The sequence below is a fragment of the Streptomyces sp. NPDC058678 genome (genome assembly GCF_042714835.1).
In the GTDB taxonomy this organism is placed as follows: domain Bacteria; phylum Actinomycetota; class Actinomycetes; order Streptomycetales; family Streptomycetaceae; genus Streptomyces.
On the sequence record NZ_JBHXSG010000002.1, the window covers coordinates 1 to 230,686 of the forward strand.

Here is a 230,686-nt window from a genome sequence, read left to right on the forward strand (position 1 = left end):
GTCGGGGGGTGTCCGCCCGCAGCGGTTGGCGCGTCAACACCGGTGAGTCGGTGAGCGACCGATTCCGCGCCGTTCCGAGGACGGACACCCCCCGACACGGCCCCGACCCCCAACAAACCGCCAGGCGCAACGCGCACCCCAACTCACTCGCACAGGCGCCGCAGGCACCCGCGCCCGCCCCTCAGCGAGCCCCCGTGAAGTGCTCCCCCGCCAGCGACCGCACCACATCCAGGTCCCGCGCGATCAACGCGTCCAACAAGGCCGCGTGTTCCGCCGCGTCAGCCACCAGCTCGGCCCGCTTCCGCGAGGCGGGCGCGCCGACCAAAGGCCACTGGGCGCGGCGGTGGAGGTCCTCGGCGATCTGGACCAGCTGTTCGTTGCCCGACAGCGCGAGCACCGCACGGTGGAAGGCCCGGTCGGACTCCGCGTAGGTCGCCGGGCACCCTGAGGACGCCGCGCGTACGGTCGCCTCGGCGAGGGGCCGCATCTCGGCCCAGCGTTCGACCGGCACCGTACACGCAAGGCGCATCATCACGGGGACTTCGATCAGGGCCCGGATCTCGGCGAGTTCGGCCAGCTCGCGCATGCCCCGCTCGACCACCCGGAACCCGCGGTTGGGAACGACCTCGACGGCGCCCTCCAGCGCGAGCTGCTGCATCGCCTCCCGGACGGGCGTCGCGGAGACCCCGAAGCGCTCGCCGAGCGCGGGGGCGGAGTAGACCTCGCCGGGCCTGAGTTCGCCGGCGACCAGCGCGGTGCGCAGGGCGTCGAGGATCTGCCCGCGCACGGAGGACCGCTGGATGGCGGGGCGGGGCCGCGGGATGGGCGTCTCGCTGTGGGTGTGTTCACCGCGGGCGGCCCCTGGGACGGCGGCACCCCACTCCCGGTTCACGTCCGCGGCCCGGGCCTGCGGCGGCACACGGACGGCGTCCGCGGGAACGCCGGGGAACCCGGGGACACCCGTCTCGGCGGAGCCCTGCGCGCCCTGCTTCACGGGTCCTCCTCCGGACGTGTCGGTACTTGGGGTCATTACGGCGGGTTGTTACTCGCCCGTCAAGCAGATTAGGGCATAACCCGACAGTTCCCATGACGAGGACCTTGGGTAAGGTAAGCCTTACCTCTAAGCGCACCCCGAATCGATGGTCCCGGATGCCCACTCCGCTGCCGGCCCTGCCGCCCGCCCCACCGCCGCTCGCCGCACCCACGCTCGCCGCGCCCGCGCCCCCCACCCCCCGCTCGGCCGTCGCAGACGCTTACGCACACGTCACCAGGGTCTTTCCGGGATGGACAGTCACGGAACTCCACCCCGGCGAGCAGCCCCCTCGCGGCGACGGCTGGGTCGCCGCCACCGAGCTCGCGCAGGCCGGCCCCGGCCTCGAAGGGTTCCTGGCCTGGGACGAGGCACAGGTGGTGCGGGACCACGGCCGCCCCGGCCGCCCGGACGTGATCGCCAGCTTCGGTCTGCACCGGTACGCCTGGCCCGCCTGCCTCCTGATCACCGCACCGTGGTTCCTGCACCGCCGGGTCCCGCGCTTCCCCGTGACGCATGTCTCGTACGACCGCACCCGGGGCCCCATGTCCTTCGCCGTACGCCCCGGCCCCTTCGCCTGTCTGCCGGACGACCCGGCGGCAGCGCTGCCCGGCGCCCGGGTGGTCCCCGACGAGGAGGCACTGCGGGCCGAGGTGCGGGCGGCGGTCGCCGAGCACATGGAACCGGTGCTGGCCGGGTTCGGACCGCGGATGCGACGTCGCGGCCGCGCCCTGTGGGGCATGGTGACGGACGAGATCGTCGAGGGCCTCTGGTACGTCGCCGAACTGTTCGGCGAGAGCGAGCAGCGACGGGCCGAGCACGAACTGGAACTGCTCCTGCCGGGATCGACCAGGCCGTACGTCGGCTCCGCGGCCTTCCGCCGGCTGACCGGACCGAACGGCGAGTCGCTGCCGACCCGGGACCGGGCGAGCTGCTGCATGTTCTACACACTGGAGCCCGAGGACACCTGCGCCACCTGTCCGCGCACCTGCGACGCGGACCGTGTCGCCAAGCTGACGGCTCTCGGCTCGAGTTGAGGGACCCTCAGGTCGGGCCGGAATCACGCGTCCCGTAAGATCACTCGCGACTGAGACGCCCCCCGGTTACAGGCACTTCACATTTTCCTCACCGGTCGCAGGAACTTTCCGTGGAACCACCCGTACGGGTAGTCTTATTCGAACTCAACTCCCGCCCCTCAAGCGGCAGTTCGAGCAGAAAGCCGCCCTGGGCATCCCCTTGCACTTCCTTGGCGGCCTCTTGCCCCGAAAACGCCTGAGGGCCGTTGGGATTGGGCCACTATGGCGGGCGTTACGCCCTATCCCAATGCAAGGGACCCCAGATGAGACTGACCGACATATCGCTGAACTGGTTGCTTCCGGGCGCCGTACTGCTCCTGGGCATGCTGGCGGCGGTTGCGGTGCTCGCGCGTGGCAAGCGCACCTCGGGGAAGGACGCGCGCGCGGACGACTCGTGGGAGCGCAGCGAGGAGCGCCGCAGGCGCAAGGAGGCCATATACGGCACCGCCTCCTACGTGCTGCTCTTCTGCTGTGCGGCGGTCGCCGCCGCCCTCTCCTTCCACGGCCTCGTCGGCTTCGGCCAGCAGAACCTCAACCTGTCCGGCGGCTGGGAGTACCTGGTCCCGTTCGGCCTGGACGGCGCGGCGATGTTCTGCTCCGTGCTCGCGGTGCGCGAGGCCAGCCACGGTGACGCGGCGCTCGGCTCCCGGATACTCGTGTGGACGTTCGCGGGTGCCGCGGCCTGGTTCAACTGGGTGCACGCGCCCAGGGGTTTCGGCCACGACGGCGCACCGCAGTTCTTCTCCGGCATGTCCCTGTCGGCGGCCGTACTGTTCGACCGCGCGCTGAAGCAGACCCGCCGGGCCGCTCTGCGCGAGCAGGGCCTGGTGCCGCGTCCGCTGCCGCAGATCCGTGTCGTCCGCTGGCTGCGGGCGCCCCGTGAGACGTACAAGGCGTGGTCGCTGATGCTTCTGGAGAACGTGCGCAGCCTGGACGAGGCGGTCGACGAGGTCCGCGAGGACCAGCGGGAGAAGGAAGCGGCCCGACTTCGCCGGCGCGGCGAGCAGCGGGTGGAGCGCGCGCAGCTCAAGGCGATCAGCCGGGGCCACCGCGGTTTCGTCGGCCGGGGCCGGCAGTTGGAGGCGCAGGCGACCCTGGAGCGTGGTCCGTCGGACCGGACGACCGCGGAGCCTGCCATATCGCCGGAGCAACTGCCTCCCGCACGCCAGCGGCCCTCCCTGCAGCCCGTCCGCAGCGGATCTGACCCCATCACCGTCGATCTCACCGCGGAGGACGACACAATGGCCCTGCCGCGTCTCGACTCCCTCGAGCGCAAGCTCAAGGACCTGGAGCAGCAGTTCGGCTAGAGGCAAACGGGTTTCACGGGACGGGGTGCGGCTCGCAGGAGCCGCACCCCGTCCCGTTTCCGTTCCCGTGACGGTTCAGGCGACGCCCGCGTCCAGCTCGAACCACACCGCCTTACCCACCCCGTGCACCCGTACGCCCCACGCGTCCGCGAGGGACTGCACGAGGAGCAGGCCCCGGCCGTGCGTACCGTCGTCGGCGTTCGGTACGCGCAGTCTGGGTCTGCGGGAGACGAAGTCCCGCACCTCCACCCGCAGACCACGCGGTCCGACGGTGGCCGTCAGCAGCGCGTCGTGGTCGGTGTGGATGATCGCGTTGGTGACGATTTCACTGGTCAGCAGTTCCGCGACCTCGGCCCGTCCGGGCCTGCCCCAGTGCCGTAACAGCTCGCGCAGTGCTCTGCGCGCCTCGGGCACCGCCCCCAGGTCCGCCCGCCCGAGTCGGCGTTTGAGCTGCGGTGCCGGCGCCTCTTCCGTGACGCTGTCGGCCTTGTCCTCCACTGTGTCCGCCGAGAAGGCCCCTCCTGCCATGGGACCGCCTCCTCGTACCTGCCTCTTCATGACCCCCGCCCGCGTGCCGATGTCGGTTCCCCTCCTGCTCGAACACGTTCACGAGGATCCATGCCCCCCTGGGACTCGCGACAGTCATGTCGAATCGTCAACGACCAGGTGTTCGGCCATCGTTGCTGCCCACTTGAGGCCCTTGTGCGCCTCTCCGCCGCCACGGGTACGGAGCTACGGACGGGCAGGGAATCCTGGACCGTGCCCCATGAGCCGCCGGGGAGCCGTCGTGCACGACGACCGAAGGCTGGTGGAAGCCCGCCTGCAACTGCCCTGCGAGTTCGTGCGGCCTGCCCGGTACAGGCGCGCGTGCCGCTGCTCCTGCCCGTGTGGCACGCACCGGGCGACCCGGTGCCGGTGGACCAGGCCTTGAGCCCGCCTACGAGCTCTTCACGACCGGCACGGTGTGGGCGAGGCGGTGCGTCTGCTCCTGGAGGCGGCCGCCAACCCGCCGTCCTGCGAAGTTTCGAGCCTGGGCACCCCGGTGACGTCCTGACCGCGGGCGATGGGCCCATCTGACGATTCCGTGCTGCCGACCTCGTCGTACTCGACGAACCGATGTGGCAGTTGGTACTCGACGTCGAGGTGCTGTCGGAGCTGCTGCACGAGCTTGCCCATGGACCGGCCCGGCGCCACGAGGCGCCACCTGCTCTCGTCGACCGGGCACGCCCCCGTCGACTCGGTATGGCTGTGGCCGCAGTGCGAGACGGTGCGCGAGGCCTCGCGCACCTTCGCCGACGTCACCGCGCCGGCCCCCGACCACCGGCGCGGGTGTTCGCCTGCTCGCGGGCCGTCAGGCACACGGCCGCCTTCCCGCAGCTCGCGAAACTGGCCGGAATCCACTGGTCCCTCCCGCAGAAGCCTCCGGACTCTCGACCGGTGGTGGTGCGGGGGCCGCCCGCCCGACCCCCGTGCGGGAGGGCGGCCCCGGATTCCGCGGCAGTCGCGCGGTCAGTAGAGCTTGTTCACGGCGGTCGTGGTCGTCTTCTTGAATGCCTTCACCGGCGCGTCACCGAGGTCCCCCAACTGCGACCACTCCACGACGGTGACGGTCCGGCCGTCGCGCCCGACGGAGAGGAGCCGGACGTCCGAGGCACCCCATGACGTGACGGTGTGCAGGCCGTGGACACGGGCGCCCTCCTCGACGGGCAGCGTTCCGTAGCCCTTGTACGTGGCCTCGGTCTCCGGATCGGCCTGTTCGATGCGCGTCGCGCAGGAGCGGATCTCCTTGTTCAGGCGCGTGGCGAGCGCCTTGGCCTTGGCGGTGCTGCCGACGACGACGGTGAGCTGCCGGGCGCTCGTGTCGAGGTCGGTGTGGAAGGGGCGATACCGCGAGTCGTAGGCGAGGAGCGCCTCCTCCAGACAGAGCCGCAGCTCGTCCGGGACGCCGTCGGTGACCTTGCCGGCGGTCCACGAGGACGTGGGGTGCGGCGGGAGGTCGGCGGCGGCGAGGAACTTGGGCGAGGCGGCGGTCTTCGTCGCCGCGGCGTTCGTCGTGGCGACCGGCGCCGGCTGGGCGTCGGCCTGTACGGCGAGTGCGGCGCCGAGCGTGACGCCCGTGATGGACAGTACGGTGAGCGCGCCGGCTCGGATGCGCTTGGGCATGGGTGTCCCCCGTGAACGAGTGCATGGGTGTGGGATGTGCCGCGCGACGCCGGATGGTCGGTCCGGCGGTCGTCGGTGCGACACCAAGAGCATCAGCGGTCACGGCGGGCGGGCGCAACAGGGGACACCCGATTCACCAGAGTGGAACCGTCCCAGCCCGTCTGACGTGCAGGTACATGGAGTGCCTGGGATACGGATCCGGGGCGGACGGGGGAACGGTGTCGGCACCACAGGACGACGTCGGCGAGTTCGCGGCGCTGCTGACGCGGCTGAAGGAGCGGACGGACCGCAGTTACGGTTCGCTGGCCCGCCGCCTGAACATGAACACCTCCACGCTGCACCGCTACTGCGCCGGTGAGGCGGTCCCCCAGGACTTCGCTCCCGTGGAGCGGTTCGCGGCCCTGTGCGGGGCGTCGGCGGCGGAACGGCTGGAGCTGCACCGGCTGTGGCTGGTCGCGGTGGCGGCACGGCAACGGCCGCGGGCCGGACACGCGGTGTCCGAGGCAGCCGACGCCGCGGAGACAGAGACGACGACGGAGGCGGAGACAAAAACGGAGGCGGTGCCGTCCGCGTCAGCAGGGGGTGCGGCGATCGACACGGCGTCGTCGGACGGTGACGCCTGGCGCCCCGCGCCGGAGTCGGCCGACGGCGCGGGCCGCGAGCCCGTGCCCCCGGTGGGCGCAGTCCCCGCTCCCGCGCCCCGCCCCTGGTACCGCCGTCGACGCACCTTGGTGTCCGCGGCCGTCGCGGCGGTACTCCTCGTCACACTGGGCAGTCTGTCGGCCATGCCGTCCGGTTCACCGGAGGGGGACGACCCCTCACGGTCCTCTCGCGACCTGCCCCGTACGACCGCACGGAGTATCCCGGGCAGCCCCTCGGACACGTCGCCGAGCCCCTCCGTCACCACCGGGTCCCCCTCGGCCGACGGCCCCACGTCGAAGCCCTCCGGAAAGCCGTCCGAGAGCCACAGTCCCTCGGGAAGCCACGAGCAGGACGGCGGGGGCGTCCCCGCCGTCCCCCTCACCTGGACCGCCGACTCCCAGGTCTGGGCGCAGGGCTGCGGCCACGACTACGTCATCGACAAGCAGCCCCAGCAGGTCCCCCCGCCTCCCGCCCCGCAGGACGCCGGCACCTGGGCGGGCACCCAGAACGCGGTGCACGGGCACGACACGAACGTACGGATCTCGGTGCAGGGGCGGACCTCCACGGCCGTGATCCTGGAGGCGCTGCGGGTACGGGTCGTCGGACGCACCGACCCGGCCCCCGGCACCGCCTACTCCATGGACCAGGGCTGCGGCGGAGCCGTCACCCCCCGCTACTTCGACGTCGACCTGGACATCGACCGCCCCATCGCCCGCCCCGTCGAGGGCAACGACACGGGTACGCCGATCCCGGCGATGCGCCTGCCGTACCGTGTCTCCGCCGAGGACCCCGAGGTCCTGCTCGTCACCGCTCGCACCGAAGGCTGCGACTGCCGCTGGTACCTGGAACTGGACTGGGCCTCGCAGGGCCGTACCGGCACCGTCCGCATCGACGACGGCGGCCGGCCGTTCCGCACGAGCTCCATCGAAGGGCTGCCGCGCTACTGGTACGACGTCTCGCGCCAGTGGGTGGCGAGGACCGACTGAGGGTCTGAGTGTCAGGCCTCCCAGACGGCGGCGGCCGTACGGTCGTCCGCGTACCCCTTGACCCTGACCTGGGCGTCGGCGAGGAACTCGGCGAGACCGGGCGGGGTGGGCCCGGACCAGCGGCCGGTGAGATACCCGCACAGTTCGGGTTCGCCGCGCAGCGGCTCGGCGAGGCCGTCGGTGCACATCAGGAGCGTGTCCCCCGGTCGGGCCACCGAGGCGCGGAAACGGAAGGGTTCGCGGGGCGGCTCGGGGGCGGGTTCGTACGGGCTCGGGGGTGTCGGGATGCCGAGGTCCATGGTGAGCCGGTCGCCCTCGGGGGTCTCGGCGGGCAGTGACCCGAAGCCGACGACCGGCTCGCCGGGGACGTCGAAGACCCGCGGTTCGATGTCCTGCCACTCGCCGCCGCGCAGCCGGAACAGCCCGCCCGCGCCCACTCCGAAGAAGACGCGCGTACGGCACTCGGGGTCGGCGGGCAGGAGCAGGCAGCGCAGGGCGGCGGCGTACTCCTCCGGTTCGATGCCCTGCTCGGCCGCGCTGGCGCGGAGTTTGCCGAGGCTGCGGTCGGTGAGACGGTGCAGACCCGACTTCAGGTCGCCGCGCCGGCCCGCCCTTATGTCCTCGGCAAGCCTGACGTGGCTACGGCCCACGGCCCGCCCGATCCAGTGACACGCCTCGGCGGCCGCCCGGTGCGCACCCGGCGTGGCCCGCGCGCCGGTCGCCATCGCGACCAGCACCAGCGCGTGCTCTCCCGACCCGAAGCGTGCGGTGAGCAGGGAATCCCGCCGCGGCTCCCCCCGGTACCGCGCGGAGTCCCCCCGCACCGAGGCCGCCCGCAGCGTGGACGAGCCGTACCGGGCCCCGTCCAGCACGGTGTCCGCGACCAGGTCGTCGAGATCGTCCGGGTCCGCCGGGGGCAGCACGGTGGGTTCGGCCTCGTAGGTGGGAGGCCCGGAGCCGACGTAGCCGACGGGCTTGGGCAGCGGGAGGGGGAGGTCGACCCGGGTGGCGGTCCGAAGTGTTCGCGGGTCGCCGGGGCCGGCCTGGGGGGACGTGTCGGTACGGCCGCCCTGGGCGTCGGCGTCATCCGGCACCGGGGCGGATGCGGGTACGGCGTCCTCGACTGCGCGGGGCGGCTCCCAGGGCGCGCGCCGCGGCACGGAACCGACGGGGCGCGAAGTGGCGGCGGCATCTCTCCCGGCGGGCGCTCCCCGTAGCGCGTCCCGCTCCGGCTCGTCGTCGACGGCCCGCGCTTCGGCCTCGGTGTCCCGCGCGGGCGGGGCCGTGGGCGGCGGTGGGCCGAAGGGGGGCGGGGGCGGAGGGGGTGCGGACGGGGGCGGGGGTGTGTCCGGGGGCGGAGGTGTGTCCGGGGGCATCAGCGGGGCGGGGGCGGCTGGGGTGCCGGGTTCCGGGGAGGTGCCGCCACCCGTCGCGGCGGCTGTACGGCCGGGAGGCGGCTGTTGCTCAGGGGCCGGCGGCGGTTGCTCAGGGACCGCACGGCCCCCGGGAGGCGGCCGCTCGGCGAATCCCGGGGGCCTCTGTCCGGGCGGGAAGGTCACGGGCCCCGGAGGCCGGTCGGGCGGCGGCTCCCAAGGGGCCCGCAGCCCGGCGAATCCCGCCCGCCGCGGGGCGTCCACCACCCCCATGCCACCCGCTCGCGGCGCGGGAACCCCGACGCCGGGGGCACCGGCGGCACCCGACCGGGGCACAGGACCGGCCACGACATCGGCGGCGCCGGACCGGGAGGCGGGGCCTCCGTCTGCTGGAACACCGGCAGGACCGGGACGTGAATCGGTGACTCCGCCCTCCACGACCCCGGCACCACCGGAACGCGGACCGGCAACCCCGCCCTCCACGACCCCACCGGAACCGGCGTCACCGGACCCTGTCGCGGGCGTCGCGTCTTCCGTGACCGCGGTGCCGCCGGGACGCTGAGCCGGGATTCCGCCCTCGCCCTCCCCCGGAGTCGCGCCGTGCCCCTCCACCGTCCCCGCCGCCGAAGCGAAGCGGTCGTCCAGGGAGTCGGGCGTGGCTGTGGGGCCCGTGTCCTCGGTGGTGTCGTCGTACAGCTGCCCCCACCAGTCGTCCTCGTGACCGCTGGGCTTTCCCCCCTGCTGGTTCATGCCCCCAATTGTCCACCGCGCGGGCCGTATGAAAACGGGGCATCCGGAAATTCCGGCGGCGCACGGCGCGTCGAACGGCGCGTCGAGTGAGTCGCCGAACGGAAGTACGCCACAAGTGGCTCGGCGGTCCCACAACCCCCGACGCGTCGGCGCACGGCGTGGGCCCGCGCCCTGACCTGCGTCGTCGGTCGGACTCCGGCACCCTGGACAGATGGGAGTGGTGGATCTCCTGCTGGTCGGCCTGGTCATTCTGCTCGGTGTGGGCGGAGTGCTCGTGCCCGGCGTGCCCGGATCGTGGCTGGTGTGGGCCGCGGTCATGTGGTGGGCACTGAAGGATCCCCGGCCGCTCGCCTGGGCCGTCCTGGTGGCCGCCACCGTCGCGCTGCTCCTCTCCCAGGTGGTGCGCTGGGCGCTGCCGCCCCGACGGCTGCGGGCAAGCGACGCCACGGTACGCATGGGGGTCTACGCCGGCGTGGGGGCGTTCGTCGGTTTCTTCCTCATTCCCGTGCTCGGCGCGATCCCCGGCTTCATCGGCGGCATCTACCTGTGCGAACGCCTCCGGCTCGGTCGGCACGGCGAGGCGATGGCGGCTCTGCGTACGGCGATGCGCTCGGGCGGCTCCAGCGTGCTGGCGGAGCTGTTCACCTGCCTGCTGATCATGGGGGCGTGGCTGGGCGCGGTGCTGTGGGGCTGAGCCTGCAGCCCGGCGCCTCGGGCGTCGTAGGTCCCGGGATCCAGGGCGAAGATCCGATGCGCGGGGCGGGCCCGGAGTGTTTGGGTGGCTGCCATGACCGAATTCAGCGAGGCCGAGCGCGCGTACCTCAACTCCCAGCGGCTGGGACGACTGGCCACCGTCGACCCGAACGGCCAGCCCCAGGCGAACCCGGTCGGCTTCCACCCCCGGCCCGACGGGACCATCCTGGTCGGCGGCTACGCGATGGGCCGCACCAAGAAGTGGCGCAACCTCCGGCAGAACCCGAAGGTCGCCCTGGTCGTCGACGACATCGTGAGCCTGAAGCCGTGGAAGGTCCGCGGGATCGACATCCGGGGCGAGGCCGAACTCCTCACGGGTCCGCACGACCTGGGCCCGCACTTCAGCGAGGAGGTCATCCGGGTCCATCCGCGGCGGATCCACAGCTGGGGGCTGGAGGACGACGTCTGAGTCGCCCGGTGGACGCTCAGAGGATGCCTTCGAGAGCGAGGAGCCTCGTCTTGCGCTCCAGCCCGCCCGCGTACCCGGTGAGTGAACCGTCGGCCCCGATCACCCGGTGGCAGGGCCGCAGGATCAGCAGCGGGTTGGCGCCGATCGCGCCGCCGACGGCCCGTACGGCGGCCCGGGAGGCGCCGATGCGGGCGGCGATCTCGCCGTACGTCGTGGTCGCGCCGTAGGGGACGGTGTCGAGGGCGGCCCAGACCCGCTCCCGGAAGACGCTGCCGTCGCCGCGCAATGCCAGCCGGAACTCCTTGAGTTCACCGGCGAAGTACGCGGTGATCTGCTCCTCGGCGGCACGGAAGAGGTCGGGGTCGTGCCGCCAACCCGCCTGGAGGGTACGGCCGTTCTTCTGGCCGGGTACGGAGAGGGAGGTCAGGACGCCGTCCGGGCCGGCGGTGAGGAGGAGTTGCCCGACCGGGCTGTCCAGGGTGGTGTAGTGCGTGTCGGTGCTCATCGGGACTCCGGTCGTCAGCGGTACTGCGGTGGTCATCGGTACTCCAACTCCCCTGCTGCGCGCAGGTGTTGCACGGCATACGAGCGCCAGGGGCGCCAGCTGTCGGGGGTGTCCGGGCCGGGCGGCGCCACGTCCGGGTCTCCCAGGGCGCGGGTACGGATGGTGGCGGCGGTGCGGGCCTCCAGGCCGGGCAGGGCGAGCAGGGCCGCCTCGGCGTCGTCGCGGTCGACACCCGGGTCCAGCCGTAGGACGCCGTCGGCGAGGGCGGTGGTGAGGGCGCCCAGGGTGCCCTCGGGTTCGGCCCCGGCGAGGACGGCCGGTTCAGGGAAGTAGTGGGTGAGGCTGCCGCAGGGGGCGTCCAGCGTCTTGCCGTACCGCTGAACCAGTCGCTCCGCCTCGACCCGGCCCACGAGGGCCCGCACCGCGAGTTCCTCCGGGTCCGCGGCGCCCGGCGACCGCAGTCCCGGCCGCGCGGCGACCAGCGGGGCGAGCCGTGCGTCGGCGGAGAGCCGTTCATCGACGGCGTACGGGTCGGCGTCCAGGTCGAAGAGCCGGCGCAGCCGCTGTACGGCGGTGGTCAGGTCGCGAGGGTCGGCGAGGTGGAGCCGGGCGTCCAGCCAGCCGCCCGGATGGGCGCCGGACGTGGACCTCGCGGCGCCCGGCCGCTCGTCGACGGCGACGATGCCGGTGCCGTGCGGCAGGCGCAGGGTGCGACGGTACGTCCGTCGCCCGCGTGGCCCGCCGACCTCCTCCACGCCGGCCACCGCCTCGGCCGCCAGCAGGTCGAAGACGGCGGTGGACCGGTAGGGGCCCCGGTGGGCGAGCCGCAGCGGGATCCCGGCGGTCGGGGTGGCCGTGCGGCGGGAGGGCCGGCCGCCGTGCGGGGCGGCGGCCCGCAGCTCGCTGGGTGTCGAGGCGTACACGTCCCGCATGGTGTCGTTGAACTGGCGCACGCTGGCGAAGCCGGACGCGAACGCGATCCGGGTGACCGGCAGGCCGGTCGTCTGGAGCAGGACGCGCGCGGTGTGAGCCCGCTGGGCCCGGGCGAGGGCGACGGGTCCGGCGCCGAGTTCGGTGGTGAGCTGGCGCTGGACCTGCCGGGCGCTGTAGCCGAGCCGTGCGGCGAGCCCGGCGACGCCCTCCCGGTCGACGACGCCGTCGCCGATCAGCCGCATCGCCCGGCCCACCACGTCCGCCCGTACGTTCCATGCGGCGGAGCCGGGCACGGCGTCCGGCCGGCACCGCCGGCAGGCCCGGAACCCCGAGCCCTGCGCGGCGGCGGCCGTCGCGAAGAAGCGGACGTTGTGCCGCTTCGGCGTCACCGCCGGGCAGCTGGGCCGGCAGTAGATGCCGGTCGTCTCGACGGCGAAGAAGAACTCGCCGTCGAACCGACCGTCCCGGCTGCGCACCGCTTCGTACCTGGTGTCCTCGTCCATCACGTCATCCAGTGTGAGCCAGGACCAGGGACCGGGCTGGCGGAAATCGGACGTCGAGATGGCCCTCGGGCCGCCCTACGCCCGTCTTCTCATGCCCAGCGCCCCCGCTTCGCCTCCATGGCCGCCTTGCCCTGTGCCCCCTTCCGCTTCCAGTCCCGCTTGATCTCCGCCCGGAGGCGTGCGTCGGTCTTGGCGACGATCCGCTGGTTCTCCCGCATGAGCTTGCGGTAGCTGTCCAGCCGGCGCTCGGGCAGCACACCGTCCTCGATGGCCGCCAGCACCGCGCATCCCGGTTCGCTCTCGTGCGCGCAGTCGTGGAACCGGCAGCGTGCGGCCAGCTCCTCGATCTCGGAGAAGACCTGTCCGACCCCGCTCTCGGCGTCCCACAGCCCGACTCCCCTGAGGCCCGGCGTGTCGATCAGGACCCCGCCGCCGGGCAGGGCGAGCAGGTTGCGGGTGGTCGTGGTGTGCCGGCCCTTGCCGTCCGCGTCCCGGGTGGCCCGTACGTCCATGACGTCCTCGCCCAGCAGCGCGTTGGCGAGCGTCGACTTGCCCGCACCGGACTGGCCGAGCAGCACGGACGTACCGCCGGCGACGACGGCCACCAGGACCTCCAGTCCGGCCCCGTCCAGAGAGCTGACCGGCAGTACCGGCACGCCCGGCGCGGCCGTCTCGACGTCCTGGACGAGATGCCCGAGCGTGACCGGGTCCGGCACGAGGTCCGCCTTGGTCAGCACGACCAGGGGCTGCGCCCCGGACTCCCAGGCCAGGGCGAGGAACCGCTCGATGCGGCCGAGGTCGAGTTCGACGGCCAGCGACACGGCGATGATCGCGTGGTCGACGTTGGCCGCGAGGATCTGCCCCTCGGACCGGTTGGAGGAGGTGGAGCGTACGAAGGCGGTACGGCGTGGCAGATACGTCCGTACGTAGCGCGGGTGGCCGGCGGCGTCGACGGCGACCCAGTCGCCGGTGCAGACGACCCGCATCGGGTCGTGCGGAGTGACGAACGCGGTGTCGGCCCGGACGATCCCGTCGGCGGTGACCACGTCGCACTGCCCGCGGTCGACCCGGATCACCCGTCCGGGCAGCAGCCCCGCGGGCTCGTGGGGGGCGAACTCGTCCGCCCATGTCTCGTCCCAGCCGTAGGGAGCGAGCGCGGAGGAGGCAGAAGACGTGGTGAAAGCGGATGAAGCTGCGCTGGAAGTCAAGGGAAACCCTTCACAAGGGCGGCCCCGGCACGCGCGTCACGGACGCGCGGAGTGTTGAGGAGTCGTGTCAGCCGGCGGCCACGGAGGTGGACTTGATGAACTTCTGGATGAGGGCAGCGCCCATCTCAAAGACAGCCATCGGTCACACCTCCCATTCCTGAACGACTGACGGCGGCGGCCGAGGGCCACCGCGTGAAGCTCCGCCAGAATAGGGAACCGCGAGCACCCGCGCCAACCCTTTTTCTCCTGGCCCCCGGCCACAGTCAGGCCCGCTCAGGGCGGTGGCCCCGACCGAGGAGCAGTCGGGGCCACCGTCGAGTTCGGACGTTCCTAGCCGATGATCCGGCCCAGTTCGATGCGGTCGATGTTCGGGGCCCAGGCGCTCGCGTTCCCGAAGGTCACGCTGTTGGAGCCCTTCTTCAGGTCGACGGGGACGCCCAGCGTCCAGTAGTCGTCGACGCTCCAGGTGTTCTTGAACGTGACCTTCCGGGGCGCCGCGCTCCCCACCGTGATGTCCGCCGTGCGGGACATGATGTCCGTGTTGTAGGCGTGGCCGTTGTCGCGCCGGTCGTTGTGCGCGTAGTGGACGACCAGCAGGTATCGGCCGGACCTGGGGGCGTCCACCGTGAACTCGGCCGTGCTGGCGGCGCTGTTGCCGAGCATGCCTATGAAGGAACCGGCGGAGGCGTGGGCGGAGTCGACGAGCTTGGCCCCGCCCGCGAGGGTGGCCGAGGCGCCCTCGTAGGAGAGCGTGCCGGAGGTCGAGCCGTCGCCCGAGACGTCGAGGGAGCGTACGGCGGCGTTCTGGGCCGTCATCGCGACCCGGTTGTTGCCGGCGACCAGGTACAGCCGCAGCGGCCGGTCCGGCGCCGCCGACACCGTCTCGCCGTGCAGGGTGAGCCGTACCGGCGCCGAGGCGCGCGGTAGCACGGTGAAGTAGCCGTCGCGCGGGGCGTACACGTCGAAGACGGCCTTGTCGCCCTTGCGCAGGACGAGGGCGCCGGTGCCCACCCCGGCCGACGAGGAGTAGTCGTACGACGGCCTGCCGCTGATGTCGGCGAGGGTGGCCTCGTACGAGGCGGAGGGCTTGGCGGTACGGGTGGTCAGGTCGACGCGGTCGAGGGTGACTTCGGCGTCGCCCTTGGCCAGGGTCAGCGTGTGGGTGCCGGCCGGCAGGTCGAGGGTGACGTCCTTCTTGGCGCGGTAGGTCCAGTTCTCGGTGGACGGGTAGGTGACGGTGACCGGGTCGCCGCCGTCGACCGACAGCTTCTGCGTGGACGGGGCGCCGGACTGGTTGCCGTACAGGATCGCCAGGTCGTAGGTCCCGTCCTCGGGCACCGTCACGGTGAAGTCGACCTTGCTGGAGGCCTGGTTGAGCGAGCCGACGTCCTTCGTCCCGGAGGCCGCGTAGCCGTTGGCGTTGCTGACCGTGCCCTGGGTGTAGACCTGGCCGCCGGTGATGGCGGCGTTCTCGGCCTCGTACGAAGCCGACCACGGGACGGAGGCCGCGGTGGGGGTTCCGGTGCCGCCGGGGGTGAGGACGATCCGGTAGGCGGACATCTTGTGCAGGCCGCGCAGCGGGACGGTCACCGTGCCGTCGGCCGCCACCTTCACCTTCGTACGGGCGAGGACGCGCGGCGTCGCGTGCTGTCCCTCGTAGCCGGACCAGGCCGCCTCGGCGACGGTCGCGGTGACCGTACGGCCGAACACGGACCGGGGGACGTTCTGGACCACGACGTCGGAGTCGCCGGCGGAGCCGCCGAGCAGGACCTGGGCCTGGCGGCGCGAGGGGTCGAGGGAGGCGAGTCCCTGGAGGGTGTCGATGGTGTTGGCCTGCGGCGGGGTCACCTTGACGGTGTCACCGGTCATCCCGGCGTACCAACGGAACAGCCACCAGCCGCCGTTGGGGATGTTGGACCGGACGACGTTGCCGTCCATGTTGCCGGCGGCGTCCCAGTAGGCCTGGTTGGCGTACACCTTGTTCCGTTCGAACATCGAGACCCACTGCACGAGCTGTCCGGGCACGGACAGGTCGCGGCGGTTGGCGTACTCGTCGATGTTGATTTTCAGCGGTGCGATGCCCAACCGGCGTTCGATCGAGCGGTAGTTGTCGTAGTTGCCTTGGAAGTCGCGCAGTGAACCGGAGCTCAGTTCGTGCCAGGTCATCACCTGGGGCAGGACGTTCTCCCGCTTGGCGAAGGTGAGGAAGTCGGTCAGCAGGCGAGTGTGGTAGCCGGCTTCGTTGGGGCCGGCGATCCGCGCGTCGGGGTCGATCGCGCGGATGCGCTGGTAGACCGTCTTCCAGTCCTTGAAGAACCGGTCGCGGTTGGCCTCGTACTGCGCCTGGTCGGAGGTGCCGAGGTTGTACCAGATCTGGTCGGGCTCGTTGAACGGGATGTAGACGAAGCGCTCGCTGTTCGGGTCGGCCGACACCTCCTTGACGATCTTGTCGACCTTGGGGAGGTAGTCGTCGATGCCGAGGTCCTCGTAGGGCCACTTGGCGTAGATGTCCTGCATCATCACGTTGATCTCGCCGCCGCCGTTGCGGAAGAACGACTTGGAGACGGTGAGCGCGTCGCCGTTGGGGTGCTGGGCGCCGCCCTCCGGCTTCTGCGAGATGCTGGTGATCTTCAGGGGTTCCAGGGCGGCGTCGCTGGGCACGCCGTCGTCGCTGAGCCCGTACAGCGCGCCGTTGGCGCCGAGCATCACCGGGCCCTCGGAGGCGCCGAGATCGACGGTGAGCCGCTGGGGGTCTGCGGCTGCTGCCGCGGGCCCCGCGGCGGGGAGGGTGCCTGCCATGGCGGCGACTCCGAGTGCGGTGGTGACGAACAGTGTGTTGAGACGGGATCTTGTGCGGGTGGGGGTGATCACGCGGTTGGACCTCCGGTCACTTGACGGCTCCACTGGTGATTCCGGACACGATCTTTCGCTGGCCGACGAGGAACACGGCGACCATGGGCAGGCTCATCACCACGACGTACGCGAAGACGAGATGCCAGTTGTTGAGGTAGAGCTGGGCACTGGCGACCTTGTAGAGGTTCAGTGGCAAGGTCGCCCGCTCTCCGCCGCCGAGGACGAAGAAGGCGTAGAAGATGTCGCTCCAGGCGTAGAGCATCACCATGATCGTCGCGGTGGCGATCACGGGCCTGAGCAGCGGCAGGATGATCCGCAGGAAGATCCGCGCCGGGCGCGCCCCGTCGATCCGCGCGGCCTCCTCCAGCTCGAAGGGGATGGCGCGGATGAAGCCCGTCATGAAGAAGATCGACGTGGAGAGGTACATCCCGGTGTAGACGGCGATCATCCCGGGCCGGGTGTTGGAGAGCCCGAGCTGCCGCAGTTCCATCACGATGGTGATGACGGCGGGCGGCAGCAGCAGTCCGCTGATGCACAGCGCGTACGCGGCCGAGACCAGCTTGGACTTGCGGCGGGCGAAGACCCAGGCGGCGCCCGCGCCGAGAATCAGGACGAGGATCACCGAAGGCAGCACCACGAGCAGCGAGTTGACGAAGCCGCGCAGCATCTCGCCCTGGCCGACGGCGTCCGCGTAGTTGCTGCCAGCCTGCCAGTGCCGCGGCGGGTCGAGGTTCGGCTTGATGGCCTCCGCCTGCGGTTTGGCGGAGGTGACGGCGACCAGCCACAGCGGTACGCCCACGGCCAGGGCAGCGATGGCCACGATCAGAGTGGGGCGACCGATGCGCCACAGACGTGGGCCGACAGTTGGTAGGCTTATCGATGTGTTGCGCGAGAACCAAGCCAGCACATCAACCTCCCTTCTTTCGGGGACCGGGCTGGTTCCAACCCGGCTGGTGCTGATCGTGTGAGTCTCGGTCGCGCGTTGAGCGACAGAGCAGTGTGAGCCAGGAATCCTCCTCGCCCGCGAGGAGGAGGGTTCAAAGCAGTTGCTCCCTTCGACGCAAGCCGAAAACAAGCGGAATCGCCAAGGCCACCACGATGAGGAAGAGCACCAAACTCATCGTGGAGGCTTGGGCGTACAGCCCTTGTCCGAATACGCGGAACATGTAGATGTTGAAGACCTCCGTGGAGGCGGCGGGGCCGCCGCCGGTGGTGGCCTGCACGATGTCGAAGGTGTTCATCGAGCCGATCAGCGCCGTGGTGACGTTGAAGGTGACGGCTGGCGCGAGCATCGGCCAGCGCACCGACCAGAAGGTCCGCCAGGGCCCGGCGCCGTCGCACTTCGCGGCCTCCAGCATCTCGCCGGGGATGCCCTTGAGCCCGGCCAGGTAGATCAGCATGGCCAGGCCCATCCACTTCCAGCCGTGGATGAGGGTCACCAGGACCAGCGTCCAGGTGGTCGACCCCAGCCACGGAATGTCCGTGCCCAGGACGGAGTTGACGGCGCCGTCCTGGTCGAGGAGGGCCTGGAAGACGTAGCCGGTGGCGAGCGCGGAGATGAGCACGGGCAGGAAGAAGACGGCGCGGAAGAACCGGTTGAAGCGGGTGTCGGCCTCCAGCAGCAGGGCGAGCACGAGCCCGAAGCCGTTCTGGAACAGCGCGGCCAGCAGGGCGTACAGCAGGGTCGTACGGATCGCGCGCAGCAGGGAGCCGTCGTCGGCGATGGTCTTGAAGTTGTCGAGGCCGGTGAAGGCGATGTCCGCGTGGTACGAGGACCAGTTGGTGAACGGGTAGTAGAAGTTGAGCAGGTTCGGCACCAGGAAGAAGCCCGCGAAGACGACGATCGCCGGGAGCGCGAACCACCAGGGGTGGTGCACGGCGGCGCGCGGGAGCCGTCCCACCCGCCGGGGTTCGCCTGTCGTGGATGCCTGCTTGCGCGTACGTATGGCTGTGTCCGCCATCACAAAGCCCCGTGTCGTCTAGAAGCCGGGCGCGCCCTGGGCCTTGGCCACCTGCGCGAACTGGTCCTGGATCGCCTGGGCGACCTGCTGCGGGCTCTTCTTGCCGTAGAGCATGTCGGCGAGGTAGAGGTGTGTGTCCGGGGCGACGATCGCCTTGGCCTGGAAGACCCCGATGGCCTTGGGCAGGGCCGCGACCTGGTCCTTGGACGCCTGCGGGAGTCCGTCGGGGGTGGGCACGGACGGCTGCACGGACGGGATCTTCATCGCCTTGATGTAGTCGGCGTAGTCGGGGCCGAGCCAGAACGCCAGGAACTGCCGGGCGGCGTTCTGCCGTTTCTCGTCACCGGTCTTGAAGGCGACCACGCCGTTGGTCTGGTCGGGCGAGTACAGGCCGGTGGCCGAGGAGTTGGCGATCGGGAACCAGCCGATCTTCTTGTCGATCTCGGCCGTGGAGTACTTGGCCTGCAACTGGCTCTGGAAGGAGGTGACGTTGAGGACCATGCCGGCCTCGCCCTTCCAGAGGGAGTCGGCCTGCCCGGTAAAGGTGCCGGTCCTGTAGTTCTTCTGGGCGAGCCCGGCGTCGAGCAGCTTCTCCTTGTACTTCTTGATCGCGCCGACGACGACCGGGTCGGTCCACTTCTTCTTGTTCTGGTTCAGGTCGGCCCACCACTGCTTGTCGAGGTCGGTGAGCTGGACCTGCATCTGCCACTGCAGGGGCCACTGGTCGCCGCCGGCCTCGTAGAAGGCGGCCGCGTCGGTCTTGTCGGTGACGGTGCGGCCGAGGGCCAGCAGCTCGTCGTACGACTTCGGGAAGTCCTTCTCGGCCAGTCCCGCCTGCCGGAAGACGTCCTTGTTGTAGTAGACGCCGAGCATGGCGGGACTGGTGACGATCGCCGCGTACCGCTTGCCGTCGATGACGCCGAGGGACCGCTCGGTGGTGCCGAGCTTGGAGACCCACTCCTCCCCGTCGAGCGTGAGCAGGTTCTGCTGGGGCTGGATGAAGGGCAGTGTGGAGATGGACGGCTGCCAGAACATCAGGTCCGGCCGGTCGCCGGAGGCGAGTTTGGTCGGCACGTTCTGCTCGTAGAGGTCCGGGATCGCCTGGGTCTCCACCTCGGCGCCGGTGGCCTTCTCGAAGGCGTCGACGACCTGCTTCGGCGCGTTGACCGTGTTCTGCGCGGTCCACATGGTCAGCTTCACGCCCTCCAGCCGGGCGGTCGGGTCGACCGCCGACTGCTTGGCGTCCGTGCCGGAGTCGCCGGAGTCACCGGCGGAGGGGTCACTGCACGCCGTGGCGGCCAGGCCGACGGCGCATATCAGGGCCAGGACGGGGAGAGCTCTTGTCTTCATCACGTACCTCAAGTGCCTTTCGCGAACGGGTGGTTCAGGACGGCGGTATCGAGATCTCAGTCGCGGGCGGACGCGGGACCCGAGCTCTCCCGCACCACCAGCTCCGGTACGGACACGGGGTGCGGGGCGATCTGCGCGGACTCCTCCAGGACCCCGTGCAGCAGGGCGAACGCGGACCGGCCGAGGCCGGTGAAGTCCATGCGTACGGTCGTCAGTGACGGGGTCAGAAAGGCGGAGTGCGGGGCGTCGTCGAAACCGGCCACGCTGACCTCGCCGGGGACGGACCTGCCGGACTCGTGCAGGGCGCGCAGCACGCCGAGGGCGAGGTCGTCGTTGCCGCACAGGATCGCGGTGACGTCGGGGTCCTTCGCCAGTTTCAGGCCCGCCGCGTGGCCGCCGACCGGGCTCCAGCCGCCCTGCACGGGGCGGGGTTCGGGTGCTCCGGCCTCCTGCAGCGCCTGGCGCCAGCCGGTGGTGCGGGCGCTGGTGCGGCGGGTGCTGGAGGGGATGGCGACGTAGTGCACGGTGTCGTGGCCGAGGGAGAGCAGGTGGCGGGTCGCCTCGTAGGCGGCCTCGCGGTCGTCGGTCCACACCCAGGGGCGGTCGCCGGAGGGCGGGCTCGTGGGGGTCTCGACGACGCCGACGACCGGCAGTTCGGCGGGGACGGCGGCCAGGGCCCGTACCCCGGCCGGATCGTAGGCGATCACGATCAGTCCGCCGCCCGCGTCCGCGGCCCGCTGCACCTCGGCGGCGACGGCGGGCTCGTCCGCCGATTCGAGCACGCCGATCCCCACCGCGTAGGACGCGGCGCGGGCGGCCTCCTCGATGCCCTGGAGGATGGAGGCGTAACCGTAGTGGGTGGTGTTGGCGGTGAGCACGGTCACGGCCCTGCTGCGGCCGCTGGCCAGGGCGAGCGCGGTGGCGTTGCGCCGGAAGCCCAGCTCGTCGATGGCGGCGAGCACCCGCTCCCGGGTGGCCGGTTTGACGCTGGGGTGGCCGTTGATCACCCGGGAGACCGTCTGGTACGAGACCCCGGCTGCCGTCGCGACGTCCCGGATGCTCGGCGGGCGGCTTGTGTGACCGGTCACATTCATGCCAGGATTGTGACCGGTCACAATGCGGTCGTCAAGAGACCGTAACGATGGATTCACGCGACTGACGCAGACCGCCGCCGTGGAACGACTGGGGCGGGGTCAGGAGGGGAAACGCCTTGGCCGGTACGGCGGATGCGACGAGGAAGATCGCCAACCACCCGGAGGACACGTTCAGTTGGGGTCACTCGGCGCTCCGGGCCGAGTTCGCCACCGCCTCCGACGGGACCCTGCGGCTGGTCCGGCTGGCCCCTCCCGGCGACGCCGGGTCCGCCTGCGACCCGGAGGCCGCCCTCCCCCTCGTCGAGCTGACCGCCCTCGGCCACGGCAGCGGCTGGTCCGGCCCGCGCTTCACCGGCACGGCCTTCGGTACGCGCCTGCGACACCGCGACCACCGCAGCGGCAGCCGCGCCGACTGGGAGTGGCTGACGATCGAACTCCACGACCCGGCGACCGGGTTGACGGCGTTCGTCGAGCTGACGTCCCCGACCGGACTGCCGGTGCTCCGCTCCCGCGTCCGGCTGCGCAACGAGGGCACCGAGCCCCTGGTCGTGCAGTCCGTCAGCAGCCTGCTGCTCGGCGGCCTGCCCTCACCGGACGCGCTCGACGTGCACCGGGCGCGCAACGACTGGCTCGCCGAGTGCCGTTGGTACGCCGAACCGCTGCGCGCCACCGTCGCCGACATCAACGTCGACGCCCACCAGCACGACAGCCGGGCCGCCCTCGTCCTCACCGGGCGCGGCAGCTGGCCCACCGACGGGCACCTGGCGATGGGCGCGCTGACGGAGCGGGGCGGCGGCCGGACCTGGCTGTGGCAGACCGAGTCCCCGGCCGGCTGGCGCTGGGACCTGGGCGAACACGCCCGCGGCACGTATCTGGCGCTGAACGGCCCCACCGACGCGGAGCACCAGTGGCGGGTCCGGCTCGCGCCGGGTGAGGAGTTCACCACCGTGCCGGGGGTACTGGCCCTCGGTTCCGGGTTCGACGCGGCGATGGGCGCGCTGACCTCGTACCGCCGTGCCGTCCGCCGCCCGCACCCGGACCACACCACGCTTCCGGTCGTCTTCAACGACTACATGAACACGCTGATGGGCGACCCGACGACCGAGAAGCTGCTGCCGCTGATCGACGCGGCGGCAGAGGCCGGCGCGGAGTACTTCTGCGTCGACTCCGGCTGGTACGACGACGACACCCGGGGCTGGTGGGACAGCGTGGGCGAATGGCTGGCCTCGCCCCGCCGCTTTCCCGGCGGCGGGATCGGCACGGTCCTGGACCGGATCCGGGAACGCGGGATGGTGCCCGGCCTGTGGCTGGAGCCTGAGGTCGTCGGAGTGCGCAGCCCCGTCGCGACCGAGCTTCCGCCGGAGGCGTTCTTCCAGCGGGACGGCGTACGCCTCGCCGAACAGGGCCGCCACCAGCTCGACCTGCGGCACCCGGCCGCCCGCGCGCACCTCGACAAGACCGTGGACCGGATCGTCGGCGACTGGGGGGTGGGCTACCTCAAGCTGGACTACAACATCGTGGTCGATCCGGGAACCCTCGCTCCCGGCGACCTCGCACCGGGAGCCGGACTGCTCGGCCACGCCCAGGCCTACCTGGACTGGCTGTCCGACGTCCTGGACCGCCACCCCGGGCTGGTCGTCGAGAACTGTGCCTCGGGCGGCATGCGCATGGACGGCGCCACACTCGCCGTCGCCCAGCTCCAGTCCACCAGCGACCAGCAGGACCCGCTGCGCTACCCGGCGATCGCCGCGGCGGCACCGACTGCCGTCCCGCCCGAGCAGGGCGCCGTCTGGGCCTACCCGCAGCCCGAGTTCGACGACGACCTCATCGCCTTCACCCTGGGCGGCGCGCTGCTCGGGCGCATCCATCTGTCCGGCCATCTGGACCACATGTCGGCCCACCAGCTCGGGCTCGTGCGGGACGCCGTGGGGACGTACAAGACGATCCGCGGGGACCTCGCCCGAGCGGTGCCGTTCTGGCCGCTCGGTCTGCCGGGGTGGACGGACGAGTGGCTGGCTCTGGGACTGCGGGTGCCTGACGGCTGCTCGTACGTCTCGGTGTGGCGGCGAGGCGGGGAGCGCGAACTTCACCTGCCCGTACCGCACTTGGCCGGCCAGGAGGTCCGCGCGGACACCCTGCACCCGTCCACCGCTGCCGCCGACTCGGCGGTCTGGGACGGCGACGGACTGCGGGTGTCGCTGCCGCGTACGCCCGGGATTCTGCTCGTCCGGCTCACTTCGGGCGCGTAGGGGCGGGACGAATGCGCTGCCACGGCCTCCGGCGAGGCTCCCGCCCGCGGGGCCGCTGAGGTCGTGGCCGGGTGACCGCCGGTGTCTGCCCGGCGAGACGTCCACCGGGGCCGCGCGCGGCTGGGCCCGGAGGCCCGACCCTCGGTGCCGCCGCCGCCCGGATCCGCCACGCTCACCACCGCGTCCCGCCGGACACCGCCGGGCCGCTCGACGGCTCCCCAAAGCCGCCGCCCTCACGCCTTCGTGCAGCGGGCCCCGTTCAGGGTGAAGTCGTACGCCGGCGAGTTCTTGCCCTGCCAGGAGGCGAGGAAGCCGAAGGCGAGGCTGCCGTCCGCGGAGACCTTCTTGTTGTAGTCGGCGGCGGTGGCGGTGACTCGGGAGCTGTTCTGGGCGAAGCTCGCGTCCCACATCTGGCCGACCTTCTGGCCGTCCCGGAAGGACCAGGCGACGCTCCAGGAGTCGAGGGGGCGTTCGGTGGTGACCGTGATGGTGGCCTGGAAACCGTCGGGCCACTCGCTGACCAGGTCGTACCGGACACTGCAGGACGCCGGGGCGCTCTTGTCGGGGGCCGGTTCCGCGCCGCCGGAGGCGGTGGGGGCGGCCGTGCCCTGGGGCGTGGTCCCGGGGTTCTTCCCGGAGGACGCCCGGGCGGTACTCGGCGAGCCGGAGGCCGTCGGTTCCGGGGAGGCGGACACCCCCTCGCCGAGGGACGGGACCGACGGACGCGGGTCGGCCACCGGCTGGCGGTCGGCCGAGTCGCCGGGCGACGCGGTGGTGTTGTCGGTGCCGGCGCCCGGCGTCATCGAGACGGCGAGTGCCAGCAGGGAGACCAGAACGGCCGCGACGAGAAGGCCGCTGCGCACGACGCGCGCCTTGTGCGCGTCCGGGTTCGGCGGGCCGTCCTCGCTGTCCACCGGTGCCGGGCGCCCGGCACCGAGACGGACCTCGGCGGCCCGGCGGCGGCGCTCCAGGTAGGCGAGACCACCCCAGCCGATCACTCCGCCGGCGAGGGCCGCGGGCGTTCCGCCCCCCTCCAGCCGAAGGCAGGCGGCGGCCTCCGCGCACTCCACGCAGCGGGCGAGGTGCCGGGACAGGTCGTTCGGGGTGTCGGCGGCCGGCGAGCGGGTGACGGCGTCGAGGAGCCGCGCGTAGCTGCGACAGCGCGCGTCCATCGGCGAGTCGAGATGGTTGCGGTGGCAGCGGTCCCGGAACAGGCCGCGCACCTGCGTGAGTTCCTCCCCCACGACGGCCGGGTCGAGGCCGAGCCGGCGGGCCACCACGGTCAGCGGCAGCGCCTCCACCTCGGCCAGCCACAGCAGGGCCGCGTCCGGTTCCTGGAGGTCGCGCAGGCCGCGCAGCGCGAGCGGGCGCCGCAGCGGGGGGCCGGTGTAGCGGGCGGCCTTGTCGGAGTTGAGCCACAGGCGCAGTTCGGGGTCGAGCGTGTGGCCCTGTCCCTGGATCTCCCAGGCGGCCGCGGTGTTGCGTACGGCGGTCAGCAGCAGCGGGATCCTGGGCAGGCGGGCCGGGCGGCGGCCGGCGCTGCGGGCGGGGCCGGACTGCGCGTCGCGGGCCTCGCGCATACCGAGGGAGAACGCCTCCGTGGCCAGTTGGGTGGCCGCGGTGGAGCCGGACGTGCACAGGTCCGCGTAGGAGAGCACGGCATCCCAGCACTCTGAGAACAGCGCGGCCTCGGCGGCGTCCTGAGGAGTCGGCAGGTCGGGCATGGGTCTCCTGCGTATACGTGCGAGGTCAACTCGCCATATTGGCAAAGGAGTTGGGGGGAACCTCGCGGCAGAGAACGAGTTTTTCACGCCTCCCACACAACTGACAAGCGCCCTGTTCAAATGTCATGACAGGACAGCCGCACCCTACAACTCCTGCCTGTTGTACGGATGCGACCGCCGTGCGACTCAACTAGACCGTCGCCGATTCCTCCGCCGGAAGACTGTCCATGAAGGAACTGACGGAGAACACCGCGCGACCGGGCCCGGGCGGGCCGTAGCCGGGGGGCGAGGACAGGCCGAAGTCGTCCATGGTGGCGCGGTAGGCCTCCAGGAGACGGATGTGGTACTCCAGCGGCGCGCCCTGCGGGTTGGCCTTGCCGAGCGGGGTCGTCGGCTCGGGACACCAGGTGGTGAAGCGGGGCGTGATGCCGTGCGACATGAAGAAGCGCAGGCCCTCGGTGGTGGAGGCGATCGCCTCGTCGACCGTGGTGAAGCCGAAGGGCTCGGCCATCTCCACGCCCGCCACGAAGTTTGGGATCACGTTGCGGGCGCCGAAGATCTCCGCCGAGTCGAGGATGCGCTTGTGCCACTCGTCGCGGCCGACGTAGCGCTCCTTGCCCGGGCAGTACAGCTCGAACAGGCGGCGGTCCCACACCTCGTAGTTGGGGTGGTAGATCTGCACGCCGTAGTCCTTGAACCGCTGCACGTCGTCGCGCGGCAGCGCCTGGGCCACGACCTTGCCGATCCAGCGTCCGGGGAAGCGCTCCTCGATGGCCTTGGCGTAGTGGCCGTAGAAGTCGGCCTCGTCGCGCCCGGCGACCGTCTTGGTGATCGCGCCACCCGTGAGCGTGTAGGCGGTGGACACCTTCGCGGTGTCGTACCGGTCGATGATCTCCAGGGCTTCGAGGACCTCCTCGACGTCCTTCACTCCGGTGTACGGCCGGCCCGCCGCCTTGTGCTGGCGCCAGTTGTGGTTGATGTCGCAGTACTGGCACTCCTCCTTGGCGCCGAAGTACTGGCAGACCCGGAAGACGGTGAGGTAGATCAGGTAGCCCCACTGGATGGTCGGGGCGACCTCCATCACCGACTTCCCGCTCGCGAGCGTGTGCCGGTAGTACTCCGGCATCGGCGGCACACCGACGTCGGAGATCCGCTTCCCGTCGAGGTAGAGCCCGAGCACACCGTCGTCGTCGGCCGCGACCCGGTACAGCGAGGACGGGTTGACCCGCACGGACACCACGGTCCGCCGCAGGTCGTACGGCCCGCCCGTGAGGATGATCTCCTCCGGCGGGCGCCGGAGCGCGGCCTCGCCGAGTTCCGGCAGGGTGCCGTGGTCGAAGGAGAAGATGAAGTACGACTTCGGCTTGACCTCGCCACCCTCGTTGTCGCTCAGGGCCGATGGATCGAACGCCACCCCGCCCCGGAGCAGATCCTCCTTGAAGACGGCTTCCCGCGGTACGTGCGGGAACCGCTCCATCAGATCCTCGACCAGTGCGGTACGGCTGCCCATCCCGTGTCTCCTCCCGGATCGGACGTAACGACTCCTCACGGTATGCGCTCGTCCTCGCGGGAGCCGTGCCGGGGCCCCCGCGTCGAGCGATACACCCCGGTTCGGGATGGTTCGCCGAGGCCTGCCTGGACGCCGGCCGCGCTCCGCTCGGCGACCTGGCTGCAGAAACCGTTCTCCACCGAGGGTGGCGGCAATGAGAAGGTCAACCAAACGCACCCTCCGAAAGGGACGACGGAAATGGCCGAAACGGTCACCAACTGGGCGGGCAACATCACGTTCCTCGCCAAGGAGCTGCACCGCCCGCACTCGCTCATCGCGCTCGGCGCCCTCGTGGCCGGCAGTGCGAACGTGCGGGTGCTGGGCAGCGGGCACTCCTTCAACGAGATCGCCGAGCCGGGCCCGGGCGGGGTGCTGCTGTCGCTGGCCGCGCTGCCGACCGAGGTCGACGTCGACTCGGCGGCCCGGACGGTACGCGTCGGCGGCGGCGTCCGGTACGCGGAGCTGGCCCGCCACGTCCATGCCCACGGGATGGCGTTGCCCAACATGGCCTCTCTGCCGCACATCTCGGTGGCCGGCTCGGTGGCGACCGGCACCCACGGCTCGGGGGTCGGCAACGGCCCGCTCGCCTCGGCCGTGCGTGAGGTGGAGATCGTCACGGCGGACGGGTCGACGGTCGTCATCGGGCGGGGGGACGAGCGGTTCGGTGGTGCGGTGACATCCCTGGGCGCCCTCGGAGTCGTCACCGCGCTCACTCTCGACCTGGAGCCCTCCTTCGAGGTCGAGCAGCATGTGTTCACCGAGCTGCCGCTCGACGGGCTGGACTTCGAGACGGTGGCGGCGACGGCGTACAGCGTGAGTCTCTTCACCGACTGGCGTGAGCCCGGCTTCCGGCAGGTGTGGCTGAAGCGGCGCACCGACCAGCCGCTGCCCGACTTCCCGTGGGCCGCGCCCGCCACCGAGAAGATGCACCCGGTGCCGGGGATGCCGGCCGTCAACTGCACGGAACAGTTCGGGGTGGCAGGGCCCTGGCACGAGCGGCTGCCGCACTTCCGGGCCGAGTTCACGCCGAGCAGTGGCAGCGAGTTGCAGTCGGAGTACCTGCTGCCGCGCCGGTACGCCCGGGACGCATTGTATGCAATCGACAGTATTCGGCATGCGGTCGCCGGTGTACTGCAGACCTGCGAAGTGCGGACCGTCGCCGCCGACGAGCAGTGGCTGAGTCCCGCCTACGGCCGGGACACCGTGGCCCTGCACTTCACCTGGATCGAGGACACCGCCGCGGTACTGCCGGTCGTACGGCGACTGGAGGCGGCGCTGGACACCTTCGACGCGCGACCGCACTGGGGGAAGGTCTTCACCGCCCCGGCGGCGGCACTGCGGGGCCGGTATCCGCGGCTCGGCGACTTCCGGGAGCTGGCACGGACGCTCGATCCCGAGGCAAAATTCGCCAACGCCTTCGTGCGGGACGTACTCGCCGACTGACTTTATAAAGCCCCTTTCCTAACCCCTTGTCGAAAGTCCCTCGCAGCCCATAGCCTTGCGCCGCGCCGGTGCCGATGTCGTCCCGGCACGATCTGAAGGGATGGGGCCGGGCCGGTGAAGCGCACATCACGGGACATCCGCACCGCGAACCGCTACGAGGTGTTGCGCCAGATCATCGCCGAGTCGCCGACCTCCCGGCAGGAGCTGGCGGCCGCCACCGGTCTGAGTCTCGCCACGGTCGCGACGCTGGTCGGTGAACTTCTCGACCTGCGGATGATCACGGAGGTCGGGTTCGAGGACTCGGCGGGGGGCCGCCCCCGGGGCCTCGTGGCCGTCAACGCGTCGGGAGGCGCGTTGATCGGCGTCGACATCGCGGAGACGTACGTCCATGTCGAGCTGTTCGACCTCGCGCTGAACGTCCTGGCCCGCGCCGAGGAGGACGTCCGCCCCGGCGAGAGCCGCCCCGAGCAGGTGGTCGGCCATGTCGCGGCCGCCGTCGGCTCGGTGGTCGCGCAGGCCGGGATCGAGGGCGCCCGGGTGCTCGGCGTCGGCGTGAGCGTGCCGGGGCAGGTGGACCGGGCGACCGGCATCTCGGAGTACGCGCCCAACTGGGACTGGCACGACGTGCCGCTGCTCGACCTGCTCACCGAGCACATCGCCTACCCCCTCTACCTGGACAACCCGCTGCGTGCCTGCGCGGTGGCCGAGCTGTGGTTCGGAGCCGCGCGCGGGCGTGGAAACGCCGTGGTGGTCAATCTCGGGACCGGGGTGGGCGCCGGCCTCGTCCTGGGCGGCGGGCTGCACCGGGGCGTGAGCAACAGCGCCGGCGAGTGGGGCCACACCACGATCGTCCTGGACGGCCGGCTGTGCCACTGCGGCAACCACGGCTGTGTGGAGACGTACGTCGGCGCGCCCGGAATCATGCTGAACCTGCGCGAGCTCAGTCCCCGGAGCACGCTGCTGCACCCGGAGGACCAGACCGCCACCATCGACGCGCTGTCCCGGGGTGTGCTCGCGCACGACCCGGTGGCGCTCAAGGTGGTCCGCGACACCGCCCGTTACCTCGGCGCCGGCATCGCCGACCTGGTCAACCTGTTCAACCCCGAAGTGGTCGTGCTCAGCAGCTGGGTCGCGGCCACCCTCGGCGAACCACTGGTCACGGAGGTGCGCGAGGCCGTCGCCCGGCACGCGCTGCCGCGGCCGATGGCCGCCACCGAGATCGTCCTCTCCCCGATCCCCACCGATCCGGTGTGCCTGGGGGCCGCGACCTTCGCGCTCGAAGGGGCGCTCCAGTCGGTCGGACAGAGGAACGGGAAACGCACCACCCCCACAAGGAGCCGTACCGCACCGCCTTCATGACGACGGAAGGGATGCACGTGACTCGCCCCCACCCCAGGAGATCGGTCCTGCTGACAGCCGCAGCCGCGCTCGCTGTCTCCGGGCCCCTGATATCCGCCCCGACCGCCTCGGCCGCCACCCCCACGGTGGCCGAGGTCTCCCCGCACGCCGCCCAGACCATCGACAACATCGGTGCCTCCGGCGCGTGGTGGGTGAACGACCTGAAGAACTTCGACCCGAAGGTCCAGGCGAAGGTGGCCAAGCTGCTGTTCTCCTCCGGCGGCCTCGACCTCAGCAACTACCGCTACAACATCGGTGGCGGCGGCACGGCGGTCACCACCCCGTCCCGCGCCCCCGAGGACTTCCTCAAGGACGACGGAACGTACGACTGGAGCAAGGACAAGGGCGGCCGCACCTTCCTCTCCTACGCGGCGAAGTACGGCGTCGAGAACCTGGTCGCGTTCGTGAACAGCGCGCCCGCCCGGTGGAAGACCAACGCCAAGAGCTGCGGCGGTTACCTGAAGGCGGAGAACGAGCAGGACTTCGCGAAGTACGTCGCGGACGTCACCGACCACTTCGCCGGGCTGGGCCAGAAGTTCGACCACATCAGCCCCTTCAACGAGCCGACCAACAGCTTCGACAGCTGCGGCCAGGAGGGCATGCTGGTCAACGTCGACCAGCGCGACGACATCGTGCGCGCGCTGGGCGCCGAGCAGGACGCGCGCCGCCAGAAGACCGGCATCATCGCCGACGAGTCGACCAGCGCGGTCAAGTTCAACGAGGAGGTCCCGCAGTGGATCTCGCAGCCGGGCACGGCCCAGTACGTCGACAAGCTGGCTCACCACACGTACGACAACCCCAGTGACGCGAACCGGGCGAAGATCTACGAGACCTCCAAGGCGGCCGGCATCGAGTCCTGGTCGACGGAGATCTGCTGCTTCGGCAAGGGCGGCACGGGCTGGGCGCAGGAGTACGACCCGACCATCGACGGCGGTCTGAACCTGTCCCGGATCATCTACAAGGACTTCGCGACCGCGCACGACTCGGCGTTCCACTGGTGGGTCGCCCTGTCGGAGATGATCGGCAGCGACCCGTACGCGAAGAACGACGACGGCTGGAACGACGGGCTGATCTACTACGACCCGAACTACGCCACCAACGGCAACCAGACCCTGTACTACACCAAGCGGTACTACGCGCTCGGCCAGTACAGCAAGTTCGTGAAGCCGGGCTCGGTCGCGCACAACGTGACCGGGGTGCCGGACGGTGTCGAGGTGTCGACGTACGACAAGAACGGCAAGTGGGTGGTCGTGGTCAACAACCACAACACCACCGAGGCCGCCCTCGACCTGCACTTCAACAGCGAGTCGCCGGTGCGGGCGAGCAAGGCCGTGCGCACGTCCGCGGACGAGAACTGGGCGAACGTCGCCAAGCCCTCGGTCAAGGGCGGCACGGTCTCCGCGTCGCTGCCGGGCCGCTCCATCACGACGTACGTCCTCGACCAGAAGCGCCACGCCCCGAGTACGGCCGTCACCGGTGCCTGGCAGGGCAAGCAGTCCGGCAAGTGCCTGACGGCGGACGCCTCGGGAGCGGTGATCGGCGCCTGCACGGCCGGGGCCGAGCAGTCGTGGTCGTACGACGCGAAGGGACGTCTGAAGGGCGCGAACGGCTTTCTGACGGCGGGGAGTGCGGGACTGGTGGCATCACCCACAGCCACCCGTGACGCCTCCCAGCAGTGGCTGCTGAACTCCAACGGGCAGGTCGTGAACGAGGGTTCGGGCAAGTGCCTGGACGTCGGCGGACAGGCGACCGCGGACGGCAGCAAGGTGAGTGTGTACAGCTGCAACGGAGGGGCCAACCAGGCCTGGTTCCGCCAGTAGTTCCCGGGTGGCGGGCCGCTGGTGCGGCGGCCCGCCACCTCCCATGTCCGGAATCCCGAACACTACGCAACGCTTCGAACAGACTTCGTCCAACCCCTTGCCGAAGCCTTAGCCGAAGGTTAACGTCCCGCACCGCAACCCCTTTTGAGCCACCTGGCGCTGAGCGACAGAGCCGCAAGCCGCCTCGAGACAAGGACGTCACCATGTCGGCAATGAGCAACACCAACTGGGACCGCCGCAACGTACTGCGGGCCGCGATGGGACTGGCCGCCGCCGGCGGTCTGGCCGCGTGCGGCGGGAACACCGGCCGCAGCAGCGGAGGGTCGGGCGACGCACTCGTCCAGTACTTCCACGCGTACGGCGAGGCAGGCACCGAACAGGCCATCAAGCGGTACGCGAAGGCCTACAAGGGCGGCAACGTCAGCACGCAGTGGATCACCGGCAGCAACTTCGAGAACAAGCTGTTCCCGGCCCTGCTGACCAAGAATGCGCCGGACCTCTTCGAGTTCCACCCGCAGCTCCAGATGGTCAAGAGCGGTCAGGTGGCGGACCTGAGCGACATCATCAACCCGGTCAAGGACGACTTCAACCCGGCCGACATCGCCTCGCACACGGTCGACGGGAAGATATACGGCGTCCGGATGATCGACGACCCGCAGTTCTTCTACTACCGGCCGTCACTCTTCGAGAAGGCCAAGATCGAGGTCCCGCAGACCCTGGAAGAGCTGATCGAAGCCATCGCCAAGCTCACCACCGACAAGGTCAAGGGTGGCTTCCTCGGCAACGACATCACCCCCGTCCAGAGCCCGCTGATCTGGTCGGCCGGCGCCGACACCCTCAACCCCAAGAACGAGATCGCCTACCACACGGACGCCGTGGCCGACGGTCTGAGCCAGCTCCGCAAACTGTTCACGAGCGGCAACCTGCTCCTGGACGCCCCCGCCGACTGGTGGGACCCCTCCGCCTTCACCCAGGGTCTGACGGCGATCCAGTGGTGCGGCATGTGGGCCATGCCCGTGATCCAGAAGGCGCTCGGCGACGACGTCGGCATCTTCCCGTTCCCGAAGGTCGGCTCCGCCGGCAAGGCATCGGTCACCAACGGCGGCTGGTCGATGTTCGTCAACGCCAAGGGCAAGAACGTCGACGCGGCCAAGGAGTACGTCAAGTGGCTGTGGATCGACCAGAAGGAATACCAGGAGGACTGGGCGCTGTCCTACGGCTTCCACGTCCCGCCGCGCACGTCGATCGCCCAGTCCGCCACCAAGCTCAAGTCGGGCCTGCCGGCCGAGGGCGTCAAGCTCTTCACCGACTACGGGCACTTCGACAACATCGCTTGGACGCAGTCGATGATCGCCTCGCTGAACGATGTGATCGCCAACTCCGTGCGCAAGAACGGCAGCCCGGAGGCAGCGCTCGACGCCTGTGACAAGAAGGTCAACGCAGAGCTCAAGAAGCTCTTCGGATAGGCAGGCGGACGGACCTCGACATGTCGACCACCACCAAGATCGACCTCGCCACCTCCGCCCCGGCCGAGCCTGCGAAGGCCAAGCCGCGGCGGAGTCTGCGGGCGAGCAGCACCCTCAACTTCTGGCTCTTCACCGGGCCCTTCCTCATCGGCCTGGTGATCTTCGTCTTCGTGCCGATGGGCTGGAGCATCTACCTCAGCTTCTTCGAGGCACGCTTCACCGTCTCGCCGAGCACCTTCATCGGCTTCGACAACTACCAGGCGATCCTGGACAACCCCGACTTCACCGGGTCCCTGGTCACCTTCACCGTCTTCGCCGCGTTCATCGTGCCCACCACCTGGGGGCTGTCGCTGGGCCTGGCGCTGCTGGTGCACCGGCTGACGTTCATGAAGGCGTTCTTCCGGTCGGTGTTCTTCATCCCGACCGCGGTCTCCTATGTGGCCGCGGCGCTCATCTGGAAGATGTCCATCTTCAACGGCGTCCGCTTCGGCATGGCCAACACGGTCGTCGGCTGGTTCGGCGTCGACAACGTCGCCTGGCTCGCCAACCCCGACCCGCCCTGGTACTGGCTGGTCATCGTGACCCTGCGGCTGTGGCTGCAGGCCGGCTTCTACATGATCCTGTTCCTGGCGGCACTGCAGAACATCCCGGCGGAGCTGTACGAGGCCGCCGCGATCGACGGTGCCAAGCCGGGCTGGCAGACCTTCTGGTACATCACGCTGCCCCAGCTGCGGGCAACCTCGACCGCGGTGATCCTGCTCCTGTTGATCGCCGCCTACCAGGCCTTCGACGAGTTCTGGAACCTGCTCGGCAAGGCGACCTGGGGCCAGCCACCCCTCGTGGAGCTGTACAAGACGGCCCTCGGTGAAAGCCAGGACTACGGCCAGGGCAGTGCGGGCGCCGTCATCCTGACCCTGCTCATCCTCGTGATCACGCTGTTCCAGGGCCGGATCATGGGCTTCGGAAGGGGTGAGGAGTCCAAGTGACCACCACCGCACCTGACGTCAGGAAGACCCCCGGCAAGAAGCGGGGGGGCAAGGTCATCGGCAACACCGGTCTGTACATCGCCACCGGTGTCGCCGCCCTGCTCTTCCTGGTGCCCTTCTATCTGATCGTCCGCAACGCCCTGATGACGGACCCGGAGATCACGGGCGAGAACTGGAAGTGGTTCCCCACCGACATCCAGTGGGGCAACTTCGCCGAGCCGTTCAACGACGAGACCGTCGACTTCGGCCGGGCCCTGTGGAACTCGTGGGTCGTCGCCATCCTGCACACGACCGGCATCCTGCTGATCTGCTCGCTCGCCGGCTACGGCCTCGCCCGCATCCCGTACAAGCACGCCAACAAGATCTTCTACATGGTCCTCGTGACCCTGATGATCCCGACGGCCGTCACCTTCGTGCCGAGCTTCGTGCTGGTCTCGTCGCTGGGCTGGGTGGACACCTACCGCGGTCTGATCATTCCGGCCCTGTTCAGTGGTTTCACCTGCTTCCTGTTCCGGCAGTACTTCCTGGGGTTCCCCAAGGAGCTGGAGGAGGCGGCACGCGTGGACGGTCTCTCGTACTGGGGGGCGTACTGGCGGGTCGTCGTGCCCAACTCGCTGAACTTCTTCGCGGCCATGGCCACGATCACGTTCATCAGCGGCTGGAACTCCTTCCTGTGGCCCCTGGTCATCGGTCAGGACCCGAGCTCCTGGACCATCCAGGTCGCGCTGTCCTCGTACATGACCAACCAGACCGTCAACTACCACCTGATCTTCGCGGCCACGGCCATTTCCATCCTGCCCCTGCTGTTGGTGTTCCTCTTCCTCCAGCGGTGGCTGGTGCAGGGGATCGCGCAGACCGGCATCAAGGGCTGACACCCTCTTCCCGATATCTGGAGACCGATGTCTTTCCGTACCACGACGGCCATCGATTACGTCGAGGACGTCTCACCGGGCAGCGGGGCCCTCCCGCCCCGCGCCTGGTACTCGTCCTCGGACGCCACGTCCCTGTCGCTCAACGGCAGCTGGCGCCTGCGGGTGTCGGCGACAGCCGACGCCGAGGACGACTCCTTCGCCGAGGAGGGATACGACGCCGGGGACTGGGCCGAGGTCACGGTCCCGGGGCACTGGGTCCTGCAGGGCGACGGCGCGTTCGGATCGCCGATCTACACGAACCACCTCTACCCCTTCCCGGTCGACCCCCCGCACGTCCCGACCGAGAACCCGACCGGCGACCACCTTCGGGTGTTCGACCTGCCGGACGACTGGCCCGCCCTGTCGGAGGGCGGCGCGGTGCTGCGGTTCGACGGTGTCGAGTCGTGCGCGCGGGTCTGGCTGAACGGCACGGACATCGGCGAGTTCAAGGGCTCCCGGCTGCCGCACGAGTTCGCGGTCGGCCACCTGCTGAAGCCGGCCGGCAACGTGCTCGCGGTCCGCGTCCACCAGTGGTCGGCAGGCTCGTACCTGGAGGACCAGGACCAGTGGTGGCTGCCCGGCATCTTCCGTGACGTCACCCTGCTGCACCGCCCGGCGGGCAGCGCCCTCGACTTCTTCGTGCACGCCTCCTACGACCACGTCAGCGGCGAGGGCACCCTGCGCGTCGACTCCGACGTCGACGGCCGGGTCACCGTGCCGGACCTCGGCATCGACGTGGCGACCGGCGAGTCGGTGACCGTACCGGTGCGTGCGTGGACAGCGGAGACGCCCCATCTGTACGACGGTGTGCTGGCGACCGAGGGCGAGCGGGTGCCGCTGCGCGTCGGCTTCCGTACGGTCGTCCTCGAAGACGGTCTCATCAAGGTCAACGGCAGGCCTGTCCTCTTCAAGGGCGTCAACCGGCACGAGTGGCACCCGGAAAAGGGCCGCGCGCTCGACCTGGAGACGATGCGCGAGGACGTGCTGCTGATGAAGCGGCACAACCTCAACGCCGTCCGCACCTCGCACTACCCGCCGCACCCGGCCTTCCTGGACCTGTGCGACGAGTACGGCCTGTGGGTCATCGACGAGTGCGACCTGGAGACCCACGGGTTCACCGAGCAGGGCTGGCGGGACAACCCCGTCGACGACGACCGCTGGACCCCGGCCCTCCTGGACCGTGCGGCCCGGATGGTCGAGCGGGACAAGAACCACCCGTCGATCGTCTTCTGGTCACTGGGCAACGAGGCCGGCACCGGCCGCGGTCTGACCGCGATGGCCGAGTGGATCCACGGCCGCGACTCCTCCCGTCTCGTGCACTACGAGGGCGACTGGGACTGCCGGGACACCGACGTGTACTCGCGGATGTACGCCTTCCACGCCGAGGTCGAGCAGATCGGCCAGGGCCTGGACGGAGGCACCCACAAGCGGCGCGAACTCCCCTTCATCCAGTGCGAGTACGGGCACGCCATGGGCAACGGCCCCGGTGGCATCGCCGACTACCAGCGGCTGTTCGAGAAGTACGAGCGGCTGCAGGGCGGCTTCATCTGGGAGTGGATCGACCACGGCATCAAGCACCCCGAGCTGGGCTACGCCTACGGCGGCGACTTCGGCGAGGAGCTGCACGACGGCAACTTCGTCTGCGACGGGCTGGTTTTCCCCGACCGGAGGCCCTCCCCCGGCCTGGTCGAGTACAAGAAGGTCATCGAGCCGGTCCGTATCGAGGGCGACGGCACCGACGGCACCGTACGGGTCACCAACCAGCACGACTTCACCGACCTGTCCGCGCTCGCCTTCGAGTGGCAGTACCAGGTGGACGGCGAGACGGTCGAGGCGGGCACCTTGAACGTCCCGTCGCTCGCCGCCGGCGAGTCGGCCGACGTGAAGCTGCCCGAGCCGCCCGCGGACACCCGCGGCGCGGAGTCGCAGTGGACGGTACGGGCGCTGCTCGCGGCCGGTACCGCGTGGGCGCCGAAGGGCCATGTCGTCGCCTGGGGCCAGTTCCCGGCCGCGGCCCGCCCGTCGCCCTCCGTCACGCCGACCGGCCGGCCGGTGGCCGACGGGAAGCTGATCACTCTCGGCCCGGCGTCCTTCGACGCCCGTACCGGTGCGCTGCGGACGATCGGCGAGGTGTCGGTCGTGAGCCCGCGCCTCGACGTGTGGCGGGCGCCCACCGACAACGACGACGGCGCGGAGTGGCAGACCGACACCCGGTACGGGGTGCTGTGGCGCACGCTGGGCCTGCACCGCATGCAACACCGTCTGAACTCGGTGGAGTTGGGTGAGGACGCGCTGACGGTACGGACCAGGGTGGCGCCCGCGGCCCGCGAGGTGGGACTGAGCACGGTGTACCGCTGGACCTCGGACGGCGACCGGCTGCGACTGACGGTGTCGGTGGCTCCCGAGGGCGAGTGGACACTGCCGCTGCCCCGGCTGGGCGTCCGGCTCGGACTGTCCGAGGCGGACCAGGTGAAGTGGTTCGGCGGCGGTCCCGGCGAGGCGTACCCCGACACCAAGGCGGCGTCGATGGTCGGTCGTTGGCAGTCGACTGTGGACGATCTTCAGACGCCGTACGTCCGTCCACAGGAGAACGGCGCCCGCGCCGACGTCCGCTGGGCTGAGCTCGGCGGCCTCAGGATCGAGGGTGACCCGGAGTTCTGGTTCACTGCCCGCCGCTGGACGACCGAGCAGCTGGACGCGGCCACCCACCTCACCGACCTCACGGCCGGCACTGCATCCGACAGCGGCTCCACCGCGAGGGTGTGGGTGAACCTCGATCACGGCCTGCACGGGATCGGTTCGCAGTCCTGCGGTCCCGGTCCGCTGCCGCAGTACTTCCTGCGGGCCGAGCCGACGGAGTTCTCGTTCGTGTTCTCGGTGATCGGTTAGTCCGACTCCGTCAGTCCAACTCCGTGATCGATTAATCCATTGACCGATTGATCGACATTCTGCGACGGTCGTGAGGTGCCCGCGGCCGGTCGGCCTCTCCAGCCGACCGGCCGCACTCACGTCCAGAGCAAGGGAGTTGGCAGTGTGAGCGGAAACATCGAGGTCCGCGGTCTGTCCCGCACCTTCCACACGACCGTCCGCCGGCCCGGCTTCACGGGCGCGGTGCGCTCCCTGGTCAACCCCGAGCGGGTCGCCAAGCACGCCGTCGCCGAGGTCACCTTCGACGTCGCCCCGGGCGAACTCCTCGCCCTGCTCGGCCCGAACGGCGCCGGAAAGTCCACCACCATCAAGATGCTCACCGGCATCCTCACGCCCACCTCAGGCGAGGCGCGGGTCGCGGGCGTGGTGCCGTACGAGGAGCGCGAGCGCAACGCCCGCAACATCGGCGCGGTGTTCGGGCAGCGCACCCAGCTGTGGTGGGACCTGCCGGTGCGCGAGTCGTTCGCGATCCTCAGGGACATCTACGAGGTGCCGAAGGCCGAACACGCCGCCCGCCTCAAGGAGTTCGACGACCTGCTCGACCTGTCGTCCTTCTGGGACACCCGGGTGCGCCATCTCTCCCTCGGCCAGCGCGTCCGCAGCGACCTGGCCGCCGCCCTGCTGCACGACCCGCAGGTCGTCTTCCTCGACGAGCCGACCATCGGCATGGACGTGGTGGTCAAGGAACAGGTGCGGGAGTTCCTGCGGCACCAGGTCGAGCAGCGCGGCCGTACGGTCCTGCTGACCACGCACGACATGACGGAGGTCGAGCGGCTCGCCGAACGGGTCGTCCTGATCAACCACGGCCGTCTGGTCCTGGACGGCAGCCTGGACGAGATCCGCCGCAAGTTCGGCTCGACCTGGCAGGTGCGGGCGACCCTCGCCGACCCGCACACGGACATCGCGGCGCTGCCGGGGATCGCGGTGCTGCGCCACGCAGGACCGGAGGTGGTGTTCGGGCCCGACGGCCCCGACGCCCCCACCGTGCACCAGGCGTTGAAGGCGGTCATCGAGCGGTACGAGGTGTCCGGCATCGCCATCGACGAGGCGGATCTCGAGGACGTCATGCGGGCCGCCTACGTCCACGCCGAGGTGGTGTGATGGCCGTCCTGCACGCCTGGCGCACCGCCCGCGTCACCCCGCTCGGCGAACTGCACACCCCGCCCCGGATGACGGCCGTACTGCTCCGGCTGACCGTCCAGGTGGTGCTGGTGGCATCCCTGTGGCACGGCCTGTACGCGCACACCGGCACCACCGCCGGACTCGACCGCGACCAGGCGGTCACGTATGCCGTGCTCGCCGTACTCGCCTCGCGGCTGCGGGAGTTGGACCAGTACGCGGGCCGGGACACCGTGCTGCAGCACATGCACTTCGGCACCATCATCTACTGGTACCTGCGCCCGCTGCCGCCCCAGCGCTACCACGCCCTGCGCGCCCTGGGCGAGCAGTTGTACGGCTTCACGTGGGCGCTGGGCGGATACGTGGTCTGTCTCGCTGCAGGAGTGATCGAACCGCCCAGGTCGGTGGCGGTGGCAGGGGTGTTCGCGCTCAGCCTGCTGCTCGGTCAGCTGGTCCTGTACCACGTGATGCTCGTCCTGGACCAGTTGTGCTTCTGGACGGTCCGCAACAACGCGGCGATGCTGATCCTGATCTTCGCGCAGAACCTGTTGTCCGGGGTGTACGCGCCGCTGTGGTTCTTCCCCGACTGGTTCGTGACGCTGAGCGCCTTCCTGCCCTTCCAGGCGACGCTGAGCGTGCCGCTGTCCCTGTACATCGGCCGGATCCCGCTGTCGGACGCGGCCGGGCAGCTCGCGATCCAGGCGGTCTGGGTCGTGCTGCTCACCCTGTTCACCGGGTTCCTGTGGCGGCGGGCCGCCCTTCGTGTCATGTCCCAAGGAGGTTGATGCCGGTGAACGCCGTTCGGATCGTCTGGCGCGTCACGCTTCTCAACTTCCGTGCCCAGTTGGAGTACCGCACCGAGTTCCTGCTGATGATCGCGATCGGCGCGATCTGGCAGGTGTCGGTGATCGTGTTCGCGACGGTCCTGCTCACCCGGTTCACCGGGATGGGCGGCTGGGACAGTTCGGAGGTGCTGCTGATCCCGGCGACGCGGATGCTCGCGCACGGGTTGTTCGTGCTGTTGCTGGGCCGGGTGCACGGCTCCGGCCGGCAGATCCAGGAAGGCATGATCGACGTCTACCTGGTCCGTCCGATGCCGGTCCACCGTCAGCTGCAGCTGCGCTTCTTCCCCACCAACGCCATCGGCGACCTGACGGTCGCGGCGGGTCTGATGGCGGGCGCGCTCAGCCGCAGCGATCTGGACTGGACGGCGGGCCGGATCTCGTACCTGATCGCGGCGCTCCTCGGCGGCATGCTTCTGGAGGCGGCCCTGTTCACGGCGGTGGCCTGCGCCTCCCTCCGCTTCCCGGCCGCCGACTACTGGGGCCGCTGGCTGGAGGAACTCCTCGGCACCTTCGGCAGCTACCCGCTGAACGTGCTGCCCAAGGCGGTGGGCGGGCTTCTGACGTACGGCCTTCCGCTCGCGTTCGTCGCGTACTTCCCGGCCGCCGTCCTCACCGGGCACGGCCACGACACCGGCGTCCCGTACTGGCTGGCGGCGGTGTCCCCGCTCCTCGGCGTGCTGGCGTACCTGGGGGCGCGGCTGCTGTGGCGGTGGAGCCTGAGGCACTACGCGGGCGTCAACGGATGACGACCGCACCGCCTCCGGCTCAGGTCCGCGCCTCGCGGTGAGCCTCGTGTTCGTCGCCCCGGGGCCACGCAGGGCGGCTGGACGGCTCCGATCCCCGCGATCCGGGCCCTTCCTCCGGATGCCGGATCGCGTACGCGGTGGCGGCGGTCATGCCGGCCCTGCCACTGTGCCGGCGGCGTCACTGCTGCCGGGGCGACGGGGCTGACGGGGGCGGCGGGGCCGACGTGGCTGCTTCGGCCGACGTGGCCGATGCTCCCGCGGCGCGTGACCGCCGTATCGGCGTGAACAGCGCGGCCACCGCGATCAGCACGCAGCACAAGCCGGCGACCAGGCCGACCGGCGCGGTACCCCGCCGCTCCGCGGCCCAGGTCAGGACGGCCGCGCCGATCGGGGCCGCGGAGTACTGGAGGGTCCAGAACGCCGAGGTGACGCGGCCCAGCAGTGGTTCCGGGGTCACCTCCTGACGCAGTGACATGGAGCAGGTGCCCGCGATGCCGCCGCAGGCGAGGAACGCCGCGCTCAGCGCCGCGACGACGGACACGTCACGCGCCCAGCCCAGCCCGGCGAACGCCAGCCCGCACACCGCGACCGCACCGGTCCAGGTCGGCCCGAAGCCGAGTCCCCGGCGGATCCTGGCCACCAGCAGGGCGCCGGTGATCGTGCCGAGCGCGCCGACGGCCATGACGGTGCCCACCGTTGTGTCGTCGTGGCCGAGGTCGTGCTTGACGTGGTAGATGACCAGGTCGGTCATGCCGAGCGTGAGGAAACTGAAGACGAACAGCAGGGCGGTCAGGGAGCGCAGCACCGGATGGCCGTACAGGAAGGACACCCCGGTCCGCAGGTCCTGCCACAGGCTCCCCCTCTCGGCCGGGCCGCCCCCGACTCCGGCGCGCGGGGCGAACCGTACGAAGAGCATGCAGGCGGCCGACACCCCGAAGCTGGCCGCGTCCACGCCCACCGCGGCGGCCGGGCCGGTCCACGCGGCCACCAGGCCCGCACACAGCGGGCCGAGCACGCCCGCCGCGGCGGCGGTCGCGTTCAGCCGGCCGTTGGCCTCGGTGAGCTGCTCGGTGCCGACCAGGCTGCGGACGACGGTGACGTAGCCGACGGCGAACAGCATGCCGACCGCCTCGCACAGCGGCAGGACGACGTACAGCAGCCAGACCTGCGGGCCGAACAGCCACACCAGCGGGATCACGCCGTACAGCATCATGCGCACCAGGTCGCAGACGATGAGCAGCCGGCGGCGGTCGACCCGGTCCACCAGGGCCCCGGCGAAGACGGCCGCCAGCACCGAGGCGGCTCCGCCGACCGCCGTCAGCAGGCCCATCCGGGCGAGGGAGCCGGTGGCCTGGAGGACCAGCAGGGGCAGGGCGATCAGGGCGAAGGAGTCACCGAGGACGGAGAGGGTCTGCGCGACCCAGAAGATCCCGAAGTCCCGTTGCCGCCACAGCGAGCGGCTCTTCGCGGGCGGCCGGCCGGCGGGTCGAGCGGGTGGTGTCCGGTTGCCCGGTTCGCCCTCGCGCTGCGCCTCGTACGCCACGCGGCCCCTCCCCCCTGTCCTGGACCCGGCAACCTTACGGCTGCCCTGCGGCGACCCGCACTTGAATAGGACGCACCCGCCCCCAGGAGCAGCCATGCCTGTTCGAACCCCAACGCGTGACCGCAGGGGGCTGGGTCCGCGCCACCGGGTCCCACCCCTCACTGCGCCTCCGCACTACGGTGACGCCATGACCGTGGGCACCGAGGAAACCCGGCTGATCGTCCTGCGCGGCAACAGCGCCTCGGGCAAGTCGACGCTCGCGGCCGGAATCCGTGACCGCTTCGGCCGGGGTCTGGCCGTCGTCGCCCAGGACAACCTCCGCCGTGTCGTCCTGCGCGAGCACGACCGTCCCGGAGCGGCCAACATCGGCCTGATCGACACCGTCGCCCGCTACGCCCTCGACGCCGGCTACCACGTCGTGGTCGAGGGCATCCTCTACGCCGACCGCTACGGCGCCATGCTCACTCGCCTGCGCGCCGATCACCGCGGCCCCACCCACGCCTACTACCTGCACGTCCCGTTCGAGGAAACCCTCACCCGGCACGCCACCAAGCCCGACCTGGCCCACATCACCGAGCCGGAACTGCGCTCCTGGTACCGCCCTCTCGACCTCCTCCCCGATGCCGTGGAGACGGTCATCGACGCGGCGAGTCCGGTCCCCGAGACGGTTGTGCGGATCATGCGCGAGTCGGGCTTGACGGAGCTTCCCCCACGGGAGAGCTGACGAGGGTCGGCTGGAGGTCAGGGGCGGCCGGGGACAGCCGACGGAGGCCCGGCAAGTCACCTCGTCTCTCACTGTTCCCCCAACTGACGTTGCCCGTCACACTGTTCGCCGGTGAACCTGAACAGCGTTCACCTTCCACCCCCTCTTCCTCCCACCGGAGAGACACCCCCCATGAGACGACTCATCGGCACCCTCGCGGCCGCCGCCCTGGCCGTGACCGGTCTCGCCGCCACCGGCGCGACGCCCGCGGCAGCGGCCACCACCGGCTCGTTCAACGTCCTCACGTACAACGTCGCGGGTCTCCCCGAGGGCCTCAGCTCCGGCAACCCGGAGAAGAACACCCCGCTGATCTCCCCGCGCCTGGCGTCGTACGACATCGTGAACGTCCAGGAGGACTTCAACTACCACGCGGCCCTGTACGCCGGGGACAACCACCCGTACCGCACCGCGACCAGCGGTGGCGCCGCGATAGGCGACGGCCTCAACACCCTCTCCGACGTCCCGTTCGAGGACTTCGAGCGGGTGAAGTGGAAGAACTGCACCGGCACCAACTGTCTGACCCCGAAGGGCTTCACGCTCGCCCGGGTCCGGCTCGCCGAGGGTGTCTTCGTGGACCTGTACAACGTCCACACCAACGCCGACTCGACCGACGACGCCCTGGCGGCCCGGCGCGCCAACATCGAGCAGCTCTCCGACTTCATCCAGGCGAACTCCGCGGGCAACGCGGTGATCGTGATGGGTGACACGAACACGCGGTACACGCGCAGCGGCGACAACATCCGCACCCTGGCCGAGGAGAACGGCCTGACGGACCCGTGGGTGAAGCTGGTGAAGGGCGGCACCCCGCCGCCGCTGGGCGCGGACGCGCTGCTGTGCCCCACGACGGCACCGACCAACGGCTGCGAGGTCGTCGACAAGGTCTTCTACCGCGGCAGCGAGCTGCTGACCCTGGACGCCACCCGCTACAACAACGAGTGGGTGTCCTTCCTGGACTCCGCGGGCGCCAACCTCTCCGACCACTTCCCGCACACGGTCGACTTCTCCTACACCCTCGACCCGTCCCTGAAGGCGAGCGACTTCTTCGGCGGCCCGCACGGCACGGCCTTCAACGACGCGGACGACCTGCCCGCGACGCCGTCCCCCCGCACGCTGACCCTGCGCGGCGGTTCCCGCCTGGACGCCGTGTCCCTGACCCACGACGGCGGCACGACGCTTGCCCACGGCGGTACGGGCGGCACGGCCGGCTCACTGACCCTCGCCTCCGGCGAGCACCTCACGTCCGCGAAGCTGACACAGGGCCAGAAGGACGGCCGTACAAGGATCTTCTCGGCGGCGTTCACCACCGACAAGGGCCGCACCCTGTCCTCCGGCACGGCGACCGCGGACACGAAGACCTTCACGGCCCCCTCCGGCTGGCAGATCGTCGGCTTCACGGGCCGGGCCGGCAGCGAGATCGACAAGCTGGGCGTGCTGTACGCGCCGATCGGCTGAGTCCGGCCCAGACGCCCCACCCCCGGGCGGGTCAGCCGGGCCTCGGGCTCGGCATCGCGGTCCGCCGGGCGCCGCGCGAGTCGGTGAAGCAGGGGTACGGTTCGCCGCTCGCCCGGAAAGCTAGGGTGACTAGGCTATAAGCTAGTTGCCCTAGCCACAGCGGAGGTACGTACCCGATGCCCCGAGCCGGCCTCACCCCCGACCGCGTCACCGCGGCCGCCGCCGACCTGGCCGACGAGGCCGGTTTCGAGCACGTCACGCTCTCCGCCCTGGCCCGGCACTTCGGCGTCAAGGACGCGAGCCTGTACTCGCACGTCAGGAATCTGCAGGACCTGCGCACCCGTGTCGCCCTCCTCGCCGGCGGCGAGATGATCGACCGGATCGCCGCCGCCGTGGCGGGGCGGTCGGGGAAGGACGCGCTGGCCGCCTTCGCCGGGGCCTACCGGGAGTACGCCCTCCAGCACCCGGGCCGGTACGCCGCCACGCAGATCCGGGTCGATCCGGCCCTCGTCACCGACTCCGCCGCCATGCTCCGCACCGCCGAGATCACGTACGGCATGCTCCGCGCCTACGGTCTCGACGAACCCGACCTCACCGACGCCGTACGGCTGCTGCGGGCCACCTTCCACGGCTACTGCGCCCTGGAGTCCGCCGGCGGCTTCGGGCACCCCCGTGCCGTGCAGGCCTCGTGGGACAGGGCGATCGACGCCCTGCACATCGCGCTCGAACACTGGCCCCGCGAGGAGAAGAGCGATGGCTGAGCCACCACTCCACTACGACGTTCGTGGCGAGGGGCCCGTCCTTCTCGTCATCCCCGGCGGCGCCGGCCATCCCATGGGGCTGGAGCCGATGACGGACGTGCTCGCCGAGCACTTCACGGTCGTCACGTACGACCCGCTCGGCCTCGCCCACGGCCGCCTCGGCCCACCCGTCCACGACCAGCGGGTGGAGGAGTGGAGCGAGGGGGCGTACCGCGTGCTCCAGCGGACGCTGCCCGATGGGGATTTCGCGTACGTCCTCGGCACCAGCTCGGGCGGCATCGCGGCCCTCGACCTGCTCGCCCGGCATCCGCGGCGGCTGCGGCACGTCGTCGCGCACGAGCCGCCGTGCGTGGGAGTGCTGCCGGACGGGGAGCGGCAGCGGGCCGTGTTCCGGAGGGTGTACGACACCTATCGCGCGGCGGGGCTCCAGGCCGCCGGCGCACGGCTCGGCGCCGGGCTGGCGGGGCGGGAGGCAGGTGAGCTTCCCCCGGGGCGGCCCCTGTCCCGTGATGAGGAGTTGGGCCGGCCGATGGCCGTGTTCCTCGCCCATGTCCTGGTGCCGTTCTCCTCGTACACTCCCGACCTGACAGCCCTGACCTCACGTCTCACCCTCGCCGCCGGTGCCGACTCGCGCGGTCAACTCCTCCACCGCACCGCCGAGTTCGTCGCCGATCGGACCGGGAGCGACCTCGTCGAGTTCCCCGGTGGGCACCTCGGTGCCGTGGAGCATCCCGTCGCGTTCGCCGAACGGCTCATGGCGACTTTGCTTCCGGTCGCGCGGGAGTCCCGCTGATCCCGCTCCGCCGCGCCCATCCCTCGACCTCGGCGTACGACGGCGCCGTGCCCTGCGGTGAACGGCCCGCCCGGATGTCCGCCAGCGTCTCCAGCGCCGCGCCCAGGGCTCGCCGGTAGAGCAGCGAGCCGAGGCTGACGCGCCGTACGCCGAGGTCGGTGAGGTGGGGGACGGTCGGGCCGGTGGGTGAGTAGAGGATGTTGAGGGGGACGGCCAGCCGCTTCACCAGGGCGGCGATGTGGACCGGATCGGTCAGGCCGGGGACGAACACGCCGTCGGCACCCGCCTGTTGGTAGGCGTCGAGACGGGCCGACGTCTCGGACAGGTCGCCGTCGCCCAGCCAGTACGTGTCGGTGCGGGCGTTCACGAAGAGGTCCGGGGCCGCGGACTTCACCGCGGCGATCTTCCGCGCGTGCAGGGTGACCGGGCCCAGGCCGTCCTCCAGGTTGATGCCGGCCGCCCCGACCACGGACAGCTCGCGCGCCAGTTCCGCCACCCGCTCCGGGTCGTCGCTGAAGCCGTCCGCCGCGTCGACGGAGAGCAGGAAGGGTTTCTTGCCCAGGGTCAGGGCGAGCCGGAGGGTGTGCTCGCGGGTGGCCGGTGATCCGTCGGGCAGACCTACGGCCGCGGCGACGGCGAGGCTCGTCGTGCCGATCGCTCGGAAGCCCTGTCCGGCCAGAGCCGTCGCGGAGGCGTGGTCCCAGGCATTGGGAAGGAGCAAGGGCTCCTCGGGGCGGTGGTGGAGGTCGGCGAAGGCGGTCATGTCCGCCACGGTAGGCGCGGCTCGGTTCGGTGCCGGCCGAAGTGTTCCGGAGACTCACCCTCGTACAAGGTCACGGCAACCTTCGATCGTCCGGCGGCGACTCCCGGTCATGACATCTGCAAGACGCCCCGCCGGCCACCGCCGGGTCCGCGCCGCCCGCAAGCCCGTCCTCGCCGGACTCGTCGCGGCCGGTGCGTTCGTCGGTGCCTGGTACGCCGTGGCCGGTGCCGCCACGACCGCCGCCCCGACGCTCGCCGTGACCAGCACGACCGTGAGCCTGCCGGCCAAGTTCCCCTATCTGTCCGCCGGTTACAACAACACCCGGGAGTGGACGCGGACGGCGACCGCGGCGGCGCCGAACGGCACCCTGCGCGTCGCCTGGCCCGCCTCGGACGGCATCCACGTCACCCCGCTGACGGCCGCCGGAAAGCGCTCGGGCGCGGACACGGTGGTGAAGGGCGCCAAGGAGGTGGGCGGTCTGGTCGCGCACAACGACGGTTTCGCACTCCTCACCCGCGTCGCCGACACCAACAAGTGGAAGGAGACGGCGGCGGCCGTCGTCCGCTACACGGGCGCCAAGCAGACCTTCCGCACCAAGCTCACCTCCACCACCACCCACGACACCGCCCCGCTCCTCGACGGCCAGCTCACCTGGAACGGCACCAAGTACGGCGCGTACTTCGTCGTGCACGGCGCGGGCGGCGCCGCCGACGGGCACTTCGGCGACAAGCTGTCGTACGTCAGCGCCAAGGGCGCCAAGCTCAGCGGTGGTTGGAGCTGGGGGTGCAGCCACAACGAGGGCATCGCCCTGCACCCGGAGAAGACCGGTGCCTTCACCTCACTCTGCTTCGACGACTGGCGTTCGGGGCTGTTCGTCTCGACGGGGATCGGCGCCCCGGACAACGCCCCTGTCGTGCAGCGCGAGCAGTGCTGGGCGGGTTACTGCGGCGGCACGTTCGCGGGCCGTACCGGTGACCTCGTGAAGTCGTCCACCGGCCGTTACGCCACCGCCTTCGCCTCGCGCGGCGCCGCCTCCGCCGCGAAGAACCCGGACGACGCGAGCGGCCGCGGCTGGACGGTCAAGCCGAAGACCGGCGCGCACCAGGTGACCGTCGCCTTCCTGAAGAACCGCAACACCCCGGCCGGCAAGGCGATCCGTCTGTCCGAGACGCCGGGCACCGAACACGTCAACGTGCGCCTCGCCCCGTACGGCAAGGACCGTCTGCTGTTGTCCTGGGAGGCGCTGAAGAACGCCAAGTGCGCGAGCGGCACCTGCACGGGTACCTTCGCGGGCACGCATCTGCGGCTCATCGACTGGAACGGGAAGTTCCAGAGCGCGGACAAGGTCGTCGCGGCGCGGCTGACGGGTGACATCGCCGTACAGAAGGACGGCACGCTGACCTGGGCGTACGCGCCAGTCACGCCCTCGTACGCGAGTGCGCTCACCGGGGCGCCCCCCACCTCGACCAGTCTGCGGATCGCTCGTCTCAAGCCCTGAGAGCGGCTGACGCATCCGCCCGGAATCCAGCACATGACCTCCACGGGCAGCGCCGGATTCCGGGCGGCCACCACCGCGGTGCCGGTCTCCCGCAACAGCCGGATCAGCACGTGGGCAGGCAGACGGGGGTGGAGGGCGGCGGCGTGGGGCTGTACAGGGCGTACGGGGATCTGTGCAGCAGTCGGGCGCGTACGTCGTCCGGGGTGGCCGCGTTGAGCGCGAGCCCGCGTGCCCACGCGTCCAGCAGCTTCTCGCCCGGCGCCGGGCCTCGAAACAGAGACGCCCAGGCGGCTCCTCGCTCCGCCGGGCACCGGCGATCTCCAGCCCGGCCCGCCGCAACCGGTCGGACAACTCGTCCTCCGCACCCGCCACGGGGCTCATCCTGCCCGACGGGGCTCCCCCGCTTCTACGACCACTCCCGAGTCCCACCGCACCCGCACCTCGGGTCCCTCGCTCCAGCGGACCGTAAACTCCCGTACCTCGTCCGCCCGCACGCTCACCGTCTCCGCCAGCGGCACCGGGTCCGGCTCGGCAGTGAGACGGGCCAGCGCGACGAAGAGCGTGTCGCCGTCGCCCGTGACACCCGCGAGGTCGTCGTCGAGGCCGACGACAGGCACCAGTTCCGCCCGCACACCGTCCGCCGCCGCCCACCCGGTGACCCGTACCGCCGTACCCGGCTCCGCGCCCGACACCGCATGGACGCGCACTTCCACCGCCCCGCGCGCGAGCACCACGCTGGTCACCCGCGCACCCCCGCCCGCCGTGTGCCGCGAGGCCACCCAGCCGTCGCCGAGGCCCAGGGGCTCGATCCCGGTACGGCTCGGATCGTCGCCGACGATCACGCTGTTGTCGTACGACGGTGAAGGCGTCGTCACCGTGGAGTACGCGAGGCGCGTGTAGTACGGGTCGTAGCGGACGTCCTCGCTGCCGTGGTTGTGGAGGCGGACGAGCCCGTCCGAACTCGTGGACTGCAGGAGCCAGTTGGGTGCGGCGACAGACGTCACGGCGTCGGAACGCTCGGCCGGGCCCGGTTCCTCGGCGGCGGTCCACACCGCATGGTCCGGCGGCAGGAGGAGGCCGAGGAAACCCTTGCTCGCCCAGTACGGGGAGGCGGGGCCCGAATAGCCCTGCAGGACAGCCGGGTCGGGCCCGTGCCAGCCGAGGGTGAGCAGGCCGCGCGAGTCGACCGCGTCCCGGTCCAGGAAGTACTTCAGCGCGCCGGAGGCCAGCCGCCGCGTCTCCCCCGGTGCCAGCGGTGTGCGGCCGGTCATCGCGCCGAGCCACAGCGGGGCGGTCGTCGCGAAGCGGTACGTCAGGGAGCGGCCCTGGTGCATCGGGGCGCCGTCGCCGCCGAACAGGCGGGCGTAGTCGGCGAGGTGGCGTTCCAGGCGGCCGCCGTAGAGGTCGAGCAGCCGCTCGTCGTCCGCGAGATAGGCGTGCAGCACCGGGTAGAGGTGCATGGCCCAGCCGTTGTAGTAGTCGAACTTGCGGCCGTCGCCGTCGGTGTACCAGCCGTCGCGGACGTACCACTGCTCGATGCGTTCCAGGCCGTTGTCGATCGCCTTGCGGGACGCGTCGGCCTCGTGGCCGATCTCCTGCAGGAAGCCGCCGACCGTGACGGGGAACAGCTCCCAGTTGCAGGGCCAGGCCTCGGCGGTGAGCGCGTCGCCGAGCCAGACGGCCGCCCGCTGACGCACGCCCTCGTCGAGGCGGTCCCACAGCAGCGGCCGGGTCAGCCTGAGCGCGAGGGCGATCGACGCGGCCTCGACCAGTGGCTGGCCGCGGTCCTCGATGCGGGGCCAGACACCCGACACGCCCGCGGCGAGTCCGTCGGCGTAGCGTTCGAGGGCGGTCTCGTCGCGGCGGAAGGCCGCCAGGAGCAGCGTACGGGCGTAGCCCTCCAGGCCGTCGGAGAGCCGTCCCGACCAGCTCTGGTGGTCGCCGGGGAAGTGGTAGAGGGCGCGGTCGTCGCTGGCGTACGGCTCGACGGCCGCGAGGAGGGCGTCGGCGGCCGCCTCCCAGTGGGCGCGGGTGCAGCCGGTGAGCGGGCTGAGGGTGCGGTCGTCGGGAGGCAGCTGCATGGGTCTCTTTCGTGCGGGATGTACTTGCTCGACACCGGGATCGGCCGAAGCCTGGGGCGCCCCGGTTCCGGTCGGAGCGCCCCAGGGGTCTATGACACCCGCACCAGGCCCTTGGGCACCAGATGCTGGGCGACGAGTTCGTCACGGACCAGTTCCGCGTACACGGTCGCGCCGTGGGCGGAGGTGTGCGTGTTGTCCCGTTTCTCGTTGTAGAGGTACAGCGCCTTGGAGCCCTCGACTCCCAGCGACTCCACGACCGCCTTCGTCTTCGCCGTCAGGTCGATCAGGGCGGCACCCTCGGCGGCGGCGACCGAGCGGACGACCTCAGGATGGTTCACGCCGAGGCCGTTGACCAGGAGTGCGGTGCCGTTGTTCAGGGTGCCGTCGGAGTTGAACCAGCGGCGCACGATCGGGGTGACGAGGACCGGCTTCCCGCCCTGCTCCCGCACGCCCGCCACCAGGGTCTCCAGGTTCGCCCGGTAGGTCGCCTCGTCGGTCGTCTTGTCGTTGTGGGCGAGCTGGATCAGGACCAGGTCACCGCGGCGGATCTGCGGCTGGACGGTGGCCCACAACTGGGGGTTCCCCAGATACGTCACCGTACTCTCGCCGGAATCGGCGTAGTTGGCGACGGACACGCCCTTGCGGAGGTACTGGGGCAGTTGCTGGCCCCAGCCGGAGTACGGGTCGCCGGGCTGGTCGCAGACCGTGGAGTCGCCGACCAGGAAGATCTGGCGGACGTGCCGGGCGGAGGTGACCTTGATGTCGGCGAGCGCGGGCGCCGTGCCGCCCAGCACGAGGTCCAGGCCGGGGGTGCCCTCGGGCCCGGTCGGCTCGCCCTCGGGGGTGCGGACGTTCACGGTGAAGCTGCGGGCGACCCGCTCGCCGGCCGCGACGGCGGTCTCGGGGAGCAGGGAGCGGCGGGTCTCGCCGGCGACGCTCGTGCTCGACCCGGCGTCGCCGCCGAGGACGACCTTCACGTCGTAGGTGCCGGGCGGGAGGTCGAAGTGGCAGGCGGTGGCGGTGCAGTTGTCGATGCCCAGGGGGCGCTGACCGCCGTGCGCCTGGGCGGGTACGGCGATCGTTCCGGCGCTCAGGGTCAGCGCCGCCAGCACGGCGAGGTTGAAACGTCTCATACGGCTCCTCCGACGGTCCTGCGACAGGGCGACAAGGCCTGGCGGCTGGACCGTACCGCTCCTGGCAAGCGCTTTCTAGTCCCTGGATCGTTTTCACATAATCGCCAACTCGGCAGCGGCGAAAGCCCTTTCGCGAAATCGATTCAACTGTCACTCTGCCAACCATCACCCGCACCCCCACACCTCCCGAAGGAGGCACCCCCCATGTCCGGAACCGCGAACGACAGACCGGTCCGACGCCGCACCTTCGTCCTCTCCGCCGCGGCCGCCGCCGGAACGGCCGCCCTCGCCGGCCCGCTCGCCCAGAACGCGTCCGCCGCGGCCTTCGGCTACACCGACGACGGAACGAGCTACGTCGTCGACACCGGCGCCAACCTGGTCTTCAAGGTCAGCAAGACCAACGGCGACCTGACCTCATTGGTCTACCGCGGCGTGGAGTACCAGGGTTACGGCGGCAAGAACTCGCACATCGAGTCCGGCCTCGGCACCTCCACCGTGAGCATCAAGCAGTCCGGTACGACGATCCTGATCTCGGTCACGTACGGCACGCTGAAGCACTACTACGCGGCCCGCAGCGGCGAGAACAACGTCTACCTGTGGACCAACAAGGCCGACACGTCGGTCAGCGCGACCCGCTACATCCTGCGCGTCAACGGGGGCAAGTTCCTCAACGACGAGTCCGACTCCTACACGTACGCGCCCACCACCATCGAGGCCTCGGACGTCTTCGCGAAGTCCGACGGCCAGACCCGCTCGAAGCACTACACGAAGTCCCGGGTCATCGACTACAACTACGTCGGCTGGACCACCGGCAGCGTCGGCCTGTACATCGTGCGCTCCAACCACGAGAAGGCCTCCGGCGGCCCGTTCTACCGCTCCCTCCTGCGCCACCAGAGCGCGGACGGCGGCGGCCTGTACGAGATCCTGTACTACGGCGAGAACCAGACGGAGGCCCAGCGCTTCGGCCTCCAAGGCCCGTACGTCATCGCCTTCACGGACGGCGGCGCCCCCTCCTCCTCGCTGTACCCGGGCACCCTCACCACGTCGTGGGCGGACTCGCTCGGCATCTCCGGGTACGTCGCCTCGGGCGGCCGGGGCAAGGTCACCGGCGTCGGCATCACCGGGCGGAACACGTCGTACGCCTACACGGTCGGGCTCGCCAACTCCGCCGCCCAGTACTGGGGTTCGGCCCGGTCCTCGGACGGCTACTTCTCCATCGGCGGTGTCCTTCCGGGGACGTACACCCTGACCGTCTTCAAGGGTGAACTCGCCGTCTACACCGCTTCGGTGAGCGTCAGCGCAGGCGGGACGACCGCCCTCAACTCCATCGCGATCCCGTCCTCGAACGACCCGAGCAACGCGAGCGCGATCTGGCGCATCAACGACTGGAACGGCACGCCCAGCGGCTTCAAGAACGCCGACCTGATGACGTACGCCCATCCGTCCGACGTCCGCGCCTCCTCCTGGACCGGCAACGTCGTCATCGGCAGCGGCACCGAGACCTCGGCCTTCCCCTGCTACCTGTGGAAGGACGTCAACAGCGGCATCATCGTCTACTTCAAGCTGACGGCCGCCCAGGCCGCCGCCGCGCACACCCTGCGCATCGGTGTGACGACGGCCTACGCGAACGGCCGCCCGCAGGTCGTCATCAACGACACCTGGACCTCGGCCGTCCCCTCGCCGCCCACCCAGCCGAGCACACGGTCGCTGACCGTGGGCTCGTACCGGGGCAACAACAACACGTTCACCTACAGCGTGCCGGCGTCCGCCTGGCTGACGGACACCAGCGCGTACAACACGCTGAAGATCTACGTGGCGAGCGGTTCGGGGAACACGGCCTATCTCAGTGCGGGCACGGCGATCGACGCGATCGACCTGCTGACCTGACCTGACAGAGCATCATGTTCCGCGCGTCCACTGCTGGTTGGTCGCTCCGTTGCAGGTGTACGTGATCACCGCGGCGGAGTTGGCGGTGGACGCGCCGTTCACGTCCAGGCACTCGCCGCTCGTGCGGGCCTTGATGGTGACGTAGGAGCCGCTGGTGGTCAGCGACCACTGCTGGCTGGTCGCGGAGGCGTTGCAGTTCTCCTGCGTGACCGTGCTCGCGTTCTCCTGCACGCACAGGGAACTGCTCCTGACCATCAACTGGTAGTAGCCGCCGGAGAGGGGCTTGAACCAGTACTTCTGGTTGTTGCCGCCGTTGCAGTCGTACTGCTTGATCTGGGCGCCCTGCCACAGCGACTGGCTCGTCACGTCGGCACACCTGGACGAGTGCCGGGCGATCAGCGTGTTGTACGTGGCGCTCGTGCCGCTGACCGTGCCGGCGGCCGTGTCGACGGTGACCTCCGGAGACCAGGACATGGACATCGAGGTCGAGCTGGGGAAGCTCAGCGGCAGCCACACGTACCGGGAGTCGTTGACGGTCCCGCCGAAGGCGTTGCCCCAGCGGTCGCCCAGGTAGAGGTACGAGGTGCCCGAGGTGCCCTGCACGGGCAGGACGAACGCGGTCTGCGAGCCGTACGTCGTCGAGTCGCCGACGTTGGTCATCGCCGACCAGGGTCCGGCGATGCTGGTCGCGGTCGCGTACTGCTGCTGGTTGGGGTTCCAGCCGGTCGCGCCCGAGGTCAGCATGAAGTAGACGTTGCCCCGCTTGAACAGGGCCGGTGCCTCGCGGTGCCCGCCGTGCCAGGGGTCGGCGACCAGGCTCGCGATGCCGGTGTAGTCGGCGGTGAGCCGGTAGATCTGCAGGTCGTAGTTCTCGCGCGCGGCGGAGATCATGTAGCCGGCGCCGTCGGTGTCCACGAAGACCGTGATGTCACGGGACATGTGCTGGCCGAGCGGGCGGAAGCTGCCCCGCCAGGCGTAGTTGCCGTCGACGGTGTCGGAGACGGCGACAGCGGCGCGGGCCTCGCTGTAGTCGGTGCCGTTCTCCTTGTGCATCCACATCACGAACTTGCCGGTGGACGCGTTGTACATGACCTTGGGCCGCTCGATGTTGGCGGTGGCCAGCTCGGGGTCGGTCGCCTCGGTCAGGACGTGGTTGCGGAACTCCCAGTTCTTCAGGTCGGTGGAGCGGTAGGCGTCCACGTACCGGAAGGTGTTGTCGGCGTTGCGGTTCTCGCCGAACCAGTAGTAGTAGGAGCCGACCTTGAGGACCCCGCCGCCGTGGGCGTGCACGGGGTTGCCCGACGTGTCCGTGAACTGGGTGCCGTTGGTGATGGTCTGGGGTGCGGCCTGGGCGGGTCCGGCGGTGGCCAGGGCGCCGAGCAGCGCGAGGCAGAGGGCGAACAGAGCAGCGTAGGCACGTCTCATCTCACGCACTCTCCTTGACGGTCGCGGCGGCCGTGTCGGCCACGGGGATGCCGAAGTCGGGGGTGCCGTCGGCCTTCCAGCCGAGCTTCTGGACGCGGGTGTGGCGGTTGGGATCGTTCAGCGGGTCGCCGACGATCTCCTTGTACTGGCGGGCGTGGTAGACGAGGACGTCACTGCGGCCGTCCTCGGCGACGGTGAAGCAGTTGTGGCCGGGCCCGTACTGCTTGGTCGTGTCGTTGCTCGTGAAGACCGGGGTCGGCGACTTGGACCAGCTCGCGGGGTTCATCAGGTCGCTGTGCGCGTCGGCGGTCAGCAGACCCATGCAGTAGTTGAAGTCGGTGGCGGCGGCGGAGTACGTCATGAAGAGGCGGCCGTTGCGGACGATGACCGACGGGCCCTCGTTGACCTTGTAGCCGATGCACTCCCAGTCGTACTCCGGGGTGGAGAGGCGGACCTGAGGCCCCGTCAAGGTCCACGGGTTCGCCATCTTCGACAGCCACAGGGCGGTGTTGTTGGCCATGTCGGGCTCGTGCTGCGCCCAGGCGAGGTAGCGGCTGCCCCGGTGGGTGAAGGTGGTGGCGTCGAGGGAGAAGGTCTCCCAGGCGGTCTTGATCTGGCCGCGCTCGGTCCACGTCCCCTTGAAGGGGTCGCGGTGGGCGTTCTCCAGCACCCAGATGCGGATGTCCCAGACGCGCTCGGCGGGTGCCGCGGCGAAGTAGATGTACCACTTGCCGCCGATGCGGTGGATCTCCGGCGCCCAGATGTGCGCACCCATGTCGCCGGTCGTGTGCCTGGTCCAGATCACGGACTCGGCGGCGGTCGCGAGACCGTTCAGCGTGCGGGAGCGGCGCAGGATGATCCGGTCGTACTCGGGCGCGGTCGCCGTGAAGTAGTAGTGGCCGTCGGAGTGACGGTGGATGTGCGGGTCGGCGCGGTTGCGGACGAGCGGGTTCACGTACGGGGCTGCTTTCGGGGTCGGGGCGGCGTGGGCGACACCGGGGGCCGCCGCCGCCAGGGCGCCCGCGGCCAGGGCGCCCTTCAGCAGCAGTCTGCGGTGGGGGTCTTCCGGCAGGTCGTTGTCGCGGCTCATGCAAACTGCCTCTCGCGGGGGGTACGAGATGTTCGGAATTCCGAACGACATCTGTCATTACGAACGCCGAAAAGGTAAGGGTGTGCAACCGAGAGGTCAACGGGTTGGACGAGACTGGAGCAGGCGCTTTCTGCCGCGCGATTTTCTGTTATCGGTCGGCGTACCGGTCCGTCTCCGATCCGTGCGCAGCCATACCCACAAGACAGCAGCGGCCGCCGGCGCCCTCGCGGCCGTGGCCGCCCTCCTCGCCACCGCTCCCCCCGCGGCGGCCGCCGGCACCCGGGACGTCACCGCCGATGTGCTCGCGGACCGGGACGTCACGCTCAGCGGCGACACGGTCGTCACCGTGCCCTCGGGGACGACGACGTACGACGGAGTCTTCCGCGGCGAGGGAACGCTCACCGTGCGCGGCAGCGGGACCCTGGTCCTGACCAAGGACAGCGACTTCACCCTGCCGAAGTCCCGGCAGCGGCAGAAGGTGGCGACACCCGGCGGCAACCACCCCTACGTCACCGTGGCCGACCCCGACCCACCCGCGATCACTGTCCAGCGGGGCGCGACCCTGCAGTACGGCACCGGCGGCACGACCGGGCTCATCGGCCACTTCCCCTACAACACCCCGGCGTTCCGGCTCAACCAGGACAACATCCGGGTCGACGGCACCCTGCGGCTGTCCCTGAAGAGCGCCTACAACCTGGGCACCATCAGCGGCTCCGGACTGATCACCCAGCCGAGGTTCCTCTGGGGCACCTGGGACCTGTCGGGCACCCACTCCTTCTCCGGAGTGATCGACAACGGCACCCAGGTGAACGCCGGACGGCCCGAGTTCGCGACCTCACTGCCGAGTGTGCGCAAGGTCCTCAACCAGGGCACCTGGACCGTGGACACCCCGCTGGGCCGGACCGTCACCATGGGCATGGACTTCTACCAGCGCGAGTACGGCAGCGACATCAACGTCCAGTCGCGGCCCGGCAGCAAGGTCGTCCTCACCGGGCAGTACAGCTGGTCGGACCAGGGCGGCGACACCGACCCCTCGCTCAGCGACCCCGCCCTGAACTGGACACCCGCGCGGAAGAACGTCAACAAGCGCGGCACCAACATCAAGGGTGCCGACGTCCAGTGGGGCGACGGCACCACGAACAAGATCTTCATGCCGGGCACCGCCGAGACCGTCTACATCAACCTCCTCGCCGCCCGCTCCCGTTCGCTGCTCACCTTCGACTACAACGGCCCGGTGACGCTCGGCGCCCCCATCGGCGGCGGCCGGTTCCACGACACGCTGTCCGCACCCGGCGCCGGGGACGTCGTCATCGCGGGGACACGCGGGAACGACGTCACCTTCGCGGCGAAGCAGTACTACGACGGTTCGACGACCGTGCGGAAGGGGGCGGTGCTGCGGCTGGGCTCGGCACAGGGCGACGGTTCCCTGCTCACCGGCACCGAGCGCCGACGGGTGGTCAACGACGGCTCGCTCGTCGTCAACAACGCCAGGACCGCGATCTCCCTCGCGTACCTGAGCGGGAGCGGTGCGCTCACGCAGGCGGGGGCCGCCACGACGACCCTGACGGGCAGCGCCGTGACCTACACCGGAGCCACGACGGTCAAGAAGGGCACCCTGGCCCTGCGCTCGGGAGCGACTCTCGTACGCAGCAAGGTGATCCGGCTCGCCTCGGCCGGGTCGCGGCTGGACGCCGGGGCGTCCGGACTGCGGGTGGCGACCACGCTGACCGGCAAGGGCACGGTGAAGGGAGCCGTGACGAACGACGGCGTCGTCGGGGGCGGCCTCACCGTCTCCGGTGACTACACCCAGCGCGCCAAGGGCGAACTGGTTCTGGGGGACGAGCCGTTGACGGTGACGGGGGCGGTGCGGCTCGCCGGGGACCTCGATCTGTCGGCCGCCGGATCCGATCCCGCGCGCGAGATCACCGTGCTGGAGCATGCGGGGCGCGCGAAGACCCGCGGGGCGTTCACCGGCCTCAAGGAGGGCGCGAAGGTGAAGCTCGCCGACACGACCTATCGCATCAGCTACAAGGGGGGCGACGGCAACGACGTCGTGCTCGGTGCGGATGTGGTGAGCCCGTCGGCGTCCGCCGCTCGCGGGACGGAGTCGTCCGGTGCCGTTGCGGCCGACACGCGTGCCGCGAACACTGCGAGCAGCGGGCTCGGTTGGTGGCCGTGCGTGCTCGCTGTAGGACTGCTCCTGGGGCTCGTGGTGCCGACGGCCCGGCGAGCGCGCCGTGGACGGCAGAAGGGCGGGCGGCACGCGGCCCATGGGTAGCGGTGCGCGGCGTCGGGTCGGGGGCCGGGGTCGGGTGGTGTCGCTTACCCGCGCTTGCGGGGTGCCGCTGCGCCCACCCGTGCCGCCCCAGCGGCACGACTGCCCGCAGCTGGGGCGCGGCCGGGGTGTCAGCGGCCGCTCGGGGCCTCCGGGAAGCCCAGCCTGGGAGCCAGTGTTCGGGCCTCCGTCGCCCACTCCGCCAGGAACGCGAGGGTCGAGCCGCGCTCTCGGTAACGGTGTTCGGCGTCCACTGGGCGGTCGCCGCCGTAGGCCACCTGTTCCTCGCCCGCACGGGCCAGCATGAGCGCGGTGAGCCAGTCGTACTTGACGGCGGAGGCGCAGACCGCGAGCCGTACCAGGTTCTCGTCGCCCTTCCAGCCGCTGTCGCGCAGGCCGCGCAGATACGCCTCGTAGGCCCTCGCCGCGTACTTGGGGAGGCGGGCGGCCGGGACGAACAGGTCGAAGACGGTGTCGGGGAGGTAGTTGCCGAGGTCCTCCCCCAGGGCTCCGTCACCGGCGAACGCCCAGTCGAACACCGCGCTGCGGGGGCCGTCTGCACAGGTGTTGGCGGGCCACAGGTCGAGGTGACTGAAGGCGCGCGGCAGGGACTCCATGACATCGAGGAACCACTCGCGGTCGTGGTGCAGCCGCACCATGTCACGGCGCAGGCCCTCGGGGAAGTGGTCGCGGACCAAGGGCTGTTGCCAGGCCTCGTCGTCGTCGAGGAGTTCCTGGCCGAGGGTGTTGCTGCCGACGTACTGGCGCAGGAAGCGGTGCGAGAGCCACGGCTGGTCTTCGGCCTCGCCGACGGCTCCCTGGGCGGCGCCCAGTCGACGGGCGTGTTCGAGGTGGCGGGCGACCTTCCAGCGCGTGGCCGGTTGGCCCCGCACCCGCTCCAGCCAGAGCGCGATGTCGCCGTCGGCCCGTTCCACGCGGGCCAGCAGCCGGGGTGCGCGGATGCCGTACGGCTGCCAGGCCTGGGCGAGCCCGGAGGTGTAGACGTCGGCCTCGCGCCGCCAGTAGTTCCAGTGCCGGGGGTCGTCCGAGGCCGCCCAGCGCCCGGTGGCCCCCTTGGAGCGGGTGAGGACCTTCAGGATCGCCGTGCGGTCACCGGCACTGACGTTCCAGACGCCGCCGGTGACGCCGTTCTTCGCGTTGTGGGTGAGGGAGGCCAGGAAGGCCGGCCCGGTGAAGGGGCCGAGCACCTGCTGAGCTTCCTCGTACACGGCCTCGGCATCGGCGACTTCGGCGTCCACGGCATCGGCATCCACGGCATCGGGCTCAGGCATGTCCCAAGGTTAGGCGGCCACCTCGGTCGTCTCCCGGCGTCCACGCAGCCACACGTACACGGGGATGCCCGCGAAGAGGAACAGCACGCCCTGGTAGACGGCCGCGTAGCCGGCGCCCGCGATCAGCCAGAACGCGAAGGCGAAGGAGAGGGCGGCGACGATCAGGTCGCGGACCAGGCCGGCCGGGCGGACCTGTTCGCGGGTGCCCTTGGCCAGCCAGTACAGCTGCGCGGCGGCGGACAGCAGGTAGGGCACGCAGCCGGTGAAGGTGGTGATCAGGACGAGGACGCGGAACGTGGTGTCCGGGCCCGCCGTGTAGTTGAGGCCGATGAGGAGCGTGCCGAGGACCACGCAGGCCCAGACGCCGAATCCGGGCACCCCGCCCTTGCCGACCTTGGCGAAGGGCGCCGGGAAGAGACCGTCGCGGGCGGCGGCGTACGGCATCTGCGCGGCCATCAGGATCCAGCCGTTGAGGCAGCCGGTGATCGAGGCGACGGCGACCAGGGCGATCGCGGTGCCGCCCCAGGTGCCGCCGGTCATCGAGTTCACGGCGTCGGCGAAGGGGGCCCCGGAGTCGACCAGCTTGTCGTGCGGGACGAGACCGAAGACGGCGACGATGCCGAGGATGTAGACGAGGGCGGAGCCGAGAGTGCCGAGGACGCTCGCACGGCCGACGTTGCGCTCCGGGTCGCGTACCTCGCCCGCGCTGACGGCGGCCGACTCGACGCCGAGGAAGCTGTAGAGAAGCAGCGCGGCGGAGGCGGCCAGCGCGCCGGAGACGCTCTCGCCGGAGGCGTTGAACGGACCGTAGTTGTCGGTGTCGACGAAGAAGAGGCCGACCGTGGCGACGAGCAGCAGCGGCACGAACTTCAGGATGGTGGAGACGACCTGGACCGCGCCGACCCAGCGGGTGCCGGCGAAGTTCGCGGCGGCCGGCAGCCACAGCGCCGCGAGCGCGACCAGCGCTTCGAGGGTGTGGTTGCCGTGCAGGGGTATCAGGACGTCGACGTAGCCGACGACCGCGACCGCGAGAGCGGCGATGCTGACCCAGCACATCGTCCAGTACGACCATGCCGACAGGAAGCCCGCGAAGGGCCCGAAGGCGTCACGCGGGTAGACGTACAGACCGCCGGTGACCGGGCTGCGCCGGGCCAGCTTGCCGAAGAGCAGGGCGAGCAGCACCGCGCCGACCGACAGGACCACGAAGGCGAGCAGGCTGACACCGCCGTACGGGGCCACGGTGGCGGGCAGCGCGAAGATGCCGCCGCCGATGATGTTGCCCATGACGAGGGCGGTGGCGGCGGCCGGGCCGAAGGTGCGGCGGCGCGGGGTGGCGCCGGCCGGTTCGGCCGGTTCCGGCTCGGTGGTCTCGCTGGGGCTGGGGGCGGTCATGGCGGATCCCTGGGGAAGGGGACGGGGAGGGCGTGATCGTAACCCGGCATTCCACATGCTGGGCAATCTGTTCATGTACCGGACACATGCGGCTGTCCCGCGGCCCCGTCGACTAGCGTCGTGGCATGACCAGCGACACGCCTTCCTCTCTTTCCGCAGCCCTCGCCGCCGGGACGGTCGTCCTCGACGGCGGTATGTCCAACCAGCTCGAGTCCGCCGGGCACGACCTGAGCGACGAACTGTGGTCGGCGCGGCTGCTCGCGGAACGCCCCGAGGCGATCGCCGAGGCACACCTCGCGTACTTCCTGGCGGGCGCGGACGTGGCGATCACCTCCAGCTACCAGGCGACCTTCGCGGGCTTCGCGAAGCGGGGGATCGAGCGGGAGCGGGCAGCCGAACTCCTCGGCCTGAGCGTCCAACTGGGCCGCGACGCGGCGGCGCAGGCGCGGGCCAAGGGTGTCACCCGGCCGCTGTGGGTGGCGGCCTCGGTCGGGCCGTACGGCGCGATGCTCGCCGACGGCTCCGAGTACCGCGGCCGGTACGGGCTCAGCGTGGCCGAGCTCGAGGCCTTCCACCGGCCCCGCCTGGAGGTGCTGGCCGCCGCGGGTCCGGACGTCCTCGCCCTGGAGACGGTGCCCGACGCCGAGGAGGCCGAGGCGCTGCTGCGGGCGGTACGCGGACTGGGGGTGCCGGCCTGGCTGTCGTACAGCGTCGCGGGCGACCGCACCCGCGCCGGCCAGCCCCTCGACGAGGCCTTCGCCGTGGCCGCCGACGCGGACGAGGTCATCGCCGTCGGCGTGAACTGCTGCGTCCCCGAGGACGTCGACAACGCCGTCGAGACCGCCGCCCGCGTCACCGGCAAGCCGGTCGTCGTCTACCCCAACAGCGGCGAGGCCTGGGACGCCGAGGCCCGCGCGTGGACCGGCCGCTCCTCGTTCGCGCCCGAGGAGGTGCGGGGCTGGCGGGAATCCGGAGCCCGGCTGATCGGCGGGTGCTGCCGGGTGGGGCCGCAGGCGATCGCCTCCCTCGCGCGGACGCTGACGAAGGCGTGAGCCGGCGAGGAAGTGTGAGTCGCTGACGAGGCGTGAGCCCAGTCCTGTCGTTTCCCCTCGTCCCCCTCCCCCACCACTGCTAGCCTCCGCATCGGGAACCGGTTTCCATCCATGTTGCCGCTGTTCCCGCGGGGTGGGCGGCGCGCCCGGGAGAGGGACGAGGCAGGGATGACCAGGAAGAGCGAGGACGCGGGGCGGAGCACGATCCGGGACGTGGCGACTCGTGCGGGGGTGTCCGCCTCGACCGTGTCGCGGGTGCTCGGCGGGGAGTACCCGGTGAGCGCGGCGACGCGGACGCGCGTGATGCGGGCGGTCCGTGAACTGGACTATGTCGCCGACGCGCGCGCCAAGGCGGTTGCGGGCGTCGGTACGCCCACGCTGGCGTTCGTCCTGGAGGACATCACCGGACCGTCGTTCGCGCTGATGGCGCACGGCGTGGAGCGTGAGGCCACCCGGCTCGGACATCTGTGCGTGGTGTGCAGCACGGAGGGCGACGTCCGGCACGAGCTGGAGTTCGTCGAGATGATGCGGGCCCAGCGGGCCGCCGCCGTGATCCTGGTGGGCGGCGCCGCCGACACCGCCGAGTACCGCGCGCGCACCCGCCGCATGGCCGACTCGCTGGCGTCGGCCGGCTCCCGCCTGGTGCTGTGCGGCCGCCCGCCGCTCGGCCCCGGAGCCCCGGTCACGGTCATCGAGTACGACAACGAGGGCGGCGCCTACGCCCTGGTCGCGCACGTCCTCGCCCAGGGCCACCGGCGCGTGCTGTTCCTCGGCGGCAAGCCGGACCACACCACCGCGCAGGGCCGCGAGCGCGGCTATCTGGCCGCCCACCGCGCCCGCGGCGTGGAACCCGACCCGGCACTGCTGCTGCACGGCGACTTCACCCGGGACGCGGGCCACCGGCTGATGCGCGAGGCCCTGAAGGACGGGCTGGACTTCACGGCCGTGGTCGCCGCCACCGACATGGTCGCCGCCGGTGCGCTGACCGCGCTGCACGAGGCGGGCCTGGACGTGCCGGGCGACATCTCGCTGGCCGGCTACGACGACATCCCCTTCGCCCGCGACCTGCACCCCGCGCTGACGACGGTCCACGTCCCCTACGAGGAACTGGGCCGCCTCGCCGTGCGCACGGTCCTGGGCCGCACCGCCGGGACCCCGGACGAGCATCTGCTCCTCGGCACGCATGTGGTGATGCGCGACTCGGTGAGGGCAACCGGTTCCTGAGGCGTTCCCGGTTCCGAGCCGGTGCCGCCCGTCAGGGGCGGCGCACCGATCCGGGCAGGCGCAGCCGCCGTACCACCGACCGCAGTTCCGCACCGCGCGCGGCCGTAGTACCGCGCGCCGCCGCGATCCGCGCGGGCAGACCGGACTCGCCGGGCAGCCCCTCCCTCAGCTCCCCCGGCTCCCCCGGCTCCCCCGGCTCGTCCGCCGCGGCCGCCCGCGCGGTCGCGTCCGCCGTCCACACGGCGAACTCCCCATCCCGCGGGCCGTACGCCGTGTGCGGCTCCCCGTCGCCGAAGATCCGCACCGGGTGCGAGGCGTCCCAGCCCTGCCAGCCGGGGTCGCCCTCGGCGGCGAACCGCACCCACGCCCCGTGCATCGCGTCGGCCAGTTCCCGCGGGGTGCCCCAGCCGGCGAGCTTGGCGGAGTCGGGTACCTGGCCGGTGTCGAAGACGAAGCCGAGTTCGAGGGCGTGGCAGGCGCCGAGGCCCGGGAGGTTGGAGGGCCAGGCGAACTCGTACACGTACGTCGACCCGGGGCGGGCGTCGGCGAGGCGGTGCAGCGGGAGGCGGAGCACGTGGTCGGTGACCATCTGGCCGACGATCTCGGCGGTGCCGGACTCGGGGTGCAGGGCGCGATAGCCGCGGGGCACGTACGGGCCGCAGTGGCAGCGGGCCATGGCGCCGGCCAGCGCGACCGTGCCGAGCCGGTCGACGCGTTCCAGGAGCCCGCCGGGCACCAGCCACAGCCGGTACTCGTCGCGGGTCCAGCCCGTCATCAGGTCGACGCCCGCCGCCGCGTCACCCTCGGTGAGTGCCTCCAGCGGGTCGCGCGGGACGAGGTCGCCGTCGACGACGATCCCGAAGGCGGGGCCGCCGAGCACCGAACTGCTGAGTCTGCCGACCTCGGCCTGGGTGCGCAGCAGCAGCTCGCGGTCGACCTCGGCGAAGGCGGCGGCGGTGGCGGGAATCTTCAGCCGGGTCGCCATCCGGCGCACCATCCGCCGCACCTTGTCCCGGTCGCTCGCCTCGGGCGGCCCGCTCTGCAGGACCGCGCGCCGGACCAGGCCCTGTGCCTGCGGGGCGGCCAGCAGGGCGCCGGCGCTGATCGCCCCGGCGGACTGGCCGGCCAGGGTCACCCGGTCGGGGTCGCCGCCGAAGGCCGCGACCGACTCGCGCACCCAATTCAGTGCGGCGAGCTGGTCGCGCAGGCCGGCGTTGGCGGGGACGTCCGGGAACAGGCCGTAGCCCTCCACGCCGAGCCGGTAGTTGACGGAGACGAAAACGATCCCGTCGCGGGCGAAGGTGCCCCCGTCGTACACGGGCACGGCCGAGGACCCCCTGGTGAGAGCGCCGCCGTGCAGCCACACGATGACCGGGAGCCGGGCACCGGGGCCCGGCTCCGGTGTCCAGACGTTCAGGTTGAGGCAGTCGTCGCCGGGCACGACCGGGTCGGACAGGTACTGCGCGAAGGCCTCCGAGTACGGCGGTTTCGGCGCCGTCGGCCCGAAGCCGCCCGCGTCGCGCACACCCTGCCAGGGTTCGGGCGGCTCGGGGGGCCGGAACCGGCGCGGTCCGAAGGGCGGGGCCGCGTACGGGATGCCCCGGAACACCGCGACACCTCGTTCGTACCGGCCGCGTACGGCCCCGTACGGCGTCCTGACCACCGGGTCCCGGTTCGTCCGGTCCGCCTCGTCCGCCTGGTCCGCCTGGTCTGCCTGGTCTGCCGCCGTCATGCGCCCACCAGCCTCCCGCGCCGCGCTCGTGCACCGTGAAGAACAGAGCACCCCATGGTGGCCCGGTATTCCGGTGCACGAGCACGGTTCTGCGGCTATTTGGCGTACATCAGGGTGCCGAAGCCGAGCTGGTCGAAGCCGCCGCTGGTGGTGCCGTAGTCACCTCCCCCGCCCTCGGGGGCGACCGAGAAGCACATCTGGGAGATGTACTTGTCGTCCAGGGAGACGCGCCGGTTGTAGTGGTAGTGGAGCATGGCCCACACCGGGCGCACCTGGCCGCGGGAGGCCGAGGAGATGACCGTCTGCGACTGCTGGGCGCAGCTCTGGCCGGTGCCCCAGGTGTAGGTGGTGAAGGGCACGTCGCTGCCGAGGTTGTACTTGGCGACGTACTGGGCGCCCTTCATGAAGCGGCGGCCGTCGTACGAGTAGAGGTCCTCGCCCTGGTTCCACGCCATCTCGCAGATGGCGCCCATCTGACCCATGCCCATGACGGTGTGGCCCTGGTCGCGGCCGGACTCCTGCCACTGGCCCAGCGCGTAGCCGTCCGCGTCGGTGTACAGGTACGGCACGGCGTGGGCGAGGGAGCCGTTGCCCGCGCCGGACTTGAAGTACGTGACGGCCTGGTCGTACTTGGCCCCGTCGTTGTTGAGGATCCCGATGGCCAGGATCGAGGCCATGTTGCACAGGTCCCAGTTGGCCCAGTAGTTGGTGATGCAGGCGTCGTTGTGGCCGGTCAGGAACTGGTTGTTGAGCGGGTAGAAGACCTTGGTCATCATCTCCTGGAAGGCGCCGAGGTCGAAGGCGGAGTAGCCCCGCATGAGTTCGGCCGCGTTGGCGAACTGCCAGCCGTAGATTCCGGCGGCGAGGAACCGGTCGGCGTTGCCGGTGACGGTCGTGAGAGTCGTCGCCCAGGCGTTGAGGATCCGGGCGGCGCACTGGGCGTTGGCCTCGGTGCCGCCGACCTGCCAGCGCAGCGCGTTCTGGTAGGCGGCGGCGATGTCGTTGTAGAGGAGGCCGTAGTTCTCGCCGGTGCCTCCGCGGATGATCGTCGCCGTCGCCCGGGGGGTCCAGGTCGACTGGGAGTGGGAGTTGGCGGTCAGCTTGTTCCAGCCGGACAGCCAGGGGTCGTCGCCCGCGGCGACCCTGACCTTGGCGCGGTTGATGTCGCCGGCGTTGTGCAGCATGCCGGGGTGGGTGAAGGCCGCGGGCGCCGCGTTCGCCGTGGTGGCGGCGAACGCGGAGCCCAGGGCGAGAGCGGCGGTGAGTCCGCCGGCGGTCCTGAACAGACCGCGGCGGCTGAGCTCGGTGTGCGGGAGGTGCCGGTGGGGGGATGTGCGGCTCATTGCGGTGCATCTCCAATCCGTGGGGGGATCTAGAGGGGCGTGATGCTCACCCCTTGGAACTGCGCTGTGCCGAGGGCGAGCGGGCTGCGGGAGCAGACCACGAGACCCACGTAGTAGGGGGCGTCACCGAAGCCGGGGACCTCGCCGGAGGCGAGGGCGGTCCAGGTGGTGCCGTCATCGGTGGAGACGGCTGCGGTGAAGGCGGTCCCGGTGCGCCTCAGCCGCAGCAGGGGGAGCTGAAGGGGGGTGACGGTGGCGTTGCCGGAGAAGGCGGAGGCGCCCGCCACCGTCTTGCGGAGCATGAGCTGTGCGGTGGTCCCGCCGGTGACGATCGCCCCGGCCGCCTGGTCGAAAGGCGACAGCGACTTGGCCATCAGCAGTCCGACCCGGTCGGCGGTGGCTCCGGTGCGGGAGACCAGCCGGGCGGTGACCTCGCAGTCGCCGGTGACGGGCCGCCGTACGAACTGGCCCGTCATTCCCTGGTTGTTCACGGTGAGGTCGGTCCCCGCGCCCCGCACCACGAAGGTCCCGTCCTCGTGGGCGGTGCTGCCAGGGGTACGGATGGCGACCACGCCCAGCGTCCCGAAGGCGCGGTCGTCGAGGACCACGTCACCGAGATCGCCGTACGTCCAGGGGGCGGGCGGGGGTGTGCCGACCGTGAGGGTGAGCGTGCCGGTGCCGTCCCCGGCCGCGTTGCCCACGGCGGTCGTGACCGTGAACTCGCCGGTCTCGGTGGGGGTTCCCGAGATCAGGCCGGTGCGCTTGTCGACGCGGAGGCCGTCGGGCAGGCCGCTCGCGGCGAACCGGACGGGCTCGTGCGAGCCGCGCAGCAGATACCGGAAGGCGTCACCCTTGTTCGCGAACGCCGTTGTGGCGGAGGTGATTTGGGGCACGGTGGGTGCCGGCATCCGCGCGGCGGCGGATGCCGACAGCGGGCCGCGTCCGGCGGTGTTGGTCTTCGCGACGGCGTAGTGGTACGTCGTCCCGGGCGTGCCGGTCGCGTCCGCGTACCGGATGCGGGTGCCGGACCCGACCGGGCCGATGCCGGTCGCGATGGTCACGTACGGGCCGTCGGGGTCGGTGGCGCGCAGCACCTTGTAGCGGGCGGACAGGTCGGGGTCGGTCCAGGCCAGCCGGACGGCGTCGGCTCCGGAGGCGGCCCGCAGGTCGTCGGCCGCGCGGGCCGGCCGGGGCACGGACCACAGCTCGCCCGAGGCGGAGGTCACGCTGACGTTGTCGAAGGCGCCGGTGCCGGTCTCGGCCCACGCCTCGTCGACGCCGAGGCAGGAGGTGAGGACGAGGCCCGCGTATGCAATATGCGGCATACCGTCGACCTGGGTCCGACCGACTTCTGTCCACCGTATGCCGTCCGGCGAGATCGCTCCGGTACACCACCGGCCCTTGCGGGTCAGCCGCACCCAGTAGGGCGCGCGCAGTCGGTAGCCGTCGCCCGCGCCCTCCACGTACGGCGCCTCCAGCGGGGTCGCCGACTCGGGAAGGGAGCCGAGGCTGGAGATCGGGAAGGCGGCGGACGTGGTGATCGTCTGCTGCTGGGAGGGCGGCACGGGGGTGCTGCCGGTGCCGGAGACGTCGGCCCCGGCGGACGGCCGTACGCTCCACACCCCGCTCCAGGTGTGCAGCGGCAGCCCCTGGATGAGCATGGCGGCGTGCGCCGCGTCCGCGTCGAGGGAGGCCCGGAGGCTGACGCCGATCTTGGAGTACTGGGAGCTGAGCGGCCACACGATCCGCGCGGTGACCGTGCCGTCGCCGGGCAGCGGCAGATGGACCAGGCGGTAGGTGTCGGCGGTGCCGGACGCCTCCAGCACGAACCGCTCGCCGTCGAAGGCGGCGGAGCCAGGGATCTTCACGTCCCCGAGGTCCTGGGTCGACCAGGGCTCGGGGAGCCCGGCCGTGGCGGCGACGGGAGCGGAATCCCCGCTGGCACCCAGGGAGTTGGCGGCCGTCACGGTGTAGCAGTACGTGCGTCCCGGGCGCACCGCGCTGTCCGTGTACGTCGGTTTGTCGACGCCGGTGGCGATCTCCTCGTACGGGCCCTTGGGGACGGTGGCCCGGCGGACGGTGTAGGTGGTCGCCCCCGCGGACGGCAGCCAGCTCACGGTGACGGACCTGCCGTCGCCGGCCGCGGTGACGCCCGCCGGTGCCGTGGGCGCCGTCGGCGCGGGGGCCGTCGCTCCGGCGTAGGCGAAGGTGCCCCAGCTGGGCAGGTCGTCGTTGCTGCCCTCGACGAAGCGGGTGCCGCCGGTGCCGCGGAAGACGGCCGCCTTGGTGTTGGGGGCGTCGAGGCCACGGACGCCGGCGTAGTGCGCGTACGCCATCTCGTAGATCGGGGGCAGGCTGCCGCGGCCGATCGCGGAGACGGTCTGCTTGACGTACTTGCCGGTCCGGTCGAGGTCGGGGACGAAGGGGACGTCGCCGCCGAGGTTGTAGCGGGCGGCGTACTCGAAGTTGGCGAGGATGCGGTGGTCGTCGTGGCCCCACAGGTCGACGCCCTGGTTCCAGGCGACCTGGGCGATGTCGCCGGTCAGGCCTGCCGCGAGCTGTTCGTGGCCCTGGTCGCGGCCGCTCTCCTGGCCCTGGCCGGCATCGGTGACGATGCGGTGGCCGATGCTGCCGTTGCCGGCACCGGCCGCCGCGAAGCGCAGGGCGTCCTCGAAGAGGGTGGGTTCCTCGCAGAACACGCCGATGGCCAGGATGGTCTGAAGGGCCGTCAGGTCCCAGTTGCCGTTGGCGTACAGCATGTATCCGCTCACGGCCGGATACCAGACGTCCAGGAAGGACCGCTCGCAGCGGGCGATGTCCTCGTCCGTCCAGCCGTCGTAGCCGGTGTGCCGCAGCAGTTCGGCCGCGTTGACGAACTTGAAGGCCTGGAGCCCCGCGCCCAGTGGTCCGTCGGCTCCCGTGACCGTGGTCAGGGAGGCCGACCAGGCGTTGAGGATGTCGCGGGCCTTGTCGGCGTGGGCGCGGTTGCCGGTGGCGCACCACATCAGGGCGTTCTGGTAGGCGGCGGCCGAGTCGGCCACGGCCTGGTTCTGGAAGTTCGTGGGGCCACGGCCCCAGGAGGTGATCTGGCCGGTGTTCTGCACGGCGTACGTGGACTTCGACCGGGCGTGCGCCGCGAAGGCCAGGAAACCGTCGTGGACGGGCGACTCCCGCGCGGCGACCGCTGCCTTCATGCGCGCCAGGTCGGCGGCGCTGTGCAGCAGTCCGGGGTGGGCGAAGGTCCGGAGCGGGGCCTTGTCGTCCTGGGCCCACGCCGCCGCGGCGGAGGCGGACAGCAGTCCGCCTCCGGCCGCGACCACGAGCCCTGCCGCGCCGAGGAAGGACCGTCGGCTGAGAGGAAGCACGGGTGACTCCATGGTTCGGAAGGGCCGCGTCACGCGTGCTGGACGGTGAGGGTGAGGGACTGCGTCGCGGTGCCGACGCTGTTGGTGGCCGAGACGGTGACCGTGAAGGAGCCGACGTTGTCCTCGGCGGTGCCCGAGATCAGACCGGTGGCGGTGTCGATGTCCAGGCCCTTCGGCAGCCCGTCGGCGTTGAACGACGTGGGCAGTTCGGTGGCCGTGATCAGGTGGTTGAACACCTGGTTCTTGGTGGCCGTCGCCTGGTCCGGGCTGGTGAGCTCGGGCTTGACGGTGGACGTGGCCTCGGTGGAGTTCAGGAACCGCATGTTCAGCACGTGCTCGTTGGCGTACGCCGGCATCATGTCGGTGAACTTGTACCAGCCGGGCTTCTTCATCCCGTTGGCGATGGCCTTGCCGTTGATGACGAGGTTCTGGAAGGTGACGTTCTGGATGGCGTGGTCCGCGTCGTAGCCGACCATGACGGACGGGTTGGCGTGCGTCCCGTTGTAGGTCAGGTTCCGGATGTACACCCCGTCGATGCCCCGCCCGACGGAGGTGTTGTACGACTTGTTGAACATGACCCGCATGTTGATCAGCTGGCCCCAGCGGAAGTCCTCCACCCGGATGTCCTGAGCGCGGACGTTGCGCACCAGGTTGCTGTCACCGGGGTTGAGCGCGATGCAGCCCTGGTAGTCCATCTGCGGTTCGCGGTGGTCGAGGATGTCGATGTCGCTGAAGACGAGGTTCTCGATGGTCTCCGGCTTGTCGGTGTTGCCGTGCGTGCCGACGTTGACCGGGTGCGCGACGTCCGCCCAGAGGGTGGAGTTGCGGACGGTGATGTTGCGGCAGTCGCCGTAGTACTCCCAGCGGTGGGCGTAGATCGCGATGCAGTCGTCGGAGTTGCGCATCCAGACGCCGTCGATGAGGACGTCCTCGCTGGAGAAGACGTCGATGCCGTCGCCCCACTGGCCGTGGCTGTAGGAGTGCAGGTTGCGGATGGTGACCTGCTTCGACTGGCCGACGGTGACCGAGTAGCCGCTGCTCGGGTTGAGCACCATGATGCCGTCGATCTCGATGTTCTCGGAGTACTCGACGAGGATGCCGTTCGCCGTGTTGTACAGCACGCCGCGGCCGGTGATCCGGGCGTTCTCCACCTCGTGGAACTCCACCCGGGAGGTCAGCACCGCGCCGCCGGCCAGGTAGAGCGTCTTGCCGCTCGGCACCTTCACCACGTTGTCGGTGGTCTTGTGCAGGCCGGGGCCGAAGTAGATGACGTCCTCGTCGTCGGGGTCGGGCGCGTTCGTCTCGATGGGGTTGGCGTGCAGCTGCAGGTTGTTGAAGAGGTCGCCGTCGACCTCGACGGAGAGGTTGCGCGGCTCGGTGAGGGTGAAGCTCACCGTGGCGCCGTCCACCGTGAACTGGGTGCCGTAGGACAGGGGACGTATCCGCGCGGTGCCGATGGTGCCCTTGGACGAGGTGACGGCGACCTCGACGGTGCCCTTGAAGTCGAAGGTGGCGACGGAGGAGTTGAAGACCGGGCCGCTGCCCGTGTTCGCGTCGATCTGCTTCGCCCTGGCGCGGTAGACGGGCACGGTCTGCCATTCGCCGCCCGGCGTTCGGGCCTTGACGGTGTAGCTCGAGTTGGTCGGGACCCCGCTCGGGATCGGGTACACCACCAGCTTGTCGGTGGACGCGGGTGCGTCCGCCGCTCTCGCGGCGCCGGCGGCGGCTCCGATCAGTGAGTACGCGGCGACGGTGGCACCCGCGGCCTGGAGAACGGTGCGCCGGGACAGGCCGGTGCTCTGGGTCTCGTTCATGGAGCAGTCCTTCAGTAAGGGGAGGGATGAGAGATACGGAAGGTCACTTGAGTCCGGTGGTGGACATCCCGGCGACGAAGCCCCGCTGGGCGATGAGGAAGATCAGCAGAATCGGCACCACGTACATCACGGAGGCCGCGGCCTGGAGCTCGGGGACGGGCGTACCGCCCTCGTTGACGTAGGCGGTCATCACCGCGACGGCGAGCGTGGTGCGGTCGGTGGACAGCAGCAGCTGCGGGGCGATGTAGTCGCCCCAGCTCCAGGTGAAGGCGATGATGAAGCTCGCGGACAGCACGGGCCAGGACTGCGGCAGGAAGATCCGCCAGAAGACCGACGCGTAACCGCAGCCGTCGACGATCGCGGCCTCCTCCAGCTCGCGCGGCATGCCCGCGAAGAACTGCCGGAAGAGGAAGACCAGATACGGCGCCGCGGACAGGCCCCACAGCACCCACGGCCAGTACGTGTTGACCATGCCGACCTTGGCGAAGATCAGGTAGGTCGGCAGCAGGGTGACCATCTGCGGCAGCATCATCGAGCCGAGCAGGACACCGAACAGCACCTTCTTCCCGGGCGCGTCCAGCCGGGCGAAGCCGAAGCCGACCCAGGCCGAGCTGAGGGTGACGAGCGTGGCGTAGAGGAGGGCGATGATCAGGGAGTTGCGGGCGTAGCCGAGGAAGTCGATCTGGTGGAAGGCGTCGGCGAAGTTGTGCCACTGGAAGACGTCGGGCAGCCAGTGCACGGGCGAGGCCGCCAGTTCCCCCTGGGTCTTCAGGCCGGAGAGGATCAGCCAGCCGAAGGGGCCGAGGAACAGCCCGGTGACGGAGACGAGGACCGTGTAGAGGACGAGGCGCCTGGCGCGCACCCGCACGCGGACGTCGGTCGTGAACGGCTTGGGCGGCAGGCTGGTGGCGGTCACTTCTTCGCCTCCGGTTCGACGTTGTAGAACACCACGCCGGACGTGAACCTGAAGATGAGTCCGGTCACGACGAGGATCAGGACGAAGAGCACCCACAGCAGCGCGGAGGCGTAGCCGTAACGGCCGAGCGCGAAGTACTGCGCGAACACGTGCATCATGTAGAGGTAGTTGGACTGCGGGACCGTGGTGATGCCGCTCGTGTCGCCGAGGGGCGCCAGCAGCAGCGGCATGATGGTCTGCACCGAGGCGATCATCCCGGTGACCGTCTGGAAGAGCAGGACGGGTGACAGCAGCGGCACGGTGATGCTGCGGAAGGTGCGCCAGGTGCCGGCTCCGTCGATGCGGGCCGCCTCGTGGAGTTCGCGGGGTACGTCCTGGAGCCCGGCCAGCGAGATGATCATGACGTTTCCGGCCGCCCAGAGCACCGTCATCAGCAGTACGTAGCGGGCGTAGGGGTCGGCGAGCCAGCCGACGGCGTCGAAGCCGAAGAAGGTCAGGACACCATTGGAAGCGCCGGAGTTCTGGTCGAAGAGAAGCTTGAAGGCGAGGCCCGCGCCCACCGGCGGCACCACCGCGGGCAGATAGAGCAGGGTGCGGAACAGACCGCGCGCCTTGATCGGCCGGTTGACCAGGACGGCGAGCCCGAGTCCCGCGGTGATCGACAGCGGCACCGAGGTCACCGCGAACAGACCCGCGCGGCCGAGCGCGTCCCAGGTCACCGGATCGTTCAGCAGCTCGCGGTAGTTGCCGAGTCCGACGTACTTCCAGTTGGGCGAGATGCCGTCGAACGTGGTGAAGCTCAGCCACAGCGCGTACACCATCGGCGCCACGGTCAGCAGCAGGAACCCGATGATCCAGGGCGAGGTGAACATGTAGAACGCCCGGTGCCTGCGCGCGGTCATCGTGATCCGCGGCCGGCCGGCGGCCGGCGCGCGACCGGCGCTCGCGGCGGCATCGGGTCGGCCCGTGGCTGTGGACGTGATCTGATTCACCGTCATCCCACTTGCTCCTTACCGCGCTTCAGCTGCTCGTTGACGGACGAGTTGAGGCGTCCCGCGAGGGTGTCGACGGAGATCTGGCCGTTCATCGCGGCGGGGGCGATCTGGTTGAAGAGGGCGTCGAGTGCGTCCGCCCTGGTGTAAGGGGTGAAGGAGACCACCGAGAAGTGCTTCAGCTCGTTCTCCTGCACCTTCAGCACCCGCTTCTGGTAGTCCTCCTGGGCCGGCATCAGAGAACGCATCGACTTCAGGGTGGGGATGCCCCAGCCGCCGGCGGCGCGCGCCTTGGCGGGCTCCCCACCGAAGAACCATTCGAAGACGCGCCACGCGGCGTCCTTGTTCTTCGCCTTCCTCGGCATCCACAGGCCGGTTCCGCCCTGGCAGGCGCTGATTCGCACGCCGCCCGCGAAGAGCGGGGCGGGCGCCAGACTGGACACCTGTGCGAGCTTCTTGTCCGGGTAGATCATGCCGCCCAGCCAGTAGCCGGAGTTCGACATGGCCATCCGCCCGGCCTGGTAGGTGGGCCCGTCCCAGCCATTGGGGTCGGGCTGGACGAGGCTCGGCCCGACCCTGGTCCTGCAGTAGTCGATGTACCAGGCCAGGGCCTTGCGGGCCTCGGGGGTGGTGAAGTCGACCCGGGAGAAGTCGTCGTTGAAGAGGCTGCCTCCGGCGGACGCCGTCATGGTCGCCAGGAGCGTGGACCGGGTGAGGCCGCTGTAGCTGCCGCCGAAGACGGTGGTCTGGCCGCTCTTGCGCTGCACGAGACTCTTGGCGGTGTCCAGCCATTCCTCGTACGTGACCGGTTCGGTCTCCGGGGGGTGGTCGACACCGGCCTTGTCGAAGGCCGAAGTGTTGTACCAGTACATGGAGTCCTGGGAGAAGTCCTTCGCCATGCCGTAGCGCGGACCCTTGCCCTGAACCCGGCCGTCGTAGCGCCACAGGTCGTTGACGGGGTCCAGGTCGTCCAGCTCGAGGACGCCGCTCCGGGCGAAGTAGGGGTCCAGCTCCTCGGCCACGTCCCGCGCCGCGAAGTACGGCAGGTCCACGGCACCGACGCCGCGCACCAGGTCGGGCGGGTTGCCGCTGGTGAGCATCGCGATCAGCTTGGTGATGTCGTACTTCACCAGGACGATCTTGATGCCGAGCTCCTTCTTGGCCTGCCGCACCTGCTCCGGGGTGATGTCACCGGAGTTGACCATCACGGTGATGGTCTCTCCCGCCCCGCCGACCCCGGAGGACACCTGCAGGGCGCAGCCGCCGAGCGCAGCCGCGCCGGCCGCGGCGCCACCCGCGGAGAGGGCGAGAAATCGGCGGCGGCTCAGGGGGGCACCGGCATGTGGGCGCATGAACGCACCACCTCCTGCTCTGTCCGTTCGGGATTCGGCCGGGGCCGGCCAGGGATCGGCCGGGGAACGCCAGGGTCGACCAAGAGATCGCGGTAACCGTTTAGGCAACCGGTTGTCCAACGTTGGGGCAGAGCTTCTTCCTGTCCGGAAACGACGTCAAGAGTCTCGACCAACTTTCGAAAAGACTGTGTAACCTCGACGTCACGGGCCGACTGGTCGAACACGACTGGGGAACGCGGCCTGATCTGCGAAGGCGATCGGGAACAGGGCGAGTTCCTGGTCGGCATCAGCTAGGGAACCGGTTGCCGAGCCGCCGAGCCGAGAAGTCTCCCTGAAGCGCACCTCAGGCACCCGGCAGGCGTCGGAAGGCATCACCCAGGCGCAGTAAGCGATTTCGCGCCACCCCGGTCACTCCGGTCCAGCCACACCTGCCGAGGCGTTCCCCGCCACACCGTCCTGGCGATTGACCGCCCGTCGCCGCCAGATCTACGGTAGAAGACGCTTTCTGAAAAAGTTTCCACCCCCGTGCGTCAGGAGAGACATGCCCAGCCCGCAGCCACCCAGGGCCGTCTTCGCGATGGATCCGGTACACCTCCCCCTGCTGTTCCCCCCATCGCTCACGGCACGGCTGACGCAGGCGGCCGGACTCGACCCCGCACTCGTCGTGCGCGACTTCACCGATCCGACGTCGGCGCAGGCCCTGGCCCACGCCGAGGTACTGATCACCGGCTGGGGCTGCCCCCGCCTCGACGCCGACGTCCTCGCCGCCGCACCCCGGCTGCACACGGTCCTGCACGCCGCAGGCTCGGTCCGCTCCCTGGTCGGCGACGCGCTGTGGGAGCGCGGGATCACCGTCTCCAGCGCGGTGACCGCGAACGCCCTGCCGGTCGCGGAATACACCCTCGCGATGATCCTGCTCGCCGGGAAGGACACGTTCACCCACCGCGAGCGCTTCCGCGCCACCCACACCTACCCGACCCACACCGAGACCGCGCACACCGGCAACGTCGGCCGCCGCATCGGCGTCATCGGCGCCTCCCGGGTCGGCCGCCGGCTCCTCGAACTCCTACGGCCCTTCGACTTCTCGGTCCTGCTGCACGACCCGTACGTCAGCACCGCCGAGGCCGCCGCCCTCGGCGCCGAACTGCTGTCGCTCGAGGACCTGCTACGGCACAGCGACATCGTGTCCCTGCACGCCCCGGACATCCCCGAGACCTACCGCATGCTCGACGCCGGCCGGCTCGCCCTGATCAGGGACGGCGGCATCCTCATCAACACCTCCCGCGGCGCACTGATCGACCCCGACGCACTCACCGACGAGCTCGTCTCCGGCCGCCTGCACGCCATCCTCGACGTCACCGAACCCGAACCACTGCCCGCCGGCTCCCCCCTCTACCGACTGCCCAACGTCTTCCTCACCCCGCACATCGCCGGCTCGCTCGGCAACGAGCTGGAGAGACTGGGGCGGATCGTCGTGGAGGAGCTGGAACGGCTGGTGGCGGGGGCGCCGCTCACCCATGAGGTGCGGCGCTCGGACCTGGCCCGGGTTGCGTGAGCTGCGGCGGACGGCTCGGCCGCAGCAGGACGGCTCGGCCGCCTACGGAGCGCCGAAGCCGGTGTCGAGACCTCGACCGTGCTCAGCCCTTCGGGCCTCCGCGCTCCCCCACTCTCGGCTTCGCTCGAGCGGGAGGTACCCCCATGAGGTCTCGACACCGGCGCGCCCTTCGGCTCCCTCGCGGCCGGCGCGTGGTACCAGTGCCCTTGGTGGGCTCCTGCCGTTCGCCAGTCATTGGCTCCACACGCCCGGCGCCCAGAAAACTGACGGCACCCGGCAAAGCAGCGCTGCACACCGGACGGAAACCGGCTCTACCCGCCCCGCAGTCACCAGCTCCCCGCACCGGCGAAAACCGGCTCTCCACACCCCGCGGAAACCATGGGATACGGTTTCCGCACCGGCGTCGAGCCGGCCCCCGACCCTCCGCCCGGGAACCGGGCTTCCGGTCGTCCGACGAAGCAGTCGCAACGATGAAGGAGCCGCAACGGTGAGTCAGCGCAAGGCGGCCGGTGACGCCGGACGGGCCACCATTCGCGACGTCGCGGAGCAGGCGGGCGTCTCCGTCGCGAGCGTGTCGCGCGTGCTGTCGGGCAACTACCCGGTCTCGGAGGAGCTGCGCCGCCGGGTGATGAAGGTGGTCGGGGACCTGGACTACGTCACCAACGCGCACGCCCGCTCCCTCGCCGGGGGCGGTACGCCGACGGTCGCGATCCTCATCAACAACATCACCGGCGCCGCCTTCGCCCACGTGGCCAAGGGTGTCGAGGGGGCCGCCACCCTGCGCGGCTGGCTGTCCCTGGTGGGGACGACCGGCGACGACCCCGAGCGGGAACTCGCCCTGGTCAACCTCATGCGCCAGCAGGGTGTCGCCGCGGTGGTGCTGCTCGGCGGGGCGTACGACTACGACGAGTACCAGCTGCGCATGGCCCGCTTCGCCCGCTCCCTGGACGCGGCCGGCTCCCACCTGGTCCTGGTGGGCAGGCCGCCCCTGGAGGGCGACGTGCCGGCCACCACCGTCGACTACGACAACGAGGGCGGCGCCTATGCCATGGCCAGCCATCTGCTGTCGGCCGGCCACCGCAGGGTCCTGGTGCTGCCGGGTCATGCCGAGCTGACCACCGCGCAGGGCCGGTCGAGGGGCGCGCAGCGTGCCTTCGAGGCGTACGGCGTGGCGTTCGACCCGGACATGGTGCGGCACGGGCCGTACGACTACGAGCACGGGTACGAGGCCGTCGAGGACAGTCTGCGCGACGGGCTGGACTTCACCGCGGTGCTGGCCGGGACGGACGTGGTCGCCGCGGGTGCGATGCAGGCGCTGCGCGCGGCCGGTCTCAGGGTGCCGGAGGACGTCTCGATCGTCGGCTACGACGACATCCCGCTGGCGTCCCAGCTCACCCCTCAGCTCACCACCGTGCACGTGCCGTACGAGGAGATGGGCCGGGTCGCCCTGCGCGCGGTCGCCGACCGGCGTGAGGGTGGTGGAGGCCGCCGCAAGGGCAGTGACGGCGACCATCTGGTGCTGGGCACCCATGTGGTCGTACGGAACTCGGTGCGGCCGCCTGCCCGGGGCCGGTAACACCTCTCTTCAGGTCTGCTTCGACAGATCGTTTCGTAAACGTTTTCCCGAAGTTTTTGACAGGGGTCCGGGGGCGTGAGGGGCGCGGGACGCGCTCCGTCCGGATCTCGGCCGCAGTGCGTCTGACCTGCAATGTTCCGAGGTCGGGCGGCTGCGTCCGACGCACGCCGCACATAACGCCAGGGACAAACCGGCGTAACAAATTGCCGCGCACCTCTTGCTATCGGCAGGACCGCCGTCCTACGGTCCCAGCAACCGCTTACTACAGCTTCCGCTTGGCCGACCCCCCGCAACCGCGAGCCGATGGTTTCCGGCCGCCGTTCCCGGCCGACATCGAGGCGCCGTTCTCTCCCCTCCGAGTCGCCCTACTTTTCGAAGGAACACGGTCAGATGAACTTCACCAGCCCCCGGAGAAGGTTCGCCCGCGCAGCCGTGGCGGGACTCGCGTTGACAGGTCTGCTCTCCGCCTGCGGCGGATCGGACTCCGGTGACGCCAAGTCGTCCGGCCCGGTCACCCTCCCCTTCTGGGGCTGGGCGAACGGCCAGGAGGCCGTCGTGAAGGCGTTCAACGCCTCGCACAAGGACATCAAGCTCAAGTACACCAAGGTCACCGACCAGCTGACCATGCAGAAGCAGCTGACCAACGCGGTCAAGGCCGACAACGCACCGTGCCTGGTGCAGAACACCGCCGAGTACGTCACGAGCTGGGTATCGCAGGGCGCGCTCGCCGACATCACGAAGTACGTCGAGTCGAGCAAGGACGAGTTCAACGCCGGTTCGTGGGCGAGCGCGCAGGTGCAGGGAAAGATGTACGGCGTTCCCACCAGCTCCGCGCCGAACTTCACGATCTACCGCACCGACCTCTTCGAGAAGTACGGCCTCAAGGCCCCGACGACCTGGGACGAGTTCATCGCCGCCGGCAAGGAGCTGAAGAAGCACGGCGTCAAGATCACCAACTACGCCGGTGAGGACCCGAGCACCCTGGAGGTGCTGGCGATGCAGGCCGGGGCGCACTGGTACGCGATCGACGGCAACTCCTGGAAGGTGGACTTCCAGGACGCGGGCACGCTGAGGGCCGCCAAGGTGATCCAGGAGATCATCGACAACGACCTCAACTCCAAGCTGTCCTTCGCCGACTACGCGGCCGTGCAGCGCAACTACGACACCGGCGGCACCGCGACCCGGCAGATCTCCACCTGGCAGATGGCCGGCATGGTGCAGAACTTCACCAAGTCCTTCGGCAAGTGGGCCCTGTCGCCCTGGCCGGCGTTCACCGGCGAGGCCGCCAAGACCCCGGCCGGGACGAACCTGACCGGCAGCGTGACGCTGGTGACCAAGGGCTGTGCGCACCAGGAGCAGGCCGCCGAGGCGGCGCTGTGGATGTCGACGAACACCGACGCGGTGAAGACGATGGCGAGCCCGGAGACCGGCAACGGCGTGATGCCGGCCCTGAAGGACAGCGACACCTACGTCGGTGACGCGATCTCCGAGAAGCTGCTCGGCACGAACTACGAGCCGGCCAAGAAGACCGTCACCGACAGCCTCGGCACCATCACCACCGACTGGGTCTACGGCCCGAACTGGACCGCGATGTTCACCGAGATGCAGAGCGGCTGGGCGAAGGTGGTCAACAAGGAGGAGAAGGTCACCGACCTCCTGGCGCACATGCAGGAGTGGACGGTCAAGGACCTGAAGTCCCGCGGTATCAGCGTCAAGGGCTGAGGCATTCCACGATGATTCGCTCCCTGCGCTGGAAGGGTGCCGCCTTCACGGTGCCCTTCCAGCTCGGCTTCGTCTTCCTGTACCTGATTCCGATCGGGTACGCCGTCTACCAGTCCCTCTTCCGGGTCCAGCAGTCCGGGCTCGGGCTCGGCGGCTCGACGGAGGAGTTCGCCGGCCTCGACAACTACCAACAGGGCCTGACCGACTCGGCGTTCATGGGATCCGTACTGCGGGTGGTGCTGTTCGCCGTCGTGCAGATCCCGGTGATGCTGGTCATCAGCCTCGTCCTGGCGCTGTTCCTGGACGCCGTCACCTCGCGGGTGGCGAGCCGGTTCCGGATCGTACTGCTGGTGCCGTACATGATCCCCGGGGTGGTCGCCGCCCTCGTGTGGATCAACCTGTACAGCCCGGACGTCGGTCCGCTGACGCCGCTGGGCGAGGTGTTCGGCCTCGACTGGAACTTCTTCGCACCCTCGATGGTGTGGCCGTCCATCGGCAACCTGCTGACCTGGCACGGCATCGGCTACAACATGGTGATCATCTACTCGGCGCTCCAGGGCGTGCCGCGCGAGCTCTTCGAGGCCGCGCGGCTGGACGGTGCCTCCGAGCGGCGGATCGCCACGAGCATCAAGATCCCTTATGTGCGGGGTGCGTTGGTGCTGACCGGCATGCTGTCGGTCATCCAGATGCTGCAGATCTTCAATGAGCCGGCGCTGTTCAGGAACGTCACTCCGCAGACGGTCAGCGACAGCTTCACCCCGATCATGATCATCTACAACCAGGCGTTCAACGCGGGCAACTACCACTACGCCGCCGCCCTGTCGGTGCTGCTCGCCCTGATCCTCGGTGTCGCCTCCTTCCTGTTCTACCGGCTCACCTCGAAGGAGGCCGACTGATGCTGCTGACCGACAACGGTACGAAGCGGGCGAACTCCCGCACCGTCCGCCGCTTCACCGAGCCGGACCCGGCCGCGCGCGGTCGCGGCGGGCAGCGCTTCCTCCTGGTCGGGCTGACCCTGGCGAGCGTCTACAGCCTGTTCCCGGTGTGGTGGCTGATCGTCGCCGCCACCAAGGACCGGACGGGGCTGTACCAGTCGAACGGCCTGTGGTTCTCCGGCTGGCACCTGTGGGACAACCTGCATCAGCTGTTCACGTACGAGGACGGCATCTTCCTGCGCTGGACGGCCAACTCGTTCCTGTACGCGGGTGTCGGCTCCCTCGGCGGCACGCTGCTCGCCCTCGCCACGGGCTACGGCCTGGCCCGCTTCGACTTCCCCGGGCGCAGCCTGGTGTTCGCGTGCGTGGTCGGTTCGTTCCTGATCCCGATCGCACTGCTCACCCTGCCGCTGTACCTGCTGTTCTCGGAGATCGGCCTGGTCGACACGCCCTGGGCGATGCTGATCCCCTGCCTGATCAACCCGTTCAGCGTGTACCTCGCCAAGGTGTACACCGAGGCCACCATCCCCTTCGAGCTCCTCGAGGCGGCCCGCATCGACGGCGCCGGTGAGCTGCGGATCTTCTTCAGCATCGTGCTGCGGATGATGACGACCGGCGGCGCGACGGTGTTCCTGCTGGCCTTCGTGAACACCTGGAACGCCTTCTTCCTGCCGCTGACGGTACTGCGCGGCGAGGAGAACTGGACCCTCAACCTGGGCCTGTACAACTGGTCCGGCAAGCGCCTGGAGTCCGGCGTCGACCTGACCAGCCTGGTGCTGACCGGCGCGCTGCTGTCCATCGTCCCGATGGCGATCATGATGGTCGCGATGCGCCGCTACTGGCGGTCGGGCGTGACGCTGGGGGCCCTCAAGTGACCGTGACACAGGGAGCTTCGAAGTGACCCGACTGCACAATCCCGTCATCCGGGGTTTCGCCCCGGACCCGTCCCTGGTGCGGGTGGGCGACTGGTACTACGTGGCGACGAGTTCCTTCGAGTGGTTCCCGACGATCCCGATCCACCGCTCACGGGACCTCGCGCACTGGCAGTACGCCGGACATGTGCGGGGCGCGGCCCCCGGTGACTCGCTCGCGGGGATCCCGGACTCGGGCGGCATCTGGGCCCCGTCGCTGAGCTGGGACGGGGAGCGCTTCTGGATGGTCTACACGGTCGTACGCTCGGTGGGCACGCCCTACTTCGACCTGGACACCTACGTCTGCACGGCCACCGACGTGAGCGGGAAGTGGTCGGCGCCGCGCCGGATCGCGAGCCACGGCTTCGACCCCGCGCTCTTCCACCACGAGGGCCGGCTGTGGCTGCTGAACATGCAGAGCGACCACCGGCCGGGCGGCCGGCGCTTCGCCGGGATCGTACTGACGGAGCTGGACCGCGAGACCCTGAACCCCGTCGGCGACACCCATCTGCTGCTCCAGCACGAACGGCTCATCGAGGGGCCGAAGCTGCTGCACCGCGACGGCTGGTTCCACCTGGTGCTCGCGGAGGGCGGCACGGGCGTCGAGCACGGTGTGCTGATGGCACGCAGCCGCGCGATCACCGGGCCGTACGAGCTGGATCGGCAGCCCCTGCTGACCACGCGCGACGACGCCTCGGTGCCGTTGCAGAAGGCCGGGCACGCGGAGCTGGTGGAGACACCGGACGGCGAGTGGGTCATGAGCCACCTCACGGCCCGCCCGGTCCAGACGCCGGACGGCCCGCGCTGCACGCTCGGCCGGGAGACCGCGATCCAGCCGCTGACCTGGGACGAGGAGGGCTGGCCCAGGCTCCGGCACGGTGGCTGGCATCCGGCGGTCGAGGTCGACGTACCGACGAAGCGGCAGGAGCTTGGAGCGTCCGATTCCGAGGAGCCGTTGGGCTGGCCGTGGAGCACCCTGCGGGCCCCCGCCGACCCGTCCTGGGCCGACACCGGTGCCCGCCCCGGGTGGATCCGGCTGCGTGGCCGGCACGGTCCGGAGTCGTGGTGGGCGCACAGTCTGCTGGCCCAGCGGATCATCGAGCACCGCGCGGAGGCCGAGGTCACCGTCGAGGCACGGCCGCGCACCTTCACTCAGGCCGCCGGTCTGGTGCTCTGGTACAACACCGAGGCGTATCTCGCCCTCGACCTGACCTGGGCGGAGCCCGAGGGCGAGGGACAGCACGGCCAGCAGTGGCAGGGGGGCGGCCGTACGGTGCTCAGCCTCGTGGAGCGTGAGGAGGGCGGCACCCGGCAGGCCGCCGTCGTCGAGGTCGACGCGGCCGGTCCGGTCACGCTCGGCGTGACGGTCGACGGTGCCGAGGCGCGGTTCTGGTACCTCAGGGAAGGGGTGCGCACACCGGTCGGGCCGCCGTTGGACTTCGGCAAGCTGTCCGACGACCACGGGTCCAAGTTGCGTTTCACCGGGTCGCTGGCCGGCGTCCATGCCGTGGATCCGGTCGACGCGGCGTTCACGGCCGACTTCACCGGGTTCCGCCTGATCTGCTGGTAACCGCCCGCCCGGTGTTCGGAGTTTCGAAAGTGGGGGCCCGCCAAGACCTGCGAACTCCGGCCCCTTCCCGAGGTCCTGTGGCGAACCTAGGGTAGAGAGCGCTTACTATCCGTTCGGTCTCCCGACCGCGGAAGCAGCGCTGTCGAAACTTTTCATGGCCCTCGGGCGGGCCGGAGAGGTGGTTCCCGATGGTCCGTACCGAGAGCGCCGGTACGACGGCCGGGCCGACCCTTGCGGTCGTGGCCCGGGAAGCGGGGGTCTCCGTGCCCACCGCGTCCAAGGTGGTCAACGGCCGGGAGGACGTCGCCCCCGAAACCCGCCGTCGGGTCACGGAGGCGCTGGACCGGCTCGGTTACGTCCGCAGACCCCGCTTCGACGCGGCGAAGGCGTCGGGGCTGGTCGACCTGGTCGTGCACTCGCTGGAGAGCTCCTGGTCGGGGGCGGTGCTGCACGGGGTGGAGGCGGCGGCCCACGACGTGGGTCTCGAGGTGGTGGTGTCGGCCGGCCTGAACAGGACCCGCGGCGGCCGTCCGGAACGCGGCTGGCTCGACAAGCTCATCGCCCGCGGCTCGTCGGGGGTGCTGTTCAACCTGGCCGAGCTGAGCGACTCCCAGTACGCGTGGCTGGACCAGCACCGCATCCCGTACGTGATGATCGACCCGGTCCTCGAACCGCCGCCCGGCGTGGTGTCGGTGGGCGCGGCGAACTGGCACGGCGGGGTGACGGCGACCGAACACCTGCTGGCGCTCGGCCACGAGCGCATCGCCGTCGTCGCCGGCCACCAGCGCAAGATGTGCAGCAGCGCGCGGGTCGCCGGCTACCGCTCGGCGCTCGCCGCGGCGGGGGTGCGGCAGCGTCCCGAGTACGTCCGTCACGCCGGCTTCGACGAGAGCGTCGCCCACCGCCGGATGCGGGAACTCCTCGACCTGCCCGAGCCGCCCACGGCCGTCTTCGTCTGCTCCGACCGGATGGCCCTCGGGGTGTACGAGGCGCTGGCCGAACGGGAGTTGAGCGTGCCGGACGACATGAGCGTCGTCGGCTTCGACGACCTGCCCGAGGCCCGGTGGCTCACCCCGGCCCTCACCACGGTCCGCCAGCCGCTCTCCGAGATGGCGGCGACGGCACTGCGGCTTCTCGTGCGGATGATGGACGGGGACCGGCCGGAGAGTACCCGTACGGAACTGTCCACGCGGTTGGTGGAGCGGTCGAGCACGGCCCCGCCGCGCGCCCGGACCAGCGCATGACCGACCTGCTCCCGGTGTCTCCGCGGTAGCCGCACCTCACCGTCCTGCGCTGGACCGCGGCCGTCGTGGTCTTACGGGCCCACGTCGTCCCGGACGCCTGCATGAGCCACCCACCGCCGGATTCGCTCACTTTTGCTCATATACGGAGGGAGGGAACTGGCCGGGTCGGCGGGGCGTCGAAGGATGCGGCGGGGAGGGGCGCCGACGCTCGGGGGCGGGGCGGCGGCGAGCACTTGGGGGGCGACCATGACACGCTGGCGGCCGCTGCCGGATGCGCTGCCCAGGGAGGCACGGCACCTGGTCGAGCAACTGCGCGCGCTGAAGGACCGTACGGGCCTGAGCCTGGCCGAACTGGCCCTGCGGACTGCGTACAGCAAGTCGTCCTGGCAGCGGTATCTCAGCGGGGTCAAGCAGCCGCCCAGGGGGGCGGTCCAGGCGCTGTGCCGGGTCGCGGGAGCGGATCAGGCGCGGCTGCTGGCGTTGTGGGAGCTGGCCGACCCGACCTGGCCGCGCGGCGCGCCGGCGCCCGCGGTGCGGTGGGAGACCACAGCGCCACTGCCGCCCGGCGCCGAGTACCGGCGCTGGCGGACGGCGGCGCTGGTCGCGTTCGCCGTCATCGTGCTGCTGACGGCGGGACTGCTGTGGGCGCTGCCCTCGGGGAGCGGATGACCCCACGGCCACCCGCCCCCGGGCTCGGCCCTCTCAGCCGACCTTGTCGTAGTACGCGATCTTCCAGGATCCGGTGCCCTTGAGCTTCACCCGGTACTTGCCGCTGACCCTCTTGAAGGTGACGGTCCGGGCGCTGCCCCAGTACTGGACGGTGCCGCCCGCGGAGGGCCCGTTGAGCCGGTTCTGGGCGGACTGCCAGCAGTCGTCGGTGACGACGCCGTCGTCCTCCGGGATGCCGTAGTGGTTCTGCCACCACTGGGTGGCCGACTCGGTCTCCGGGCCGAACGAGCCGTCGATCTTGTTCCTCGTGAATGCGTGCCAGTCACCGTCCTCGTCCTCGTACATGGCGCCGTCCGCCCACAGGACGGTCTCCCACAGGGCCGTGGCGTTGCTCTGGGCGTAGTCGTCGACGCCGAGGTTCTCCTCGTCCTGCCAGTCGTCGTGGACGAAGCTGCTGCCGTCGACGCCGTGGTAGGCCGCGGCGTTCGCCGCCGGCGCCACGGCCGTCACGGCACCCCCGGCGACCAGCAACGCGGCCGACACCATCGCCACAGCCCGATTGCGCTTGCTCATACGGTCTTCCTTTCCGAACCGCCGACCCCCGTGGTTCCCCCTGGGGCGGCTCGCCTCGCTTGGCACGACACAGCGTCACGGTCACGGAGCGGCACGGCGAGGCCTGACGGCACACGTGGACCGGCAGGGGACGATCCACCCTGCGTACGGCGACGTCCCGACCCGAGGCGGGTCGTCCGGGGACCAGGTGGGACGGGCTGGGACGCGTTCCGCCTCCCTCAGCCCTCGTCCTGCCTCTCGCCCGGGGCCGGGTGGGGTTCTCCTTCACGGTGGACACACCTCGTGGCCCGGTGACGTTCGGCTGGCAGGCGCGCTCACGGCACTGTCCGCCGCGCGTCCGATTCCTTCAAGACCGGACCTCCCGCCCCCGCCTACGGTGGCCCCATGACTCCACGATTCGACGCGATCGGCCTGGTGGCCTCCGACATGGCCGCCTCCGTCGCCTTCTACCGCCGTCTGGGTCTCGTGTTCCCCGAGGGGGCCGAGAAGCAGCCGCATGCCGAGGCCGGCCTACCGGGCGGCCTGCGGCTGATGCTCGACAGTGAGGAGACCGTGCGCCTGATCCAGCCGGAGTGGCAGCCGCCGGCCGAGGGCGGGCGCATCTCGCTCGCGCTGCTGTGCGACAGTCCGGCCGAGGTCGACTCGGTGTACGCGGAGCTGGTGGGCGCCGGGTACCGCGGGGAGCTGAAGCCCTGGGACGCCGTGTGGGGACAGCGGTACGCGGTGGTGCTCGATCCGGACGGCAACGGGGTCGACCTGTTCGCCCCGCTACCCGGAGCGGCCCAGTAGTTCCGTCAGCGGAAGTCCCGCCAACTCCCTGACGTCCCTTGCCAGATGGGCCTGGTCCGCGAAACCGGACCGGGCCGCGGTCTCGGCGAAGGGTGCGCCGGAGCGGGCCAGGGCGAGGGCCCGCTGAAGTCGCAGGACCCGGGCCAGCGTCTTGGGGCCGTAGCCGAACGCGGTGAGGCAGCGGCGGTGCAACTGACGGGCCCCGACGCCGAGTTCGTCCGCGGTCGCGGCGACGGGGCGGCCCGCGTCGAGAGCGGCGACCACCTGTCGTAGCAGCGGCTCGGGGGGATCGGTCCCGGCGGCCCGTGCCAACGCCACCTGCTCCAGGCCGCTCGCCGGGTCGCCGGCCGCGTTCACCTGTGCGGTGACGCGCCGTACCTCCGCGGCCGGCCACAGGTCGGCCAGGTCCACCCGCCGGTCCCGCATCTCGTGCGCGGGCACGCCCAGCAGGGCGGGCGCGGTGCCCGGGTAGAAGCGGACGCCGGCCCAGGCGCTCGGCTGGCCCTCGGTGACGTACGCACGCGTGTCGGGCCCGGCGACCACCAGCCGCCCCTCGTGCCACAGCAGGTCCATGCAACCGTCGGGCAGGACCCGCCCGGCGCCGGACCCGGACGGGGTGTTCGTCCACACCACCGCCCCGGTCATCCGGGACGCCCGCTCCGCGTACACGTACGCCAGGCTACGCCGCCGGCAGGGCCTGCCGTGTGCCCGCCGGTTCCGGGTGCGCGGTGCGGAGGCCGGCGTTCCCGCCGGCCGTGCGACCTCGGCGACGTCGCCGAGTCCCGCGGGCAGACCCGGGGCCCACTGGCGCCGGCCTGGGTGTCGCGCGGCGGGCCGCCGTCCCGGACGGCGACCTTCGCGTGCCCGGCCGTGTCTCGGCCGGTCCCCACGACAGCCGTCCCTCCTCCCTGGCCGGCCGTCCCTACGCCACCCGCGTCCGATGCTCCTGCGGGCTCACCCCGTACACCCGCTTGAACGCGCTGGACAGGGCGAACGCGCTCCCGTACCCGATCTGGCGGGCGATCGCCTCCAGGGTGTCGTCGGTGTCGCGGAGGCGGTCCGCGGCGAGGGCGAGGCGCCAGCCGGTGAGGTACGTCATCGGGGGCTCGCCGACGAGTTCCGTGAAGCGGCGGGCCAGCGCGGCCCGGGACACCCCGGCCTTCGCGGCGAGCGAGGCCACCGTCCAGGGGTGGGCGGGGTCGTCCTGGAGCAGGCGGAGCACCCGGCCGACGACGGGGTCGGCGAGTGCCGCGTACCAGGCGGGCGGCGCCGCCTCCGGGCGGGCGAACCAGGCGCGGAGCGCGGCGATGACCAGCAGATCCAGGAGGCGGTCCAGGACGACCTCCTGGCCCGGTTCGTCGCGCACGACCTCCTCCATGAGGACGGGCGTGAGCGCGCACCGCCACATGTCGGACGTCAGGAAGAGCAGCGGCGGCAGCGCGTCCAGCAGCCGGCCGCTGATCTCGCCGTGGACCAGGTACGTCCCGATCAGCATCACCGTGGAGCCGTCGGGCCGGTCGCCCCAGCTGCGTACGCCGATGTCCATGGAGCCGTTGAGCGGGCGTCCGTCGGGGTAGCGGCACTCGGCGCCCGGCAGGATCAGGGCCTGGGGCGCGGTGTCGGGGTCGTCGGCGCAGGTGTACGGGTCGGGGCCGCGCGCGATGGCGAGCTCGCCGGCCCGCAGCAGCACCCGCTCCCCCGCGTCCGGCACGATCCAGGCCTCGCCGCGGACCATCAGCATCACGGTCAGCGGGGCCCTGTCCTCGATACGGACCGCCCACGGCGGATCGAAACACGCACGGATCATGAAGGCGCCCCGGGCGCGGGGGCCCTCCAGGAGGCCGGCAAGGGGGTCCCCCCGCGTGAGCGTATTCGAGCGTGGGGGCGCGTCCATGGCGCCAGCGTAGACGCCCGCGCATGGGAATGAGCCGTTCAGCGATGGGCTGTTGAAGCACGCGGCCGTTGACTGAAGGCATGACGGACAACGCAGCAAACACAGCGGACACGGCGAACATGACGGTGGTGGTGACCGGTGCCTCCGGGCGCACCGGGAGCCGGGTCGCCCGGGCCGCGCGGGCGGCCGGGCTGACGGTGCGGGCCGCGTCCCGCGCCCAGGGCTTCGACTGGGAGGACCCGGCGACGTGGGCGGACGCGCTCCGGGACGCGGACGCGGCGTACCTCGTGTACCCGTCCGACGTCGGCGCCCCCGCGGCGGCCGAGGGGATCGGCGCGCTCGCCCGGGAGGCGGTCGGTCTCGGCGTACGACGGCTGGTGCTGCTGTCGGCGCGCGGCGAGGAGCAGGCGCTGCCGGCCGAGGCGGCGCTGACGTCGTCGGGCGCGGACTGGACGGTCGTACGGGCTTCGTGGTTCGCGCAGAACTTCAGCGAGGGTCCGCTGGTGGAGGGCCTGCGCCACGGCGAGCTGGTGTTCCCGGCCGGCGAGGTGCGGGAGCCGTTCGTCGACCTGCGGGACGTCGGGGAGGTCGTCGCGGCGGTGCTGACGTCCGGGGAGCGGTACGTGGGGCGGACGCTGGAGCTGACCGGGCCGCGACTGCTGACCTGGCGGGAGGCGGTCGCGGAGATCTCGGAGGCGACCGGCGTCAAGGTGACGTACACGCCGGTTCCGGTGCGGGCGTACGGGGAGACGCTGGCGGGGTTCGGGGTGCCGCCGGAGGACGTGGAATTGCTGATCGAGGTGTTCGAGGGGCTGATGGACGGGCGTAACGCTCGGCTGACCGAGGACGTGCGGCAGGTGCTCGGGCGGGAGGCGCGGGACTTCGGGGAGTTCGTGCGGGAGGCCGCGTCGGCGGGGGCGTGGGACGTGTAGCGGGGAGCGCCGCAGGGATGCGGGAGCTTGTCGGCTTCGGGTCGGTTGTCGCTGGTCGCGGGGTTCCCCGCGCCCCTCCGGGGCAGACCGCCGGCCCACGTCTTCTAGGAATCCTCCGGCTTGTGCGGGGAGTGGGGGTGGGTGCTCTTCACGTGGGTGCGCAGGCGGGACGTCACGTCCTCCGGGGGCAGGAAGCGCGACCAGCGCTCCGGGAACTCGGAGGGCATGTCGGGGTCGTCCGGGTCGTCCGGGACCGAAGCGCGGGCCGCGGTGGCGCGGGCGACGTACTCGGCGACCTGCGCCTCGCGCAGCCGTTCGTTGGCGGCGCGGGCCGCGGCCGTCGCGGCGGCCGGCCAGACCCGGTCGATCGCGGCGTTGACCGCCGCGCCGACGAGGACGGCGAACGCGGACACGCCGATCCACAGCAGCACGGCCACGGGGGCGGCCAGGGAGCCGTAGATGGTGGGGCCCTCGACGGTGTTGGTCAGGTAGATGCGCAGCAGGAAGCTGCCGAGGACCCACATGCCGAGGGCCACCAGGGCGCCGGGCACGTCCTCGATCCACGGGGAGCGGACGGGGACGGACACGTGGTAGAGCGTCGTCAGGAAGACGATGGACAGCACGATGACGACGGGCCAGTAGAGCACCTGTACGACGGTCTCGGACCACGGCACGATGTTCACCACCGCGTCCGGCCCGGCCACCATCAGCGGCAGCGCGACCGAGCCGATCAGCAGGGCCACGATGAACAGCAGGAAGGCCATCAGGCGGGTCTTGACGATGCCGCGGACGCCGTCGAGGCCGTACATCACGGTGATGGTGTCGATGAAGACGTTCACCGCGCGGGAGCCCGACCACAGGGCGAACAGGAAGCCGATGGAGATGACGTCGGGCCGGCCGCCCTTCATCACGTCGTGCAGGATCGGCTGGGCGATCTCGGTGACGCCCTTGTCGGACAGGATCGTGCGCGAGGCCTCGAGGAGGTTGGTCTCCAGGCTCGCGATGGTGTCGGCGCCGGTCCAGTCGTCGACGTAGCCGAGGAGCCCGATCATGCTCAGCAGCAGCGGCGGCACGGACAGCAGCGTGAAGAACGCCGCCTCGGCCGCGAGGCCCAGGATGCGGTACTCCATGCACGAGTTGACCGTGTCCTTGATCAACAGCCAGGCGGTCCTGCGCTTCGAGACGTTCCGATAGAGGGCACGCGCCCGGTGGAGGCGGCCGGCGGGCGGCTGAGGGGATTCACTTGCTGGCTGCACGAACCAAAGGTATCCGTCGTGCCTGGTTGTGCTCATCCCCCCGGGGCTTCGGCTCGCGGTGATGCGGCAGGTCCACGCCCCCGGGCCCGGGGACCGGCTGCCTCGGCGGTGTGATGACGTCCGCCGTGCGGGTAGGTTCGCTCCATGGCAGGCAGCACCCACACCGTGACCAACCAGCCGCCGCCGTTGGCCGGGTACGACGCGTTCACCGCCGACCGCGCCCTGACGGCGGCGGTGGACCGGCACACCGCTCCGGATCTGCTCGACGAGGTGCGCGGTGAGCTCGCGGCGCTCGGCCGGGCCTGCGGCTCGGCGCAGGTGCAGGAGTGGGGGGCGCAGGCGAACGAGCATCCCCCGGGACTGCGCACCCACGACCGCTACGGGCAGCGCGTCGACGAGGTCGACTTCCATCCGGCCTGGCACCGGCTGCTCGGCAAGGGCGTCTCGGCGGGCCTGACCGCGGCCTGGTCCCGGCCCGGCGGGCACGTGCGGCGCGCGGCCGCCTTCCTGGTGTGGACGCAGGTCGACGCCGGCAACCTCTGCCCGCTGTCCATGACGCACGCGGCGGTGCCCGCGCTGCGCACGGATCCCGCTCTCGCCGCGGTATGGGAGCCCCGGCTGACGTCGATGGTCTACGACCGGGAGCTGCGGCCTGCCCGGCTCAAGGCCGGGGCGCTGTTCGGGATGGGCATGACGGAGAAGCAGGGCGGCAGTGACGTCCGGGCCAACACGACGGCCGCCACGCCCCTCGCCGAGGACGGGACGTACCGGCTGACCGGGCACAAGTGGTTCTGCTCGGCGCCGATGTCGGACGGGTTCCTGGTGCTCGCGCAGGCTTCGCAGGGGCTGACGTGTTTCCTGGTGCCACGGGTGCTGGAGGACGGCACCCGCAACGTCTTCATGATCCAGCGCCTCAAGGACAAGCTGGGCAACCGGTCGAACGCGTCCGCCGAGGTCGAGTTCGACGGGACGTGGGCCCGTCGGGTCGGCGAGGAGGGGCGCGGGGTGCGCACCATCATCGAGATGGTGGCGGCGACCCGGCTCGACTGCGTCCTCGGCTCGGCGGGACTGATGCGGCAGGCCGTCGCGCAGGCGGTGCACCACTGCACGCACCGCGAGGTCTTCGGCGGCAAGCTCGTCGACAAGCCGCTGATGCGCAACGTCCTGGCCGACCTCGCCCTGGAGTCCGAGGCGGCGACCACGCTCGCGCTGCGGCTCGCGGCGGCCTACGACGACGGCGGCGAGCAGGAGCGGGCGTTGCTCAGGATCGCGGTGCCGGCCGCCAAGTACTGGGTGACCAAGAGGTGTTCGCCGGTGACGGTCGAGGCGTCCGAGTGCCTGGGCGGCAACGGGTACGTCGAGGAGTCGCAGATGCCGCGGCTGGTACGCGAGTCGCCGCTCAACTCGATCTGGGAGGGGGCCGGGAACGTCCAGGCCCTCGACGTGCTGCGCGCGCTGCAACGCGAGCCGTCGGCGCTGAACGCCTACCTCCAGGAAGTCGGCAAGGCGCGCGGCGCCGACCACCGTCTGGACGCGGCGATCAAGGACCTGCTGACCGAACTCGCCGATCTGGAGGGTGTCGAGGCCCGGGCCCGACGGCTGACCGAGCGGCTCGCACTGGTGCTCCAGGGGTCACTGCTCGTGCGGTACGCGCCGCCGGAGGTCGCCGACCTGTTCTGCGCGTCCCGCCTGGGCGGCGACGCGGGCGCGGCCTTCGGAACGCTGCCGCACAGTCTGGATCTGGCGTCGGTGGTGGAGCGGGCCCGGCCCGAGGCCTGACCGGCGCCGGTCGGTGGCAGCCGCGGGGCCTGTTCGGCGTACGTCCGTCCGCGCACGGCGCGGGGGTGGTGCTGCGCCGACACGGCACCACCCCCGCCACTGGCCCGTTGGAGCCACGTGCGCCGCACTGGGCGGCGTCGCTCAAGTTTCGAGCACGGCAGGGCAGTCCACCAGGGTTGCAGAGGGTTGCAACTTGTCGGCGTCTGTGTGCGGACTGTGTCCCTCCGACTCGGGCAGGCGGCACTATGAGACGGACAGTCAGGACGGACTTCGGGACCGTGGCCGGAAAACCACTGCGAACCGGTTGTCCCGAGCCCTTTTTCGGGGAGGTCCCGTGGCACTCTCGCCGGCCGACGTGACGCAGCTGGCCGCCGTGGACTCGGCGCGTGCGGCGCGGGTACTCAGCGAGGTCCGCTCGGCCACGCTCTCCGGGCAGCGCGCGCCGGTCGCGCCCCGGCCGGTGATCGAGCAGTCCTGGGAGCGCATGCTGCGCGGCGGCGTCGATCCCGAGCACGGCTTCCGGTCGGGGCTGCTGTCCCGCGAGGAGGTCGAGCGGCGCCGGGAGACGACGACCCTCAAGCACGTGCTGCCGGTGCTGCGGGAGGGGCTGTTGTCGGTCGCGGACGTCGCCCACCACATCATGGTGGTCGCCGACGAGCAGAGCCGCGTGCTGTGGCGCGAGGGCAGTTCGCCCGTGCTGCGCAAGGCCGACGGGCTCGGCTTCGAACTCGGCGCCGACTGGCGGGAGGACGTCGTCGGCACCAACGGCGTGGGCACCCCGGCCGTCGTACGGCGTCCCGTGCAGGTTTTCGCCTCCGAGCACTTCGTACGCTCGCACGCCGGCTGGACCTGTACCGGCGCGCCCATCACGGATCCGCGGGACGGCCGGCCGATCGGCGTGGTGGACGTGAGCGGGCCGCTGGAGACGATGCACCCGGCCACGCTCGCCTGGGTCGACTCGGTGGCCAAGCTCGCCGAGGCGCGGCTGCGTGAGCTGCACGTGGCCTCGCTGGAGCAACTGCGGGCGGTGGCCGCGCCGGTGCTGGCCCGCCTCGCCGGACGGGCCGTGGTGGTGGACCGGAACGGCTGGACCGCGGCGGTGACCGGGATGCCGTACACGAACCGGATCGCGCTGCCCAAGTCGCTGTCACCGGGCCGTCGGTGGCTGCCGTCGCTCGGGTTGTGCGCGCTGGAACCGCTGCCGGGCGGCTGGCTGGTCCGGGCCGCCGACGAGCCGGTGCCGCGGGGCGCCACCCGGATCGTGCTGGATCTGACGCAGTCGCGCCGCTGGTGGGTGACGGCGTCGGGCCCGGCGGGTTCCTGGAGTCATGAACTGAGCCCCCGGCATGCCGAGTTGCTCTATCTGCTGGCCCTGCACCGCACCGGCCGCAGTGCGGCGGGGCTGGCCGAGGACCTGTTCGGCGATCCGGGTCGTACGGTGACCGTGCGGGCCGAGATGTCCCGGGTACGGCGGTATCTCGGAGGACTCCTGGAACACCGCCCGTATCGGTTCTGTGAGGACGCCGAGGTCGAGGTGCTCCTCCCGGCCGACCGGCACGACCTGCTGCCCTGCTCGACCGCGCCGACGGTGGTCGCGGCACGGGCGGCCGCCGAGGCGGACTGAGCCGCTCACGGCCCGCCGGAGCAACCGTTTTGACCGGTCTGAGCACCCTCGGAGTACATCTTCCGCATAATTGCAGGTTCTTCGTCCGCCACCTCCCCTCACTGCCGTAGCATCCCTCTACGGGTCACCCCACCTGCTCCTCGATCAACGTACGGATCATCAGGCGCAGTTGGCCCGCCCTCGGGAGGACGAATGAAGCAACGCGGGAGACACCGTCGCCGCAGGCGGGGCAGGGCGCTGCGCGCCTTTCTCGCCGGGACCGCCCTCGCCCTGACCGGCGCCGCCACGCTGATAAGCGCCTCGCAGGCCACGGACAGCGAGGACCCGGGCGCGCTGAAGCCGATCACCTCGTCCGAGCGGATCGCCTCCCTGCGGCTCCAGGAACAGCAGGTGCCCGAGGCCACGCTCGACCGCCTCGCCTCGTCGATGGGCCGGCCCGTCGGTGTCGGCGCGGTCCTCGAGGAAGCCGACCACCGTCTGCGTGCCGCCGCCGACTGCCCGGCCGAGGACCGCAAGGCGCTGCCCGTCGAACCGGTGGCCACCCGCGCCCAGTGCTGGAGCGCCGCCGACACCCGCTCCTGGCAGCCCGGGGCGGTCACCACCTCAGGCGACGCGGACGACGACGGCCTCTGGGGCCAGAACCGCGTGATCCTCTCCGGCTGGTCGCAGAACGCCACGGCGTCCGGCCACGGCCTCGCCCGGGTCGCCTTCGTGGACGCGAACGACCTGGACCGCCTCACCTACACCTGGGTGCTGCTCACCGTCCCGGTCGACGGCGGGCGCGACTACCGGGCCCTCGACTCCGACGTCTCCGGCATGGTCTGGTACCAGGACAAGCTGCTGGTCACCGCCGCCGACGGTCTGTACGCGTACGACATGAACCGCGTCCAGCGCGCGACCGTGGACAGCACGGCGGTCGGCCGGGTGCGGGGCGGCTGGTCGGCGCACGGCGCCCGGTTCGTCCTGCCCGCCGTCGGCTCGTACCGTCCCAGCGGCACCGGCACCGAGGCCCCCGCCGGGGGCCTGTCCCTCGACCGCAGCACGTCGCCCGACAGTCTGGTCGCGAGCGAACGGACCTCGGCGGACGGCGACGGGCCCGCGCTTCTGTGGCGCTACTCCTTCGCCACGGACCCGGCCCGGTCCGGCCTCCTGGCCACCGACTTCGCCGACCGCGCGGACGCCACTCAGGCGTACGAGACGAAGGCGGCCGACGTCCGGGGCGTGCTGTCGTACCGCTCCGACTGGTATCTGAGCCGCGCCTCGGACGCGCCGGACGGGCATGGCACGCTGTGGCGGCAGGACGCCGACCGCGCGCAGGCCACCCGGTGCGGGTCCGACGACACCCAGCACTGCTGGAGCACGCGCACGCCGTCCCTCTCGTACTGGGAGGCGACCGGCGAGGTCTGGTCGCAGTCGGGCCGGATGCTGTTCTCGCTGCCGCTCACCTCGATCGACAGATCACTGGGGTAGATGGTTCCCTGGCCGTCATGACCAACATCCCCGTGACCACCTGGTCCCTGGAGCAGACCGCCCCGACCGACCTCCTCCCGGCCGCCGCGCCGGAGGGGGACGTGCGGATCGTGCGCTCCGAGGTCCCCTCGCCCGAGTTCAGCCGCTTCCTGTACGCGTCCGTCGGCGGGGACATCCGATGGATCGACCGGCTGGGCTGGACGTACGCGCGGTGGCAGGAGCACCTGGGCCGGCCGGGCGTGGAGACCTGGGTCGCCTACGACCAGGGGACGCCGGCCGGGTACGTGGAGCTGGAGCCGCAGGACGACGGGGTCGTGGAGATCGCCTACTTCGGCCTGGTTCCGGCCTTCCGCGGGCGGCGGATCGGCGGGCACCTGCTGTCGCGGGGCGTCGCCCGCGCCTGGGATCTCTCGGACCGCTGGCCGGGCCTGGCCGCGACCAAGCGGGTGTGGCTGCATACGTGCAGCCTCGACGGGGAGCACGCGATGGCCAACTATCAGCGCCGGGGCTTCCAGCTGTTCGACACCAAGGTCGAGGAGCAGCCCGAGGTGGCCGCCCCGGGCCCCTGGCCGGGCGCCTACCCCGCCTGACCTGCGGCGACAAGGGCCTGTTCGGTCCGTGTGACTGAGAACACCCTCGTCTCACTCTTCGGGACAAGGGTGTCCACATGACGGACGAAGCTGGACTCTGTCCAGATCGCCATGACACGCTTCCGTCATGTCTGGAACTGGAATTGCCTTGGTGAGTCGGCGGCACGTCGACCTCGGCCGCATGTCCAGCGCCATCTGTCCGGTGCGCTGACGAGCCGTCGCGCCGCCCGACATCCCCACTTTCGTCTCATTCCCGCGCAAAGACGCGCAGGTACACCCATGCGCCCGCGCGCGCAGGTCAGAGCCGCTTTCCCGTCTGTCCCGAAGGACGTATCAACCATGGCCGCCACCCCGCAGAACCCTGCCGCCGCGACTCCCCGCCGCAAGGTGAGCCGTCACCGCGGTGAGGGTCAGTGGGCCGCGGGGCACTTCACCCCGCTCAACGGCAACGAGCAGTTCAAGAAGGACGACGACGGTCTCAATGTGCGGACACGCATTGAGACGATCTACTCGAAGCGCGGCTTCGACTCGATCGACCCCAACGACCTCCGCGGCCGGATGCGCTGGTGGGGCCTGTACACCCAGCGCAAGCCCGGGATCGACGGCGGCAAGACCGCGATCCTGGAGCCGGAGGAGCTGGACGACAAGTACTTCATGCTGCGCGTCCGCATCGACGGCGGCCGGCTCACCACGCAGCAGCTGCGCGTGATCGGCGAGATCTCGCAGGAGTTCGCGCGCGGCACCGCCGACATCACCGACCGGCAGAACGTCCAGTACCACTGGATCCGGATCGAGGACGTGCCCGAGATCTGGAACCGCCTCGAGGCCGTCGGGCTGTCCACCACCGAGGCCTGCGGTGACACGCCCCGCGTGGTCCTCGGCTCGCCCGTCGCCGGTATCGCCGAGGACGAGATCATCGACGGCACCCCGGCCATCGAGGAGATCCACCGCAGGGTCATCGGCAACCCGGACTTCTCGAACCTGCCCCGCAAGTTCAAGACGGCGGTCTCCGGCTCGCCGCTGCTCGACGTGGCGCACGAGATCAACGACGTCGCCTTCGTCGGTGTGAACCACCCCGAGCACGGCCCCGGCTTCGACGTGTGGGTCGGCGGCGGCCTGTCCACCAACCCGAAGATCGGCGTCCGGCTCGGCGCCTGGGTTCCGCGGGACGAGGTCGCGGACGTCCACGTGGGCGTCATCTCGATCTTCCGCGACTACGGCTACCGGCGGCTGCGCACCCGCGCCCGCCTGAAGTTCCTGGTCGCCGACTGGGGACCGGAGAAGTTCCGCCAGGTCCTCGAGGACGAGTACCTGAAGCGCAAGCTGACCGACGGCCCCGCCCCCGCCCAGCCGGTGGAGCGCTGGCGCGACCACGTCGGCGTGCACCGCCAGAAGGACGGCCGCTTCTACGTCGGTTTCGCCCCGCGCGTCGGCCGCGTGGACGGCGCGACCCTGACGAAGATCGCCGAGCTCGCCGAGGCACACGGCTCGGGCCGGGTCCGTACCACCGTCGAGCAGAAGATGATCGTCCTCGATGTGGAGGAGCCGCAGGTCGAGTCGCTGGTCGAGGCGCTCGAGGCGCTGGACCTGACCGCCAAGCCCTCGCCGTTCCGGCGCGGCACCATGGCGTGCACCGGCATCGAGTACTGCAAGCTCGCCATCGTCGAGACCAAGGCGCGCGGCTCCCAGCTGATCGACGAACTGGAGCGCCGGATCCCGGACTTCGACGAGCCGATCACCATCAACCTCAACGGCTGCCCGAACGCCTGCGCCCGTATCCAGGTGGCGGACATCGGTCTCAAGGGCCAGCTCATGCTCAACGACCGGGGCGAGCAGGTCGAGGGCTATCAGGTGCACCTCGGCGGCGCGCTCGGTCTCGAGGCCGGTTTCGGCCGCAAGGTGCGTGGTCTGAAGGTCACCTCCGAGGAACTGCCCGACTACGTCGAGCGCGTCCTCAAGCGCTTCCAGGCGGAGCGCGAGGAGGGCGAGCGCTTCGCCGCCTGGGCCTCGCGCGCCTCCGAGGAGGCCCTCTCGTGAGCGAGCGCGCCGCCCCCTTCTACTGCCCCTACTGCGGCGACGAGGACCTCCGGCCGAGCGAAGCCTCGGAAGGCAGTCACGGCGCCTGGGAATGCGCGGCGTGCAACCGCGCATTCCAGTTGAAGTTCCTCGGGCTGCTCGCCCGGGGCCTTCAGCACTCCGACGCAGGAGGAGACCAGATATGACGACGACTCAGGAAGAGCGCACGACAGCGGATCTCAAGGAGCTCGCCGAGCGGGCGGGCCGCGAACTGGAGGACGCCACCGCGCTGGAGATCCTCCAGTGGGCGGTCGACACCTTCGGCCCGCGCTTCTGCGTGACCTCCTCGATGGAGGACGCGGTGGTCGCCCACCTGGCGTCCCGCGTGCGCAAGGGCGTGGATGTCGTCTTCCTCGACACCGGCTACCACTTCCCCGAGACCATCGGCACCCGGGACGCGGTCGAGGCCGTGATGGACGTCAACGTCATCACCCTCACCCCGCGCCGCACGGTCGCCGAGCAGGACGCCGAGTTCGGCCCGAAGCTCCACGACCGCGACCCGGACCTGTGCTGCAAGATGCGCAAGGTCCAGCCGCTGGAGGAGGGCCTCACGAACTACCAGGCCTGGGCGACCGGTCTGCGCCGTGACGAGTCCCCGACCCGGGCGAACACCCCGGTCGTCGGCTGGGACGAGAAGCGCCAGAAGGTCAAGATCTCCCCGATCGCCCGCTGGACGCAGGACGACGTGGACGCGTACGTCACCGAACACGGCGTACTGACCAACCCCCTGCTGATGGACGGCTACACCTCCGTCGGCTGCGCCCCCTGCACCCGCCGCGTCCTGGAGGGCGAGGACGCGCGTGCCGGCCGCTGGGCGGGCCGCAACAAGACCGAGTGCGGACTGCACTGATGACGACCACCTCCGACCTACCCGAGGAGAAGCACGTGACGACCGGAGCCACCGTCTGGCTCACGGGTCTGCCGAGTGCCGGCAAGACCACCATCGCGTACGAGCTGGCCGGCCGGCTGCGCGAGGAGGGCCACCTCGTCGAGGTGCTCGACGGCGACGAGATCCGCGAGTTCATCTCGGCGGGACTCGGCTTCAGCCGCGAGGACCGGCACACCAACGTGCAGCGCATCGGCTTCCTCGCCGAACTGCTCGCCCGCAACGGCGTCACGGCGCTGGTCCCGGTGATCGCGCCCTACGCCGACAGCCGCGAGGCGGTCCGCAAGCGTCACCAGGAGAGCGGCACGGCGTACATCGAGGTGCACGTGGCGACTCCGGTCGAGGTGTGCTCCGAACGCGATGTGAAGGGTCTGTACGCCAAGCAGGCCGCGGGTGAACTCACCGGGCTGACCGGGGTGGACGACCCGTACGAGGCTCCCGAGTCGCCCGACCTGCGCGTCGAGTCGCAGGACCAGACCGTCCAGGAGTCCGCGGCCGCGGTCCACGCGCTGCTCACCGAGAGGGGACTGGCATGACGACGACCGTCGCCACGGTCAAGGGGGGCGAGGAGGGCACGGACAGCCCGTACGCCCTCTCGCACCTGGACGCGCTGGAGTCCGAGGCGGTGCACATCTTCCGCGAGGTGGCGGGCGAGTTCGAGCGGCCGGTGATCCTGTTCTCCGGCGGCAAGGACTCCATCGTCATGCTGCACCTGGCGCTGAAGGCGTTCGCCCCCGCGGCGGTCCCCTTCTCGCTGCTGCACGTGGACACCGGGCACAACTTCCCCGAGGTCCTGGAGTACCGGGACCGCACGGTCGAGAAGCACGGGCTGCGGCTGCATGTCGCCTCCGTGCAGGACTACATCGACCGCGGTGTCCTCAAGGAGCGCCCGGACGGCACCCGCAACCCGCTGCAGACGCTGCCGCTGACGGAGAAGATCCAGGCCGAGAAGTTCGACGCCGTCTTCGGCGGTGGCCGCCGCGACGAGGAGAAGGCCCGCGCCAAGGAGCGGGTGTTCTCGCTGCGGGACGAGTTCTCGCAGTGGGACCCGCGCCGCCAGCGCCCCGAACTGTGGAACCTGTACAACGGCCGCCACGCACCCGGCGAGCACGTGCGCGTCTTCCCGCTGTCCAACTGGACCGAGCTGGACGTGTGGCAGTACATCGCCCGCGAGGGCATCGAGCTGCCGCAGATCTACTTCGCCCACGAGCGCGAGGTGTTCCAGCGGGCCGGCATGTGGCTGACCGCCGGTGAGTGGGGCGGGCCGAAGGACAGCGAGAGCGTCGAGAAGCGGCTGGTGCGCTACCGCACGGTCGGCGACATGTCCTGCACCGGCGCCGTCGACTCCGACGCGACCACGCTGGAGGCCGTGATCACCGAGATCGCCGCCTCCCGGCTGACCGAGCGGGGCGCGACCCGCGCGGACGACAAGATGTCCGAGGCCGCGATGGAAGACCGCAAGCGCGAGGGGTACTTCTAACCATGACCAGCACCACGGAACCCATCGAGCCTCTGTCGGTCGAGCAGTTGTCGGAGACCACCCTGCTGCGGTTCGCCACCGCCGGGTCGGTCGACGACGGCAAGTCCACGCTCGTCGGCCGTCTGCTGCACGACTCCAAGTCGATCCTGACCGACCAGTTGGAGGCCGTGGAGCGCGCCTCGGCGAGCCGCGGCCAGGAGGCACCGGACCTCGCGCTGCTCACCGACGGTCTGCGGGCCGAGCGGGAGCAGGGCATCACCATCGACGTGGCGTACCGCTACTTCGCCACGCCCCGGCGCCGGTTCATCCTCGCGGACACGCCCGGCCACGTGCAGTACACCCGCAACATGGTGACGGGTGCCTCCACGGCCGAGCTGACGGTGATCCTCGTCGACGCCCGCAACGGCGTCGTCGAGCAGACCCGCCGCCACGCGGCGATCGCCGCGCTGCTGCGTGTGCCGCACGTGGTCCTCGCCGTCAACAAGATGGACCTGGTCGAGTACCAGGAGTCCGTGTTCGCGGCGATCGCCGAGGAGTTCACGGCGTACGCGCTCGAACTGGGCGTCCCGGAGGTCACCGCGATCCCGATCTCCGCGCTCGCCGGCGACAACGTCGTGGACCCCTCCGCCAACATGGACTGGTACGGCGGCCCGACCTTCCTGGAGCACCTGGAGTCGGTCCCGGTCAGCCACGACCTGAGCCACTGCCACGCCCGGCTTCCCGTGCAGTACGTGATCCGGCCGCAGACCGCCGAGCACCCGGACTACCGGGGCTACGCGGGCCAGATCGCCGCCGGCTCCTTCCGGGTGGGCGAGCAGGTCTCGGTACTGCCGTCCGGTCGTTCGACGAAGATCGCCGGCATCGACCTGCTGGGCGAGCCGGTCGACGTGGCGTGGACGACCCAGTCGGTGACCCTCCTGCTGGAGGACGACATCGACATCTCGCGCGGCGACCTGATCGTGCCCAGCAAGGACGCGCCGCCCACCACGCAGGACATCGAGGCGACCGTCTGCCACGTGGCCGACGCCCCGCTGACCGTCGGCCACCGGGTGCTGCTCAAGCACGGCACCCGCACCGTCAAGGCGATCGTCAAGGACATCCCGTCCCGTCTCACCCTCGACGACCTGTCCCTGCACCCGCATCCGGGACAGCTCGTCGCCAACGACATCGGCCGGGTGAAGATCCGTACCGCCGAGCCGCTGCCCGTCGACTCCTACGCCGACTCGCGGCGCACCGGTTCGTTCATCCTGATCGACCCGAACGACGGCACCACGCTCACCGCGGGCATGGTCGGCGAGTCGTTCGCCGCCCCGGAACCCGTCAAGGACGAGTCCGATGACGACGGGTGGGACTTCTGAGCATGAACACCACCGATTTCTACTCCTCGTTCGCGAAGGAGGGCGGCCGCGTCGGCAGCGGTGCTCTCGGCAGCGGGCAGGGCGGAGTGGCGCGATGTGTGCGTTGACGTACGCGCACTGCCTGCGCGCCCTCACCCCCCACCGCCGTAGACGAAAACCTGCCGACCTCCCGGCCACGACCTGAGAGACCGTGACCGCCGGGCCAACGAGGGGACAGCCTCCCGTGCCTGCCAACCGCTCAGCCTTCTTCCGCCGCGGCATAGCCGCCGCAACCGCCCTTCCCCTGCTCACCCTCGCGGCCTGCGGCTACGGCTCCGAGGCCAAGGACGACGGGACCGCCAAGGTCGCCGCCGGGGCGAAGAAGATCGACGGCCTCGACTCCGTCAAGATCGGCTACTTCGGCAACCTGACCCACGCCACCGCGTTGGTGGGCGTGCAGAAGGGCTACTTCCAGAAGCAACTGGGCGCCACCAAGGCCGCCTACCAGATCTTCAACGCCGGCCCGTCCGAGATCGAGGCGCTCAACTCCTCGTCGATCGACATCGGTTTCATCGGCCCGTCGCCGGCGATCAACGGCTACGTCAAGTCGGGCGGCAAGAACCTGCGGATCATCGGCGGTGCGGCGTCCGGCGGTGTGAAGCTCGTGGTCAACCCGGACAAGATCAAGTCCCTGAAGGACGTCAAGGGCAAGGCGATCGCGACTCCCCAGCTGGGCAACACGCAGGACGTGGCGTTCCTCAACTGGATCGCCGAGCAGGGCTGGAAGGTCGACGCGGAGAGCGGCAAGGGCGACGTCTCGGTCGTCCGTACCGACAACAAAGTCACGCCGGACGCCTACAAGTCCGGCTCCATCGACGGCGCGTGGGTGCCCGAGCCGACCGCGTCCAAGCTGGTCGCCGAGGGCGGCAAGGTGCTGCTCGACGAGGCCGACCTGTGGCCGGACAAGAAGTTCGTGATCACGAACATCATCGTGCGGCAGGCCTTCCTCAAGGAGCATCCGAAGGCCGTCGAGGCCGTGCTGAAGGCCTCGGTCGAGGCCAACAAGTGGATCAACGCCAGCCCGGACGAGGCGAAGGCCGCGGCGAACAAGCAGCTGGAGGCCGACTCGGGCAAGCCGCTGCCGGCCGCCGTCCTCGACCCGGCGTGGAAGTCGATCCAGTTCACCAACGACCCGCTGGCCGCCACCCTCAACACCGAGGCGGCGCACGCGGTCAAGGCGGGTCTGCTGGAGAAGCCCGACCTGAAGGGCATCTACGACCTCACGCCGCTGAACACGGTCCTCAAGGCCGAGGGCGACAGCACGGTCAGCGACGCCGGCCTCGGCGTCGGCTGAGTCAGGACCCGATGAGTTCCCAGGAGGTGACGACCATGGCCACGACCTTCGCCAAGGCCGCCGAGACGGTGGAGCACGCGGCGCGCATTGAGCATGTCTCGAAGTCCTTCGCGGGCCCCGCCGGGCAACAGCTCGTACTGGACGACATCAGCATCGATGTCGCACCCGGCGAGTTCGTCACCCTCCTGGGGGCCTCGGGCTGCGGCAAGTCCACGCTGCTGAACCTGGTGGCGGGGCTGGACGAGCCCACCGTCGGGTCCATCACGACGGAGGGCCGCCCGGCCCTGATGTTCCAGGAGCACGCCCTCTTCCCGTGGCTGACCGCGGGCAAGAACATCGAACTCGCCCTGCGCCTGCGGGGCGTTCCGAAGAACGAACGACGGGACCGGACCGAGGAACTGCTCGGCCTGGTCCGGCTGAAGGGCGCGTACGGCAAGCGGGTGCACGAACTGTCGGGCGGTATGCGCCAGCGGGTGGCGCTGGCCCGGGCGCTCGCCCAGGAGAGCAACCTGCTGCTGATGGACGAGCCGTTCGCGGCCCTCGACGCCATCACGCGGGACGTGCTGCACGACGAGCTGACCCGCATCTGGGCGGAGACCGGCGTGTCCGTCCTCTTCGTGACGCACAACGTGCGTGAGGCGGTGCGGCTCGCGCAGCGCGTGATCCTGCTGTCCTCCCGTCCGGGGCGGATCGCGCGCGAGTGGACGGTCGACATCCCGCAGCCGCGCCGTATCGAGGACGCGCCCGTGGCCGAGCTGTCCGTCGAGATCACCGAAGTACTGCGTGGGGAGATCCGCCGCCATGGCCAGCACTGACACGAAGACGACCGGCGCGAGTGCCAAGGACGGCTCCGCGCTGGGCGGCATCGAGGCGGGCCTCGACGCGCTGGAGACCTCGGTCACCGGCCGTCCGTCCTTCCGGCAGACCTTCCGCGAGAAGATCTTCCCGCCGATCGTCGCCACCGTCGTGGTGCTCGCGATCTGGCAGGGCCTGATCTCCCTGAAGATCGTCGACGACCCGTCGAAGCTTCCCTCCCCCGGCGCCGTCTGGGCCGAGGCCGAGGACGCGTGGCTCAAGGGCACTCTGCTCGACTACATCTGGACGAGCGTCTCGCGGGGCCTGTTCGGCTTCGTGCTCGCCCTGATCATCGGCACGCCGCTCGGCCTGATCGTGGCGCGGGTGAAGTTCGTGCGCGCGGCCATCGGGCCGATCCTGTCCGGTCTGCAGTCGCTGCCGTCGGTGGCCTGGGTGCCGGCCGCCGTGATCTGGCTGGGCCTGAAGCCCGAGATGATGTACGCGGTGATCCTGCTCGGCGCGGTGCCGTCGATCGCCAACGGTCTGGTGTCCGGTGTCGACCAGGTGCCGCCGCTGTTCCTGCGCGCGGGACGGACACTGGGGGCGACCGGTCTGCGCGGCACCTGGCACATCGTGATGCCCGCGGCGCTGCCCGGCTATGTGGCGGGGCTGAAGCAGGGGTGGGCGTTCTCCTGGCGGTCGCTGATGGCCGCCGAGATCATCGCGCAGGCGCCGGACCTGGGCGTGGGCCTCGGCCAGCTGCTGGAGGTGGGCCGTACGAACAGCAGCATGGCCACGGTCTTCCTCGCCATCCTCCTCATCCTGTTCGTCGGCATCGCGATCGACCTGCTGATCTTCAGTCCGCTGGAGCGGTGGGTGCTGCGCAGCCGAGGCCTGCTGGTGAAGAGCTGAGCCCCATGTACACCATGTTCAAGAAGCCGGTCCTCCTCGTCATCGCCCACGGCAGCCGCGACCCGCGGCACGCCGCGACGGTGCACGCCCTCGTACGGCGGGTGCGCTCGCTGCGCCCCGACGTGCGGGTGGAGACCGGCTTCCTGGACTTCAACGTCCCGTCCGCGCAGGGGATGTTGGATTCCCTGGCGGCGGAGGGCGTCCGCGACGTCGTGGCCCTCCCCCTTCTGCTGACCCGCGCGTTCCACGCGAAGGCGGACATCCCTGCGGTCCTGCGGGACGCGCCGCCGCAGCTGCGGATCCGGCAGGCGGAGGTCCTCGGCCCGTCGCCGCTGCTGCTGTCGGCGCTGGAACGGCGTCTGTACGAGGCGGGGCTGACGCCCGCCGACAAGTCCTCGACCGGGGTCGTCCTGGCCTCGGCGGGGTCCACCGACCCGGAGGCGATCGCAGTGATCGCAGAAATCGCGCGGGAGTGGCGGCACACCGGTTGGTGCGCCGTGCGGCCTGCGTTCGCCTCCGCTGCTCTCCCCCGCACCGAGGACGCGGTGCGGGAGCTTCGGGCGCTGGGCTGCGCGAAGGTCGCCGTCGCCCCCTACGTCCTGGCCCCGGGCTTCCTCCCGGACCGCATCGCGCGCGGCGCGGCCGAGGCGGACGTACTGGGTGACGTACTCGGTCCGGCGCCCGAGGTGGCCCGGGTGCTGCTGGCGCGGTACGAGGCGGCGCGGATGCCGCTGCCGGCGGCGGTCGGCGCCTGACCCTCACGGGAGGGCGACCGGCGGCGTGCGGGAGCGGTCCTTCCCGAGTCCGCGGTCGAGGCCGAGCCTGCCGCTGGGCGTCCCAGACGCGTAGGCCTAGTCACGTACCGCCTTGGCCAGGTGTGGGTCCCGCCCGCTCGCCGCCAGCGCCCGGTCGAACACGGACGCGTCGTCCGGGACCGGTACCGGGTCGGCGAAGCCGTCGTACTGCCGGTAGAGGTCGCCGTGGGTGACGACCACGTCGAGAACCAGCCGGGCCGCGCCCTCGGAGATGCGGAGCTCCTGGCCGGTGGCCGTCGCGACGTCCCAGCCGTGCACCGCTGTCTCCTTGATGATCAGCGAGGCGAGTTCGGGGGCGGGCATCGTCCCCATGCCCAGGTCCACCTCGCCCTCCCACACCGCCGGGTCCGCCCAGGCGGCGACCGCACGGTCCAGCTGGGCGGCGTACGCCTCGGCCCACTCGGGGTCGGCGGTGAAGTCGCGGGCGGTCAGGTCCTCGGGGAGCTGTTTGCGCAGGGCGCGGTGTTCCATGCCGTGGGAGGTGTAGAGGACCCAGTGGTTGACCAGGGCGCGGACGTCCCAGTCCGGGCAGTGGGTGGGGTCGTCGAGCTGTGCCGCCGTCACCCCGCGGGCCACGCGGGCCGCCTCGGCGGCGCATTCCGTCAGGTACGGATACAGGTCGTCCTTGTTCATGCGACTCACGTTAGGGAGGGCGCGGCGAGGTCTCTTGAACAAACGCGACAGACCTCCAGGGACCGGCTTGACCTTGTCCCAGGGGCAAGGCCGAGGGTCCCGGGCATGGACCTCCACCTGCAGCAGACGCCGTACAGCGATCCCGGCGACCCGGACCTCGGTGACCTGCCCCGCGATCCGGCCGAACTCGCCCGTCTCGTCAGGGATCTGATCATCCATCGGGGCGAGGGCGAGCGCCTCGGCCATCCGGTCCCCGAGGGCCGGCAGCTCGACGATCCCGAGTCGCGGTACGTCTCCGAGATCCTGCGGATCGTGCGTGAGCGCGGGGACGGCCCGCTCACCGCGAACCGGCCGTACGAGGAGCGGTTCGCGGGCACGTGCCGGGACTTCTCGCTGCTGCTGTGCGCGTTGCTGCGGGCCACGGGTACGGCCGCGCGGATCCGCTGCGGATTCGCCGGGTACTTCGTGGAGGGCTACCACGACGACCACTGGGTCACCGAGTACCGTCTCCCGGACGGGAGTTGGCGGCTGGTCGACGCCCAGGTGCTGCACCCGGCCTACGAGCTCACCTTCGACCCGCTGGACGTGCCGAGGGACCGGTTCCTGGTGGCCGGGGACGCGTGGCGGGCGTGCCGGGAGGGCGGGGCCGATCCGAGGACGTTCGGGGTCTGGTACCACGGCGGTCTCGACGGCCTGTGGTACATCCGCACCAACGTGTTCCTGGACCTGGCCGCCGTCAACGGCGTGGAGCTGCTGCCCTGGGACGTCTGGGGCCGGGTGGTGCGGGGCGACGCCGGACTCACCGAGGACGATCTCGCTCTGATGGACGCGGTGGCCGCGGCCCGTACGGACGACGACTTCCGACGGCTGTACGGGGATCCGCGGCTGGCGGTGCCGGACGAGGTCATGTCGTACACCGCCCGCTCCGGCTACCGCGACCTGCGGACGGTCAGGCTTCCGGGGGTCGCGTCATCTCGACGAGCTTGACGACGGTGTTCCAGTTGCGGCTGGTGGCGATCAGGCCCTTGTTCAGCCGGGGCTTCGACAGGTGCACGGCGAGCTTGGAGCGGCCGAGGCCGTCCGGGGCGTACAGGTACAGGGCGCGGTCGCCGAGCCGGAACTCCTCCGGCAGGTAGGCGGCCCGGTCGATCTCCAGGAAGCGTTCCGGGTCGACCGGCGTGGAGAAGTAGGTGACGTGCAGCTGCTTGGCCTCCAGCTCGGCGGCCGGGAACGGACAGTCGTCGGCGATCGCCTTCAGATAGGCGTGGTCGCGCACGATCACGTCGACGGCGAAGCCGAAGCGCTTCTCGATCGCCCCGGCGAGCTCCGCGGCGAGGGACTCCTCGTCGCCATGGTCGCTGGCGAACACGGCCTGGCCGCTCTGCAGGTAGCTGCGTACGTCCTCGTAGCCGAGGCCCTCCGCCATCAGCGTGCGCAGGTCGGCCATCGGGACCTTCTTGGCGCCGCCCACGTTGATCCCGCGCAGCAGCGCCGCATACGTCGTCGTCATCCGCACACCATAGAGCGGCCGTCGCGCCCCGCTCGTGCGGCGGACTCCGCCCCGACGGACCGGACACCCCGGTAGATGTAAGGGGCCACTGTCCTCCCCAGTGGGGAGGGGCGGGGTCCAGGGGGATGATTCCGGCCCGCCGCACCTCACCGGACAGCACGAGGAGATGGCTTTATTCGGCCCATACCTTCGAAAGGAAAGGTGGCGGCAGGGGGCTGCCACCGCTCACGAGGGGGCAAGCCCATCATGGGGAACGGAGATACACGGGTACGGGGACTGGCCGCCCGGGCCGGCGGCTGGAGTGCCCGGCACCGATGGGCTGCCGTCGGCATCTGGGTGCTGTTCGTGGTCCTGGCGATGGGGCTCGGTTCGGCGGCCGGCCGGGTCGACGTCAAGGACAGCGACCAGCTGAAGGGCGAGACGCACACCGCCGCCCGGATCATCGAGGACGCCGGCATCGACGAACCGGCCGGTGAGACCGTACTGATCCAGGCTAAGGACGGTGGCGTCAAGGCCACGGACGCCGAGTTCAGGGCGGCCGTCACCGCGGTCGTCCAGGCGGTCGAGAAGACCGGCGAGGTCACGGACGTGACGTCGCCGTACGACACGGACACGATCTCGAAGGACGGCCGCAGCGCGCTGGTGCAGTTCGACATGCGCGGCGACGCGGAGACCGCGGGCGAGCGGGTCGAGCCGGTGCTGAAGGCCGTCGAGGGAGTTCAGAAGGACCACGAGTCGCTGCGGATCGAGGAGATCGGCGGCGCCAGCATGATGAAGACGTTCGACGACGCGTTCGGGGACGACTTCAAGAAGGCCGAGTACTCCGCGGTGCCGGTGGCCCTCGGCATTCTGCTGATCGCCTTCGGTGCGCTGGTGGCGGCGCTGCTGCCGGTGGCGCTGGCGGTCACCGCGATCATGGCCACGATGGGTCTGATGGGCGTCGTCAGCCATGTGATGCCGATGAGCGACACCGCCAACTCGGTGATGCTGCTGGTCGGGCTGGCCGTCGGCGTCGACTACTGCCTGTTCTACCTGCGGCGCGAGCGCGAGGAGCGCGAGGCCGGACGGGACGCCCAGACGGCTCTGAGGATCGCCGCCGCGACCAGTGGCCGCGCGATCATCGTCTCGGGTGTCACGGTGTGCGTGGCGATGGCGGGCATGCTGTTCACCGGGCTCGCCGAGTTCGAGGCGATGGGCCTGGCCTCGCTGATGGTGGTGGCCGTGGCCATGGTCGGTTCCGTGACCGTGCTGCCCGCGCTGCTGTCGCTGCTGGGCGGGCGGGTCGAGAAGGGCCGCATCCCGTTCCTGAACCGTCGTCGCCGCGGTGGCGGCAACGACAGCCGGTTCTGGACGGCCGTACTGAAGGGCGTGCTCGCCCGGCCCGTCATCTCCGTCGTGGTGGCGGCCGGCGCGCTGCTGGCGATCGCGGCGCCCGCGGTCGGCATGAAGACCCAGAACCTCACGCTGGACCAGGAGTTCGGCGACTCGCTGCCCATCGTGCAGACGTACAACCGGGTCAACGAGGCCTTCCCGGGCGGCTCCGAGCCGGCCGAGGTCGTCGTCCGGGCGGACGACATCAACGCTCCCGAGGTGCGGGACGCGCTGGCCGCCTTCAAGGCAGAGGCGGTCGCCTCGGGTGCCTCGCGCGGCCCGGTCGAGATCAAGCTGCACGACCAGCAGAACATCGCCTTCGTGTACGTCCCGCTGGTCGGCGGCTCCGACCTGGACAAGGCGGGCACGAGCCTGGACAAGCTGCGCGACGAGGTGCGTCCGGCCACGCTCGGCAAGGTCGACGGCTTGGAGGCGCCGGTCACCGGACAGGTCGCCGGGTCGAAGGACTTCAACGACCAGCTCGCCGGAGCCGTCGTCCCGGTCTTCGCGTTCGTGGTGGTCTTCGCCTTCCTGCTGATGCTGCTGTCGTTCCGCTCGCTGACGATCGCGATCACCTCGATCGTGCTGAACCTGCTGTCGGTGGGCGCGGCCTACGGCATCCTCGTCGGCGTCTTCCAGCACGGCTGGGGTGCGTCCCTGGTGGGCGCGGAGGGCGTCGGCGCCATCATCACCTGGCTGCCGCTGTTCCTCTTCGTGATCCTGTTCGGCCTGTCGATGGACTACCACGTGTTCGTGGTCTCGCGGATCCGCGAGGCACGGCTGCGGGGCCGGACGACGAAGGACGCCATCCAGCACGGCGTGGTGACCACGGCGGGGGTCGTCACCAGCGCCGCGGTCATCATGGTCGCCGTGTTCGCGATCTTCGGCACGCTGTCCATGCAGTCCATGAAGCAGATGGGTGTGGGCCTCGCGGCCGCGGTGCTGATCGACGCGACGATCATCCGGGGTGTGCTGCTCCCGGCGGTGATGGCGCTGCTCGGCGAGCGCAACTGGTACCTGCCGAAGTGGCTGCACCGGCTGCCGGATCTCACGCACGACGAGTCGGCCGAGGCCGTGGAGCGGCCCGCGGCGCGGGACGACGAGGGTGAGCGGCTGGGGGTCTGAACCTCCTTGTGACTGAGGGCCCGTTGGCTGCCGGGGAGCCAACGGGCCCTCTTCTGTGCTCTTTCGGCTATGCCTGCCGTACGGGCAGTTCGGCCTCGATCAGATCGGCCGCCCGGTGCGTGCCGCCCTCTCCCGCCATCTCCGCCTGGACGTCCTTCAGCCGGCGGGCGACCTCGGGGTCGTCGACGAGCGCGAGGGCGGCCTCCCGCAGCGCCTCGGCGGTCGCCTCCTCGGTGTCGAGGCGGCGGGCGACACCGAGCCCCTGGAGCATGTCCGCGTTGCCGAACTGGTCCACGGCCTGCGGTACGGCGATCATCGGCGTGGCCGTGGCCAGGCCCTCCTGGCTGCCGCCCGCGCCGGCGTGCGTGACGAACAGGTCGGCCTGCTTGAGGATCGCCAACTGCGGTACCCAGGAGCGCACTTCGACGTTCACGGGCAGGTCGCCCAGCTCGGCCGCGTCGACGTGCTTCCCGACCTGCAGCACGAGGTGCCAGCCGGGCAGCTCGCCGAACGCCTTGACGCATTCCCTGTAGAAGCCCGGCTGCCTGGTGAAGGCGGACCCGAGGGAGACCAGGACGACCTTCTCGGCGCCGGCAGGCCGCTGCCAGTCGCCCTGGTCCTTGCGGTCGCCCTGGCAGGCGCCGACGAACGTGCAGGCGGTCTCGTCGACCCGGTCGGCGTTCGGCTGCAGCGCCCTGGGGATCAGGACGAGGGAGCGGGCGGGGCGCCCCGCGAAGTCGTCGGGGTGCCGGGTGATGCCGTTCTCCTCCAGCCAGGCGTGGAAGCGGGCGTAGTAGGCCTGGCCGCGCTCGGTCTTCTTCGGCTCCGCCCACATCGGTTCGGCGACCTCCTCCTCGTAGCCCTCCCAGGCGACGAGGTTCGGCGACAGGGAGATCGCGGGGACGCCCCAGCGGTGGGCGAGGACGCGGGCCGGGTAGGAGGTGATGTCGTGCAGCACGAGGTCCGGCTCGTCGCCGTCATACGCCTCGATCAGCTGTGGCAGCGCCTGGATCGCGTCGGCGAGGAACGGCTCCACGTTGTCCAGGAGGGTCGTGCCCCAGGCCTCCGGGTCGTCGTCAGGCCCGGGCAGGGTCGAGTTCCAGGGCTTCACCTCGGCACCGGTCTCGGCGACCTTCTCGGCGAACAGGGGCGGAATCGCGTACGTGACCCGGTGCCCGCGTGCCACGAGCTCGCGGATCACTTCGAGGCTCGGGTTCACGTGGCCGTGGGCGGCGATGGAGAACATGGCGATGTGAGCGGGGCGACTGGTCATGTCGTCGACCGTACGCGAGACGAGACGTCTCGTGCAACAGCTTTCCGGATGCCACCGCGCTCAGCCGTCGGAACAGCTCGCGCCGGTGCCCTTGGCGGGTCGGCCGTCCGCGCCCGTGACGGTCACCGGCAACGGTTCGGCCCCTGGGGCGGCGACGCGCTGCGCCCCGAGGGCCGTACAGACCAGCTGATCCACCGCGAGGCCCGGCAACTTCCCCAAGGCCGGGGACAGTTCGATCGACACCCGGTCGTCCTGTGCCACCACCTTCACGAGGTCCGCCGCCACAGCTTCCTGCGGCGCCTCGAAAGCGCCGTCGGTGGCCGGGGCCGGAGCGGCCGCCGTCGGCAGGAGCGCCGGCAGTGGCAGCAGCGTGGTCAGGCGCTTGGCGCGTTCCGGGCTGGTCGGGCCCTCGAACAGAACCTCCACGGCCGACTCGACATCGACCGGCGCGACGGTCTGGCGGGGGATCGCGACGAGCGTGTCGTCCGCCACGAAATACACCCGGATCGTCGGCACCACCCCACTGGCGGGCCCGCCCGCCTCCACCACGCCGGTCGTGGGGATGCCGCAGGAGGCGAGCGCGAACAGCGCGGCAACGGCCGGCGGCACGGCCCGTCGTACGGCCCTCACTGTCCGCTCCCCCGGGTCGGCTCGTCCCGTCGCAGCGGGAGTTCCACCGTGAAGACCGCGCCGCCCTCCAGGCGGTTCGCCGCCCGGACGGTGCCGCCGTGCATCCGGACGTTCTCCGCCGTGATGGCGAGGCCCAGGCCGCTGCCCTCGGTCCGGGTGCGGGCGGCGTCCGACTTGTAGAAGCGCTCGAAGACGTGGGGCAGCACGCTGTCCGGGATGCCGGGGCCGCTGTCCAGCACCTCGATGACCGCGGACCGCTCCCCGCCCTCGTACAGGCGCAGATGGACGGGTCGGCCACCGTGCCGCAGCGCGTTGCCGACCAGGTTCGCGACGACGACGTCGAGGCGGCGCGGGTCGACCCGTCCGCGCAGCGTGTCGGGCGGTGGCAGACGGACGTCCACCAGGTCTGTCCAGGCACGGGCGGCCAGCGTGCGCCGCAGGGACTCGGCGAGGTCGATCTCGTCCAGGTGCAGTACCGCCGCGCCCGCGTCGAAGCGTGAGATCTCCATCAGGTCGTCCACCAGACGGGCCAGTTTCACGGTCTCCTCGCTGATCAGCCGCACCGCGGTGGCGGTGTCGGGGTCGAGGTGGGCGGCGTCCTCGTCGAGGACGTCGGTGACCGCCGACATGGCGGCCAGCGGGGTGCGCAGTTCGTGCGAGACGTCGGCGGCGAACCGTCGGGCCCGGGCCTCCATGCCGCGCAGTTCCGCCACCGACTCCTCCAGGGCGGCGGCCGTCTCGTTGAACGTGTGCGACAGGTCGGCCAGTTCGTCGGAGCCGTCGACGGCGAGCCGGGTGTCCAGCCGCCCCTCGGCGATGCTGCGGGTGGCGCGGCGCAGCGCGCGCACCGGCCGTAGCACCCCCCGGGCGGCGAGCAGCGCGAGCAGCACGGCGAGGCCGAGGGCGGGCACGGTGGCCCGTTGGACGGCGGTGACCAGGGCGTCGACGTACGCCTGTTCCGTGGTCTGCGGCACGGTCAGGAACACCTGGACGCCGGACGCGGTCCCGGTCGCGGCCGGGGCGGCGCCGGCGAAGGCGACCGACATGCCGACGACGAGGGAGGTGTGATCGCCGCTGTCCACCCGCTGGAAGACGGTGGCCGTGCTGGAGTCCACGGCCGCCCGAAGGGCCGGCGTCAGCTCCTCGAACGGATCGTCCGCGGCGGAGGTGACGCTCAGTCCGCCGTAGGAGACCAGCACCCGCCAGGCCCCGGAGGGTTCGGCGCCGGCCACCTCGCCGGCGAAGCGCTGCAGTTCGAACTCGCCCGGCGGGAAGGACAGTTCGGGGGCGAGCCGGTCGATCTGGGTCCGCAGCAGCTTGATCACGGTGTCCTGGCTCTGCTGGAGCACCCCCGTGCGTGCCTCCCGGAAGGTCAGGGCACCGGTGGTCGCGGCGGTGAGCGCGGCGACGAGCGCGAACGCCACCACCAACCGCATGCGCAGACCGCGCAGTTGAGGGACTCTGGCGCGGACCTTGAGCACGCGCCTCACCGGGACGCGAACCGGTAGCCGAAGCCGCGCACGGTCTGGATGTAGCGGGGCTCGCGCGAGGGTTCGCCCATCTTGGCGCGCAGCCGTTTGACGCAGGCGTCCACCAGGCGCGCGTCGCCGTGGTAGCTGTGTTCCCAGACCGCCTCCAGGAGTTGCTGCCGGCTGAACACCTGGCCGGGCGAGGCGGACAGGGTCAGCAGCAGCCGCAGTTCGGACGGGGCGAGCGGGACCGGCGCGCCCTGCCAGGTGACCGAGAGGCCGGCCCGGTCGACGGCCAGGTCCCCGTACGTGTCGATCTTCGGTATGCCGCCGGCGCCGGGCGCCCCGGACGCCCGGCGCAGAACGGCACGGATGCGCGCCGCCAGCACCCTCGCCTGCACGGGCTTGACCACGTAGTCGTCGGCGCCGGCCTCCAGTCCTACGACGATGTCCTCGTCGTCGCCCCGCGCGGTGGCCATGATGATCGGCAGCGTCTGGTCGAGGGCGCGCATCTCCCAGCACACGTCCAGGCCGGGCATGCCGGGCAGCATCAGGTCCAGCACCACGACGTCCGGCCGGAAGGACCGCAGCCGCTCCAGCCCCTCCTCGCCCGACGCGGCGACGGCGACCTCGTGATCCTGGCGGCGCAGGGCGAGTGCGACGCCCTCCCGCACGGCACGGTCGTCTTCGATCAGCAGAACGCGTGGCATGCGCTCAGTATCCGCACGTCCTCCACAGGTCCGGGACTCTGTTACCGGATGATCACATGAGGCCCCAACGGGACCCCGTTACCGCTTCGTTATCGTCCGGGCCAGATCCGATCACATCACGGTCACAGCCTGAACGACCATGACCGCGCACCGAGCAACCCCGTCCCGCAACCGCCGTCGTAGGAGCGGCCCCACGCACGCCTCCACGGGCGGGTGGAAGGGGTCACTGTGGGGCGGACTGGCCGCGTTGAGCGTCCTCGGGGCCACCGGATTCGCGGCCGTGGGGTGGACGTCCGCGGACCGGGGCGACTCCGACGCACGCACCGAGACTCCCGGACGCCCGGCGGCCGGCCCCGCCCGGCCCGGTCCTTCCGTCAGCCCGCCCGCGAGTCCGCCCGTCGGCCCGCCCGGTCCCCCCGCCGGCCCCTCCGAGCCGGTCATCCCGGCCACCGGACCGGGCACCTTCACGACCGCCCCCGGCGGCAGCGCCAAGGTGGGGAAGGGGACGGTCCTGCGCTACCGGGTCGATGTCGAGGACGGCCTGCAGCTGTCCGCCACGGCGGTCGCCGAGCAGGTGGAGCGCATCCTGGCCGACCGGCGCGGCTGGACGGCGGACGGCCACTCGGCGTTCCAGCGGGTGTCGGGCGGCGGCACCGACTTCGTCGTGCGCGTCGCGACACCCGGGACCGTGGACAAGATCTGCGGGCAGTACGGGCTGAACACCGGCGGCGAGGTCAACTGCAACGTGGCCGAGAGCGTCATGGTCAACCTCAAGCGCTGGGAGCTGGCGACACCCGTCTACGCCAAGGACGTGACGTCCTACCGGGCGCTGATCATCAATCACGAGGTCGGCCACTTCCTCGGACACGGCCACGTCGGCTGCCCCGGCCCGGGCAGGCCGGCCCCCGCGATGATGCAACAGATCAAGGGCATGCACGGCTGCGTGCCCAATGTCTGGCCGTACGACGAGGACGGCCGGTACGTCACCGGTCCCGCCGTTCCCTGAGCCCGGGGCTCAGCGCTGGTACCGGGCCAGCACCAGGTTGCCGTCCTCCTCGAGGCGTTCGCGCAGCTCACCCAGACCGATCGCGCCGCTGTAGTACTCCTGGAAGGCGGGCGTGGCGACCTTGTCCTTCCATTCCGGATAACCGCGCACGGACTGCGCGGGCGCCGGCCGCAGGTGCGCGGCGAGGGCGGTGCCGGTGGACCAGCCGTCCTTCGCGGTGTGCAGGGCGGGGTCCTTCAGGGCCTGGATGCCGGTAGGCAGCATCCAGTCGCCCAGGGCGAGCCGGACCATGTTCCGCGGCCGGAGCAGGAAGTCGAGGAACGCGACGGCCTCCTTCTTGTGCGGGCTGTCCTCGGCGACGGACAGGGTCTGCGGGCTGACGCCCTGGGTGAGCCCGCCGGCGCCGGCCGGGGCGGGCAGCACCTGCCACCGGAAGCCCTTGGGTGCCTGCTGGACGATCTGCTGGCGGTAGGAGAAGCCGAGCGGGACCATCGCGTACTTGCCGCCGAAGAAGCCGGGCAGCGTGTCCGAGCCGCCGCTGCCCAGGGTGGTGGGCGAGGCGCTGCGGTCGGTGTTCGCCTGGTCGTGGATGGTGCGGGGAACGGTCTGGTCCGCCGCCTCGAACCGGATCGCCACCTTGCCGTCCGTATCGCGGTGGAAGAGCTGTCCGCCCGCCGACAGGGAGAGGTTGAGGGTCGCGGACACGGGCTCCTTGAGCGGCCAGGCCACGCCGTACTTCCCGTCGCCGCTGAGCTGCTCGGTGATCTGCCGGAACTCCGCCCAGCTCCACGGCCGTTCGGTGGTAGGGATGCGGACGCCGGACTCCTTCAGCCACGTCGCGTTGGCGACGATCACGCGGGGCTCCTGGAGGAAGGGCACGCCGAAGATGCCGTCACCGAAGGTCGCGGTGTCCCAACTGCGCTGCGGGATGTCGGATTTGAGGCGCTCGGGGAGCAGGCCGGTCAGGTCGGCGAGATAGCCGCCGTACGCGAAGTCCGCGAGGTCGTCGGAGGCGTCGTGGATGATGTCCGGTGCCTCACCGCCCTCGAAGGAGGTGAGGAGCTGGTCGTGAACGCTGTCCCAACTGCCCTGTACGTACTCGACCTTGACGTCGGGGTGGGTCGCGTTCCACTCCCTCACCAGGTCCTGGTTGGCCTCGACGGACTCCTGCTGCCAGGCGAGGGACTGGAAGCGCAGGGTGATCGCATCTGTGCCGGAGTCGCTGCCGCCACTCGTACAGGCGGCGAGCAGCAGGGTGAGGACCAGGGCGAGGCCGCCCGCGCTTCTGATGCGCATCAGCTCTTCACCGCCCCGGCGAGCATGCCACCCGTGATCCGCCGTTGGATGATCGCGAAGACGACCAGCGAGGGAAGGGTGGCGAGGAAGGCGGCGGCCAGCGGGCCGAGGTCGGCGACGCCCTCCGCGCCGATGAAGTGGGTGAGGACGACCGGCAGGGTCTGTTTCTCGGGCGTCTTCAGCAGCACGAGCGCGAAGAAGAACTCGTTCCACGCGGTGATGAACGCGAACAGCCCCGTCGCCACGATCCCGGGCGCGAGCAACGGCGCGGTCACCGACACCAGCGTCCGTACCCGTCCCGCCCCGTCGACCGCAGCCGCCTCCTCCAGCTCACCGGGCACGGCACGGACGTATCCGACGAGCATCCACAGCGCGAACGGCAGCGCCCACACGACGTACACCATCACCAGCCCCGCCAGGGAGTTGATCATCTTCAGGTTCTTCAGCACCAGGAACAGCGGGATGATCACCAGCACCAGCGGGAACGCCTGGCTGACCACCACCCATCCCGTGGCGGCCTTCGCCAGTCGACCGCGGTGCCGGGCCATGACGTACGCCAGCGGGGTCGCGATCAGTACGGCGATCAGCGCGGCGCCGGCCGCGGCGAGCAGGGAGTTGCCCGCGGCGCGCAGCAGCGGCTGCTCGTCGAAGGCCTGCCGGAAGTTGTCGAGGGTGGGGTCCTCCGGGATCCAGGAGGGGTGCAGACTGCCCAGCTCGCGCGGCGACTTGAAGGCCGTTGCGACGAGCCAGAGGAAGGGGAAGGCGAGGAAGACGAGATAGGCGAGCAGCGCGGCGTACTGGCCGACGCGTCCGCCGGTGCTGGTCCTCACGCGTCGTCACCTCCCCTGAGCCGGCCCACCAGGAAGAGGGCGAGGAGCACCGAGATCACGGCGACCATCACACAGCCCATCGCCGCCGCGTAGCCGAACTGGCCGTACCGGAAGGCCTCTTCGTAGGCGAAGAGCATCGGCAGGCGGGTGCGGCCGCCGGGACCGCCGCTGGTCAGGACGTAGACCAGGGCGAAGGAGTTGAAGTTCCAGATGAAGTTGAGGGCCGTGATCGCGAGCGCGACCGGCCTCAGGGCCGGCCAGGTGACCGTCCAGAAGCGCCGCCAGGCGCCGGCGCCGTCCATCGCGGCCGCCTCGTGGAGTTCGCGCGGGGTGTTCTGCAGGCCGGCGAGCAGGGCGACCGTCGTCTGCGGCATGCCGGCCCAGACGCCGACGACGATCACCGCGGGCAGGGCGGTCCCGAGACCGCTGAGCCAGTCGCGGCCGTCGCCGAGGCCCAGATCACGCAGCGTCTCGTTGAGGACGCCCGCGTCCGGGTTGTAGACGAGCCGCCACATCACGCCGACCACGACCTCCGGCATGGCCCACGGGATGATCGCGAGGGCACGGGCCAGCCAGCGCAGCCTCAGCTCCTGGTTGAGCAGGAGGGCGAGGCCGAGCGCGAGCAGGAACTGCGGGACCGTCACCCCGACCGCCCAGACCAGGCCGATCCGGAACGACTCCCAGAAGAGCGTGTCGTGCAGCAGGTCCCGGAAGTTGAGACCGCCGATCCACTGGGTGGGCCGGGTGCGGCCCGACTGGGCGTCGGTGAAGGCCAGCAGGACGCCGTAGAGGAGGGGGCCGACGCTCAGCACCAGGATCGGGATCAGCGCGGGCAGCACCAGGAACCAGGCCCCGTGGTCCGGGGGCCGCCGGCCCCTGTCGGCGCGTCGCGCGCCCTGCGCCGACCGCTTCGTCGCGGTCACCAGTGTCACGTGATCGGCTCCTTCGCGCGGCTCGCGACGAGGGGGCGTCGGACAGGCCCCGGCCCCGGCGGGCCCCCGTCATGGTCGTGAAGGCCCTGTGCGCCGTCAAGGCACCGCGCACATGGTCCGACCTGTGCGAATGCGAGACTGGCCGACGGATGGCGGGAACTCGACGGCGTGTGCGACGGCGGGCGCGGGGGGAACCGCCGCATCCGGCACATCCAGGACGGACACGGAGGCGGACGCATGGACGAGGCACGGGCGCGGGAGGTACTGGCCGCGGCGGGTGTGCTGCCCGGCCCGGCGCGGCAGGCGCGACTGCTCGCCCTGGGCGAGAACGCGGTGTTCGCCGCCGGTGACCTGGCCGTCAAGGTGGGCCGCGACGCCGAACTCCTCGACCGCGCCCGCCGCGAACTCGACATCGCGGCGTGGCTGGAGGAGGCGGGCGTGCCCGCGGTCCGGGCCGCCGAGTCCAAGGCGCTGCTGGTCGAGGGGCATCCCGTGACCGTGTGGCACCGGCTGCCCGATCCGGTACGGCCGGCCGAACCCCGGGATTTGGCCGAATTGCTCCGGTCCGTCCACGCCCTGCCCTCCCCCGGCTTCACGCTCCCGCCCCGCGAACTGCTGGGTGGTGTGGAACGCTGGCTGCGCCTCGCGGGCGATGCGATCGACCCGGGTGACGCGGCCTATCTGCGCGAGCGCCGCGACGGCTTCGCGACGGCCGCGGCCGCGTTGACGCCCCACCTGCCACCGGGCCCGATCCACGGCGACGCCCTCCCCCGCAACGTCCACGTCGGCCCGGACGGCCCGGTCCTGGTCGACCTGGAGACCTTCTCCGCCGACCTGCGCGAGCACGACCTGGTCGTCATGGCCCTCTCCCACGACCGCTACGGCCTCCCGACCGAGGCGTACGACTCCTTCACCGGGGTCTACGGCTGGGATGTGCGGGAGTGGGAGGGCTGTTCGGTGCTGCGGGGGGCCCGGGAGACGGCGAGCTGTGCGTGGGTGGCGCAGCATGCGCCGAGCAATCCGAAGGCGCGGGCGGAGTTCGAGCGGCGGGTGGCGTCGTTGCGGGACGGGGACGAGAAGGTGCGGTGGTATGCGTTCTGAGCGCCTATAGGCACGGGGCTGGATGTTGTTTCGGGCGACTGCGGGTCCGCTGTGGCTGGTCGCGCAGTTCCCCGAGCCCCTCAGGGGTGTGCATCCCGGGCTCGGATGGTTCTTGCCGCCCGTTGTAGTTCCGTCAGGGCCGTGCGGACCGCTCTGCGTGCCGCGCGTTCCGGGCGGTGCAAGGCGTCGATGTGCCGACTCGCCTGCACCCCACTGAGCGGCCTCAGGACAAGCGCGGGGTGGGGGCGCGACGTCCAGCGCGGCATCAGCGCGATGCCGCCTCCCGCGGCCACCGCCTCCGCTGCCACCGAGAACTCGTTGATGGTGTGGGCCAGATGGAGCCGTCGTCCCGCCGCCGCGGCGATCGCCTCGATGGTCGCCCTGACCGGGAAACCCTCGTGCACGGTGATCCACGGCTCGTCGGCCACGTCGCCCGGGGTCAGCCGTCGCTTGGCGGCGAGCGGATGGTCCGCGGGCATGGCCACGTCCAGCGGCTCGCGCAGCAAGGTCGTCGCGGTCACCGCGCGCGGCCACGGTGGGGCGTGGTCCAGGCGGTGGGCGAGCACGATGTCGTACTCGCGGGTCAGCCGCGGGAAGTCGTCCTGCGCGACGTCCTCGTCGGCGAGCGCGAGCACCGGATGGCCGGGCCCGGCGAAAGCGCGCAGCAGCAGCGGGAAGAAGGCCGCACCCGCGCTGTGGAACGCCGCCACCGACACCTCGCCGTCCGGCCGCCCCACGAACTCCTCGACCGCGTGCCGGGCGCGTGCCAGCGCCGTCTCCACCTCCACGGCCGCACCCGCCAGCGCCTGCCCGGCGTCGGTGAGCACCAGCCGCCGCCCCTCGCGCTCGGTCAGCGGCACCGGGATCGAACGCTGCAACAGCCGCAACTGCTGCGAGATCGCCGACGGTGTCACCAGCAGCGCCTCGGCGACCGCGGTGACACTGCCCAGTTCGCCCAGCTCCCGCAGGATCCGCAACTGCCGTTCGTCCACGCCCTCAGTGTAGGCGGACTCTGTAGGCCTGCTAAAAGATCGTTTAAGAAGGTGGCTCTGGGCTTCAGCGGCGCCCGGGTGCACCGTAGGCAGGTGTCCGACGCCCGCCGTACCGATGCGGTACTCCTCCTGGTCGCGCTCGTCTGGGGATCCAGCTATCTGTCCGCCCAGACCGCCACCACCGCCCTCCCCGTCCTGCTGGTCCTCTTCGCGCGGTACGCCCTGTCCGCACTCGCCTGTCTCGGGCTCGTCGCCTCCCGCGCCGGGTCACGGCACCGCTCCCGCCGCTGGACCCGCGACGAACTCCGGGTCGGCGTGCCCCTCGGCCTCACGCAGGCCGCCGTCCTGGTCGTGGAGACCTACGGCGTCGCCCACACCACCGCCGCCAACGCGGGGCTGATCATCAGCCTGACCATCGTCCTCACTCCCTTCCTCGACCGCACCGGCCACCGGGGCGGCCTGCCGCCCGCCTTCTACGCCGCGGCCGGCGTGTGCGTCCTGGCCGTCGGACTCCTCATGTCCGGCAACGGATTCCACGCGCCCCGCCTCGGCGACCTGCTGATGCTGGCCGCGGCGTTCGTGCGGGCGGCGCACGTGGCACTCGTCGGCCGACTCACCGCGGGCCGGGCGATACGTCCGCTGCACCTGACGACGGTGCAGACCCTCGTCGGCTCGGCCCTGTTCCTGGCACCGGCCGCGCGCGAACTCCCGGCCCTGGCCCACACCGACGCCGCGACCTGGACGCAGCTGGTCTATCTCGCCCTGTTCTGCAGTGTGTTCGCCTTCCTCGCCCAGACCTGGGCGGTCCAGCGCACCTCCGCCAGCCGTGCCAGCCTCCTGCTGGGCACCGAACCGATCTGGGCCGCCGCGGTGGGCATCGCCCTCGGCGGCGAGCACTTCACGCCGCTGACCGGGCTCGGCGCGGCCCTGATGGTCGCCGGCACCTACTGGGGGCAGGCAGTGGAACGCCACCACCGAACGGCGACGGCACAGAAGACCTCCGTAACCGCAGACACCTCCCCGACCGCAGAGGAACCCCCATGTCCGGCCACGACACTTACGAGCACCTGATCTCGCTGCTCGACGCCGCCTGTGTCGACTACCGCCTCATCGACCACGAACCCGAGGGCACCACCGACAAGGTCTGCGCGCTGCGCGGACACCCCGCCTCCGAGGCCGCGAAGTGCCTCGTGCTGCGGGTCAAGGTCGACCGACGCACCACCCGCCACGTCCTCGCGGTCGTCCCCGGCGACCGACGGGTGGATCTGGGTGCCGTCCGCGCGTTGTTCGACGCCCGGTATGTCGGTTTCAGTGACGCGGAGACGGCTGAGCGGCTCGCCCGTGCGGTGCCCGGCACGGTCCTCCCTTTCAGCTTCGACCCCGACCTCGAAGTCATCGCCGACCCGAACGTGGTGGCACAGCCCAGGCTGTACTTCAACGCGGCCCGCCTCGACCGCTCACTGCTCGTCTCGGGCCCCGACTACGAGCAGGTCGCCAGACCCCGTGTGGAACCCATCGCGGGCCCCGTGGACGTGTGACGCCCGGGTCAGACCGGCTCGTCCGCCAGTTCCCGCAGCGGCCATGTGCCGTCCACCACCGCGTCCGTCTCGCCCTTGCGGCGAAGGAAGCTCTGGAAGTCCGCCGCCCACTCGGCATACCACTCGATCTGGCGGCGGTGCAGTTCCGCCGGTCCGAGGCCCGCGACCTTGGGGTGGCGGGCGGCTATCGCGCAGGCCAGCCGGGCCGCGGCGAGGGCGTCGGCCGAGGCGTCGTGGGCGGCGTCGAGCCGGACGCCGTACTCCGTGCAGACCGCTTCCAGGTTGCGTTTGCCGCGTCGGTAGCGGTCGGCCCAGCGGTCGATGGTGTACGGGTCGACGACCGGGGCCGGGTCGACACCGCCCAGGCGGTCCCGCAGCGACGGCAGGCCGTACCTGCGCAGTTCGGCGGAGAGCAGGGTCAGGTCGAAGGCCGCGTTGTAGGCGACGACCGGTACGCCCGTCTTCCAGTACGCCACGAGGACGTCGGCTATCGCGTCCGCGACCTGGTCGGCCGGGTGGCCCTCGGCACTCGCGCGCTCGTTGCTGATGCCGTGCACCGCCACCGCGTCGGCCGGGATCTCCACCCCCGGATCCGCCAGCCACTCCCGGCGCCCGAGGGGCTGCCCGTCCCTGACCTCGATCACGGCCGCCGTGACGATGCGCGCCTCGCGCGGATCGGTTCCCGTGGTCTCCAGGTCGAAGCCGATCAGCAGCTCCCGGTGCCAGCCCATGGGTGGTCCCCCTTCTCGGTGGTGCTTTCCCCCAGTGGTCTCCACGATCCCATGGGCCACTGACAATCCGAGGACCGCATTCCGCTTACCGGCTTGCGGCGGGGGACAGTTCAGGACACCGGACGCGAATCCGCCCAGGCCACCTCGAACTCCTCGCGATAGGTCGGGAAGAGACCGGCCTCGTCGACCTGGCCCGACTTGACCAGCTTGCTCCCGCCGCGCAGGACCAGGACCGGCGCCTCCATGCCCCGCGAGCGCCGCAGATAGGACTGCACCACGGCGATGCCGTCCGCGCCGTCGCCGTCGACGAGGTACGCAGTGAAGCGGGGCGTCTCGTCGTAGACCTGGATCTCGAACGCCCCGGGGTCGCGCAGCTTGGAGCGGACCCGGCGCATGTGCAGGATGTTCATCTCGACCGCGCGGCTCATTTCGCCCCGCTTGATGCCGAGTTCGCGCTCGCGCCGCTTGACCGCGCTGGAGGCCGGGTTGAGGAACAGCAGCCGTACCCGGCAGCCGGACTCGGCCAGGCGCACCAGGCGGCGGCCGGAGAAGTTCTGCACGAGCAGGTTGAGGCCGATGCCGACGGCGTCGAGCCGGCGGGCGCTGCCGAAGATGTCCTCAGCGGGGAACTGGCGCATCAGCCGCACCCGGTCGGAGTGCACGGCGACCACGTCCCCGTACCGGTCGCCGACGAGGTCCTCGACGGCGTCGACGGGGAGCCGGCGGGCGGAGGGCACGTCGCCGGCCGTGCCGAGTATCTCCAGGAGCCGGGCCGAGGCCCGCTCGGCCTGGCCCAGGACGGCCTCGGACAGGGCCCGGTTGCGCGAGACGACGTTCCGGGTGACCTCCAGCTCGTCCAGGGCGAGTTCGACGTCCCGGCGCTCGTCGAAGTACGGCTCGAAGCACGGCCAGTGCTGCACCATCAGCTCGCGCAGCTGCGGCAGGGTGAGGAAGCTGAGGACGTTGTCGTCGGCCGGGTCGAGCAAGTAGCCCTTGCGGCGGCTGACTTCGCGTACGGCGACCGCGCGCTGGACCCACTCCTGTCCGGCGGGGCCGGCGGCGGCGACCACCCACTCGTCGCCGTGGACGGGTTCGTAGATGGGGCGCAGAACGGCGGCCACGACGGCCCGCAGCCGCTGTTCGACGAGGTTCAGCCAGATGTAGGCCCGCCCGGCCCGCTGGGCGCGGGTACGGACCTCGCGCCAGGCGTCGGCGTCCCAGTCCAGCTCCGGTCCGATGGTGGCACCCGCGTCCATCGGCCGTGCCAGGGACACCGTGCCGGGCGGGGCGTCTGCGGAGTTCCCCTCGTGACCCTCGTCACCAGGGGGCAACTCCAGCCCTCCCGAGCCCACCCGCGCACCGCCTTCCGCTCCCCCGAGCACTCCCCGTCCCAACGATCAAGGAAGGGTACTCCGGGAGCGGTGGGCGGTGCAGCAGGATGGACAGGTCGTTTCTCAACTACCGTTCGGCGGACGTCCGTTCTCACCGCTGAGGGCGGGCGGAGTGAGCGGATTCATAGCGGTGACGTCCCGCGGGGCGATCGAGAAGCCCTGCCAGTGGACCGGCATCGGCTGCTGGTCCTCGTCCCTGGCTATGTGGTGGAAGCCGACGTTCACCCAGGCCACGGGGTGGGTGAGGGTCTGCCCGTTCACCCACTTGTCGACGGACTTGGGATGGGTCCGGGCGCAGCGCGGGTTGTTGCTGGCGAACAGCTCGCACTTGTCGTACTGGGTGAAGTAGACGTCGTGCTGGGTGAAACCGCGGCCCGGGTAGCGGGTGGTGGGGCCGGGGACGATCTCGTACGACCGCGCGTGCCCGTCCTTGTTCTTGCCGGTCGCGCTGACCATGCGCCACCAGCGATAGGCCTTGGCGTCACCGGCGCGTTCCTTGGTGACCTGGGTGCGGGTGGTCTTGGTGGTCGGGGTCAGCCGGCCGCGGGTGGTGACGGCCGAGTCGTACTGCTCGACCCGGTTCCTGGTGGAGCCGTCGAGGGCGAAGTCGAGCCGCCAGAAGGCGTTGTGGCTGTGGCTGGTGGCCTTGCCCTTGGCGCCCTGGCCGATGGGCCAGCCGCGCCCGTCACCCGCGTCGTAGTCGAACGGCGAGAGGCTGCCGGTCGCGCCGACGTTCATGTTGATGGTGCCGTCGTCCTGGAAGCGCCACTCGGTCATGTACTCGTACCAGCCGACCTGGTTGACCGTGTAGACGAGCAGGTCCTTGCCCTGGGCCTGGTAGACCTTGTTCCCGGTGTCGCTCTGCATGCGGTAGGCGTGGCCGCGGGAGCGCGTGGTGGTGCACAGGCCCTTGACGTTCGGGTTCTCGCCGGGGTACTGGTCCGGGATCTTGACCGTCTTGATGGTGCCGCCGGGGCACTCGGCCGCCGCCAGCGGCATCAGGTCCTTGGCGAAGTCCTGACCCGTGAGGTCGTCGTACTCCTCCTTCCCGTCGTCGTACGGGACGTGGATCTGACCGAGCCGAGCGCTGTTGAGGACCTTGATCGGCTTGGTCTCGCCCTTGGGCTGGTAGGAGACGTCGTCCAGGACGAGGCCGGCCATGCCGTCGTAGCGCCAGCACATCCGCCAGGTCGTGCCGGTGGAGAGCTTCTGCTCGATGCGGTAGGCGGCGCTGCAGTCGGCGGCGGCCGCGGCGGCTCTCGGCTGGGCGGCGGCCGGCCCCGTGCCGGTGGTCAGTCCGGCGCCCAGGGCGGCCACAGCGAGGCCGAGGGCGGCCGACCGTGTTCGGGCACGGCTGAATCTGTTCACGCGCATGAAGAAGTGACTCCCTCGCAGGAGGTGCGGGTACGAAAGGTGGACGGAGGTCGGACCGATGTCGGACGAGGGCCGGGTCAGCGGTCGAGTTCGGCGACCTTGCGGGCGCTCAGGTCGATCACCAGGGACCTGGTGTCGATCCACGGGCCGTTCTTGACCTTCGGGAACAACCGCACGCAGCGGTGCTCGCCGCACTTGTCCAGTACGGCGGGCTGGGCGCCCGGCGTGGACCGGTAGACGCCGCCGCTCAGCCTCAGCTGGTCCGGGGAGGTGAGCTCCTTGCCGGTGGCGTCCTTGTAGTCCGCCCTGAGGCCGGCGCCCAGCGGGTCAGCGATCAGGAGGCTCGCCGCCTCGATGCTCTCGGCCCGGCTCGGCGGCGGCTGGACGCCCTGCTGCTCGGTGGTCCGGACGACCTTGCCGGCATCGAGGTCGACGGTCCTGGTGACGAGGGTGTCGTCCCGGTAGTCGTAGTACGTCACCTCGGCGCGCCGGGGCGCGTCCGTGGCGTCGGCCTCGTCCGCCTCCGGTTCGGCGAGATCGACGGTGAGGCGCTGCGGGCCGCGCTCGCCCTCGACGTCCTCGCTCGCGTTGAACATCTGCCGGTTCACGGCGATCTGTTCGACCCGCTCGATCTCGTCGTCGGTCAGCGGATCGCTGCCCGTGCCCTTCTCGCCTTCGGCCGGGGCCTGCTCGACCACACCGGGCGCGACGGCCGCGCCCTGCTCCCGGCCCTCGCCCTGGCCCTGTCCCGTCTGCTGTGTGGACTGGCTGCCCGCCCGTCCACCGGTCGTTTCGTCGGCCCCCGCCGATCCCGGCAGGGTGATGGCGACCATCGCGGCGGTCGAGACCACCGCGACGGCCGTACCGGCCACCACCTTGCCGAGGTGACGGTGCACTGCGTCGCGCACGTCTTCCCCCTGCTCCCCCAGGATCCCGGGAGTGCGAAATTGCCCCACTGCTTCGGCATACCGGCCGCATGAGACGGGGTATGCACTGGTCGCTCGGTAAGAGGGAGCCACGTCATAGGTGGTTCCATCACTTTCGTGGACACTCGGGGTCAAGGCCCCCGGCGGCGCGCGACACCTGGAAGAGTCGTATCCATGCAGGTCTGGCCTGGAGAGGCGTATCCGCTCGGCGCCACGTATGACGGCGCCGGCACCAACTTCGCGGTCTTCACGGAAGCCGCGGAACGAGTAGAGCTGTGTCTGCTGCACGACGACGGCTCGGAGACGGCGGTGGAACTGCGGGAGAGCGACGCGTTCGTACGGCACGCGTACCTGCCCGGCGTCATGCCGGGACAGCGGTACGGCTTCCGTGCGCACGGGCCGTACTCCCCCGAGCGCGGTCTGCGCTGCAACTCGGCGAAGCTGCTGCTCGACCCGTACGCGCGTGCGATCAGCGGCTCGATCCACTGGGGCGAGGAGGTGTACGGCTACCACTTCGACGCGCCCGAGCGGCGCAACGACCTGGACTCGGCGCCGCACACGATGACGTCCGTCGTGGTCAATCCGTACTTCGACTGGGGCGACGACCGGCGGCCGCGCACCGAGTACCACCACACGGTGATCTACGAGGCCCACGTCAAGGGCCTCACGATGCGGCACCCGGGGCTGCCGGAGGAGCTGCGCGGCACCTACGCGGCCCTCGCGCATCCGGCGATCATCGAACACCTGACCGAGCTGGGCGTGACGGCGCTGGAGCTGATGCCCGTACACCAGTTCGTGAACGACCACCGGCTGGTCGACATGGGCCTGAACAACTACTGGGGCTACAACACCATCGGGTTCTTCGCCCCGCACAACGCGTACGCCTCCTGGGGCGACCGCGGCCAGCAGGTCCTGGAGTTCAAGTCGGCGGTGCGGGCGCTGCACGAGGCCGGCATCGAGGTCATCCTGGACGTGGTCTACAACCACACCGCCGAGGGCAACCACCTGGGCCCGACGCTGTCCTTCAAGGGCCTCGACAACCCGCAGTACTACCGGCTGACGGAAGACCCCCGCTACTACATGGACACGACAGGAACCGGGAACTCGCTGCTCATGCGGTCCCCGCACGTCCTGCAGCTGATCATGGACTCGCTGCGGTACTGGGTGACCGAGATGCACGTCGACGGGTTCCGTTTCGATCTCGCGGCCACCCTGGCGCGGCAGTTTCACGAGGTGGACCGGCTGTCGTCGTTCTTCGACCTGGTGCAGCAGGACCCGGTGGTCTCCCAGGTGAAGCTGATCGCCGAGCCCTGGGACGTGGGCGAGGGCGGCTACCAGGTGGGCAACTTCCCGCCGCTGTGGACGGAGTGGAACGGCAAGTACCGCGACACCGTACGGGACCTGTGGCGCGGCGAGCAGCGCACGCTGGCGGAGTTCGCCTCCCGGCTCACCGGCTCCTCCGACCTTTACCAGGACGACGGGCGGCGCCCGCTCGCCTCGATCAACTTCGTTACCTGTCACGACGGCTTCACGCTGCGTGACATGGTCTCGTACAACGAGAAGCGCAACCACGCCAACGGTGAGGACAACCGGGACGGCGAGAGCCACAACCGGTCCTGGAACTGCGGGGTGGAGGGCGAGACCGACGACCCGGCCGTGCTGGAGCTGCGGTCGAGGCAGATGCGGAACTTCATCGCCACCCTGATGCTCTCCCAGGGCGTCCCGATGATCAGCCACGGCGACGAGGTGGCGCGCACCCAGCGCGGCAACAACAACGCGTACTGCCAGGACAGCGAGCTGGCCTGGGTGCAGTGGCCGGACGCCGAGGGGCCCGAACGTGAGCTGCTGGACTTCACGCGCGCGATCGTGCGGCTGCGCAAGGAGCATCCGGTCTTCCGCCGGCGGCGTTTCTTCCACGGGCGGCCCGTGGAGGGCACGCACGACGAGTTGTCGGACATCGCCTGGTTCACTCCCGAGGGCAAGGAGATGACCCAGCGGGACTGGGACCGCTCGCAGGCGTCGGCGCTGACGGTGTTCCTGAACGGCAACGCGATCTCCGAGCCCGGCGCGCGCGGGGAGCGGATCACCGACGACTCGTTCCTGCTGATGTTCAACGCCTCGCCGAAGACCCTCGACTTCGTGGTGCCGGTCAACCATGGCCGGCAGTGGCAGGTACTGGTCGACACCGCCCGCACCGACGGGGTACCGCCCGGCACGGTGGCGAAGGTGCAGGCCGGGGACCGGCTGACCCTGGTGGACCGGAGCATGGTGGTGTTGCAGCGGCCGGTCTAGCCGGTGCCGCGCGGACGCGGATGGAGGCGGTGATGACACGAACGGCCGCGAGGCGGGTACGTAGGTCTGCATGACACCTGAGCGACCTGACCCGGCGGTGCCGTCGGCCACCTACCGGCTGCAGCTGCAGCCCGAGTTCCCGTTCTCGGCCGCGGCGGCGGCCGTGCCGTACCTGGCCTCGCTCGGCGTCTCGCACCTGCACCTGTCGCCGGTCCTCGAGGCCGTTCCCGGCTCGGCGCACGGCTACGACGTCGTGGACCACGCGCGCGTGCGCGAGGAACTCGGCGGCGAGGAGGGGCTGCGGGCGCTGGCGCGCACCGCGCGGGAGCACGGGCTCGGCCTGGTGGTGGACCTGGTGCCCAACCACATGGCGATGGCACCCCGGCACAACCACGCCCTGTGGGAGGTCCTCAAGGAGGGCCCCAAGTCGCCGTACGCGCGCTGGTTCGACATCGACTGGGAGGCGCAGGACGGGCAGGTGCTGCTGCCGGTGCTGGGGAACCCGCTCGGCACGGAGATCGAGCACCTGGAGGTCGACGGGAGCCTGCTGCGCTACTACGACCACGTGTTCCCGCTGCGGGAGGGCACCGAGGAACTGCCGCTGCCACAGCTGCTGGACGCGCAGTGGTACCGGCCGGTGTGGTGGCGGCTGGCCCGTACGGAGCTCAACTACCGGCGGTTCTTCAGCATTTCGGAGCTCATCGGGGTGCGGGTCGAGGACCCGGAGGTGTTCGGGGCCACCCATGCCAAGATCCTGGAGCTGCTTCACGAGGGAGTGATCGACGGCCTGCGCATCGACCACCCCGACGGCCTCGCCGACCCCGACGCCTACCTGCTGCGGCTGCACGAGGCGACCGGCGGCCGCTGGACGGTCGTGGAGAAGATCCTCGCGGACGGGGAGCCCCTGCCGGCCTCCTGGCCCGTCGCGGGCACCACCGGCTACGACGCCCTGCGGCACGTCGACGGTCTCTTCGCGGACCCGGCGGGGGCCGGGGAACTTCTCGGGCAGTACCGGCGGTTCGCGGCCCCGCAGACGGACCGGGGCGGGGACTGGGACGCGACCGTGCGGCGGGCGGCGTACAAGGTGCTCACGCACGAGCTGGCGGCGGAGACCGACCGGCTGACCCGGGCGGCGAGCCGCCTGTGCGCCCTGTCGCCCGATCCGGCACTGCGCGACCGGGCACCCTGGGCGCTGCGCACCGCGCTCCAGGAGCTCCTGGTCCGCCTGGAGGTCTACCGGCCGTACGCCTCCGGGGACGCAGCCCGGGTCGTCACCGAGGAGGCCGCGGCCGAGGCCCGGCTCGCCTTCGTCGTCCCCGAGGAGGCCGGTGCGGTCGACGTCGTACGCGACCTGGTGCTCGGTCGTTACGGCGACGGTCCCGGGCACGTCGAGTTCCGGACCCGGTTCGCGCAGACCTCGTCGGCACTGCGCGCCAAGTCCGTGGAGGACACGGCGTTCTACCGCTACGTGCCGCTGCTGTCGGCGACCGAGGTGGGCGGGAACCCGGGGAGCCCGGCCGTGTCCCCGGAGGACTTCCACGCCTACTGCGCGCGCGTGCAGCGCGACTGGCCGGCGTCCGGGACGGTCGTGTCGACCCACGACACCAAGCGCAGCGCCGACGTACGGGCGGCGCTCGCGGTGCTCACCGAGTGCCCGCAGCGCTGGGCCGACGTCCTCGCCGAGGTCACCCGCACCGGCGAGGGCGTGCCGGACGCGCAGCTCGCCTGGGCGGCCTGGCAGACGGTGTTCGGGCTGGGCCCGGCGGCCCCGGAGCGCGTCCAGGAGGCCCTGCTGAAGCACGTGCGCGAGGCCGGCCTGTACACGAGCTGGACGGAACAGGAGCCCTCGTACGAGGAGGCGGTGGCGGCGTTCGTCGCGGCGGGGCCGTGCGGGGCTCCGGGCGAGCACGTGACAGCCTTCCGGAGCCTGCTGGAGCCCCACATCCTGGCCAACCTGCTCGGCACCGCCCTGGTCCACCTGACGATGCCGGGTGTGCCGGACCTCTACCAGGGCACGGAGAGCGAGTACCGCGCCCTGGTCGACCCGGACAACCGCCGGCCCGTGCGGTTCCCCCCGGAGAGCCCCGGCGCCAAGGACGCGCTGACGCGCGCGGCACTGGGTCTGCGCGCCCGACGCCCCGATGCCTTCGGCGACTCGGCGACTTACGCGCCCCTGGCCGCCGAGGGCCCGGCGGCGGCCCACTGCGTGGCGTTCACGCGCTCGGGAGAGGTCCTCACAGCCGTGACCCGGTTGTCGCTGCGGCTGGCGGAGGCGGGCGGCTGGCGGGACACCGTGCTGCCGCTGCCGGCGGGCCGGTGGGCCGACGTCCTGACACCGGGACGGGAGTTCTCGGGTCACGCGCGCGTGGCGGAGCTTTTGGAGGGGTTGCCGGTGGTGCTGCTGGAGCGGGTGGGCTGAGGCGGGCAGGAGGTGTGCCGCGGTGGCTTCTCGCCCGGCGTGCACCACTCGCCGCCCGCCGTGGCCCCGTCCTCGCGACCGGCGTGCACCCGCGCGCGCTCCCGGGGCTCGTGGCGGAGGGCCGGCGCGTGGTGGTGGCCGCGGGAGCGCTGGAGCAGCTCGACGGGGGCGTACGGGTGCGTGGACACGCGACGGTGAGTCGCTGCTGCCGGCGTCGGCAGCACCCACCCACCGGGTGCTGTAGGCGTCGGCAGGGTTGGACCGTGACCACACCGAGTGCAAGGGCTTACTGCCCTGGCGTGCCGAGCTCGCGCAGGCCCGTCGGCACCTGCTGACCTGCCCGTCGGCGGTCAATGCCTCCGGGCGCCCCCTGGAGCCTCCCCCGAGGCGTCCTTGACACGTCAATGACAGCGTGGGCTACTGCGATTGCGAAGCCGGGCGGATGTGACGGGGGTGAGTCTCCTGCCGGAGCTGCGCTACCCCACGGTGAACGAACTGGTCGCGTCCGCTCGGGCGTTGGCCGCCCACCGGCCCGGCGTGTGCGCCCTGAGGCAGGTGGGTGTCTCCCGCGCGGGCAGACCCCTGCAACTGCTCTCCATAGGGCACGCCCGCCGTGCCGTGCTGGTGGTCGCGGGCGCCCACTCCAACGAACCGACCGGAGGCTCCACGCTCCTCGCGGTCGCCGAACGGGTGCTGGCGGAGCGGGAGTTGCGCGACGGCACGTCCTGGCACTTCCTGCTGTGCGCCGATCCCGACGGGGCGAGCCTCCATGTCACCCCGGCGCCGCGCAGCCTGCTCGACTACCACCTCGGGTTCTTCCGGCCCGCGGGACCGGAGCAGCCGGAGTGGTCGCCCTCCGTGCTGCCTCCCGACCGGCTGCCGCCGGAGACGCGCGCCCTGACCGGGGTCATCGACGAGCTGCGCCCCTACCTCCAGGTGACCCTGCACGGGACCGATCTGGGCGGCAGCTGGGTGCAGTTGACGAAGGACGTGCCGGGCCTGGCCGAGCCGTTCGCCAAGTCCGCGGCGGAGCTGAACATCCCGGTGGAGACGGGTGCCTCGGACGCGGCGGGCTGGCCTGCCTCGGGGCCCGGCGTGCACGTCATGCCCGCGCCGGGCGCGGGTGCGGCCTACCCGAGCATGCCGGACGACGCCCGGCACAGCACCTGGTACCACACCCACCGGTACGGCGGTCTGACCGCGATCGTCGAGGTGCCGATGTGGGCGAGCGACCTGGTGGACGACCCGGTTCCGCATCCGGCGCCGGCCGCGGCGATGCGGCAGCTGGCGGGACGGCTGCTGCGCGACTCGCTGGAGGTGGAGCGGGTGCTCGCCGACGCGCTGCCGCGGTTGCGGTGCACTGACGGTCCCCTGCTGCGGGCCGCCAGGTGGGGGCTGGAGCTGGTGCCGGGGCTGGCCGCGGACCTGACCCACACCCCGCCCGCCGACGACACCAGGGCGTACGTCGGCAGTGTGGACGCCTTCGCGCGCCGCGTGCCGCTGCGGGCCGCGGCCATGCTGCTGAGGGTCCTGCGGGAGACCGACGACCGTGCGGCGCCGTGTCTCGAACGACTGGTCGCGACCTGGAGCCACGCCTTCGAGGAACGCTTCCGGGCCCGCTGGGTGCCCTTGGAGCACCAGGTCGAGCACCAGTCCCGCACGGTCGTCGCGGCGGCCCTGCACGCCCGCGACCGGGTGGTGTGAGACCGCTCCACGCGAGCGTGCCGCGTGTCCCGACACGCGGCCGTCACGACATGCGGCCGTCAGCCGTCCAGTGCGAAGACCGCCCCCGTCCGCGCCTGCAACACACAGGCGTTCGAGAAGGTCTCCTTGTACTCGACGGGCCGTCCGTGCCACTCCCCGCGCGCGTGGGCGGTCACCGGCGCGTAGATCATGGAGCAGTACACCTCTCGGGTGGGGACGGCGCGGATGTCGCCGTCGGCAGCCTCGAGTTGCGCGCAGGCCTCGGCGGCGCGCCGGTGGCCCTGCGGTGGGTCGCACAGCAGCAGGGTGCCGCGGGTGTCGCCGGAGCGGGTGTCGCCCTTGGTGAGCGTGACGAAGAGCCAGTCGCCCCGGGGGGCCTCCTGGGCCACCGCCCGCGCCGGGGCTGCGGTGGCGAGAAGGAGGGCGGCCGCCGCGAGCAGGCCGCTCCGTACTGCTTTCGATGTGGTGGTGTACGTCATTCCCGATGCATCGGCACGGCGGCCTCGGAACCCCAGCCCGACTCACCCGAACGGGAGCGCGCGGGCGCGTACCGTCCGGCGAGCTCGAAGGCGGCGAGGACGACCCGCGACTGGTACTCCACCTGGCGTGCGACGGGAATCCAGCGCGCCCCGCAGCCGTCGTGGTACTCCACGCACCACTCGTCGACCAGCCGGTCCAGTTCCGGCAGCGCGCCGGCCGGGTCGGTGCCGGCGCGGGTCACGAGCTGGTGCAGCAGCCCCGCCGTCCGCAGGGCGAGGCGTCGTCCGGCGATCCGCAGGGCCGTCAGGTGGGCGGTGCTGAGGGGTGGCAGCCGGCGCTCGCCCACGGCGACGTCGGGGTCCCACGCGTCGGCGAGGCCGGGGCAGACCAGCAAGTAGTCCTCGACCGGGGCGAGCAGGCGGGCCGTGTCCGGGGCGGCGGCGAGGTGGGGCCGGATCCGCGCGAGGATCCGCTCCAGGAGGTGCGCGTCGTGGCGCAGGGCGTTGCTGACGGTGCGCAGCACCGCGGCGGCGTCGGCGGGCGGCGCGCCGTCCTCCACGGCGGCCACGCCCCACATGGGCGCCTCGACGACGGCGGTCACCGTGCCGTGCCGGTGCGGGTGGAACCAGGTGGACTCGACGGCTGCCTCGGTGATCGCAGCGGCCAGGTCGGTCGGTCTGGGCGGCGGTATCCGGTAGACGGCGGGCCCGAGGTTCGGCCAGTACAGGGTGTCGTACGGGCCGAGTTCGCGCGGTATGCCGAGGCGGGCCGCGGTGTGCGCGACGCGCTGCGCGAGGCCGGGCAGGTCGCGGGTCAGCTCGACGAAGCCGCCGCCCACGTCCACGCCGTGCAGGGAGCACTGGAAGAAGGGCCGCAGTTCGTCCTGGAGGTCGAGCAGGGCCCGGGTTTCGGGCAGTACGGCGGCGGCCGCGCCGTCGGGCAGCCATTCGGGCTGTTCCAGGAAGCCGGGCCGGAAGAAGTTCCGGAAATAGTGGCCGAGGGTGTACGGGCCGCGCAGCCAGCGTTCGTTGCGGCGCAGGCCGTCGGGGTCGAGGCAGAGCAGCAGGTTCCAGGTGGCGTCGGCGCCCACGGTGAGCGTGGGGTCGGCGAGGGCGCGCTCGGCCAGCCGCAGGACGGTGGCGCCGCCCACGGGTTCGTTGGCGTGCGGGCCCGCCACGACGAGGGCCTGCCGGCTGCCGTGACCGACGGAGAGCAGCCACATGGGGGTGCCCGCGCGCGAGGTGCCCGCCCGGCGCAGTCGGGCGTCCTCGGGGTGGCGGGCGACGAGGGCGGCCGCCCGGGCGCCGAGTTCGTCGACGGTCGGGTAGCGGAGGAGTGGCGGCAGGGTGCACCTCCACAATGTGGTGCCGTCGGTTCACCTGGTGTACATGGTGTACGCACAGTCAGTCACGAGTTGACGGGTACGTCAACACCATGTGGAGCAAAGGGACTTGAGGCAGCACGGTGCGTAAAGCGTGGGCCAGGAGTAAGTGTTGGCTCAGTGGACTCAGTGGGTGGAGAGCCGGAACCCCATCCGCCCGAACCCGACCTGATCGCCCTCGCGGACCACGGCGGCGCCGATGACCCGTCGCCCGTTCACGGTGGTGCCGTTGGTCGAGCCGAGGTCGCGCAGCACCCACATGCCGCCCTGTCGGCTGAGTTCGGCGTGCACCCGGGACACCGTCTCGTGGGTCAGACGCAGCCCGTTCGCGGGGTCGCGGCCGATCCGCAGGGCGTGGCCGTTGCCGGGGTGGGGCAGCAGCAGCTTGGGCAGCCGCTCGGCCTGCCAGGCCCTGCGCAGCCGTACGGTGAATCCGGAGACCGCCTCCACGGTGCCGAACACCATGCGGGAGAGGCGGCTCTCCGTGGGGAGGTCGGCGGTGAGCGCCGCGAGTTCGTCGGAGCGGCGGGCCGAGAGCGCCAGTTCCATCCGCCGGACGAACGTGTCGTGCGAGAGCCGTCCCATGGCGACGCCGTCACGGAGCACCTGCAGCGCCTTGTCGCGCTCCGCGTCGGACAACCGCGCGGGGTACGTGTTGAACTCGAAGGACGACGTCACGTTCGTGATTGTCGGCCAGTGAACGCCGGGTGTCCAGAAAACGGGGAAACGGCCGCCACACACGCCCACCTGGCGACACCTGCCGCAATGGGGCGGATTCATCGGCACTTTGATCGCGTTTGAAGCACGATGGACGGGCTACATCACTGAGCAGACGAAGGGGGCCCTCCGTGCAGTTCGAGGTGTGGGCACCGCAGGCCGATCGTGTGACGCTCCATTGCGATGGCGCCACGCGCGCGCTGGAGCGCGATCCGGCGCGCGTGGGCTGGTGGCGGACAGACGCGGAAGCGCGGGACGGCACGCGGTACGGCTTCGCGGTGGACGACGGCCCCGTACTGCCCGACCCGCGGTCGCGCCGGCAACCGGACGGCCCGGACGGGCTGAGCGCGGTCGTCGAGCACGACCGGTACGCGTGGCGCGCCCGGTGGCCGGGCCGACCGCTGCCGGGCGCGGTGCTGTACGAGCTGCACGTGGGCACGTACACGCGCGAGGGCACCCTGGACGCCGCGGCCGAGCGGCTCGGGCACCTCGTCGAACTGGGCGTCACGCACGTCGAGTTGATGCCGCTGTGCCCCTTCCCCGGGCGCCACGGGTGGGGGTACGAGGGCGTCTCGCTGTGGGCCGTGCACGAGCCGTACGGCGGCCCCGAGGCGCTGAAACGCTTCGTCGACCGGGCGCACGAGCTCGGTCTGGGCGTGGTCCTGGACGTGGTGCACAACCACCTGGGCCCCTCCGGCAACTACCTCCCCGCGTTCGGCCCGTACTTCACGGACACCCACCACACGCCCTGGGGTTCCGCGGTGAACCTGGACGCGCCCGGTTCGGACGAGGTGCGGGCGTACCTGCTGGACAGTGCGCTGGCGTGGCTGCGCGACTACCGGATCGACGGGCTGCGCCTGGACGCGGTGCACGCGCTGGCGGACACGCGCGCGTGCCACTTCCTGGAGGAACTGTCCACGGCCGTGGACGGCCTCGCCGACGACCTGGGCCGGCCGCTGTTCCTGATCGCCGAGTCGGACCTGAACGACCCGCGGCTCGTCACCCCGCGCGCGGAGGGCGGCCTCGGGCTGCACGCGCAGTGGAACGACGACTTCCACCACGCCCTGCACGCCGCGCTGACCGGCGAGTCCCAGGGCTACTACGCCGACTTCGCGCGCGCCCCGCTCGCGGCGGTCGCCAAGACCCTCACCGGCGGATACTTCCACGACGGCACGTACTCGAGCTTCCGGGACCGCCGCCACGGGCGCCCCCTGGACCGCAACCGCGTGGCGGCGCACCGGCTCCTCGGCTACACCCAGACCCACGACCAGGTCGGCAACCGCGCGCAGGGCGACCGCCTGGCCGCGGCCCTCTCCCCCGGTCTGCTGGCCTGCGCGGCGACGCTGACGCTCACCTCTCCCTTCACGCCAATGCTGTTCATGGGCGAGGAGTGGGCGGCCGGCACGCCCTGGCAGTTCTTCACCGACCACACCGATCCCGAACTCGCCGAGGCCGTACGGAAGGGCAGGCGACGGGAGTTCGCCCCGCACGGCTGGGCCGAGGAGGACGTCCCCGACCCGCAGGACCCCGCGACCCGTGACCGCTCCTGCCTCGACTGGTCCGAGCCCGAGAACGAGCCCCACGCGCGCGTGCTGGCCTGGTACCGCCGGCTCATCGCCCTGCGGCACGAGCACGCGGACCTCACGGATCCGGATCTGGCCGACACGAAGGTGGCCTACGACGAGGAGGGCCGCTGGCTCGCCTTCCGGCGCGGTGACATCCGGGTGGCCGTGAACCTGGCCGAGGAGCCGGCGGCGATCCCCCTCGGCTCCCGCCCCGCGCAGGTCCTCGCCGCCTGGGAGCCCGTCGAGGCGCCGGGCACGGACGGGGCGCTGCACGTGCCCGGCCAGTCGTGCGTGGTGCTCCTGCAGGACTGAGTCCGTCCGGCTCGTCGCACCCCGGCGGCGGACCGGACGGCGGCCCCGGACCGGAAACCGGACAGCCCCGTACCGCTGCTCCTACTCGTCCGTCTCCTCGTCCCGCAGTTCCGTCACCCGTTCCAGCAGGATCGCCTCCCAGGCCCGCCGCAGCCGGGTCCTGAGGAGGGGCAGGGGGGTGTCGTCGCGGCCCTGAAGGCGGGCGGCGAGGTGGACGACCGTGTCGCAGCGGGCCAGCCAGAGGCCGCGCAGACAGGGGCGGGCGCCGTAGCCGGCGAGGGTGGCGGCACGGACGGCGGCCGGGGAGCCGACGGCGCGGGCGAGGCCGGCGATGTCCTCGGCGGGGTCGCCGATGACCGCGTCGGTCCAGTCCAGGACCCCGCGCACCCGGCCGTCGGCGCTGACCACGAGGTGGTCGCCGGTGAGGCCGTGGTGGACGAGGACCGCGGAGCCGGACTGGGCGGCGAGCTGGACCGCGGCCGGGGCCGTGAGCTGCTGGAGGCGGGCGGGGTCGAACTCGTCGGCCGCGGCGAGGCGCCCGGCCGCGCGCTCGGCCTCCCGGCGCAGTCCCTCCAGGGAGCGCGGGCCGGTGCGCGGCACCCCGAGCGCCTCCGCCTGGCGGACCGGCACCTCGCGCAGGCCCGTGAGCAGCCCAGCCAGGTCGGCCTCGCCGACGGCGGACACGTCGTGCTCCTCGCCCGAGCCGCCGGGCACCCTGGTGTCCAGCGTGTACGTCAGTCCGGGCGCCCACTCGCCGTGCGCCACGCTCGTCGGCACCGCGACCGGCAGGTGGGGCCGGACGAGGTCGCGCAGGCGCAGTTCGCGGCGTCGGCGGACCGCGGCCTCGCGGTCGGGGGCGAGGCGCAGCACATGGCGCGTGCCGACCCACCAGGTGTCGGGCACGCCGCCCTCGACGACGGGCCGGACGTCGGGTCCGGCGGCGTCGGCCGCGCTCTCCTTGAGGAGCGTACGGACCAGCCGGCGGACGGTGTCCGCGGTGGGTGTCGGTGCCTGGGTCATGGTCGCGCCGTTGTCGTTCCTGGGGAGGTAGGGGCTCCTGCTCCTGCTGGTGTCACCGCTGCTGCGTCGTGTCAGTCCACTGTCACCATCTCGCGGGTCGTGTCGTTGAGGCGGCGGCCGCCGTCCCCGGTCACCGTGACGATGTCCTCGATGCGTACCCCGAACCGGCCGGGCAGGTAGATGCCGGGTTCCACGGAGAAGCACATTCCGGGCACGAGGGGCTGTTCCTCGCCCTCGATCATGTACGGCGGCTCGTGCGTGGTGACGCCGATGCCGTGGCCGGTGCGGTGGATGAAGTACTCGCCGTACCCGGCGTCGGCGATGACCGCGCGGGCGGCCCGGTCGACCTCCTGGCAGGCGACGCCGGGCCGTACCGCCGCGAAGCCCGCCTCCTGGGCCTCGCGCACGAGGTCGTGCACCCGGCGCTCCTCGTCGGAGGGTTCGCCGACGTGGACCGTGCGGGAGGTGTCGGAGCCGTAGCCGTCCTTGAGGCCGCCGAAGTCCAGGACGACCATGTCGCCGTGCTCGACGACCCGGTCGCCCACCTCGTGGTGCGGGTCGGCACCGTTCGGGCCGGAGGCGACGATGGTGAAGTCGACCTGCTGGTGCCCGTGTTCACGCAACAGCCGGCTGAGGTCCGCGGCGATCTCGGACTCCCTTCGGCCCTCGAAGGGGACGTTCCGGATCTCCTCGAAGGTCGCGTCCGCGGCCGCGCCCGCGGCCGCCATCAGCTCCAGCTCCGCCGCGTCCTTGACGGCGCGCAGCATCGGCAGGGCCTCGGTGAGGGACGCGTAGGAGGTGCCGGGCAGGGCCCTCTGCAGTCCCAGGAGGTGCATCGCCCAGGCGTTGTCGCTGACGCCGAAGCTGCCGGAGGCGTCGAGGATCGCGGCGGTGGCGGCGTAGGGGTCCTTGCCGTCGGTCCAGTCCCGCAGGGTCATGGCGGACGCGCCGGCCGCCTTGGCCGCGTCGGGGGCCTCCAGGGCGGGGACGACGAGGACGGGGTCCTGTCCCGGGGCGAGGACCAGCAGGGTGAGCCGTTCGGTGGCCGCGGGGGGCGCGTAGCCGGTGAGCCACACCAGGTCCGGTCCCGGTGCGACCAGCAGTCCGGCCAGCCCGGCGTCGGCGGCCGCCCTCGCCGCCCGCTCCATACGGGCCCTGTAGTCGTCGGCGGTGAAGGGCGCGGCCGTACTGCCGGTCATCCGGGCCTCCCGGGGCGGGTGAAGGGACTACGGGCAGCATCCTGCCCGGACAGCGGGGGCAGCGCGACCGGTTGTCAGGTCTTTCGGCGCAGTGTCGCCCACCCTGCCTAACGGCTGTGCGTTGCACAACCATTAGCACTAATGGTTAGATCCCATCACTCCATTAGACGTACTCCCCGGGAGGCAGCCGTCGTGCTCGTACTCGCCCACATCAGCGATCTGCATCTGGACGGAAGCACCCGGGCGACCGAGCGCGCGGAGCGGGTACGCGACCGGCTGTGGCGGCTTCCGGGACCGGTGGACGCGCTGCTGGTGACCGGGGACATCGCGGACCACGGCACGGAGGCCGAGTACGAGGAGGCCGCCCGCATCCTGGGGCTGCGCGAGGGCGACGCGCCGTTCCCGGTGCTGACCTGCCCGGGCAACCACGACAGCCGGGCGCCCTACCGCAAGGCCCTGCTGGGCCGGACCGCGGCCGACGGACCGGTCAACAGCGTGCACGTCTTCGACGACGGCGCCGTGCTGATGTGCGACTCCAGCATCCCGGGCAGCGACGAAGGCGCCCTGGACGAGGAGACGTACGACTGGATGGAGGCGACCCTCGACGAACTCGACGGGACCCTTCCGGTCCTGCTGGCCTTCCACCATCCGCCGGTCGCCCTGCACCATCCCCTGCCCGACGCGTATCGGCTGGGCCGCCCCGACCGGCTGGCGGCGCTGCTGGAGCGTCGGCCCGAGATCGCGGGGCTGATCACCGGGCACGCGCACACGCCCGCCGCCACCGCGTTCGCCGGGCGGCCGCTGGTCGTCGGGCCGGGGGTGACGTGGACGCTGCGGCTGCCCTGGGAGGGCGAGCAGGTCGCGGACCGGGACGCGCCGGTCGGGCTGGCCTTTCACGTGCTGGACGACGAGCGGCGGCTGACGAGTCACTTCCGGGTGGTCACGTGACCACGCCGGGGCGGACCGTCAACTGCTGGTAGCCACCGCTGCGGTGACGCACCGTCAACACGACCGCCTTGCCGGGACGGGCTGCCGCGACCACTCGGGCGAGGTCGGCCGCCGAGTCGACACGGGTCCGGCCGAACACGAGGAGCAGGTCGCCTCGGACCAGGCCCGCCGTGTACCCCGGGCCGGGGACATGGACGCCGACGACCAGGGCGCCCGCCTTCTCGGCGTCCACGACCTCCAGGCCGAGGGTCGCTCGGACAGGCGCCGGAGAGGCGGTCGTGGCCGACGCGGAGGAGCCGGGCCGCGCGGAGGCGGACATGCTCCCCCGGACGCCCGGTGCTCCGGGCCCCGCCTGTCCCTGCTGTCCGGCCTGTCGCTGGAGTTCGGCGACCTTGCTCATGCCGATCACCGTGGCGCCGACCGTTCCGAGACCGATCCCGGACAGCACCAGGACCGTGCCGGCGAACACGCCGAACAGCAGGGTCCGCAGCCGTCGGCCACGCCGGCGCGCGGCGTGCGGGCGCCGGGCCGGCCCGGACCTGGTGTCGCCGGGTTTCTGGCCGGGCATCGGCTTGGGTCGCAACGCAGTCTGTTCCATCGATCGCCTCCGGTTGTTGATCTACCCGGCACACCGGCGCCCGACGAGCCACGAACGAGTGAGACTGACCCTCGGTCAGGAGCGGGAAGGTACTCACGCCCGTCGCGACAACACCTCCACCAGCCGAGCCGCCGCTCCCCGCGGCGCCCCCGCGTGCACCAGTTCCGTCCGGTGAACGACCCGCGGCTCGGTGACCGGGACGGCGACCGCGCCCGGCACGCCGATCGCCGCCGACCGGGGCAGCAGGGTCAGGCCGTGGCCCGCGGCGGACAGGGCGGTGAGGACGCGCACGTCGGTGCCCTCGTAGCGCAGGGCGGGGCGGAAGCCGTGGCCGCCGCCTGCCGCACGGAGCTGGGCGAGGGGCAGGCCCGCGTCGGGTGCGTGCAGCCAGCGCGCGTCGGCGAGGTCCGTGAGGCGCAGCCCGGTGCGCCGGGCCAGCGGATGGGTGTCGGGGAGCAGGACGCACACAGGCTCCTCGTCGACGGAGTGCGTGGTCAGCGGGGCCACGTCGGGCAGCCGCAGCGGGTCGCTGGGCGCGGCCAGTCCGTCGAACAGGCCCAGGTCGGCCGTGCCGGTGGCGACGGCCGCCGGTACCCCGTCGCGGGCCAGCACCCGGACCGTCACACCGACCGCGGGCAGCGCGGCGACGGCACGCGGGCCGAGGGCGGTCGGTGCGACGGCGAGCGTCAGCCCCGGCTCGGGCGTACCGGCCATCCGTACGACGTCCGCGCGGGCCGCCTCCAGGCGCAACAGCAGCGGGCCCGCGTGTTCGAGGAGCCGTTCACCGGCCGCCGTGGGTGCGACCGGGCGGCGGGTGAGCAGCGGTGCGCCCAGGTCCTGTTCGAGCGCCGCGATGTGCTGGGACACCGCCGACTGGGTGTAGCCGAGCGTGCGGGCGGCCTTTGAGAAGGAGGCGAGCCGGGCGACGGTGACGTACGTACGCAGCAGGTGCGGGTCCATGTGCGCCAGGATCCCGCACCCCATCAGCTTCGCTTATCGCGGATGCAGAAATCATCGTTGGACGTGAACTGCGGCCCCGCCCAGGATGAGTCCATGACCACCACAGCCCGGCTCGCCCTCGTCGGCGACCGCTCCCCCGACGTCGTGTCGCACACCCGGATCCCGCTCCTTCTCGACGCCCTCGCCGAGCGCGACCGGATCGTTCTGGACGCCTACTGGGTGCCGTCCGAGGAGGCGGAGGACGAGGACGCCGTACGCGGGTTCGACGCGGTGTGGGTCGTGCCCGGCAGCCCGTACCGCAGCGAGACGGGCGTGCTCGCCGCGATCCGTACCGCGCGCGTGGCGGGCATCCCGTTCCTGGGCACCTGCGGCGGGTTCCAGCACGCGCTGCTGGAGTACGCCCGTGACGTGTGCGGGCTGACCCGGGTGGCGCACGCCGAGAACGACCCCGACGCCGACGACTTCCTCATCGAGCCGCTGGCCTGTTCGCTCGCCGGCCACGAGGCCGTCGTGAGCGTCGAGCCCGGTTCGCTCGCCCAGTCCGTGATCGGCTCGGAGCGCACGGTCGAGCGCTACTTCTGCGCGTACGGCCCCACGCGCCACCTCGACACGCTGCGCGCGCACGGCCTGCGCTTTTCCGGGTACGACGTGGACGGCCATGTCCGGATCGCCGAACTCCCGGGCCACCCCTTCTTCCTGGCCTCCCTCTTCCAGCCGGAGCTGTCCGGCGACGGCTCGCGCCCGCACCCGGTCGTCCGGGCGCTGGCGCGAGCGGCGGTGGAGCACGCGGCGCGGGCCGCGGGACAGCCCGTCTGACGCCTGGCCGTCAACCGACCGGCACGGCGGGAGCCCGGTCCGGCAGGAACCCGTGGGCGCGGCCGGCCAGCCACTCGGCCTTGTAGCGGTCGACCTCGCGATGCCAGTTCAGGATGCCCGCCATCCAGTTCTGCAGGTCGAGCACATAGCCCTGCATGACCTCGCGCGCCTCGGCCGAGAGCGCGAAGTCGTCGTACACGATGGGCAGTTCGTGCGCGGCGACGTGCTCGAACTGCCGCATCCGCTGGGTCATCAGGTCGTGGACGACGCCGAGCGCGGTCGGGTAGTCGCAGCCGAAGAAGTTCTGCACGACGAGGATCGCGTTGTGGATCTCGCCCTCGTACTCGATCTCCTTCTGGTACGAGAAGACGTCGTTCAGCAGGCACGCGTAGTCGACGGCTGCGTTCTCCAGGGAGCGGACGGGTCCGGTGCGGTAGATCTCCGGCGGGACGGCGGGGCCGTGGCCCATCCGGCACAGGCTCATGGTGAGGTCCGAGCCGAAGGTGGCGCGGCGCATCTCCAGGTAGTCGACGGGGTCGGGGACGCGGTTCTGGATCTGGTTGGACACCTCCCAGACCCAGCTCTCGGTCATCACGTTCACCGAGTCCTTCAGGCCGCGCCGTTGGTCGGGGGTCATCTTTGCCGTCGTCCGCGCCCACAGGTCGACGAGTCCGCGCTCCATGGCGTTGAGCGGGACGGGGACCTCCTCGCCGTCGACGGACATGCAGTCCGACAGGCGCTGGGTGGTCACCCTGGCGGTGGCCAGGTCGCGGCGGTGGCCGAAGACCAGCGGGTAGTAGTCGTCGCCGTACGTCCCCCAGGCGAGCCACTGCGAGCTGAGGTCGAGGGCCTCGGGCGTCGCGTCCGGGTCGAGGCCCGCCGCGCACAGCGGAAGGTCGTACGCGGCGAGCTTGTCCTCGTCCCAGACGCCCTCCTGGAGGATGCCCACGGAGTTCACCCAGTCGGTGAGGCGACCGCGAGCGCCCTGCAGATGCGGGCTGAGTTCGAGAGGGAAGGGCATGTAGAAGTCGGGCAGCAGGGAGGGGCCGACCTTCTGGAAGGGCACGTGCGTGTAGGCGCGCAAACGTTCCACGCCGGCCGACGCGAGCAGCGCGCGGACGTCGGCGGCGGAGGTGCCGGGGCCGGTCGGTCCCTGCCAGGGCGCGGTGGACCGCGCGCGTGCGTTCATGTACCGGCTGGAGCGCATGTGCCATTCGTGGCCGCCGGACTGCCAGTCCTGCAAGCCCTGCGCGTACCTGGCGACCGCGGCGACCTCGGCCGGCGCGAGGCCCTTCTCCAGGGCCAGTGCGGGCACTTCGGTGACGGCGGTGTGCTCGAACTGGTGGAGCCGCGAGGTGAGAACGTCGTTGACGGTGTCGGCGGCCTCCTGGGTGGTGCAGCCGAAGAAGGTCTCCAGGACGAGCACGCCGTTGCTGAGCTCGCCCTCGTCCTCGACCTCCCGCTGGTAGGAGAACAGGTCGTTGCGCAGGTGGACGCCGTCGGAGAAGGTCTCCATCAGCACCCTGAGCGGCCTCGACCCCGCGACGGACGGCGGCACTTCGGCGGTCGCGTACTCCACGAGTCCGGCCGACCAGGGAGCGCCGCCCACCTTGCGGCGCATCTCGATGTACTCGACGGGGTTGGCGATCCGCCCCTCGTTGATGTTGGACAGCTCCCACAGGGACTCGTTGAGCAGATGCTCGGTGGCCACGGCGAAACGGCGGCGCCAGTCCACGGACATCGACGGCACCGTACGCGTCCACAGGTCGGCGAGGCCCGCCTCGACCGGGTTCCGCGGCTCGGGCATCGGCGTCGACAGGTCCATCGGCATGAACAGCGGCAGCCGGTCCAGGTAGGCCTTGCCGCCGGCGCGGTCCTGCGTGCGCTTGAAGATCTCCAGGAAGTGGTCGTCGAAGAAGAAGACCCACACGTACCAGTCGGTGATCAGCGAGAGGGCGGGTCCGTCGCAGTCGGGGTGGGTGTAGGCGCAGAGCAGACCGTAGTCGTGCGCGTCGAGGTCGGCCTGCTCCCAGATTCCGGATCCCTCCAGCATGCCCATGTCGCGCGCCCACCGGGTCGAATGCGCGCGGGCCTCGTCGACATGGGGGTTCAGCCGCGCGGCATACGGCATGTAGAAGTGCGGGAGTTCGAAAGGCTGCTGCGTCATGGCCGGGCCCTACCCAGGGCCCTGCGGGAGCATCCGGGAGCCCGGGGATGATCACACCATCGTGTGAATCTTGCCCTTACTCCCTGGGGATCTGGCCCTCACTCCTGGGAGAAGTGGGAGACGACCTCGTCGGCGACCCAGGCGAGCGCGTCCGGCAACGCGTCCGTGGCCACCGGCAGCCACAGCGAGCACGCGGCGAGCCCGGCGGCGGCCAGTTGACAGAGTTCCTCCCGCACGCTCTCCGCGGTCGCGTCCGCACCGCCCAGCGGACGCCCGGGCGGGGGCACGGCCGCAGCGAAGCCCGGCGGCAGCAGGAACTGCCCGGCGGTCAGCTCCAGCGGCGGCATGGCCGGGTCCCGCCCCGCCTCCTCCCCGAGTACGGCCAGCCGGTCCCGCACCTCGACGAGGCCGGCCGCCTCGAGACCGGCGCCGTGCCAGGCGTCGCCGTACCGCAGCGCGCGGCGCAGCGCCGCGTCGCTGTGTCCGCCGACCCACACCCCGGGACCGCCGCCCGTGCGCGGACGCACCCCGAGCCGCGGCTGCCCCTCACCGCCCCGCCACAGCCGCCGTACGAGGTCCAGCTGTTCGTCGGCGCGCCGGCCCCGCCCGGCGAACGCCACGCCCGCCGCGGCGAACTCCTCGGCGTCCCAGCCGGTTCCGATCCCCAGGGTGAAGCGCCCGCGCGAGAGGCGGTCGAGGGTGGCGGTCTGGTGGGCGACCACGACCGGGTTGTAGAGGGGAAGGATCAGGACGCTGGTCACCAGGCCGATCCGGGTGGTCGCTCCGGCCACGGCGGACAGGAGGACGAGCGGGTCCGGGGTGACGCCGAGGTTCCCGGCCAGCAGGTGGCTGCTCGCGACGACGTGGTCGAAGCCCAGCTCCTCGGCCCTGCGGGCCGTTTCCAGGACGCCGTCGAGCTCGCCCTCCCCCGCCGGCCACAGGCGGTGCGGTGCCACTCCGATGCGCATGCGACGGCTCCCTCGCTCGGTGTCACCGGGGACAACAACGCGACCACGGCCCCTCATCCCGCAGTTTCGGACTTCGCCACCGTTTTCAAATCCCCTCCCGTGCACGGGACATGAGACCCTGAAGTCGCGAGAGGGGTTCGGACGTAGCCGTCGAGGTGTGTGCCGACAGGGGGTCCTCGATGTTCGGGGCAGAATTGTTCACCCAGACCGCTGCCGCCGCCGCGGGCACGATGGTCGGACTGATGACCACGGACGCGTGGCAGGCGGCCCGGCAGAGGATCGGCCGGATCCTGGGGCGCGAGGGAGTGGCGGAGCTGGACCGGGCGCGGGCGGCCCTCGACGCCGCGCCGCCGGGCCGGCAGGAGATCATCCTGCGCGAGCAGCGGGAGCGGTGGGACGCCACGCTGCGCACGCTGCTGGCCCGGGATCCGGAACTGTCCGGCCGGCTGACCGCGTTCGTGGAGGAGTTCTCCGGCGTGGGCCGGCCGATCGTCATCCACGCCCCGCACGCCCAGTTCGGGCTTCCCACGGGGGCACCCGAGTCGCCCACCCCGGGCGCGCTGACCGTCGCCCCGCCGCTGGGCCGGCTGGACCGCCGGGTGCGCGGGCGTGAGCCGCTGCTCGACGCGCTCAAGCAGCTGGTGGGCAAGCCGACTTCGGGTGTGCGGGTGCTGCACGGGATGGGCGGTGGCGGCAAGACGACGGTCGCGCTGGAGATCGCCGCGTACGCCTCCGCGCTGGGCGTCGACGTGTGGTGGGTGACCGCGTCCAACCCGGCGGCGCTGAGCGCCGGGATGCGCGAGGTGGTGGCCGCACTGGGCACGCCCGCCGATCTCATCGACCGGGCCTGGTCGGGGCGTTCCAGCGCCACGGACCTGCTGTGGCGGCGGCTGTGCGACCGGACGGACCCGTGGCTGCTGGTGGTGGACAACGCCGACGAGCCCGAACACCTCGCCCCGCAGGGGCGGTTGGCGGAAGGTACCGGCTGGATCCGGCCGGCCGCCGAGCTGCCAGGCCTGGTGCTGATCACCAGCCGGGACGGCAGCCCGGCCACTTGGGGCCCGTGGGCGACCCTGCACCCGGTGGACGCCCTGGACGGCACCGACGCCACCGACGTGCTGTGCGACCTCGCCGGGGAGCGGGCCGGGTCGCGCGAGGACGCGGGGCTGCTGGCACGGCGGCTCGGCGGGCTGCCGCTGGCGCTGCGCATCGCGGGCTCGTACCTCGCGGCGGCGTCCGCGTTCCCGGCCTGGCCGGGCACCAGCGCCGTGCGGACGTACACCGACTACCACGCCGCCCTCGACGAACGCTTCACCGAACTCCTCGACGAGGACCCGCCCGGCCAGCCCGGCAACGCCAACACCGTGCCTGTCAGCCGTACTTGGGAGCTCTCCCTGGACCTGCTGGAGCGGCGCGGCATCTCCCAGGCCCGGCCGCTGATGCGCCTGCTGTGCTGCCTGGGCGACGCGCCCGTGCCCCTGGTCGGGCTGCTGCGCCCGGACCGGCTCGCCGAGTCGGCGCTGTTGCCGGGCGTCACCCCGCAGGAGCTCTACACCGCGCTCACCTCGCTGGCCGACTTCGGCCTGATCGAGCTGCACACCCCGCGCGGTGGCGACGAGCACGCGCGCGCCCTGCTGCTGCATCCGCTCGTCCGGGACGCCGGCCGCCGCCAGCGTGACCTCGCCGAACACCTGCGGGAGTACGGCGCGGTGGTCGCCGACCTGGTCGTGGCGGCCACCGCCGACCTCAGCGAGGACGACCCGTGCGACTGGCCGCGCTGGCGGCTGCTGCTCCCGCACTGCGACGTGCCGCTCGCCCTGATCGGCGATCCGTACGAGGCCGAGGACGAGCTGGTCTCCAAGGCGCTGCGCGCGGCGGCGGCCGGGGCGCGGCATCTGTTCCGGCGGGGCTGGCTGGACCGGGCCGAGGCGGTTCTCGACGCCTGCGAGCCGGTCGTTCTCGCCTGCGGGCCGCGCGACCCGGACGCGCTCGAGGTGCGGTCCGCCGCCGCCCACCTGCTCCAGTTACGCGGACGGCTCGCCGCCGCCGAGTCCCGGGTCCGTACGGTCCTGGAGGACACCCGCGCCCTGTTCGGCGACGCGGCGGGCGAGACCGCCGACGCCCGCTACGCGCTCGCGGAACTGCTGGGCGACCGGGGCCGGCCAGCCGAGGCGGAGGCCGAGTACCGCACGGTGTACGCCACGCGGCGCGCCCTGCTCGGCGAGCGCGACCCGCAGACGCTCGCGGCCCGCAAGGGCGTGGCCCGGATGTCCCGGCAGCGCGGGCTGCTCGCAGAGGCCGAGGAGGAGCACCGCCTGGTGCTCGACGCGTACCGCGAGGCGCTCGGCGACCGCCACCCCGACACCCTGGCGAGCCGCCACGACGTGGCCCAGGTGCTGCACGAGCGGGGCATGTTCCGGCAGGCCGAGCAGGAGCTGCGGGAGACCCTGGAGGTGTGCGCGGAGGTCCTCGGCGAGCGCAACCCCGGCACGCTCGCCGTCCGCCACGACCTCGCGGACGTGCTGCGCGACCGCGGCCTGCTGGCCGAGGCGGAGCGCCAGTTCCGTACGGTGCTGGAGCTGCGCGGCGACTCCTACGGCGAGGATCATCCGGACACGGTCGCCGCCCGGCACGGCCTGGCCACCGTGCTGCGCGACCGGGGCTGGCCGGGCGATGCGGAGACCGAGTTCCGGGAGGTCTTCGAGGTCCGCCGCAGGCTGCTCGGCGACATGCACCCGCACACCCTGGTCGTCCGCCACAACCTCGCGGACCTGCTGATGGAGCGCGGCCAGCTGGAGGCGGCGGAGACGGAGTTCCGGGAGGTCTACGAGGCCCGGCGCGAGGTGCTCGGCGAACAGCACCTGCTCACCCTCTCGGTACGGCACGGCGCCGCCCACGTCCTGCACCTGCGCGGGCGCACCGACCGCGCCGAGACCGAGTACCGCACCGTCCTCGCCGACTGCGTCGACACCCTCGGCCCCCGCCACCCCGGCACCCTCGCCGTCCGCCACAACCTGGCCGACCTGCTCACGGACCGGGGCCAACTGGAGGCGGCGGAGACGGAGTTCCGCGAGGTGTACGAGGCCCGGCGGACGGTTCTCGGCGAACAGCACCTGCTGACGTTGTCCGTACGGCACGGCGCCGCCCACGTCCTGCACCTGCGCGGGCGCGTCGAGCAGGCGGAGGCGGAGTACCGGACGGTACTGGCGGACTGTGTGGAGACGCTGGGGCGGCGCCATCCGGGGACGCTCGCGGTCCGGCACAACCTGGCCGACCTGCTGTGTCTGAAGGGCGAACTCACTGCCGCGGAGTCGGAGTTCAGCGAGGTCCGGGAGGCGTGCGAGGAGGTCCTGGGGCTACGGCATCCGCGGACCCGGGCGGCGCACGAGGCGCTGGGCGTGGTGGCCGGGCTGCGGGCCGGGGATCGGGGAACGGCTGACGACGCCCCACCGCCCGCCCCTGGGGCTCACGCGCCCAGCGACCCCGACTCGGCCGCCGCCGGTTCGTAGCCGGGGAAGCGGGCCGGGATCTGTCCGAGGTCCCACAGCGCGAGCGTCTTGTCGTCGTAGAAGTCGTCGGACTCGTCGTCGCCGATCTCCCGCAGCGGCTCGGGCAGGCCGAAGGGGGCGAGCCGCAGGTTGATCGGCCGCCACCAGCCGGTGAGGATGTCCGTGTTGGCCGGGGTGCGGGAGAAGGTCGTGGTGAGCAGGTAACGGGAGCCGCTCTCCCGGAAGCGGGTCAGCGCCTCCACCACGTGCTGGTAGGAGAAGTGCACGAGGGCGTCCCGGCACAGGATGAGGTCGACGCGCGGCACCGGCTGGGCGGTGAAGTCGAGCAGCTGGAAGTCCCGGCCGGGCGCGCGGAAGCGGGCGCGGTTGCTCTCGACGAGTTCCGCGACGACGTCCCCGCCGAGGTAGTCGGCGCCGTGCAGATCGACGTGCCGCATCCAGTTGAAGTCGCCGCAAGGCGCGTCCAGCACCGAGCGCACGCCCAACTCCCTGACCAGCTCGCCGATCTGGGCCATGACCCGCTTCATGCGCTGCAGTTCGGAGCCGGGCCCCGAGCGGGTCTCGTCGGAACCCCAGCGGTTGGTGCGGTAGATGTCCGTGAACACGTCGTGCAGGTCGGCGTCGTCACGGACGTCCGTGACCTCGACGTACCGCCGTGCGTCCACGTCGTAGAGGGGCTCCCCTGGATTTCTCAGGTACCGCGGGGTCAAGGCCGTCCTCTTTCGCTGCCCGTCGGCGGGACGTATGGCAGCCCACCCGTACAACTCGGCAGCATAACGCTCCTCATGGCCTGACCTGGATCAGCGCATGGGTCCCGCCGGTCCGCCAGCGCTGCCCCTCGGCGGCGACCAGCGTGGCCTCGGTGTCCGCGTCGAGGCCGGTGATCACGTCGGACTTCAGGGTGCGCAGGGCTGCGACCCGGCCGGGGAAGTGGGCCGTGACGTCGGCGAAGGGGGTCGTCGGGGGCCACATCCGGTCTCCGACCAGGCGGCGGTAGTTGAGGTCGCCCTTCACGACGGTCAGCGCGGCCCCGGTGAGCTCGGCGCGGAGGTCGTCGGGCATGTCCCCGTACGGCAGCGGGGCGCAGGAGAAGGGGTGGGCGCGCACTGTGAGGCGGCCGTCGGCCATGGCGGACCACAGCAGACGTCCGTGCACGGCGGCCTGGCCCGGTGCGGCCGTGAGCCGGCGCAGGGCGTCCACCACGTCGGCGGTCGTGGCGTCGGAGACGTAGTAGGGGTACGGCTTGACGTGCAGGACGGCCCGCCGGACGCGGCCGTGGGCGAGGAGGTGGGCGAGGAGCAGCAGGTCGGGGATCAGTTCGCGGCCCGCGTTGTCGGCGATCAGGCACAGCGTGCCCTCGCCGGTGAGGAGCGACCAGAGGGTGTCGCTGTCGTCGGCGACCAGGCCCGGGGCGGCGGCCCGGGCCTCCGCGGCGGCGTCGGAGAGGCGGAAGCCGAGGTCGGCGCGGTTGCCCCAGAGCGAGCCGTGCAGCAGGGCCGCGGCCTGTTCGTCCTCGGGCCTGTCCGTGAGGTCGTCGAGGGCCGCCAGTTCCTCGTCGGTCTCCGGGGAGTGGAGTTCGGCGAGCTTGGAGGGACGGAAGGGGTCGATGCCCTGCCAGGCGCCGGGGCCGAAGTAGCCGACGGCGTCGAGGAGTCGACGGTAGAAGTGGCTCTCGGACCACAGCCAGGGCACGTCGAACCAGGAGCGGCCGACGTACCCGTCGATGCCCCAGGTCTTCCAGCGGTCCCGGTCGTGCGCGTCGGCGGGGAGCGCTTCGACCACACCCTCGGCGCAGCTCACGAGCAGTTCGTCGAGGGCACGGTGCTGCTCGGGGCCGTACGGGAACGCCTCACGCACCTGACGGACGATGGCCGGATGCCGCTCCGCGAGCACACTGCGCGGGAAGGAACCGGGTTCGTTGCCGAGGATCACGGGCGGCGGCTGGAAGTCGGGCATACGCCTCACGCTACCGCGCGGCCGGAACGGGCCTGTGGCGCGCGCACGCGGGGCGGCACGCCGACCCGGCACGCATGGTGGGCCTCACGGCCCCCGCAGGCCCCTGCCCCGCGCCACCGCAGTGCGCAGGTGCCCAGGAACGGCAGCCCCGCCACCCCCTCCCGTCAGACCGCCCTCGACTCCGCTCAGACCGCCCTCGACTCCCGCTCCAGCTGCGTGACCAGCGTCAGGTAGCGGGCGCGGCGGGGTACCGGCACCAGGCCCCGGATCAGGAGGTGCCACATCTCGGCGAGTCTGCGCGGCTGGCGGGTCACGGGTTCGAGGTGGCGGCTGACCACGCGGGTGCCGACGAAGGAACAGACGAGGGAGTGCGCGGCGGCGTCGACATCGGTGTCCGGGTGGAGGTCGGACTCCCGGACCGCGCTGAGGAGTTTGCGGGAGGCGATGTCCAGCCACTCGGTGAAGGGGTGCCGCAGCGGGGCGCGCACCTCCACTCCCCCGGTGGCGAGCCGGAGTCCGGCCCGGGGGATCGGATCCTCGACGGACAGGTGCGCGATGCCGAACGTGAGGCGCATCAGGGCTTCGAGTGAAGAGGAGCTGCGCGCGTCCATCTCGTTCGCCAGCCCGCGCGAGGCACGGGACTGCAACTCCATGATCGCGTGCGCCAGGTCCTCCTTCGCCGCGAAGTGGAAGTAGAGGGCGCCCTTGGTGACTTGGGCGTGCTCGACGATGTCGCTCAGGCTGGTCGATTCGTAGCCCTGCCGGTCGAACAGGTCGGCTGCGGCCGTGATGATCGTCGCGCGGGTCTGCTCGGCGCGTAACTGCCTCGGCATCGACTGCACACTCCTGGTGGAAAAGAACGGGCTGTGCCGTTTGTTTCTTCCCCCGCCACACCTTAACTCACCGCGCCGGACTGACCCGACCGGTTTTCCGATCGAGGGACGCGCCTCCTCTCCGTCGCCCTTCTACGGCCTCTACCTCCGCTTTCGACGGGCCAACCCCCCGCGGAAGAGGAGGAGTCGGACCATTGCCCACGCGGTGTGGCGATGCGGTGAGCGACGTGTGAGCGAAGGCCGGCGGGGTCCTCGGTGGCCGCGGTGAGGTCCGGCCGGCGCATCCGGCGGCCCGCGCACCCGGCGGCCGGATCTTCCGAGACAGCCCGCCATGGGCAGTACGGCCTCCGTCCACGAGGGGGGACGGTCGTGGGCCGTCGGCCATCGGCTGAGATCAGCGGTCCCGGGCGGTCATCGGCAGCCCCGGGCGGGGCGGTTCTCCACCTGAAGTGGAGAACTCCCGCGGCATTGAGTTCGTCTGCCGGTCCGGTCAGCAGCGGGGGATCACTTTCCCGGCGGCGCGGCGGACAGCAGGTGATCGTGGGCGCGGCGCGCCTGGTCCGTGGATACCCGGCGCCGGCGACCGGGCGCAACCGCCCCTGCAGGGTGCGGTCGAGCCGTTTCCTGCTGGGCTCTACCGCTGGGCGCCGGCCTCCGCGGAGACTTCGCGCGCCGCCTCGGCCGCGGCCTGGACGTCGGCGAAAGCTCGCTCGCCGCGTTCCGGCGAGGTGTCCACCTGACCCAGCAGGCCCGGCACGGCGATACTCGGCAGCACGAGGTCGTACAGCAGCGAAACCCGCTCCGCGAAGTCGGCCATGTCCGTCGTGGCCTGGGACATCAACTGGATACCGGTGAACGCGGCGACCATCGTCTCGGCGGTCCGCACCGGATCCACGTGCGGCAGCACCTCGCCCTTCTCCTTGGCGACGGCCAGTCGGTCGGCCGTCACCGCCGCCCATTCCTGCCAGGGCCGGCCGAAGAAGCGCTGCGCGCCCTGGTCGGCCGCGAGCCGGGCGGCACCGCGAAGCAGTGGCTCCCGCGGCAGCCGGTAGGCCAGGATGAGACCCATGTCGACGAACGACTGAATCCTGATCGGCTGTTCCGTGGGCGGCTCGGTCACGGCGTGTTCGAGCACGCCGTGCGCCAGATCCTCCTTGGACGGGAAGTGAAAGTAGAGCGCTCCCTTGGTGACCTCGGCACGCTCAAGGATCTCCACGATGGTGGCCGATTCGTAACCCCGCTCGGCGAAGACCGCCGCGGCGGCCTCGAGTACCGCGTTGCGAGTCCGGATCGCGCGTTCCTGTCGTGCCATGCGTGGTCTCCCGCCGAGTGCCATGATGTCTGGCAAGCCCTGTTTCAAACCGGTTGGGCCGTATCGTAGGGCACGTCGGGCAGCCGTCACCAGCCATGCGTTTATGCGAGAACCTGCTGATTCTGGGATTCTCAGGCAGAAAAGAACCGCGCGACCCGTATGCCGACCGACCCATGTGGATCTACGGCGACGCAGCTGGCGTCAGGAGACCAGGCCGCCGGCGGCCGCGATGTACTGGCCCGAGACATAGCGGGCGTCGTCGCTCGCGAGGAAGGCGACGATGTAGGCGATGTCCTCCGGCTCGCCGATGCGGCCGAGCGGCATCATCTGGGCGAAGGCGTCGTACTGGTCCGCGATCGGAGCCGTCTGGTCGGTTCGGATCAGGCCCGGCAGGACGGAGTTGACGGTGACACCGCGACCGCCGACCTCGCGGGCGAGCGCCAGACCGAGTTGCTCGACGGCGGCCTTGGTCGCCGTGTAGACGCCGGTGCCCGGGAACGTCATGCGGGTGTAGCCGGTGGAGATGTTGACGATCCGGCCACCGTCGCTGACTCTGGCCGCGGCCTGGCGCAGCGAGTAGAACGTGCCCTTGAGGTTGACCTCCACGGCGCGCTCGAAAATCTCGTCGTCCACGTCGGCGACGTTGCCACCGGCAGCGATGCCGGCGTTGTTCACGACGATGTCCAGCGAGCCGAAGGCGTTGAGAACCTCCTTGTAGAGGTTCTCGATGTCCGTCTTGCTGCCGAAGTCGGCCTGCACGGCGACCGCCTTGCCGTTCCCGGCGACGATCGTGTCGACGACCTCTTGCGCGGCGGCGGAGTTGCTCCGGTACGTGACGGCGACATCAGCGCCGTCCGCCGCCAGGCGCAGGGCGACGGCACGGCCGATGCCTCGGGACGACGCGGTGACAAGGGCCTTCTTGCCCCGCAGACGCTTGACGTTTTGAGTGGTCATGAAGGTAGTAGAAAACAGACTGTGCGGTTTGTCAACCCGCGGGCATTGGAGTGAAGTAGCAGTCGAACGCCGGGACAGATGCACCAGAAGCGGTTGCCACACGGCCCCACTCGCCCGCTGAACCTAGGCGATGCCCGATAAATGAACCGTACAGACGGTTTTTTTAACGACAGGGGCTCGGCTACGGGCCCTGAATGCCGACGGGCGGGCCGGCCGGTGCCCCATTCGCACCGGGCGGTCCGCCCGTCTGTCACACCCGGCGGCTCAGAAGGTGAGCTTCCAGCCGTTGAGCGTGCCCGTGTCCTGCGCGGCGGTGTCCTGGACGCGCAGCTTCCAGGTGCCGTTGGCCGTCTCCGAGGAGGCGTTCACGGTGTAGGTGGTGTTGACGTTGTCCGCGGAGTCCGAGGAGCTCGCGGCCTTCAGCCGGTACGCCGTGCCGTCCGGGGCGACCAGGTCGAGGACCAGGTCACCGCGGTAGGTGTGGGTGATGTCGACACCGACCTGGAGGGTCGAGGGGGCGCTGCCGCTGCGGCCGCTGACGGCGATGGAGGACTCGACCGCCGAGCCGTTGTCCGGGATGGCGACGGAGGTGGTGCTGGAGAAGGTCGTCCCCGTGCTCGTACCGCCGCTGACGGCCGCCACGGTCTTGGCCGCGTCCGCCAGGCCGGCGCCGCAGCCGCCCGAGCAGGCGCCCGGCAGGGCACGGGCGTTGTTCTTGATGGCCGTCTCGATCTGCGCCGGGGTCAGCGCCGAGTTGGCCGACTTCACCAACGCGATCAGGCCCGCGATGTGCGGGGTGGCCATGCTGGTGCCCTGGTAGTAGGCGTACGACTCCGTGGACGCCGTCTTGGTGCCGGAGTTCAGCGTGGACAGGATGCCGTTGGCGGTGCCGGTGCTGGTCTGACCGCCGGGCGCCGAGATGTCCACGAGGGAGCCGTAGTTGGAGTAGGAGGCCTTGGCGCCGGTGCGGTTGGTCGCGGCGACCGAGATCACGTTGTTGCAGTTGCCCGGCGAGTGGGCCGACACGTTCTCGTTGTCGTTGCCCGCGGCCACGGCGATGGTCGTGCCGCGGCCCACGGCGGCGTTGATCGCGGTCTGGGTCGCGGAGGTGCACGCCCCGTCGCCGCCCAGGCTCATGTTGATGACCTTGGCGACGTTGGTGTTGGCGGGAACACCGGAGACGGTGCCGCCGGACGCCCAGGTGATGGCGTCGATGATGTCCGAGTCGTAGCCGCCGCACTTGCCGAGCACGCGCACCGGGGAGATCTTCGCGCCGTACGCGATGCCCGCGACACCCTTGCTGTTGTTGGTGACCGCGGCGATGGTGCCGGCGACGTGCGTGCCGTGCCAGGAGGAGTTGCTGGCCGGGATGCCGGAGCCGCACTCGTTGGCCGCGTAGTAGTCACCCGGGTCGGCCGGGTTGCTGTCGCGGCCGTCGCCGTCCACCGAGACGGCGGTGTCGGCGATGAAGTCGTAGCCGCCGACGATGTTCGCGGCCAGGTCGGTGTGGGCGACGTAGCCGGTGTCGATGACGGCGACCGTGACGCCGGTGCCGGTCGTGGTGCTCCAGGCGGCGGGCACGTTCATGCCGGCCGTGGCCTCGAACAGGTCCCACTGCTTGGCGTACTCGGTGTCGTTCGGGTCGGCCTTCGCGGTGTTCAGGCGGTCCGGTACGACATAGGCGACCTGCGGGTCGGCCTCGAACTCGGCGACGACGTCGGCGACATCGGTCCGGGTGAGATCGGCGCCCAGGTCGACCAGGGCGGCGCCGGTGCCGAGGCGGCGCTGGAAGTCGAGGTCCTCGCCGGCCTCCTTGCCCTTGGCCGCGGCGTCGGCCTCGGCGGCCTTGTTCGACTTGGCCTCGGCGGCGCCGGACGTGTAGCCGACGATGAGGCGCTCGGCCGGGGCACCGGGGGCGGCCTCGGTCAGCGCGGCCGGGACGGCTGACTCCTGGGAGGCGGGTTCCTGGGCGACGGCGACCGTGGTGGTGGCGGCCGTCAGGAGGGCGGCGGAGACCGCGGCGACGGATATCAGCTTCCGTCTGGAGGAGAGAGAGGTACGCAAGGGCTTGCCTTTCGTGGCCGTACTCGGGGCAGCGCGGAGTGGCGGTCGAAGCGCTTCGTCGATGAAGCGGCGGGGGGTGAAGCCGAGTGGGGGGTCAGGCTGAGGGGCGTGACGCCGAGCGGCGTGACGCTTGGGGGCGTGACGCTGTGGGGGGGTGGGGCGAAAAGTGGCGCGCGGTGGCCGACCGGGCGCGGGGCCGGCCCGTTCGGGGTCACCTGTGGGGCGGCTGTGCCCGAACGATAGGCAAAGGAACGGTCACGCGGATACAGGGGAAACCCTTGATCGGGCCGGAAACTCACCCTCGACACCGGGCGGTTGACCGGGAACGGTCTGCTTTGCGCCGGTTGGCGGCCCCGTGAACACGCCGGGTCGGTTTCCCGTACTCCACGGGAGCACACCGTTCACCGCACGGAAGCAGTTCGTTCCCGTTCCGGCCGAGGAGACGTTCCGGATGTCCCGGACCACCGCACACCGCACCGCCGCCCTGGCGGCCTCTCTCACGAGCTCGCTGCTGCTGGGCGTGTGGGCGGCGGCGCCCGCGCAGGCGCACGGCGCTCCGACCGATCCGGTCAGCCGGGTCTTCGCCTGCTCCCCCGACGGCGGCAGCCCGTCCGGTTCGGCGGCCTGCCGGGCGGCCGTCGCCGCCAACGGGACACCCTTCACGGCCTGGGACAACCTGCGCGTCGCGAACGTGAACGGCCGGGACCGGCAGACCATCCCCGACGGAGAGCTGTGCAGCGGTGGGTTGCCGGCCTACAAGGGGCTGGACCTCGCCCGCTCCGACTGGCCCTCGACCCGGATGACCCCCGGCGCGACGCTGACCATGCGATACGTCTCGACCATCCCGCACACCGGCACCTTCCGGCTCTATCTGACGAAGCCGGGCTACGACCCGGCCAAGCCGCTGACCTGGTCCGACCTGCCGGAGCGCCCGTTCGCGGAAGTGACGGACCCGGCGCTGACGGACGGCGCGTACCGGATCAGGGCGACGCTTCCGGCCGACCGGACGGGACGACAGGTGCTGTTCACGATCTGGCAGAACAGCAGCACGCCGGACACGTACTACTCGTGCTCGGACGTGGTCTTCCCGGCGGCGAAGAGCACGGGGACCGAAGCGGGATCCGCCGCGTCGGCCACGGCGGACAGCGGCGCGAAGGGGAAGCCTGCGAGTGCGAGCCCCTCGGCCGCCCCGACACCCGCCGAGAAGCGCACCCCGCAGGCCAGTCAGTCCGCTGCGGCGAGCCGGTCGGCCGGCACCGACGCCTACGCCGAGGCCGGCGCCGCCCCCGACAGCACGCCGGTGGCCGCCACCGGCGGCTCCGGCTCCGGCCCGTCCGCGCCCACACTGGCGGGCGGCGCCGCCGCGATGCTGGTGCTCGTCGGTGGCGCCGCCCTGGCACTGCGTCTGCGTCGACGCTGAGTGCCTTGTGAAGTCCTCCCGTACTGAACTGCTCCGGTGCGCAGGTCGGTTGAGGTAGTACGAAAGTCAGTTGACGTCGTACGAGGGTCAGTTGACGTAGACCAGCGCGTCCCCGTCGGTCACGGGGGCGTACTTCGCGGTGAAGTAGCCGTTGGCGAAGCAGAGCGAGGAGCCGGACACCTTCGTGAACTGCTGGTTGGCGAAGGCGATGCTGTTGTCGGCGTTGTCGGCCGTGCCGACCAGAGCGGGTGTCTGGTAGACGCAGTTGATGCTGCCCAGCAGGGTGCGCAGCACGACCGTGGTCTGGACGGCGGAGCCGCTCGCCGCGGAGACCGTGACGGTTCCGTCGGAGGTCACGGAGGTGGTGTACGGCAGATTGTTGACAGTGATGCTGGTGACGCCGAGCACGCCGACGACGTTGGCGGTGCAGGAGCTGCTGGCGAAGGTGTGCGCGTCGAGCGATTCGGTGGCCGTGCCGGGTGCGGCCGGGTTGTCGGTGACGGTGGCGGTGAACTGCGAGGACGTGCACGAGATGCCGCTGGTGCCGGTCGCGCTGGAGTAGAGGGTGGCGTTGGTGCCGGTGGCCAGCGAGGCGGTGAGGACGTCGCCGACCGCGACGGCGGTGCCGCCGAGACCGCCGGTGGTGAGGACCGCCCCGTCGGCCGCCGAGGCGGGCGAGAGAGCGGGGAGGGTGAAGGCGGCGACGGCGGCGGTGAGGGTGAGGAGGGATCGCGTACGCATGCGGGTGCCTCTTTCTGGGGGTGGGGGGCAAGGGCAACCGGCACGGCCCAGGGGGGAAGCGGCCGTGCGGGTGCCTTGAAGGGGGACGTACTCGTACGGAGTCGAACTCGGCTGGACTCGGATCGCACTCGGATCGCATTCGGGCGGTGAAGTGCCCGTACTGGACAGAACGTCCGGGAAGCGGCTGGATCCGGCGCCACGGATCTGGGGGAAGCCAGGAGAGTTGTAGACCCGGGGATCGACCAACGTCAAGGTTTTGTACGGGAGTTGGCACTGCAGGCCACAGGCGGCACACAATCACCACACTTTTCCCGCAACTTGCTTGACCCTCGAATGTAACCCCCGGTAACTTCCTCGACGGCTACTGACGCGTAATGAGAGAAAGCCCTTGCACCCGCCGGGAGTTGTGAGGGGACGTGCGCCCAGTTCCGCTGTCCGCGCCAGGACAACGTGTGCCACTGAAGCCCAACCGCATTCACTATGCCCACGGGAGCAGAAACATGGCCTCGTCCTCACCAGAAGTCCCCGCAGCCTCACCAGCGGTCCCCGAAGCCTCCGTAGCCCCCGCGAGACGCGGGCGGGTCCGGGCGCGGCGGGCCGCGATCATGGCCGTGCCGGCCGTCGCGGTCGCCGCGGGGCTCGCGATCCTGACGGCCGAAGGCGCGCTCGGTGTGCAGTTCGCCATCTCCGGCATGCCGTTCACGGTCACCGCGACCGAGCTCAACGGCACCGGATTCGAGCAGTTCGGCGGCCTCGACCAGATGGCGCCCGGCAGCCCCAACGAGGGCGACACCGGCGGCCAGGTGCTGGTCATCACGTCCGCGATCAAGAACGCGACGCTCACGAAGCTGTGCCAGAGCGTCGACCTCGGCGGCACCAACCTGCTGATCACCGCGGGCGGCGGGAAGGACAAGGTCGAGGCGACCGACCTGACCACCGACTCCACCGAGCTGTCCGGCGACGCCGCCTTCACCAACATCGAGATCGGCAACGACGCCAGCACCCTCACCAAGGCCGGGGTGAAGGGCCCGATCGGCGTGTTCAGCCAGCAGGCCGACACCGTGCGCATCGCCAACCTGCGGCAGACCAACTACGCCACCACGGCCGGGGTCTTCAAGCTGCCGGGCCTCAAGCTCGGCTTCAGCAGCAAGGGCTGCTGATGTCGGAGCGGCCACCTCAGGGCATGCGGTCCGCCTTCCGGCGCTGGCGGGCCGCCCGTCCGTTCTGGGGAGGGCTGTTGCTCACCCTGGGCGGAGCGGAGATCCTGCTGACCGAGAAGGCGTCGCTGGAGGTCATGCTGCACGCCGGCGCGCAGGCTGTGGCGGGCTACCTGCTGCCGACCCTGATGCTGGTGCTCGGACTGCTGCTCCTCTTCAACCCCGCGCAGCGGCTCTTCTACTCGATCACCGGCGTCCTGCTGTCCCTGGGCACCTGGGCCACCTCGAACCTGGGCGGCTTCTTCATCGGCCTCCTGCTGGGCGTCGTGGGCAGCTGTCTGGCCTTCGGCTGGCTTCCCGACCAGGAGCCGCGCCGGAGCCGGCGTCAGCGGCGCCGCGAGAAGGGCGAGGCGAAGGCACTTCAGCAGGCCGCGTAGGTGCCGGACAGGACCAGGTGGCCGGGGCATCGCGTCCGGCCACCTGCAGCGCGGGCGCGGGATGCACCGCGCGGCCACTCGCAGCGCGGCCGGACGCGACGCCCCGACCGGGGGAGACCCTCCGGCCATTCAACTCTTCTTGATTAAGAGCGAGTTGAGTATGGGAAGGGTGGTGCATGGAGCGAGACATCGACACCGGCAGCGCGCACTCCGCGCGGATCTACGACTACATCATCGGCGGCAAGGACCACTACCCGGCGGACCGCGAGGCCGGCGACGCCATGTGCCGGGAGTGGCCCGCGCTGCCGGTCCACATGCGGGCCAACCGCGACTTCATGAACCGGGCGGTGCGGCACCTGGCCGAGGAGGCGGGGATACGCCAGTTCCTCGACGTGGGCACCGGCATCCCGACCTCCCCCAACATCCACGAGATCGCCCAGTCGGTGTCCCCGGCCGCCCGGGTCGTCTACGTCGACAACGACCCCCTCGTCCTCGCGCTGTCCCGGGATCTTATGAACGGCACACCCAAGGGGAGGACGGCGTACGTCGAGGCGGACATGCGTGATCCGGCGAGCATCCTGGACGCCCCCGATCTGCGCGCGACCCTGGACCTGACCCAGCCGGTTGCCCTGACGGTCATCGCGATCGTCCACTTCATGATGGACGAGGACGACGCCGTGGGGATCGTCCGCCGTCTGCTCGACCCGCTGCCCTCCGGGAGTTTCCTGGCGATGTCCGTCGGCACCGCCGAGTTCGCGCCGGACGAGGTGGGCCGGGTCGCCCGCGAGTACGCGGCGCGGGGCATGCCGATGCGGCTGCGCACCTTCGCCGAGACCGAGGAGTTCTTCGCGGGACTGGAACTCGTCGAACCGGGGATCGTCCAGGTCCACAGGTGGCGCCCGGACGGCACGGGCACCGAGGTGATCCGGGACGAGGACATCGCGATGTACGGGGTGGTGGCGCGCAAGCCGTGACTCCGGCGGCGCGGCGCCGTCGGCTGCGCTGTCGCCCGGGGCGCGGCGGGGGCCCGTCCGGCCACACCCGGCGGGTGCCCGTCCCGCCACCTCGCGGGCCACACCTCTGCCCTCCCGCCACCCCGCGAGCACCACCGCAGGCCTTCCCGCCAGCGGCGGGACCATCACGATGCGGCACCGACAACTCACTGCGAGCGGCCGATCACTTGACTACCGGCGGTCACACACGGTTGGCTCCGAGCCAGTGAAGGTACAACCGGCCGGCGCACCTGCGATTCGGCCTCACCTTCGCGTTCCACTTGCTCGGCCGCACAGCGAGGTGCTCCCTCATGAACAATCCTCCCCCACCTCAGGCCTCCTCCGCATTCGTTCGCGGGGCCGCCGTGGTCGCCGCGGCCTGTCTGCTCCTCGCCGGCTGTTCCGGTTCCGGCGGTGCCCGGCTCGACTCGGGCGCGGACGCGGCGGGCAGAGCGGGCTCCGGCGGGCTCAAGGTCGCCCTGATCACCCACGGCGGCAAGGGGGACGACTTCTGGGAGCTGGTGCAGAAGGGCGCCCGGGCCGCGGCCGCCAAGGACGGCATCGAGCTGTCGTACGCGAACGACTCCGACCCGGCCGGGCAGGCGGAGCTGGTGCGGGACGCGGTCCGCGACAAGGTCGACGGCATCGCGGTGACCCTGGCCAAGCCGCAGGCGATGAAGGGACCGGTCGCCGAGGCCAAGGCGGCGGGCATTCCCGTGGTCGGCCTCAACTCCGGTATCGACGCCTGGCGGTCCGCCGGTCTCCTGCAGTACTTCGGCCAGGACGAGGGCGTCGCGGGCCGGGCCGTCGGGGAGAAGCTGGACGGCCTGAAGGCCGGACACGCCCTGTGCGTCATCCACGAGCGGGGCAACGTCGCCCTGGAGGCGCGCTGCGCCGGCGTGAAGATGGCGTTCGACGGCGAGACCGAGATGCTCTACGTCGAGGGCACCGACATGGCCTCGGTGAACGCCGCCATCACGGCCAGGCTGCGCCAGGATCCCAGCATCGACGAAGTCGTCACGCTGGGCGCGCAGTTCGCGCTGGCGGCGGTCAAGTCGGTGAAGGCGGCGGGCAGCGGAGCCAAGGTCGCCACCTTCGACCTCGACAAGGACCTGGTCACGGCCGTGCGGGACGGGGACGTACAGTTCGCGGTGGACCAGCAGCCGTATCTGCAGGGCTACCTGGCCGTGGACTCCGTGTGGCTGTACAAGACCAACGGCAACCTGAGTGGCGGTGGTGTGGCTCCCGTACTGACCGGTCCGGCCTTCGTCACCAGGACGAACGTCGCCTCGGTCGCGCGGTTCGCCGCGGCCGGAACCCGCTGACCGGGCCGAGCAACCGCCCGCCCCGGCCGCTCGCCTCTCTCCCCTCCCCGCCGATCGCCCAAGGACGGCCATGTCTAGACGGACAGGTGCCCGACGCCGCCGCCTCGGTTCCATACGTCTCTCCCTCATCCTTCTCGCCCTGGTCCCGAGCATCACCCTCGCCGCCATGTGGGCTCTGACGACGACGCAGACGTTCTCGGAGGGTCTGCGGCTGCGCTCGCAGACCGACCTGAGCAGGTCGACCGGTGCCATGGGCACCGACGCCACGCTCGCGCTGCAACAGGAGCGCGGCGTGTCGGCCGCCTGGCTGGCCTCGCAGCCCGGCGCCCGGGCCGCGTTGGAGCGGGCGCGCAAGGAGACGGACGCGGCGGTCGCGAGGCTCGTCGGCCACTCGGACCAGATCCAGCGGGCTCCGGCCCGTATCGCGGACCGGCTGTACTCGGTCGTCGGGTCGGTGGGCAGCCTCGAGTACTACCGGGGTCAGATCGACGACCCGAGTGACATCACCGCCGAGCAGGCGCTGGGCCAGTACACCTCGATCATCGACGACCAGATCCACGCCTTCCAGGAGCTCTCCCAGGTCGACGACGGCGACCTCACCTCGCAGGCCGGTCCGCTCGTCTCGCTGGAGCACGCGGCGGAGCTGGTCTCCCAGGAGGACGCGCTGCTCACCCTGGCCTGGCCGGCCGGCCACCTCGAGGAGAAGAACTGGACGGAGTTCGCCGAGGCGGTGGCAACGCGCCGCTGGATCGTCGAGGACCAGATCATCCCCTCGTTGCGCGGCAGCGCGAAGGCGCAGACCGAGCGGATCCTGCGGAGCCCGGAGTGGCAGACCCTGGAGACCGTCGAGGACAAGGTGCTCGCGGCCCGGCCGACCGGCGACTCCCGCAGGGTCGGCCTGCCCTCTGACGTGCGCAAGCAGTGGACCACCGCGCTGACGAAGGTCTCCGACGAGTACGGCGTCCTGATCCGGCAGCAGACGTCCGGGCTGCTCGCCCGCAGCTCCGACAAGGCCGACGACCTGCTCCTGACGGCCGCCTCCCTCAGCGCGGGCGGGCTGGTCGCGCTGCTGCTGTGCGCCGGCATGTCGTGGCGGATCACCCGCTCACTGTCCCGGCGGCTGCGCGGCCTCAGGCGGGCCACGCTCGGCCTGGCCGAGGACCGGCTGCCCGACGTGGTCCGCCGGCTGGACAGGGGCGAGACGGTCGACGTGGATCTGGCGGCGCCCCCGCTGGACTACGGCTCGGACGAACTCGGCCAGGTGGCGCAGGCCTTCAACACCGCGCAGCGCACCGCGGTGGTGACCGCCGTCGAACTCGCCGACACCCGGCGCGGCTTCCAGAAGGTGATCCTGGGCATCGCCCGGCAGAGCCAGAACCTGGTCAATCTCCAGCTCAGCCAGTTGGACGCGCTGGAACGCGAGCACCAGGACCCCGACGTCCTCAAGGGGCTGTACGAACTGGACTCCATGGCGAGCCAGTTGCGCCGCTACGAGGAGAACCTCGTCATCATCAGCGGTGAGCAGCCGCGGCGCAGCTGGACCGAACCGGTCGCGCTGGTCGACATCCTGCGCAGCGCGGTCGGCGAGGTCGCCGAGTACCGGCGGGTGGAGGTGCACACCGACGAGGAGGTGAGCCTTGCTCCGCCCGCGGTGGCGGACGTGATCCATCTGCTGGCCGAGCTCATCGACAACGCCACCGTGTACTCCCCCGCGCCCAGCCCCGTCGGGGTGCGGGCCGCGTTGGTGGCGAAGGGTCTGGTCGTCGAGGTCGAGGACCGGGGGCTGGGCATGTCCGAGGACGACTACGCCTCGCTCAACGCCCAGTTGGCGGGGCCGTCGAAGTTCGACGTGGTGGCCCTGGCCGACGACCTGAGGCTCGGCATGTTCGTGATCTCCCGGCTCGCCCACCGGCACGGCATCGCCGTCACGCTGCGTTCCTCGCCGTACGGCGGGACCACGGCGATCGTGCTGATCCCGCACGACATCGTGGTGCGGGAGGATGCCGACGCGGGTCCGGACGTGGTGGCGGACGCGATGGCCGTACCGGACGCCGAGCTGGTGCAGGTCGGGTCCCCGGCCCGGACGGCCCGGCCCCTCCTGGCCGCACGGACCGCGCCCGCGCCCGCCGCTCCTCGAGCCTCCCGGCCCGACGGACTCGCCCCGCTGCCCCGCCGGGTGCCGCAGACCAACCTGGCCGACGAACTCCGCGAGGACTCCGCGCCCGACGTCGAGGACGACCTCGACGACTTCACCGCGGAGCGAGCCGCCTCCTCGCTCGCCTGTTTCCAGAGCGGAACGCTCCGGGCCAGGGGCGACGACGAGCAGAAGCCGCACGATGGGCAGGCGCCGCACGATGGGCAGACGCCGCACGACGAGCAGACGCCACACGACGAGCTGACGCCGCACGGCCAGCAGGCGCCGGACGGCGAGGACGCGCCGGCCGTCACCCCGACTCCCCACACCGACCGCTCATGAAGGACACCGCCATGACACGCCCCACCCCCGCGACCGACAACGCGCTGGACCAGCTGCTCACCGGACTCGTGGAGCGGGTCGCCGACGTGAACCACGCCGTGGTGCTCTCCGAGGACGGACTGGTCGTCAGCAGGTCCACCGGATTCGTGCGCGACGACGCCGAACGGCTGGCGGCGACCGCGTCCGGCCTGATGAGCCTCAGCAAGGGCGTCAGCATGGACTTCCGGGGCGGCCCGGTGCGCCAGGCGCTCATCGAGATGGCCAACAGCTACTTGATACTGACCTCGGCCGGCCCGGGCGCCCACCTCGTCGTACTGACCGGCCCGAAGGCGGACGTCGGTGTGGTGGCGTACCAGATGAACATGCTGGTGAAGAAGATCGGCGAGCACCTCAGCGCGGCACCGCGGGCGCATGTGGGCCCAGCGACCGCCGCCGGCGAGTGAGGTGAGCGGAAGCGACGCGGCGGGCCGGCTGGTACGGCCCTTCGCCCTGACCGGCGGCCGGACCCGGCCAAGCCGCGCCGACTTCACCCTCATCACGACGGTGACCGCGGTGGACCCGCCACCGGAGCGGGCCCCCCGGCCGCAGCCCGAGCAGGCGCGGATCCTGCGCCGGTGCGAGCGGCCGCTCGCCGTGGCGGAACTCGCCGCCCGTTTGGACCTCCCGGTGAGCGTGGTCGTCATCATGCTCTGCGATCTGCTGGAGGCCGGCCTGATCACCGCCCATCCGCCGCACCCCGTCTCCCGTACCCCGGAACTGGACCTGGACCTGCTGCAGAAAGTGAGGGACGGCCTTGGCCGGCTCTGATCCCGCCGCCCGGGCGGCACCCGAGGCGCCCGTCGCACCCGACACCGTCAAGATACTGATCGCCGGAGGGTTCGGCGTCGGCAAGACCACCATGGTCGGTTCGGTCAGCGAGATCGTTCCGCTGCGCACCGAGGAACCGCTGACCGTGGCGGGCCTCGGCGTCGACGACCTCGCCGGAATCGAGCAGAAGGCGGCCACGACGGTGGCCCTGGACTTCGGCCGGATCACCATCAACGACCGGCTGGTGCTGTATCTCTTCGGCACCCCCGGCCAGCAGCGGTTCTGGTTCATGTGGAACGACCTGGCCGTCGGCGCGCTGGGCGCCGTGGTCCTGATCGACGTGCGCAGACCGGAGTCGAGCTTCGCCGCCGTGGACTTCTTCGAGCGGCGCGGCATCCCGTTCGTCGTCGGTGTCAACGGCTTCCACGGGAAGCATCCGTACCCGCCCGAGGAGATCCGGGAGTCCCTGGCGCTGCCGGAGCACGTCCCGGTGCTGCTGTGCGACGCGCGTGAACGCGAGTCGAGCCGGGACCTGCTGATCGCCCTGCTGGACCGGCTGATCGCCGAGGCGGGCGGCGGCGCTCAGCTCACTCGTCCGGGCCGGTGAGGGGCTTGTTCGAAGGTGCGATCAGCCGGGCCGTGAGGTCGGGGTCGGGCATCTCGGGGTCGAAGGGGAACAGGGGCCGGCGGAGGCGGCGGTGGCCGAGTCGGCTCAGCTCCTGGTCGACGCCGCCCGGCGTGAGCGCCATCTTCCAGTCGGCGGCCATGGCGAACAGTTCGGGCTCCAGATAGCCGATCTTCACGATCACGATGTCGGCCGTCCTGGGGTCCAGGTCCAGGTCCGTGAAGTCGTGTTCGTGGTGGTACGGCTTGCGCAGCCGGGTCAGGATCACGTGCACGCCGCCGACCCGCAGCACGACCTCGGTGTCCGCGTCCCGGTCGCCGTGGCGGACCGAGTGGACCTCGCCGGTGAGGGTGAGCGGCCCGGCGTGGCGGTCGTCGACCTCGGCGCCCGCGGTGACCGTGACCCTCGCGCCGACGCCGGCCGTCACCGCCGTGTCGACGGCGCGGGGGCCCGGCAGCGAGGCGTAGAGGACCGTGGGGCCCGTCGGGTCCTTGAACTCCGGCCGTTCCAGGACCTGCCGGAGTCCCCACGTGACGTCCCCGGCGCCGCCCGCCGTCGGGTTGTCGCCGGTGTCGCTGACGAAGTAGGGGCGGGCGGTGGAGGCGAGGGCGGCGTCCAGGCACTCGTCCAGCGTGGCCGTCGGCGCGACGAAGTCGAAGGAGTGGCGGGCCTTCCAGAAACCGGCGGCCAGTTGCTCCGCACCGGCGGTGACGGCATCCGGCGAGGGCCCCGTGACGACCACCGCGGCCCGGTTGCGCGGTTCGTCCGCCCAGGCGTAGCCGACCCAGATCGCCGCGTCCGTCACGCCGTCGGCCGCCTCCACCTCGTCCACGGCCGCGTACACGCTCTTCGCGGGTTCCGTCCGGGTCGAGGTCTGCTCGCCGGCCAGCAGCACCGGCACCGGGATCCAGGCCTTGGCCGGGCGGGGCGCGCCGCTCGCGAGCAGGTCCACGAGGTTGCGGGCAGCGCGTTCCTTGGTGTCCATGGCGTCCTCATGCGGGGCCATGCGGTAGCAGGTGATCAGGTCGCTCTGGTGGACGAGGTCGCGGGAGACGTTGCCGTGCAGGTCCATGGAGGTGGACACCAGGACGCGCGGGCCGACCACTTCCCGGATGCGATGAAGAAGTTGCGCCTCGGCGTCGTCCAGGCCTTCCACCGTCATCGCGCCGTGGATGTCGTACCAGAGGCCGTCGATCGGCCCCAGCTCGCTCAGGCTGTTGAGGAGTTCGGCGGCCAGTTCCGCGTACGCGGTGGACGTCACCGTGCCGCCGGGCAGGGCCTTGCCGACCAGGGCGCCGCGCCAGTCGGCGGCGGCCCGCAGGGGCTGTCCGGGGGCGAGGAAGGGGTAGCTGGTCAGGACGTCCGCGCCGCGCCGCGGGTGGAAGGCGGGGGCCCCGGTGCGGGCCGGGGAGAAGGTCGAGGACTCGATGCCGAGTCCGGCGACGGCGATGACGGGACGGGCTTGCGGCATGAGGGCTCCATACGTCGGGTGGAAGGTCCAGCGTGACGGCCCGTGGCTCAGGAGTGGTTGCCGACAGGTGAGGAGTGATTGCCGGCAGGTGAAAGGTGCGGGCCGGTGACCGCCTCCAGCGCGTGCGCCATGGCCCGCTGCAGCGCGAACTGCCCCGCGCCCACCAGGCCGGCGTCGGCGCCGAGGCCGGCCCGCTCGATGACCAGGTGCTCGGTGACGAGGGGATGGCAGTCCTCGTAGAGCCGGCTGCGGACGGCGGCGACGAAGGGTTCCAGCGTGGAGAGGATGCCGCCGAGGTACACGGCGTCGGGGTTGAAGAAGTTGACGTTCGCGGCGAGCACCTGACCGAGGTAGCGGCCGGCCTGGCGGATCGCGCGGGTCGCCTCGGGCTCGGCGTCGCGGGCGAGCCGTACGACGTCCTCGGTGGAGGCCACGTCGAGCCCGCGCTCGCGCAGGATCCGCACGAGGGCGGCGCCGGAGGCGACGGTCTCCAGGCAGCCGGTGTTGCCGCAGGAGCAGGGCGTGTCGTGGGCGGCCTGGACGCGGACGTGGGTGATCTCGCCGGCGGCGCCGGTGCCGCCCCGGTAGAGGCGGCCGTCGGCGATGACGCCCGCGCCGATCGCCGTACCGGACTTCACCATGATCGACTGGCGGCGTTCGGGGGGCTGGACGGTGTGTTCGCCGACGGCCATGCAGTTGGCGTCGTTCTCGACGGCCGCCGGGACACCGAAGCGGTCCTCCAGCCAGGTCCGTACGGGGAAGCGGTTCCAGCCGGGCATCCGGGAGGGCAGGGTGACCACGCCGGAGTCGACGTCGACCGGGCCGGGCAGGCTGAGGCCGACGCCGCGCAGCAGTCCCCGGCCGTGCCGGGCGGCGAGGCCGTCGAGGGTGTCGGCCAGTCCGGGCAGCGCCGCCTCGGGGCCGTCGGCCGTCGGGAACGGCACGGTGCAGACGTCGGTGAGGCCGCCGCCGGGATGGACGACGCCCACGTGGGCGTGGCTGCCGCCGAGTTCGGCCGCCACCGCGTATCCGTCGCTGCCGCCGAGCCGCAGCACCTTGCGCGGCCGTCCGCCGGTCGAGGACAGCGTGCCCTCCTCCGCGACCAGCCCGTGGGACATCAGCCGGCCCACCGCGAACGACACCGTCGACGGCGCGGCGCCGAGCAGCGTGGCGAGTTCGGTGCGCGTGTTCGCCTGCCCGGAGGCGAGGAGTTCGAGGACGCGCTCGGTCAGCGAAGGGACGCCCACGACGCTTTTTCGGCGCGGCGCACTTTTTTCCGTCATGGACGAAGTAACTCCCGTCATCGGCGCCAGGGGCCCGAGCGTAGGCCAACGAGAACCTCTCCCCTGTTTTTCCAGAACAGCAGAAACAGGCTTTTTACAGCGGCACGCCTGTTTCTTCCACCACAGGGGTCGTTCACTGGCTGCACCCCCGCTTCTGTTCCCCCGAGGAGAGTCATGTCCCCTGCTCGCACGAGACTCGTCGCCGGCGCCGCCGCCCTTCTGACGGGCACGTCGCTGCTCGCGGGCTGCTCCGGGGCGAGCGGTTCGTCGTCGGCGTCGCACGACTCGATCGCCTACGCGCTGCCCGCGAACTTCACGCCGAACTGGATCCTGCCGATCGGCACGGCGGCCCACCTGAACACCAACAACATCTCCATCGCGAACACGCTGTGGGAGCCGCTCGTCGCGTACGACGGCTCGACCGGCAAGATCGCCTGGAACAAGGCCGGTTCGGTCGCCACGGCCGCCGACTTCGCCGCCGACGGCACAAGCGTCCGCATCACCCTCGGCGACCGGCACTGGAGCGACGGGAAGCCGATCACCTCCCGTGACGTGCGGTTCTGGTTCGACCTCATCAAGGCGAACAAGGCGCAGTGGGCGGGTTACAACCCGGGCAAGGCCCCGGACAACTGGACGTCCTTCAAGACCGAGGACGACCGGCACTTCACGATCACCTTCGACAGGCCGTACAACCCGCAGTGGATGCTGGCGAACGAGCTGAGCCAGATCACGCCACTGCCGCAGCACGTGTGGGACAAGGGCGGCGACGCCAAGCAGGTGTGGACCTCTCTCAACAACGCCGCGAAGAACATCGCCGGGTACGAGAAGAACGCCCTGTGGAAGACCATCAGCGGCCCCTACGCGGTCAAGTCCTTCTCGACCGCCGGCAAGGTGGTGCTCACCGCCAACAAGAAGTATGACGGCGGCGAGAAGCCGGCCATCCCCACCGTGAACCTGCTGCCGTTCACCACGGCTGACGCCGAGAAGAACGCGCTGCGTTCGGGCAGCGTCGACTACGGCTACATCGAGGCGACCGACCTCGACCAGAAGGACAACTTCACCGCGCAGGGCTACACCGTGAAGCCGTGGTCGGGCTGGGCGATCACCTACATGCCGTACAACTTCGAGAACCCGGCGATGGGAGCGGTGTTCAAGCAGCTGTACGCCCGGCAGGCGGTGCAGCGGTCGATCGACCAGACCACGTTGGCGAAGGTCGTCTTCAACGGCACGGCGGTGCCCGGCTACGGGCCGATCCCACAGGGGCAGGCGTCGGACTTCGTGTCGTCCGCGCAGAAGAGCAATCCGTATCCGTTCTCGACATCGGCGGCGCGGCAGCTGCTGACCGACCACGGCTGGACCGAGCAGGGCGGGGTGATGACCTGCACCAGCCCCGGCAGCGGCGCGTCCCGATGCGGTGACGGCGTCGCCAAGGGCACCAGGTTCGCGATGCAGGTGCTGTCGCAGTCCGGGTCGACGGTCACGGACAACATGATGAGCGCGATCCAGTCCTCGCTCGCGAAGACCGGCGTCAAGTTCTCCATCAAGACCGCGCCCGTGAACTCGGTGCTGTCGCAGACCCCGCCGTGCACCTCCGGCCAGTCGGTCTGCAAGTGGCAGCTGTCCTTCTTCGGTACGGCGGGCAGCTGGTACTTCAGCGCCTTCCCGACCGGCGACTCGCTGTTCCAGTCCAAGGGCGGCTCCAACTTCGGCGGTTACTCCAACCCCGAGGTCGACAAGCTCATCTCCGCGTCCACCACGTCGAGTTCGACTCAGGCGATCCAGGGCTACAGCGCGGCCCTCGCGAAGGACCTGCCGGTGATCTGGCTGCCGGAGCCCGTCTACCAGATCTCGGTGGTCAGGAACGGCCTCGGCGGCTTCTCCCAGGACTCCCTCGCCAACTTCCACCCCGCCCAGTGGAAGTGGACCAGCTGACCCCCCATGGACACGCTTCTCTACCTCACCCGGCGGATCCTCCAGGCCCTGGCCGTCATCCTGATCGTCACGATCGTGGTCTTCTGCCTGCTGCACGCGCTGCCCGGGGGTCCCGCACGCGGGATCCTCGGCCCGCAGGCGACAGCCGAGCAGATCGCCGCGTTCAACCACGACCAGGGCCTGGACCGTCCACTGCCCGTCCAGTACGTCCACTACCTGAACACCCTCGTGCACGGCGACCTCGGCACGTCGTACACGCTCAACGAGGCGGTCCTGCGGCTCATAGAGCAACGCCTGCCGAAGACGCTGGTGCTGACCGTGCTGTCCGCGCTGACCGGCCTGCTGCTGGCGGTCCCGCTCGGCATGTGGCAGGCGGTGCGCCGCAACAAGCCGGCCGACTACGTCATCACCACGCTGAGCTTCGTGGCGTACTCGACGCCCGTGTACTTCCTGGGCCTGGTCCTGGTGCTGCTCTTCACCCAGACGCTGCGCTGGTTCCCCTCCCAGGCACCCCAAGGGGACACCCTGGCGCAGGTGTTCGCGGATCCGGCGGCGCTGGTGCTGCCGGTCGTCACGGGGGCCGCGTCCATGGTGGCCGTCTTCAGCCGGTACATGCGGGCCGCGACCCTGGAGAACCTCTCCGAGGACTACGTCCGCACCGCGCGGGCCGGCGGCTCGCGGCAGGGTGCGATCCTCTTCCGGCACGTCTTCCGCAACTCCCTGACCCCGGTCGTGGCGATGCTCGGCTACTACGTGCCCGTGCTCTTCGGCGGGGCTCTGGTCGTCGAGCAGCTCTTCAACTACCCGGGGATGGGGCTGCTGTTCTGGTCCGCCGCGCAGTCCTCCGACTATCCGGTGCTGCTCGGCTGTGTCCTCGTCATCTCCGTCGCGACGGTCGTGGGCACGTTGCTCGCGGATGTCGTGCAGCGGGTTGTCGATCCGCGTGTGAAGGAGGGCCGGGCGTGAGTGCCTTGCGAGAAGGCCGTGTTCGGAGTGCGGGCCGGTGGGGGCTGGGCGCGCCCCGCGGCGGAGCCGCAGATCGACACCGCCCCGCGCCCCTGGGTGGGCGCTTCGCGCGCAACAAACTGGCGGTGGCCGGACTCTTTGTCGTCGTCCTCTTCCTGCTGTTCTGCTTCCTGGGCCCGCTCCTGTACTCCACCGACCAGACCCACACCGACCTCACCCAGGTCAACCTTCCGCCCGGCATGGCGCACTGGCTCGGTACCGACGCCGTGGGGCACGACGAGCTCGGGCGGCTCATGTACGGCGGGAAGATCTCGCTCCTCGTCGGGCTGGCCGCCGGGCTGCTCGCGACCGTCATCGGCACCCTGTGGGGCGCGGTCGCGGGCTACGCGGGCGGCTGGGTGGACGCGGTGATGATGCGGGTGGTGGACGCCGGGATCGCGATCCCGGCGCTGTTCATCCTTCTGGTGGTCTCCGCGATCACCTCGCCCGGACCGCTCGGGCTGGTCGTCATCCTCGGCCTGGTGTCGTGGCTGGTGCCGTCCCGGCTGGTGCGGGCGGAGACGCTCACGCTCAAGAACCGGGACTACGTACTGACCCTGCGTGCCACCGGCGGCACCCACGGCCGGGCGATCGTCCGGCACATCCTGCCGAACTCGGTGTCGACGATCGTGGTCGCGGCCACCTTCCAGGTCGCCGACGCGATCCTGCTCGTCGCGTACGTGTCGTATCTCGGCCTGGGCGTACAGCCGCCGTCGACGGACTGGGGCGGCATGCTGTCGGCCGGTCTGACGGCCGCGTACTCCGGGCGCTGGTGGCTGATCGTGCCACCGGGCCTCGCGATCATCCTCGTCGTGTGCGCGTTCAACGCGATCGGCGACGGGCTGCGGGACGCCTTCGACGTGAGGGGACGCGGATGAACATCCTGGAGATGGAGAACCTCGGGGTCACGTTCTCGACGGACACGGGTGACGTGCCCGCCGTACGGGAGGTCTCCCTGCACGTCCGGCCCGGCGAGACGCTGGCCCTGGTCGGCGAGTCCGGGTCCGGCAAGTCCACCGTGGCCCTCGCCTCGATGGGGCTGCTGCCGGGCAACGCGCGGGCGTCGGGGCGGGTGACGGTCGACGGCACGGACGTGGTGGCGGCCGGCGAGGCGGAGCTGGCCCGGTTGCGCGGGCGGACCGCGTCGATGGTGTTCCAGGAACCGGCCACCGCACTGGATCCGCTGACCCGGATCGGCAGACAGATAGCGGAAGTCGTACGCAATCACCGTCCTGTCTCCCGCACACAAGCCGCCCGTGAGGCGGTCGAGCTGCTGCGCCGGGTCGGCATTCCCGAACCGGAGCGGCGGGCGTCCGCGTTCCCGTTCCAGCTGTCGGGCGGGCAGCGGCAGCGGGTGGTCATCGCCATGGCGATCGCGAACTCGCCGAGCCTGCTGATCGCGGACGAGCCGACGACCGCGCTCGACGTCACCGTGCAGGCGGACATCCTGGACCTGCTGCGGGAGCTGGCGGTCGGCTCGGGTACCGGCGTGCTGCTGGTCACGCACAACATGGGCGTGGTCGCCGACTTCGCCGACCGGGTGGCCGTGATGCTGCGGGGCGAGGTCGTGGAGACGGGGCCGGTGGAGGAGGTGCTGCTGCGGCCGACGCACGAGTACACGCGGCGGCTGTTGGCGGCCGTGCCGCGCCTGATGCTCAGCGGCGAGGGCCCTCCCCCGTCAGGGCCCCCCGAGGAACCCGCGGTGGTCCGACTCCGCGACGTCTCCGTGCGGTTCGGGCGGGGTCGCCGAGCCGTACGAGCCCTTGAGGGCGTGTCGCTCGACGTCCAACCCGGCGAGACGGTCGGGCTCGTGGGCGAGTCCGGGTCCGGCAAGTCGACGGCGGCCCGGGTCGCGCTGGGACTGGTTCCGCCGGACGACGGCTCGGTGTCCCTCTTCGGCACCGACCTGACCGGGGCCCGGGGCCGGGCGCGCCGGGCCCTGCTGGCCGGTGTCGGGGTGGTGCTCCAGGACCCGGTCGCGTCGCTGGACGCGCGGATGAGTGTGGCGGAGTGTGTCGCCGAGCCGTTGCGGATGCACCGGCGGGGCATGTCGGCGGCCGAACGGCGGGAGCGGACCGCGGAGGTGCTCGAACTCGTACGACTGCCAAGGGAGTTGGCGCGGCGGGGGCCCCGTGAGCTGTCCGGGGGTCAGCGGCAGCGGGTGAGTCTCGCGCGGGCGCTGGTGCTGCGGCCGCGGCTGCTGGTGGCGGACGAGCCGACGAGCGCGCTCGACGTGAGCGTGCAGCGGACGGTCCTGGAGGTGATCGCCGAACTGCAGCGGGAGCTGGGGTTCGCCTGCCTGTTCGTCTCGCACGACCTGGCGGTGGTGCAGGAGTTCGCGCAGCGGGTCGTCGTCATGCGGGCGGGGCGTATCGAGGAACAGGGGCCGACCATGTCCACGCTGCTGCGTCCGGAGACGGAGTACACGCGCCGGCTCATCGCCGCCGTGCCCGTGCCCGACCCGGTGGCGCAACGGCCTCGGCGCGCGGCGGGCCGGACGGAGGCCGGCGCGTGACATGCGTGTTCGCGGGCGTCGACATCGGCGGCACCACGACCCAGGTCGCCCTGTGCGGCGAGGACCTGAACGTCGTCGACCGCCTGGAGCTGCCCACCCCGGCGGCCGAGGGCGGGGCCGCGATGGTCGGCGCCGCGCTGGACGGCGTACGACTGCTGCTCGGCCGCACGCCCGGACGGCTGCTCGGTGCCGGGGTCGGCGCGGCGGGAGTGGTGGACGCGCGGGCCGGGCGGGTCCTCGTGGCGAGCGACTCCTTCCGGGGCTGGGCCGGGTTCGCGGTCACGGCGGCCGTCGAGGAGGCGCTGGGCGTGCCCGCGTTCCTGGACAACGACGTCAACGCGTTCCTGCGCGGCGAGGCGGCGGCCGGTGCGGTCGCCGGCGAACCGCACGTGCTCGGGATGACGCTGGGCACCGGGGTGGGCGGGGCGCTGTGGCTGGACGGGGCGCTGTACGACGGCCCGCACGGGGCGGCGGGCGAGATCGGGCACGTCCCGGGCTTCGGCGACCTGCCGTGCACGTGCGGCGGCCGGGGCCACCTGGAGACCCTGGCGTCCGGCCGCTCGATCGCCGCCCGGTACGGCGAGCGCACCGGGCGGACCGTCACCGCCCGCGCGGTCGCCGAGGCCGCGGTCGAGGGCGACCTGGACGCGCTCGCCGTCTACCAGGGCGCGGGGGCCGCGGTGGCCCGGGCGCTCCTGGTCACGGCGGGCCTCCTGGACGTCACGACCTTCGTGATCGGCGGGGGCGTCACCGGGGCGTGGCCGCTCGTCGAACCGGCCGTGGCGCGCAGGCTCGCCGCCGAACCCCCGGTCAGCGGGCGTCCGCTGCGGGTGCTGCCCGCACTGCTCGGCGGGGACGCCGTCGTGATCGGGGCGGCGGCACGGGCGCTGGCGGAAACCCGACAAACCGGGCTCGCCTAACGGCCGCCACGCGTAGCCGCGGACGGCCGACAGCAGGCGTGCGCACCACCGCCACACGTAGCCGCGAACGACCGACAGCAGGCGTGCGCACCACCGCCACACGTAGCCGCGAACGACCGACAGCAGGCGTGCGCACCACCGCCACACGTAGCTGCGGGCAGTCGTGCCGCTGGGGCGGCACGGGTGGGCGCAGCGGCACCCCGTCAGCGCCGGGCCGCGCGACCCACCCCCGCCGCCGGGCCACCGGTCTGACAGACCGGTGCGGGCGCCCTCCCCCACGGAGGGCACCGCGCCGTCCTCGACGGAACGTCCGGGCGAAGAGGGGTGGCGTCAGTTGAGGCCGACCGACTTCAGCCAGGCCTGGGCGACGTCGAGCGGGTCCTTGTTCTCCAGCTGCACCTGGGAGTCCATGTCGAGGAGCGCCTTGGTGTCCAGCTTGGCCGAGACCTCGTTGAGGGCGGCCACGCCCTCCTGGGAGAGCCCGGACTTGTAGACCAGCGGAGTCACGTTCGCGAAGCCGAAGAGGTTCTTCGGGTCCTGCAGGACGACGAACTTCTCCTTGGTGATGGTCGGGTCCGTGGTGAAGATGTCCGCGGCCTGCACGGTGTTCTTCGTCAGCGCCGCCTGGGTCAGCGGGCCGCCCGCGTCGAGCGCCTTGAACGACTTGAACTCCAGACCGTACGCGGACTTCAGGCCGAGCAGGCCCTGCTGCCGGGTCTGGAACTCGGGCGAGCCTCCGATGACCAGGTCCGGAGCGATGTCCTTGAGGTCCGCGAGGGTGGACTGGGCGGTCAGGCTGTACTTCTTCGCCGTCGCCGCGTTGATGCTGACGGAGTCCTTGTCCTCGGCGGGTGCCGAGTCCAGCAGGGTCAGCTTCGAGTCGAGCTTGGCCTTCGCGGCCGCGTTCACCGACTCCGCCGTCTTCTGCTCCGCCTTCGGGTCCAGGTAGGCAAGCAGCGAGCCGTTGTACTCCGGCAGGACCGTGATGGAGCCGTTCTTCAGCAGACCGTAGGTGGTCTCGCGGCTGCCTATGTTGGGCTTGTAGGTGACCTTGACGCCCTTGGCCTTCAGGGCCTCGCCGTAGATGTCGGCGAGCAGGATGCTCTCGGCGAAGTTGTTGGAGCCGACGACGACGGTGCCGCCGTCCGCCTTGTCCCCGGCGAGCGGGTCCGACGTGTCGTCGGAGGAGGAGCATCCCGCGAGCAGGGCCGTGGCGGCGGCGAGCGCGACGGCGGCCACGCCGGGATGTGTCCTGAAGGACCTGCTGTGTGCGGTGGTAGAAGTCACGATTCCCGTTCCGGACTCTGGATGGATGCTCGGAGATGGTTGCTCGCAAGCCCTTGCGCTGATCCAATCCAGCCGGTTCTTGGTCAGTCAAGTGCAGCATGGTCACCAATTGGCTTCGATGCGTTGCCCATTGTGAACACGGTATGAACAGGTCGGCACCGAAGCTACCGAAGCGGAGCGGGTCGTAATGGATTCTTGACTCAGGGTGGCACGAACCGGTGTCCGAAGAGGCTGTAGTCTCGCGGAAGTTGGCGCCGGTCACCATGGCGTGCGGGGGCCGCACAGGGGTTGTTCCGCACCTTGACCGGGGCGTTCACACCGACGTTGGCGCTTCTGGCGCACCGGTCCACAAGCGATCGCAATCGGTCACGAAGGAGGCCTGGTGTCCACGAACGAGCCCCGGGGTGGCGTTCGGGGATTCGCCGACCGCTGGCCGTTCCGCCGCAAGCTCAACCTTCTCGTCGGCGTGCCGCTGGCCGTGGTCGCCGCACTGCTCGCCTACCTCATCGTCGACCAGGTGGACCAGGCACGCGCGGCGAACTCCGCGGCCGAACTCGTCCGGGACAGCACGCAGGTCGCCGAGTTGGTGGACCGGGTGGAGACGGAGCACCAGCAGGCCATCCTGCTGTCCGTGCGGTACGAGGCCGCGCCCGCGGGGGCCCGCCCCTCCACCGCCGACTACCGCAAGGCGCAGGCCGCGGTCGACTCCCAGGTGGAGAAGGTGCGCGACACCTTCGGCGACCGGCTGCCGGACACCGAGGCCCAGGCGCTGCGGGAGATCAACGGCCTGACCAGCCTGCGCGACACCGTCGAGCAGGCCTATCTGCCCGCCGACAACATCGACCCGGCCTACACCAACGCCTCCACGGGCCTGATCGACGGCCTCGGCCTGGACCACGACACGGCCCTCGCCGGCACCTTCACCGGCAACCTGCTGGACTCCCTGCTGCGCGCCGACGCCGCCCACAGCGCCTTCGAGACGGCCGTCTTCTCCGCTCGCACCGGCGACAGCAACGCCCAGATCGAGTTCATCGGAGCGGTCGGCTTCGAGAACGAGTACAACCACCAGGCCGACCGCTTCGCCCGGTTCGCGACCGAGGCCCAGGCGAACGAGCTGGGCGGGATCGAGCACAACTCCTCGCAGGCGACGATCGGCCGGCACTACGCCGAGCTGCAGATCGACCCCGGCAACCTCCAGGCCGATACGCCCACGCAGATCCGCGAGGCCTTCACCGAGGCGCTCGGCTCCTACCGCGACTACCGGCTGCAGGCCGAGACCCGGCTGAAGATCACCGCGTCCCTGATCGACCAGATCGCCGACCGTGCCGACGCCGCCTCCAGCGAGGCCGCCTGGCGGGCGGTCCTCCTGCTGGGCCTCGCCCTGTTCCTGTTCGCCGTGTGGATCACCTTCGCGGTGCTGGTGCGCCGCTCGGTGGTACGGCCGGTGCAGGCACTCACCGGTGCGGCCCGCGAGGTCGCCGACGTCGCCGGCCGCGAACTCGCCCGCGTCGCCGACGAGGACACCGAGGACGACGGACCGATCCGGCTGCGTGAGATCCCGGTCACCGCGAAGGACGAGATCGGCGACCTCGCCGACGCCTTCAACCATGTACAGACCACCGCGGCCGCGCTGCTGGAACGCCAGGTGCTCAGCCGGCGCAACGTCGCCGAGATGTTCGGCAACGTCGGCCGCCGCGTCAGCAACCTGACCACCCGGCAGCTGGCGCTGATCGACGCCGTGGAGCGGGGCGAGACCGACCCCGCCCTCCTCGAGCGGCTCTACAGCATCGACCACATCGCGGTCCGCCTGCGCCGAAACGCCGACAGCCTGATGCTCCTCGCCGGTATCCGCGAGACCGTCCTCGACTCCGGACCGCTCGCGCTGACCAACGTCGTACGGGCCGCGCTCGGTCAGATCGAGGGCTTCCGGCGGGTGCACCTGCACGCCGCGACCGAGGCCATGGTGGAGCCCGACATCATCGGCGACCTCACCCTGATGGTGGCCGAACTCGTGGAGAACGCCGTGTCGTTCTCTCCCACCGGCAGTCCCGTCGAGGTGACCGTCCGCGACAGCGCCGAGGGCGCGCTGGTCGTCGTCTCCGACCACGGCCTCGGCATGAGCGCCGAGCGGCTCGACGAGGAGAACGCCCGCCTCATCCGCCGCGAACGCCTCGACCTCGTCCCGACGAAGGTGCTCGGCCTGTTCGTGGTGGGCACGCTGGCGCGCCGCTGGGAGGTGGGCGTGACCCTGTCCCGCACGCCGGGGGGTGGCGTGACCGCCGAGGTGGTCATTCCGTCGTCCCTGCTGCTGACGATGAGTCCGCCGGCGGTGACCACGGGGGCCTCCGCCGGTACGGGTGCCTCCGGCGGTGCGGCGGGGAGCGCGAGGCGGGCGTTGGCTTCGGGTACCGCTGTGGAGTTGGCTGCGGGTTCGGTTTCGACTTCAGGCGCGGCGGCGGGTGCGGGTACGGGCTGGGGTGCGGGTGCGGGTGTGGCCGCGGGCTCCGGTTCGGGTGCGGGCCCGGGTACGGGTCCGGCCGCGGGCTCAAGCTCGGGTACGAGTCGGCCCGCGGGCTCGGGTGCGGCCGCAAGCTCCGGCTCGAGGTCGGAGGCGGGGTCGGGTTCGGGCTCGGGTCCCGGTCGGATTTCGGCGGCAGGGGCGGCGTCGGTCGCCGCCGCCGGTCTTGCGGGCTCCGCCGAAACGGGGGTGGGCGCGGGCTCCGCGGCGGACCAGCCCGTACGCGCCGCCCGCAGCGCTTTCCCGGGCGGCACAAACCCGGTCGACGACGTGCCCGCCCCGCTCCCCCGCAGAGTGCCCCGGCGCGACCCCGCACCGGCGGACACCTCGGTGGCCACGGAGCCGAACGGTACGTCGGCCGCTTCCGGCCCCGACGGGACGTCGGCCATTCCCGCCCCGGACCACGCTTCGGGAGACACCTCCGTGGCCACCGAGCCGAACGGCAGGTCAACCGCCCCCGGCCCCGACGGCACGCCGACCCTCCCCGCCCCGGACCACGACTCGGCAGACACCTCCGTGGCCACCGAGCCGAACGGCAGGTCAACCGCCCCCGGCCCCGACGGCACGCCGACCCTCCCCGCCCCGGACCACGACTCGGCCGGCCTCGTCGGCGAGTCGTCCGTCCCCGACCCGAAGGGTGAGGCCCCCGACGACTCCCAGTCCGCGGATGCCCCCTTCATCCCGAGGGCCCGCACCGGCGAGGCGGTCGCCACGGCCGCGGCACCGACGCCCGCCGCCGGGCCCGCCTCCGACGACGGCCCCGGCGCCCGCCCCCTGCGACGCCGTGTCCGTGGCGCCACCCTCCGCACGACCTTCGGAGCCGACCCCGACCAGCAGACCGCCCGCCGGGCCGCGCCCCGGGCCGCCGACGCGGACGCCGTCCGTGACGCGCTCGAGGAGTTCGAGGCGGCCGTGGAACGCGCCCACCGCGACAGCGGAAACGACGCCGCCACCACCCCCTACCCAGCGACCCCACCCAACCCCCCACACCATCACCACCACTCCCCGGAAGGAGCGGAGCAGTGAGCACGTCGACAGGTGACACTCCGACGGGAGGCACCACGCCGGCCGAACTTCAGGCCGCCGCAGCCGACTTCACGTGGCTTTTGAATCGTTTCGCGACGGAGACGGCGGGCGTCGTGGACGCCATCGCCGTGTCCTCCGACGGCCTGCTCATCGCCGTGTCCGAGCTGCGTGAGCACGCCGACTCCGAGCGCCTCGCGGCGATCGTCTCCGGCATCACGAGCCTGGCCGCCGGTGCCTCCGGCAACTACGGCCTGGGCGGCCTCAACAAGGTCATCATCGACCTGGAGGGCGGCCACGTGCTGGTCTCCGCGGTCGGCAGCGGCGCCGTCCTCGGCGTCGTCACCGACAAGGAGGCCAAACTCGGCAACATCGCCTACGAGATGACACTGTTCGCCAACCGTGCGGGCAGCGCGCTCAGTCCCCAGCTGGTGCTCGAACTGAAGAACAGCGTCGGCGCCGCGTCGAAGCGCTGACCGGGCGCCGCCCGGCCGAGGAGGAAGAACGACGCATGGCGGACGGCCGCACTCCCAGCAGTGCCGGCGAGGACGGGAGCACGCCACCGGGCCCCGACCCGGTCGGCCCCGTCGCCGCCGTACGGCCGTTCCTGGTCACCGCCGGCCGGGTGGCACCCAGCGCCAACGGCAGGACGATGCCCGTCGAGACCCAGGTGGTGGCCACCGCCGAGGGCCTCGCCGAGCTCGACCGGCTCTCCTTCGAACAGCACGACATCGTCGCCGCCTGCCGCCGCCCGCAGTCCATCGCGGAGATCGCGGCCCGGCTGCGGCTGCACCTGAACGTGGTCCGGATCCTCTCCGAGGACCTGCGCTCGGCGGGGCAGCTGACCGTGCACGTGCCCGATTCCGGCGTCACCCACGACGCATCCGTCCTGCGCAGGGTTATCGATGGCCTCCGGGCCATCCCCGACTCCCGAGGGGTTCTCCGTGACACCGACTGAACCGGCGACCCTCCCCCAGCGGCTCGGCTCCGCTCGACCTGGGGAGACCCCCACCACGGCCGACCAGGCCGCGGCCGTCAGACCGCCGCTGCCGGTCAAGATGGTGATCGCGGGCGGCTTCGGGGTGGGCAAGACCACCGCCGTCGGCTCGATCTCCGAGATCGCGCCGCTGACCACCGAGGCCGCGATCACCGAGGTCGCGGCGGGCGTGGACGACCTCAGCCACACCCCGCGCAAGACCACCACCACGGTCGCGATGGACTTCGGCTGCATCACCATCGACCCGACCCTGAAGCTGTACCTGTTCGGTACGCCCGGCCAGGAGCGGTTCGGGTTCATGTGGGACGACCTCGTCGAGGGCGCGGTCGGCGGGCTCGTCATCGTGGACACCCGCCGCCTCGACGACTGCTACGCGGCCGTCGACTACTTCGAGCACAAGCAGATCCCGTTCGCGGTGGCCGTCAACGCCTTCGACGGCAAGGTCGAGCACACGCTGGACGAGGTCCGCTGGGCGCTCGACGTCAACGACCGCACCCCGGTCGTGGTGTTCGACGCCCGCGAGCGCGGCTCGGTGCGCGACGCCCTGCTCGTCGTACTGGAACAGGCCCTGGCGCGCTCCGAGGGCTGACACGTGACAGGGCCCGGGGCTGGTCTTCCCACCACCCCGGGCCCTCGGTCAGCCGCTTCTCCGTACCCCGCGTGACACGGCGGTGCGGTGCACCGCCCAGAACAGCGCGAGGGTCACCAGCGCCAGGCCGGCGACCAGTGTGGCGCCGCCCACGACCTTCTCGTAGTTGCGCTGGTAGAGCCCGTCGACGATGTAGCGGCCGAGGCCGCCGAGCGCGACGTACGCGGCGATGGTGGCCGTGGAGACGATCTGGATGGCCGCGGAGCGCAGGCCGCTGAGGATCAGCGGGAGCGCCGCCGGCAGTTCGACCTGGAACAGCACTTGGGCCTCGCTCATGCCCATGCCCCGCGCGGCGTCCACCGGCGAGGGGTCGACGGAGCGCATCGCCTCGTAGGTGGTGACCAGGATCGGCGGGACGGCGAGGACGACCAGCGGGATCATCACGTTCACCAGGCCGAACCCGAGCAGCAGGGTCATCAGCACCAGCAGGCCGAAGGTGGGCAGGGCACGCCCGGCGGTGGCGATCAGGGAGAGGGCGTTCCCGCCGCGCCCGAAGTGACCGGTGACCAGGCCGACCGGCAAGCCGATCGCGGCGGCGAACGCGAGCGCCTCCAGGGTGTACTGGACGTGTTCGCCCACGCGCGTGGGGATGCCGTCGTAGCCGGTCCAGTGGGCGCTGTCGCTGAAGAAGGCGTTGATGAAGTTGAGCAGGTTCACCGGGCTGCGTCCTCCAGGGCGAGGGCGGCCGGGTCGGGCCGGTCCACCTTCGGTTTCGTGTGCGCACGGCGCGGCATCCACGGCGTCAGCAGGAGGCGCAGGACCACCAGGAGGCCGTCGGCGAGGATCGCCAGGGCGGCCATGGTGAGCACGGCGTTGACCGCGAGTTCCGGCCGGTTGTAGATGTTGGCGTCGTTGAGCAGGTTGCCGAGCGCGCCCTGGTTCCCGATGAGGGTGCCGACGCTGACGAGGCTGATGCTCGACACGGTCGCCACCCGCAGCCCCGCGATGATGGCGGGCACCGCGATGGGCAACTGGACCTGGACGTAGCGGCGGACGGGCCCGAAGCCCATGGCGGTCGCGGCGGCGAGGGTCTCCTGCGGGACCGAGCGGACGCCCTCGACGATCGACGGGACCAGGACGACGAGGCTGTAGACGGTGAGCGGGATCATCACCGTGAGCTCGGTCTGGCCGGTGTAGTCGATGAGGAGCACGAAGAAGGCCAGCGACGGGATCGCGTACAGCACGGTCGTGATCCACAGCACCGGCGGGTACAGCCAGCGGAAGCGCACGCACAGCTGGGCGAGCGGCAGCGAGATCACCAGGCCGGCCAGCACCGGCAGCAGGGCCTCGCGCAGGTGCAGGCCGATGAGGCCGAGCCAGCTGTGCTGGAGGTCGCTGGGGATGTCGAAGAAGCCGCTCATTCGGCGACCCGCGCGACCGGAGCGGCCTTGGTGACCGTGGCGGTCCTGCCGTCCGTACGGCCTTCCGCGTGGGCGCCGCGGATCGCCTCGCCGATGGTCTGCTGGGAGACGACTCCGGCGGCACGGCCCTCGCCGTCCACCGCGACGGCCCAGCCGGTGGGCGAGAGCACCGCGCAGTCGAGGGCGGCCCGCAGCGAGTCCTTGCCGGCCGAGAACGGCCGTCCGTACGGCAGGAGTTCCCCCGCCTGGATGGCGCCGGCGGTCAGGTCCCGCGGCTCGCTCCAGCCGAGGGGCCTGCCGTCCAGGTCGGTGACGAGGAGGTAGGGGGTCTCGGCCGCGCTGCGGGCGGCGATCTGTTCGGCGGTGGCGTCGATCGCGACGATCGGCGTGGTGAGCAGGGGGAGTCCCGTGGAGGAGAAGAAGGACAGCCGGCGGATGCCGCGGTCGGCGCCGAGGAAGTCCTCGACGAAGGCGTCGGCGGGGCTGGACAGCAGCTCGGCGGGCGGCGCGAACTGGGCCAGCTTGCCGCCGGTGCGCATCACGGCGACCATCGTGCCGATCTTGACGGCCTCGTCGATGTCGTGGGTGACGAAGACGATGGTCTTGCCCAACTCATCCTGGATGCGCAGTAGTTCGTCCTGGAGCCCCTTGCGGACGACGGGGTCGACGGCGGAGAACGGCTCGTCCATGAGCAGGACCGGCGGGTCCGCGGCGAGCGCCCGGGCCACGCCGACGCGCTGCTGCTGTCCGCCGGACAGCTGGTAGGGGTACCGCTTGGCGAGGGCAGCGTCGAGACCGACCCGCTCCATCAGCTCACGTGCCCGGGCACGGGCCTTGTCCTTGCCCCAGCCGAGCATGCGGGGCACGGTGGCGATGTTGTCGACGATCGTGCGGTGCTGGAAGAGTCCGGCGTTCTGGATGACGTAACCCATGGACCGGCGCAGCGTGTTGACGGGCTGCTGGAGGATGTCCTTGCCGTCGAGGAGGATGGTGCCCTCGCTGGGCTCGACCATCCGGTTGATCATGCGCAGGGTCGTGGTCTTCCCGCAGCCCGAGGGTCCGACGAGGACGGTGATCGAGCGGTCGGGTATCTCCAACGAGAGCCGGTCGACCGCCACCGTGCCGTCCGGGTACCGCTTGGTGACTGAATCTATCCGTATCAAAGCGCCGAATACCCCTCGGGTTTGGCAGAAGCTGCCCGTTTTCGGTCACGGTCGTGCAGGCCGTTGCGGGGAGAGTCTAGACCTCGCGTGTTGCGCGCCTTCGTCGGGCGAGTGACCGTCCCTCTCAGGTGGCGGGCCGGGAGGGGATTCCGCGCTGTGCGCAAGCTGTGAGTCCGCTGATTCTCACCTCTTGCTCAGAGCGGCCTCAGGGATCACCCAGAAGCGGCCCCGATGGTCACTGACATGAACCAAACGAACGTGGGAGGCGTCCGGCAGCGGTCGGTCGAGATCGTGGTGCCGGTCCACAACGAGGCGCACGTCCTCGCCGACAGCATCGGCCGTCTCCACGCACACCTCGAAGCGTCCTTCCCGTTCCCGTTCCGGATCACGGTCGCGGACAACGCGAGCACGGACGCCACCTGGCCGGTGGCCACCGGCCTGACGCTGCGGCTCCCCCACGTGCACGCGATGCGCCTGGACGAGAAGGGCCGGGGCCGCGCGCTGAAGTACGTGTGGAGCCGGTCCGACGCGGACGTCGTCGCCTACATGGACGTCGACCTCTCCACCGGCCTGGATGGCTTCCTGCCGCTGGTGGCACCCCTGCTCTCCGGGCACAGCGACCTCGCGATCGGCAGCCGTCTGCACCGCCAGGCGGACGTCGTCCGCGGCCCGAAACGGGAGTTCCTCTCCCGCTCCTACAACCTGCTGCTCAGGCTGGGCCTCGCGGCCCGGTTCTCGGACGCGCAGTGCGGCTTCAAGGCCGTACGCACCGACGTCTTCCGGGCCCTCGCCCCGCACATCGAGAACACCGCCTGGTTCTTCGACACCGAACTGCTGGTCCTGGCGCAGCGCAACCGCCTGCGCATCCACGAGGTGCCGGTCGACTGGGTCGACGACCCCGACAGCCGGGTCGACATCGTGCGCACCGCCGTCGACGACCTCAGGGGCGTGGGCCGCATGCTGCGCGCCACCGTGACCGGCCGCACCCGCGTCACCGCCCTGCCGCGCCGGACCGGCGTCCCGCAGGTCCCCGCCGCCCGCACGGCTCCCGCCCACCCGTCCCACCAGGCGAACCTGGAGTACGCGTCATGACGACCCTCGCCCCTCCGCCCGCACCCGTCCAGCAGGACGGGCCCCGGCACCGGGTGGCACCGCCCGCCGGCGGCGGCCTCGCCGCCCGGACCCGCAGCCTCTTCACCGGCGCCCCCGAGGACCCCCGCTGGGCGCGCCCCGCCCTGTGGGCGGTCCTGGTGCTGGCCACGGCCCTGTACGCCTGGAACCTCTCCTCCGTCACCGGCAACACCTTCTACAACGCGGCCGTCTACAGCGGCACCAAGAGCTGGAAGGCGTTCTTCTTCGGGGCGCTCGACTCCGGCAGCTTCATCACCGTCGACAAACCGCCGTTCGCGCTGTGGGTGATGGGCCTCTCCGCCCGCGTCCTCGGCTACGGCACCTGGCAGTTGGCGCTGCCCATGGTCGCGGTCGGCGTCGGCTCGGTGGCCCTGCTGTACCGCATGGTCAAGCGGGACTTCGGCCCGGTCGCGGGCACGATCGCCGCCCTCGCGCTCGCCCTCACCCCGATCACGGTCGCCCTCACCCGCGACACCAACCCCGACCCGGTCCTGGTCTTCCTGATGCTGCTCGGCGCGGCCACGCTCATGAAGGCCGTGCGCACCGGGCGGCTGATGCCGCTGGTGTGGTCCGGCGTCGCGATCGGGTTCGCGTTCAACACGAAGATGATGCAGGCGTACGTCGTCCTGCCCGCGTTCTTCCTGGTCTATCTGTGGGCCGCCCGGGGCGGCCTGGGCCGCCGCATCCGCAACCTCGCCGTCGGCACGGTCGCGCTCGTCGTCTCCAGCGCCTGGTGGATGGTGGTCGTCGACCTGATCCCGGCCTCCTCCCGCCCGTACATCGGCGGCTCGACCGACAACACGGTCTGGGACCTGGTCATCGGCTACAACGGCTTCGGCCGGATCTTCGGGGCGAGCGCGTCGACGGGCTCGCAGGGCAACGGGGCGAGCTTCGGCGGCGACGCCGGCCTGTACCGCATGTTCAACGACATCATGGGCGGCCAGATCTCCTGGCTGATCCCCTTCGCGCTCGTCGCCCTGACCGGCGGCCTGGTCCTGCGCGGCCGGGCTCCCCGGACCGACGCCAAGCGGGCCGCGCTGATGCTCTGGGGCGGCTGGTTCGTCCTGCACTACCTGACCTTCGCCCTCGCCGAGGGCACCTTCCACCCCTACTACGTCACCGCCATGGCCCCGGGGATCGCGGCCCTGGCCGGGATCGGTGCCGTGATGCTGTACCGGGCGTTCGTCGAGGGCTCGGCGGCGAAGTGGAGCTGGGTGCTGCCGGTGGCGATCGCGGGCAGCACGGTCTGGGCCGTTGTCCTGCTCCAGCGGGTCTCCGGTTCCGGGACGCTGTACACGGTCGCGGAGGTCGTGGCCGGGGTCGCCGGTGTGGCCGCGGTGATCGGGCTGCTGGTCGGCCGGTTCACCAAGCGGCAGCGGCTGATGGGGGTCGCCGCACTGGCGGCGGTCGTGGCCCTGCTCGCCGGTCCCGCCGCGTACTCGGTGTCGGCGGCGACGGCCAGCACCAACGGTACCAACCCGACGGCCGGTCCGAGCACCGGTGGCGGCATGGGCGGGGGCGGCGGCGCAGGCGGCGGTCAGCGGCCGAGCGGCAGTGCGCCGAGCGGGACCGGGACGGGGACCGGGACCGGGCAGCCGGCGGGACAGCCGCCGTCCGGCAGCACCTCGTCCTCGGAGGCCGGCACCAGTCGGACCAGCGGCGGTGGCGACATGGGCGGTGACACCCAGGTCTCGTCCGAGATGATCACGTACCTGAAGAAGAACCAGGACGGGGCCACCTGGCTGGTGGCGGTGGCGACCGACCAGACCGCTTCCTCGGTCATCCTGGAGTCCGGTCAGCCGGTGATCTCCATGGGCGGCTGGTCCGGCAGCGACGACGCCATGACCCTCGCCAAGCTCAAGAGCCTGGTGAAGTCCGGCAAGCTGCACTACATCGTCGTCGCCGACAGTGGCCAAGGGAGCAGCACCGGCTCGGAGATCGCCACCTGGGTCAAGAAGAACGGCACGGCCGTGACCGACTACAGCGGCCTGTACCGCCTGGACGCCTCCGACGTCGGCTGACGCCGACTCCGCGACGCCCCCGCCTGCTCCGGCGGCGGGGCGTCGTGTCGTTCCGGCAGCCTGCCCGAAGTCCTACGCGGCCGCCGAGCCCTCCCCCGCGACGGGGAATCCCGCCGTCCGGAGAACCCGCCGCTCGGCGTCCACGGCGAACACCTCGCACCCCGGCTGGTCGGCGGCAAACTCGACGCCCTCGGCGCCCATCGCGAAGGCCGCCGTGGCGACCGAGTCCGCCTCGGTGAGGGTCGGCGCGACGACGGTCAGGCTGAGCAGACCGGTCGCCGGGCGGCCGGTGCGGCCGTCGATGATGTGGTCGCCGCGCTCGTAGCGGGCGGAGGTGGCGACCGCGCCGTCGGTGAGCTGCAGAACGGTGCACAGCTTGTCGGCGTGTTCGGGGTGCCGTACGCCCACTCGCCAGGGGCCGCCGGCGGCGACCACGTCACCGCCGGCGTTGAGGCAGAAGCGCGTCGCGCCGGCCGCCGTCAGCCGTTCCGCCGCCCGCTGCACCGACCAGCCCTTGACCACCGCGCAGGGATCGAGGCCGCGGCCGGGCAGCCGTACGTCGAAGGCGCCGCCGGTGGCGACCCGGTAGTGCTCGCACAGGTCGAGCACGGCGCGCAGGTCCACGCTGAGGTCACCGGGCGACAGCTCGCCGCGGTCGAGGCGCGACACCTCGCTGTCCGCCTTGAACGGGCTGAACCGGGCGTCGACCTCGTGCAGCCACGCGAAGAGCGCGTCCGCGGCCGATGCGGGGACGCCCTCGTCGTCGATCCGCAGCGAGACCGGGAAGCCCATGACGTGTTCGACGCGGTGCATGACGGTCAGCCCTTCGCGTCGATCGCGGCCTGGAGGGACTCCCGGTAGCCGTCGCTGGTGATGGTCGCCCCGGACACCGTGTCGATGTCCGCGCTCTGCGCCTCCAGCGTCTGAGCGATCAGCTTCGGCACCGCGGCCGTCGTCTGCGGGTGGTTCGGCTGCTGGAGCATCTTGACGGCGGTGATCTGCTCGCCCTCGAAGGTCACCTCGACCTGGACGGGGCCCTTCTCCGTGTTCAGGGTCGAGCCCGCGACGACCTGCGAAGCGGGGGCCGAGGAGGCCGGGGCGGACGGCGAGGCGGACGCCGCCGACGCGTTCTCGTCGATCGCGGCCTGGAGGGACTCCCGGTAGCCGTCGCTGGTGATGGTCGCGCCGGACACCGTGTCGATGTCCGCGCTCTGCGCCTCCAGCGTCTGAGCGATCAGCTTCGGCACCGCGGCCGTCGTCTGCGGGTGATTCGGCTGCTGGAGCATCCTCACGGCGGTGATCTGCTCGCCCTCGAAGGTCACCTCGACCTGGACGGGGCCCTTCTCCGTGTTCAGGGTCGAGCCCGCGACGACGTTGGCGGAGGATCCCGAGGACCCGGACGAGGAGGACGCGGAAGGCGCGGGGGTGGTGACCTGGACGGTGGACGTGTCGGCCGACGGTTGGTAGAGCCAGACGGGGACCAGGCCCGCGATGCTCAGCACCACGACAGGTATTGCTCGTTTCACGGTGTCTTCCTCATCCCGCCAGGCTGAAGCGCTCGAAGTGGATCTGCGGCTTGGGCACGTCCAGCTCGCGCAGGCTGCCCAACACCGCGTTCATCATCGGCGGCGGCCCGCACAGGAAGACGTCCCGGTCGGCGATGTCCGGCACCAGCCGGGCCAGCTCGCCGGGCGCCAGCTTGTCCGGGACGGGCGGACCGGTCACCAGGTGCAGTTCGCAGCCCTTGGCCTGGGCCAGGCCGAGCAGCTCGTCGTAGAGGACCGCGTCCCGGTCGGTGGCGACGCGGTAGATGACGACGGCATGCCCCTGCAGCTCCTCCAGGAGGGCGCGGATGGGGGTGACGCCGACACCGCCGGCGATGAGCACGGACTCGGGTCGGGTGCGGTGCAGCGCGGTGAAGGCACCGTAGGGGCCCTCGGCGAAGACGCGCGTGCCGACCTTCACGTGCCGCAGGGAGGCGCTGCCTGCGCCGGCGGCCTTGGCGGTCAGGCGCAGGGTGCGGCCGTCGGGCGCGGCCGACAGGGAGAACGGGTTGGCCTGCCACCAGCGGTCCCGGGTCATGAAGCGCCACAGGAAGAACTGGCCGGCCCGGGCGGGCATGCGGTCGAGGTCGCGGCCGGTCATGTAGACCGAGACGACGTTGTCGGACTCGGGGACGACGGCGGTGACGCGCAGCTGGTGGCGCCAGTTCCGCCACAGCGGCAGCGCCAGGCGGCCGACGAACACCGAGGTGAGCGCGACGCCCCAGACGCCGTACCAGTACGTCGTGGCGGCGGCCGACGAGGTGAAGGTGGTGCCGGCCGCGACCTGGTGGGTGAAGGCCAGCACCACGGCGACGTAGGTGTACAGGTGGATGAAGTGCCAGGTCTCGTACGCGAGACGGCGCCGGGCGTAGCGGCCCGAGACGGCCCCCACCACGATGATGATCGCCAGCGCGACGACCGCGCGGAACACGCCCTCGACCGTCTCGGCGAGGTCGACCAGCTGGCTGACCGGGTCCATGTCGGACGACTCGGCGTAGCCGAAGCTGATGAAGACGACGTGCGCGAGCAGCGTGAACAGGATGCCGAAGCCGGTCCAGCGGTGCCAGGAGGTCAGCCGGTCCATCCCGATGCGGCGGTCGAGCCAGGGCAGCCGGGCCACCAGCAGCAGCTGGAAGGCCATCACGAGCGCACCGTACAGACCTGCCAGTCGGCCCAGCACGATGAGGGCGTTCGACGCGAAGCCGGCCTCGGTGAAGAAGTAGGTCACCACGGCCGCGTTCGCGGCCAGCACGGCGTACAGGCCCGTGCGGGCCACCACCCTGGGGCGTTTTATCGCCGTGGAGGGGACAGGGGGTGATTGGACGGCAGTCACTCGGCGAGCTCCTTGATCGGGGCCGGGGTAACCGAGCTTCCCCGCAGGGAGCTGTCGGTTTACTGTCGTACGACTTTCAAGTGGTTATCGATGTGGCCACGACGGACACCGGCGCTCCGGCCAGGGGGTCCGGTGACGCAGTATGAGCAGGTGGACAAAGTACGACTCCTCGTCGTGGACGACGACCCGCCGATCGCCGACCTCGTGGCGACGGTCGCCCGCTACGAGGGATGGGACGCGGTCACCGCGAACTCGGGCGAGGAAGCGCTGAGCCGCGCCGCCGAGTTCCATCCGGACATCGTGGTGCTCGACCTCATGCTGCCCGACATCGACGGCTTCGGCGTGCTGGACCGGCTCCGGCGCTCCGGAACGATGGTGCCGGTGGTGTTCCTCACCGCCCGCGACGCGGTCGCCGACCGGGTGGCGGGGCTGACCCGGGGCGGGGACGACTACCTGGTCAAGCCGTTCGCGGTGGAGGAGCTGATGGCCCGGCTGCGGACGGTGCTGCGGCGCAGCGCCGGGCCCGGATTCCAGCGCTCCGTGCTGCGCGTGGCGGACCTGACGATGGACGAGGACACCCGTGAGGTGCGGCGCGACGAGCAACTGCTGACGCTCACGCCGACCGAGTACGAGGTGTTGCGCTATCTGATGCGCAAGTCGCCGACCGTGCTGACCAAGGCGCAGATCCTCGACCACGTGTGGGAGTACGGCTTCGGCGGCCGCTCGAACGTCGTGGAGCTGGTCGTCAGCCGGCTGCGCCGCAAGCTCGACGCGACGGGCGAGCCGCTGATCCACACCGTCCGGGGCTTCGGCTACGTGGTCCGGCAGGCCGCGGAGTGAAGGGGGTCCTCCGGCGCTTTCGCCACGTCTATCGCAGACTGCGCCTGGGCACCCGGCTGGCGCTGGGTCTCGGTGCGCTGTCCCTGGTGGTCTTCGCCGTCGTGGGCTACGCCCTGACGATGTACATGCGCGACTACCTGGACAGCCAGCTGGGCTACCAGCTGAAGGTCGTCCAGACCGTGCAGTCCAAGGACGCCGCGGCCAACGGCACGGTGACGCAGAAGCCGTACTGGGGCTGGTTCACCGCGGTGTACGACGTGTCGGACAAGGCGGCGGTCCTGCGCCAGCCCGCCGACATCCCGCACGACATCCGCCCGCTCACCACGCTCGCCGAGACCATGGCGCACTCCGACACCGAGCTGATGCGGACCGTGAGGATCGACGGGGAGGGCGTGTACCGGCTGCGGGCCTGCGAGGTCGAGCCCGGGGTGGTGCTGGTCAGCGCCGCGCCCATGTCGGACATCGAGGACACCGTGGACCGGCTGATCACCGTGCAGGTGATCGCGTTCGCCCTGGCGGTGCTGGCGCTGGTGGTGCTCGGCCGCAAGCTGCTGCGGCGCGGGCTGCAGCCGCTGAGCGACATGGCCTCCACCGCGCACGGCATCACCTCGCACGACCTGACCGAGTCGGCGGCCCGGCTGCCGCTGCGCGCGGACGGCCGGGACGGCGGGCCGGAGGTGGACGAACTGCGCACGGCGTTCAACACGATGCTGGAGCACATCGACGACTCCCTCGCGGTCCGTGCGGAGGCCGAGCAGCGGCTGCGCCGCTTCGTCGCGGACGCCTCGCACGAGCTGCGCACCCCGCTGATGTCCGTACGCGGCTACGCGGACCTCTTCCAGTACGCCGCCGCCAACGCCCCCGGGGAACGCGACAAGCACCTGGCCCGGCTGCGCGCCGAGGCCGCGCGAATGGGCTTCCTCCTCGACGACCTGCTGCTGCTCGCCCGCCTCGACGCGGCCGAGGTGGAGACCCCGCTGCGACCCCTGGAGGCCGACCTGGTGGAGCTGGTCGACCACGCGGCCGACGCGTTCCTCGCGAGCCACCCCGACCATCCCCTGACGGTGGCGGGCGACCCCGAGACGCTGATACTGCGCGTGGACCCGCAGCGCATCCGCCAGGTCCTGGACAACCTCCTCACCAACGCGGCCGTGCACACACCGGCGGGCACCGCGGTGACCGTGACGGTCTCCGCCGAGCCCGGCCGGGCGCTGGTGCGGGTCGCGGACGCGGGTCCCGGCATCCCGCCCTCCGACCGCGGCCGTGTCTTCGACCGCTTCTACCGCGTCGACAAGGCCCGCAGCCGGGACCGCGGCGGCAGCGGTCTGGGCCTCGCGGTCGCCCGCTCCCTGGTCGCGGCGCACGGCGGCACGATCGAGCTGAGCAGCGAGCCGGGGACGACGGTCTTCACGATGGCGCTCCCGCTGGGCCCTCCGAGTCTTACGAAGCCGTGACGTACCGGGCGCGGCCGGGTCGTGCGGGCCGCCCACGGCCCTAGCGTGGCCGCATGCGTGTACTGGTCACCGGCGGTGCCGGGTTCATCGGGTCCCATGTCGTCGAGGCCCTGCGGGCCCACGGGCACGAGCCCCTCGTCCACGACGTCCGCGCCGACCCGGCGTCGGACGTACGCAACCCCGACAGCGTCAGCCGCGCCCTGACCGGCGTCGACGCCGTGTGTCACCAGGCGGCGATGGTCGGCCTGGGCGTCGGCTTCTCCGACGCGGCGGAGTACGTCTCCCGCAACGACCTCGGTACGGCCGTGCTGCTCACCGCCATGGCCGACGCGGGCGTACGACGGCTGGTGCTCGCCGGGTCGATGGTGGTGTACGGCGAGGGCCGCTACACCTGCGCCCGGCACGGGGTGGTCCGGCCCGGCCCGCGCGCGGTCGCCGACCTGGACGCCGGGCGCTTCGAGCCCCTGTGTCCGGAGTGCGGGGCGGAACTGTCTCCCGGCCTGGTCGGCGAGGACGCCCCGGTCGATCCGCGCAACGTCTACGCGACGACCAAGCTCGCCCAGGAACACCTGGCGGCGGCGTGGGCGCGGGCCACGGGCGGCGCGGCGGTGTCGCTGCGCTACCACAACGTGTACGGGCCGGGCATGCCCCGCGACACCCCGTACGCCGGGGTCGCCTCCTTCTTCCGGTCGGCACTCGCCCGCGGTGAGGCCCCGCGGGTCTACGAGGACGGCCGCCAGCGGCGGGACTTCGTGCACGTACGGGATGTGGCCGCGGCCAACCTGGCGGCTCTGGAGGCGGGTTCCCGCTCGGGCGCGCTGACCGTGTACAACACCGGCAGCGGCGAGCCGCACACGGTCGGCGAGATGGCTCGGGCGCTGGCTTCCGCCCACGGCGGTCCGGAGCCGGTGGTCACCGGGGAGTACCGGCTGGGGGACGTGCGGCACATCACGGCGGACTCGGCGCGGCTGCGGGCGGAGCTGGGCTGGAAGGCGGGGGTGGGGTTCGGGGAGGGGATGCGGGAGTTCGCGCGGGCGGGGATGCGCCAAGGCGTGTCCGACTGATCAGGAGTGCGACCCGGCCCACCGAACCCGATCATGCACAAATGGCAACCATTCACCCTTCTCGGGCATTCGGATCAGTTCTAGGATCACGTACAGAGGGCGGGCGGATGGCCGGCCTGTCGACCACCGTCGCCCGTACCGAGCGGAGGCGGAGATGAAAGCGTCGATACGGCGGTCCGCGATCTTCACGAGCGCGGCCGCTCTGGTGATAGCCGTCTGCGGTACGACGGGCACCGCTCGATCCGCGGTCCCGGCCGAGCCGGGCGATGGTGAGTTCCAGTTCGGCTATGTCCTGCCGGAGACGGGACAGCTGGCCTACCTCGGTCCGCCGCAGATCGAGTCGTTGAAGTTCGCGATACAGACGATCAACGATGCGGGCGGGGTACTGGGAAAGCCGGTGCCGAAGGTGGTCTCGAGTGACGAGGCGGGCCAGGAGGCCGTTGCCGCGCAGTCGGCCGACCGGGTCCTCGCGGCGGGCGTGGACGCGATCATCGGCGCCGCGGCCTCCGGCATGTCGCTGGCGTTCATCGACCGGGTGACCGGAGCGGGCGTCGTGCAGTGTTCGGGGTCGAACACCGCACCCACCTTCACCGACTACGAGGACGACGGGTTCTACTTCCGTACCGTCCCGAGCGACGCGTTGCAGGGGCCCATCCTGGCGGACGTCGTCCGCGGTGACGGCCACGACCGGGTGGCCCTGGTCGCACGGGCCGACGACTACGGGCGCGGCCTCCTGGAGACCACGCGGAAGACACTCGAGGACCGCGGTGTGACGGTGGCGCTCGCCGAGACGTACGACCCGGAGGCGAGCAACTTCGACCAGGTCGTCCAGAAGGTGGAGAACTCCAGGCCGGACGCCGCCGTGGTGATCGCGTTCGAGGAAGGCACCCAGATCCTGCAGGGCATGATCGAGTCCGGACTCGGGCCCGACCGGATCGGCGTCTACGGCGCCGACGGACTGCGCAGCGAGGAGCTGGCCTCGCTGGTCTCCCCCGGCCGGCCGGAGCGGCTCGCCGGGATGAAGGGAACCGCGCCGGCATCGGCGGAGAACGAGAAGTACGTGAACGACCTGAAGAAGTTCGCGCCGCAGCTGAAGGAGCTGCAGTTCGCACCGCAGGTGTTCGACTGCGCGACGACCATCGCGCTCGCCGCCGAGAAGGCGGAGTCCGACGACCCGGCCGAGTACGTGAAGGAGATGAACGGGATCACCAAGGACGGCCAGAAGTGCAACTCGTTCGCCGCCTGCAAGGAGCTGCTCGCCGACGGCAGGGACATCGACTACGACGGTGTGAGCGGCCCGCTCGACTTCACCGACAAGGGCGAACCCGGCCAGGCGACGATCGAGGTGTACGGCTACAACGACAAGGGACAGCTGCAGACCCTGCGGACCGAGACCAGCAAGGCCCAGGAGTGACCGGGAGGACGGACAGGCGGAGGAGTCAACGGACGCGGGCGAGCGTGCCGAGGTAGAGCTCGATCACCTTCTCGTCGTGCAACAGGGCCGTACCCGTGCCGGTGTACGCGTTGCGGCCCTGGTCGAGGACGTAGGCACGATCGCAGAACTGCAGGCACCTGCGGGCGTTCTGCTCGACCATGAGGACGGCGACGCCCGCGCTGTTGATCATCTTGCAGCGGTCGAAGACGTGATCCTGATGGAGCGGTGACAGGCCGGCCGACGGCTCGTCGAGCAGCATCAGCCGCGGCTCCATCATCAGCGCGCGCGCCATCGCGAGCATCTGGCGTTCCCCGCCGGACATCGCGCCGGCCTTCTGCCTGCGGCGGTCGGCCAGCAGGGGGAAGAGCTCCTCCACCGCCGCGGCCCGCCGCGCGTAGTCCTTGGGCCGCAGATAGACGCCCATCCGCAGATTCTCCTCGACGGTCAGCGCGGGGAACACGTTCTGCAACTGCGGTACGTAGCCCACGCCCCGCCGGACCAGCTCGTGCGCCGGCCGGTTGGTGACCTCCTCGCCGTGCAGCCGCACGGTCCCGCCGCGCACCCCCAGCAGCCCGAAGACGGCCTTGACGAGTGTCGACTTGCCGGCGCCGTTGGGGCCGATCACGCCGACCACCTCGCCCGGGCGCACCTCGATGCTGCATCCGCGCAGCACGTCGACACCGGGAACGTATCCGGCGACGATGTCGTCGGCCACCAGCACCGGTTCCTGCTTCTCGGCGGACATCACTGTTCCCTCTCCTCGGTCGCCTCGGGTTCGTCGTGCCGCTTGCCCAGGTAGGCGTCCACGACCGCGGCGTTCCGGCCGATCGTGTGCGGTGGGCCCTCGGCCACCAGGCGGCCGTCGGCCATGACTGCCACCCAGTCGCTGATGCCCATCACCACGTCCATGTCGTGCTCGACGAAGCACACCGTCAGTCCCTCGTCCCGCAGCCGGGTGATGTGCCCGAGCAGCGACTGGGTCAGCGCGGGGTTCACCCCGGCCATCGGCTCGTCGAGCATGACCATGACCGGCCGGGCCATCAGCACGCGGGCCAGTTCCAGCAGCTTGCGCTGACCGCCGGAGAGCGTGCCGGCGTGGTCGTCACGCAGGGGCCCGAGCCGGAACCGGTCCAGCAGTTCGTCGGCCCGGCGCTCGAACTCCCGCTCCTGTCCGCGCCACAGCGGCCGCAGCAGGGCGGGCAGCGCCCGCTCGCCGCGCTGCCCGGGCGCGGCGAGCAGCATGTTCTCCATCACGGTGAGCCGGGCGAGCGTCCTGGTGAGCTGGAACGTACGGACCAGTCCCCGCCGCGCCACCCGGTGCGCCGGGGAGCCGGTGAGGGGCTGTCCGTCGAACGACCAACGACCGCCGTCGGCCCGGTCGAACCCGCTCACCACGTTGAACAGGGTGGTCTTGCCGGCTCCGTTGGGCCCGATGAGCGCCGTGATGGCCCCGCGCTGCATCTCCAGGTGCTCGACCCGCACGGCGACGAGGCCGCCGAAGGTGCGAGTCACCTGGTCCAGGACCAGCAGGGGGTCCGGCTTGCGCACCCCCGGTTCGGGAACGATCGCGGAGAGCCGGTCGGCCCCTGTGCCCCCATGGGCCCCGGGACCGCCGGATCCGACCGTGTCAGCGGCCACTGAGCAGCATCTCCTTCCGGCTGCCGAGAATGCCCTGCGGCCTGAACGCGACCAGCAGGATCAGGGCGACCCCGACCAGGGCGAAGCGCACCGCGCCGACCTCGGAGGTACTGACGAGGTCCGGCGAGATGTACTCGGCGTCGATGGCCTGGCGGAGCGCGCTGTCGAGGAAGCTGAGGACGAACCAGAACAGGATCGAGCCGACGACCGGCCCGAGGATCCGCCCGGCACCTCCGAGGACGAGCAGCGTGTACAGGAAGAACGTGACGCCCGGGTCGTAGTTGTCCGGGTTCACGGACTGCACCTGGATCGCCTGCATCATGCCCGCGACCGCTCCGATGACGCCGCCCAGCACGAGGCTCTGCATCTTGTACGCGTAGACGTTCTTGCCGAGGCTGCGCGCGGGAACCTCGTCCTCCCGGATCGACCGGACGACACGGCCCCAAGGGCTGTGGATCAGCAGGGCGAGCAGCACGGAGACCACCACCACCAGCGCCCATGCGACGGTCATCACCCACAGGTCGCGGGAGCTGAACCTCACCAGCCACAGTCCGTAGATGCCGGGCTCGATGGGGTTGAGATCGTAGAAGTCCTTCGCGAACCGCTGCAGCCCGAACACTCCGCCGGTGACCGGCTCGGCCCAGTTGGACCGGTAGAACAGCCGGAGCGTCTCCCCCGCCGCGATCGTGGTGATCGCGAGATAGTCGGCGCGCAGCCGCAGGGTGGGCAGGCCGAGCAGCAGCGCCAGCACGATCGCGCAGGCGACTCCGGCCAGGACGCCGAGCCACATCGGGCCGTCGTACGTCGACACCGTGATGGCGAGACCGTAGCCGCCGACGAGCATGAACCCGACCTGGCCGAAGTTCAGCAGGCCGGTGTAGCCGAAGTGCAGGTTCAGCCCCGCCGCGGCGAGTGCGTAGACGGCCGCGATGGGGCCGATGCCGGAGCGAAGGGCGTCGGAGAGGATGACCGAGAAGTCCATGGCTCGCCCCTCACCCGACGCGTTCCGCCCGGCCGAGGATGCCCTGCGGCCGGACGAGCAGGACCACGATCAGGACGAGCAGCGCCCACGCGTACTGCAGGTCGACCGGGAACCACAGGGTGGACATCTGGGCGACGACGCCGATGACGAGGCTGCCGGCCATCGCCCCGTAGGCGGAGCCGAGGCCACCAAGGATGACCCCCGCGAACATGAGCAGCAGCAGCTTGAAGCCCATGTCCCAGGTGATGATCTCGACGAGGCCGAAGAAGACCCCGCCGAGTGCGGCCAGCCCCCCGCCGAGCATCCACACGAACAGCACCACGCGCTGTACGTCGATGCCCGTCGCCTCCGCGAGATCACGGTTGGCGGAGACGGCCCGGACAGCCGTGCCGATGCGCGTCTTCTGCAGGAGCGCGGCGACGCCGAGCAGCACCAGCACGGCGAGCAGGGTGACCGTGAGGTCCCGGGGGGTGATGCTGGCCGGCCCCACGCTGATCGCGCTCTGGATGTCGTACTGCGCGAAGGAGGCGGGCCGGGTTCCGTACAGCACGAGCACCACGTGCCGCAGCACCAGCGAGAGCCCGATGGTGACGATGAACATGTTGATCAAGCCGGTGCCCCGGGCCCGCAGCGGGCGCCAGAGGCCCCGGTCGACGGCCCCGCCCAGCAGGGCACCGAAGACCACCGCTGCGATGGCGGCGGGGACCAGGTGCCAGCCCGGGCCGGCCGCGGAGACGTTGAGGAAGAACGCGAAGGTGGCGCCGATCGTGACGAACTCGCCGTGCGCGAAGTTGATCAGGTGGATGGTGCCGAAGATCAGCGAGAGTCCGACCGACGTGATCGCGATGATGACGCCGAACTGGACACCGTCGATCAGTGCCTGGACGGCGCGCGCGCCGAACGTGGGACCGCGCGGGGCTTCCTCACCCTGTGCCCGCGCGGAGGCCGCGGACACCGACACGAGGACCAGGGCGACGGCCAGTACGAGCATCCGCTGGTAGCGCACGGCGGTTCCGATATGTCACGAACGTCCCTTGCGGCTCAGTGTAGGACGTGCCGGGCCGATGACACGAGGGCCGGGCCTCGGCCGCCGGCGGCGTCACCTCGGAGCGACGGCCGCCGATGACCTCGTGTACGGCGGCCCCCTGGTGGGCCTCCTCGATCCCGCGCACGAGGCGAGGCGAGGCGGGGGCCGGCATCGGCGGGCGGTGTCCGGCACGCGTGCCGCGCCACCCGGTGCCGAGGACGCCGCGAGGCCCCTCCTCGGGATGAGCGACGAGGAGGGCGTCGCGCGTGATCACACCTCGCCCTCGAAGCGATACCCCATACCCCACACGGTCTGGATCAGACGGGGTGCGGCCGGATCGTCCTCGACCTTCCCCCGCAGCCGCCGGACATGGACTGTCACGGTCGACAGGTCACCGAAGTCCCAGCCCCACACCTCCCGCATCAGGTCCTCACGGCTGAAGACCCGGCCGGGATGCCGCAGGAAGAAGGCGAGGAGGTCGAACTCCCGGACGGTGAGGGCCAGTTCGGTGCCCTGCTTGGCGGCCCGGCGGGCCGCCGGGTCCAGGGTGAGCCCGGCCGCGCGGAGGGTGCCCGAGGGCTCGGCCGGGCGGGCGCGGCGCAGCACGGACTCGACACGCAGGACGAGTTCGCGCGGGCTGAAGGGCTTGGTGACGTAGTCGTCGGCGCCGACCTCCAGGCCGAGGATGCGGTCGTCCTCGTCGCCGCGGGCGGTGAGCATGATGACCGGGACGGGCCCCCGCCCGCGCATCCGTCGGCACACCTCGAGGCCGTCCATGCCCGGCAGCATCAGGTCGAGGACGACGAGGTCCGGCCAGTTCGCGGCGGCCCGGGCGAGCGCGTCGGGCCCGTCCCCTGCGTGGTCGACGACGTATCCGGCCCGGTCGAGGTACCCGGAGACGACCTCGGCGACGGTCGGGTCGTCGTCCACGACGAGGACCCGGGCCCCGGCCCGTTCGTACGGCTGCTGCTCCATGCCGCCAGCCTCGCACCGTCGGCGCTCCGGTGCGGCCCCAGGGTCCCGACGTCCGTGTTTCGTAAGGAGCCGAGGCCCGAAATGCCCGTTTCGCGCTCGTAGGGTGAGAGCCGTGACGACCTCTTCCGATTCTGTTCCGAACCCCGTGTCCGTGGACGTCGTACTCCCCTGCCTCGACGAGGCCGAGGCGCTGCCCTGGGTGCTGGAGCGCATTCCGCCCGGCTGGCGGGCGCTGGTCGTGGACAACGGGTCCACGGACGGCTCGGCCCGCATCGCGCACGCCCTCGGCGCGGAAGTCGTGCACGAGGAGCGGCGCGGTTTCGGCGCCGCCTGCCATGCGGGCCTGACGGCCGCCACGGCCGACATCGTCTGCTTCTGCGACTGCGACGCCTCGCTCGACCCGGCCGACCTGGTGCCGTTCGTGCGCGAGGTGCACGCCGGTGCGGCGGACCTCGTGCTCGGCCGGCGCCGCCCCCGGACGCGCGGCGCCTGGCCACCGCACGCCCGGGCGGGCAACCTCGCCCTGTCCCGGCTGCTCCGCCGCCGCACCGGGCTGCGGCTGCGCGACCTCGGCCCGCTGCGCGCCGCCCGGCGCGAGCCGCTGCTCGCCCTCGGTCTCACGGACCGGCGCAGCGGCTACCCGCTGGAGATGGTCGTGCGCGCCGCCGACGCGGGCTGGCGGATCACCGAGCACGACGTCCCCTACCGCCCGCGCGCCGGCGCCTCCAAGGTGACCGGCACCTGGCTCGGCACCTGGCAGGCGGTACGGGACATGAGCCGCGTACTGACCGAGACCGGGACGTCCACCGAGAAGGGAGTCCACGCGTGACCACGCTGCTCGTCATCGCCAAGGAACCTCGCCCGGGCCGGGTGAAGACCCGGCTGACCCCACCGTTCACACCCCGGGAGGCGGCCGCGCTCGCGGAGGCGTCCCTGGCGGACACCCTGGACGCCGTGGCACGGACGCCCGCACGACGCCGGGTCCTGGTCCTGGAGGGCGAGCCCGGCCCCTGGCTGCCGCCCGGCTTCGAGGTGGTACGGCAGTGCGCCGGCGGCCTCGACGAACGGCTGGCCGCCGCCTTCGCGGGCTGCGACGGCCCTGCCCTGCTCATCGGCATGGACACCCCGCAGGTGACGCCGGAGCTGCTCACCGTGGACTTCACGGACTGCGACGCGTGCTTCGGGCCCGCCGAGGACGGCGGCTTCTGGGCGCTGGGCCTGGCCGCTCCGGACCCCGCGCTGCTGCTGGGCGTGCCGATGTCGACGCCCTCGACGGGGGCCGTGCAGCGGGCACGGCTCGCGGGGCTGAGGGTGCGGGACCTGCCGCCCCTGAGGGACGTGGACACGGCGCACGACGCGAACGCGGTCGCCCGTTCCGCGCCCGGCGGACGATTCGCCACGGAACTGGCCCGGCTCAGTGCGACCGGGGCGCGATGAGCACGGCGGGGGTCGGGGGCGCGACGAGCACGGCGGGAGTCGGGGGACCGGTGAGCACGGCGAGGGTCGCGGGCGCGACGAGCACGGCGGAGGTCGGGGGACCGGTGAGCACGGCGAGGGTCGCGGGCGCGACGAGCACGGCGGAGGTCGGGGGACCGGTGAGCACGACGAGGGTCGCGAGCGCGACGAGCACGGCGGAGGTCGGGGGACCGGTGAGCACGACGAGGGTCGCGGGCACGATGAGCACGGCGGAGGTTTGGGGCCCAATGAGCACAACCGAGGCCACAGGCCCGCGCACCACAGACGCCCAGTGCCCGAAGAGCACAACCGAGGCCACAGGCCCGCGCACCACGGACGCCCAGTGCCCGAAGAGCACAACCGAGGCCGCGGCCCCGATGCGCACCGCGGAGGTCACCGGTCCCATGCGCACGGCGGAGATCGTGCGGCAGCGGGATCCTGGCGCCGATGCCGGGCCCTGGTCCGCCGACCCCTACGCGGACGCCCTGCGCACCGGGCGCGGCCCGCTCTTCCTGCGCCGCGCCGGCGGCTGGCTGCTCCCGCTGGAGGTGGAACGCTGGTGCGCGGACGCCGACATGGCGGACCTCGAGGTGCTGCGGCGCTGCGAGGGCGCGGTGCTCGACGTCGGCTGCGGGCCGGGGCGCCTGGTGGCGGCGCTGGGTGCGCGGGGGCGGCGGGTGCTCGGCATCGACGTCAGCGAGGCGGCCGTCTCACGGACGGGGGCGCTCGGCGGACCGGCGCTGCGGCGCTCGGTCTTCGAGCCGCTGCCCGGCGAGGGCCGCTGGGGCACCGGTCTCCTGATCGACGGCAACGTGGGAATCGGCGGTGATCCGGCGGCGCTTCTCGACCGCATGTCCCAACTCCTGAGCCCCGGAGGTCTGTTGATCGCCGAGACCGTGCCGGATGTGGACCTCGACGAACGCGTACTGGTCCATGTGACCGACGCCCGGGGCGTGGCCGGCAGCCCGTTCCCGTGGGCACGGCTCGGCACACCGGCCCTGCTGCGGCACGCCGAGCGCGCGGGCTGGTGTGCCGACGGTCAGTGGGCGGCCGGGGGGCGTTCCTTCGTCGCCCTGCGCAGCCGCAGCACGAACAGCAGCGCCGAACCGCCGAACAGCGCGGCCGTCAGCAGCAGCCAGCGGGTCAGGAAGCCGTCCGGGGACAGGCCGGTGGCGGAGGGGTAGCGCCCCGCCACCCGCCCGCTGATCAGCGGGAACCACACGAGCAGCAGCAGCCCGGACAGGGCGGCCGGCACACGGACGTACGCCACGTCCGCGCGTCGGCGGCCCGCCGCCTTCACGAAGGCGCGGTCGAGCACGGAGTACAGCGGCAGCAGCACCAGGTCGTGCAGGAGGGCCGCGCCCACGATCCACAGCGCGACCCCGAACCAGTCCCCCGCGAACAGCTGGACACCCGCGTAGGCGGCGAGGGCGAACGAGCAGGCCAGCAGCAGAAGTTGCAGCGGGCTGCCGACGACGAGCCGGGGGTGGGGACGCCTCACAGGTCTCCTCCGAACGTCATCCGGGTCACCCACTTGGTGTTGAGCACGCCGGGCGCGGCGGGCACGATGACCCGCGCGGGGTGGCCGTGGTCGGGGGACAGGTCCTCGCCGTTGACCTGCAGGGCGAGCAGGGAGCGCGGGTCGGCGACCTGGTTGGCGCGCAGGGCGGCGCGGCGGAAGGCGCCGCGGCGTTGCAGTGACTCCACGAGAACGTCGGGCGGATCGTCGTGTCCGACGAGGGCGGCGAGGTCGCGCAACCGCACGCCACGCCACCACTGGTCGGAGGTCGACCAGCCTTCCACGCAGGCGATGGGCAATGCGGCGCTGTGCAAGGGGAGTTGGAGCAGGTCGGCCCGGCTGAGCCGTAGGGTCCGGTCACGCCCGAGGACGACGAGTCGCCACGCGTCCTCGCCCGTCTCCGCCGCGTCGATCCCGGCGTACGCGGCGGTCTTGTTGATCTGGAAGCCGCCGGGCCCCACGCCCGGTTCGGCACCGCCGTGCGGGGCGAGAAGGGCGGTCCTGCGCAGCGGTCCGTCGAAGTTCTGCCCGGCCGTGGTGGCGAACAGCAGCAGCGAGCCGCCGCCGACCAGCCCGAGGGCGCCGCGCCGGGTCACGGTGGGCTCGGCGGGATTCGGAGACACCAACTCACCTTCCTCCGCTCGCAGTTGGCGCAGATTGCGCAGAGCCATCGGCGTCTTGAGCACGGCGTGCACGGCGAAGGCGGCGAAGAACACCCAGGCACCGTAGAAGTGCAGGGGATAGAAGGAGCCGGGGAAGACGTAGTCCAACTGGACGTTGAGCACGCCGGTCACGAACTCGAAGAGTCCGCCGCCGACCAGGAGCACCAGCGAGAGCCGCTCCAGCGCGTGCGCGAGCGAACGGGCGGGCGGCAGCGTGAACAGCTTCGGCACGACCGACCACAGCTTGGCCAGGAGCACGGGGATCAGAGTGATCCCGAGCGTGACGTGGACGCCCTGGTTGAGGCGGTACAGCCAGTGCGGGTCGGTCGGCCAGGAGAAGAGGTAGAAGCCGAGGAGCCCCTTGTCCGGCGTCTTGTCGTTCACCCGTGACAGGTCGGGGTTGTAGGCGGCGTACGAGAGCAGCCCGGTCACGAACAGCACGGTGATCCCGCCGAGCAGCACGACACCGAGCACCGAGGTGAACCAGGGGCCGCGCAGCGGGCTGCGCCAGAACGCGGGCGAGAAGGGAGTGCGTGGCGGGGAAGGGGTGCGTGGCGGTGGTGAGGTGCGGGCCATGCCCCGACCGTAGGCCCGCGTCACCCCGGGAACGGGCCCGCGGACCATGACGAATCTCTGACGTCCGCGCCTGTCAGCCGTCCGGGCGAGTCCTCGCGACCTAGCGTTTGCGCGTGAACCGCGATCTGAGACGTGACCTGTACGCGGCCCTGGCCGCCGCGCTGCTCGTGGCGACGGCCGCGCTGGTCGGCGCCGCCATCCAGGAGCGGAACGGCACGCTCCGTGTCGGTTGGCCACCGCTCCTGGCGACCTGGGATCCGCATCTCGGCCCCGGCACCCCGGCCGCACTGGCCATCGGGGTGGTGGTCGTGGCGTACGGCCCCGCCCTCGCCGCCCGGCTGCCGTGGCGCGCGCTGCTCCCGGCCGTGTGGGCCGTCGGAATGGCCTGGACATGGTCCCTCGCGCTCGTCGACGGCTGGTACCGGGGCGTCGCCGAGCAGCTGACGACCAGGAACGAGTACCTCCGCGTCGTCGACCGCTTCCACGACATCCCGGCCGCCCTCGCGGACTTCAACCACCACATCCTGATCGACGCGCCCGACAACTGGCCCGCCCATGTCGCCGGTCATCCCCCGGGAGCCACTCTCACCTTCGTCCTCCTGGACCGCGTCGGGCTGGGCGGCGGGGGCTGGGCGGGCGCCTGGTGCATCACCGTGGGCACGACGGCGGCGGTCGCGGTCCTGGTCACGGTGCGGACCCTCGCGGACGAGTCGCTCGCCCGCCGCGCCGCGCCCTTCCTCGTCCTGGCCCCGGCGGCCGTGTGGGTCGGCACGTCCGCCGACGGCTACTTCGCGGCGGTCGCCGCCTGGGCGGTCGCGTTCCTCGCCCTGGCGGTGACGGGACGCCGGCCGGGGTGGAACGGGGTGGCCTCGGGCCTCCTGTTCGGCCTGACCCTCTACCTGTCCTACGGGCTGACACTCTTCGTCCTGATCGCGGGCGCCGCCCTTTTCCTGGGCGCGCACCGCATCCGCCCACTCCCGTTCCTGCTGGCCGGGTTCCTGGTCGTCCCGGTCGCGTTCACCGCCCTCGGGTTCGACTGGTGGGAGGCGTACCGGCTGCTGGTCCGCCGCTACCACCAGGGGTCGGGCGGCATCCGGCCGTACGACTACTGGGTGTGGGCGAATCTGGCGTGCACGGCGCTGGTCGTGGGACCGGCGACGGCGGCGGGGCTGCGGCGCACCGGCGTCGCGCTCGTCCACAGGCGCTCCGGACCGGACGTCCGCGTGGGTGTGCTCGTCCTGGCCGCGCTCACTGCCCTGCTCGTCGCCGACCTGTCCGGCATGAGCAAGGCGGAGACGGAACGCATCTGGCTGCCGTTCGCGGTGTGGCTGCTGCCGGCGTGTGCGTGGCTGACCGGGGTACGGGGGTGGCTGGCGGCGCAGGCGGTGCTGGCGCTGCTGATCAACCACCTGCTGCTGACCGGTTGGTGACGGTCGAGCCGTCTCCCGACTCCAGCTGTGCTGTCGTCTCCATGAGGGAGACGGTGAAGGGGTGTCGAGGAGCCGTCAGAATCCGTTCCGCCGAACCCTGTTCGACGAGTTCGCCCGCGTCCAGTACGGCGATGCGGTGGGCGAGACGGGCGGTGTCCAGGTCATGGGTGACGAGGACGAGGGACAGGTCCTCGCCATCGCCCACCAGGCCGGCGAGGAGGTCGAGGAGGGCGCGCCGGGTGACCGTGTCGAGGCCGGAGGTGATCTCGTCGCAGATCAGGACCCGGGGGCGGGCGAGCAGGGCGCGGGCGAGGGCGGCGCGCTGGAGTTCGCCGCCGGAGAGTTCGCCGGGGAGGCGGTGGGCGAGGTCGGCGGCGAGGCCGAGACGGCCCAGGGTGGCCAGCGCCTCCTGCGTGGCCGTACGGTCGTCCGCGCCGCGCAGCCGGACCGCGGTGCGGGCCACCTGGCCGAGGATCGCGCGGTGTTCGTCGAAGGCCGCGCGGGAGTCCTGGAAGACGTACTGCACGGCGGCGAGTTGGGCACGGTTGCGGCGGCGCAGGCTGCGCGGCAGTGCGCTGTCGTCGAGCAGGATCTCGCCGTCGTGGTCGCGGTGCAGCCCCGCCAGACAGCGTGCGAGGGTGGTCTTGCCGCTGCCCGATCTGCCGACGACGGCCAGGCATTCGCCGGCGCGCAGGGCGAGGTGCGGGACACGCAGGACGGTGGTGCGGCCGTGCACAGCGGTCAAGTCCCGTACCTCCAAGGTGACTTGGCGGTTGGCGTCGAGGGCCTTGTCCTGCGGGGCCGCCCGTTGTTCGTCGAGCAGGCGGCGGGTCCACTCGTGCCGGGGAGACAGCCACACCCGCTCCACCGGCCCCGACTCCACGACCCGGCCCGCGCGCATCACGAGGACCTCGTCCGCGAGCGCCCTTACGACGTCCAGGTCGTGACTGAGCAGGACGACCGCGATGCCGCGCGCCGCGACCGCCGCCAGCTGCTCGACGATCCGGCTCTTGGTCAACGCGTCCTGACCGGTGGTCGGTTCGTCGGCGACGACGACGCGGGCGCCGAGCAGGAGGGCCTGCGCGAGGACGACACGCTGCTGCTGGCCACCGGAGAGCTGGTGGGGGTGGCGGCGCGACATGGCCGCCGCGTCGGCGAGCTGGGCGTCGGACAGGGCCCGCAGCACCAGCGCGCGGGCCGCCGTACGGCGTTCGGCGCGGGGCAGGTGACGGACCTGGGGGCGGGCGATGTCCTGGAGCAGTGCGCTGATGCGGCGGGCCGGATTGAGGACGGCCGCGGGGTGCTGGGGCACATATCCGACCAGGCCGTCGGCGCCTGCTCGGCGTACCTCTCCCGTGACCCGGGCGCCGGGCGGGTACTCCCCCAGCAGGGCGAGCCCGGTCGTGGTCTTGCCGCTGCCGGAGGCGCCGACGATGGCCGTCACCTTGCCGGGCGGCACCCGCAGGTTCACTCCGTCGACGATCGCGCGTCCGTCGATCTCGACCCGCAGGTCGCAAAGCTCCACGACGGGGTCCGTCTCGTGGTTCACGGACGTCGTCCCTTCTTCTCGAGTGCCGCGTCGAAGAGCAGATTCGTGCCCGTCGTCAGCGCCACGATCAGCAGCGCGGGCACCACCACGGCCCAGGGCTGGACGAACAGACCGGTGCGGTTGCGGTCGACCATGACCGCCCAGTCGGCGGCGTCCGGAGCGACGCCCACGCCGAGGAACGCGGCCGTGGACACCAGGTACAGCACGCCGGTCAGGCGGATACCGGCGTCGGCGGCGAGGGTGCGCAGGGTCGAGCGGCCGACGTAGCCGACGGCGATGCGCCACCACGTCTCGCCCTGCATGCGCAGCGCCTCCACCGCGGGGCGGGCGGCGACCTCGCCCGCGGCCGCCCGCACGATCCGGGCCGCGTCGGGGACGTTCACCAGCGCGACGAGCAGCGCGAGTCCGGCCGCGCCCGGCGAGAACACGGACGCCACGAGCAGGATGAGCAGCAGCGACGGTACGGCGAGCAGCACGTCCAGCGGCCGCATCAGCAGCTCCTCCAGCCGCCGTACGTGGGTGAGCGCGCTGACCAGCCCGACGGGCAGCGCGACGAGGTAGGCCAGGGCGGTCGCGGCCAGGGCGGTCAGTACGACCGTACGGCCGCCGTGCAGGACCTGCTGCCAGACGTCCCGGCCGACGAAGTCGGTGCCCAGCCAGTGCTCGCCGCCCAGGGTGAAGGACGCGGAACGAGGTCCGGGGGCACCGGTGAACAGGGGGCCGAGGAGGGCGAGGACGAGAGGGACCGCGACGACGAGAAGGCCGAGGGCGAAGCGGCGCCGGGTCATGCCGCCACCCCCGCCCTCGGCGTCAGCCGATGGGCCACCACGTCCGCACCGAGGTTGAGGGCCACGGTCAGCACCCCGAACACCACCGCCAGCCCCTGCACCACGGGCACGTCACGCTCGGCGACGGCGTTGAGCAGGACCGTGCCGAGACCGGGGATCACGAACAGGGCCTCCACGACGATGACACCGCACAGCAGCCAGTCGATGGTGCGGGCGAGTTGCTGGGCCGCGGGGGCGAGGGCGTTCGGCAGGGCGTGGGCGTAGCGGACGCGGGCGCCGGGGACGCCGTAGCGGCGGGCGTGGGCCGCGTACGGCGAGGCGAGGGCGTCGACCATGCCCGCCCGCACCAGCCGGGACAGGGAACACACCGGGCGGGAGAGGAGGACGAGCACCGGCAGGACGAGCGCGGCCGGGTGGGCGAGCAGGTCGGTGCCGTAGCCCACGGCGGTCGGCGGCAGCCAGGCCAGCTTCAGTGCGAACACGGTCACCAGGAGCACGCCGAGGGCGAACTCCGGGACCGCGTACACGGCCAGTGTCACGCCGCTGACCAGCCGGTCGACGAGCCGCCCCTCGTGACGGGCGGCGAGGACGCCGAGCCCGAAGCCGAGCGGCACGAGCAGGGCGAGGGTGAGCGCGGCCAGCAGCAGGCTCGGGCCGAAGCCGTCGGCGATGTACTGGGCCACCGGGCGGCCGGAGGCCAGGGAGGTGCCGAAGTCGCCGTGCAGCAGCCCTGCCGCCCAGTCGGCCAGCCGCTCGTACGCCGGCCGGTCCAGGTCCATCGCCTCGCGGATCGCGGCGATGCGCGCGGGGTCGGGCTGGTCGCCCGCGAGGGCCACCGCGGCGTCGCCCGGCAGCGCCTCGGTGAGCGCGAAGACCAGCAGCACGACGGCCACGGTCTGCGCGACGCCGAGGAGCAGCCGCCGGGCGATGAAGGAGCGCAGGCCGCTCGTCCGCAGGCTCTTCCTCACGCCAGCCAGACCTTGTCGAACCGGGCCCAGTCGAGCGTGTTGGCGGGCGCCTTGGCGGCAACTCCCTTCACGTTGCGGGCCGTTCCGAGGATCCAGTCGGCGAAGCCCCAGACGAGGAATCCGCCCTCGGTGTACAGGCGGCGCTGCATCCGCTCGTAGACGGCGGCCCGTTCGGTTGTGTCACGGGTCGACTGCGCCTGCTGGTACAGCGCGTCGAAGTCCTTGTGCTGCCACTTGGTGGCGTTGGTGGTGGAGTCGGTGAGCAGTCGCTGGGAGATGTGGGCCTCGATGGGCATGGCGCCGGAGCGGTAGCAGCACAGGGTGCCGTTGTCGAGGATGTCGCTCCAGTAGGAGTCCTTGCTGCCCATCTTCACGTCGATGGTGACGCCGGCCTTGGCCGCCTGGTCGCGGAAGATGCTGGCGGCCTCGGTGAATCCGGCGGCGACGGCGGAGGTGTCCAGGGTGACCTTGAGGTTCTCGGCGCCGGCCTGCTTGAGCAGGGCACGGGCCTTGTCGAGGTCCTGTTGGCGCTGCGGGAGGCTGTCGTCGTAGTACTCGTAGCCCTTGCCGAACAGGTCGTTGCCGACCACGCCCGCGCCGGACAGGGCGCCGTCGACGAGCTCCCTTCGGTCGGCGATGAGGAAGAACGCCTCGCGGACCCGCTTGTCGTCGAAGGGGGCGCGATCGGTCTTCATGCAGAACGCCTGCATGGCGCTGTTGCGCAGGCGGATGATCTCGACCTGGCCCTTGCCCTCGTGGGCGCGGGCGGTGGTGGGGTTGAGTTCGTGGGCGTACTCGACCTGGCCGCCGAGGAGGGCATTGACGCGGGCGGACTCCTCGTTGGCGACGACGAACTCCAGCTCGTCGAGGTGCGGGGCGCCCTCCCAGTAGTCGTCGAAGCGGCGGAAGACGGCGGAGCGGCCGGGTGCGAAGGAGACGAAGCGGAACGGCCCGGAGCCGACGGGCTTCGTGTCGAAGTCGGACGCCTCCCCCGCGTTCTCGGGGACGATGTACGCGCCGAACGCGGCCAGGAGGTTGGGGAACTCGGCGGTCGGCCGCTTCAGTACGAACTCGATGCCGTTGTCGCCGGTGGCGCGGCTCGCGTCGAGGTCGATGGGCTCCAGGGACGCCTTGGCGCGGAAGGTCTGCTTGGGGTCGGCGATCCGGCGGTAGCTGTAGAGGACGTCCTTCGCGGTGACCGGCTTCCCGTCGTGGAAGGTGGCCTTGCGCAGGGTGACCTGCCAGCGGTCCAGAGTCTTGTTGGACTCCCACTCGGCGGCCAGGCGTGGCTGGGCGGACAGATCGGGGCCGTAGTCGGCGAGCTTGTCGTAGAGGGCCTTGGCGCGGGCGACGTCCGCGAACAGGTTGGCCAGGTGCGGGTCGAGGGTCTCGCTCGCACCGCCCCCGGCGAAGGCGGCGCGCAGCCGTCCGCCGCGTCTGGGTGTACTGCTGCCCTTCTCCGCCGTGTTCTCCGTGCCTCCCCCGCAGCCCACGAGGGCGAGGGCCGCGGCCCCGGTGGTGGCGGCGAGGAAGCCGCGGCGGCGCAGGCCGGGGAAGCGTTCGTCGTACATGAGTGTCCCTTGTCCCTTGGAATGTCGGTGTGTCAGTGAGTGGTGTCGAGGCGGCGCGCCACGACGTGCAGCCGGTCCCCGTCGGTCGTCGCGCCGGGCAACAGGCCGTCGTGCCAGACGGGTTCGGTGCGGGGGCCGGGGCCGTCGTGGAGTTCGAGGACCTCGAAGCCGTGCGCGCCGAGGAAGTGCCGTAGCTCCAGCGGGAACATCAGCCGCCAGGCGGAGTGCTGTTCGACGGGCGCGGCGCCGGTGTCGGACGTCCAGACCCGCTTGCGGCGCAGCAGTTGGGCCGTACGGTCCACGAACAGGGTGGTGGTGGAGCGGTAACTGACGCCCTGCCAGCTAAACCTGCTGACGGTCGGGGTGTCGAGCAGGTCGGTACGCCCGAGGAAGTAGGCGCCGTTGCGCATCTCCGCGACGAGCAGCCCGCCCGGCGCGAGCGCCCGGCGACTGGACGCGAGGAACCCGTCCAGCTGGGCGTTGGTGTGGCAGTACAGCAGCGAACTGTCCAGGCAGACGACCGCGTCGAACACGGACGCGCCGAAGTCGAAGCCATGCAGGTCTGCCCGGGCGTAGCAGGGCCCCGGATGGTGGAGGCGGGCGTACCCGAGCATCGCCTCGGAGACATCGGCACCCGTCACGGTACGGCCGGCCTCATGCAGGTGCGCGGCGTCACGACCGACCCCGCAGCCCATGTCGAGCACACGCACCCCGACACCGTGGCGCCCAAGACAGTCCTCGGCCCACCGCCCGGCCAGCCGACCGGGGTCGGGGAAACGGGCCTCGTACAGGGCCGGGTTGTCGGTGAGGAGATTGCGGCTGATCACGGGGGCGCTTGCCGCCCCTCCGCCCCCGGCGCCGGTCACGCGTTGCTCCTCTCTTCGGCGGGAGCGGCCGCCGCCGGGGCCTGTCCTCCCGGCAGCGCGCCGCTGCGGTGCAGCCACGCCACTCCGGCCGCCGAGGTCAGGCCGAACAGTGCGCAGCAGATCCACGGCAGCCATGCGGTGCCGCCGGTCTTGCCGGTGTCCATGGCCCAGCCGACGACCGTGTTGCCGATGGCGGCGGCGATGCCGGAGACGACGTAGAAGATGCCGAAGTACGTGCCGGTGAGTTCGGGGCGGCCGAAGCCGGGGATCAGCTCCATGACGAACGGTGAGGCGATCATGACGCCGAGGTAGAGCAGGAGGGTGCCGAGAAGGACGGGGACGACGTCGAGCCGGCCGCCGGATGCCGAGCCCGCCACCAAGGCCGGGGGCAGGAACGCCAGACCCATCACCGCGAGCCCTACGGCGATCCAACGCGCCTTGTTTCCCCGGGACTTGAGCGTCCGGGTGATGCGTAGCTGGAGGGCGAGGTTGGCGAGGGTGCCGACGAGGAAGACGAGTCCGGCCGCGCCGTCCCAGCCGGTGGCCTGGCGGGCTCCCTCGGGCAGCAGCAGGTAGAGCTGGTTCTCCAGGGTGAACATGCCGACCATGGCGAGGGCGAACGCCAGGAAGGCCCGGTTGCCGAGGACTTCCCGCCAGTCCGAGAGGACCCCGCCGTTGCTCGGCTCGACCTTCCGCGCGGGCAGCACGAGCGCCTGCGCCACCGTGAGGACGGCGAAGATGCCCGCGGCGGTCAGCGCGGACGTACGGAAGTCGACCAGGAGCAGCGCGCTGCCGAGAAGCGGTCCGATCAGCGCGCCGGTGGTGGCGAACACGTTGAACAGGGCGAACGCCTCCGCCCTGCGCTCCCCGGCCTCCTGGGAGAGGTACGCCCGCACCGCCGGGTTGAACAGCGCCCCGGCGAGTCCGCTGAGCACGGACGCGGCGAGCAGCACCGCCAGCCCGTCGCCGAGCGCGAACAGCGCGAACCCCACCGTGCGCAGGGCGCATCCGGCGATGATGACGCCCCGCGCGCCCAGCCGGTCGGCCGCGGAGCCGCCGATGATGAACAGGCCCTGCTGGCTGAGGTTGCGCACGCCGAGGACCACCCCCACGACGGCCGCGGACATGCCCAGGTTGTCGGTGAGGTGGGTGGCGAGATAGGGGATGAGGAGGTAGAAGCCGGTGTTGACGCCGAGCTGGTTGACCAGGAGGAGCTGGACGGCGAGCGGGAAGCCGCGCATCTCACGCCACGTCTTCATGCGCCGCCCTCACCTCCTCGACTCCCAGCCCGGGAAGGCCACTTGTGCGTACGACACCGTCGGCGCCGCCGATCCCCGACCACGGGTCGTGGGCGAGCAGCAGGTGTCCGTCGAGGTCGGCCCAGCGGGCGCGGTCGGCGAGATGGACGGCGGGGGCGAGGCCGAGGGTGCTGGCGGTGAGGCAGCCCAGCATCAGCTCGGTGCCGCTGCCGTCGATCAGCTCGGCGATGCGCAGGGCCGCGTGGACGCCGCCGCACTTGGCGAGTTTGACGTTGATGCCGTGGACCCGTCCGGCGAGGCGGCGCGCGTCCTCGAGGTCCACCGCGTCCTCGTCGGCGATGACGGGCAGGGGCGAGCGTTCGGCGAGGGCGCCCAGTGCCTCGGGGTCGCCGGGGGCGAGGGGCTGCTCGACGGCTTCGACGCCGAGGCCGGCGAACCGGGGCAGCAGGGCCAACGCCTGAGCCGTGGTCCAGGCGCCGTTGGGGTCCAGGAGCAGCCGGACGCCGGGCGCGGCGTCGCGGATGACGTGGACGCGCTCCACGTCGTCCTCGGGGTCGGGCGTGCCCGCCTTGACCTTGATCAGCTGGAAGCCGCTCGCGGCCAGGCGACGGGCCTGGGCGGCCGCGTGCACGGGCGAGGTGATGCCGATGGTGCGGGCGGTGGCGGTCACGGGCGGCGCCGCGGCACCCAGCAGGCGGTACACGGGCGTGCCGGCCCGCTTTCCGACCAGGTCGAGGAGCGCGGACTCCACGGCGGCGGTGACCGCGGGCGGCACCGCGCGGGACGAGGCGAGCTCCCCTGCCCGCAGCGCCTCCAGGGCGCTCTCCGGCTCGGCGAAACGACCCAGGTCGACGGCTGTGAGGAGCCGTACGAGCGTGTCGGCGTCGAGGCCGTAGTACACGCTGCTGACGGCCTCCCCGTGGCCGTGCAGCCCGTCGTGTCCGACGCTCAGCCACACCGCCTCGCGTGCGGACATCGTGGAGCGGGAGATGCGCAGAGGCTCGGCGAGTTCGAGGCGTTCGATGCGCAGGCGGGCCTTCACGGGGTGCCTTTCAGGGGCTGGAGACTGTCGAGCGGATCGGTGACCCGCGTGCACCGCGCCCATCCGGCCGCCTCGGCCGCGTACGGGTGCGGTATCTCCACGGGCCGGGTGGCGGCGGTGGCGGGATCGAGGCCGTGGGCGGTGGTGAAGCCGTCGTCGAAGACGGTGCCGAGGTAGCGGTGCGGGCCGTCGGGGAAGACGGTGGCGACGACCGCGCCGGGGTGGACGCGGGCCGCCCAGGCGGCGACGCGGGCGGCGGCCCCGGTGCTCCAGCCGCCGCTGACGAAGCTGCCGCGGGCCAGCCGGCGGCAGCTGTCCACGGCTTCGGCGGGGCCGATCCAGTGGACCTCGTCGAAGGCGTCGTAGGCGACGTTGCGCGGGTGGATGCTGCTGCCGAGGCCGCGCATCAGGCGGGGTCGGGCGGGCTGGCCGAAGATGGTGGAGCCGGTGGCGTCGACGCCGATGAGGCGCAGGGCGGGCCAGTGGCGGCGCAGCGGGCCGATCACGCCCGCGCTGTGTCCGCCGGTGCCGACGCTGCACACGAGGATGTCCACGTGGTCGATCTGGGCGATGAGTTCGGCGGCCAGGGAGGCGTATCCGGCGGTGTTGTCGGGGTTGTTGTACTGGTCGGGCCAGTAGGCGCCGGGGAGTTCGGCGAGCAGTTCGCGCAGCCGGGCGAGGCGGGCGGCCTGCCAGCCGCCCTGGACGGCCGGGTGTTCGACGAGTTCCAGACGGACGCCGTGAGCACGCAGCAACTGCCTCATGGAAGGCTCCAGTTCACGGTCGCCGACCAGCACGACCGGGTGCCCGAGGGCCTGGCCCGCGAAGGCGAGGCCGATTCCGAGCGTCCCGGAGGTGGACTCCACCACCGGTGCGCCGGGCCGCAGTTCACCGCGCTCCCGGGCCCCGAGCAGCATCGACACGGCGGCCCGCGCCTTCATCCCGCCGGCCGCGAGCCCTTCGAGCTTGGCCCAGAAGCCGGGGTGGGCGCCGGGCAGGTCGGTGGTGACGTGCACGACCGGCGTCCGGCCGAGCAGGGCGAGCAGTTCGGGGCGGGCGGTGGGGCGTACGACGGTGGCGGTCATCGCTCGCCTCCCGGGTAACAGTGCACGGCCCCGGGTCCGCCGTCGAGCCAGAAGAAGGGGTACGGCTCCGCGCACACCGCGCTCACCCCGTGGCCGAGGAGGCGCGGCAGCACGGCGCTGCCGGTCTGGGCGAACATCACCAGCCGCTTGTCGTGCGCGAGCGCGTGCCGCCGCAGGGGTTCGAAGGTGCCGTTGCCGAGGGTCATGCCGGAGACGAGCAGCGCGTCGCAGCGGCCGGCCTCGGCGAGCGCGTCGGTGACGACCGGCTCGTCCCACTCCGTCACGCCGCCCTTGAGGTCGCAGGGAACGTATCGCAGGCCGCGTGAACGCAGCGCCTCCAGCAGGGAGTTGACGACGCCGACGACGAGGACGGTGGCGCCGGCCGGCAGGTCGAGCAGCTCGACGACGGTCGTCGCCCGGGCCCGGGACTTCTCCAGGGACGACCCGGCGGGCAGCGGGGCGGCGAGCGCCCCGTGGGCCGGGGTGTGCGGAGTGACGTGCATCAGGTAGGCGTCGAGGGCGGCCACCCGCACCGGCAGCAGCGGATGTTCCAGGAGCCGGGCGACGTCCGCGCCCACGCAGTCGTCGAGCGCCCCGTCGGGCAGGCTCCCGGGCTCGACCGCACAGGAGCCGACGGCCTCGGCGAGGCGGAGGCTGAGGACCTCGTTGCGGTAGCCGGTGCCGCGCCCGTCGTGCCGTACGGCCTGCCGGGTGGTGAAGGCGACGGCGATCCGCTGCGTGGCCGGGTCGGGGCCGAGGGCGCCCGCGCGGACGCGGGCCACGAGATCGTCGTACGAGTCGTACGCGTCGAAAGACTGACCGGGCGGCGCGCTGACGGTGGTCATCGGATCACCAGCCCGGCCCGTATCCCGGTCAGCAGGGACTCGACGCGGTCGCCGGCGCCGAGGCCGTCGGGGTCGCCGGCCATGACGTGACCGAGGTACTCGTTGTTGCTGCCGGCCGCCTTCACCTCCTTGCCGGGCTCGGCGAACTGGACCTCCAACACAGCTGGGGAGTCCTGGAGTTCACCGCCGTCGAGCGCTTCGAGGGTGCCCGCGCGGTCCGGTACGAGGAAGCCGATGGCGGCGCTGCGCAAGCCGGTGTCCGTGCGCCGCAGGTCCGGTGCGCGACCGAGGGCCACGTCCACGAAGGCGGCGGCGAGGTCGATGCCGGTGACGTGCCGGACGAGTTCGGTGATGCGGTTGCCGGCGGGGCGCGGGTTGACCTCGACGACGCGCGGGCCGGCCGAGGTCAGCTTGATCTCGGTGTGCGCCACCACGCCGTCGACCAGGCCGAGCGCCTTGAGCGCGGCGAGGGCGGTCTGCTCCGCGGCCTCGGTGTCGGCGGACGTCAGGGCGGCGGGGAACATGTGGCCGGTCTCGATGAAGGCGGGCGCTCCGCCGATGCTCTTGTCGGTCACGCCGACGACCTGGACCGCGCCCGCGTACGACACGGTCTCGACGCTCACCTCGGGGCCGTCGAGCAGCTCCTCGACCAGGATGGAGGGCGTGCGGCGCTGGCCGCGGGCGTTGACCGGGAAGTCCGCCAAAGCCCGTACGGCGTCGGCGAGTTCGGACTCGTCGTCCACGCGGCGGACGTACATGCCCGCGCACAGGTCGACGGGCTTGACGACCAGCGGGTAGCCGATCTCGCGGGCGGCCCGCGCCAGGTCGGCCCACTCCTCGTGCACGGCGAAGCGCGGTCCGGGCACACCGGCGTCGGCGAGGACGCGGCGGGTGGCGTCCTTGCGGCAGGCGTCCGCCACCGCTTCGGGACCCGGTCCCGGCAGGCCGAGCCGGCCGGCGATGCGGGCCGCCGTCGGCAGGTAGTAGTCGCAGGACGTGAGCACGCCGTCGAAGCCCAGTACCGCGTGCAGCCGCTCCACCTGGGGCAGCAGGGCCTCGATGTCGTTGGTGTCGGCGGTGATCACGTGGCGGGCCCCGAGCAGGGGGTGCGCCACACCCTCCGGGGCCGAGCGCAGGTAGTGGTGCAGGTCGCGGGTGAGGAACGTGAAGTCGTGCCCGCTCTCCCGGATCGCCCGTGGCAGCAGCCTGCTCATTGATCCGACCCAGCTCTCGACCAGCAGCAGATGAGCCACAACTCCCCTTTTCGTGCCATGAGTTCAGACGTCAGGGCAGCCCGGCGGGCCCCTCACCGGGAGGGGGCGGGCTTGCGCACCGACAAGCTATCGATAATCATTTTCATTTACTAGCCCGTTCGCCGACTTCGTCCGCCGACCTCCGCGAGAACCCCGTCCGGGGCGGGAAGCACGCAAGGCCCATTGAATGCTCAATTCAACATCCCTACCATTACTCGGTGGATGCATTCACCAATGGCACCGAGGAGAACCCGTGCCCCCACCCACCCGAGTCAGACGCGCGGCCGCCGCTCTGTTGATGGCCGTGGGACTCGCGGCCCCGACGGGCCAGGCGTCCGCACAGGCCCGTCCGCCCGTTCCCCAGGTCTGGCCGACCCCCCAGAGCATGCACACGGGCCCTCACCGACTCGCCGTCCCCGACCGGGTCGTGGAAGTCGTCGGCCCCGGCACGGACCCGTCCGCCCGCCGGGTCGTCGAGACCGTCCTGCGGGCCGCCGGAGCCCGCCGGATCACCACCGTCGACGCCGGCGACAAGCTTCCCCCGGCCGGGCTCACCGTCTACCTCGGCGGCCCCGGCGAGAACAGCGCCACCGGCAAGGCACTCGGGCAACTGGGCGCCGCGTCTCCCGACGGCCTCGCCTCCGGCGGCTACGTCCTCGCCTCCGGCCGCCACCGGGGCCAGTCACTCCTCGCCCTGTCCGGCGTCGACACCACCGGCACGTTCTACGCGGCCCAGACCCTGCGCCAACTGGTCACCGCCCCACGCGAGTTGCCCGAGGTCACCATCCGCGACTGGCCCACCGCCGCCCTCCGCGGAGTCATCGAGGGCTTCTACGGCACTCCCTGGACGCATGCCGAGCGCCTCGCCCAACTCGACTTCTACGGCCGCACGAAGCAGAACGTCTACGTCTACTCCCCCAAGGACGACGACTACCTGCGGGCCCGCTGGCGCGACGCCTACCCCGCCGCTGCACTGGACCGGCTGGGAGAGCTGGTCGGCCGGGCCGCCGCGAACCACGTGCGCTTCACCTACGCCCTGTCCCCGGGACTGTCGGTCTGCTATTCCTCCGACGCCGACATCAAGGCCCTCACCGCCAAGTTCGACTCGCTGTACGCGATCGGCGTCCGTTCCTTCGCGATCCCGCTGGACGACATCAGCTACACGAAGTGGAACTGCGCCGAGGACGAGAAGGAGTTCGGCACCGGGGGCGTCGCGGCCGGTGCCGCACAGGCCCATCTGCTGAATGCGGTGTGGAAGAGATTCACCGAGGCCCACCCGTCCGACCTGCACCCCCTGGAGATGGTCCCGACCGAGTACTCCGACCTCGCCGACTCCCCGTACAAGAAGGCGCTGCGGGAGGAGTTGGACCCGTCGGTGGTCGTGGAGTGGACCGGCGTCGGCGTGATCGCGCCGGCCATCACCGCCGAGCAGGTCGCGCAGGCCCGTGAGGTGTACGGCCATCCGATCCTGGTCTGGGACAACTACCCGGTGAACGACTACGTCACCAGCCGCCTGCTGCTCGGCCCCTACACGGGCCGCGAACCCGGTGTGGCGAGCGCCGCGACCGGTGTCACCGCCAACCCGATGGTCCAGGGGGAGGCGAGCCGTATCGCCCTCTTCACCTCGGCCGCCTATCTGTGGAATCCGCAGGCCTACGACCCACGGGCCGCCTTCCTGGCCTCCGTCGACGACCTCGCGGGAGCCGGAACGGACACCGACACCGGCGCCGCCAAGTGGCTGCGCATCTTCGCGGAGAACAACTACTCCTCCCAGCTCGACCCGACCGAATCCCCCACCCTGACCCGGCTCATCGCCGACTTCCGGACCGCCTACGAGCAAGGCAGCGGCCTCGACCGCGCCGCCGCCGCACTCCAGGCCTACTTCGCCGACATGGCCGCCGCCCCCGCCGAACTGCGCTCCCGCCTCGACAACCCCGGTTTCCTCCAGGAGACATCGGCCTGGCTGGACAAACTCGGCCGCTACGGCACCGCCGGACAGACGGCCGTGGACCTGCTGCTCGCCAACAAGCAGGGGGACACGGACGCCGTCACCACCTACTGGAACCGGCTCAGGGCCGAGCGCAAGGAGCTGGACGGCCTGCCCGAACAGGTCTCCCCGGGTGTCATGGACCAGTTCCTCTACCGCACCATGCTGGACAACGCCCCCGACCCCGGTGTCGACGCCTCCTTCTCCCCCGCTTCCCTCTCCTTGAAGCCCGGCGCCTCTGAGAAGGTGACCCTCGGTCTGTCCGACGAGCGGTCCACCGCCGCCAGGACCGTCACGTGGAAGCTGGACGTGCCCGACGGTGTCACCGCCTCGCCGGCCGGGGGCACCGTGACCGTCCCGGCCGGGGGCGGCGCCTCGGCCACCGTCACCCTGACCGCAAACGCCCCGGGCGTCCACTCCGTGGTCGTCTCGGGTGGCGGCGTCCTCGACCGCGCGATTCCGGTCCAAGTCACGGACAGCACAGGAACGCTCAGAGCCCTCACCGCCAACTTCAGTGGTTCGTCGGTCAGTTCCGTGGACCTGTCCGACGGGAAGAGCACCGACATCGCCGTCGGCAGCAACCCCGGCGAGGTGGTCGTGAGTGCGGACGGGCGGACCGCCTACGCCGCCAACCAGGGTTCGAACACGGTCAGTGTGATCGACGTGGCCGACAACACCGTCACCGCCACGGTCGCCGTGGGCCGCGTCCCCGCCGGCCTCGCGCTCACGCCCGACGGCGGCACGCTGTGGGTCGCCAACTACACGGACGGCACGGTCCAGCCCGTGGACACCGCCACCTTGCGGGCGGGCACGGCCGTACCGGTCGGCTCCGGGCCCGAGAACATGGCGATCACACCCGACGGCCGGACCCTGTACGTGGCCGACATCCACGACAACACCGTCACTCCCGTCGGCCTCGCCACCCGGAAGGCCGAAACCGCCGTACCCGTGGGCCCCCGCCCCTTCAACGTCGTGGCCGCGCCCGACGGGAAAACCGTGTACGTCTCCAACTCCGGCGGCTCGACCGTCACCCCGATCGACACGGCCACGAACGAGACGGAGCCGACGCTGCTGGTCTCAGGCCAGGCCTACGGTCTCGCCCTCTCACCGGACGGCCGCACCCTGTGGGTCAGCCGCAGCGACGGCGACACCGTCACCCCCGTCGACACCGTCACCGGGGCGCCCGGCACCAGCATCGAGGTCGGCAGGTCCGCCTTCGACGTGGGCCTGGACTGGAGCGGGAGCACGGCGTACGTCACCACCGCCGACGGGAACGTCCTGGTCCCGGTCGACACGGCGAAGGGGACGACCGGGGCACCTCTGACGACCGGCGCATATCCGCTGGCCGTCGCGCTGACCCCGGTACCGGTGGAGTAGTTCAGCTCGCGGTGCGCCGGATCCGTCCGGCGTACCGCTTCTCCAGCTCCAGGTTGCCCTCGAAGCCGCCGGGCACGTTGGCCGAGACGTACACCGGGGGCCGCTCACCGGCGGCGAGCAGCTGGGCGGAGGCTTCCGCGACCGCCATCTGCACCAGCATCACGCCGGTGAGCGTGGACAGGGCGCACACCGCGCCGCCGCCCGGGAGTTCGAGGAGGGCGTCGCCGCGTGGTGCCGCGTTGTCGAGGACGACGTCGGCGAGGTCGGCGAGCTTCTTGCCACTGGGGTGGCCGGCGGGGACGGCGCGGGTGTGGCCGAGGGAGGTGACGGCCAGGATCCTGTGGCCCCGTTCCTTGGCGTGGAGGGCCATCTCGACGATGACGTTGTTGACGCCGGAGTTGGAGATGATGACGAAGAGGTCCTCGCGGTGCGGGGCGGCGAGATCGTAGAGGCGCGCGGCCACGCCTGCCCGGCGCTCCAGGAGCGGGTCGTCGAGGACACTCGGGTCGTCGCCGCCGTAGAGGACGAGGTCGGCGATGCTCAGGCGGTTGGTGGGCACCAACCCTCCTGCGCGACCGGCGACTTCGAGGACCATCGCCTGGGAGTGGCCGGTGCCGAAGGCCTGGATGACGCCGTCGGAGCGGACGCATCGCGCGATCAGTTCGGCGGCGCGGGCCACGTCCTCCCGGGCGGACTCGGTGACGTGCCGGAGGACGGCCAGGCTCTCGCGCGCGAACCCCTCGGCGCTGACGTTCTCGACGGACACGCGACACTCCCTCATCGATGGCTTGAACCACCCTATGAATCTTCAGCGGTGAATCAATAAATCACAGGAGGGTCCTGGTATTCAATCAGACCCCTGAACGGTGGCTGGTACATTCTTTGCATGCCCCCGACGGACGTCACCACTCTCATCCGTACCGAGCTGCCGCGGCTGGCCGGCTCCCTGCGGAAGGTCGGCGAGCTGATCCTGGAGGATCCGGCCGCCGTCACCCACTGCTCGGCCGCCGAGCTCGGCCGCCGCACCGGCACCTCCCAGGCGACGGTGACCCGGTTCTGCCGGGCCATCGGCCTCGACTCCTACCAGCACCTGCTGATCGAGCTGGCCCAGGAGCGCGGCCGCGGCGAGGTCTCCGACTGGGGCAGCGCCGAGATCGGGCCGGAAATCTCCCCCGAGGACGACCTCGAACGGGTCGTGCAGGTCGTCGGCACCGCGGACCTGCGGGCCATCCAGCAGACCATCGACCGGATCGACCTCGACGCGATCGAACGCGCGGCCCAGGCCCTGGCCCGCGCCCGGCGCATCGACGTCTACGGAGTGGGCGGCAGCGGCGCGGTGGCGCAGGAGACGGAGACGCGGCTGTTCCGCATCGGCTGCTCGGTCCGCGGCTGGACCGAGGTGCACGGGGCGGCCACCTCCGCGGCCCTGCTCACCCCGGCGGACGTGGCCATCGGCATCTCCTACTCCGGGGCGACCCGGGAGACCCTCGAACCGCTGGAGATGGCCAAGGAGCGCGGTGCCACCACTGTCGCCCTCACCACGGACCCGCGCTCGGCGCTCGCCAAGGTCGCCGACATCCGGCTCATCTCGTCCTCCTCGGAGACCATCTTCCCCGGTCGCACCGGCAGCATCGGCGGCCGGCACTCCGTGCTCGTCCTCATCGACTGCCTCTACGTCCGGGTCGCCCAGCTCTCCTACCAGCGCGCGAGCGCCTCGCTGGCGCTCACCGACCACATCACCCCGCAGCACGCGGTGAAGAGCCGTCGGGCACGCTGACCCGATCATGCATGGATGAACCACCGAGGAAACGTAAAGATGGTTGTTTGAATCATCCCCTCGGTGCCACGATGGGGCTCCCCCGAGCATCCTCGTAGGAGCCCCATGCGCGTGATCTCTGTCGAGTCGACCGAGCTCTTCGTCGGTACCACCGAGCAGCCACGCCAGGTGGTCGCCGTCGAGCTGAGCCACATTCCCGGCCGGACCGTCCGCCTCACCGTCGAGGGCCCCGGCATCACGGGCGAGGCCCTCGTGGAGACGGGCGAGGACGGCACCGGGCGCGCCGAGATACCCGTGCACGGCGATCTGGCCGTCGGTGAGCGTCGCGAGATCACCGTCACCGCCGCCGACGGCGACCGGCTCACCCGTCACACCGGTGAGTTCACGGCCGCCGAGCCCGGCTGGACGATGTTCATGGTCAGCCACTTCCACTACGACCCCGTCTGGTGGAACACCCAGGCCGCCTACACCGAGACCTGGGACGTCGCCGACGACCCCGCCCTCACCGGACTGCCCGCCCGCACCTTCGACTCGCGCGGCCAGTCCGGGATGAGCCTGGTGCGGGCCCACTGCGATCTGGCGCGGCGCGACCCGGCGTACACCTTCGTGCTGGCGGAGGTGGACTACCTCAAGCCGTACTGGGACGCCTTCCCGGAGGAGCGCGCCTTCCTGCGCGAGCTGATCCGCACCGGCCGTGTCGAGATCATGGGCGGCACCTACAACGAGCCGAACACCAATCTCACCGGCGCCGAGGCGACCGTACGCAACGCCCTGTACGGCGACGGGTTCCAGCGCGGGATCATCGGGGCGTCCCCGGAGACCGCCTGGCAGCTGGACGCGTTCGGGCACGATCCGCAGTTCCCGGGGCTGATGGCGGACGCGGGGGTCACGTCCAGTTCCTGGGCGCGCGGGCCGTTCCACCAGTGGGGGCCGACGCTGTCGGTGTTCGGGGAGGAGCCGCGCGATCCCGGCCGGATGCAGTTCCCGGCCGAGTTCGAGTGGATCGCCCCCTCGGGACGCGGGCTGCTGACCGCGTACATGGTCAACCACTACGCCTCCGGCTGGGCGATCGACAACGCGCCGACCCTGCCCGAGGCGGAGGCGGCCGCGCTCAAGCTGTTCAAGGGGCTCAAGAAAGTCGCGCTCACCCGCAACGTGCTGCTCCCGGTCGGCGGGGACTACGCGCCGCCGTGCCGCTGGGTGATGGGCATCCACCGTGACTGGAACGCCCGGTACGTGTGGCCGCGGTTCGTCAGCGCGATCCCGCGGGACTTCTTCGCCGCCGTGCGCGCGGAACTGGAGGCGGAAGGGCGCAGGGCGTCACCGCAGACCCGGGACATGAACCCGGTCTACACCGGCAAGGACGTCTCCTACATCGACACCAAGCAGGCCCAGCGGTACGGCGAGACACTCCTCGCCGACGCCGAGGCCTGGGCGACGCTCGCCTCCCTCGTCACCGGGCACCCCTATCCGGACGCGGCGCTCGACAAGGCCTGGCGGCAGCTGGTCTACGGCGCCCATCACGACGCCGTCACCGGCTCGGAGTCCGACCAGGTCTACATCGACCTGCTCACCGGCTGGCGGGAGCTGTACGACCTCGCCGGCACCGTGCACGCCGACGCCACCCAGGCCCTGGCCGAGCTGGTCACGCCGGGCGGCGGGACGGACCTGGTCGTGTTCAACTCCGCGACCTGGGAACGGCGGGACGTGCTGACCGTCGACGATCCGGGGCTGGTGCCCCTGGGCGACGACTTCCAGCCCCTGCCCGCCGTACGCGAGGAGGACGGCCGGCTCCGGGTCGTCGTACCGGGGGTGCCGGGCATGGGCCTCAAGGCGCTCCCCCTGTCCGCCGGTTCCCTCCCCGAGTGGACCCGCGGCGAGGGCGTGACCATCCGCAACGAGTTCTACGAGGTGACCGTCGACCCCGCGCGCGGCGGCGGCGTCTGCAGCCTCCGGGCGCTCGCGGAAGAGGGCGGCCGGGAACTGCTGCGCCCCGGCGACATCGGCAACGAGCTCGTCGTACAGGAGGAGTACCCGAGGCACCCGCGCTTCGGCGAGGGGCCGTGGCACCTCACACCGACCGGGACCACCGCGGCCCGCGGCCGGGACGTGAGGGCCGACATCGATGTCGAGCACTCCCCCGCCGGGTCGCGCATCACCGTCCGCGCCGACCTCGGGCTGTTCCGGTACACGCAGCGGCTGACCCTGTGGACGGGCGTCGACCGGCTCGACGTCGCGACGACCGTCGACGGCTACGACGGCGCCGACCGGCTGATCCGCGTGCGCTGGCCCTCCGACGTACGGGGCGGGCTGCCGGTGCACGAGGTGGCGGACGCCGTCATCGGGCGCGGCTTCGGGTTCGTGGAGGTGGACAGCGAGCGGTTCCCGTGGACGCTGGACAACCCCGCCAACACCTGGTTCGGGCTGGGCTCCACCGCCCGGGTCGCGGTGCGGGACGACTCCGGGGCGCTCCTCGGGCACCGTTCGATCGGAGTCGCCGAGCTGGTGTACGCCGACTGGGACGCGGCCGGCGAGCTGGGCGCTCCCCTCGCGGCGGCCCTCGTCCGCGCCGGGGTCACCGCCACCTCGACCATCGCCGGCGGTCCCCGTTACGGCGACCTGGAGGTCGACTCCAACCTTCCCGACATCCGCGTCGCCGTCGGCGGCCCCGAGCGCAACTCCGTGGTCGCCGAGGCGCTCGGCTGGGACCCGGCCGCCGGACGCGAACTGAGACGGCAGCTGGCCGAGCGGGGCGTCGCCACCGTGTGGGTGGCGCCGCGCGCCGGACTGCGGGAGGAGTGGGTGCCCGGCGCCGACCTGCGGGACCTGGAGCGGCTGCCGCTGCTCGTGGTGGCGGGGGCTGTGCCCGAGGACGACGCCAAGGCGGTCGACGCGCTGATAGCCGACCTGGACGACTTCACCGTCACGGCCACCGCGGCGGGCGGCGGCGAGGCGCTGCCGCCGGGCGACGCCTGGGACGGGCGCGGCTTCGCCGTCCTCAACCGGGGCACGCCCGGCTGCGTGGTCACCGCCTCCGGCGATCTCTACATGTCCCTGATGCGATCCTGCACGGGCTGGCCCTCCGGGATCTGGGTCGACCCGCCGCGCCGCACGGCTCCCGACGGGTCCGCCTTCCAGCTCCAGCGCTGGTCGCACACCTTCGAGTACGCCGTCGTGGCGGGCGAGGGCGACTGGCGGGAGCAGCGGCTGCCCGCCCGGGGACACGAGTTCAACCATCCGCTCACCGCCCGGCAGCGGGCCGGGGACGGGACCGGGCGGCTGCCCAGGAGCGCCTGTCTGCTCACCCTGGAGCCCGCCCGCGAGGTCCTGCTCGACGCCCTCAAGCCCCTCGGCTCCCCGCTCGCCCGGGGCAGCGTGGCGCCCGCCGACCCGGGGCGCGGGATCGTCGTACGGATGCACGAGGTGAACGGGCGGCCGGTGCGGGCGCGGGTGCACGGGCCGTCGGAATGGGCTCAGGGCGCCCGTGCGGACGTACTGGAGAGGCCGGGGGTACGGCTGGTCCCGGACCGGGAAGGGAACCTCGGCGTCGGTCTGACCGGCTTCGAGGTGGCCACCGTCCTGGCCACGCCGGCACCGGGCGGCCGGCCGGAGCCCGACCCCGGCGTCGCCGCCCACGAGCCCGCTCAGCCGGTCCACACCCGCTACTGGCTCCACAATTCCGGACCCGCCCCGCGCGGCAACCTGCCCGTGGCGGTGTACCTCTCGCCCGGCGCGCTCACCGCCTCGGGACCCGTCACCGCGACGGTCCGGGTCGGCTCGGAGCTGACCGACGCGCCCGTGTCCGGCACCGTGGCCTTCGAGGTGCCGGCCGGCTGGTCGGTCGAGCCCGCCGAACTGCCGTACGCGCTGGGCCCCGGCGGGTTCACCCTCGCCGAGGTCACGGTGACCCCGTCGGCCGACGCCGAGCCCGGACGGCACTGGCTCGCGGCCCGGCTGGCGTACGGCGGGCAGACGTACGAGGACGTCGTGGCGCTCGACGTGCCGGGTGGGCTCGGTGGTCCGAGTCTGGTGTCCGAGCTGGGAGTCGAGCGGGTCACCGTACGCCGGGGCGAGCGGGCCCGGGTTCCGGTGAGCCTGCGCAACACCACCCTCGGGCCGGTGAGCGGGCAGCTGTGGGCCGTGTCGCCCTGGGGCACCTGGCCGGGGGTCGGGCCGGGCGTCCAGGGGTTCACCCTGGCCGGCGGGGAGCAGCGGGAGTGCGTGATCGAGGTGGACGGCTCGGCGGTGCCGCCGGGGTCGTACTGGCTGATGGCGAAGGTCGGCTGGCACGGGTGCGTCGCCTATTCGCAGGCCGTCGAGCTGGAGGTGACGCCATGACCGGGCATGCGGCTCTGGTGAACGGCGAGGCGGTCGCGAAGGGACGGGTGGACGCCCTGCTGGAAGCCGTTCCGGCCCGTGACCGCGAGACCCGGCCCGAGGCCCTGGCCCGGGCCGAACGGCAGCGCAGACGCTGGGCGACCCAGGTGGTGGTCACGGACGAGCTGGCCCGCCGGGCCTGCGCGGACCGGGGGCTGAAGCCGCCGGCGGAGGTGTCACCCACACAGGTCCTCGCCGTGGCCGAGACCGACGTGGCCGACCTCGGCAGCATCGTCGCGGCGGCGCTCGCGCACTCCCCGGCGGCACGGGTGCTGCTCGACCACCTGGAGCGTGAGCAGAACGTGCCCGAGGCGGCCGCACGGGACTACTACGAGCGCAACCGGGACCGCTTCCTCACCCCGGACGCACTCAGGCGCGGGACCGACCCTTTCGGCGAAGCGGCGGAGGCGGACTTCCTGCCGTACGAGGACGTCCGTGCCCGCATCGTGGGCGAGTTGGGGCGGGCGGCCGGCCGGCGGGCGTTCTTCGACTGGCTGGACCGGGCTCGGGCGGGCGTGGTGTACGCGCACGGGTACGAGCATCCGGGCGATCCGTCGCACCCGGACCACGAACACCGGCACTGAGCTCCCCGGAATCTAAACGCAACACGGCAACCCATTGACCTCCGATGAATTCTGGTCCACATTTTCATCACTCGGAGTCGAAGTTGGTTGATTGAACCAGCCAGCACATCCCCTGACTCGCCCGGTCGCAGGAGGGCCCATCACATGCGTGCAAGAAGACTGACCCGCACCCTGACCTGTATCGCCGTTCTGTCGCTGACCGCCGCCGGCTGCGGCCTGTCCGGCGGTTCCGACAGCGGCGACGCCACTGCGGGCGGCTGCAAGGTCGACAAGGGAAACGTCGGGTCGGGCAAGCTCACCGGGGAGGTCGAGGGAAAGATCACCTTCCAGACGACCAACCTGAAGAAGGACTTCGGGGACTTCTTCAACGGAGTGATCAAGGCGTTCGAGAAGGCCCACCCGGACGCCTCGGTCAAGTGGATCGACGACCCGGGCGACAACACGTTCACCTCACGCACCGTCGCCGACGCCCAGGCCTGCACCCTGGCCGACGTGATCAACGTCAACTCCGAGACGGCGACCGCCCTCACCAAGGCCGGCTACCTGCTCGACCTGGGCGTCAAGGACCCCGACGCCGCCAAGCCCTTCGTCCCGGCGTTCTGGAAGTCCAGCACCTTCAAGGACGCCTCGGGCACGTCTCTGCACACGGTGCTGCCCTGGTACACCGGCGGCGTCGTCCTGACCTACAACACCGACCTGCTGAAGAAGGCCGGGATCGACCCGGCGAAGCCGCCGACCACCCTGTTCGGGCTGTTCGCCGACTACGAGAAGATCGCCAAGGCGTCCGACGGCAAGTACTTCGCGACGATGGCCAACCCGATCTGGCGGATCCCGGCCGACTTCGACCAGATGAACATCAAGACGCTGTCCGCCGACGGCAAGTCCGCCGTCTTCGCCGATGATCCGCGCACCACCCAGTGGGTCGAGTGGATGGCGAAGCTGTACAAGGAGGGCGCCATGCCGAAGGACTCGCTGTCCTCCAGCAACGACCCCTCCACGCTCTACAGCCAGGGCAAGGTCGCCTACGGTTCGACGAACCCGAGCTTCGTGCGCTTCGTGCAGCAGAACAGCCCGTCGATCTACGCCAAGACCGCTGTCGGCCAGCAGCCCTTCGACGCGCTCGGTCACACCACGGGTGCCCCGCAGTACATCGCGGCGGCCGCGACCAGCAAGAACGCCCCCACGGCACTGGCGTTCGCGAAGTTCCTCACCAACGCCGAGAACCAGACGGCCTGGTGCAAGGACCCGAAGGTGGTGATCTTCCCGACGACGACCACCTCGCTGCAGGACCCGTTCTTCCAGAAGGTCAGCGGTGACGACCCGTTCTCGGAGGCCCGCAAGCTGGTCGCCGAGCAGCTCAAGACGACCACCGCCTACCAGACCAACCTCTCCCCGGCCGTGCAGAACGCCATCGTGTCCCAGGTGCAGCTGGCCATGCAGGGCAAGAAGAGCGCCGCACAGGCAGTGAAGGACGCCCAGGAGAAGGCCAATGAGCTGCTGAAGCAGGCGGGCTGACGGTGACGGTGCAGATCACGAAGCCGGTGTCCGTGCCCGGCGCGGAGGCCGCGGCCTCCGCGCCGGGCGCGGCCCCGTCCCGCATCCGCCGGCTCTCCCGGGCCGTGCTGCCCGGTCCCGCCGCCGGTGCCAACGGCGCGGCGATGTACCGCCGTTGGTGGCTGCCCTGGCTGTGGACCGCTCCCGCGATCGTCTGCGCGGTGGTCTTCGGCGTGTTCCCGTTCCTCAACACGATCCTGTTGTCGTTCACCAACGCCAAACCGCTCGGCGGCGCGGCGAGCTTCGTCGGGCTGGACAACTACACGCGGATGCTGGACGACTCCGACTTCTGGCTGGCGACCCGCAACAGCATCCTGTACGCCCTGATCGTCGTACCGCTGATGGTGCTGCTGCCCTTGCTGCTGGCCATCCTGGTGGAGAAGAACCTGCCCGGCATCGGTTTCTTCCGGTCGGCCTTCTACACACCGGTGCTCGCCTCCAGCGTGGTCGTCGGTCTGAGCTGGCAGTGGCTGCTGGCCGACGACGGGCTGGTCAACACCTGGCTGGAGAAGGGCCATGTGATCAGGGACGCCATCCCGTTCCTGTCGGACCCGTGGCTGATCCTGCTGTCCGCGATGGGCCTGACGCTGTGGAAGGGGCTCGGCTGGTACATGGTCTTCTACCTGGCCGCGCTCGGGAACGTGCCCAAGGAACTTCACGAGGCGGCGGCCATGGACGGCGCCGGCGCGGTCCGCCGCTTCTGGCACATCACCGTGCCGGGCGTGCGCCAGGCCATGATGCTCGTCGGCACGCTCACCGGCATCGGCTCGTTGCGCGTGTTCACGGAGATCTACATGCTCGGCAGCTCCACCGGCGGCCCCGGCGGCGCCGACCGCACCCTGCCCTTCTACATCCGGGACGTCGGCCTGGACCCGATCACCGGCAACGCCGGTTACGGCTCGGCCGTCAGCGTGGCCCTGTTCCTGCTGACGCTGGGGCTGACCCTGCTGGCGCAGCGCCTGACGAAGGAGGACGAGGCATGACCACGGCTGTGGAGAGGCGCCGGCGCCTGATGCCGCGCTGGCGGGACTACGGCCGCCCCCGGGAACTGGTCGTCCGCTACCTGCTGCTGTTCCTCGTGCTCGGCCTGACCATCGGGCCGCTGCTCTGGCAGTTGCTGGCCTCGCTGAAGAGCACCGGTGAGGACGTCTTCGGTTCGAACGCCTCCCTGCTGCCGCAGCACCCGACCCTGCGGGCCTACCGGACGGTCTTCGACCAGGTGCCGGTGGCCACGTACATCAAGAACAGCCTGATCGTGGTCGCCCTGTCGGTCACCAGCCAGCTGGTGTTCTCCACCACGGCCGGCTACATGCTCTCCAAGCCAGCCTGGAAGGGCCGCAAGGCGGTCTGGGTCGTGCTCGTCGCCTCCATGATGTTCCCCTTCGAGTCGATCATGGTCTCGCTGTTCCTGAGCGTCCGCGACCTGGGCCTCGTCGACAACCTGGCGGGCGTGTGGCTGCCCGGGTTCGTCGGCGCCATCAACGTCCTGCTGATGCGCGGCGCGTTCCTGGCGGTGCCGCGCGAGATCGAGGACTCGGCCATGCTCGACGGCGCGAACGAGTGGCAGCGCTTCCGGTACCTGTACCTGCCGTCCGCGTGGGGCGCGATCCTGGTGGTCGTCATCAACACCTTCATCAGCGCCTGGGACGACTTCCTCTGGCCGCTGATCGTGCTGCGCTCGGAGAGCAACATGACCCTGACGCTGGGTCTCTCCCGGCTGCAGAGCTCGTCGTTCGGCTACGACCAGCGGATGGTCATGGCCGGTTCGGTGATCTCCGTGATCCCGGTGCTGGTGCTGTTCGTGATCACGCAGCGGTGGTTCTACAAGGGAGTGTCGGCGGGGGCCGTGAAGCTCTGAGGCCGGGCCGGTCTCAGAGGGTCAGGGTCAGGGGTACGGCGGTCAGCGCGGCCCGGGACGATTCGGCGATGCGGATCTCCAGGGTGCCGGGCAGGACCGCCGTCTCCAGGTCGGCACCGACCTGGGCGAGTTGCCGGGTGCCGAGCCGGAAGGCGACCGCGCGGGACTCCCCGGGCTCCAGGCCGACGGTCGTGAAGGCGCGCAGTTCGAGCGTGCGAGGCCAGACGGATGTGCGCAGGCGGCGGGTGTAGAGCTGGACGACCGTGCGGCCCTTCCGCTTGCCGGTGTTGGTGACGTCGACGGTGACGGTGTCGCGGTACAGGCGCGGCGGACCGTACGCGAAGCTCGTGTACGACAGCCCGTGTCCGAAGGAGTAGAGCGGCTCGGCGCTCTCGTCCACGTAGGTGCCGTACTCGATGTCCTTGTGGTTGTAGTACACGGGGAGTTGGGCCGCCGAGCGGGGGACGGAGACGGGGAGGCGACCGGTCGGCTCCCGGTGTCCCAGCAGGACCTCGGCGATCACCTCACCGCCCCACGGGCCCGGATACCAGGCGGTGAGCAGCGCCGCCGCACGCTCCGCCGCCTCGGGGACGGCGTGCGGGCGGCCCTGGACCAGGACGACGACCGTGGGTGTGCCGGTCGCGGTGACGGCGTCCAGCAGGGCGTGCTGGGCCTTCCCGAGCCGCAGTCCGGCGAGGTCGACGCCCTCGCCGCAGGTCATCTCCGAGACGGCTGCCCGGGCCGCCCCGTTGGCCGCGAAGTCGGTGTCGGGGGTGCGCGCGCTGCTGCCGCCCAGCACCAGCACGGCCAGGTCGGAGGCGGCGGCCGCGGCGACCGCCTCGGGAATGCCGGAGAGGTCGTCGCCGGTGAGGGCGCAGCCGTGGGCGTGGCGGATGTCGACGCCGGGCGGGGCGAGTTGCCGCAGGCCGTCGAGGACGCCGGTGCCCGTGCCGGGGCGTTGCGGGGCGGTGTAGTCGCCCGA

Annotated in this window: 188 protein-coding genes and 2 pseudogenes (1 of these 190 cut by a window edge); 98 read left to right on the plus strand and 92 right to left on the minus strand. The window is 71.5% G+C overall.

The window, feature by feature from the left end; all coding sequences use genetic code 11:
* Positions 1-181 precede the first annotated feature (181 nt).
* On the minus strand, positions 182-994 hold the full coding sequence (locus tag ACFWWR_RS02800; protein ID WP_384301601.1) for a GntR family transcriptional regulator: 813 nt from the start codon (positions 992-994) through the stop codon (positions 182-184).
* 155 nt (positions 995-1,149) lie between these two features.
* Between ACFWWR_RS02800 and ACFWWR_RS02805 the strand changes: the two genes are divergently transcribed.
* Both ACFWWR_RS02805 and ACFWWR_RS02810 read left to right on the plus strand, forming a co-directional pair.
* A complete protein-coding gene (locus ACFWWR_RS02805) occupies positions 1,150-2,067 on the plus strand; it encodes a (2Fe-2S)-binding protein (protein ID WP_383856932.1) in 918 nt (305 codons plus the stop codon).
* 302 nt (positions 2,068-2,369) lie between these two features.
* Complete coding sequence (locus tag ACFWWR_RS02810) at positions 2,370-3,413, plus strand: DUF2637 domain-containing protein (RefSeq protein WP_383856935.1); 1,044 nt, start codon at positions 2,370-2,372, stop codon at positions 3,411-3,413.
* 75 nt (positions 3,414-3,488) lie between these two features.
* Here the strand turns inward: ACFWWR_RS02810 and ACFWWR_RS02815 are convergent, their stop codons facing one another.
* The 3 genes from ACFWWR_RS02815 to ACFWWR_RS02825 all read right to left on the minus strand — a co-directional run bounded on the left by ACFWWR_RS02815 (position 3,489) and on the right by ACFWWR_RS02825 (position 5,576).
* A complete protein-coding gene (locus ACFWWR_RS02815) occupies positions 3,489-3,941 on the minus strand; it encodes an ATP-binding protein (protein ID WP_383856939.1) in 453 nt (150 codons plus the stop codon).
* 420 nt (positions 3,942-4,361) lie between these two features.
* Positions 4,362-4,772 carry a hypothetical protein gene (locus ACFWWR_RS02820; protein WP_384301603.1) on the minus strand — a complete coding sequence of 137 codons (411 nt, stop codon included), beginning with the start codon at positions 4,770-4,772 and terminating at the stop codon, positions 4,362-4,364.
* A gap of 150 nt (positions 4,773-4,922) precedes the next feature.
* The gene (locus ACFWWR_RS02825) at positions 4,923-5,576 is read right to left on the minus strand and encodes a hypothetical protein (protein WP_383856945.1); all 654 of its coding nucleotides are present in this window, start codon (positions 5,574-5,576) and stop codon (positions 4,923-4,925) included.
* A 176-nt stretch (positions 5,577-5,752) separates the two neighbouring features.
* Here ACFWWR_RS02825 and ACFWWR_RS02830 point away from each other — a divergent pair, with 176 nt between their 5' ends.
* Entirely contained in the window at positions 5,753-7,204 is a 1,452-nt protein-coding gene (locus ACFWWR_RS02830; RefSeq protein ID WP_384301605.1) for a helix-turn-helix domain-containing protein, read from the plus strand.
* 11 nt (positions 7,205-7,215) lie between these two features.
* Here the strand turns inward: ACFWWR_RS02830 and ACFWWR_RS02835 are convergent, their stop codons facing one another.
* Positions 7,216-9,327 (minus strand): protein phosphatase 2C domain-containing protein, encoded by a 2,112-nt coding sequence (locus tag ACFWWR_RS02835; protein ID WP_383856951.1) that lies wholly within the window; start codon positions 9,325-9,327, stop codon positions 7,216-7,218.
* Positions 9,328-9,538: 211 nt separating this feature from the next.
* Between ACFWWR_RS02835 and ACFWWR_RS02840 the strand changes: the two genes are divergently transcribed.
* Positions 9,539-10,021, plus strand: a complete 483-nt coding sequence (locus ACFWWR_RS02840) for a DUF456 domain-containing protein (protein WP_383856953.1) — start codon at positions 9,539-9,541, stop codon at positions 10,019-10,021.
* A 93-nt stretch (positions 10,022-10,114) separates the two neighbouring features.
* The gene (locus ACFWWR_RS02845; RefSeq protein ID WP_383856956.1) at positions 10,115-10,489 is read left to right on the plus strand and encodes a PPOX class F420-dependent oxidoreductase; all 375 of its coding nucleotides are present in this window, start codon (positions 10,115-10,117) and stop codon (positions 10,487-10,489) included.
* Between the two features lie 16 nt (positions 10,490-10,505).
* Here ACFWWR_RS02845 and ACFWWR_RS02850 read toward each other — a convergent pair whose 3' ends face one another.
* From ACFWWR_RS02850 to ACFWWR_RS02885, 8 genes are all read right to left on the minus strand, one after another.
* On the minus strand, positions 10,506-11,030 hold the full coding sequence (locus tag ACFWWR_RS02850) for a methylated-DNA--[protein]-cysteine S-methyltransferase (protein WP_383856958.1): 525 nt from the start codon (positions 11,028-11,030) through the stop codon (positions 10,506-10,508).
* Positions 11,027-12,430: a DNA-3-methyladenine glycosylase 2 family protein gene (locus ACFWWR_RS02855; RefSeq protein ID WP_383857760.1), complete on the minus strand. Its 1,404-nt coding sequence runs from the start codon at positions 12,428-12,430 to the stop codon at positions 11,027-11,029. Before ACFWWR_RS02855 ends, ACFWWR_RS02850 begins: the two co-directional genes overlap by 4 nt.
* A gap of 89 nt (positions 12,431-12,519) precedes the next feature.
* Positions 12,520-13,638, minus strand: a complete 1,119-nt coding sequence (gene rsgA / locus ACFWWR_RS02860) for a ribosome small subunit-dependent GTPase A (RefSeq protein WP_383856961.1) — start codon at positions 13,636-13,638, stop codon at positions 12,520-12,522.
* Positions 13,639-13,968: 330 nt separating this feature from the next.
* Positions 13,969-16,437 carry a CBM35 domain-containing protein gene (locus tag ACFWWR_RS02865; RefSeq protein ID WP_384301892.1) on the minus strand — a complete coding sequence of 823 codons (2,469 nt, stop codon included), beginning with the start codon at positions 16,435-16,437 and terminating at the stop codon, positions 13,969-13,971.
* 88 nt (positions 16,438-16,525) lie between these two features.
* On the minus strand, positions 16,526-17,311 hold the full coding sequence (locus ACFWWR_RS02870) for a carbohydrate ABC transporter permease (RefSeq protein WP_383856964.1): 786 nt from the start codon (positions 17,309-17,311) through the stop codon (positions 16,526-16,528).
* 217 nt (positions 17,312-17,528) lie between these two features.
* Complete coding sequence (locus ACFWWR_RS02875; protein ID WP_383856967.1) at positions 17,529-18,452, minus strand: carbohydrate ABC transporter permease; 924 nt, start codon at positions 18,450-18,452, stop codon at positions 17,529-17,531.
* Between the two features lie 18 nt (positions 18,453-18,470).
* Positions 18,471-19,802, minus strand: coding sequence for an ABC transporter substrate-binding protein (locus ACFWWR_RS02880; RefSeq protein WP_384301607.1), 1,332 nt, complete (start codon positions 19,800-19,802; stop codon positions 18,471-18,473).
* 56 nt (positions 19,803-19,858) lie between these two features.
* The gene (locus ACFWWR_RS02885) at positions 19,859-20,896 is read right to left on the minus strand and encodes a LacI family DNA-binding transcriptional regulator (RefSeq protein WP_383856973.1); all 1,038 of its coding nucleotides are present in this window, start codon (positions 20,894-20,896) and stop codon (positions 19,859-19,861) included.
* A 116-nt stretch (positions 20,897-21,012) separates the two neighbouring features.
* Between ACFWWR_RS02885 and ACFWWR_RS02890 the strand changes: the two genes are divergently transcribed.
* Positions 21,013-23,145, plus strand: a complete 2,133-nt coding sequence (locus tag ACFWWR_RS02890; RefSeq protein ID WP_383856976.1) for an alpha-galactosidase — start codon at positions 21,013-21,015, stop codon at positions 23,143-23,145.
* 233 nt (positions 23,146-23,378) lie between these two features.
* Here ACFWWR_RS02890 and ACFWWR_RS02895 read toward each other — a convergent pair whose 3' ends face one another.
* Positions 23,379-24,869, minus strand: a complete 1,491-nt coding sequence (locus tag ACFWWR_RS02895) for a cellulose binding domain-containing protein (RefSeq protein ID WP_383856979.1) — start codon at positions 24,867-24,869, stop codon at positions 23,379-23,381.
* 190 nt (positions 24,870-25,059) lie between these two features.
* Positions 25,060-26,379 (minus strand): radical SAM protein, encoded by a 1,320-nt coding sequence (locus tag ACFWWR_RS02900; protein WP_384301609.1) that lies wholly within the window; start codon positions 26,377-26,379, stop codon positions 25,060-25,062.
* Positions 26,380-26,616: 237 nt separating this feature from the next.
* On the opposite strand from ACFWWR_RS02900, the gene ACFWWR_RS02905 reads away from it, so the two are divergent.
* The 10 genes from ACFWWR_RS02905 to ACFWWR_RS02950 all read left to right on the plus strand — a co-directional run bounded on the left by ACFWWR_RS02905 (position 26,617) and on the right by ACFWWR_RS02950 (position 40,080).
* Positions 26,617-27,861 (plus strand): D-arabinono-1,4-lactone oxidase, encoded by a 1,245-nt coding sequence (locus ACFWWR_RS02905; protein ID WP_384301611.1) that lies wholly within the window; start codon positions 26,617-26,619, stop codon positions 27,859-27,861.
* 114 nt (positions 27,862-27,975) lie between these two features.
* Positions 27,976-29,220, plus strand: coding sequence for an ROK family transcriptional regulator (locus ACFWWR_RS02910; RefSeq protein ID WP_383856988.1), 1,245 nt, complete (start codon positions 27,976-27,978; stop codon positions 29,218-29,220).
* An 11-nt stretch (positions 29,221-29,231) separates the two neighbouring features.
* Entirely contained in the window at positions 29,232-31,079 is a 1,848-nt protein-coding gene (locus tag ACFWWR_RS02915) for a glycoside hydrolase (protein ID WP_383856991.1), read from the plus strand.
* 203 nt (positions 31,080-31,282) lie between these two features.
* Positions 31,283-32,545 (plus strand): ABC transporter substrate-binding protein, encoded by a 1,263-nt coding sequence (locus ACFWWR_RS02920; protein ID WP_383856994.1) that lies wholly within the window; start codon positions 31,283-31,285, stop codon positions 32,543-32,545.
* A gap of 20 nt (positions 32,546-32,565) precedes the next feature.
* A complete protein-coding gene (locus ACFWWR_RS02925; RefSeq protein WP_383856997.1) occupies positions 32,566-33,531 on the plus strand; it encodes a carbohydrate ABC transporter permease in 966 nt (321 codons plus the stop codon).
* Complete coding sequence (locus ACFWWR_RS02930) at positions 33,528-34,403, plus strand: carbohydrate ABC transporter permease (RefSeq protein ID WP_384301614.1); 876 nt, start codon at positions 33,528-33,530, stop codon at positions 34,401-34,403. Before ACFWWR_RS02925 ends, ACFWWR_RS02930 begins: the two co-directional genes overlap by 4 nt.
* Positions 34,404-34,430: 27 nt before the next feature.
* Complete coding sequence (locus ACFWWR_RS02935; protein WP_384301618.1) at positions 34,431-37,331, plus strand: glycoside hydrolase family 2 TIM barrel-domain containing protein; 2,901 nt, start codon at positions 34,431-34,433, stop codon at positions 37,329-37,331.
* Positions 37,332-37,475: 144 nt separating this feature from the next.
* Positions 37,476-38,471, plus strand: coding sequence for an ATP-binding cassette domain-containing protein (locus ACFWWR_RS02940; protein ID WP_383857005.1), 996 nt, complete (start codon positions 37,476-37,478; stop codon positions 38,469-38,471).
* Positions 38,471-39,274 (plus strand): ABC-2 family transporter protein, encoded by an 804-nt coding sequence (locus ACFWWR_RS02945; RefSeq protein WP_383857008.1) that lies wholly within the window; start codon positions 38,471-38,473, stop codon positions 39,272-39,274. Before ACFWWR_RS02940 ends, ACFWWR_RS02945 begins: the two co-directional genes overlap by 1 nt.
* Positions 39,274-40,080 (plus strand): ABC transporter permease, encoded by an 807-nt coding sequence (locus tag ACFWWR_RS02950; protein WP_383857010.1) that lies wholly within the window; start codon positions 39,274-39,276, stop codon positions 40,078-40,080. The genes ACFWWR_RS02945 and ACFWWR_RS02950 overlap by 1 nt, the downstream gene beginning before the upstream one ends.
* 178 nt (positions 40,081-40,258) lie before the next feature.
* Here ACFWWR_RS02950 and ACFWWR_RS02955 read toward each other — a convergent pair whose 3' ends face one another.
* Entirely contained in the window at positions 40,259-41,623 is a 1,365-nt protein-coding gene (locus ACFWWR_RS02955) for an MFS transporter (protein ID WP_384301620.1), read from the minus strand.
* A 187-nt stretch (positions 41,624-41,810) separates the two neighbouring features.
* Here ACFWWR_RS02955 and ACFWWR_RS02960 point away from each other — a divergent pair, with 187 nt between their 5' ends.
* The 4 genes from ACFWWR_RS02960 to ACFWWR_RS02975 all read left to right on the plus strand — a co-directional run bounded on the left by ACFWWR_RS02960 (position 41,811) and on the right by ACFWWR_RS02975 (position 45,392).
* Positions 41,811-42,347, plus strand: a complete 537-nt coding sequence (locus ACFWWR_RS02960; RefSeq protein WP_383857016.1) for an AAA family ATPase — start codon at positions 41,811-41,813, stop codon at positions 42,345-42,347.
* Between the two features lie 171 nt (positions 42,348-42,518).
* Complete coding sequence (locus tag ACFWWR_RS02965) at positions 42,519-43,838, plus strand: jacalin-like lectin (RefSeq protein ID WP_384301622.1); 1,320 nt, start codon at positions 42,519-42,521, stop codon at positions 43,836-43,838.
* Positions 43,839-44,014: 176 nt separating this feature from the next.
* A complete protein-coding gene (locus tag ACFWWR_RS02970) occupies positions 44,015-44,599 on the plus strand; it encodes a TetR/AcrR family transcriptional regulator (RefSeq protein WP_384301626.1) in 585 nt (194 codons plus the stop codon).
* A complete protein-coding gene (locus tag ACFWWR_RS02975; RefSeq protein ID WP_384301630.1) occupies positions 44,592-45,392 on the plus strand; it encodes an alpha/beta fold hydrolase in 801 nt (266 codons plus the stop codon). The genes ACFWWR_RS02970 and ACFWWR_RS02975 overlap by 8 nt, the downstream gene beginning before the upstream one ends.
* Here the strand turns inward: ACFWWR_RS02975 and ACFWWR_RS02980 are convergent.
* Positions 45,352-46,155 carry an isocitrate lyase/phosphoenolpyruvate mutase family protein gene (locus ACFWWR_RS02980; protein WP_384301634.1) on the minus strand — a complete coding sequence of 268 codons (804 nt, stop codon included), beginning with the start codon at positions 46,153-46,155 and terminating at the stop codon, positions 45,352-45,354. The two genes, ACFWWR_RS02975 and ACFWWR_RS02980, sit on opposite strands and share 41 nt — an antisense overlap.
* A gap of 109 nt (positions 46,156-46,264) precedes the next feature.
* On the opposite strand from ACFWWR_RS02980, the gene ACFWWR_RS02985 reads away from it, so the two are divergent.
* Positions 46,265-47,653 (plus strand): hypothetical protein, encoded by a 1,389-nt coding sequence (locus tag ACFWWR_RS02985; protein WP_384301637.1) that lies wholly within the window; start codon positions 46,265-46,267, stop codon positions 47,651-47,653.
* A gap of 377 nt (positions 47,654-48,030) precedes the next feature.
* On the opposite strand, the gene ACFWWR_RS02990 is transcribed toward ACFWWR_RS02985, so the two are convergent.
* Complete coding sequence (locus tag ACFWWR_RS02990; RefSeq protein WP_383857034.1) at positions 48,031-49,734, minus strand: DUF2264 domain-containing protein; 1,704 nt, start codon at positions 49,732-49,734, stop codon at positions 48,031-48,033.
* Between the two features lie 89 nt (positions 49,735-49,823).
* On the minus strand, positions 49,824-50,867 hold the full coding sequence (locus tag ACFWWR_RS02995; protein WP_384301641.1) for a rhamnogalacturonan acetylesterase: 1,044 nt from the start codon (positions 50,865-50,867) through the stop codon (positions 49,824-49,826).
* Between the two features lie 204 nt (positions 50,868-51,071).
* Between ACFWWR_RS02995 and ACFWWR_RS03000 the strand changes: the two genes are divergently transcribed.
* A complete protein-coding gene (locus ACFWWR_RS03000) occupies positions 51,072-52,754 on the plus strand; it encodes a rhamnogalacturonan lyase B N-terminal domain-containing protein (protein ID WP_383857040.1) in 1,683 nt (560 codons plus the stop codon).
* A gap of 12 nt (positions 52,755-52,766) precedes the next feature.
* On the opposite strand, the gene ACFWWR_RS03005 is transcribed toward ACFWWR_RS03000, so the two are convergent.
* Together ACFWWR_RS03005 and ACFWWR_RS03010 are read right to left on the minus strand one after the other, a co-directional pair.
* A complete protein-coding gene (locus tag ACFWWR_RS03005; protein WP_384301644.1) occupies positions 52,767-54,179 on the minus strand; it encodes an RICIN domain-containing protein in 1,413 nt (470 codons plus the stop codon).
* 1 nt (position 54,180) lies between these two features.
* Positions 54,181-55,269 carry a family 43 glycosylhydrolase gene (locus tag ACFWWR_RS03010; RefSeq protein WP_383857046.1) on the minus strand — a complete coding sequence of 363 codons (1,089 nt, stop codon included), beginning with the start codon at positions 55,267-55,269 and terminating at the stop codon, positions 54,181-54,183.
* Positions 55,270-55,450: 181 nt separating this feature from the next.
* Between ACFWWR_RS03010 and ACFWWR_RS03015 the strand changes: the two genes are divergently transcribed.
* Positions 55,451-57,547 carry an autotransporter-associated beta strand repeat-containing protein gene (locus tag ACFWWR_RS03015; RefSeq protein WP_384301646.1) on the plus strand — a complete coding sequence of 699 codons (2,097 nt, stop codon included), beginning with the start codon at positions 55,451-55,453 and terminating at the stop codon, positions 57,545-57,547.
* 128 nt (positions 57,548-57,675) lie between these two features.
* Here the strand turns inward: ACFWWR_RS03015 and ACFWWR_RS03020 are convergent, their stop codons facing one another.
* Both ACFWWR_RS03020 and ACFWWR_RS03025 read right to left on the minus strand, forming a co-directional pair.
* Positions 57,676-58,836 (minus strand): aminoglycoside phosphotransferase, encoded by a 1,161-nt coding sequence (locus ACFWWR_RS03020; protein ID WP_384301650.1) that lies wholly within the window; start codon positions 58,834-58,836, stop codon positions 57,676-57,678.
* 9 nt (positions 58,837-58,845) lie between these two features.
* A complete protein-coding gene (locus tag ACFWWR_RS03025; protein WP_383857055.1) occupies positions 58,846-60,228 on the minus strand; it encodes an amino acid permease in 1,383 nt (460 codons plus the stop codon).
* A 125-nt stretch (positions 60,229-60,353) separates the two neighbouring features.
* Here ACFWWR_RS03025 and mmuM point away from each other — a divergent pair, with 125 nt between their 5' ends.
* Together mmuM and ACFWWR_RS03035 are read left to right on the plus strand one after the other, a co-directional pair.
* On the plus strand, positions 60,354-61,280 hold the full coding sequence (gene mmuM, locus ACFWWR_RS03030; RefSeq protein ID WP_383857057.1) for a homocysteine S-methyltransferase: 927 nt from the start codon (positions 60,354-60,356) through the stop codon (positions 61,278-61,280).
* Positions 61,281-61,448: 168 nt separating this feature from the next.
* On the plus strand, positions 61,449-62,504 hold the full coding sequence (locus ACFWWR_RS03035; protein ID WP_384301652.1) for a LacI family DNA-binding transcriptional regulator: 1,056 nt from the start codon (positions 61,449-61,451) through the stop codon (positions 62,502-62,504).
* A 31-nt stretch (positions 62,505-62,535) separates the two neighbouring features.
* Here ACFWWR_RS03035 and ACFWWR_RS03040 read toward each other — a convergent pair whose 3' ends face one another.
* From ACFWWR_RS03040 to ACFWWR_RS03070, 7 genes are all read right to left on the minus strand, one after another.
* Positions 62,536-64,236 (minus strand): carboxylesterase/lipase family protein, encoded by a 1,701-nt coding sequence (locus ACFWWR_RS03040; RefSeq protein ID WP_384301654.1) that lies wholly within the window; start codon positions 64,234-64,236, stop codon positions 62,536-62,538.
* A gap of 95 nt (positions 64,237-64,331) precedes the next feature.
* On the minus strand, positions 64,332-65,579 hold the full coding sequence (locus tag ACFWWR_RS03045) for an alginate lyase family protein (RefSeq protein WP_383857065.1): 1,248 nt from the start codon (positions 65,577-65,579) through the stop codon (positions 64,332-64,334).
* A 29-nt stretch (positions 65,580-65,608) separates the two neighbouring features.
* Positions 65,609-68,956 carry an alginate lyase family protein gene (locus ACFWWR_RS03050; protein ID WP_383857068.1) on the minus strand — a complete coding sequence of 1,116 codons (3,348 nt, stop codon included), beginning with the start codon at positions 68,954-68,956 and terminating at the stop codon, positions 65,609-65,611.
* Positions 68,957-68,973: 17 nt separating this feature from the next.
* A complete protein-coding gene (locus ACFWWR_RS03055; RefSeq protein WP_383857070.1) occupies positions 68,974-70,758 on the minus strand; it encodes a glycosyl hydrolase family 28 protein in 1,785 nt (594 codons plus the stop codon).
* 43 nt (positions 70,759-70,801) lie between these two features.
* Positions 70,802-71,674 carry a carbohydrate ABC transporter permease gene (locus tag ACFWWR_RS03060; protein ID WP_383857072.1) on the minus strand — a complete coding sequence of 291 codons (873 nt, stop codon included), beginning with the start codon at positions 71,672-71,674 and terminating at the stop codon, positions 70,802-70,804.
* Entirely contained in the window at positions 71,671-72,672 is a 1,002-nt protein-coding gene (locus tag ACFWWR_RS03065; protein ID WP_384301656.1) for a carbohydrate ABC transporter permease, read from the minus strand. Before ACFWWR_RS03065 ends, ACFWWR_RS03060 begins: the two co-directional genes overlap by 4 nt.
* Complete coding sequence (locus ACFWWR_RS03070) at positions 72,669-74,018, minus strand: extracellular solute-binding protein (RefSeq protein WP_383857078.1); 1,350 nt, start codon at positions 74,016-74,018, stop codon at positions 72,669-72,671. The genes ACFWWR_RS03065 and ACFWWR_RS03070 overlap by 4 nt, the downstream gene beginning before the upstream one ends.
* 541 nt (positions 74,019-74,559) lie before the next feature.
* Between ACFWWR_RS03070 and ACFWWR_RS03075 the strand changes: the two genes are divergently transcribed.
* From ACFWWR_RS03075 to ACFWWR_RS03110, 8 genes are all read left to right on the plus strand, one after another.
* Positions 74,560-75,573: a hydroxyacid dehydrogenase gene (locus ACFWWR_RS03075; RefSeq protein WP_383857080.1), complete on the plus strand. Its 1,014-nt coding sequence runs from the start codon at positions 74,560-74,562 to the stop codon at positions 75,571-75,573.
* A gap of 487 nt (positions 75,574-76,060) precedes the next feature.
* Positions 76,061-77,149, plus strand: coding sequence for a LacI family DNA-binding transcriptional regulator (locus ACFWWR_RS03080; protein WP_383857083.1), 1,089 nt, complete (start codon positions 76,061-76,063; stop codon positions 77,147-77,149).
* A 390-nt stretch (positions 77,150-77,539) separates the two neighbouring features.
* A complete protein-coding gene (locus ACFWWR_RS03085; protein ID WP_384301658.1) occupies positions 77,540-78,871 on the plus strand; it encodes an ABC transporter substrate-binding protein in 1,332 nt (443 codons plus the stop codon).
* Between the two features lie 11 nt (positions 78,872-78,882).
* Positions 78,883-79,767, plus strand: coding sequence for a carbohydrate ABC transporter permease (locus ACFWWR_RS03090; protein WP_383857089.1), 885 nt, complete (start codon positions 78,883-78,885; stop codon positions 79,765-79,767).
* Positions 79,767-80,681, plus strand: a complete 915-nt coding sequence (locus ACFWWR_RS03095) for a carbohydrate ABC transporter permease (protein WP_383857092.1) — start codon at positions 79,767-79,769, stop codon at positions 80,679-80,681. Before ACFWWR_RS03090 ends, ACFWWR_RS03095 begins: the two co-directional genes overlap by 1 nt.
* A 22-nt stretch (positions 80,682-80,703) precedes the next feature.
* Entirely contained in the window at positions 80,704-82,287 is a 1,584-nt protein-coding gene (locus ACFWWR_RS03100; RefSeq protein ID WP_384301660.1) for a family 43 glycosylhydrolase, read from the plus strand.
* Positions 82,288-82,475: 188 nt separating this feature from the next.
* On the plus strand, positions 82,476-83,531 hold the full coding sequence (locus ACFWWR_RS03105) for a LacI family DNA-binding transcriptional regulator (RefSeq protein WP_383857097.1): 1,056 nt from the start codon (positions 82,476-82,478) through the stop codon (positions 83,529-83,531).
* A 246-nt stretch (positions 83,532-83,777) separates the two neighbouring features.
* Positions 83,778-84,200: a helix-turn-helix domain-containing protein gene (locus tag ACFWWR_RS03110; protein WP_383857100.1), complete on the plus strand. Its 423-nt coding sequence runs from the start codon at positions 83,778-83,780 to the stop codon at positions 84,198-84,200.
* A 33-nt stretch (positions 84,201-84,233) separates the two neighbouring features.
* Here the strand turns inward: ACFWWR_RS03110 and ACFWWR_RS03115 are convergent, their stop codons facing one another.
* Complete coding sequence (locus ACFWWR_RS03115) at positions 84,234-84,773, minus strand: peptidoglycan-binding protein (RefSeq protein WP_383857103.1); 540 nt, start codon at positions 84,771-84,773, stop codon at positions 84,234-84,236.
* 384 nt (positions 84,774-85,157) lie between these two features.
* Between ACFWWR_RS03115 and ACFWWR_RS03120 the strand changes: the two genes are divergently transcribed.
* The gene (locus ACFWWR_RS03120; protein WP_383857106.1) at positions 85,158-85,562 is read left to right on the plus strand and encodes a VOC family protein; all 405 of its coding nucleotides are present in this window, start codon (positions 85,158-85,160) and stop codon (positions 85,560-85,562) included.
* Here the strand turns inward: ACFWWR_RS03120 and ACFWWR_RS03125 are convergent.
* Together ACFWWR_RS03125 and ACFWWR_RS03130 are read right to left on the minus strand one after the other, a co-directional pair.
* Positions 85,542-86,231 (minus strand): helix-turn-helix domain-containing protein, encoded by a 690-nt coding sequence (locus tag ACFWWR_RS03125; protein WP_383857108.1) that lies wholly within the window; start codon positions 86,229-86,231, stop codon positions 85,542-85,544. The two genes, ACFWWR_RS03120 and ACFWWR_RS03125, sit on opposite strands and share 21 nt — an antisense overlap.
* Positions 86,232-86,484: 253 nt before the next feature.
* A complete protein-coding gene (locus tag ACFWWR_RS03130; protein WP_383857111.1) occupies positions 86,485-87,456 on the minus strand; it encodes an AraC family transcriptional regulator in 972 nt (323 codons plus the stop codon).
* 80 nt (positions 87,457-87,536) lie between these two features.
* On the opposite strand from ACFWWR_RS03130, the gene ACFWWR_RS03135 reads away from it, so the two are divergent.
* On the plus strand, positions 87,537-88,388 hold the full coding sequence (locus ACFWWR_RS03135) for an NmrA family NAD(P)-binding protein (protein WP_384301662.1): 852 nt from the start codon (positions 87,537-87,539) through the stop codon (positions 88,386-88,388).
* A 104-nt stretch (positions 88,389-88,492) separates the two neighbouring features.
* On the opposite strand, the gene ACFWWR_RS03140 is transcribed toward ACFWWR_RS03135, so the two are convergent.
* Positions 88,493-89,644, minus strand: a complete 1,152-nt coding sequence (locus ACFWWR_RS03140) for a YihY/virulence factor BrkB family protein (RefSeq protein ID WP_383857117.1) — start codon at positions 89,642-89,644, stop codon at positions 88,493-88,495.
* A 144-nt stretch (positions 89,645-89,788) separates the two neighbouring features.
* On the opposite strand from ACFWWR_RS03140, the gene ACFWWR_RS03145 reads away from it, so the two are divergent.
* From ACFWWR_RS03145 to ACFWWR_RS03215, 15 genes are all read left to right on the plus strand, one after another.
* Positions 89,789-91,423, plus strand: a complete 1,635-nt coding sequence (locus tag ACFWWR_RS03145) for an acyl-CoA dehydrogenase family protein (protein WP_384301664.1) — start codon at positions 89,789-89,791, stop codon at positions 91,421-91,423.
* A 334-nt stretch (positions 91,424-91,757) separates the two neighbouring features.
* Positions 91,758-93,047, plus strand: coding sequence for a GAF domain-containing protein (locus tag ACFWWR_RS03150; protein WP_384301666.1), 1,290 nt, complete (start codon positions 91,758-91,760; stop codon positions 93,045-93,047).
* Between the two features lie 192 nt (positions 93,048-93,239).
* Positions 93,240-94,517 (plus strand): hypothetical protein, encoded by a 1,278-nt coding sequence (locus tag ACFWWR_RS03155; RefSeq protein ID WP_384301668.1) that lies wholly within the window; start codon positions 93,240-93,242, stop codon positions 94,515-94,517.
* A gap of 17 nt (positions 94,518-94,534) precedes the next feature.
* Positions 94,535-95,107, plus strand: coding sequence for a GNAT family N-acetyltransferase (locus tag ACFWWR_RS03160; protein ID WP_384301670.1), 573 nt, complete (start codon positions 94,535-94,537; stop codon positions 95,105-95,107).
* A gap of 127 nt (positions 95,108-95,234) precedes the next feature.
* A complete protein-coding gene (locus ACFWWR_RS03165) occupies positions 95,235-95,318 on the plus strand; it encodes a putative leader peptide (protein ID WP_349817346.1) in 84 nt (27 codons plus the stop codon).
* Positions 95,319-95,446: 128 nt separating this feature from the next.
* Complete coding sequence (locus ACFWWR_RS03170) at positions 95,447-97,144, plus strand: nitrite/sulfite reductase (RefSeq protein WP_383857132.1); 1,698 nt, start codon at positions 95,447-95,449, stop codon at positions 97,142-97,144.
* The gene (locus ACFWWR_RS03175) at positions 97,141-97,329 is read left to right on the plus strand and encodes a hypothetical protein (protein WP_217236739.1); all 189 of its coding nucleotides are present in this window, start codon (positions 97,141-97,143) and stop codon (positions 97,327-97,329) included. Before ACFWWR_RS03170 ends, ACFWWR_RS03175 begins: the two co-directional genes overlap by 4 nt.
* Complete coding sequence (locus ACFWWR_RS03180) at positions 97,326-98,033, plus strand: phosphoadenylyl-sulfate reductase (RefSeq protein ID WP_307678045.1); 708 nt, start codon at positions 97,326-97,328, stop codon at positions 98,031-98,033. The genes ACFWWR_RS03175 and ACFWWR_RS03180 overlap by 4 nt, the downstream gene beginning before the upstream one ends.
* Positions 98,033-98,605 (plus strand): adenylyl-sulfate kinase, encoded by a 573-nt coding sequence (cysC, locus tag ACFWWR_RS03185; RefSeq protein WP_383857136.1) that lies wholly within the window; start codon positions 98,033-98,035, stop codon positions 98,603-98,605. The genes ACFWWR_RS03180 and cysC overlap by 1 nt, the downstream gene beginning before the upstream one ends.
* Complete coding sequence (gene cysD, locus ACFWWR_RS03190) at positions 98,602-99,549, plus strand: sulfate adenylyltransferase subunit CysD (protein WP_383857139.1); 948 nt, start codon at positions 98,602-98,604, stop codon at positions 99,547-99,549. The genes cysC and cysD overlap by 4 nt, the downstream gene beginning before the upstream one ends.
* A gap of 2 nt (positions 99,550-99,551) precedes the next feature.
* Positions 99,552-100,907 carry a sulfate adenylyltransferase subunit 1 gene (locus ACFWWR_RS03195; RefSeq protein ID WP_383857142.1) on the plus strand — a complete coding sequence of 452 codons (1,356 nt, stop codon included), beginning with the start codon at positions 99,552-99,554 and terminating at the stop codon, positions 100,905-100,907.
* A 223-nt stretch (positions 100,908-101,130) separates the two neighbouring features.
* Positions 101,131-102,240, plus strand: a complete 1,110-nt coding sequence (locus tag ACFWWR_RS03200) for an aliphatic sulfonate ABC transporter substrate-binding protein (RefSeq protein ID WP_384301672.1) — start codon at positions 101,131-101,133, stop codon at positions 102,238-102,240.
* Between the two features lie 11 nt (positions 102,241-102,251).
* A complete protein-coding gene (locus ACFWWR_RS03205) occupies positions 102,252-103,055 on the plus strand; it encodes an ABC transporter ATP-binding protein (protein WP_383857148.1) in 804 nt (267 codons plus the stop codon).
* The gene (locus ACFWWR_RS03210; protein WP_383857151.1) at positions 103,042-103,947 is read left to right on the plus strand and encodes an ABC transporter permease; all 906 of its coding nucleotides are present in this window, start codon (positions 103,042-103,044) and stop codon (positions 103,945-103,947) included. Before ACFWWR_RS03205 ends, ACFWWR_RS03210 begins: the two co-directional genes overlap by 14 nt.
* Positions 103,948-103,961: 14 nt before the next feature.
* The gene (locus ACFWWR_RS03215; protein WP_383857766.1) at positions 103,962-104,702 is read left to right on the plus strand and encodes a sirohydrochlorin chelatase; all 741 of its coding nucleotides are present in this window, start codon (positions 103,962-103,964) and stop codon (positions 104,700-104,702) included.
* Positions 104,703-104,798: 96 nt separating this feature from the next.
* Here ACFWWR_RS03215 and ACFWWR_RS03220 read toward each other — a convergent pair whose 3' ends face one another.
* Entirely contained in the window at positions 104,799-105,395 is a 597-nt protein-coding gene (locus ACFWWR_RS03220; protein WP_384301674.1) for a TIGR03086 family metal-binding protein, read from the minus strand.
* A 105-nt stretch (positions 105,396-105,500) separates the two neighbouring features.
* Here ACFWWR_RS03220 and ACFWWR_RS03225 point away from each other — a divergent pair, with 105 nt between their 5' ends.
* On the plus strand, positions 105,501-106,382 hold the full coding sequence (locus ACFWWR_RS03225; RefSeq protein ID WP_384301676.1) for a transglutaminase-like domain-containing protein: 882 nt from the start codon (positions 105,501-105,503) through the stop codon (positions 106,380-106,382).
* Here the strand turns inward: ACFWWR_RS03225 and ACFWWR_RS03230 are convergent.
* The gene (locus tag ACFWWR_RS03230; RefSeq protein ID WP_384301678.1) at positions 106,345-106,905 is read right to left on the minus strand and encodes a DUF1697 domain-containing protein; all 561 of its coding nucleotides are present in this window, start codon (positions 106,903-106,905) and stop codon (positions 106,345-106,347) included. The genes ACFWWR_RS03225 and ACFWWR_RS03230 overlap by 38 nt on opposite strands.
* 246 nt (positions 106,906-107,151) lie before the next feature.
* Here ACFWWR_RS03230 and ACFWWR_RS03235 point away from each other — a divergent pair, with 246 nt between their 5' ends.
* Entirely contained in the window at positions 107,152-109,401 is a 2,250-nt protein-coding gene (locus ACFWWR_RS03235; RefSeq protein ID WP_383857163.1) for an MMPL family transporter, read from the plus strand.
* Between the two features lie 67 nt (positions 109,402-109,468).
* Here ACFWWR_RS03235 and mgt read toward each other — a convergent pair.
* The 4 genes and pseudogenes from mgt to ACFWWR_RS03255 form a co-directional block, all read right to left on the minus strand.
* A pseudogene (gene mgt, locus ACFWWR_RS03240) lies at positions 109,469-110,729 on the minus strand (macrolide-inactivating glycosyltransferase).
* A 5-nt stretch (positions 110,730-110,734) separates the two neighbouring features.
* Positions 110,735-111,304, minus strand: coding sequence for a hypothetical protein (locus tag ACFWWR_RS03245; RefSeq protein WP_384301680.1), 570 nt, complete (start codon positions 111,302-111,304; stop codon positions 110,735-110,737).
* Positions 111,301-112,740 (minus strand): sensor histidine kinase, encoded by a 1,440-nt coding sequence (locus tag ACFWWR_RS03250; RefSeq protein WP_383857769.1) that lies wholly within the window; start codon positions 112,738-112,740, stop codon positions 111,301-111,303. The genes ACFWWR_RS03245 and ACFWWR_RS03250 overlap by 4 nt, the downstream gene beginning before the upstream one ends.
* Before the next feature lie 50 nt (positions 112,741-112,790).
* Complete coding sequence (locus ACFWWR_RS03255; protein WP_384301682.1) at positions 112,791-113,483, minus strand: response regulator transcription factor; 693 nt, start codon at positions 113,481-113,483, stop codon at positions 112,791-112,793.
* Between the two features lie 139 nt (positions 113,484-113,622).
* Here ACFWWR_RS03255 and ACFWWR_RS03260 point away from each other — a divergent pair, with 139 nt between their 5' ends.
* Positions 113,623-114,489 carry a DUF3152 domain-containing protein gene (locus ACFWWR_RS03260; RefSeq protein ID WP_383857171.1) on the plus strand — a complete coding sequence of 289 codons (867 nt, stop codon included), beginning with the start codon at positions 113,623-113,625 and terminating at the stop codon, positions 114,487-114,489.
* 9 nt (positions 114,490-114,498) lie between these two features.
* On the opposite strand, the gene ACFWWR_RS03265 is transcribed toward ACFWWR_RS03260, so the two are convergent.
* From ACFWWR_RS03265 to ACFWWR_RS03275, 3 genes are read right to left on the minus strand one after another with little or no spacing between them, the layout of a single operon-like run.
* A complete protein-coding gene (locus ACFWWR_RS03265) occupies positions 114,499-115,785 on the minus strand; it encodes an ABC transporter substrate-binding protein (protein WP_383857174.1) in 1,287 nt (428 codons plus the stop codon).
* Positions 115,785-116,615, minus strand: coding sequence for a carbohydrate ABC transporter permease (locus ACFWWR_RS03270; RefSeq protein ID WP_384301684.1), 831 nt, complete (start codon positions 116,613-116,615; stop codon positions 115,785-115,787). The genes ACFWWR_RS03265 and ACFWWR_RS03270 overlap by 1 nt, the downstream gene beginning before the upstream one ends.
* Complete coding sequence (locus tag ACFWWR_RS03275; RefSeq protein ID WP_383857180.1) at positions 116,612-117,547, minus strand: carbohydrate ABC transporter permease; 936 nt, start codon at positions 117,545-117,547, stop codon at positions 116,612-116,614. Before ACFWWR_RS03275 ends, ACFWWR_RS03270 begins: the two co-directional genes overlap by 4 nt.
* Positions 117,548-117,784: 237 nt before the next feature.
* On the opposite strand from ACFWWR_RS03275, the gene ACFWWR_RS03280 reads away from it, so the two are divergent.
* Complete coding sequence (locus tag ACFWWR_RS03280) at positions 117,785-118,648, plus strand: phosphotransferase enzyme family protein (protein WP_384301686.1); 864 nt, start codon at positions 117,785-117,787, stop codon at positions 118,646-118,648.
* 80 nt (positions 118,649-118,728) lie between these two features.
* Here ACFWWR_RS03280 and ACFWWR_RS03285 read toward each other — a convergent pair whose 3' ends face one another.
* A complete protein-coding gene (locus ACFWWR_RS03285) occupies positions 118,729-119,640 on the minus strand; it encodes a LysR family transcriptional regulator (protein WP_383857185.1) in 912 nt (303 codons plus the stop codon).
* Positions 119,641-119,733: 93 nt separating this feature from the next.
* Between ACFWWR_RS03285 and ACFWWR_RS03290 the strand changes: the two genes are divergently transcribed.
* Complete coding sequence (locus ACFWWR_RS03290) at positions 119,734-120,711, plus strand: DMT family transporter (RefSeq protein ID WP_383857188.1); 978 nt, start codon at positions 119,734-119,736, stop codon at positions 120,709-120,711.
* Entirely contained in the window at positions 120,681-121,178 is a 498-nt protein-coding gene (locus ACFWWR_RS03295) for a YbaK/EbsC family protein (RefSeq protein WP_383857191.1), read from the plus strand. Before ACFWWR_RS03290 ends, ACFWWR_RS03295 begins: the two co-directional genes overlap by 31 nt.
* A gap of 8 nt (positions 121,179-121,186) precedes the next feature.
* Here ACFWWR_RS03295 and ACFWWR_RS03300 read toward each other — a convergent pair whose 3' ends face one another.
* The 4 genes from ACFWWR_RS03300 to ACFWWR_RS03315 form a co-directional block, all read right to left on the minus strand.
* Entirely contained in the window at positions 121,187-121,909 is a 723-nt protein-coding gene (locus ACFWWR_RS03300) for a 3'-5' exonuclease (RefSeq protein WP_383857194.1), read from the minus strand.
* Between the two features lie 110 nt (positions 121,910-122,019).
* Positions 122,020-123,261 (minus strand): SAV2148 family HEPN domain-containing protein, encoded by a 1,242-nt coding sequence (locus ACFWWR_RS03305; RefSeq protein ID WP_383857772.1) that lies wholly within the window; start codon positions 123,259-123,261, stop codon positions 122,020-122,022.
* Between the two features lie 102 nt (positions 123,262-123,363).
* The gene (locus ACFWWR_RS03310; RefSeq protein ID WP_383857197.1) at positions 123,364-124,674 is read right to left on the minus strand and encodes a copper amine oxidase; all 1,311 of its coding nucleotides are present in this window, start codon (positions 124,672-124,674) and stop codon (positions 123,364-123,366) included.
* Positions 124,675-124,751: 77 nt separating this feature from the next.
* Entirely contained in the window at positions 124,752-125,582 is an 831-nt protein-coding gene (locus tag ACFWWR_RS03315) for a Tat pathway signal sequence domain protein (protein ID WP_383857200.1), read from the minus strand.
* Positions 125,583-125,774: 192 nt separating this feature from the next.
* On the opposite strand from ACFWWR_RS03315, the gene glgX reads away from it, so the two are divergent.
* The 3 genes from glgX (at position 125,775) to ACFWWR_RS03330 (ending at position 132,015) form a co-directional block, all read left to right on the plus strand.
* Entirely contained in the window at positions 125,775-127,892 is a 2,118-nt protein-coding gene (gene glgX / locus ACFWWR_RS03320; protein ID WP_383857203.1) for a glycogen debranching protein GlgX, read from the plus strand.
* A 70-nt stretch (positions 127,893-127,962) separates the two neighbouring features.
* A complete protein-coding gene (treY, locus tag ACFWWR_RS03325) occupies positions 127,963-130,311 on the plus strand; it encodes a malto-oligosyltrehalose synthase (protein WP_383857205.1) in 2,349 nt (782 codons plus the stop codon).
* A gap of 453 nt (positions 130,312-130,764) precedes the next feature.
* Positions 130,765-132,015, plus strand: a complete 1,251-nt coding sequence (locus ACFWWR_RS03330; RefSeq protein WP_384301688.1) for a M14 family zinc carboxypeptidase — start codon at positions 130,765-130,767, stop codon at positions 132,013-132,015.
* Between the two features lie 59 nt (positions 132,016-132,074).
* On the opposite strand, the gene ACFWWR_RS03335 is transcribed toward ACFWWR_RS03330, so the two are convergent.
* From ACFWWR_RS03335 to ACFWWR_RS03345, 3 genes are all read right to left on the minus strand, one after another.
* A complete protein-coding gene (locus tag ACFWWR_RS03335) occupies positions 132,075-132,494 on the minus strand; it encodes an SSI family serine proteinase inhibitor (protein ID WP_383857211.1) in 420 nt (139 codons plus the stop codon).
* Positions 132,491-133,855: a M14 family zinc carboxypeptidase gene (locus tag ACFWWR_RS03340; RefSeq protein WP_384301690.1), complete on the minus strand. Its 1,365-nt coding sequence runs from the start codon at positions 133,853-133,855 to the stop codon at positions 132,491-132,493. Before ACFWWR_RS03340 ends, ACFWWR_RS03335 begins: the two co-directional genes overlap by 4 nt.
* A 147-nt stretch (positions 133,856-134,002) precedes the next feature.
* Positions 134,003-134,554 carry an FHA domain-containing protein gene (locus ACFWWR_RS03345; RefSeq protein ID WP_383857217.1) on the minus strand — a complete coding sequence of 184 codons (552 nt, stop codon included), beginning with the start codon at positions 134,552-134,554 and terminating at the stop codon, positions 134,003-134,005.
* 170 nt (positions 134,555-134,724) lie between these two features.
* Between ACFWWR_RS03345 and treZ the strand changes: the two genes are divergently transcribed.
* Positions 134,725-136,470, plus strand: coding sequence for a malto-oligosyltrehalose trehalohydrolase (treZ, locus tag ACFWWR_RS03350; RefSeq protein ID WP_384301692.1), 1,746 nt, complete (start codon positions 134,725-134,727; stop codon positions 136,468-136,470).
* Between the two features lie 81 nt (positions 136,471-136,551).
* Here the strand turns inward: treZ and ACFWWR_RS03355 are convergent, their stop codons facing one another.
* Together ACFWWR_RS03355 and ACFWWR_RS03360 are read right to left on the minus strand one after the other, a co-directional pair.
* Positions 136,552-137,490: an aminoglycoside phosphotransferase family protein gene (locus tag ACFWWR_RS03355; RefSeq protein ID WP_383857223.1), complete on the minus strand. Its 939-nt coding sequence runs from the start codon at positions 137,488-137,490 to the stop codon at positions 136,552-136,554.
* Between the two features lie 71 nt (positions 137,491-137,561).
* On the minus strand, positions 137,562-138,689 hold the full coding sequence (locus ACFWWR_RS03360; protein ID WP_383857226.1) for a M24 family metallopeptidase: 1,128 nt from the start codon (positions 138,687-138,689) through the stop codon (positions 137,562-137,564).
* A gap of 192 nt (positions 138,690-138,881) precedes the next feature.
* On the opposite strand from ACFWWR_RS03360, the gene ACFWWR_RS03365 reads away from it, so the two are divergent.
* Entirely contained in the window at positions 138,882-139,637 is a 756-nt protein-coding gene (locus ACFWWR_RS03365; RefSeq protein ID WP_383857228.1) for a phosphodiesterase, read from the plus strand.
* Here the strand turns inward: ACFWWR_RS03365 and ACFWWR_RS03370 are convergent.
* On the minus strand, positions 139,630-140,235 hold the full coding sequence (locus ACFWWR_RS03370) for a PDZ domain-containing protein (protein ID WP_384301694.1): 606 nt from the start codon (positions 140,233-140,235) through the stop codon (positions 139,630-139,632). The genes ACFWWR_RS03365 and ACFWWR_RS03370 overlap by 8 nt on opposite strands.
* A 93-nt stretch (positions 140,236-140,328) precedes the next feature.
* Complete coding sequence (locus ACFWWR_RS03375; protein WP_383857234.1) at positions 140,329-141,195, minus strand: LysR family transcriptional regulator; 867 nt, start codon at positions 141,193-141,195, stop codon at positions 140,329-140,331.
* Positions 141,196-141,288: 93 nt separating this feature from the next.
* On the opposite strand from ACFWWR_RS03375, the gene ACFWWR_RS03380 reads away from it, so the two are divergent.
* Positions 141,289-142,011, plus strand: coding sequence for a hypothetical protein (locus tag ACFWWR_RS03380; RefSeq protein WP_383857237.1), 723 nt, complete (start codon positions 141,289-141,291; stop codon positions 142,009-142,011).
* A gap of 10 nt (positions 142,012-142,021) precedes the next feature.
* On the opposite strand, the gene cyc2 is transcribed toward ACFWWR_RS03380, so the two are convergent.
* Together cyc2 and ACFWWR_RS03390 are read right to left on the minus strand one after the other, a co-directional pair.
* Positions 142,022-144,178 carry a germacradienol/geosmin synthase Cyc2 gene (gene cyc2 / locus ACFWWR_RS03385; RefSeq protein ID WP_384301696.1) on the minus strand — a complete coding sequence of 719 codons (2,157 nt, stop codon included), beginning with the start codon at positions 144,176-144,178 and terminating at the stop codon, positions 142,022-142,024.
* A gap of 98 nt (positions 144,179-144,276) precedes the next feature.
* A complete protein-coding gene (locus tag ACFWWR_RS03390) occupies positions 144,277-145,146 on the minus strand; it encodes an LLM class flavin-dependent oxidoreductase (protein ID WP_383857242.1) in 870 nt (289 codons plus the stop codon).
* Between the two features lie 179 nt (positions 145,147-145,325).
* On the opposite strand from ACFWWR_RS03390, the gene ACFWWR_RS03395 reads away from it, so the two are divergent.
* A complete protein-coding gene (locus ACFWWR_RS03395) occupies positions 145,326-148,655 on the plus strand; it encodes a tetratricopeptide repeat protein (RefSeq protein ID WP_383857245.1) in 3,330 nt (1,109 codons plus the stop codon).
* Here the strand turns inward: ACFWWR_RS03395 and ACFWWR_RS03400 are convergent.
* From ACFWWR_RS03400 to ACFWWR_RS03425, 6 genes are all read right to left on the minus strand, one after another.
* Complete coding sequence (locus ACFWWR_RS03400) at positions 148,613-149,320, minus strand: class I SAM-dependent methyltransferase (protein WP_384301698.1); 708 nt, start codon at positions 149,318-149,320, stop codon at positions 148,613-148,615. The two genes, ACFWWR_RS03395 and ACFWWR_RS03400, sit on opposite strands and share 43 nt — an antisense overlap.
* A gap of 118 nt (positions 149,321-149,438) precedes the next feature.
* On the minus strand, positions 149,439-150,611 hold the full coding sequence (locus ACFWWR_RS03405; protein ID WP_384301700.1) for a damage-control phosphatase ARMT1 family protein: 1,173 nt from the start codon (positions 150,609-150,611) through the stop codon (positions 149,439-149,441).
* 185 nt (positions 150,612-150,796) lie between these two features.
* Positions 150,797-151,444 (minus strand): ScbR family autoregulator-binding transcription factor, encoded by a 648-nt coding sequence (locus ACFWWR_RS03410; protein ID WP_384301702.1) that lies wholly within the window; start codon positions 151,442-151,444, stop codon positions 150,797-150,799.
* A 634-nt stretch (positions 151,445-152,078) separates the two neighbouring features.
* Positions 152,079-152,756 carry a ScbR family autoregulator-binding transcription factor gene (locus ACFWWR_RS03415; protein WP_384301704.1) on the minus strand — a complete coding sequence of 226 codons (678 nt, stop codon included), beginning with the start codon at positions 152,754-152,756 and terminating at the stop codon, positions 152,079-152,081.
* Between the two features lie 201 nt (positions 152,757-152,957).
* On the minus strand, positions 152,958-153,710 hold the full coding sequence (locus ACFWWR_RS03420; protein ID WP_384301706.1) for a 3-oxoacyl-ACP reductase family protein: 753 nt from the start codon (positions 153,708-153,710) through the stop codon (positions 152,958-152,960).
* Between the two features lie 264 nt (positions 153,711-153,974).
* Positions 153,975-155,774 carry a S8 family serine peptidase gene (locus tag ACFWWR_RS03425; protein WP_383857264.1) on the minus strand — a complete coding sequence of 600 codons (1,800 nt, stop codon included), beginning with the start codon at positions 155,772-155,774 and terminating at the stop codon, positions 153,975-153,977.
* Positions 155,775-156,225: 451 nt separating this feature from the next.
* Between ACFWWR_RS03425 and ACFWWR_RS03430 the strand changes: the two genes are divergently transcribed.
* Positions 156,226-157,194 carry a lytic polysaccharide monooxygenase gene (locus ACFWWR_RS03430; protein ID WP_384301708.1) on the plus strand — a complete coding sequence of 323 codons (969 nt, stop codon included), beginning with the start codon at positions 156,226-156,228 and terminating at the stop codon, positions 157,192-157,194.
* An 87-nt stretch (positions 157,195-157,281) separates the two neighbouring features.
* Here ACFWWR_RS03430 and ACFWWR_RS03435 read toward each other — a convergent pair whose 3' ends face one another.
* A complete protein-coding gene (locus ACFWWR_RS03435) occupies positions 157,282-157,935 on the minus strand; it encodes a Tat pathway signal sequence domain protein (RefSeq protein WP_383857270.1) in 654 nt (217 codons plus the stop codon).
* A gap of 500 nt (positions 157,936-158,435) precedes the next feature.
* On the opposite strand from ACFWWR_RS03435, the gene ACFWWR_RS03440 reads away from it, so the two are divergent.
* From ACFWWR_RS03440 to ACFWWR_RS03475, 8 genes are all read left to right on the plus strand, one after another.
* Complete coding sequence (locus ACFWWR_RS03440) at positions 158,436-159,095, plus strand: DUF6230 family protein (RefSeq protein WP_383857273.1); 660 nt, start codon at positions 158,436-158,438, stop codon at positions 159,093-159,095.
* Positions 159,095-159,529: a DUF6114 domain-containing protein gene (locus ACFWWR_RS03445; RefSeq protein ID WP_384301710.1), complete on the plus strand. Its 435-nt coding sequence runs from the start codon at positions 159,095-159,097 to the stop codon at positions 159,527-159,529. Before ACFWWR_RS03440 ends, ACFWWR_RS03445 begins: the two co-directional genes overlap by 1 nt.
* 176 nt (positions 159,530-159,705) lie before the next feature.
* A complete protein-coding gene (locus ACFWWR_RS03450; protein WP_384301712.1) occupies positions 159,706-160,503 on the plus strand; it encodes an SAM-dependent methyltransferase in 798 nt (265 codons plus the stop codon).
* 329 nt (positions 160,504-160,832) lie between these two features.
* Positions 160,833-161,846, plus strand: coding sequence for a substrate-binding domain-containing protein (locus tag ACFWWR_RS03455; protein WP_383857282.1), 1,014 nt, complete (start codon positions 160,833-160,835; stop codon positions 161,844-161,846).
* A 70-nt stretch (positions 161,847-161,916) separates the two neighbouring features.
* The gene (locus ACFWWR_RS03460) at positions 161,917-164,322 is read left to right on the plus strand and encodes a nitrate- and nitrite sensing domain-containing protein (protein WP_383857285.1); all 2,406 of its coding nucleotides are present in this window, start codon (positions 161,917-161,919) and stop codon (positions 164,320-164,322) included.
* Positions 164,323-164,333: 11 nt separating this feature from the next.
* Entirely contained in the window at positions 164,334-164,765 is a 432-nt protein-coding gene (locus ACFWWR_RS03465) for a roadblock/LC7 domain-containing protein (RefSeq protein WP_383857288.1), read from the plus strand.
* 1 nt (position 164,766) lies between these two features.
* Entirely contained in the window at positions 164,767-165,129 is a 363-nt protein-coding gene (locus tag ACFWWR_RS03470; protein WP_383857290.1) for a DUF742 domain-containing protein, read from the plus strand.
* On the plus strand, positions 165,116-165,736 hold the full coding sequence (locus tag ACFWWR_RS03475) for an ATP/GTP-binding protein (RefSeq protein WP_383857291.1): 621 nt from the start codon (positions 165,116-165,118) through the stop codon (positions 165,734-165,736). The genes ACFWWR_RS03470 and ACFWWR_RS03475 overlap by 14 nt, the downstream gene beginning before the upstream one ends.
* On the opposite strand, the gene ACFWWR_RS03480 is transcribed toward ACFWWR_RS03475, so the two are convergent.
* Together ACFWWR_RS03480 and ACFWWR_RS03485 are read right to left on the minus strand one after the other, a co-directional pair.
* Positions 165,717-167,225: a M81 family metallopeptidase gene (locus tag ACFWWR_RS03480; RefSeq protein WP_384301714.1), complete on the minus strand. Its 1,509-nt coding sequence runs from the start codon at positions 167,223-167,225 to the stop codon at positions 165,717-165,719. The genes ACFWWR_RS03475 and ACFWWR_RS03480 overlap by 20 nt on opposite strands.
* 47 nt (positions 167,226-167,272) lie before the next feature.
* The gene (locus ACFWWR_RS03485; protein WP_384301717.1) at positions 167,273-168,508 is read right to left on the minus strand and encodes an ROK family protein; all 1,236 of its coding nucleotides are present in this window, start codon (positions 168,506-168,508) and stop codon (positions 167,273-167,275) included.
* A gap of 174 nt (positions 168,509-168,682) precedes the next feature.
* On the opposite strand from ACFWWR_RS03485, the gene ACFWWR_RS03490 reads away from it, so the two are divergent.
* From ACFWWR_RS03490 to ACFWWR_RS03510, 5 genes and pseudogenes are all read left to right on the plus strand, one after another.
* Positions 168,683-170,440 (plus strand): peptide ABC transporter substrate-binding protein, encoded by a 1,758-nt coding sequence (locus ACFWWR_RS03490; RefSeq protein ID WP_384301721.1) that lies wholly within the window; start codon positions 168,683-168,685, stop codon positions 170,438-170,440.
* Between the two features lie 6 nt (positions 170,441-170,446).
* Positions 170,447-171,406, plus strand: coding sequence for an ABC transporter permease (locus ACFWWR_RS03495; RefSeq protein WP_383857303.1), 960 nt, complete (start codon positions 170,447-170,449; stop codon positions 171,404-171,406).
* A 101-nt stretch (positions 171,407-171,507) separates the two neighbouring features.
* Positions 171,508-172,323 (plus strand): annotated as a pseudogene (locus tag ACFWWR_RS03500) (ABC transporter permease); the annotation flags it as partial.
* The gene (locus tag ACFWWR_RS03505; protein ID WP_384301724.1) at positions 172,320-173,960 is read left to right on the plus strand and encodes a dipeptide ABC transporter ATP-binding protein; all 1,641 of its coding nucleotides are present in this window, start codon (positions 172,320-172,322) and stop codon (positions 173,958-173,960) included. The pseudogene ACFWWR_RS03500 and the gene ACFWWR_RS03505, both read left to right, overlap by 4 nt.
* Before the next feature lie 5 nt (positions 173,961-173,965).
* Positions 173,966-174,880 carry an ROK family protein gene (locus ACFWWR_RS03510; protein ID WP_383857775.1) on the plus strand — a complete coding sequence of 305 codons (915 nt, stop codon included), beginning with the start codon at positions 173,966-173,968 and terminating at the stop codon, positions 174,878-174,880.
* 330 nt (positions 174,881-175,210) lie between these two features.
* On the opposite strand, the gene ACFWWR_RS03515 is transcribed toward ACFWWR_RS03510, so the two are convergent.
* Positions 175,211-176,167 carry an ABC transporter substrate-binding protein gene (locus tag ACFWWR_RS03515; protein ID WP_383857308.1) on the minus strand — a complete coding sequence of 319 codons (957 nt, stop codon included), beginning with the start codon at positions 176,165-176,167 and terminating at the stop codon, positions 175,211-175,213.
* Between the two features lie 382 nt (positions 176,168-176,549).
* Here ACFWWR_RS03515 and ACFWWR_RS03520 point away from each other — a divergent pair, with 382 nt between their 5' ends.
* The 4 genes from ACFWWR_RS03520 to ACFWWR_RS03535 are packed head-to-tail and all read left to right on the plus strand — an operon-like array spanning position 176,550 to position 181,294.
* Positions 176,550-179,711, plus strand: coding sequence for an ATP-binding protein (locus ACFWWR_RS03520; protein ID WP_384301728.1), 3,162 nt, complete (start codon positions 176,550-176,552; stop codon positions 179,709-179,711).
* Entirely contained in the window at positions 179,708-180,184 is a 477-nt protein-coding gene (locus tag ACFWWR_RS03525) for a roadblock/LC7 domain-containing protein (RefSeq protein ID WP_053752455.1), read from the plus strand. The genes ACFWWR_RS03520 and ACFWWR_RS03525 overlap by 4 nt, the downstream gene beginning before the upstream one ends.
* Positions 180,185-180,219: 35 nt before the next feature.
* Positions 180,220-180,666 carry a DUF742 domain-containing protein gene (locus ACFWWR_RS03530; protein ID WP_383857314.1) on the plus strand — a complete coding sequence of 149 codons (447 nt, stop codon included), beginning with the start codon at positions 180,220-180,222 and terminating at the stop codon, positions 180,664-180,666.
* Positions 180,653-181,294, plus strand: coding sequence for an ATP/GTP-binding protein (locus ACFWWR_RS03535; RefSeq protein WP_383857317.1), 642 nt, complete (start codon positions 180,653-180,655; stop codon positions 181,292-181,294). The genes ACFWWR_RS03530 and ACFWWR_RS03535 overlap by 14 nt, the downstream gene beginning before the upstream one ends.
* Before the next feature lie 48 nt (positions 181,295-181,342).
* On the opposite strand, the gene ACFWWR_RS03540 is transcribed toward ACFWWR_RS03535, so the two are convergent.
* From ACFWWR_RS03540 to ACFWWR_RS03550, 3 genes are read right to left on the minus strand one after another with little or no spacing between them, the layout of a single operon-like run.
* Positions 181,343-182,011, minus strand: coding sequence for an ABC transporter permease (locus ACFWWR_RS03540; protein ID WP_383857321.1), 669 nt, complete (start codon positions 182,009-182,011; stop codon positions 181,343-181,345).
* A complete protein-coding gene (locus tag ACFWWR_RS03545; protein WP_383857324.1) occupies positions 182,008-182,715 on the minus strand; it encodes an ABC transporter permease in 708 nt (235 codons plus the stop codon). The genes ACFWWR_RS03540 and ACFWWR_RS03545 overlap by 4 nt, the downstream gene beginning before the upstream one ends.
* Positions 182,712-183,878, minus strand: coding sequence for an ABC transporter ATP-binding protein (locus ACFWWR_RS03550; protein ID WP_383857327.1), 1,167 nt, complete (start codon positions 183,876-183,878; stop codon positions 182,712-182,714). The genes ACFWWR_RS03545 and ACFWWR_RS03550 overlap by 4 nt, the downstream gene beginning before the upstream one ends.
* A gap of 243 nt (positions 183,879-184,121) precedes the next feature.
* Between ACFWWR_RS03550 and ACFWWR_RS03555 the strand changes: the two genes are divergently transcribed.
* Both ACFWWR_RS03555 and ACFWWR_RS03560 read left to right on the plus strand, forming a co-directional pair.
* On the plus strand, positions 184,122-184,970 hold the full coding sequence (locus ACFWWR_RS03555) for a glycosyltransferase (protein ID WP_384301730.1): 849 nt from the start codon (positions 184,122-184,124) through the stop codon (positions 184,968-184,970).
* Entirely contained in the window at positions 184,967-187,030 is a 2,064-nt protein-coding gene (locus ACFWWR_RS03560) for an ArnT family glycosyltransferase (protein ID WP_384301733.1), read from the plus strand. The genes ACFWWR_RS03555 and ACFWWR_RS03560 overlap by 4 nt, the downstream gene beginning before the upstream one ends.
* A 72-nt stretch (positions 187,031-187,102) precedes the next feature.
* On the opposite strand, the gene ACFWWR_RS03565 is transcribed toward ACFWWR_RS03560, so the two are convergent.
* The 3 genes from ACFWWR_RS03565 to ACFWWR_RS03575 are packed head-to-tail and all read right to left on the minus strand — an operon-like array spanning position 187,103 to position 189,907.
* Positions 187,103-187,843 carry an FAD:protein FMN transferase gene (locus ACFWWR_RS03565; protein WP_383857335.1) on the minus strand — a complete coding sequence of 247 codons (741 nt, stop codon included), beginning with the start codon at positions 187,841-187,843 and terminating at the stop codon, positions 187,103-187,105.
* A 5-nt stretch (positions 187,844-187,848) separates the two neighbouring features.
* Entirely contained in the window at positions 187,849-188,556 is a 708-nt protein-coding gene (locus ACFWWR_RS03570; RefSeq protein ID WP_383857338.1) for an FMN-binding protein, read from the minus strand.
* 10 nt (positions 188,557-188,566) lie between these two features.
* On the minus strand, positions 188,567-189,907 hold the full coding sequence (locus ACFWWR_RS03575) for a ferric reductase-like transmembrane domain-containing protein (protein WP_383857341.1): 1,341 nt from the start codon (positions 189,905-189,907) through the stop codon (positions 188,567-188,569).
* A gap of 174 nt (positions 189,908-190,081) precedes the next feature.
* Between ACFWWR_RS03575 and ACFWWR_RS03580 the strand changes: the two genes are divergently transcribed.
* From ACFWWR_RS03580 to ACFWWR_RS03595, 4 genes are all read left to right on the plus strand, one after another.
* Complete coding sequence (locus ACFWWR_RS03580; protein WP_383857778.1) at positions 190,082-190,747, plus strand: response regulator transcription factor; 666 nt, start codon at positions 190,082-190,084, stop codon at positions 190,745-190,747.
* Positions 190,744-192,201, plus strand: a complete 1,458-nt coding sequence (locus ACFWWR_RS03585) for a sensor histidine kinase (protein ID WP_383857344.1) — start codon at positions 190,744-190,746, stop codon at positions 192,199-192,201. Before ACFWWR_RS03580 ends, ACFWWR_RS03585 begins: the two co-directional genes overlap by 4 nt.
* A gap of 53 nt (positions 192,202-192,254) precedes the next feature.
* Positions 192,255-193,265: an NAD-dependent epimerase/dehydratase family protein gene (locus tag ACFWWR_RS03590; RefSeq protein ID WP_384301736.1), complete on the plus strand. Its 1,011-nt coding sequence runs from the start codon at positions 192,255-192,257 to the stop codon at positions 193,263-193,265.
* Positions 193,266-193,419: 154 nt separating this feature from the next.
* On the plus strand, positions 193,420-194,679 hold the full coding sequence (locus ACFWWR_RS03595) for an ABC transporter substrate-binding protein (protein ID WP_383857351.1): 1,260 nt from the start codon (positions 193,420-193,422) through the stop codon (positions 194,677-194,679).
* 25 nt (positions 194,680-194,704) lie between these two features.
* Here ACFWWR_RS03595 and ACFWWR_RS03600 read toward each other — a convergent pair whose 3' ends face one another.
* From ACFWWR_RS03600 to ACFWWR_RS03620, 5 genes are all read right to left on the minus strand, one after another.
* Positions 194,705-195,445, minus strand: a complete 741-nt coding sequence (locus tag ACFWWR_RS03600; protein ID WP_383857354.1) for an ABC transporter ATP-binding protein — start codon at positions 195,443-195,445, stop codon at positions 194,705-194,707.
* Positions 195,445-196,338: an ABC transporter ATP-binding protein gene (locus ACFWWR_RS03605; RefSeq protein WP_383857357.1), complete on the minus strand. Its 894-nt coding sequence runs from the start codon at positions 196,336-196,338 to the stop codon at positions 195,445-195,447. Before ACFWWR_RS03605 ends, ACFWWR_RS03600 begins: the two co-directional genes overlap by 1 nt.
* The gene (locus ACFWWR_RS03610) at positions 196,328-197,320 is read right to left on the minus strand and encodes a branched-chain amino acid ABC transporter permease (protein ID WP_383857360.1); all 993 of its coding nucleotides are present in this window, start codon (positions 197,318-197,320) and stop codon (positions 196,328-196,330) included. The genes ACFWWR_RS03605 and ACFWWR_RS03610 overlap by 11 nt, the downstream gene beginning before the upstream one ends.
* 10 nt (positions 197,321-197,330) lie before the next feature.
* Positions 197,331-198,326: a branched-chain amino acid ABC transporter permease gene (locus ACFWWR_RS03615; RefSeq protein WP_383857363.1), complete on the minus strand. Its 996-nt coding sequence runs from the start codon at positions 198,324-198,326 to the stop codon at positions 197,331-197,333.
* A gap of 291 nt (positions 198,327-198,617) precedes the next feature.
* The gene (locus ACFWWR_RS03620; protein WP_384301738.1) at positions 198,618-199,322 is read right to left on the minus strand and encodes a response regulator transcription factor; all 705 of its coding nucleotides are present in this window, start codon (positions 199,320-199,322) and stop codon (positions 198,618-198,620) included.
* 103 nt (positions 199,323-199,425) lie between these two features.
* Here ACFWWR_RS03620 and ACFWWR_RS03625 point away from each other — a divergent pair, with 103 nt between their 5' ends.
* Both ACFWWR_RS03625 and ACFWWR_RS03630 read left to right on the plus strand, forming a co-directional pair.
* Positions 199,426-200,151, plus strand: coding sequence for a glycosyltransferase family 2 protein (locus ACFWWR_RS03625; protein ID WP_383857369.1), 726 nt, complete (start codon positions 199,426-199,428; stop codon positions 200,149-200,151).
* Entirely contained in the window at positions 200,148-200,759 is a 612-nt protein-coding gene (locus ACFWWR_RS03630) for a DUF2064 domain-containing protein (RefSeq protein ID WP_383857372.1), read from the plus strand. The genes ACFWWR_RS03625 and ACFWWR_RS03630 overlap by 4 nt, the downstream gene beginning before the upstream one ends.
* On the opposite strand, the gene ACFWWR_RS03635 is transcribed toward ACFWWR_RS03630, so the two are convergent.
* On the minus strand, positions 200,737-201,006 hold the full coding sequence (locus tag ACFWWR_RS03635) for a hypothetical protein (RefSeq protein ID WP_384301741.1): 270 nt from the start codon (positions 201,004-201,006) through the stop codon (positions 200,737-200,739). The genes ACFWWR_RS03630 and ACFWWR_RS03635 overlap by 23 nt on opposite strands.
* Positions 201,007-201,181: 175 nt before the next feature.
* On the opposite strand from ACFWWR_RS03635, the gene ACFWWR_RS03640 reads away from it, so the two are divergent.
* A complete protein-coding gene (locus ACFWWR_RS03640; RefSeq protein WP_383857781.1) occupies positions 201,182-201,961 on the plus strand; it encodes a class I SAM-dependent methyltransferase in 780 nt (259 codons plus the stop codon).
* Positions 201,962-202,274: 313 nt separating this feature from the next.
* Here ACFWWR_RS03640 and ACFWWR_RS03645 read toward each other — a convergent pair whose 3' ends face one another.
* Entirely contained in the window at positions 202,275-203,534 is a 1,260-nt protein-coding gene (locus tag ACFWWR_RS03645; RefSeq protein ID WP_384301743.1) for a molybdopterin-dependent oxidoreductase, read from the minus strand.
* 113 nt (positions 203,535-203,647) lie between these two features.
* Here ACFWWR_RS03645 and ACFWWR_RS03650 point away from each other — a divergent pair, with 113 nt between their 5' ends.
* On the plus strand, positions 203,648-204,964 hold the full coding sequence (locus ACFWWR_RS03650; protein WP_384301746.1) for a hypothetical protein: 1,317 nt from the start codon (positions 203,648-203,650) through the stop codon (positions 204,962-204,964).
* Here ACFWWR_RS03650 and ACFWWR_RS03655 read toward each other — a convergent pair.
* From ACFWWR_RS03655 to ACFWWR_RS03700, 10 genes are read right to left on the minus strand one after another with little or no spacing between them, the layout of a single operon-like run.
* On the minus strand, positions 204,936-206,513 hold the full coding sequence (locus ACFWWR_RS03655) for an ABC transporter ATP-binding protein (RefSeq protein ID WP_384301748.1): 1,578 nt from the start codon (positions 206,511-206,513) through the stop codon (positions 204,936-204,938). The genes ACFWWR_RS03650 and ACFWWR_RS03655 overlap by 29 nt on opposite strands.
* Positions 206,510-207,301, minus strand: a complete 792-nt coding sequence (locus ACFWWR_RS03660) for an ABC transporter permease (RefSeq protein ID WP_383857387.1) — start codon at positions 207,299-207,301, stop codon at positions 206,510-206,512. Before ACFWWR_RS03660 ends, ACFWWR_RS03655 begins: the two co-directional genes overlap by 4 nt.
* A complete protein-coding gene (locus ACFWWR_RS03665; RefSeq protein ID WP_384301894.1) occupies positions 207,298-208,257 on the minus strand; it encodes an ABC transporter permease in 960 nt (319 codons plus the stop codon). The genes ACFWWR_RS03660 and ACFWWR_RS03665 overlap by 4 nt, the downstream gene beginning before the upstream one ends.
* An 8-nt stretch (positions 208,258-208,265) precedes the next feature.
* On the minus strand, positions 208,266-209,840 hold the full coding sequence (locus ACFWWR_RS03670; RefSeq protein ID WP_384301750.1) for an ABC transporter substrate-binding protein: 1,575 nt from the start codon (positions 209,838-209,840) through the stop codon (positions 208,266-208,268).
* 32 nt (positions 209,841-209,872) lie between these two features.
* A complete protein-coding gene (locus tag ACFWWR_RS03675) occupies positions 209,873-210,706 on the minus strand; it encodes a class I SAM-dependent methyltransferase (protein ID WP_383857392.1) in 834 nt (277 codons plus the stop codon).
* Complete coding sequence (locus ACFWWR_RS03680) at positions 210,703-211,965, minus strand: MFS transporter (protein ID WP_384301752.1); 1,263 nt, start codon at positions 211,963-211,965, stop codon at positions 210,703-210,705. Before ACFWWR_RS03680 ends, ACFWWR_RS03675 begins: the two co-directional genes overlap by 4 nt.
* The gene (locus tag ACFWWR_RS03685) at positions 211,949-213,007 is read right to left on the minus strand and encodes a dipeptide epimerase (RefSeq protein ID WP_384301754.1); all 1,059 of its coding nucleotides are present in this window, start codon (positions 213,005-213,007) and stop codon (positions 211,949-211,951) included. The genes ACFWWR_RS03680 and ACFWWR_RS03685 overlap by 17 nt, the downstream gene beginning before the upstream one ends.
* Positions 213,004-214,092, minus strand: coding sequence for a PLP-dependent cysteine synthase family protein (locus ACFWWR_RS03690; RefSeq protein WP_383857401.1), 1,089 nt, complete (start codon positions 214,090-214,092; stop codon positions 213,004-213,006). The genes ACFWWR_RS03685 and ACFWWR_RS03690 overlap by 4 nt, the downstream gene beginning before the upstream one ends.
* Positions 214,089-214,937: a Rossmann-like domain-containing protein gene (locus ACFWWR_RS03695; RefSeq protein WP_384301756.1), complete on the minus strand. Its 849-nt coding sequence runs from the start codon at positions 214,935-214,937 to the stop codon at positions 214,089-214,091. The genes ACFWWR_RS03690 and ACFWWR_RS03695 overlap by 4 nt, the downstream gene beginning before the upstream one ends.
* Complete coding sequence (locus tag ACFWWR_RS03700) at positions 214,934-216,190, minus strand: ATP-grasp domain-containing protein (RefSeq protein ID WP_384301758.1); 1,257 nt, start codon at positions 216,188-216,190, stop codon at positions 214,934-214,936. The genes ACFWWR_RS03695 and ACFWWR_RS03700 overlap by 4 nt, the downstream gene beginning before the upstream one ends.
* A gap of 298 nt (positions 216,191-216,488) precedes the next feature.
* On the opposite strand from ACFWWR_RS03700, the gene ACFWWR_RS03705 reads away from it, so the two are divergent.
* Positions 216,489-219,554 carry a beta-N-acetylglucosaminidase domain-containing protein gene (locus ACFWWR_RS03705; protein ID WP_384301896.1) on the plus strand — a complete coding sequence of 1,022 codons (3,066 nt, stop codon included), beginning with the start codon at positions 216,489-216,491 and terminating at the stop codon, positions 219,552-219,554.
* Position 219,555: 1 nt separating this feature from the next.
* On the opposite strand, the gene ACFWWR_RS03710 is transcribed toward ACFWWR_RS03705, so the two are convergent.
* Entirely contained in the window at positions 219,556-220,320 is a 765-nt protein-coding gene (locus tag ACFWWR_RS03710) for a sugar isomerase domain-containing protein (RefSeq protein WP_383857409.1), read from the minus strand.
* Between the two features lie 120 nt (positions 220,321-220,440).
* Here ACFWWR_RS03710 and ACFWWR_RS03715 point away from each other — a divergent pair, with 120 nt between their 5' ends.
* The 6 genes from ACFWWR_RS03715 to ACFWWR_RS03740 all read left to right on the plus strand — a co-directional run bounded on the left by ACFWWR_RS03715 (position 220,441) and on the right by ACFWWR_RS03740 (position 229,704).
* Complete coding sequence (locus ACFWWR_RS03715; RefSeq protein ID WP_383857411.1) at positions 220,441-221,331, plus strand: MurR/RpiR family transcriptional regulator; 891 nt, start codon at positions 220,441-220,443, stop codon at positions 221,329-221,331.
* 105 nt (positions 221,332-221,436) lie between these two features.
* Positions 221,437-225,669, plus strand: coding sequence for an NEW3 domain-containing protein (locus tag ACFWWR_RS03720; protein ID WP_384301761.1), 4,233 nt, complete (start codon positions 221,437-221,439; stop codon positions 225,667-225,669).
* Entirely contained in the window at positions 225,666-226,292 is a 627-nt protein-coding gene (locus ACFWWR_RS03725) for a peptidyl-prolyl cis-trans isomerase (RefSeq protein WP_384301763.1), read from the plus strand. The genes ACFWWR_RS03720 and ACFWWR_RS03725 overlap by 4 nt, the downstream gene beginning before the upstream one ends.
* 144 nt (positions 226,293-226,436) lie before the next feature.
* On the plus strand, positions 226,437-227,807 hold the full coding sequence (locus tag ACFWWR_RS03730) for an extracellular solute-binding protein (protein ID WP_384301765.1): 1,371 nt from the start codon (positions 226,437-226,439) through the stop codon (positions 227,805-227,807).
* A 2-nt stretch (positions 227,808-227,809) separates the two neighbouring features.
* A complete protein-coding gene (locus ACFWWR_RS03735; RefSeq protein ID WP_384301767.1) occupies positions 227,810-228,829 on the plus strand; it encodes a carbohydrate ABC transporter permease in 1,020 nt (339 codons plus the stop codon).
* Positions 228,826-229,704 (plus strand): carbohydrate ABC transporter permease, encoded by an 879-nt coding sequence (locus ACFWWR_RS03740; protein ID WP_383857426.1) that lies wholly within the window; start codon positions 228,826-228,828, stop codon positions 229,702-229,704. The genes ACFWWR_RS03735 and ACFWWR_RS03740 overlap by 4 nt, the downstream gene beginning before the upstream one ends.
* Positions 229,705-229,717: 13 nt before the next feature.
* Here ACFWWR_RS03740 and ACFWWR_RS03745 read toward each other — a convergent pair whose 3' ends face one another.
* On the minus strand, positions 229,718-230,686 hold the 3' portion of the coding sequence (locus ACFWWR_RS03745; protein ID WP_383857429.1) for a glycoside hydrolase family 3 N-terminal domain-containing protein. Its footprint extends 1,281 nt past the window's final position; 969 of the gene's 2,250 nt are visible here — the last part of the coding sequence; its start codon lies beyond the right edge, outside the window; its stop codon occupies positions 229,718-229,720.

Coding starts and splice junctions, on each gene's coding strand:
- ACFWWR_RS03375 (WP_383857234.1), bottom strand. CDS start 141,195: ATGGACCCGCACCTGCTGCGTACGTACGTCACCGTCGCCCGGCTCGCC.
- ACFWWR_RS03310 (WP_383857197.1), bottom strand. CDS start 124,674: ATGCGCGTGAACAGATTCAGCCGTGCCCGAACACGGTCGGCCGCCCTC.
- ACFWWR_RS03455 (WP_383857282.1), top strand. CDS start 160,833: ATGAACAATCCTCCCCCACCTCAGGCCTCCTCCGCATTCGTTCGCGGG.
- ACFWWR_RS03565 (WP_383857335.1), bottom strand. CDS start 187,843: ATGCACCGCGTCGAACACGTCATGGGCTTCCCGGTCTCGCTGCGGATC.
- ACFWWR_RS03715 (WP_383857411.1), top strand. CDS start 220,441: ATGCCCCCGACGGACGTCACCACTCTCATCCGTACCGAGCTGCCGCGG.
- ACFWWR_RS03250 (WP_383857769.1), bottom strand. CDS start 112,740: ATGCGGTTGGTGGTGGCGTTCGCGCTCGTCGCCGCGCTCACCGCCGCG.
- ACFWWR_RS02895 (WP_383856979.1), bottom strand. CDS start 24,869: ATGCCCGACCTGCCGACTCCTCAGGACGCCGCCGAGGCCGCGCTGTTC.
- ACFWWR_RS02865 (WP_384301892.1), bottom strand. CDS start 16,437: ATGGCAGGCACCCTCCCCGCCGCGGGGCCCGCGGCAGCAGCCGCAGAC.
- ACFWWR_RS02885 (WP_383856973.1), bottom strand. CDS start 20,896: ATGAATGTGACCGGTCACACAAGCCGCCCGCCGAGCATCCGGGACGTC.
- ACFWWR_RS02960 (WP_383857016.1), top strand. CDS start 41,811: ATGACCGTGGGCACCGAGGAAACCCGGCTGATCGTCCTGCGCGGCAAC.
- ACFWWR_RS03035 (WP_384301652.1), top strand. CDS start 61,449: ATGACCAGGAAGAGCGAGGACGCGGGGCGGAGCACGATCCGGGACGTG.
- ACFWWR_RS03010 (WP_383857046.1), bottom strand. CDS start 55,269: ATGAGCCGCGACAACGACCTGCCGGAAGACCCCCACCGCAGACTGCTG.
- ACFWWR_RS03265 (WP_383857174.1), bottom strand. CDS start 115,785: ATGCGCATCAGAAGCGCGGGCGGCCTCGCCCTGGTCCTCACCCTGCTG.
- ACFWWR_RS03370 (WP_384301694.1), bottom strand. CDS start 140,235: ATGGAACAGACTGCGTTGCGACCCAAGCCGATGCCCGGCCAGAAACCC.
- ACFWWR_RS02825 (WP_383856945.1), bottom strand. CDS start 5,576: ATGCCCAAGCGCATCCGAGCCGGCGCGCTCACCGTACTGTCCATCACG.
- ACFWWR_RS03645 (WP_384301743.1), bottom strand. CDS start 203,534: ATGGCCCGCACCTCACCACCGCCACGCACCCCTTCCCCGCCACGCACT.
- ACFWWR_RS03260 (WP_383857171.1), top strand. CDS start 113,623: ATGACCGCGCACCGAGCAACCCCGTCCCGCAACCGCCGTCGTAGGAGC.
- ACFWWR_RS03420 (WP_384301706.1), bottom strand. CDS start 153,710: ATGACCACTCAAAACGTCAAGCGTCTGCGGGGCAAGAAGGCCCTTGTC.
- ACFWWR_RS03450 (WP_384301712.1), top strand. CDS start 159,706: ATGGAGCGAGACATCGACACCGGCAGCGCGCACTCCGCGCGGATCTAC.
- ACFWWR_RS02945 (WP_383857008.1), top strand. CDS start 38,471: ATGGCCGTCCTGCACGCCTGGCGCACCGCCCGCGTCACCCCGCTCGGC.
- ACFWWR_RS03355 (WP_383857223.1), bottom strand. CDS start 137,490: ATGACCCAGGCACCGACACCCACCGCGGACACCGTCCGCCGGCTGGTC.
- ACFWWR_RS03110 (WP_383857100.1), top strand. CDS start 83,778: ATGACACGCTGGCGGCCGCTGCCGGATGCGCTGCCCAGGGAGGCACGG.
- ACFWWR_RS03085 (WP_384301658.1), top strand. CDS start 77,540: ATGAACTTCACCAGCCCCCGGAGAAGGTTCGCCCGCGCAGCCGTGGCG.
- ACFWWR_RS03435 (WP_383857270.1), bottom strand. CDS start 157,935: ATGCGTACGCGATCCCTCCTCACCCTCACCGCCGCCGTCGCCGCCTTC.
- ACFWWR_RS03130 (WP_383857111.1), bottom strand. CDS start 87,456: ATGGACGCGCCCCCACGCTCGAATACGCTCACGCGGGGGGACCCCCTT.
- ACFWWR_RS03090 (WP_383857089.1), top strand. CDS start 78,883: ATGATTCGCTCCCTGCGCTGGAAGGGTGCCGCCTTCACGGTGCCCTTC.
- ACFWWR_RS03490 (WP_384301721.1), top strand. CDS start 168,683: ATGTCCCCTGCTCGCACGAGACTCGTCGCCGGCGCCGCCGCCCTTCTG.
- cysD (WP_383857139.1), top strand. CDS start 98,602: ATGACGACGACCGTCGCCACGGTCAAGGGGGGCGAGGAGGGCACGGAC.
- ACFWWR_RS02810 (WP_383856935.1), top strand. CDS start 2,370: ATGAGACTGACCGACATATCGCTGAACTGGTTGCTTCCGGGCGCCGTA.
- ACFWWR_RS03070 (WP_383857078.1), bottom strand. CDS start 74,018: ATGCGCCCACATGCCGGTGCCCCCCTGAGCCGCCGCCGATTTCTCGCC.
- ACFWWR_RS02830 (WP_384301605.1), top strand. CDS start 5,753: ATGGAGTGCCTGGGATACGGATCCGGGGCGGACGGGGGAACGGTGTCG.
- ACFWWR_RS02905 (WP_384301611.1), top strand. CDS start 26,617: ATGGCCGAAACGGTCACCAACTGGGCGGGCAACATCACGTTCCTCGCC.
- ACFWWR_RS03135 (WP_384301662.1), top strand. CDS start 87,537: ATGACGGACAACGCAGCAAACACAGCGGACACGGCGAACATGACGGTG.
- ACFWWR_RS02835 (WP_383856951.1), bottom strand. CDS start 9,327: ATGAACCAGCAGGGGGGAAAGCCCAGCGGTCACGAGGACGACTGGTGG.
- ACFWWR_RS02855 (WP_383857760.1), bottom strand. CDS start 12,430: ATGGACGAGGACACCAGGTACGAAGCGGTGCGCAGCCGGGACGGTCGG.
- ACFWWR_RS03210 (WP_383857151.1), top strand. CDS start 103,042: ATGGCCAGCACTGACACGAAGACGACCGGCGCGAGTGCCAAGGACGGC.
- ACFWWR_RS03095 (WP_383857092.1), top strand. CDS start 79,767: ATGCTGCTGACCGACAACGGTACGAAGCGGGCGAACTCCCGCACCGTC.
- ACFWWR_RS03485 (WP_384301717.1), bottom strand. CDS start 168,508: ATGACGGAAAAAAGTGCGCCGCGCCGAAAAAGCGTCGTGGGCGTCCCT.
- ACFWWR_RS03155 (WP_384301668.1), top strand. CDS start 93,240: ATGAAGCAACGCGGGAGACACCGTCGCCGCAGGCGGGGCAGGGCGCTG.
- ACFWWR_RS02985 (WP_384301637.1), top strand. CDS start 46,265: ATGACATCTGCAAGACGCCCCGCCGGCCACCGCCGGGTCCGCGCCGCC.
- ACFWWR_RS03045 (WP_383857065.1), bottom strand. CDS start 65,579: ATGAGCCGCACATCCCCCCACCGGCACCTCCCGCACACCGAGCTCAGC.
- ACFWWR_RS03465 (WP_383857288.1), top strand. CDS start 164,334: ATGACACGCCCCACCCCCGCGACCGACAACGCGCTGGACCAGCTGCTC.
- ACFWWR_RS03590 (WP_384301736.1), top strand. CDS start 192,255: ATGCGTGTACTGGTCACCGGCGGTGCCGGGTTCATCGGGTCCCATGTC.
- ACFWWR_RS02980 (WP_384301634.1), bottom strand. CDS start 46,155: ATGACCGCCTTCGCCGACCTCCACCACCGCCCCGAGGAGCCCTTGCTC.
- cyc2 (WP_384301696.1), bottom strand. CDS start 144,178: ATGACGCAGCAGCCTTTCGAACTCCCGCACTTCTACATGCCGTATGCC.
- ACFWWR_RS03725 (WP_384301763.1), top strand. CDS start 225,666: ATGACCGGGCATGCGGCTCTGGTGAACGGCGAGGCGGTCGCGAAGGGA.
- ACFWWR_RS03610 (WP_383857360.1), bottom strand. CDS start 197,320: ATGGACTTCTCGGTCATCCTCTCCGACGCCCTTCGCTCCGGCATCGGC.
- ACFWWR_RS02815 (WP_383856939.1), bottom strand. CDS start 3,941: ATGGCAGGAGGGGCCTTCTCGGCGGACACAGTGGAGGACAAGGCCGAC.
- ACFWWR_RS03230 (WP_384301678.1), bottom strand. CDS start 106,905: ATGACGACGACGTATGCGGCGCTGCTGCGCGGGATCAACGTGGGCGGC.
- ACFWWR_RS03405 (WP_384301700.1), bottom strand. CDS start 150,611: ATGCCCGACTTCCAGCCGCCGCCCGTGATCCTCGGCAACGAACCCGGT.
- ACFWWR_RS03235 (WP_383857163.1), top strand. CDS start 107,152: ATGGGGAACGGAGATACACGGGTACGGGGACTGGCCGCCCGGGCCGGC.
- ACFWWR_RS03000 (WP_383857040.1), top strand. CDS start 51,072: ATGTCCGGAACCGCGAACGACAGACCGGTCCGACGCCGCACCTTCGTC.
- ACFWWR_RS02900 (WP_384301609.1), bottom strand. CDS start 26,379: ATGGGCAGCCGTACCGCACTGGTCGAGGATCTGATGGAGCGGTTCCCG.
- ACFWWR_RS02970 (WP_384301626.1), top strand. CDS start 44,015: ATGCCCCGAGCCGGCCTCACCCCCGACCGCGTCACCGCGGCCGCCGCC.
- ACFWWR_RS03690 (WP_383857401.1), bottom strand. CDS start 214,092: ATGACCGCCACCGTCGTACGCCCCACCGCCCGCCCCGAACTGCTCGCC.
- ACFWWR_RS03545 (WP_383857324.1), bottom strand. CDS start 182,715: ATGAGCGGCTTCTTCGACATCCCCAGCGACCTCCAGCACAGCTGGCTC.
- ACFWWR_RS02995 (WP_384301641.1), bottom strand. CDS start 50,867: ATGAGACGTTTCAACCTCGCCGTGCTGGCGGCGCTGACCCTGAGCGCC.
- cysC (WP_383857136.1), top strand. CDS start 98,033: ATGACGACCACCTCCGACCTACCCGAGGAGAAGCACGTGACGACCGGA.
- ACFWWR_RS02950 (WP_383857010.1), top strand. CDS start 39,274: ATGCCGGTGAACGCCGTTCGGATCGTCTGGCGCGTCACGCTTCTCAAC.
- ACFWWR_RS02975 (WP_384301630.1), top strand. CDS start 44,592: ATGGCTGAGCCACCACTCCACTACGACGTTCGTGGCGAGGGGCCCGTC.
- ACFWWR_RS03555 (WP_384301730.1), top strand. CDS start 184,122: ATGAACCAAACGAACGTGGGAGGCGTCCGGCAGCGGTCGGTCGAGATC.
- ACFWWR_RS02935 (WP_384301618.1), top strand. CDS start 34,431: ATGTCTTTCCGTACCACGACGGCCATCGATTACGTCGAGGACGTCTCA.
- ACFWWR_RS03205 (WP_383857148.1), top strand. CDS start 102,252: ATGAGTTCCCAGGAGGTGACGACCATGGCCACGACCTTCGCCAAGGCC.
- ACFWWR_RS02880 (WP_384301607.1), bottom strand. CDS start 19,802: ATGAAGACAAGAGCTCTCCCCGTCCTGGCCCTGATATGCGCCGTCGGC.
- ACFWWR_RS03430 (WP_384301708.1), top strand. CDS start 156,226: ATGTCCCGGACCACCGCACACCGCACCGCCGCCCTGGCGGCCTCTCTC.
- ACFWWR_RS02915 (WP_383856991.1), top strand. CDS start 29,232: ATGCACGTGACTCGCCCCCACCCCAGGAGATCGGTCCTGCTGACAGCC.
- ACFWWR_RS03050 (WP_383857068.1), bottom strand. CDS start 68,956: ATGGAGTCACCCGTGCTTCCTCTCAGCCGACGGTCCTTCCTCGGCGCG.
- ACFWWR_RS03415 (WP_384301704.1), bottom strand. CDS start 152,756: ATGGCACGACAGGAACGCGCGATCCGGACTCGCAACGCGGTACTCGAG.
- ACFWWR_RS03160 (WP_384301670.1), top strand. CDS start 94,535: ATGACCAACATCCCCGTGACCACCTGGTCCCTGGAGCAGACCGCCCCG.
- ACFWWR_RS02990 (WP_383857034.1), bottom strand. CDS start 49,734: ATGCAGCTGCCTCCCGACGACCGCACCCTCAGCCCGCTCACCGGCTGC.
- ACFWWR_RS03670 (WP_384301750.1), bottom strand. CDS start 209,840: ATGTACGACGAACGCTTCCCCGGCCTGCGCCGCCGCGGCTTCCTCGCC.
- ACFWWR_RS03335 (WP_383857211.1), bottom strand. CDS start 132,494: ATGACGTACACCACCACATCGAAAGCAGTACGGAGCGGCCTGCTCGCG.
- ACFWWR_RS03530 (WP_383857314.1), top strand. CDS start 180,220: ATGGCGGACGGCCGCACTCCCAGCAGTGCCGGCGAGGACGGGAGCACG.
- ACFWWR_RS03505 (WP_384301724.1), top strand. CDS start 172,320: ATGAACATCCTGGAGATGGAGAACCTCGGGGTCACGTTCTCGACGGAC.
- ACFWWR_RS03380 (WP_383857237.1), top strand. CDS start 141,289: ATGACCACCACAGCCCGGCTCGCCCTCGTCGGCGACCGCTCCCCCGAC.
- ACFWWR_RS03560 (WP_384301733.1), top strand. CDS start 184,967: ATGACGACCCTCGCCCCTCCGCCCGCACCCGTCCAGCAGGACGGGCCC.
- ACFWWR_RS03300 (WP_383857194.1), bottom strand. CDS start 121,909: ATGGGCTGGCACCGGGAGCTGCTGATCGGCTTCGACCTGGAGACCACG.
- ACFWWR_RS02850 (WP_383856958.1), bottom strand. CDS start 11,030: ATGACCACCGCAGTACCGCTGACGACCGGAGTCCCGATGAGCACCGAC.
- ACFWWR_RS03165 (WP_349817346.1), top strand. CDS start 95,235: ATGTCTGGAACTGGAATTGCCTTGGTGAGTCGGCGGCACGTCGACCTC.
- ACFWWR_RS03600 (WP_383857354.1), bottom strand. CDS start 195,445: ATGTCCGCCGAGAAGCAGGAACCGGTGCTGGTGGCCGACGACATCGTC.
- ACFWWR_RS03395 (WP_383857245.1), top strand. CDS start 145,326: ATGTTCGGGGCAGAATTGTTCACCCAGACCGCTGCCGCCGCCGCGGGC.
- ACFWWR_RS03225 (WP_384301676.1), top strand. CDS start 105,501: ATGGACCTCCACCTGCAGCAGACGCCGTACAGCGATCCCGGCGACCCG.
- glgX (WP_383857203.1), top strand. CDS start 125,775: ATGCAGGTCTGGCCTGGAGAGGCGTATCCGCTCGGCGCCACGTATGAC.
- ACFWWR_RS02840 (WP_383856953.1), top strand. CDS start 9,539: ATGGGAGTGGTGGATCTCCTGCTGGTCGGCCTGGTCATTCTGCTCGGT.
- ACFWWR_RS03720 (WP_384301761.1), top strand. CDS start 221,437: ATGCGCGTGATCTCTGTCGAGTCGACCGAGCTCTTCGTCGGTACCACC.
- ACFWWR_RS02875 (WP_383856967.1), bottom strand. CDS start 18,452: ATGGCGGACACAGCCATACGTACGCGCAAGCAGGCATCCACGACAGGC.
- ACFWWR_RS03695 (WP_384301756.1), bottom strand. CDS start 214,937: ATGACCACCGTCAGCGCGCCGCCCGGTCAGTCTTTCGACGCGTACGAC.
- ACFWWR_RS03705 (WP_384301896.1), top strand. CDS start 216,489: ATGGCCGTGGGACTCGCGGCCCCGACGGGCCAGGCGTCCGCACAGGCC.
- ACFWWR_RS03170 (WP_383857132.1), top strand. CDS start 95,447: ATGGCCGCCACCCCGCAGAACCCTGCCGCCGCGACTCCCCGCCGCAAG.
- ACFWWR_RS02925 (WP_383856997.1), top strand. CDS start 32,566: ATGTCGACCACCACCAAGATCGACCTCGCCACCTCCGCCCCGGCCGAG.
- ACFWWR_RS03195 (WP_383857142.1), top strand. CDS start 99,552: ATGACCAGCACCACGGAACCCATCGAGCCTCTGTCGGTCGAGCAGTTG.
- ACFWWR_RS03390 (WP_383857242.1), bottom strand. CDS start 145,146: ATGCGCATCGGAGTGGCACCGCACCGCCTGTGGCCGGCGGGGGAGGGC.
- ACFWWR_RS03460 (WP_383857285.1), top strand. CDS start 161,917: ATGTCTAGACGGACAGGTGCCCGACGCCGCCGCCTCGGTTCCATACGT.
- ACFWWR_RS03215 (WP_383857766.1), top strand. CDS start 103,962: ATGTTCAAGAAGCCGGTCCTCCTCGTCATCGCCCACGGCAGCCGCGAC.
- ACFWWR_RS03680 (WP_384301752.1), bottom strand. CDS start 211,965: ATGAAGACGTGGCGTGAGATGCGCGGCTTCCCGCTCGCCGTCCAGCTC.
- ACFWWR_RS03065 (WP_384301656.1), bottom strand. CDS start 72,672: ATGACGGTGAATCAGATCACGTCCACAGCCACGGGCCGACCCGATGCC.
- ACFWWR_RS02965 (WP_384301622.1), top strand. CDS start 42,519: ATGAGACGACTCATCGGCACCCTCGCGGCCGCCGCCCTGGCCGTGACC.
- ACFWWR_RS03145 (WP_384301664.1), top strand. CDS start 89,789: ATGGCAGGCAGCACCCACACCGTGACCAACCAGCCGCCGCCGTTGGCC.
- ACFWWR_RS03180 (WP_307678045.1), top strand. CDS start 97,326: ATGACGACGACTCAGGAAGAGCGCACGACAGCGGATCTCAAGGAGCTC.
- ACFWWR_RS03040 (WP_384301654.1), bottom strand. CDS start 64,236: ATGACGGCGGCAGACCAGGCAGACCAGGCGGACCAGGCGGACGAGGCG.
- ACFWWR_RS03220 (WP_384301674.1), bottom strand. CDS start 105,395: ATGAACAAGGACGACCTGTATCCGTACCTGACGGAATGCGCCGCCGAG.
- ACFWWR_RS03255 (WP_384301682.1), bottom strand. CDS start 113,483: ATGCCACGCGTTCTGCTGATCGAAGACGACCGTGCCGTGCGGGAGGGC.
- ACFWWR_RS03025 (WP_383857055.1), bottom strand. CDS start 60,228: ATGACCGCCCCCAGCCCCAGCGAGACCACCGAGCCGGAACCGGCCGAA.
- ACFWWR_RS03020 (WP_384301650.1), bottom strand. CDS start 58,836: ATGCCTGAGCCCGATGCCGTGGATGCCGATGCCGTGGACGCCGAAGTC.
- ACFWWR_RS03440 (WP_383857273.1), top strand. CDS start 158,436: ATGGCCTCGTCCTCACCAGAAGTCCCCGCAGCCTCACCAGCGGTCCCC.
- ACFWWR_RS03295 (WP_383857191.1), top strand. CDS start 120,681: ATGTCCGGCCACGACACTTACGAGCACCTGATCTCGCTGCTCGACGCC.
- ACFWWR_RS03105 (WP_383857097.1), top strand. CDS start 82,476: ATGGTCCGTACCGAGAGCGCCGGTACGACGGCCGGGCCGACCCTTGCG.
- ACFWWR_RS03410 (WP_384301702.1), bottom strand. CDS start 151,444: ATGCCGAGGCAGTTACGCGCCGAGCAGACCCGCGCGACGATCATCACG.
- treY (WP_383857205.1), top strand. CDS start 127,963: ATGACACCTGAGCGACCTGACCCGGCGGTGCCGTCGGCCACCTACCGG.
- ACFWWR_RS03055 (WP_383857070.1), bottom strand. CDS start 70,758: ATGAACGAGACCCAGAGCACCGGCCTGTCCCGGCGCACCGTTCTCCAG.
- ACFWWR_RS03730 (WP_384301765.1), top strand. CDS start 226,437: ATGCGTGCAAGAAGACTGACCCGCACCCTGACCTGTATCGCCGTTCTG.
- ACFWWR_RS03740 (WP_383857426.1), top strand. CDS start 228,826: ATGACCACGGCTGTGGAGAGGCGCCGGCGCCTGATGCCGCGCTGGCGG.
- ACFWWR_RS03495 (WP_383857303.1), top strand. CDS start 170,447: ATGGACACGCTTCTCTACCTCACCCGGCGGATCCTCCAGGCCCTGGCC.
- ACFWWR_RS02845 (WP_383856956.1), top strand. CDS start 10,115: ATGACCGAATTCAGCGAGGCCGAGCGCGCGTACCTCAACTCCCAGCGG.
- ACFWWR_RS03005 (WP_384301644.1), bottom strand. CDS start 54,179: ATGAGACGTGCCTACGCTGCTCTGTTCGCCCTCTGCCTCGCGCTGCTC.
- ACFWWR_RS03115 (WP_383857103.1), bottom strand. CDS start 84,773: ATGAGCAAGCGCAATCGGGCTGTGGCGATGGTGTCGGCCGCGTTGCTG.
- ACFWWR_RS03660 (WP_383857387.1), bottom strand. CDS start 207,301: ATGACCCGGCGCCGCTTCGCCCTCGGCCTTCTCGTCGTCGCGGTCCCT.
- mmuM (WP_383857057.1), top strand. CDS start 60,354: ATGACCAGCGACACGCCTTCCTCTCTTTCCGCAGCCCTCGCCGCCGGG.
- ACFWWR_RS03445 (WP_384301710.1), top strand. CDS start 159,095: ATGTCGGAGCGGCCACCTCAGGGCATGCGGTCCGCCTTCCGGCGCTGG.
- ACFWWR_RS03640 (WP_383857781.1), top strand. CDS start 201,182: ATGCGCACGGCGGAGATCGTGCGGCAGCGGGATCCTGGCGCCGATGCC.
- ACFWWR_RS03620 (WP_384301738.1), bottom strand. CDS start 199,322: ATGGAGCAGCAGCCGTACGAACGGGCCGGGGCCCGGGTCCTCGTCGTG.
- ACFWWR_RS03480 (WP_384301714.1), bottom strand. CDS start 167,225: ATGCCGCAAGCCCGTCCCGTCATCGCCGTCGCCGGACTCGGCATCGAG.
- ACFWWR_RS03120 (WP_383857106.1), top strand. CDS start 85,158: ATGACTCCACGATTCGACGCGATCGGCCTGGTGGCCTCCGACATGGCC.
- ACFWWR_RS03075 (WP_383857080.1), top strand. CDS start 74,560: ATGCCCAGCCCGCAGCCACCCAGGGCCGTCTTCGCGATGGATCCGGTA.
- ACFWWR_RS02920 (WP_383856994.1), top strand. CDS start 31,283: ATGTCGGCAATGAGCAACACCAACTGGGACCGCCGCAACGTACTGCGG.
- ACFWWR_RS02805 (WP_383856932.1), top strand. CDS start 1,150: ATGCCCACTCCGCTGCCGGCCCTGCCGCCCGCCCCACCGCCGCTCGCC.
- ACFWWR_RS03595 (WP_383857351.1), top strand. CDS start 193,420: ATGAAAGCGTCGATACGGCGGTCCGCGATCTTCACGAGCGCGGCCGCT.
- ACFWWR_RS03280 (WP_384301686.1), top strand. CDS start 117,785: ATGGACGAGGCACGGGCGCGGGAGGTACTGGCCGCGGCGGGTGTGCTG.
- ACFWWR_RS03360 (WP_383857226.1), bottom strand. CDS start 138,689: ATGACCGGCAGTACGGCCGCGCCCTTCACCGCCGACGACTACAGGGCC.